Consider the following 225,522-nt stretch of genomic DNA (forward strand, 5'->3'; position numbering starts at 1 on the left):
TCCGGGGATCACTGGGCGTTCGCGCAGCTCACCTCCGGTCCGCTGAAGGTATTGCGTGTGACGGGCAGGTGGGGGCTGGCGGGGTGGGGCCGGGATGTCGGTGGTATGGCGGATCAGACGGAGATCGTGATTCATCCCGTGTCGCCGCAGGGCGGGCGGAAGGTCACCGCGCACGCCCTCAGTGTGGACGCCGACCTCGGTCGGGCGTTCACGCCCGCGGATGTGTCGGAGTTCCTGCGCCGGGCCGGCCTGGAGGCGGTGGATCTGTCCGAGGACGGGCCGATCCGGTGGGAGGGCCTCGGCCCTGAGGTGTGGACCGGCGATATCTGACCAGTCGGGCTCGCGAGGCTCCCGGGCGGGACGGGCGGCTCGACCTGCTGCCTGCCCTGGTGCCCGGGCCGTGGCCGCGCGGCGGATGACGGCGTTCAAGCAGCAGGCTCGGCATCCGGCCGCTGAACCGGAGCAACCCCGCCGCCCGCGTCGTGACCACCCGCACCCTTCCATGGACGTGATCCAGGCGGGAACATCTTGGTGACGGTGGACGGGGGTGGTAGACCGTGGGGCGTAGACGAGGTGCGTGGGCTGGGTCGGCGGTAACGGGAGGGGCCGCATTGGTGGCGGCTGTGCTGGGGCCGGTGACCAACTACGCCAGTGACGCGGTGCCCGGCTGGGCGGCGCAGGCGTGGGTGATCTGGCCGGTGTTCGCTGTGCTGGTGGTGGTCAGCATCGGGCTGTTGCTGTGGAGCCGGCATCTGGATGCCGCACCAAGGCCCCCGGCGCGGCTGGCACCGGTGAGCCGACTGGCCCGAGGCCAGCAGGCTTCGTTACGCCCCCCGCATGTTCAGCGTGTGCGGGGGCGTGAGGGAGAACTCGCCGTGCTGGCAGGCATGCTTCGGCGGCCACAAGGCCGGTTCGCGGTGCTGTGCGCGGTCGGCGGGATGGGCAAGACAACGGTGGCCGCGCAACTGGCCACCCAGGCCGAGGCGGCGGGCTGGCGAGTGTTTTGGGTGCGCTGGCGCGACGGTGCCGCGCTGGCGCAGCAGATGGTGGAGACGGCGCTGGCCTGCGGCCTGCCGGAGGCAGAGCTGGAGGCCGCGCGAGCGGGGCAGGCGAGCCTGCCGGATGTGGTCTGGCGACAGTTGGGCCGGGTGCGGCGGTGGCTGCTGGTGGTGGACAACGCCGACGAGCCGCACGAGATCGGCCCGGCAGGGGAGCCGGTGGCCGACTATCGCGGCTGGATCCGTCCTCACGGCCGGGGCCTGCTGGTGGTGACCAGCCGGGATGGCAGCGAGCAAACCTGGGGCCCGTGCGCACAGCTGCTGCCACTGGAGCCGCTGCCGGTGCGACCTGCGGGGCAGGTCCTGCTGGACGCTGCTCCCGTGGCCGGCACCGCCGAGCAGGCCCGGGAGCTGGCGGAGCGACTGGGCGGGCTGCCACTGGCTTTGCACGCGGCCGGCACCTATCTGGCCGGACCCACCAGCCGCTACCGCACCTTTGCCGCCTACCGCCAGGCCCTGGAACAAGAACTGCGGTTCTTGTTGGGAGCGGCGCACCCGAATGGCTCCCATCCACAGGTCGCCCGCGCCGTGGTGCGGCACACCTGGGAGGTGTCCTTGGACCAGCTCGCCGGGGAGGGCAACGCTTTGGCCCGCCCCTTGTTGCGACTGCTGGCCCTGCTGGCTCAAGCCCCCGTCCCACTGTCCCTGATCACCCCGGACCTGCTATCCGTCGTCACCGGACACGACGTCACCGCGGCGGCCCTGGAGGCCGCGTTCGCTGGCCTGCACCGCTACGGTCTCCTCGGCCTGCCCCGCTCTCCTGGCAGCACCGGCCCGGCGTCGGGCAGCAGTGAGGGGGCGCAGGTGGTGCTGCATCCCCTGATCCGAGAGATCAACGCTGTCGCCCTCACGGCCGAGACCTCCGATCTCGCCGTGTGGCACCGGGCTCTTGCCGAGCGGCTGACCACGGCTGTGCACGAGGCCAACCAGCGCGGGCACGCTGGTTGGCCTGCAGCCGTGCTCCTCGCCCCCCACCTGCCGCTGCTGCTCGACTACGCGGACCCGCGCACCGCCACACACCACCGCACCACTCTCAACACCCTGGCGCAGGTGCTGCAGAAGGCCGGCGTTTTCGGTGCGGCGCGCCGGCTGCATGAACGGGCCCTCGACGTCGAGACCCGCATGCTGGGTCCCGAGCACCCCGATACTTTGACCAGCCGCAACAACCTGGGCAATGCCTTGTTCGGAATGGGAGAGCGAGCCGAGGCAATACGCCTGCTCCGGCAGACCCTGGAGGACCGCACCCGCATCCTGGGCCCCGAGAACGCCGATACCTTGACCAGCCGCAATGACCTCGCATGCGCTTTGGACGGGACGGGTGAGCATGCCGAGGCGGTGGGTCTGCTGCGGCAGACCCTTAACGACCGTACTCGTGTCCTGGGCCCCGAGCATCCGCATACCCTGTCCAGCCGGGACAGCCTCGGTCTCGCGCTGGACGGGGTGGGCGAGCACGCACAAGCAGTGCGCATCCACCGGAGCACCCTTGACGACCGCATCCGTGTCCTGGGCCCCGAGCACCACCTCACCCTGCTCAGCCGCCACAACCTCGCCGGCGCCCTGACCAGGGCGGGGCAGCAGACGGAAGCGATACAGCTGCTGCGGCAGGCGCTCAACGACCACGCCCGCATTTTGGGCGACGAGCATCCGCACACGCTGGCCAGCCGGGACAGCCTCGGTCTCGCGCTGGACGGGGTGGGCGAGCACGCACAAGCAGTGCGCATCCACCGGAGCACCCTTGACGACCGCATCCGTGTCCTGGGCCCCGAACACCCAGAAACCCTTGCCAGTCGCCACAACCTCGCTCTCGCTTTGACCAGTGCAGGTGAGCAGGCCGAGGCGATAGACCTACTGCGCCGAACCCTCGATGACCGCGTCCGCATTCTGGGCGACGAGCACACGCATACCTTGAGCACCCGCAACGCGCTGGAGACAGCGCTAGCCAGATCCACCCAGCGGCCACAGAGCCGGTGGTGGCACTGGCTGCGGCGGTACGGACGTGGAGTTCATCCCCGCCCCGTAGAACAGCCCAGATGAGGGCCGCCGCCTCGACGGGTGGTGGCGGCCCTTTACGTGCTCCTGAGCTGCTCGTGATCGCGGCGTGGCCGGGCGGTCCAACGATGTGCGCTGCTGGGTCGACGGGGGTGTGGGTGGCGGGGCAGGGTGGGGACGCGCACGCGGGCGCGGTGGGTGTCCTCGTCGGCGCGAGCGAGCCGGGCCCGGTGTACTTCGACGTCGGGAGCGGTTCGGACGTGGCCCTGGGACTGGTAGGCGCGCATGTTGAGGTGTCGCGTATTCGTCAGCCGAGGCGCGTGCATGGCCCGATGAGATGACCGACAGTGATCCGGGAGTCTCGTTCTCTGCTGTTGGACCTCGTCTTGTGACTGCGAGCTTCCGCTTACTCCAGATAGAGAGCTGCCAAGCGGGGCAGTCGGCGGGTCATTTCGTCGTGGTCATCGAAATCGAAGTTCCAGGTGGGGTCCAGCTCCCGGTAGCGGATGGTGGGTGGGCTCGCTGGGAGCTGATCACCAGTCGCCGAGATGTGTGCGTTCCAGGCGATGCCCAGCATGTCCTCACCCTCCAGGTCGACGCCGTCGGCTGCGCAGGCGTGAACGATGGGCAGTTCTGCCAGGGCATCGGGATCAGCGACTGCGCGCTCGAATACTTCACAGCCCTGAGCGATCAGGCAGCCGCGGAAGTAGTCGAAGCCGTCGTCAGAGCACCCACCGTTGGCAAGGTAAGCAGCGGCCCAGAGAGGATTGCTGTAGGAGTCAACCATCAGGTCCCACAGAACCTGCTCAGCTGCGACGATCTCCTCGACCGGCCGGGAGGCCAGCAGCGAGGTCGCCTCGCGAGCGACCGCTTCGTCGTCGTTCGGGTTGGACGCCTGATTGCGGGCTGCCTTAATGAGCTGCCAGAACTGCTGCTTGTTCATGGAGGCAGAGCCTGCCACCTGGTACTGACATCGGGCCGGTCGCGGGAGCTTGGCTCACCAGAGCAGCCACGTCAGCGCGTGTGGTCGCCAGGTGTATATCGACTCCAGGTTCCTCCGGCTTTGGTGACCAGGCGGGTGGCGGTCTTGTCGTGGTAGCGGAGTGCCTTCGCGATGATGGGTGCCGGGGCTTGGAGGACGAGCTGGCGGATCGCGGAGGCCCTGCCTCGTTGCGGCGGGACACCGATCTTTCGCGTTCCACGTGTCGCTGCACCCGACCGTCGTCGTACGTCTGTCACGCTGATCGCGGAATCACCCTGTTCGCCAGACGCTGGCCCGATTCACTGGATGCCGGCTCGTCTGCGATCGATGTGCCGGCGCGGTCGCCGGTGCCCGGCACGTCCTTGGCGAGCCGGCCTGCGAGTGCGCTCACCGGGCATCGACCGGGTGAGGACGCCGAGTGTGAGCAGAGCGAGCGCCGGCAGCACGGCGACGATGATTCCCATCGGCAAGGCGTCGGTGGCGCCACCCGCGCCGGCCAGCGGAGCAAGTACCCCGCCGAACATGAACTGGCTGAAGCCGAGCAGAGCGGCTGCCGACCCGGCGTGTCCGCCGTGGTCGGCCAGGGCCTGGGCCGCGGCGTTCGGCATGACCAGGCCCACGCTGGAGACCAGGACGAACAGGCCGATCAGGAGCACGGGCAGGGGTGCCCGTGTCAGCACCGCGCCCAGGACCGTGGTGCCACCGGCTGTCGCGCCCAGCAGACCGGCGAGCAGCAGCACGCGGGCGCCGGCCCGGGCCACCAGCCGGCCGCTGATCTGGGCGGCCGCAATGAGTCCGGCGGCGTTGACGGCGAACACGGCGCTGTACTGCTGCGGTGACAGGCCGTGGATTTCCTGCAGGACGAACGGCGAGCCGGAGATGTAGGCGAACATCGCCGCGAAGACCAGGCCGTTGGCCAGGACGTACCCGGTGAAGACCCGGTCGCGGAGCAGCTGCCCGACGACGGCCAGCAGCGGCTGGCGTGACGCGGAGGACCGGGTCTCCGGCAGTCCTGCGGCGGAGGCCGCCAGCATCACGGCGCCGAGTACGGCCAGGCTCACGAAGATCCCCGGCCAGGCCGTGACGCGCAGTAGCTGGCCGCCGAGGACCGGCGCGAACACCGGCGCCAGGCCGGTGATCAAGGTCAGTGCGGAGAAGAGACGTGCGGTGCGGGTTCCGGAGGTGCGGTCGCGGACCATGGCGTTGGCGATGACGATGCCGAACGCCCCGCCGATGCCCTGGACCAGGCGTAGGCCGATGAGTGTCCGGACGTCGGGCGCCACCGCGCAGAGCGCGCTGGCGATCGTGTAGAGGGCGAGGCCCGCCAGCAACGGACGCCGCCGGCCGTAGATGTCGCTCAGCGGCCCGGCGATCAGCTGCCCGATGGCCAGCCCGGCCAGACAGGCGGTGATGGTGAGCTGGGTGGCCGCGGCGCTGGCGCGCAGGTCGCCGGCGAGGTCCGGCAGTCCGGGCAGGTAGCCGTCGATGGACAGTGGTCCCAGGGCCACGAGCGCTGCGAGCAGGACGATGAATCGGGTGTGCCGGCCGGCGGCGTCGTTGCTCATGGCTCAGTACGCCACGGTGATGCGGCGGCGGATCGCGGTGCCGCTCTCGATCGTGTCGGCCAAGGCGATCGCGTAGTCGGCGTACGAGATGCGGCTGTTGCCGTCGTCGTCGGTGAGCAGGGTGTCCCCGGCGCTGCGGTAGGCCCCGGTCCGCTCGCCCGCTCCGATGACCGCGGCGGGCGACACGTACGTCCAGTCGAGGTCGTGCACGCCGCGGTAGAGGTCGAGCGCTTCGGACTGGGCCTGGGCATTGGCCTTCCACAGCGCGGGGAAGTCCGGGTCGTCCATGACCCGGGCGCCGGTCGGCGTGCGCAGGCTACCGGCACCGCCGATGGTGACCAGGCGGGTGACGCTGGCTCGGCGGAGTCCGTCGATCAGCGCACGGGCGGCACCGACGATCGTGGCGCGGTCGTTCTCCTGGCCGATCCGGGGGCCGACTGCCGACAGTACGGCGTCGTGGGAGGCGGCGAGGCCGGCGACCGCGGCGGCGTCTGTGACGTCACCGGTGGTCACGGTCAGGGCCTTGTGCTTGAGTCCGTCGACGTGGCCGGCTCGGGTGACCGCGGTGACGGTGTGGCCGCGACGCAGTAGTTCCTCGGTGGTGGGCCGGCCGATGTTGCCGCTGGCACCGAACAGGACGATCTTCATGTGTTGCTCCTTGTTTCTGATGGTCAGAGGACGGGCTGGCCGTCGGCGATGAGGGCCGCGGTGATGCCGCGCTCGTCGGCGGCGTGCTGGAAGCGCTGCTCGATGTCGGGTTGTTCGGTGTAGAACGGCGGGTTGTGGAACAGGCCGTAGTGCATGGCGCAGACGGTGCCGGCGCCGAGTGCGACGGCGGCCTCGACGCCCTGCTCGGGGGTCATGGTCGCCGGGACGTTGGCCGCGTAGCCCTCGAAGTGGGCGATGACGCCGTTGACCGGGACGAACGCGACGTCGAACGGGCCGTGGTCGCGGGCGATCTGCCACCAGCTGCCGTGCCACTGGGTGTCGCCGCAGTGGATGACCCGCCGGCCGGCGCCTTCGACGACCCAGGCGACCTGGTCACAGTCGTTGCCGCGCCAGTCCAGCGAGGTCACCGGGGTGACGGTCAGCTCTCCGATGCGGCGTGACTCGCCCAGGTCCTGGGCAACGGGGGTGATGCCCACCTCGTGCAGCGCCGCCGCGCTCGGGGTGTGGCAGCCGATCGTGCCGGTGGCCGCGATCCGGGCGATCAGGTCGTGGTCGTAGTGGTCGGGGTGCAGGTGGGTGATGAGGGCGTGGGTGCCGGGCGGCGTATCGACCGGGTCGACCGGCCGGTGCGGCAGCCCCATCACCGGCGCCAGCGGAGCGACGTTCTCGAGCGGGTCGATCAGCAGGCGGGTGTCGCCGAGACGGATCTCGACGCCGGCCCAGGCCAGCCGACGTACGGAAAGGGTGGGGGTCATGGGCAGCGACGCTAGACGGATCTTGTTGAGAAAGTCAACAAGCGCGTTTTGAATCTCAACACCACGATGTAGGGTGGTGGCATGCGCACCTACGGGCAGTACTGCGGCATCGCGAAAGCACTGGACACCATCGGCGACCGATGGACCCTGCTGATCATCCGTGAACTGTTCGCCCTGGGTCCGTGCCGGCACACCGACCTGCGCAACGGGCTGCCCGGGATCGCCAGCAACCTGCTGGTCGACCGGCTCCGCGAACTCGAGGAAGCCGGCCTGATCCACCGCGAGGCCGCCCCGCCGCCGGTGGCCACCACCCTGTTCTCCCTCACCGAGCGTGGCCGCGAGCTGGAGCCGGTGCTGCGGGAGCTGAGCCGGTGGGGCGTGCCGCTGTTGCGTGAGCCGGGCGGCAGCGACACCTTCCGCACCCACTGGCTGGACGTGCCTGCCCGGGCACTGACCGACCACCGCCCCGACCAGCCGGCAATCGCCCTGCAACTGCACGCCGACGGCAGCGAGGACCTGGTTATCGAAGTCAAGGACGGCTCGGTGCACACCCACGCCGGCCGGGTCGACCACCCCACCGCGTCACTGACCGGACCGCCGCACCTGCTGGCCGCGACCCTGCTCGGCGACCTCGATTTGAGCGCCGCAGTACAGCAAGGCCTGCGGCTCAGCGGCGAACGCGAGGCAGTACTGCGCATCCTGCCCCGCTGATCCGGGTGAGATGGTAGGCCCGCATGTTGAGGTGTCGCGTGTTCCAGCTTGGACGGCTCTCGTTGGTCACTCTGGGTGGCGAGGCCGGTGTTCGTGGTCCGTCCTCGGACGGATAGGTTCAGCGTGGTGTGTTCGAGCCACTTCTGAAGGGGTCACCGGTGGACATTGTCGCGATCATGGAGGCGCTGGCCGAACAGGGCATAACCGTGCTGTTCAAGGCAGATGCTGAGCGGATGGCAGAGAGGCGGAAGCCCTGGACGTTCGTGGCCAGTGGCGCCCCGTTGCGTGACGACATCCTCGTGCGTACCGATGCTGCGTCGGTGGAGCAGTGCCTCGACGCCTGCCTGCCCCGCCTGCGCGAACTGGGCTTCACTTTCCCCGAGTGACGAGACATGCCAGCTGGAGTGGAACGAGAACTCACCGTGTGTGGTCACCGGAGGCGTATCGGCTCCAGGTTCCGCCAGCCTCGGTGACCAGGCGGGTGGCGGTCTTGTCGTGATAGCCGAGTGCCCTCGCGATGACGGGGGCCGGGGCTTGGAGGACGAGCTGACGGATCGCGGAGGTCCTGCCGCGCTGCGGAGGGACGCCGATCTCACGCAGATGGACTTGCAGGCTGACCGGGTTCATCGGCTGTCCGGGCTGACGACCGGGGAAGAGCCATTGTGAACTCCTACTGCTGGCGTAGGGCAGGTGCTGGCGAGACTGCATGTAGGCCCGCATCAGGTCGGCGACGGGCTTCGGCAGCGGGGACGGCGGGTCTCCCAGCCGGACGGTGACGACGGTCTCGTCGTCGATGACGTCGTCGACGGCGAGGCGGACGATGCGGCTGACGGGCTGCGCGTAGAGGAGAACGAGGGCGGCGGCGGCCCGGGCCCGCAGGGGCAAGGAGTCGTCGTTGAGGACCCGGCGGAGGATCGCGAGCTTGCGATGCTGGTGCAGCGGTTCCGAATCCTGAGTGATGACCGCCGGCGGCAGTGTGAGGCGGGGCATCCGGCCGCTCTTCATGCACCACCGCAGAAACGACTGGGTCGGACGGCGGGTTGCCACGCACTCGGTGTGCCAGGCGTCGATGTCGGCCTGCTGGCACTGCCCGATCGCCCGTCCTCGGCCGGCGAGCCATGCGAGGAAGGCGCCGGCCTGGAGGACTTCCTGCTTGGTGTGGTTGGTCTGGGAGCGTCCCAGCGGTCCCTTCTCCGCCTTGGCCCGCAGGCGCCGCATCTGGTGCCAGGTGGCGAAGTGTCGGAGAAGCTGACGGTGTTCGGGTTCCTCGATGGTGGCAAGTCGTTCGGTCAGCCAGCGTTGGTAGAGCAGGAGCTGCCGGTCGACCTGCGGGAGGACAGCGCTGTCCATCAGCAAGTCACGCAGGTGAGTGACGGTTCGCCAGGGGGTTTCCTGGTGCAGGCTGTCATGGGCGAACGGGATACTGCCCGTGGCCAGTCCCTGGAGGAGACGGACGACGTTGGGGTTGCGCAGCCAGATGAGCCGGCTCTTGGGCCGGTTCATCTCCAGCAGGATCTTGACCAACGGCGGCAACTCCGGGGCGACACAGCCTGTGCCGTCGTCGAGGAGGCAGACGAGCGTATCGGCGAGGGTGCAGTGTTCGCAGAGGCGTCCGCCAAGCAGCAGCCCCTCGAAGCCGCAGCGGTCGCAGAAGAAGTCGCGGACGATGCCCGGGCAGTCACGGCAGATCGGTGCGCCGTCGGTGTCCCGCCCGGGCAGCAGCCGGTCGGTGTCGCAGCAGGGGCAGCGGCCACGGACCCGCATCGCGCGGTCGTAGCAGGTTCGACAGATCGGACCGTCCGACCACTCGGCGGACTTCGAGGCGCGACGGCCGCAGCGTGCGCAGTCGCGGATCATCCACCGCTCGTACTCCTCGGGCGTCACCGCTCACCCGTCGGGCGTCAGCCGAACCCGTGTAGGTCGGCGGGCGGCCAGGTTGATCGGCACCTCTTCGCCGGCGGCTCGGCGGGCCGGGAGGTTCTGGGCCGAGGTGGCGATCAGGTCGGTGGGCGTGCAGTCGAGGATGTCACAGAGCGTGGCCAACACCGGCAGGGACCGTCGTTCCGGGATGCCGGAGACCAGACGGTGGACCTGGGAGGAGGACAGTGTGATGCCGCGTTCGCTCAGGTGCGGCAACAGTTCGGCGACGGTGAACATGCCGCGGGCGGCCATCAGCTCGCGCAGGCGCCACCGCTAGCTGATCTGGCGTGGCATCAGGAGGTCCTTCCCTGCCGCAGAGCGGCCTCGATGGTGGCGTCCAGGACACGACGCAGAGAGCGGGTGCGGAAGTCGGAGGAGACGCAGGTGTAGATCGCGGTGGTGGAAGCGTGGTCGTGGCCGTCCTCGATCAGGTGGGTGATGTAGGACCTGCGCAGCGAGCGGAACTCCAGCGCGGGGTCCAGCCCGGCTGCGTCCCGGTAGGCGGCGAAGCGGGAGTCCAGGCGTTGGAGCCCGATCCGCGGGCCTCGCTCGGATGGCCACAAGGCCCGGCTGGTCGAGTGCCGCATCCCGGGACGCACCTCACTGATCCATTCCTCGATCGAGCCGGGCGTCCAGTGCCAGACGGTCAGCACACTGCGACGCTTGGGCGGCGACCCCTTCTTGGCCTTGCCATAGCGGACCAGCAGGGTTCCGTACCCACCGAACTCCCTGCCCTCCGGATTGCGACCGAAGTCGGTGAGATCCAGCATTCGGGTCTCATTGCGTCGCAGGCCGTAGGCGTACGCGACCTTGAACAAGGCGGAGTCCCGGAAGGCCGGCAGCCAGCCCTTGCGGCCCTTGCCGTGAACGCGCAAGACCTCCTCGTCGGCGTGATCGAAGAATGCCTCCAGCTCAGGATTGGTGAAGGCCCGTCGTTTGGCTCGCCCTCGGCTTCGTCGGCGTGCGTCGCGGCGTTCCAGTCGTAGACCACTTGGACTGGGTGGGTACCGACGTGCCGCAGGCACTCGTCGCTCCAGCCGTAGGCTGGGTTGGTCAGGAAGTCGCAGAATTGCCGCACCGAGCCCTGATAGTTGCGCAGGGTGGAGCGGACGCAGCCGTGCACAGCCCGCAGATCGGCCGACCGTTCGTCGACGTGCTGCGGCGTCCACTGCCACGGCATCGCATCGGCATGCCGGATGAACGCCCGGACCGTGCGTTCCTGGACCGGGCTTTTGTACGCTCGACCGCATCCCACGACCAGGTCGCTGATGACGCCGAGCGGCCCGACTGGCTGTACTGGTGCTCACGGGACGAGTCGGACCTGCGGGCCGTACCCCCTGCTGACGGCCGCATTGGAGCGCTACGACACCACGCACGTAAGGGAAGTCGCGCTGTACTCGTCGTGGCTGGCGCAGGCATACGTGGACGCCAACGAAATCGACGAAGCTGCCGCGGTCGCCTCGCGGGTGTACGACCTGGCCGCTGCCTCGGACTCACCGCGAGCCGTCCAGCGTCTGGACACCGTCCTCGACGCGCTCGCACCACACAGAGACGCCCCGGCAGTGCGTCACCTCCTGGACCGCGCCGCATCGTAGGTTCAGCGGGCCCGGACGAACCCGGGCCCGCCCCGCTACCGTTATGGACGCACCACCCTCGAGTTCGGCTACGAGCCCCCTTCGGAAGACTCGAACCCACGGCCTTTGGTCATCGGTCGTGGGTCGCACAGATCCGCGCGGCAATCGCGGCAATTGCGGCGAGCTCGGCGCTCGGGCTGCGCCCTGCACTGATGCCGTTGGCGCCATGAGCCTGCTCTTCGCTGGCTTCCCCCTCGCAGATGAGGGCGAGTGATCAGCCAGAGGGCTCGTCGTCGAGTTCCTCGGTTCGATGCCCTCGAAGGCAGTGGTCCAGCCCGACCCGACCCGAGGCGACGGCGAACCCGGCGGCCGTCTTGGAGAAGGTCAAGGTCGAAGTCGGCTAACGCCGGATCGGTGTGGCCGAGCGCCTCAGTACGGCTCGAAGCTCGGCTGGACGGGGCCAATCTCGCCGGCGGTAACCAATTCTTCCAGGTCCTCCGGCTCCAGGAACTCCAGGGCTTCCGGTTCGATGCCGTGGTAGCGGTCGACATCAAGCAGCCGCCGCACGAACGCAAGGGTGAAGCCTGAAAACGGGCCATCGAAGGTCTCGCATCCCTCTTCGTGGGCCATCGTGACGATCTTCCATCGGTCCGGATCCGGGTCACAGGGCAGGAAGAAGTGCTCGTCGCCGCTGTAGTCGTATCCCCACGAGATCAGCCCACCGGGCTCAGGGTGGAAGGGGTACGGGATGTGCTCGGTGTCGCCGCGGCCGAGGGCCCTGTCTCGGCGCTCGGCGAAGACTCCGTGGGTCTTGCGCATGCGCTCCAGCAGCGGGCTTGTGCCACGGGGGTGGAAGACAACGAGCTCGCCGGAGATGACCCCGGTGCCGTAGGCGTTGAGAAGCGCCTTGAAATCACTGGGCAGAGCGGACCCTATGTGTTGCTCGACTTCGGTCCAGTCATCCGGGCTGGACTGCCAGTGGGCCGACTTGCCCAGCAGGGCCCGCAACTCATCCAACGAGGACACGCACCGCTCCGAACTCCAGTCGCTCAACCTTCCCTACGTTGTTCTGCGGGACAGGGCGAGCTCTTCGTATGGTTCTCCCACCCCGGGGCGTCGGGTGTGGCTTTCAACCTTCTGCCGCTTGTGGCTTCCATCGATTGGCCGCCCGACGCCCCACGACGACTCGGCTGCCAATTAGGAATTGCGAATGATCGCTCCGTAGGGAATCGACAGCGAGGTCGTCCGTCGGGAGGCACCACCACACCCCACCGCACGGAGGCACCATATGGCCGCGATCTGGGCCGGCATCGACGCAGGCAAGACCCACCACCACTGCGTCGCGATCGACGAGAGCGGCCACCGGCTGCTGTCCCGACGCGTCACCAACGACGAGCCCGAACTCCTCGAACTCCTCACCGACGTCCTGGCCCTGGGAAACGAGGTGACCTGGGGCATCGACCTGGCCGACGGCGGAGCCGCCCTGGCCATCTCGATCCTCCTCAACCACGACCAGCCGGTGAACTACATCTCCGGCCGGGCCATCCACCGCGCCTCCGAGAGCTACCGCGGCGAGGGCAAGACCGACGCCAAAGACGCCGCCGTCATCGCCGACCAGGTCCGCATCCGCCGCGACCTGCACCCCATACGCACCGGCGACGAGACGGTCATCGACCTCAAGATCCTCACCGGCCGCCGCATCGACCTCGTCGCCGACCGAACCCGAACCGTCAACCGTCTCCGGGCCCAGCTCACCGGGATCTTCCCCGGCCTGGAACGGACCCTGGACCTCACCAACAAGGGCCCGCTGACGCTGCTGACCGGCTACCAGACCCCTGCGGCCATCCGCCGGCTCGGCGCCAAGCGCCTGGAGACCTGGCTGCGCAACCGCAAGGTCCTCCGCGCCGATCAGCTCTCCGCGACCGCGGTCGAAGCAGCCGAACGCCAGCACACCAGCCTGCCCGGGGAGAAGCTGACCGCCCAGATAGTGCACACGCTCGCGAAGGAGGTGATGGCCCTCAACGAGCAGGTCGCCGAGCTCGACAAGCTCATCGAGGCCCGGTTTTGCGACCACCAGCACTTCGAAGTGATCACCAGCATGCCCGGCCTCGGCATCATCCTCGGCGCCGAGTTCCTGGCCGCCACCGGCGGCGACATGGCCGTCTTCGGCACCCCCGACCGCCTCGCCGGCTTCGGCGGCGTCGCCCCCGTCCCACGCGACTCCGGCAAGATCAGCGGCAACCTGCGACGCCCGCAGCGATACAACCGACGGCTCCAGCGCGTGCTCTATACCTCCGCGCTGTTCAGCATCCGACGGTCCGAGGAATCCCGCCGGTTCTACGACCGCAAACGCGCCGAGGGTAAACGTCACACCCAAGCCGTGCTTGCCCTCGCACGCCGCCGCGTCAACGTCCTCTGGGCCCTCCTCCGCGACGGACGGTGCTACGAGCTCACGCCCCCGACCGCCCTCGCGGCTTGACAGACGGCATTAGGAATCGGTGACAACGCTCAGCCTTCGGTGTCACAGGACTGACCTCTCGCAGTGAGGGTTGAGCGTTCTCACCGAAGGTTGGTGAGAACGAGGCTTTCGCGCCCACGGTCGAGTGCCTGGAATCTCGTCTCATGTACCGGATCCACGAGGATAGGGGACATGGAAAGCTTTGCGCCGGTGAGCGTCCTTGCCCTTCGTCCTGTCCTTCCGCATCCGAAGGCGGTGAAGAAGGGGGCGGGTATACGTCCGTTGATCGATGGCCGCGACGTGTTGCAGGAGAGCCACCCGGATGGCGATTCGAGTTGCTACCAGGAGAGGTGGTTCGGTTCGCCCGAGACGTGGCCGCTGTGGGCCGGCGACGGGCCTCGGCGTGTCGAGCTGTCGAACAACGACTGCGACACCGGCTGCTGTGGAGGAGTGTTCGTCACCATCCAACGCTTTGGCGATCTCATCGAGTGGACAGACTGGGAGAACACCAACGACAACCGGGTCCCGGTCCCGCCCGAGATCCACTTCGACGCCGCGCAGTACGACGCTGAACTGGCCAGGGTCGTGGCGGACCACGGCTGGGAGGAGCCCGTCGACACCGCAGCACGCCTGCTGGCCGACCGGATCGCCGCCTCCGACTGGTTTGAGCGGTGGAACTGCGAGCGGTTCACGCACGGCATCAGTGTCAGTGAGCGCGGAGATTCTCCTAAAGTGATCATGCACTTCGTGACCGACGGGTTCGGTCCGGGCGGGGTGTTCCGCTGGCATGTGATGCCGGTGTCCATGCAGGAGCCCATCGGAGATCAGGTGCGGCGCTTCGTTGAGCGGATCACGGCCACAGACCCCCGGGAGAGCGCACAAGGCCTCTGACGCATGGCGGGTGGGGATCTGCCTGACGACCGAGGCCAGTAGGCCGTGTTTTAGATCGGGGTTCCGGTCCACGCCTCGCGCCGTGATGATCATGGTGTGGGGCGTGGGGATCTTTCTGATGAACAGTGGTCGGTGCTGGAGTCGTTGCTGCCTGCGGCAGGAGTGAGCCGCAGGTCCGGGAACCGGCGGCGGTTGATCAATGGAGTTGGGTGGCGGGTCCGGACCGGTGTTCCGTGGCGGGATCTGCCGCGCGAGGACGGGCCCTGGCAGACCGTTTACGGGCTCTTTCTCCGCTGGCAGCGCGAGGGAGTCTGGGCCCGGATTCTCGCCTTGCTGCAGGCGAGGGCTGATGCGGCCGGGCTCATCACCTGGGAGGTGAACGTCGACTCCACGGTCTGCAGGGCCCATCAGCATGCTGCTGGTGCCCGCCGGACGGGGCTGGGCAGAAGGAGCCCCCGGGAGGGGGCGTGGTTGAGCCGGAGGATCACGGGCTTGGCCGGTCACGGGGCGGGTTCTCCACGAAGATCCATCTGGCGTGCGAGCAAGGTCAGAAGCCGTTGTCGTTGCTGGTCACGGCAGGTCAGCGGGGTGACAGCCCGCAGGTCGCGCCGGTCCTCGAAGTGATCCGGGTGCCCAAGGTCCGCGGTGGTCGTCCAAGGCGCAAGCCGCTGTGGGTGCTGGTGACAAGGCGTACTCTTCGCGCGCCAACCGTGCTTACCTGCGCAGACGCGGGATCCGCTGCACCATTGCCGAGCCGGTCGACCAGGTCCGCAACCGCAAGCGCCGTGGCCGCTCCGGTGGCCGGCCGCCGGCCTTCGACCGGGAGGACTACAAGGCCCGCCACGCAGTCGAGTGCGGGATCAGCCGCCTCAAGCAGCACCGGGCGGTCGCGACCCGGTATGAAAAGCTCGCCTGCCGCTTCGAGGCGACCGTCCAGATAGCCGCGATCCACCCGTGGCTGTGAACCAGCGGCCGCCCGCACGGCCGTGCCATCCTGATCACGGCATTGGGCAGCACATCTTCGGGGAGGGCTTCGGTGGCCGCCAGGTACTACTGTGCCGACAGCGAGAAAGGCGACCACGTCGACGACCCGTCCGAGGACGCCCTGTTCATGCTGATCAGCGACCTGAACGACTCCGACAACACCTTCGTCGTGATCCAGCCCGACCAGGACGACCCCGTCTGGTTCGCCTCCGTCGCGTCCTGGACGAGGGCGGATACGAGGGCGAACGCCGCGACACCACCTAACAAAGCACTACTAGGGCCTGTGTGATGTCTTGATCAGCTGCTGGGTTCTGCTCTCTGCACGGGCTGGAATCCGGTAGGAGTGGAGTTGTGACACGCAGTCAACTCACCGATGTCCAGTGGAAGTTCATCGAGCCGTACCTGCCGATCGGCAGGTACGGTCCGTATCCGGAGCGGTTGCGGGAGCAGCTCGAAGGGGTGATCTGGCGGTTCCGGTCCAGTGGGCAGTGGCGGGAGATGCCGGCCGAGTTCGGTCCCTGGGCCACTGTCTACGGGCGCTTACGCGTGTGGCGGGACGCTGGTGTGTTCACCGCCCTGCTGGAAGGCCTGATCGCCCAGGGGGTCAGCGTCGGAAGGACGGACTTGTCGCTGGTCAGCGTGGACTCCACCACGGTCCGCGCCCATCACGACGCTGCGGGGATGCGCGTCAGTAGGCACCTCATGAACGCCCTGGAGGAAGCCGTGCAGGAGCAGGAGACGGCCCGGCAAAAGGGGGCGGCACGGAGGAACAGAACGGACAGGACGATCGGCGGCGCATCCGGTGCAGACACAGGCTCCGTCTGAAGGAAGCCCTGCTCGGCAGGTTCAGGGGCGGGCTCACGAGCGAGATTCATCTCGCCGCGGACCGCCGGTGTCGTCCGCTCGCGCTGGTCCTGACCGTCGGGCAGGCCGGGGACAGCCCGCAGTTCATCCCCGTGCTCGCGAAGGTGAGGGTCCGTCTGCCGGTCGGCCGTCCCCGCACGACGCCCGGCGCGGTCGCCGCGGATAAGGCGTACTCGTCCCGCGGCAACCGCGCCTACCTGCGCAAACGTGGAATCAAGGCCGTCATCCCGGAGAAACGGGACCAGGCCACCAACCGCAAGAAGAAGGGCGCCAGAGGCGGCCGGCCCATCGGTCACGACGCCGACCTCTACAAGGAACGGAACACCGTCGAACGGCTGATCAACAAGCTGAAGGCCTGGCGAGGCATCGCCACCCGCTACGACAAGACTCCAGGCAGCTATCTCGCCGGCCTCCACCTCCGCGCCGCCATGATCTGGATCGACGACCTACTCAAAACCGCCGACTGATCACGACATCACACAGTCCCTAGGGGTCGGGCCTGGAGTCCTAACCCAGACACCAGCCGCAAGGTAGCCAGCTGATCACGTGCTCGCCGCCGCCCGGGCCACGGCCCGTCAGCGAGGCGAGCGGCCCAGCGGTTCCCGCAAAGCCCACCCTGCCCGTACCACCCGGCAGCCGGACGGCCGTGAACCGATCGGGTTCGCAGCACTCCTCGCCAACCTCGTCACCGACCGGGCTGCCTGGTGTGGTCCGGGCCGGGATGATGACGAGGGCGGTGGCGTCGTCGCGGTAGCCCGATTCGTTGGGCTCGGCTGCGGCGACGAGGGTGTCGGCGAGGTGTTGGGCGTCGTGCTGGTGTGTGCGGATGATGGCGTCGAGGTCGTCGGGTTCGATCTGGTTGTGGACCCCGTCGCTGGTCAGCACGACAAGGTGTCCGCAGGGGATGAGTGCATGATGCGCCGTGGCGGGGGTGACATCCGCCAGGTGGGCCCGAATCTGAGAGGAGAACTCATCGGCGATCTCCTCCTCGATCCCGCACGCGGCGAGGTAGGCGGCGACCGTGTGGTCAGTGGTGTAGCGGGTGAGGAGCTGGAGCTGGGGGTCCCATCCGTAGGCGCGGGCATCACCGGCTCAGGCCAGCGTCGTCGGCTCACCCGCCTGGACTCGGGCGACGACAGCGACGGCGCTCGGGCGTGCGCCGTCGTGTATGCGCGATCCGCACGCCACGCCGCTTGCGGCCGCCCCCGACCGGGTGCCGGAGGCTGAGCCTGGCCCGCTGCCCCGCTGTCCGGTGTGCGACGGCCCACCGGAGCGCATCTCCTGGCGCCAGCGCCCCGGCCAGCCGGGGCTCCTGCTCTTCGCCCCCTGCGGCCACCGCTGGTCCTCCCCGGCCCCACCGGTCGCCCCCACTGCGGGGTGCGCAGGATCCGCAGGGCCCGGCGCACGGGGGCATGAGCCCGCCCACCCCCCTCCCGCCTCTGCCCGGTGGCCCGGCAGGAGGGGGCCTACCGCGCGAGCGGACCGCTTGATAGCGTCCGCGCACGTCGGGGCTGCTGAACCAGGGGGAACAATGCCCGAGTTACTCACCACCGAGGATCCGGAACGGATCGCCGGGTACTGGCTCGCCGCCCGCCTCGGCGCGGGCGGCCAGGGAACGGTGTACGAGGCGTATGACGAGGCGGGGCAACGCGTCGCGGTCAAGGTGCTGCGCCCCGAACTCGTCTCGCGCCCCGACATCGCGGGCCGGTTCGCCAAGGAGGTCCTCGCCGCGCAGCGCGTGGAGTCGTTCTGCACCGCGCGGGTGCTTGCGAGCGGCATCGATGGTAAACGGCCCTACATCATCAGTGAGTTCGTCCCGGGCCGCGACCTGCGCAGGGCGGTCCGCGACTCCGGCCCGCTCACCGGCGACGCGCTGGTCCGTCTTGCCACCGGGGTGGCCACCGCCCTGGCCGCGATCCACCGTGCGGGCGTCGTCCACCGGGACCTCAAGCCCGACAACATCCTCCTCGGCTCCGACGGCCCCCGCGTCATCGACTTCGGCATCGCACGGACCGAGGACATGTCGCTCACCGCCACCGGACACCTCATGGGCACCCCGGGCTACATGGCCCCCGAGGTGCTGACCGGACAGCGCGCCGACGGCGCCGCCGACGTGTTCGCCTGGGGCGCCGTGATGCTGTTCGCGGCCACCGGACGTGACCCCTTCCGCGGCGAGAACATCGGCGAGGTGGTCGTTCGGGTCACCGAACACCACCCGGACCTCACCCCGTTGCCGCCCACGCTGCGCGACCTCGTGGGACGCGCCCTGGCCAAGTCGCCGACAGCCCGTCCCACTTCAACCGAGCTGCTCCTGCGGTTGCTGGGCGGCCCGGCCGACGAGGCCGACGCCGCCCTGCTCGCGGCGGGCCGGCGGACGGCCGGGCAGTTGCGCGACGCCACCGGGGGCGGCGCCGAGCCCGCGCTCGGTGCCGCCGCGGACGCGATGTACCAGCGGCTGCCGGAGCCGGTCCGGCAGGCCGTACGGGAGATCGTGCTCCGGCTGGCCGTGCCGGGCGGCGCCGCCGACGGCTCCCAGGACTCGATCCGTACCGCCGCCACCGCCGAATGGTTCGACGGCCGCCCGTACGAGGAACGCGCCGCGCTGCGCGACGCGTTCGACTCCCTCGCCGTCGCCCGGCTGCTGGTCCTGGAGGACGACACCGTGCGGCTCGCCAGCCTGGGCCTGCTGCGGGCCTGGGCACAGGCGCGTGCCTGGGTGGACTGGGACCGCGCCGCGCTGCTCCTGCTGCGCTGGCTCACCCAGGCCGCCGGGCACTGGGACGGGCAGGGCAGGCGGGCCGAGGACCTGCCGACGGGAGGCGCCCTGGAGGCCGCGCGCGCCTGCGTGGCCGGGGCCCCCGACTGGCTCCGGGCCAGCCGCCTGGAAGGAGAGTTCCTTGAGGCCTGCCGCGTGGCGGCCGCGGTACGCCTCCGCCGCACCCGCCGGCTGCGCGTGGCCGGGGCCGCATTGTTGACCCTCGCGCTGGTGGCGGGCCTGGTCGCCTGGCAGCAGAAACGGGTCGGTGACGAACGCGCCCGCCAGGCGTCCGCCCGTACTCTGGCCTCCATCGCCGAGAGCCTGCGCACATCCGACCCGGAGACAGCGGCACTGCTGAGCGTGGCGGCCTGGCGGATCGCCCCGGTCGACGACGCGCGGGCGGCCCTCTACGGGTCGTTGGGGCAGGACGAGCGCGGGGTGGCCAACAACCAGGCGCGGGTGTCGACGGGTTTCTACGCGGACCACGCGGACATCCTGCTCGACGGCCGGACCTTGGCCGTCCTCAGCGCCCAGAAGGCCGTCGAGGTCTGGGACGTCGTCAGCGGCGAGCGGACCGGCCGGGCCGAACTGCCCGAGGGGACACCGGACCTGCCGGCAGCCGTGGACCCCTCGGGGGCGGTCGCGGCCCAGAGCATGGGCAAGGGCGTCCAGCTGATCGACCTGAAGAGCGGCAAGGCGGGTCGGCTGCTCCTTCCGGACCACGCCACACCCCGCGTCCTCGCGCTCTCCCGGGGGGCCGGCCTGATCGCGATCGCCACCAGCACCGAGGTGGTCCTCGTCGACGGCCGCACCGGGCAGACGGTGCTGGGAGTGCCCGGGGACGGCTCCGCCGCCTTGTCGGAGGACGGAGCGACCTACGCCTACTGCCTGTCGGGCCGGCCCGTGCAGTTGTACTCCCTCGCCACCCGGCGGACCACGGAACTGGTGCAGCAACCCCCCCACTCCACGGCCACCTGTGAGCGCAACCAGGGTTTGGACTTCAGCGCGGACGGCAAGCGCCTGATCCACACGAACACCAGCGGCATGTCCACGCTCTGGGACGTGTCCTCCCGCACCGTGGTACGCGAGATCACCGCGAAGTCGGTGGCGGCCCTGAGCCCGGACGGCACCCTGGCCGTCGAGGCCACGGACACCCAGCTGATCGTGTGGGCGGACCACGGCGCCGCTCCGTCGTCCGTCCTGCTCACCTATCCCCGGCTGGAGACGGACGGGAAGCCCATGCCCCTGTCCCTCGCCTTCGACGCGGAAACCCGGGTGCTGCGGTACGTGACCAGGGACCGTCAGGTCCGCTCTCTGGACCTGACGTACGGACTCCAGGACGTGGCCTCCAAGACGAATCTGGCGGATGCGCTGTTTGCTCCGGACGCGCGGACGCTCGCGACCGCGGGCACCACGGAAGCCGGTACGGAGGACCGAATGCGCCTGTGGACCACAGCTGACGGCGCGGTACGCGACCTGTCGGACACTCCGATGGCGTACACCGGCACGGTGGCCGACGACGACGATGACGGCGTGTGGACCTACTCGCGCGACGGGCGGCTGCTGGCCACCGAGGTGCTGGGGACCGGCGGCGCAGACGACGCGACGCGCCTGAGGGTGTGGGACACCCGGGACAACCGGCTGCGCACCGAGCTGACCCTGCTGCCGGCTTCCGTGCAGTTCGTCAGCGGCTTCGAGTTCACGCCGGACGGGAAGCAGCTCGCCGTGGCGGTGGAGGGACCAAACCGTTCCCGTGCCGTCCAGCTGTGGGACGTGGAGTCCGGCAAGCAGGCGTACGAGATCAAGGACGCCGGCGCAACCAACCTCGCGATGAACCCCAATGGTTCCCTCCTGGTCACTTCGGCGGGCGAGCGGGTGGACCTGGCCACCCGCACCGTCGAGCGCGACGTCCTGGGCCCCGGCGTCATCCAGGACCTGGAGTTCAGCGACGACGGCTCGGTGCTGGCGGTCAGTCTGCTCAGAGGCGCCGTGACCCTCTGGGACGGCACCGGCCGCCGCCGCCTTGGCGGCCTGTCGAGTACGGCGTCCACCCGCGGGGACGACTTCGGTGGCCGGGTGGCGAGGCTCCGCTTCTCCCACGACGGCAAGACCCTGGCCGCCATCGTCGGCGACAGCCGGATCCAACTGTGGGACGTCCCCACCCGCCGCCGCCTCGGCGACCCGCTCCGCGGCTCGGCCGGGCTGCTGCGGGCCCTCGCCTTCGACCCCCGGGGCCGACTGCACGTTTCCTCCTCGTACCACCCGCACCGCGTCTTCGACCTCGACCCCAATGCCGTCGTGAGTGCGCTGTGCGAGCGCGTCGGCAGGAACCTCACCCGCGAGCAGTGGGAGGAGAACGTGCCCGACCTGCCCTATCGCGCGGTCTGCTGACTGATTGCCACGTGCAGAATGGTGTTCAAAGATGCTCTATGTCGGCTGACTTCGAGCATCTTCCTTCAAACGGGCCCACCTGGGCGCGATCTTGCCGGGAGCATGCCAAGGAGCTGTGTCTGTGTCCGTGGAACGGACCGCACGAGGAGCTGCCCCATGAGACTGCCCAGCATCCGCAGGAGCCAGCGCCGACACGCCGGTGGCCGACGACGAGCCGGCCCCGATCGAGCAGCCCGCGTCGAGCGCCGCTGCCAAGCGGATGACTCCCACGCTGCGGCGCTGCGCCGGGCCCGAGCCGAGCGGGCCCAACGCTCCGGAGGAGCGGTCAGGCTGCCTCGGCTGGCACCACTCAGGACGACGGCTTGATCCTTGCTGGTAGGCGATGGCCCACACCGTCAGGGCGACAAGGGGGGCAGCCGCCGTTTCCAATGGAAACGGCGGCCCCTGCGCGGCAGCAGCCCTAATCACGTACCGCCGTGTTTCATAAGAGCTCGTAACACGATCTTGATGAGATGTCCTGGTCAGCCGTGACCGGTGTGACGATTCAGCCGTTCGTGGTGGTGTGAGTACTCGGCCGTGGATCGTGGACGACGACTTGTGGGCACTGATCGAGCCGCTGCTGCCGCCCTGGCCGACGAGGTCACCAGGGCCGCGGCCGGTAGCTGACCGGTTGTGTCTGCAAGGCATCCTGTACGTGCTCTGCAACGACATCGCCTGGCAACTCCTACCACCTGAGCTGGGATTCGGGTCCGGGCAGACCTGCTGGCGGCGCCTGGAGCGGTGGCAGCAGGCCGGGGTCTTCGACCAGCTGCATCGGATCCTGCTCGCCGAGTTGAATGCGGCCGGCCGGCTCGACTGGTCCAGGGCCTGCGTGGACGGCTCCCACATCCGTGCGAAAAAGGGGGAGCCGACACCGGTCCGTCGCCGGTCGACCGGCGGAAGACAGGCAGCAAACACCACCTGATCTGCGACGGACGCGGCACTCCGCTCAAAGTCATCACGACTGCGGCGAACGTCAATGACGTCACCCAGACTCTCGCCCTGGTCGACGGCATCCCACCGGTGGCGGGCCGCCCCGGCCGGCCCCGCCGACGTCCCGATGCTCTGCTCGGGGACAAGGGCTACGACTCCAACGCCAACCGTGATGAGCTGCGTAAACGCCGGATCCTGCCCGTCATCTCCCGCAAGGGATCCCCGAACATCAAGGGCATGGGCAAGCTCCGCTACGTCGTGGAACAGACCTTCGCCCTGCTCCATCAGTTCAAACGACTCGCCGTCCGGTGGGAACGGCGCACCGAGCTCCACGACGCGTTTGTCTCCCTCGCTTGCAGCCTCATCTGTTGGCGACGCCTCAACAAGCCCACCTCATGATCGTGTTACGAGCTCTAAGCGACCGCCCAGTTCGCCGACAGGGCTCGTGATGCCTCTTTCCGACTGACTGTCATCTGTTATGAGCTCTGGGGGTTCAAGGTCGGTGCCCGCGTCGGTGAAGTAGTCAGCTGCCGGCACTGCAGGTCCTGCATTGACAGCGGCTTGGTAGCTCTCCTCGACTAGGTCGGCGAACGCCGCAGCGCGTCGCTGCCGCCCTCCTATGGCGCCGCGAAGCCAGTCGTGGCGGCCGTATTCCCAATGCGCTCTTCCTACTTCGCCGCGAAAATGCCGCTCAAGCGTATACCTGAGCATGGAATCATCCACGTCTCCCAGTTGATACGCGGCGTACCATCTACCCATGATCAGATTGGCGAAAATGATCTGCCGATACCGCTCGAATGGCATTGGAGTGTTTGGCGGTTCCAGACATTCCGCCAGGGCCCGATCTCCCATCGTTAGATAGATCATCTGCCTATGGGTAGACCTGTCCCGTTCATCTCTGGCAGCCTTTGTCTGCTGCGCTTGAAACGTGAGCGAGACCACAACGCCAGTCAGAGCAATTCCGGAAATCAGCACCGACGCCGCACTGAAGGCCTGTGCACGGTTGTCGATGAGTCTGAACACCAAGACCAGAAGCGCTGAAAGCAGGGCCACCGCCAAGATCGCAAAGGCTAGAGTCCTACGAGGAATCATTGCAATAGAATCCCATACCACTGCATAGATTTCAGCCCAATCGCCTGTGCTGCCAGGAGAAGGCGCCTCGAACAACAGAGGGATAGCCTGGAAACCATCCCCTTTGTTCCCTTGAGTGCCACCCGACTCAGGACTGTCGCGATTGCTCAGCTGATCGATGCCGTGAGCTGTTGCCGCAGGGCCTCGGCAAAGTGAGACATCGTCCTATTTGTAGTGTATTGAGGCCGCGTTCTCGCCTGCGACCGCCAGGTGGGTGCGGGCCGAGACGCTGGAGAAGGACTTGCCGCCCGGCCCCGGCGGTGAACTCATTTATCTCGCTGGAGCAGTCTCCCGGGACACCGCTCATGGCCCCGTGACCACGACAGTCAGGCCCGCCGGTGGTATTACTCCAAGGCCCGGGTCGCCCCCGTCCTGGTCGACTACAGGGCGGCAAACACTCAACGCGCCAGGTCAGTTGGCCGCGAATGTGTCCTACTGTTCTGAAATGACCTGGATACCGCTGCTTGCCACGCTCGTCGGTGCCGTGATCGCGATGGGATCGGCGCTGTTGGTGGAGCGCAGGAAGACACAACGAGAGACGACAGTTGAGTGGGGCAGAACACGACGGCAGCTCTACGCGAGGTTCCTCTCAGACCATGCTCAGGCAGGCAGCGACCTGCGTAATATTGCCGCCACGCCTGGCCTGGATGTGAGCGAGAGGTACCGGCAGACACGAGCGGCCTACGCACACTGCTACACGTCTCGTCACGAGACCGCCCTGGCCGGGCGGGCGAGGGGCCGGCCAGGCCCGGACCTCTTGATGCGCCGTCGAGCTGCGCGGCGTACGGATGTGGGCCATGACTGGCTCGAACCGCGTGCGGTCGTTCACGTTCCCGCCGGCGACCGTGAACGCGAAGGGGCGTCCCCGGCCGTCGCGGGCGAGGTGGATTCTGGTGCCCAGTCCGCCGCAGGAGCGTCCGAGTGCTTCACCGGTCCTGGACCCCCGTTACCGCCTTCGTGGCCTCGCAATGAGGCTCCCGGCCTTCGGCCCCGGTATGACTTGAGCCCCCAGTCGAGATGATCGAAAAGATGGTATCGCCGGTGCCGGAGGCATTGGCAGACCGCTGATTAGAGGCACGAGCGCCCTCGGGCAGTCTCTTCGTAACGTGGATGCCGGCACGCTGATGCCGCAGGTGGGGCCGGGGAGAGCGCGAGCACGGGAGCGAAGGGCATGTCGGACGAGACTGGCATCGACGTCTATCTGGGCCTGGACGTCGGCAAAGGCGATCACCACACCACCGCCGTGAACCGGGCAGGGAAGAAGGTGTTCGACAAGCCGCTGCCCAACAGCGAACCGAAGCTGCGGGAACTGTTCGACAGGCTCCAGGCCAAGCACGGAATGGTGCTGGTGGTGGTCGACCAGCCGGCTTCCATCGGGGCCCTGCCGCTGGCGGTCGCCCGTGATTCGGGCTGCCAGGTCGCCTACCTGCCCGGACTCACGATGCGCCGGATCGCCGATCTCTACCCCGGCGAGGCGAAAACCGACGCCCGCGACGCGTTCATCATCGCCGACGCCGCCAGAGCAATGTCCCACACCCTGAGGACGATCGATCCCGCGGACGAGACGATTGCCGAGCCCGCGATGATCGCCGGGTTCGACGATGATCTCGCGGGCGAGTCCACCCGGATCGCCAACCGGCTCCGCGGCCTGCTCACTCAGATCCACCCGTCCCTGGAACGCGTCCTGGGCCCGCGGATCCAGCACCCGGCCGTACTCAGACTTCTGGACCAGTTCGGATCCCCTGCCCAGATCCGCTAGGCCGGACGCCGTCGCCTCGTGACCCTGATACGTCCCAAAGCGCCGCGGATGGCGGAGCGACTGCTCGAGGACATCTTCTCCGCGCTCGACGAACAGACCGTCGTCGTCCCGGGAACGGATGCCGCCGCGCTGATCGTCCCCAGCCTCGCCAGCTCGCTTCAATCCGTGCTTGACCAGCGGAAACTCCTCGCCGCCAGGATCGAGGAACTCCTGGAGGCCCACCCTCTTTCCCAGGTCCTGATCTCGATGCCCGGCATCGGGATCAGGACCGCCGCCCGCATCCTCATCGACGTCCGCGACGGCAGCGGCTTCGCCACCGCAGGCCACCTCGCCGCCTACGCCAGCCTCGCACCCGTGACCCGCAGTTCCGGCTCCTCCATCCGCGGCGAACACCCCTCCCGCCGAGGCAACAAACAGCTCAAGAGAGCCTTCTACCTCGCCGCGTTCGCCTCGCTCTCCCAGCCCGAGTCACGCGCCTACTACGACCGCAAACGCAGCGAGGGAAAACACCACATCGCCGCCCTCATCGCACTCGCCCGACGCCGCATCGACGTCCACTTCGCCATGCTCCGCGACGGCACCCTCTACCAACCACCCACACCCACTACGGCTTGACGAAAGCCATAGAGGCACCTTTTTTCGGGCCCCCGGCCGCGTGCTGCTGGGCCCGGACATCCGTCGCATCGGCGTGCTGTCGGAGGAGGGTCAGGAGCCGGTCCCAGGTCCCGTCCGCCGACCAGCGGTGGAACCGTTCAGGTAGCCCACCCAGAACAGGTGCCCGCCCGGGGTTCGGGGAAGGTTCAGGAGAGCCAGTCGGCGTAGCGGGTGGAGGCGAGGTGGGCGTCCTTGTCGGTGAGGACGTCTCCCTTGACGACGGCGAACATGCCGGCGGTGGGGTCGGTGACGACGGTGCGGCTGTCGGACGTGTGGGACAGGGCGAGCCGGCCCAACTCGTCCAGGGAGAAGACCTCGGGTCCGGCGATGCTGCGAATGCCCCCCAGTGGGGCGCCCGCAGCGACTTCTGCCACCGCGGCAGCCACGTCCCTGGAGGCGATCGGCTGGATCGGCGTGGCGGGCAGCCGGACGGTGTCGCCGTCAGTGGTCCAGGACAGGATCGCGTCGATGAACTCCATGAACTGCGTCGCGCGGACGATCGAGTAGGGGATCGGTCCGGCCGTGAGGATGTCCTCCTGGAGCGCCTTGGCCCGGTAGTAGTCCAGCTCCGGCACCTGGTCCACGCCGACGATCGAGAGAATGACGAAGTGACGTACGTCAACCTTCTCGCCCGCGGCCAGAAGGTTGTCCATCGAGGTCCGGAAGAAGGCCAGGGAGGCTTCGTCGAAGGTCGGGGAGTTCGTCAGGTTGACGATGACGTCGGCCCCCGCCACCGCGTCGTCCAGTCCTTGGCCGCTGATGACGTCGACTCCGGTGGACTGCGAGTGCGGCACCGCCTCGTGCCCAGCGGCGTTCAGATGCGTGACGACCTGCGACCCGATCAGCCCGGTACCGCCCATGACCGCGAACTTCATGACATGCCTTCCGTCGGGAGATGTGTCCGAAATATGACACATGATCCCTGTCGGGACGTCTGATGCAAGGTCAGGGTCGCATGTCCGGCCGACGTCTTACCCAAGCAGCCATCAATGGGGAACTCAAGGATGCCCTTCACCTGAGGTACGGACTACGCGGGGACCCGGGCTACCAGGTTCGAGGGATGGCCCGTTGCGTGACCAACGCACCCGCGCGGCATCGACTCTGCGGGGCAGGCGCGGGCCCTGGAGCGGAGATCGATCATGACCGTACCGGCCATCGGGGTCGCGGCGTGCGCCTCCTGCCGCAGGCCGGATTCCAGCGAGTAGTCGGCAACCGCTGGATCAGGCGCGCCTGGCGGCCCGGTGGGTACGGGCGTGCACGTGGCCCCACCCACCGAATCGGGGGAGACGGGACGCGGACGAGAAGCAGCCATGCGGTATGTGTGCCGCATGTTCTCTGCCGTATCCGCTATTCCGGTTCTACCGTTAGGGGTTCTCGACCCGCGTGGTGCCCGGGGAGCCCTGCGCGGTGATTCACCGGCGGCAGGTGGGTGCCACCTCCGCCTACAGCCCCCTGCGTCCAACTGCTGGGGGCGGCGGCCCCGGCGGGCGGCGACCGGGGTCGGCTGTGGCCCGCGGCCGTCCACACGAGGATCGCGGAGGAGCAGGCTGAGGTGGACTGGTACTGGGCGCGCCGGAGCGGACCGTGGTTCGGGGAGCGCGAGTACGCGCTGAATGAGGGCGCCACCACCGAAATCGCGCTGGTCCGGGCGGCGGTCGACGATTGCCACGGCAACCCGGTCTTCCACGCGTCCTCCCGGAACATCAATCCCCCGGCCGCGAGGCCGGGCGGAACACGGTGGCGGAAGTGGAGGAGCGGGTGGACCCGGGGGAAATCGACCCGGACCAGGTGCACTTGCCCGGGGTGTTCGTCCAGCGGGTGGTCGAGGTCTCGGCCGGGGATCCTTCGGCGTTTCCGCAATAGTGCGCCACGCAATCATGTGGTGCTCTCATACATTTCCGCACCAGGCTATGTGTTTCTCACATGTGGGAAGTGTCCTCGGCTTCCCGCATGATTCCGGCCATGACAAGCGGAATCAATCCCAGGGGCGGCACGGCACCGGCCGCCGTCGGAGCGGTCGACCTCACCGGACGGACCGCCCTGGTGACTGGAGGCGGCAGCGGAATCGGCCGGGCCTGCGCCGTGGCCCTCGCCTCGGCCGGGGCCCGCGTTCACGTCGTGGACCTCGACGCGGACGCGGCCAAGGCCGTGGCGGATGCGACCGGCGGCCACCCGCACACGGTCGACGTGGCCGACGCCGCGGCGCTCGCGCGGCTCCCGAAGGACGTCGACGTCCTGGTCAACAACGCAGGGCTACAGCACGTGGCGCCGCTGACCGAGTTCCCCCCGGAACGGTTCGAACTGATCCAGCGGGTGATGGTCACCGCACCGTTCCTGCTGCTCCGGCACACCCTCCCGCACATGTACGCCCGTCGCTGGGGCCGGGTCGTCAACATCTCCAGCGTCCACGGGCTGCGGGCCAGCGCCTACAAATCGGCGTACGTGGCGGCCAAGCACGCCCTTGAAGGCCTGAGCAAGGTCACCGCCCTCGAAGCCGCGCCCCACGGGGTGACCAGCAACTGCGTCAACCCCGGCTACGTCCGTACCCCGCTGGTCGAGCACCAGATCACCTCGCAGGCCGCCGCACACGGCATCACCCCCGAAAGGGTCGTCTCCGATGTGTTGCTCACCCGGCCCGCGATCAAGGAGCTGATCGACCCGGAGGCCGTCGCAGCGGTCGTGCTCTGGCTGTGCGGCCCCCAGACCGCACAACTCACCGGGGCTTCCCTGCCACTCGACGGGGGCTGGACCGCCTCCTGAGATCCCGCGCCTGACACACCTCCCGCACACGCCCATCAACCGAGAAGTGGTCACACTGCCATGGAATCCCAGTCCTCAAGAGGCGGCATCCGCCGCATCGTCGCGGCCAGCCTGATCGGCACCACCATCGAGTGGTACGACAACTCATCCGATCGGGGCTACGACCTGCCGTATCCCAGGATCTGTGCGATCGAAGTCAGCACGGAACCAGCACGGGGCAACGGCGCGCCTGCTCGGTACCGACGAAGTGGCTCGCGGCGCACGCCACCGGCCCGACTGGCCCATCGGGACCGACTACAGAGCGTCGCCTATCCCATCATCCAAGGTCTTCAGGTGCAGGCGTCCTGAGGTTGGCTCTCGCCCCAGGAAGCAGCGTTGTCCCATGCCCTCGACTGGTGTCTGCAGCGTCATCGAGCACGTCCCCGCAGCCGGGGGAGCAGGTTCGGCAGGCCAGCTTCGGGCACCCCTGAGTGGGACCATCCCTACGGGCGCGGGGAGCAGTCGGCGGCGTCATGCTCCGCGGTGCCGTACCGGCGACTAACGTTGTGGCCGTCCGCTCGACGCTGGGCTGGGCTGATCTCGCGGCGGTTCCCGAGGTGTACGCGGCGGCGTGGAGCGGCCTGTTCGGCAATCTGGACCTGCGGCCGGGCGAGACCGTCCTGGTGCGAGGAGCGACCTCCTCGCTCGGCCAGGCCGTGGTTAGCCTGACGGTCGACTACGGGGTGACCGTAATCGCCGCGCCCCGGGATCCGCTGAGGGCGCCCCTGCTGAAGGAGCTCGGCGCCGCCGACGTGCTCATCGACGACTGCGCGCTCGTCACGCAGGTCGCGGAGCGGGAGATCGGCCTCGATGCGGTGTTCGGCGTCGTCGGCAGCAGCGTCCTGCGTGACTCGTCGGCCCTGGTCCGGCCGCGCGGCCGGACCTGCCGGCTCGGCTTCCTGGGCGGATTAGAGTCCGTACGCGACCTCGACCCGATCGCCGACCCCCCAGCGGAGCCCGGCTCAGCTTCTTCGGCAGCGCCTTCGTCCTGGGCACCCCCGCGTTTCCGCTCACCGGCGTACCGCTGGAGGAGATGTACGCCAAGGTCGAGGCCGGTGTCCTGCAGGCCCGTCCCGCCCGGGCCCGGCCGTGGGCGGGAACACCGGGACCATGGGCACGCACGCGGAGCCGGCAGAAGGAGGGGCGTCGCTGCGGAAGGCATACTGGTCGGGTCCGCGGCGTGTGCCTCGATGTCACATGCGCACGTACTCCTCGGTGTCCTCGACGAAGTCTTTCAGTGCCTGGTCGGTGAGTGTGGGTCGGGTCTGTGCTATGGCCTGCAGGTAGTCCTGCGTGCCGATCGGGATGCCTTTCCGCTGGGCGACTTCGCGTTCGAAGGCGGTGGCGGCGCCCTTGCGAGCGGCGAACTCTATATCGGCCGGCGTGAACATTGCGCTTGCCTCTACCAAAGGGTGCAGGTCGACATGGACGGCGGCGGGTCCGAGGTAGCGCCGCCAGACGGCCGAACGGGCCTCCGGGTCCGGCGGGCCGACGGGGATGACGTAGTCGAAGCGGCCGGGCCGAAGGAACGCCGGGTCGAGGGAGCGGACGGAGTTCGTGGCGCAGATCAGGAGGCGGTCGTCGTGGTCGCGGAAGCTCGGGATCAGCTTGAGCAGTTCGTTGGTGACTCCGTGACTGGGGTCGACAGCCGTACCGGACCGGACAGAGGCGATCTCCTCGACCTCGTCGATGAAGAGCAACACCGTCTCCAGTTCGGCCAGTTCCGTGAACACCTCCCGCAGCGAGGTCGCCAGCCCTCCCTCGTGGGACGATGCAAGCCGGGAGGGGAAGAGTTCTACGAAGGGCCACCGCAGCCGCGAGGCGACCGCTCGGGCGAAGCTGGTCTTGCCCGTGCCCGGCGGTCCGAAGAGGATGACCGCCTTCGGCGGCCTCACTCCGTACTGCTCGGCCAGCACGGACTGTGCCAGCGGTAGCACGATCCGCCGCTCGATGGCCTCTTTCTCCCGCTCCATTCCGGCGAGGCTGTCCCACAGACCCTCCGGAAGCATCCTTCCCCCGAGTTCGGCGAGGAGGCCGGCGTCGCTTGCACCGAGGTGTTCGACCTTCTCGTAGAAGACGAGCCCGGCCCGGGAGCGGTATCCGGAATTCTCCAACGCTGCGGTTCCCGTCGCCCCCGGCGCGAGAAGCGCGCCGATCCGGCGGGCTCCCAGCGACCGCAGGCGCCGTTCGAGCTCGGCGATCAAGGAACTCCCGATTCCGCGGTTGCGCCACGTCCCGGCCAGAGCCACCACCATGATCCAACCCCGCTCGCCACAGGCCTGCGCCACGGCGACACCGACCAGCTCGTCGCCGACCACCGCCACCACGGCGGGTCCTCCGGCCCTGGCTGCGGTCACGACCTCCGAAACGGGGAAGACGGCAGGTGCCTCGTCCGCCTGCTGGTTCTGGTCCCAGATCTGGATGGCGCGGTCCAGGTCGTCGTCGCGGAAGTCCCGCAGTCGCCACGTCGGCATCGCAACCACCTTCGTGAAGGAGCCGGGGCCGCCGACGCTCCGCAGAGCAGAGAGCACGGTGCTCCCGGCAACGGATCCATGCTTCATTCTCCGTGTGCGTGCCACTTGTGTGCGCGTCGACCGATTCGGCATGGGGGAGCCGCCGACAACCGCAGGCTGTCAAGTGCGCCCGCCTGCGTCGCAAGGGCGCACAGGGCGCTGCAACGTACTACATGACTACTGTGCGCGACAGTCGTCACGTCTTGTGTGTGAACAGTTCGGATAGGTCACGGACCCGAGTCGAGGGGCGCCCGATTGAGATCCGTCGGTATCGCTGTACACGAGGAGTACGGAGCCGGGCGGAAGTGTGATTTCGGTGGTGGGGTAGTCGGCCTCGGGGTCGATGCCCAGAACGAGTTCGGGGGGCAGCCTCAGGAATTCGGTCCGGCCGTCGGGGTGGCGGAGCAGGGGTGGCGGGTGTCCGGCGGTGGCGAGACGGGCGCGGTGATGGGCGAGGTCGAGCTGGGCGATCAGGCTGCTGGTGAACAGTCCGGCGTCGAGGTCGGTCAGGAGGCGGTTGGTGCGGGCGAGCAAGTCTCCGGGGGAGGCGCTTGCGGTGGCGTGCGCCTGGACAGCGGTGCGGACCTGTCCCATCAGGAAGACGGCGGTGTTGTGGCCTTGGACGTCGCCGATCGCCGCTGTGGTGGCGGTGGGAGTGTGGATGAGGTCGTAGAGGTAGCCGCCAATAGCCATGCCGTGGCCGGCCGACTGGTAGCGGGCGGCGACGTCAAGGCCGGGGACGTGGGGCAGGGCGGGGGCAGCAGGCCGGTCTGGACGGTGTGGGCGAGGGTGTGCTGGGCGTCGTAGAGGCGGGCGCGGTCCAGGGCTTGGGCGATCAGTCCGGCGAGGGAGGCGAGGAGAGCAGGTTCGGTCGGTGGGAAGGGGCGGGGTTGGTCGTAGGAGAGGACGGGGGAGCCGATGCTGTGGCCGGAGGCGGTGAGGGGTAGGAAGGCCCAGGCGTTCCCGGAGGCGGAGCGGGGTGCGTCGGGGTAGGTGCGCCGGAAGTCGGCGAAGTCGGGGAAGGAGACGGCGTCGCCCGTGGCCCTCGCGTGCGCGGTCGGGGTACGGGAGGTCAGGGGCGTACCGTCGAAGCGGTTGATGAACTCCGTGCTGTAGCCGCGGTGGCCGATGACGTGCAGGCGGCCTTCGTAGGCACTCATGAGGACCAGGCCCTGGGGCCCGAAGGCGGGCACGACCACCTGGTCGGCAACGACGTCGGTCACGTCTTGAACGCTGTCGGCTTCGGCGAGGTGGGTCAGGTGGTACGGCGCCAGGGCACCGACTGATTCATCGGACTGCGTGGCCTGTGAGGTGGCCGTCCGTAGCGGGGCGGGTGTGATGTGGACGCTGATGCCAGTGCCGTCGGGGTAGAGCTGGAAGAGGAGTTGCTTGTCCGGGGAGCGCGTGGCGGTGAACGAGGTGGGCCGGCGGGTGACCGCCGCAGCTCTGTAGCTTTCCTCGCTGACCGGTGCGTGCAGCCACGGCAGTGCTTCCCAAGGCCGACGGCCCGCGAGTGAGGCGGCATCGGCGCTCTTGCATCGCCAAATGGCTCGGGGCATCACCTTCCAACCCGTCCCCATGGGTGGGACCCAGCTTGCGCTGATCTTCACCCAGCTCGTCGTGGCCGGCCCGGTCTTCTCCGGCTGGTTCGGGCTGGTCCGGATGCGTAGGTCCCGCCCTGCGGTGGATGTGGTGCGTGGCAGGTGTGACGAGAAGGGTTCGACAGTCGCTCACTTCTGGGCGCTGATCGCTGCCGTCTCCGGAACGGTGGGCCTCGCCAACATCGCTGGTGTCGCCGTCGCCGTGTCCATCGGGGGTTCCGGCGCGACGCTCCGGATGATCCTCCGTGGCCTCCTTGGCCGCCCGTGAAGATCAGGCCAGGGACGCGGCGGCCCGGCGGGCGGGCGCTCTGCACGCCCGATTGGGTTCTTCTGGAGCGCCAAGTCGAGCTCCCGGAAGAAGAAATATCCTCCCGTCACCGGCTCCTGGCCCTCGTCCCTCGACGAGATTCATCGCAGGCAGTGCACCCGCAGCGGGTAGCGGATCGCAGGATCTGTAAATTGCAGAAATCTGCAATTTAATAGATGCTGTGATTGCTGTGTCAGTAGGTAGCCGCGGGCACGGCGCCAGGCGTATGCCCCGTTCGGGGTGGTGAGAAGGGTGCGAGACCGTGCCGGTTCCGCTGTATCAGGCGAAGGCCGAGTTCTTCCGGATGCTCGGGCACCCGGTGCGGATAAGGGTTTTGGAGCTCCTGCAGGACGGGCCGATGCCGGTGCGGGACCTGCTGGCCGCGATCGAGGTCGAGCCCTGCGCCTTGTCCCAGCAGCTCGCGGTCCTACGCCGCTCGGGGATCGTTGCCTCGACCCGTAACGGCGCTACCGTCGTCTACGCACTGGCCGGCGGGGACGTCGCTCAGTTGATGCTGGCGGCGCGGCGGATCCTGACCGAGGTCCTGACGGGGCAGAGCGAGCTGCTGGAGGAACTGCGCGAGTCCGAGGTCCCGGCCTCGTGAGCGTGAATACCGCCCTGACCGCCGTGCTCGGCCGGGTCCGCTGCGTTCTGCCCGCCCGGGCCGACTGGGCCGTCATGGCCCGCAGCCCCCGCCGGGACCTGCTGGCCGGGCTCACGGTGGCGATCGTCGCCCTTCCCCTCGCGCTAGGGTTCGGGGTCTCCTCCGGTCTGGGCGCGGAGGCGGGACTGGCCACCGCTGTGGTCGCGGGCGCGCTCGCAGCCCTGTTCGGCGGGTCGAACATCCAGGTGTCCGGACCGACCGGTGCGATGACCGTGGTCCTGGTGCCGATCGTTGCCCAGTACGGGCCCGGCGGTGTCCTGACCGTTGGCGTGATGGCCGGCGTGCTCCTGATCGGTCTCGCCTTGCTGCGGGCCGGACAGTACATGCGGTACGTGCCGGCGCCGGTGGTGGAGGGCTTCACCCTGGGGATCGCGTGCGTGATCGGCCTCCAGCAGATACCCAACGCGCTCGGCGTCGAGAAGCCGGAGGGCGAGAAGGTCCTGCTCGTGGCGTGGCGGGCGCTCGTGGAGTTCGTGGCCTTCCCGAACTGGACGGCGATCGGCCTCTCGGTGGGTGTCGCGGCAGTGATGCTGGCCGGGGCGAGGTGGAAGCCGACGGTCCCCTTCTCGATCGTCGCGGTCATCGCCGCGACCGTGATCGCGCAGGTCTTCCGTCTTGACGAGGCGGCCCCGATCGGTGACCTTCCCTCCGGGCTCCCCGCTCCGTCCCTGGCCTTCCTCAAGGCTTCCGAGTTCGGCTCGCTGCTGGCCCCGGCGGTCGCGGTCGCGGCGCTCGCCGCGCTGGAGTCCCTGCTGTCGGCGACCGTGGCGGACGGGATGACGGTGGGGCAGAAGCACGATCCGGACAAGGAACTGTTCGGGCAGGGCATCGCCAACCTCGCGGCCCCGCTGTTCGGCGGTGTGCCGGCCACCGCCGCGATCGCCCGCACGGCGGTCAACGTCCGCACCGGCGCCTCCTCCCGGCTGGCCGCGCTCACCCACGCCGCGGTGCTCGCGGTGATCGTGTTCGCCGCCGCCCCCTTGGTGTCGAAGATCCCTCTCGCCGCGCTGGCCGGCGTGCTTCTGGCGACGGCGATCCGCATGGTCGAGGTCGGATCGCTGCGCGCGATGGCGAAGGCGACCCGCTCGGATGCCGTCGTGCTCGTCCTGACCGCCGCGGCCACCCTGGTTCTCGACCTCGTGTACGCGGTGATCATCGGCCTCGTCGTCGCGGGAGCCCTCGCCTTGAAGGCGGTGGCGAACCAGGCCCGGATGGAGCAGGTCGACTTCCGCCCGGACCTGCCTGGCGAGCACAGCGACGAGGAACACGCCCTGCTCGCCGAATACATCGTGGCCTACCGCATCGACGGACCGCTCTTCTTCGCCGGCGCCCACCGCTTCCTCCTCGAACTCTCCGAGGTCTCCGACGTGAAGGTGGTGATCCTGCGCATGGCGAGGGTGACCACCCTGGACGCCACCGGCGCCCTCGTCCTGAAAGACGCGGTCGAGAAGCTGAACCGGCGCGGCATCGCCGTCATGACCTCCGGTATCCGGCCCGGCCAGCGCCAGGCCCTGGACGCCGTCGGCGCCCTGGACCTGCTGCGCCTGGAGGGCCGTGAGTACGCCACCACCCCCGAGGCGATCGCCGGCGCCCGCAAGCACTTGGAGCGGGCAGGACTGCTGCCCCGTACGCACCACCGACCGCACCGCATCCGGAAGGCCGCACGATGACCGTCCCCGCCGACCTCCGCATGATCGAGGTCTCCGGCACCGAGGCTCTCTGGCTCCTCGAGGGCTCCGCCCAAGGCCGACTCGTCTACATCCAGCGGGAGGTGGCCGTCGTCCGCCCCGCCACACACGTGATGGAGTACGGACGCCTCGTCGTCCGGGCCCCCGTACAAGCCGCCACCATCCCCGGCCGGGCGCTGCTGACCTACCAGGTCGACGAGATCCGCAGCCCAGCCGGCACCGGCTGGACGGTCAGCGCCCACGGCCCGGCCGATGTCATCGCCGACCCAGACGAGGCCGCCCACTACCGGCGCACCCTGCCCGGCTGGGCCCACGGCCCCCATGACACCCTGCTGCGCCTGCACCCGCAGTCCGTGTCCGGGTTCCGCCTGGCCCGCACCGTGAACGGGGTGGGCCGGTGACCGTCCAGGTCGAGGCGATGCCCTACCGGCACGTGCTGGACGTGCCGGCCATGGGGGCCGCTGTCCGCATCGCCCGCGAGACCACGGAGCTCGTCCTGGTGGAGTGCGGGGTGGGCCTTCGCCATCCGAGCGTCGGGCCGGCGCTGCTGATCGTGGCCGAGCTGGTGACCAACGCGGTCCGTCATGCCGCCGTGACGTCCCCGATGATCACGGTCACCTACGCGCACGGGCCGGGAGGATTCGCGTTCGCCGTCCACGACCGCCACCCCTACCACCCCGCCTTGTTCGGGGCGCTCGCCACCGCCCCGGGCAGCGGCCTGGCGATGGTGGTGGAGATGACGATGGAGCTCGGCGGCACCGCCGTCGTACGGGCGGATACGGACGGGCGTGGCAAGGCCATCTGGATCACCCTTCCCCTGTAAAGCCGAGGAGCTGACGATGACGATCGAATGGCGCTACACCACTCGCCAGGACCTGGGCGTGCTGTCCCTGGCCGGGTATCTCGGCGCGGACGCCACCGACCGGTTCACCGGAGCGATCGGCTGGGCGCTCGCCCGGGGCACCGGACCGGTCATCCTGGACCTGACTGGTCTGCTGGGTTGGTCGGCCGGCGGGCAGATCGCCGTCGCCCAGGCCGCCCGCCGCCTCGCCGAGAGTGGACGCCGGCTCGAGCTCGCCGCGATCCCCGCGGACGGCTCGCTCGTCCCCGACGCGACCTGCCCGCCCATGCCCGTCCACTGCGACCTCGCCGGCGCCCTGGCCGCCCACGGTGCCCCGGGCACGGTCAAGCAGTGGACCACCGACGACTGGCCCACCTCGCACTCTCCCGAGGCACCCGCCCTCGCCTGAGACAGCACCACCATCCACACGAACAGCGACGAAGGACACCACCGCCATGAGCGACATCATCTTCAAGGACTCCAACGGCACCGTCCTGGACGACGGGGACTCGGTCACTCTGACCAAGGACCTGAAGGTCAAGGGCACCTCCGAGACCCTCAAGCGCGGCACCCTGGTCAAGAACATCCGCCTCACCTCTCGCCCCGGCGAGGTCGCGTGCAACACCAAGAAGGTCAAGGGCCTGGTCCTGAAGACCGAGTTCCTCAAGAAGGCCTGACCGACGAAGGCCCCGCCCCGGCGTGCCGAACGTCACGACGGTGCCCCGCCGGGTCCACGAGTTGCAAGGATCTGCAATTGTGGAGGTCGCAAGGTGTGAAGAGGGGCGAACGGATGCCTCTACGAAGGAACGGTTCCGGGTGGATGAGATGGGCAGTCACGACAGGGGTACCCAGGTGAGTACACCGCTGTACCAGCTGAAGGCGGAGTTCTTCAAAACGCTGGGGCACCCGGTCCGCATCCGCGTCCTGGAACTCCTGGCCGAGCGCGAGCACGCGGTCGCCGAGATGCTGCCCGAGGTCGGGGTGGAGGCCGCGAGCCTCTCCCAGCAGCTGGCCGTGCTGCGCAAGTCCAACTTGGTGGTGACCCGCCGGGAGGGCTCGAGCGTGTACTACGCGCTCACCGACCCCGAGATCGTCGATCTCCTGCGGGTCGCCCGAAGCATCCTCTCCGGCGTTCTGGAGGGCCAGGCCGAACTACTGGCCGACCTCAAGGCCAGCCGCCACGCCTGAAAGGTGCCGGCCCTGCGGGGACCGCGCCCCACGTACGCGGCCGTCTTCCGTCAGTGCGGGTTCAACGTGCTTCTGACACCGGAAGACGGCCGCTCCCTCATATGCCGAACCGCGCCGCAGGCGTTCGGGCCCACTTCGGTCCCCCTCACTTCTGGGCGTGCTGCCCCAAGTAGAACAGCAACCAGATGAACCCGGCGAACACGTGCGTGCCGAAGATGTAGAAGAAGGCCCGCATCGCAACGCCCTTCTCCTTCCACTTCTCGTGCTCCGTCGCCGTGTCCTTCTCGGGCAGGTTGTCCGTCATGACGCACCTTCCTCCTTCGTGCTCGGCTTCTCGACCGGGTGGCGGCACGGGCGGATGCGGACCTGCATGCCGTGTTCGCCGGCGTACTCGATGGCGGCCGCGACTTCGCCGGCCTCGACCGTGCGAACCTCCGGCTCAGGGCCGGTTCCGAGGTAGGTGATCTTGTACAGCTGTACGGCCTTTTGGTTCCTGCTGGTCATGGTGTGCCTTCCGGCAGGATGAAGCCGACGACCACCGTTTTGCCGTGCCCGCCGGAGGAAGGCTGGATACGGATGTCGCCGCCGAACGTGCGCGCCAGGTCAGCCACCGTGCGCAGCCCCTGCCCGGAGGTCTGGCCGGCGTCGGCCAGCGTTATCGGGCGCGGGTCCAGGTCCTCGACCGAGACCACGAGCAGGTGCTCGGCCATGTGGAGAGTCACCTCCGCATCCGTGGAGTCCTGAGCGTGCCGGACGGCGTTGGTCACCAGTTCGCTGACCACCAGGAGCACGGCGCCGAAGAGGGCGCTGGAGCTCTCAAGCCCGAAGGAGACGAGGGACCGTTCGCTGCGCTCGCGCGCGGCCCGCACGGAACCCGGCACCAGCGGCACCGTCCACACGTGCTTGAGCACCTCGACGGCAGGCCGGCCGCTGGGGTGCCGGGCCATCACCGACGCCTCGGATGCGCCGGTGCTGCTGTCCGGTTCACCGGCCGTCTCCTGCGTCGGTGGCCACGCCGTGATCGTGGGCCACGCGCAAGGCGTCCTCCAACTCCTCCGCGGCCTGCGCCTCCTCGAAGGCATCGTCAGCTTCCTGTGCAGCCTGGAGACGAGCCCGCGCCACGCGGACCCGTTCCAGCGCCGCTTCCTCGAACCCGGCCACACCGCGACCCCCGTCCACCATATCCAGAACTAGTAAATTGCATAACTCTGCAAGTCTAGCTGGTGCGGGTCCGTTGGGAAGTTCACCGGCCCAGGCTGATCAGGGCACCTTGCGCACCAACTGGCTGGTCAGCTCGTAGCGGGCACCGACTACGGCCAGGCAACCGTCGGCGACCCGGGTGGCGAGATCCGGCTCGGCGGCAAGGCGCGCCCGGACCCGGCGGACGTTCTCGGCGACCGCCGCGTCGATCCGGGCGTCGCCCCGAAGCCGGTGGTCGATCGCCGGCCGGATCCGGTCCGCCAGGTAGCGGATGTGCGCCGGGAGCTCACCGCCGGCCTCGGCGTGCACGGCCGCAGCGACCGCCCCGCACCCTTGATGCCCCAGGACGACGATCAGCGGGACACCCAGTTCCAGCACGCCGTAGGCGATGCTGCCCAGGACTGCCTCGTCCAGGACTTCGCCCGCCGACCGCACGGTCAGCAGATCGCCCAGCCCCTGGTCGAAGACCAACTCCGGCGGCACCCGAGAGTCCACCCACCCGAGCACCACGGCGAACGGATGCTGCCCGCCCACCAGCGCCCGGCGCACATGCCCGGCGCGGTCCGGATGGCTCTCGTGGAACGTCCGCCAGCGCCGGTTTCCCGCCTCCAGCTCGCCCCACGCCTGCCGGGGCCCGGCAGGCCGCGGCCTGCGGACAGCTGCCTCCCCGGCCCGTGCGCCTGAGGCTGCTGACGGCCCGAACGCCGGCCCGACCCCTAACGCCAGGGCCCCGCTCAACCCCGCACGCACCATTCGGCGCCGCGCGAGGACCACCTCGGATTCGCAGTCACGATCGACACTCATGTCTGGACAAAGTAGGTGCCGGCCCTTGTCGGACATCGGGCAGAGGCCGGCCTTGAGCAAGATTTGGCCCGCGCTGGAGGTGCGCGTTTCCGGGGCAGGGCCGAGTTCTGTCGGGGCGGCCGGGCGAGGGCGCCGCCCTGCCGATGTCAGCCGGTCTTGAGCATGCCGCGCATCAGGGTGATCTCGGCTGTCTGGGAGGCGATGATGTCGTCGGCCAAGGCCTTGGCGGGGCCGTAGACGCCCTGCTGCTTCTCCGTGTTGGCCATGGCAATGGCGCCTTCGTGGTGGTCGATCATCATGGTCAGGAACATGGTGTCGAAGGCGTTGCCCCTGGCCTTGCCCAGCCGATCCATGTCCTGGTCGTCCATCATCCCGGGCATGCCGGAGTCGTCGCCGTGGCCCATGCCGTCCATGCTGACGCCGGTGGGGACCTTCTCGCCCCATGTCTTGAGCCAGCCGGTCATGGTCTCGATCTCCGGGGCCTGCGCCTTCTTGATCTTTTCTGCGAGTGCCCTGACATCGGGGGATGCGCCGTGGGCGGCGACCATGTCGGACATCAGGATGGCTTGGCGGTGGTGAGGGATCATCCCCTGCGCGAAGGCGACGTCCGCCTCGTTGTGCCGGTCGGCCTCCGACGGCGCCGGGGCGGTCGCGGTGACCGGAGCGGTGCCGGCCGTGTTCGTGGTGTTGTCGCCGCCGCACGCGGCAAGGACCAGTCCGGCGGCGACCGCGGTGGCCGCCAGGGCAACCCGGCGCGGCAGGGATCGGTTCGTGTTCATGTCGCTGAGCTCCAGTGATTCGGATGCGGGAGGGGCTGGCTCTCCGTGGCCGACGTGCTCGGGCGCGTGCCACGGGAGGAGTTCCTACGTCCGCAGGACCTGGAGACCGGCGAGCGAGGGAGGTGCCCGCCCTCCGGCGCGCTGATGGACCAGTGCGAGCGACGGTGCAGGCTGGGCAAACACGAGGCTGCCGGGCATGCTGCTGAGAGGCGTGATATCCGGCGCGGCGACGCCGGGGACACCGGGCAGGGCCGGGGAAGCACACATCTGGTCCGCATGACCGGCGTCTCGGACCGGGCCGCGCTGCTCGTGGTCGCACGGATACAGCGGGCCGGTGGCTGCCGCGTGGTGGGACACGTGCACCGTCACGCCCGTCGCCGGCAGCGCAGCGGAGGTGTCGAGGCCGTGCATCCCGAGCAACCCGATCAGGAGAGCAAGGACGAGCAGCGATCCGAGCCGCGGGACCGGCCGGGACTGCGGCTGCGTGCGGGGCTCGTGGCGGGTCACATTTCCCACCGTAGGGCGCCCCCGCGCCGGGCGCAGCACGTCATGGGCTCGGCTAACCGACCTGGCGATCGTCTGCGTCGGCTGCGGCCGGAGGGGTCGAACGGGGCAGGTGGAGGCGCTTGAGGGCGAGGGCGTTGACGGCGACGATGACGCTGGATCCGGACATGGACAGGGCGGCGATCTCGGGGCGGAGGATGAGGCCCGTGGCGGGCTCGAAGACGCCGGCGGCGATGGGCAGGGCGATGGCGTTGTAGCCGATGGCCCAGCCGAGGTTCTGGCGCATCTTGCGCACGGTGCCCCGGCCGATACGCAGGGCGGTGGGGACGTCGAGAGGGTCGGAGCGCATCAGGACGAGGTCGGCGGTCTCGATGGCGACGTCGGTGCCTGCGCCGATGGCGATGCCGAGGTCGGCCTGGGCGAGGGCGGGGGCGTCGTTGACTCCGTCGCCGACCATGGCGACCTTGCGGCCGCCGCGCTGGAGCTCTGCGATCGTGGCTGCCTTGTCGCCGGGCAGGACCTCGGCGATGACGGTGTCGATGCCCAACTGCTGCGCGATCCGCTCGGCGGTGGCCCGGTTGTCGCCGGTGAGCATGACGACCTCGACGCCGAGCGCGTGGAGTTCGCGTACGGCGGACGCGGAGGTCTCCCGCGGCGCGTCGGCGATGGCGATCAGGGCGGCGGCCAGGCCGTCGACGGCGGCGATGACGACGGTACGGCCGGTGGCTGCCAGCTCGTCCCGCCGGGCGGCGAGCGGACCGAGGAACACGCCCTCGCGTTCGGCCAGCCGGAGGTTGCCCACGGCGACCCGGTGGCCGTCCACCACGGCGGTCGCCCCGTGACCGGGCACGTTCTCGAACCGCCGGGCCCGCACCTGCTCCACGCCCCGCGATTCTGCGTGGCGCACGACCGCCTCGGCCAGCGGGTGCTCGGATTCCCGCTCGACCGCCGCGACCAGGCGCAGGACCTCGTATCCGTCACTGCCGGGTGCGGTGATCACCTCGGTGACCTCCGGTTCGCCCTTGGTGAGGGTGCCGGTCTTGTCCATGACCACGGTCTGGATGCCGGCGGACGCCTCCAGGGCCATCGCGTTCTTGAACAGGACCCCTCGCTTGGCTCCCAGCCCGGTGCCGACCATGATCGCGGTGGGAGTGGCCAGGCCGAGAGCGTCCGGGCAGGTGATGACGACCACGGTGATCGCGAACAGCATCGCGCTGCTGAAGGGCCGGTCGGTGGCCAGGAGCCAGACGGCGAGGGTGAGTCCTCCGCCGACGAGGGCGACGAAGACCAGCCAGAACGCGGCCCGGTCGGCGAGCCGCTGGCCGGGGGCCTTGGAGTTCTGGGCCTCCTGGACCAGCTTGACGATCTGGGCCAGTGCCGTGTCGGCGCCCACTTTGGTCGCCCGTATTCGGAGGGTTCCGTTGGTGTTCAGGGTGGCGCCGACTACGGCGGAGCCCGGTGCTTTGTGCACCGGCAGGCTCTCCCCGGTCACCGTCGACTCGTCGACCTCGCTCTCGCCGTCCTCCACGACCCCGTCCGTGGCGATCTTCGTCCCTGGGCGGACGAGCAGCAGGTCCCCGACGACCACCTCGGAGGTGGCGACTTCGACCGTTTCCCCGTCCCGCAGGACGAGCGCCTTGGGCGGGGCGAGGTCCAGCAGCGCACGGACGGCGTCGTTGGCGCCGCCGCGGGCGCGCATCTCGAACCAGTGGCCGAGCAGCACGAAGGACGCCAGTACGGTGGCGGCCTCGTAGAAGACCTCTCCGCCGCCCGTGAGCGTGATGACCAGGGAGTACAGCCAGCCCGCGCCGATGGCGACCGCGACCAGCACCATCATGTCCAGGGTCCGGGCGCGCAGGGCCCGGACGGCGCCGACGAAGAAGATCGAGCACGAGTAGAAGACCACCGGCAGGCTCAGCAGGAGCGCCCACACGTCCTGACGGAGCCCGAACGGCACGGGCACGTGCCAGCCGAAGACCTCCTCGCCGATCGGGGACCAGACCACGATCGGAATGGAGAAGACCAGCGCGACGAGGAAGCGGTTGCGCATGTCGGCCACCATGGCCGCCATCGACATCCCCGCATGGCCGCGATGGGCTCCGTGGCCCGTCTCCTTGTCAGGCGACGGTCCGCCCTCCGGCCCGTGCCCCGCGTGCGCGGACGGTACGGCTTCGGCCGCTTCCACCACTCCGGGCGGATCCGGCTCCTCCATCGGGTCGCAGATGTGGGACGGCACCGACTGGCCCGCGCAGTGGTAGCCGCACTCGGTGACCCAGCCGCGCAGCTCGGCCAAGGAGGTCCGGCGGGGGTCGAAGACGACCGTGGCCGACTGCGCGACCGCGTTCACCTCGACGTCCAGCACACCCGGCCGGCGGCCCGGCACGGCAGCGACGGTGTTTTGCTGAGTGGCCCGGACCATGCCCCGCACGTCCAGGACCACCGTGCTGCGCTCCTTGCCCCCGTCGCGCGGCTCGTGCTTCCGCGGGTGCCGCATGCCCGTTCACCTCCCCGATCCGACAGCGGGTCCACTCGGCCAGGGCGCCTACCAGGAGCCTGTGGCCGTCGCGACCGCCGCGCAAGGGCAGGGCAGGCGGTCGGAGAGCGGGCGGTGACCGGTTCGGGCCGGGGCCGTGCCGTATCGATTGCGGATCACGTGCTGCGCTGGTCGTGGGTGTCCCGGCGGAGCTGGTCGGTGTGGCGGGTGAGGGTGTCGATGCGTTCGGCGAGTGCGGCGTCCTCGGGCCGCAGGTGGGGCCGGGTGTCGGTCAGGGGGCGGACGAGGCGGGCGGTGTCGTTGTGGGCGAGGGCCTGGTTCAGGTCGTCGATGGCGCCTTCGGCGCCGGCGGGCAGGCCGGCCAGGGCGGTGATCTGGCCGGCGAGGCGGCGCAGGTCGGCGGCGTTGTCGCGGGCCCAGGTGTCCACGCTGCGGTCGGCGGCCCGGGTGTCGCGGGTGGCCTGGACGCGTTCCTCGCCGGTGCTTCCGGCTTTGCCGGGGCGCATCCGGAGGTAGCGGCGTTCTGCGGCCTGACGGCTGGCGACTCCGAGGGGGCCGGCGAGGTCGGCCCAGCTGGCGCCCTGGCCGCGGGCGTTCTCGATCAGGCCGGTTTCCCAGCCGACGAGCTGCTCGCGGACCTCGCGGAGCATCAGCAGCGCGGCCAGGGCCGGGTGCGGGCCCGCGGCCGGTGCCGCTGCCGACGTGCTTGTGGAGGCTTGCTGCGCGTCCTTGACGGCCTGGTTGATGGTCTCCAGTGCCGCGGCGGCGGCCAGGAATGTGACGGGTGCAGTCGGCTCTGCGGCCTCGGTCATGGCGGTCTCCGTGGTCTGTCATCCTCCAGATGACTGCTTGCTTGTCATCGTTTCGATGACATGTTACAACGGAAGCACGTTGAAGCGCATTGGCAGTTCCTGCCTGAACCAACTGGAGGTGTTTCGCGATGTTGATGCGCACCGACCCGTTCCGCGAGATGGACCGGATCGTCCAGCAGCTTTCGGGTACGTCGGGCACGTGGTCGAAGCCGTCCGTCATGCCCATGGACGCCTACCGCGACGGCGACGCGTACGTGATCGCCTTCGACCTGCCCGGTGTGAGCACTGAGGCGATCGACATCGACGTCGAGCGGAACATGCTGACCGTGAAGGCCGAGCGCCGGCCCGTGGAGAAGTCCGACGGCGTGCAGATGGAGCTCTCCGAGCGCCCTCTCGGTGTCTTCTCCCGTCAGATCATGCTGGCCGACACGCTCGACACCGAGCGCATCGAGGCCGACTACGACGCGGGTGTCCTGACCCTGCGGATCCCGATCGCCGAGCGCGCCAAGCCTCGGAAGATCGCCATCGGCGGCGAGGCGGGCCGCAAGCAGATCTCCGGCTGATCCGGCCGGTACCTGCGGCGGAGGACGGGGAACCCGATCCCCCTCCGGCACCCCGTCCTCCGCACCCCTTGGCCCCTTTCACCCCTCCCATGAAGGAGGTGACGTGAGATGTCGATGCGCCGGGAAGCGTTCCTGGACCACGTCCAGGAGCGCGGCGAGTACCGGACCCGGGAAGAAGTCGAACGCGCAGCCCGCGTCGTCCTCGCCCTGCTGGGCGCCCACCTGGTCGGCACCGTGCGGGCCGAGCTCGCCGCCCGGCTCCCCGAGACCTACGCCCTGATCCTCCTCAACCCCCTGCAGGCCGCGGAGCCGCTCTCCCCCGAACGCTTCGTCCGCGCGACCGCAGCCTGGATCGAAGGCGCCACCGAGACGACGGCCCTGTGGGACATCGGCGCAGTCCTCTCCACCGTGGCCGCCGCAGCCGGAGACATCCTCATCCGGGACGTCCTGCTCCAGCTCCCGCCCGGCTACGACCTCCTCTTCGGCCACCCCCAGCCCACCTGACCGGCCGACACCATCGGCCGGACACCGAATCATCGACGAGAAAGGCAACCGCAGCACCATGTACGACCAGCCTCGACCGCACCAGGCCCACCCCGCCATGACGTTCGAGCAGATGCTGGAACGCGTGCGCTACGAAGGCGCCTACCCCACCCGCGAACGCGCAGAAGAAGCCGTCCGCACCGTCCTGGCCGCCCTCGGCCGCCAGCTCGTCGGAGACGAACGCGTCGACCTCGCCCAGGCCTTGCCCGTCGAAGCCGCCCTGGCCCTGACCGCCCAGATCCCCGCCACCGAACGGCTCACCGGCTGGAGCTTCATCAAGGACATGGCCGCCCGCGCCGGCACCAGCCCGGCGGTCGCCCGCTGGGACACCGGCGCCGTACTCGCCGTCGTCACCCGCCTCACCGGCCCCGACCTCCTCACCCGCATCCTCCACCAACTCCCCACCGGCTACGCACTCCTCTTCGGCCAGACGGAACTGCGCCAGCCGCAGCCCGCAGCGTGATGCGGTAGTTGCGGGAAGGCTCGGGACTGCACCCGGGGCCGGCTCTCAAGGCCGCAGGTGCCGCTAGGTGAACTCCGGCGTTGCGTAGGGGCCGTCCTGCGGAGTCCCGTGCGGTGCGGTGGTGTCGGCGCCCGGGATGTGTCCGGCGTGGGTTCCGGCGTCGTCGACGGGGTTGTGGTCCAACTCCGCTTCCGTCGGCAGCTGCCAGAAGTGGCGAGCATCGGCAGAGACGGCGTACACCGCGGCGAACCGCGTGGAAGCCGGCGCCGTGAGCGCGGCTTTGACGTAGCCGAAGGTGTCGCGTGGACTCAGCCGCCTCGCCAGGTGGCGGGGCTCGGTGGGTGCCTGCTCGCAACTGCCGATGCGCAGGCAGGTGACGGACAGCCCGAACTGGCCCGGTGAGGCGCTGCGTCGGGTGCAAGCCGGTCACGCGGTTGCTGCTGGCCAGGACCACTCGCCCGATTCCCGTTCGGCGCCTCCAGGTGCAGCGGCACGCGGTCGAGAAGGCGCACCCTGGCCGCCTCGCGCCGCAGGGCTTGCCGCACCACTGAGCCGATGTTCCCTGCCGCACCGGTGACGGCCACCGCTCCCAGAACCGTCGCGACTTCCCCCTCAACAACTCGAAACCCTGTGCCCCCCAAGCCGTGATCCTCCCACCGGAGGGTCCTGCGCGGCAGCGTTGCTCCGGCGGCTCACCGACCTCGTGTGGGTCAGCCGACGGATTCGACGGCGTTCAAGGCGGCGTCGAGGCGGTGGGTGGCCTCGTCGGCGATGTCCTGGAGGGCGGGCAGGCCCGTCAGGGTGACCATGACGCCGGGGTCCAGTGCCTGGACGGCGGTGCGGTCGCCGTCGGCACGGACGACGACGTTGCAGGGCAGGAGCAGGCCGACGGCGCGGTCGGCGTCCAGAGCCTGACGGGCGAGGGGCGGGTTGCAGGCTCCGAGGATCAGGTAGTCCTCCATGTCGTGGCCGAGCTTGGCCTTCAGGGTGGCGGTGACGTCGATCTCGGTGAGGATGCCGAAACCCTGCGCGGCCAGGGCGTCGCGGACGGCGGCGACGGTGGTGGCGAAGTCGGTGCTGCAGTGGACGGTCCGGTCGTAGCGCATGGCGTCATCCCTTTCGCTGGGTGCGTGGACTGGAGGGGGCCGGGCAGGCGCCCCGTGCGGACGGGTTCTCCCTGGCGTAAAAATACCCCCGGGGGTACCCGTGCTAGGCTCGAAATATACCCCCGGGGGTAATTGCCCAGCCGAACGGAGCAACCACGTGTTCTTCATCGACACCGTCGAGACCGAGAGCCTCGGAAACCGCAGCTACCTGGCGGGAGGCGCGCGCACCGCAGTGGCCGTCGACCCGCCCCGCGACATCGACCGGGTCCTGGCAGCGGCCGCCGCGCGGGGAGTGCGGATCTCCCACGTGGTGGAGACCCACGTCCACAACGACTACGTCACCGGGGGCCTGGACCTGGCTCGCCTGACCGGCGCCGTCTACCTGGTGCCCGTCGCCGCCCGTGTCTCCTTCGCCCGCACGCCCGTCGCCGACGGCGACACGGTGAGCGTGGACGAGGACATCACACTGCGGGCGCTGGCCACCCCCGGCCACACTCCACACCACACCTCCTACGTCCTGGAAGACCGAGGGGCGGTGGCGGCGGTCTTCACCGGCGGTTCGCTGCTGATCGGCTCGGTGGGCCGCCCGGACCTGGTGGAACCCCGGCTGACCGAAGAGCTGGCCCGGGACCAGCACGCCTCCGCCCACCGCCTGGCCGCCGAGCTCCCCGACGAGACGCCCGTACTGCCCACCCACGGCTTCGGCAGCTTCTGCTCCTCCTCCCAGTCCGAGGGCGACGCCACCACCATCGGCAAGGAGAAGTCCGCCAACGACGCCCTCGTCAAGGACGTCGACTCGTTCGTCGCCGCCCTGCTGGCCGGCCTGGACGACGTACCCGCCTACTACACCCACATGGGTCCGGCCAACGCCGCCGGCCCCCGGCCGGTGGACCTGAGCGCACCGCCCCTGACCGACGCGGCGGGCATCGCGGAGCGTCTGGCCGCCGGGGAGTGGGTGGTGGACCTGCGTAACCGGGTCGCCTTCGCCGAAGGGCACGTCGCGGGATCGTTCAACTTCGAGGCGGAGGGGAAGATCGCCACCTACCTCGCGTGGATGATCCCCTGGGGCAAGCCCGTCACCCTCCTCGCCGAATCACCCGCCCAGCTCGCCGCCGCCCAGCGCGAACTGGTCCGCGTCGGCATCGACCGCCCGGCCGCGGCCGCCACCGGCACCCCCGGTGACTGGATACCCGCCGGCCACACCCCGCGTTCCTTCCCCCGTGCCACCTTCGCCGACCTCGCCGCCCAGGAGTCCGGCCCGGACGTGGTCCTGGACGTACGCCGCGACTCCGAACGCGCCCAGGGCTGGATCGAAGGCTCCGTTCACATTCCCGTCCACCACCTGCACCAGCGCCTGGCCGACGTCCCCGCCGGGACGGTGTGGGTGCACTGCGCGGGCGGAATGCGCGCGGCCATCGCGGCCTCCCTGCTGGATGCCGCAGGCCGCGACGTCGTCGCCGTTGACGACTCCTTCGACGCCGCCATGGAGGCAGGCCTCCCGCTGACGGCCGGCAGCTGAACCACCACCTCTCCCCGACCCCGAGAACCGGAAGGAAGCCGGATGTCCCTCTTTCGACGCGGCACCGCCCGCCTCACCCCGATCCAGGCCCACCAGCGCACCACCGGCGGCGCCGTCGTACTCCTCGACGTGCGCGAGCAGGCCGAGTGGAACACCGGACACGCCCCCGACGCCGTGCACGCCCCGCTCTCCCGCCTCGCGGCCGGCACCGCCCTGCCCGCTGCCGCCGAAGGGCGGCCCCTGGTGGTGGTCTGCCGCTCCGGGCACCGTTCGCAACAGGCCGCCAAGCTGCTGACCGGACGCGGCATCGAGGCCGTCGACGTCAAGGGCGGCATGAACGCCTGGGCAGCGGCCGGACTACCGGTCGTCGACGCGCGCGGAAGCAGCGGCCGGATAACGTGAGCACGCTCGTACTCGCCCTCGCCGCCGGAGCCGTCATCGGACTGGCCCTCGGGGCGCTTGGGGGAGGCGGCAGCGTCCTGGCCGTGCCCGCCCTGATCTACCTCCTCGACTTCACTCCGGCCGCCGCCACCACCGCGTCCCTCATCATCGTCACAGCCACCTCCGCCACCGCCCTCTACGCCCACGCGACCTCCGGCAACGTCCGGTGGAAGACCGGCGCCTTCTTCGCGGCGGCAGGTATCCTGCCCGCCGTCGCCGCTGCCACCCTCGCCGCCCGCCTGCCCGAGGCGGTGCTGACCGCGGCGTTCGCCGCCGTAGCGGCCCTCGCCGCACTCGCCATGTTCAGAACCCCTCCCACCGACCGGCAGCCCCAGCCCGTCCGGCCCGCGCGGGCCGCCGGAGCGGGCGCCGGACTCGGCACGATCACCGGCTTCCTGGGCGTCGGCGGGGGCTTCCTCGCCGTCCCCGCCCTCGTGGGCGCCCTGGGCCTGCGCATGCGCGCGGCGGTCGGCACCAGTCTCCTGGTCATCACCGTCAACTCCCTCGCCGCACTCGCAGCCCGCGCCGGCACCCACACCCCCCTGCACTGGGCGGTCATCGCCCCCTTCACCGGCGCAGCGATCCTCGGAGCCTGGGACGGCAAACGACTCGCCGCCAAGATCTCCGGAACCACACTCCAGCGGACCTTCGCGGGCGTACTCCTGGCTGTCGCCGCCTTCATGCTCGCCGACGTCATCCGCTGACCCGGCAACACGCCCCCTCCCCGGCCGCCATCACCGACACCCTCAGGGGTATTCGGCAGAACGGGCCGGCACCCCCACATGGATGGAACCCGCACCATGGCCCACCCCCGCACCCTCGACCCCCACCAGGCCAGCAGCCGCCTGCACGAACTGATCGTCTTGGACGTCCGCACCCCCGGCGAATACGCCACCGGCCACCTCCCGGGCGCCCTCAACATCCCCCTCGACCATCTCACCCGCGCCCTGCCCGACATTCGCGCGGCCGCCGCCCGCGGCGACATCCTCGTCGTCTGCGCCTCCGGCGCCCGCTCCGAGAACGCCTGCAACACCCTTGCCGACAACGGCATCACCACCGCCACGCTCGCCGGAGGCACCGGAGCGTGGGCCGCAGGAGGCCACACCCTCCACCACCCCCAGGGGGCCACCCGCACCACCTGGAGCATGGAACGCCAGGTCCGTCTCAGCGCCGGCGCCGTCGTCCTGACCGGCCTCGCGCTGGGCCGCCTGCGCCCCGCCTTCCGCCTCGCCTCCGCGGGCGTCGCGGGCGGCCTGGTCTTCTCCTCCCTCACCAACACCTGCGGCATGGCCGACCTCTTGGCCAAGCTCCCTCACAACCGCCCCCGCCAGGGCGACCTGGAGGCAACCCTCGCCGCCCTGCGCTACCGCTGACCTCAGGGGGAAGATACCCCCTGGGGTACCATGGGGTGAGAATGCAACAGCCCAGGAGGCACCGGTGAAGGTCGACGACGACGCAGTCAACGCAGTCCTCAACCGACTGCGCCGCGCCCAAGGCCAGCTGGCCGGCGTCATCGCCATGATCGAAGCCGGCCGCGACTGCAAGGACGTCGTCACTCAGCTCGCGGCGGTCTCCAAGGCCTTGGACCGCGCCGGCTTCAAGATCGTGGCCAGCGGCATGCGCCAGTGCATGACCGACGCCGGCGAGAACCAGGCCCCCATGACCGAGGAAGAACTCGAAAAGCTCTTCCTCGCCCTCGCCTGACCCGCCCCCGCACCGGAACGGCATCCTCACGATGGCCGACGTGGCACCACGGAATGGAACCAGCCGTGCCGCAACGTGCCAGTAGGTACGGTCAACAGTGCTTGACGGGGGATCCGTAGAAGTAGCCGAAACGTCGGGCCAGGCCACTGTACCCGCAGGTCAGGCGCTATGCGGGTACAGCAAGTGCCGAGTGGTTCCCAAGCTCACAGCCGGGGTTCGATTCCCGTCATCCGCTCGTGAACGAAGGCCAAAGTCGCAGACTTGGGCCTTCATGGTTTGACCTTCGCTCTTTGTCCCGGACCCGATGAGGACGGTCCGGGACAAAGGGCCCGTGTCGCGTCACCCGCTGCGGCGGACCCGCGCCCGCCCACGGAGCAGCACGCCGGCGCCTCCTGCTGATCGGCGGGGCCGTAGAAGTCGGACCCGAGACAACTTCCTCAACGTCCAGGCGACGCTCCGGTCGCTCGACACACGAAACAAACTGTCCGCGCCTGGCAGCGACGCGTGGTTCTAAGCTTACTGTCGTAGTTCCGCGCCCTCAGCGATTTCGACCTCTCCCCGATGACATGCTGTGTGGTGGCGACGTACGCCGTGCCACCATCCCCTTCCTCCGGTACTCGTCCACCTTTTCGATCTCTCGGGGTTTTGCGGATCCCTGCGCCACGCTCGCTCCCGTGGGCTTCCGGTTGTCAGCGGCGCTACGGTCCCCCCGTGTCTTTGCCGGGGCGGGCGACATGCGAGCGTGGGGTGCCAAGTTCTTCGCCGGGATGCCTTGGATCGTGGGCACCAGGTTCGGGGAGCAGCATGGAGGAAGAGCCCTCAACCGGCGCACGCCCCTGGCGGGCTCCGCTGAGGAGGGAGCCTTTCAGGATGGGTACACAAGAGCCGCTCCCCGGACAGGAGCGGGGCGGCCCGGCGGGGCTGTCACCGCCGGGTGGGCTGCTCGATCTGCTCAGTGTGGCCGCGATCGTGCTGGATACACGTGGGCGGATCGTGTTCTGGAGCCCGCAGGCCGATGAGGTGTTCGGGTACACCGCCGAGGAGGCCCTGGGCCAGTACGCGGCGCACCTGCTGGTCCACGAGGAGCACCAAGACCTCGTGGTCAAGTTGTTCGCCGAAGTGATGGGGACCGGCGCGAGCTGGGCCGGCGCGTTCCCGATCCGTTACAAGGACGGCAGCACGCGCCTGGTGGAGTTCCGCAATATGCGGCTGCTGGACTACCTCGGCGACACCTACGCCCTGGGTGTCGCCGCCGACCAGACCACGCTGCAACGGTTTGAGACCGACCTGGCTCTCTCCCAGCGCCTGGTGGCGCAGGCACCCATCGGCATCGCCCTCATGGACACCGATCTGCGATACCTGCTGGTGAACCCGGCTTTGGAGCGCATCAACGGCATCCCCGCCGCCGACCACATCGGCAAGCACCCCCGCGACATCCTGAGCCTTCTCGACGTGGAGACGATTGAGTCCGCTCTGCGCCAGGTGCTGATCACCGGCACACCGGTGATCGACCAGTACACCGTCGGCCGCACGCCGGCCGACCCGGACCACGACCACGCCTGGTCGGTGTCCTACTTCCGCATCGATGGCGCCAGCGGGCGGGTGATCGGCGTGGCGAACTCGGTGGTCGACGTCAGCGAACGCCACCAGGCAACCACCGAAGCCGATCGGGCCCGGCGCCGGCTCGCGGTGATCGCCGACGCCTCCGCCCGTGTCGGCACCAGCCTGGAGGTGGAGCGCACCGCGCAGGAGCTGGTCCACGTCGCCGTGCCCGACCTGGCCGACGTCGCGGCCGTCGACGTCCTCGACGACGTCCTCGCCTTCCGCCGCGCCACCCCATCCCGCGCCCTGGGCCCGGAAACGTTCCGGGCCCTCGCCGTGGCCGCCGCCTACCCGACACCCGCGATTACGGCCTCGCTGCCGGCCGGGAACCTGGCGGCGTACGGCGCGGACCGGCTGATCACCCGCTGCGTACACACCGGAGCGCCCGTCGTCGTGGCCCACGCCAGCGGCGACGACCTCACCCACATCGCCCGAGATGCCGACGCCGCTGCTGCCTTTGCGCAGGCCGGCGTGCACTCCTATCTGGCCGTGCCGCTGATCGCCCGCAACGAGGTCCTCGGCGCATTCGACCTGCTGCGCGCCCGAAACCCCCTGCCCTTCGATGAGGACGACGTCCTGCTCGCCTGGGAGATCGCAGCCCGGGCCGCCGTAGCCATCGACAACGCCCGCTGGCACCAGAGCGTCCGCAACACCGCAGAGACCCTCCAGCGCAGCCTCCTGCCGAGCCACCCACCTCCGCTCACGGGCCTTACCGTCGCTTCCCTCTATCAGCCCGCCCAGGCGACCAGCGAGGTGGGAGGCGACTGGTACGACGTCATCCCCCTGACCGGCGACAAGACCGCCCTGGTGGTCGGGGACGTCATGGGCAACGGCATCGACGCCGCCGCCACCATGGGCCGCCTGCGCACCGCCACCTGTGCCTTCACCGACCTCAATCTGGAACCCGACCAGGTGCTTCAACACCTCGACAAGATCACCTGCGGGCTCGAGCACTACATAGCCACCTGCATCTACGCCGTCTACGACCCCCGGTGCCGCATCGCCAACGCCGGACACCTGCCACCCGTCCTCGCCGCAATCGGCCGGCGTCCCCGCCTGCTCGATCTGCCCACCGGCGCACCCCTCGGCATCGGCGGCGTCCCCTTCCACACCACCGCCTTCGACCTGGGCCCCGGCGACCGGCTCGTCCTCTACACCGACGGCCTGGTCGAAACACGCCGCCACCCCATCGACGAGCGCCTGAACACCCTCCTGGACACCCTTGACGGACCGCGCCGCCCCCTGGACGACACCTGCCAGTGGCTCTTGAACTCACTGCGACACCCCGACGATCACGACGACGTGGCGATCCTCATCGCCCAAGCCATATGTGCACCGGCCGAGCGCCACGGCACCTGAGCGCGACTGGCTACTGGACGCTCCATGCTGCGTACAGACGCCACCACCCGCGCCCCCTTCACCGGGGCTGTGGCGCGAGCCTGTTCAACCTGCGGGTCATCTCCGCTCAGGCGACTTGGAAGCGTGAGGTTCGCGGCGCGGCTCCGGTGTCCACGGACCTGCGCCGCGATGCGGGCGTCGTCGTTGGGCGACGCCCGCATCGTGTCAGCCGACGGTCAGGGTGAGCCGCCGGTCTGGAACTGCAGGAACAGCCGCCACTTCCTGGCGGTGTCTGCCGAGCGTGCCATGCGCCGGGAGAGGTGGATCCCGACGCAGGCGGCCAGTGCCATGCCCCGGGACGTGTCACCCGCCTCCGATGCCACGTTCTCGCGTATGGAGCCCGCAGAAACCATGGGGACCGGCACCGCCGCCGCCATCGAGGCCGGCGATCTGACCCTGGGTACGCGTGCCGCCGGCGGAACACATTGCGCGGGCTCATCGTTATCTCGGATCCCCCAGGGGCAATTGCTCGCTCGTCGGGAAGGGATCGCCATGCACGGTTACGTGGCCCACAAGGACGATGCCCTCAAGCGGCTGCGCCGCATCGAGGGTCAGGTCTGCGGCCTGCAACGCCTGGTCGAGGAGGACGCCTAATACACCGACGTCCTCACCCAGGTCGGCGCCACCACCAAGGCACTGCAGTCCTTCGGGCTCACCATGCTGGAGGACCACATCCAGTCCTGTGTGGCCGACGCGATCGCCGGCGGCGGGGACCAGGCCAAGGGCCAGGTCGCCGAAGCCTCCCAGGCCATCGCCCGCATGGTCCGCTCCTGAGCGGCAGCGGCCCCGTACGGGAGGCTGTCAGCTTCGTCCAGCCCCGTTGTGCATGGCAGTGACCAGCCAGGAGCTGCTGCGCAGCCACACCGATCCCTCTGCCTCGTGACGGTGCAGAGTATCCGTCAGTGCCTGGCGCGCCTCCGCCTGCTGCGGCGGGGTGACCTGGCTGAGTAGATGGCGTCCCGGGCCGGAGTCCAGCAGGAACGCTGCGGCGTCGGCCGCGTCGGCGCCCCAGTGTCCCGGCACCTCGAGCCGCTGCACGTCGACTTCGCCGAACCCGCCCGCGGTGACCAGGGTGCGAATGTGCTCGGGGTCGGTGAGTGAGAACATGCCGGGGCCGCCGGGCTTACCGAAGCCGCCGAGCGGCAGGATGCCCTCCAGTGAGGCCAGCGCCTCAAGCCACTCGTTGGCTTCGGCTTCGGCGGCGCAGATGAAGGCCAGTCGGCCGCCGGGCCGCAGTGCGCGGTGGAGGTTGGCGAACGCGGCGACGGGGTCGGTGAAGAAGGTCATGCCGTACCGGCTGATGACCGCGTCGAATCCCTCAGCATCGAAAGCGTGGACCTGGGCGTCGCCTTGCACGAAGGAGACGTTCTCCACCCTTTCGCGCTGGGCGCACTCGCGGGCCCGCTCCAGCATGGGGCCGGACAGGTCCAGCCCGAGCGCCCGGCCCCGGACGGCGCGCTGGGCCGCGAGGAGGGTGCTGCGCCCGGCCCCGCAGCCGATGTCCAGCACGTGATCGCTTTCCGTGATGGCTGCGGCGTCCAGGAGGGGCTGGTTGAAGCCGTTGTTGATGGCGTCCCAGCGCTCCTGGCTGCGGGCCCACTGCTCGCCCTCGTAACCGTTCCACGCCTCGGCCTGTGCGGTGTTGGCGAATCGAGCCATGGGTGAACTCCGTCCCGCCGGGGCGCAGCGCGGCGCCCCGGCTCTAGTATGGGCAAGCGCCCAAACAGTATGGGCGTTCGCCCATACTCGCAACGGGCTTGATGAAAGGGGCTGTTGTGTCACCTCGTGGAGTGGCGATTCCGGACCTGCGCGAGCGGTTGTTCGCGGCGGCGGAGCGCGTAGTGGCCCGTGACGGTGCGGCGGGCCTCACGAGCCGGGCCGTCACCGCTGAGGCGGATTGCGGCAAGGGCGTCCTGCACACCCACTTCGCCGGCCTGGACGAGTTCGTCGCCGAACTGATTCTGGACCGGTTCGCGCGCAGTGCCCGCCAAGCCGCGGCGCTGCACGAGAAGGTGGGGCAGGCCACGGTCGCGGGGAATCTCCAGAGCGTTGTTCTCGCCTTGCTGGATGCCCTGCCCCCGGCAGTGGTGGGCCTGGCGCTGACACGCCCGGCGGCCGCGCTGCACACCCGGGAAGGCTTCCAGTCCGGAGCGCCTGCGTTCGACGCGATCCAGCACGCTTTCACCGCCTACCTGCAGGCGGAGCAGGTTGGCGGCCGGATGGCCTCGGACGCCGACACCGCCACCATCGCGCTAGCACTGGTCGGCACGATGCATCACCTGCTGATGACACGCGTTCCCGGCCGCGGTGAGGAGCCGGAAACGATCATCGGGCGGCTGCTGGCCGTACTGCTGGGTGGTGCCGAGCAGCCGCCGATGGAGTGACCTCGGAGTCAGTGCCCGTGCGCGTGCCCGTCGTCGTGGGACTGCTCAGACGGGGGAGTGGCGGGAGCCGTGCGGGCCGGAGCCGTCGGCTTGGACTGCGGGGTCGGCTGCGTGCTGCCGGTCACGGTCGGTTCCTCGTGGTGGGTCTCGCTCTCGCCGGCGCCGGTGCCGTGGCTGTGCCCGCCTGATTCCGGGGCCATGGAGGACGCGACGTAGCGCAGGCCGGCGAAGGCGGCGACGGCTGTGAGGAGGATGGCGAGTCCGGTCAGGCCGAAGATGCGTCGCCAGGAGGCGTCCTCGTCTTTGATCACGAAGGCGATGAAGGAGAGCAGGATGCCTGCGGGGATGAGGGTGGCGGCGCGGGTGGGGAAGTCCGAGAAGTGCTGGAGGCCGCCGCTGAGCATGCCGATGCCGAAGGAGAGCAGCAGAGAGGCGCCCATGATGCCCGCCACCTGCTTGAACGTCGCCTTGCGGCGGGTGAGCAGGAACTCGTTGAGCGCGGTCGCGGCGAGGAAGAGCAGGACGCCGTAGAGGGCGATGCGGGTGTAGCGGGCGGGGTCCAGGGGGTGGTGGACGACGGCGCCGCTGATCAGGCCGGCGCCGACGAAGTAGCCGACGTATCCGAGGTAGCGGGCCAGGAGCCTCTTGCGTCGGGAGCGGGCCTCGCGGATCTCGCTGCGGCCGGCTGACCGGGGTGCGGGGACGGGCGCGGCCGGGGCGCGGTCGGCGAGCTGGGTGGGCGTCATGGGGACTCCTTGCAGGCGTACGGGTGCAGCCCGGGCCGAGCCGACGACGGTCGCGTCGCGGTAGTGGCAGGAGCGGTTGCCGGAGGGCAGGCTGCACCGGGCCCGGCCCCGGTTCGGGGCGGGCAGGGTTACGTATGTGCGGGCAGCATGAGCTCACCGACGGCCTACGGAGGCGCCGGGAGCCGGGAGTGGTCTAGATGCGCAGGATTGCTGTGGTGCCTGGCGGTCGTGAGCCGCCCAGGGCCGGAGCGGGACCGTGATACCGGTCCGGGGACGCAGCGAGCACCGCCGGCAGGATCCGCGTAAGGGCGTGCTCGGTGGGAGGGATCAGCGTCGGCGGCTGCTGCGGCGCGCTGGTGGCGCACTCCTCGGCGGTGTGGGACGCGCCGTGTCCCTCGCCGTGATGGTCGTCCGGGGTGCTCTCGGCGAGCGCCGAATCCGTGGTGGAGGTGAGGAAGCCGGCGGCCGTGTCGGTGTGGCCGCGGACCCCGTCGAGGCTGACGCCGTGCGAGTAGAGGAAGGCGAACACCAGCATGGCCACCAGCAGCACACATCGCGGGCCCGCGAGAATGCGGGTCCGCAAGGTGGAGGTACGGGGCCGGGCGGTGTTCACGTCGCGATCCTATCCACGGCCCCGTGGCGGCCTGCGGGGCGGTCCCCGCAGGCTTCACTCCGATAGGTGATCTTGCGGCTGGCTCCGGGCAAGTCAGTGCCCTGGGTTCATGTGGCCCGGTTGGTGCACGGTATTCCACGGGCGTCCGCCGTCCTTGGACTCGTAGACGGCGTCGTTCGTGTCGGCGGCCAGCAGGTGGGCGGGGCTTGCCGCGGTCAGTACCGCGGGCTGTACACCGCCCGGGAGGCGGCCGCGTTCGCTCCAGGACCTGCCGTCGCCGCTGGCCACGACCTTGCCGTCGGCAGCGAGGGCGATCAGCTGGTCCGGGGCGGGCCGCTCTACGGCGGCCAGGGCCGGTGCGCCGGGGACCGGCTGGAAGGTGGCACCGCCGTCGGTGCTGTGCAGCAGTCCGTCGCGGGTGGTCGCCCACACCTCCTGGGGCGCCCCTGCGTGGGCGGCCAGGTCGCCGCCTGGGATCTTCGCGCGCCGTTCCCAGGTCGCGCCGCCGTCCTTGCTGGCCCAGATCTGCGAGGTCTGGCTGTCGAGGCCGTAGAGGGTCGGGCCGGCCTGCTGGAGGGAGTTGAAGCCGGCGTCCCCTCCGGCGGAGACGGTGGTCCAGGCCTGGCCGGTGTCCGCGCTGCGGATCAGGCCCAGCTGCGGTGAGGTCGCGGTGGGGTCGGTGGGGGAGGGGTGGCCGCTGGCGAGGAAGGTGCGCGGGTCGGTGACGGTGAAGCCCATCGTGTCCTGGTAGCGGTCGGCGATCCGTACGGCGCGGGTGGGGCCGAGGCGGAAGACGCGAGATGCCCGGCGGCGTAGAGGGTGCCGTCGGCGGGGGCGACGCCGAGACCGTGGAGGTGCCCGGTTCCCGGGACGGGATCGCCGGCCTTGGGCGCGGTGGCCTTGGGGCTTGTGGTCGAGCGGGCGGTCAGCAGCAGGCGCCGACCGCCACAGCGACCGCGGGTATCCGGAAGCGGATGGTCATGTGTGAGGTCCAGAACGATTGAGAAGGGACAGGCGGGCGGGTGCGGGCAGCCATCACCGGCTGCCCGCACCGAGGCGTGCTGAATCGCGTCAGCTCTTGTTGCCGAGGAGGGCGTTCATCCGGGCGATCTCCGCGCTCTGGGAGGTGATGATCGCTCCGGCCATCTCCTTGGCAGGCCCGTACTTCCCGTCGGACTGCTCGATCTTCGCCATGGCGACCGCGCCCTCGTGGTGCTTGACCATCATCTGGAGGAAGGCGGTGTCGAACGCCTTGCCGGACGAGGACTCCAGCTGCATCATCTCCTCGGCCGACATCATCCCGGACATGTCGTGCCCGCCGTGGCCTTGGCCCTCGGCCGGGACCTGCTCGCCCCAGGAGGTCAGCCAGCCGGACAGAGTCTTGATCTCCGGGTCCTGAGCCTTCTTGATCTCGGTGGCGAGCTTCTTCACCTCGGCCGACTCCGCGTGGGTCGCGGCGAGGCCGGCCATCTCGATGGCCTGACGGTGGTGGGGGATCATCCCCTGGGCGAAGGTGACGTCGGCCGCGTGGTGGTCGCCCTGCTGTGCCGGGGCGGATGTGGACGGCGAGGTGGTGCTGTGGCCGTTGTGGGCCGAACCGGCGTTGTCGCCGTTTCCGCCGCAGGAAGCGAGGACGAGGGCGGCGGTGGCGGCTGCTGCCACTGCGGTGGCGCGGCGGATCAGGGAACGCTTGGTGGTCATAGTGGTGCAACTCCTGCGGTGAAGGCGCGCGCGATGGGCGTGCCGGGGTAAGGGCTGGTCCGAGAGCTCGGGCTGCCCTATACGCGCAGGAGTTGCAGTTCGCTCAGTGACGGTGGCGCGCGTCCGCCAACCGCACTGCTCATGTCGATTCCGAGATCGAGGACCGGCGCGGCCGTAACGATGGTCAAGGCGGCGGCCGGAGAGTCCAGGACCGGGGTGCCCGCCGTGCCCGCGGCGGCGCAGGTCGCATCCGCGTGCTGGGCGTGCCCGCTGCCGCCGTCGCCGACCGGCTCGTCGGCACGCACCGCGGGGTCGAGCTTCATTGCGTGCTCGCCCGCCCCAGGAGTGCCGTGCCCGATGGCCGTCTCGTCGGCGGCCGCGCACCCGGGTGCGGCGGCGGAAGCCGGAACAGCACCCGGCCCCAGGCCGTGCATGGCCACGAGCCCGACCAGTACGGCCAAGACCAGCAGCAGGTGGGAGCGCAGCCCGAGGGGCGTCACCGCGCGCCTCGCCTGCTGATCCATAGCGGCATCGTAAGCGCCTCTTCCTCACGGTGCGAAGCCGGGCCGGGTTTCCTGCATCTTGGGAAATACCTGCAGGGGGTATACGGTTCATTTCATCGACAGATACCCCTTGGGGGTGGGAGCGGTCATGTCTACCGTCAATCCGCGTCGCTGGTGGGCCATGGGTCTCCCAGGGGGATCTGCAGTGGGTGTTCAACGCCTACGTCATCGCCTTCGGCGGACTGCTTCTTCTGGGGGGCCGCCTCTCCGACCTCCTCGGAGCCCGGAAGGTCTTCATGGTCGGCTGGAGCGTCCTGATCGCCGGCTCCGTGCTGGCTGCGGCCGCGACCACCGCTTGGGTGGAGGCCGCAGGTCGTGCGGTGCAGGGCGTGGGCGGCACGCTCATCGCACCTGCCTCCATGACCCTGTTGATGATGCTCTTCGGGTACGACCCCAAGGAGCTCGGGAAGGCCCTCGCCCTCTACGGCGCCGCCGTACCGGCCGGCGGTACGGCGGGTGTGTTCCTGGGCGGGGTGTTCACCGAGTGGGCCAGCTGGCCCTGGGTCTTCATCGTCTACGTCCCCATCGGCATCGCCACCTTGCTGGCCACGGGCTTCCTCCCGGCCGTCAGCGCCCGCCGCGGGGGCGGGGTGGACGTCCTCGGCGCGGCCGCCGTCACCGCCGGGCTTGCGCTCACCGTCTTCGCCGTCGTCCGCGCCCCCGAAGCCGGCTGGACCTCGGCCGCGACCCTCGTCGAACTCTTCTCGGGTCTGGTGCTGCTGACCCTATTCGTACTGATCCAGCGGGTCTCGAAGGCGCCGCTCATGCCGCTCGGCATCTGGCGCACCCCCGGCCTGGGCGTCTCCGACCTGGCCATGGCCCTGCTCGGGGCAGCCTGGATCCCGATGTGGTACTTCCTCAACCTCTACCTCCAGCAGGCGCTCGGCTACGGTGCCTTCGCCTCCGGAGCGGCGCTGCTGCCCATGACCGGTCTGCTGATGCTGCTCATGACCTCGCACATCGAGGCGGCGCAGGATCGTGCCGCTTCCGGGGTGGAGCAGCATCAGGCTGTACTCCCACGGCTTGTCCAGCCCTATTCGGAAGCGCAGGTCGAGACGGCAGGAGAGATCGGTCTGGACGGGTGTGCTGGCCTCGACGTGAAAGGGGGAGGACAGGCGACGTGGCGCATTCTTCTGCTTCCACCGGAACGGCAGGTGGAGGGCGCCTCCGACCTTGCCCCCGAGGATTTTTTCCGCCAGGGCGTCGATCATCACCTCGTCAGGGCCCATCCATCCCCCTCAGCGTCGAGGTGACGAACATAGACCCGGTAACCGCGTGATTCATAAGGCGGAGGATCAGCGTCTTGCGCCGAGCGGCGGCTACGACGCGAGGTCGATCCCGATCTCTGGCGGCTGCTGGAGCGTGTTGTGGACGGTGCAGTGCGAGGCGACGGCGAGAAGACCCGCGCGCCGCGTTTCGGGCATCTGCGGGGGCGGCTCGATCACCAGGCGCACTGCGGCCACCCTGGCGGGTCGGTCGGTGGCCATGGCGAACTCTGCCCGCACGGCCAGGCCGTCGCTCGACAGACCGTGGCGCAGCAGGTAGCGCCCCGCGTAGAAGGCGACGCACGTAGCCAAGGAGGCTGCGAACAGCTCGGTCGGCGTGGGCGCGGTGTCCGTCCCGCCCGCGTCCGTGGGCTGGTCGACACGGAAGCGGTGGCCGCGCACGTCGACCACATAGACATCGCCGTCGACGTGGGCGACATCGAGCCGGTGGGCAGCCTCCGGCAGCCGAGTACCAGACCTTCCCGGTGCAGTGTCGGTCATGGCCGTACCTCCGGTTCCGGTGGGTGCTGCCACTGTCGGCGATCCGTCGGCCTCGGGCATGGGTCCTTCGGGCAGCTGTCTGGCCCGGTCGGCCCCTCACGCCACCGAAGGCGGAGCGCGAAGCTGGATACCGCGCTCGGACGCTTCCGGTCGTTCCGCTCCGACGCGTCGAGGAGGAGGTACGACATGACTGTTCAGGTCACTGTGGGTCTGGACGGATCCTCCGAGAGTGTCGCCGCGGCCGCCTGGGCCGCACGCGAGGCCGTACGGCGCGAGGCCCCCCTGCGCATGGTCCACGTGGAGGAGTTGCCGGTCGCGCCCGCGATTCCCTACCCGATCGCCGCCTACGATGCGGAGCGGTCCACGGGACCGCTCCGCGACACGGCCGAGCAACTGAGCAAGGACCACCCGGGGCTTGAGGTGACGACCGAAGAGGTGCGTGGGCGCGCTCGCTCCCTGCTGAGTGCGGCCGCCGACGAGTCGGATCTCATGGTGCTCGGCTCCCGCGGGCTCGGAGGACTCGTTGGGTTCCAGGCCGGGTCTGTTTCTCTGGCCGTCGTTCGCCGCTCACACCGGCCGGTCGTGCTCGTACGCGCCGACCGGGCGGACGCCCCGGCCGCGGGAGAGGTGCCCGGACCGGCTGTCGGCGAGATCGTCGCGGGCGCCGACCTCCGACACTCGAACACGCCCGTGCTCGCCTTCGCGTTCCTGGAGGCGGCGCGTCGGGGCGTGAGGGTTCGCGTCGTGCACGGCTGGACTCTGCCCGGTCCGTCCGTGTACGCGATGGTGGCCGATCCAGGCATTGGCGAGACGGTCGGTGGCCACGTCGCATCCGCTCTGGCAGAACTGGTCCGGCCCTTGCGCAGGAGCTGACCGGACGTCCAAGTTGTCGAGGAAGCCGTCATCGGAGCCGCCGCGGTTCAGCTCGTGGACGCCTCGGAGGGCGCGGAACTCGTGGTGGTCGGGCGCCGCAGGCACCCGGCGCCGATGGGGCCCACATCGGTCACGTGCCGCACCGGTCGCCGTCGTGCCCTTCGGCTAGTCCCGAGATCCGGCGACGAGGGACAGGCAGGTGCGGCGAGACCCTGCTCAGCCGCGGCGGGCGGTCCGCACCTGTGGGCGGAGGGACCGGGCCACCTCCACGTCGAACGGTTCGGTGCTGGGGGTGAGCATCGCCGCGGCGGCCGTGGCCACCCCCAGCGCGCAGGCGCTGACGGGGTCCTCGCCGGCGGCCAGCCGCGTGGTGAGGGCGGCGACCATGCTGTCTCCCGCCCCGGCGTCGCTCAGGGGCTCACCGGGCAGCGGCGGTGCGTGGAGTTCGGTGTGGCCGTGCACGGTCGAGCACAGCGCGCCCAGCGCTCCGAGGGTGGTGACGGCGATCTCGGCGGCCCCCGTGGTGAGCAGGCGCTCGTTGAGGGCTCGGGCGTCGTCGAAGCCGCTGACGGGGTGGCCGGTCAGGGTCTCGGCCTCGGTTCGGTTGCACCTGAACAGGAACACGCCTGCGGCGAGCGCTGCCGGGAGCGCCGGCCCGGAGGTGTCGAGGATCAGCCGGGATCCGGCGTCCCCGACCCGGCGGGCGACGGCAGCGTAGTAGTCGTCCGGCAGCCCGGCGGGCAGGCTGCCGCTGGCGACGACGTACGAGGGACTGCCGGCCACGAACCGCTCCAGCACCTCCAGGCACCGCTCTCCCTCGTGCCGGTGCAGGCGCGGGCCGGGCGGCACGATGTGGAAACTGCGGCGCGATTGCGTCTCGAAGAGCACGAGCGCTTCGCGGGTGTCGTCGGCGATGTCGACGGCGACGTGGTCGATGCCCTCTTCGTCCAGCAGCCGGTTGACGCGCAGGCCGACCTCGCCTCCCGCGGTGTGGACGGCGGTGGCCCGTCCCCCGAACCGCACGACGTGACGGGCGACATTGATCCCTCCGCCCCCGACGGCCACCGACCTGACCCGCGCACGGTTCTTGCCGATGCCCTCCAGGCGATCGACCTCCCAGCAGAGATCGACCGCAGGATTCATCGTCAAGGTGAGGATCGACGGCCCGGAGGCACTCCCCGATCCCCCCGCACCGTCGGGAGTCTCGGCTGTGGAGGGGGACGGAGTCGCGGCCGTGTTCATCGCGGTGCCCTGGAGGCCGCGCTGGCGCCTACCCCGCGCACCACCTGCTGGGCACGGCCCCGCTCACGGCGGCCTGAGGAGACCGGGGCCTGATCCCACGCGCTGAGGTCAATCCCGAGCGTGGCCGCGCCCTGGGAGAGCTTCGAGTCCTGACGATCGTGCCGACCGTTGATCAGATGAGGCATTGCCATGCCCGCTGTCCTCTCGCGCTGGCTGCCGGATGCCGTTCTCAGCCTGGTGCTGTGGCTGCTCGGGCCTCGAGTACGGTGATCGTGAGCCCACCGTCGGCCAGGGACGCGCTGCTGTTCAGCCCTCACCCCCGAGGGGAGTACGGCCGGCACCCGAATAGGCCGGAACGGCGCATGACGTACCCGTGGCCCACCTGGGAACTGGTCCGTGCGGCCGAAGGTCTCGTCCAGCTCCACTGGCCCGGCGCCGCCCGGGCGAGATCAACGTATTCACCTCCGTGGACAGCGACACGTCCGACCCGGCTCCCATACTGGAACAGTCTGACGTCTCCTGCATTCCGGCTCTCGGCTGGGTCTGTTCCCCGGCTGGTAGTTCTGACGGGAGCATCGGGTAGCCGGTGACCGCTGCGGCATCCGGGCAAGATCCTGGTGAACTTTCGGACCGGTCTGGGGCGAGGCACCCTGGGACCGGGCAGGCAGCTCGGGTGGGCGCAGCGGCCATCGGCCGAATTCACCATCGACTCGTCGACCTCGCTCTCGCCCTGCTCCACGACCCCGTACGCGGCGATCTCCGCCCCTGGACGGACAAGAAGGGGCCGGGAGGGCGATGGCCCTCGGGCGGAGCGGCGGCGCGCGGGACGATGGGGACCTTTGGTCCCGATCGCGGTCCCGGGCGGCCCTCTCCCGAGCGCGTCGGCAGTGCCACCGTGAGTGGTGTCCCCCGTCGGCTTATCGGTTGGGAGGAACCGTGGAAAGCACCTTCCGCACCCCGGATACCAGTTCAGTGGTTGTTGGCGTCGACGGCTCGAACGCGGCACGTACGGCCGCCATGTGGGCAGCAGCAGAGGCCGCACGCCGCGACCGCCCCCTGCACATCGTCTACGGGGCCGACACCGACGGCAGGACCCTCTACCTGTCGGCGGAGATCATCGAACGGGTCCGCGCCAACGGCCGGGAACTCCTGGACGAAACGGCGAAGGCTGTTACCGACCAGTACCCAGGTCTGCGCGTGAGCACGGAGTTCAGCCGAGCCGACGCCGTCAGCACCCTCCACCGGGCCGGTGCCCTGCACGGCACCATCGTGGTGGGCAATCGCGGCGTCGGCGGATTCGACTCGCTCATGCTCGGCTCGGTCGGCCTGGACGTCGCGGCTGCCGCCATGACCCCGGTCGTCATTGTCCGGGGCCTCGACGGGGCCAAGGAGACCGGAACCGTCCTCGCCGCCATCCGTGACGAGCACGACCTCCTGTACGCCCGCTACGCCGCGTGCGAGGCCGTACTGCGCAAGGGATCGCTCCGACTCCTGCACGTCTGGAACATCCTGCAGTCCGTAGGCCTGGTTGTGAGCATGCTCGACGACGTCGACGAGATCGCGGCCACGCACGCGGAAGCCTTGCGTGCCGTCACCGACGCGGTCCGCGACGAGTTCCCCGACCTCGAGGTGCGGGCCGACGCCGAGAAGAGCATCTCCGTGGCCGGCGTCCTGGTCGAAGGTTCCCGCCGCGCCGACCTGCTCGTCATGGGCGGCCGCCGGGTCCCCGGCGCCCTCGGGATTACCCGCAGCCTGGGCAGGGCCACGCACAGCGTCCTGCACCACGCGCACTGCCCCGTCCTCCTCATTCCCCGGATGGGCAGCGACTTCGGGAGCAGGCCATGACCGGCCGCAAGGGCCGAGACATCGTCGTCGGGATCGACCCAGCCAGGGACTGGCATCTGCCCCTCGCCTGGGCCGCCGACGAGGCGCACCGCCGTCGGCTTCCCTTGCGCCTGGTGCTCGCGGTGGCGCCGCAGCACGACACCCACCACGTCGACGACACCCCGGGCCACATGGCCCTGCGACGGGCGGGAGCCGACAGGCTCGACCAGGCTCGCAACTGGGTAGACGCCCGTCACCCGGAGGTGGACGTCACCGGCGACCTGCTCCACGGGTTCCCCGTCCCTGTCCTGGGCAGGGTGGCCAAGGAGGCCCGGCTGGTCGTGCTCGGCTCGCGACACCTGAGCCGCACCGCGGAGTTCTTCAGCGCGGGCTCCATCGTGGTCCCCGTCAGCGCCCAGGCCAGTTGCCCGGTCGTCGTCGTGGGCGAGGGGGAGCACATCAGCCGGCAGCCGCCCTACGTGGCCGTCGGCCTCGACGGAAGCGCATCGGCCACGGCCGCGCTGACATTCGCCTTCGACGAGGCGGACCTGCGCGGAGCGGCGCTCCGGGTCGTCTGCGTGTGGCAACCAGCCCTGTTCATGCCGAACGACGAGGAAGTCGCCCTGCGAGCCCACCGCGCATTGCTTTCCGAGGCCACCGCCGGCCTGTCGGACAAGTACCCCGACGTGCACGTCACCCACGAGGCCATGACGGGCCACCCGGTCGAGGAACTGGCGCGGGCGGCCGAGCACGCGCCGGCCCTGGTGGTAGGCCGCCGGGGTCGCGGCGGATACACCGGAATGCGCCTCGGTTCCGTCGTCCACGGCCTCCTGCACCGTGCGCACTGCCCTGTGATCACCGTGCCGAGCGAATGACGCCGCCATGACCATACGTACGACCACCACGCGGCCTGTCGGCTTCCCGGCGGGACCGGGGCTCACCCAGGCCGAAGCCGAGCGCCGCCTGGCCCGGTACGGCAGGAACGAAGTCGCACCCCCACGGTCCACGCCGCTGCACCGACGGGTGCTGGCCCAACTCCGCGACCCGTTGATCATGGTGCTCCTCGGGGCCATGGTGCTGACCATGGCGATCGGGGACCACCCGGACGCCGTCGTCATCGGCCTGGTGGTCGTCTTCAACACGACCGTGGGAGTGGCGCAGGAAGTCCGGGCGGACCGCGCTGTCGCCGCGCTCTCCGCCCTCTCCGCCCCGCACGCGAGAGTGCTGCGCGACGGCACCCCGCACGAGGTTCCGGCGGCACTGGTGGTGCCGGGTGACGTCCTGCTGCTGGGGGAGGGGGACATCGTCGCCGCAGACGCCGACCTGACCGAGGCATCCGCACTCCTGGTGGACGAATCCATGCTCACGGGCGAATCCGAGCCGGTGGACAAGACGGCGGACGACACGGTCAGCGCAGGCACCGTCGTCGTCCGTGGCCGAGGGTCCGCTACCGCGACCGCCACGGGGCCGGCGAGTGCCCTCGGGCGCATCGCGGCTCTCCTCGACACGGGCCGGGACCTCACCCCGCTCCAGCGTCGCCTCGCCTCACTGGGCCGGATCCTGGCGGCCGTCACCATCGCCCTGTGCGTGCTGTTCTTCGCCCTGGGCCTGGTGCGTGGCCTCCCGTGGAGCACGATGGCCGTGACCTCCATCAGCCTGGCTGTCGCCGCAGTGCCGGAGTCCCTCCCCGCCGTGGTCACACTCGCCCTCGCGCTCGGAGCGCGCCGGATGGCAGCCCGCAACGCCCTGGTCCGCCGTCTGCCGGCCGTGGAAACCCTTGGCTCCGTGAGCATCCTGGCCACGGACAAGACGGGCACCCTCACCGAGGGGCGCATGGTGGTCCAGCACCTGTGGACGCCCTCCGGCACCGCAGATGTGACCGGCAGCGGCTACGAGCCGCTGGGAAGCCTGACCCGAGAAGGGCAGCCCCTGGCGGCAGACCAGCTCCGGCCACTGCAGGAACTGCTCACGACGGCGGCCCTGTGCAACGACGCCGGCCTGCGGCCCCCCGGAAAGGGCTCGGACACGTGGACGGCTGTGGGCGATCCGATGGAGGCCGCGCTGCTGGCGGCAGCCGCGAGAGCGGGTTGCCCGGACCAGGCCGCCCTGCACCGGGACTGTCCCCGGTTCGCGGAAGCTCCCTTCGACAGCCTCCGCAAGCGTATGACCACACTGCACCATCTTCCGGACGGAAACGTCCTGGTATGCCTCAAGGGCGCGCCAGAGGCGGTACTGACCGCCGAGGTGCTTGCCGCACCGCAGGAGCTTCTGGACGGGGCCCACCGTCAGGCCGCTCTTCTGGCCGCGCAAGGCTTTCGGGTCCTGGCCGTGGCAGGAACCGAGCGGCTCGTGTGGGACCGGCCGGCTCCCGAGGCCGAGCACGGACTGAGCCTCCTGGGCCTCGTCGCCATCAGTGACCCGCCCAAAGCGTCGGCCGCCACGACCCTGGAAGCATGCCGCGCGGCGGGCATCACCCCCGTCCTGATCACCGGCGACCATCCGGCGACGGCTCAAGCCATCGCCGTGCGTACCGGCCTCGTCGAGGACGGATCCGCCAGTGAGGTCCTCACCGGGCCGGAACTGGCCGCGGCCCCGGACACCGACCTGACCCGGATCCGTGTCTTCGCCCGGACCGACCCGCAGCAGAAGCTGGACATCGTCCGCGCATGGCGCGCCCGGGGCGCTGTAACGGCCATGACCGGGGACGGCGTCAACGACGGCCCCGCCCTCCACCAGGCCGACATCGGTGTGGCCATGGGCGCCCGCGGAACCGAGGTCGCCCGCCAGGCGGCGGACCTCGTGCTCACCGACGACGAGCTGTCCACCGTGGTGAAGGCCGTAGAGGAAGGCCGCCGCGTCTACGACAACATCCGGCGCTTCCTCGTCTACGCCATGGCGGGCGGAGCCGCTGAGATACTGGTGATGCTGGCAGGCCCGGTGCTCGGCCTGGCGTTGCCCCTGCGGGCAGGACAGATCCTGTGGATCAACCTCCTCACCCACGGGCTGACGGGCGTGGCCATGGGCGCCGAACCCGTCACTCCGCAGGCCATGCGACGCCCACCGCGCCCGCCCGGACAGCACATCCTGGCCGCGGGCGTGTGGCAACGCCTCCTGGTACTCGCCGCAGTTGTGACGACCTTGAGCCTGGCCGCCGGCATCGTCGCACGTGCTATGGACCTGCCCTGGCAGAGCGTGCTCTTCCTGGCCCTGCTGGCGGCCCAGCTCGGAGTGGCCCTGGGCCTGCGCGCCCGACTGCTCATCAGGCAGAACCTCTTCCTCCCCGCCTCCGTAGCGGTCTCCGCGCTCCTGGCGACAGCCGCTCTGTACGTGCCCGCACTCCAGTCCCTGCTCGACACCGAGCCCGTGGGCTGGTCCGGTACGGGGCTCGCCGCCGCGGCCGGTCTCGGAGCGTTCATCGCCGCCCGGATCCTCCGGGGAGCGTTCCACAGAAAGGCATGATCATGAAGACGTACGTACCGGGAACCGGCGTGAACGCCGAGGTGGGCGACCAGATCGTCGTGGGCGGCCCCACCGCCGGAAGGCCAGGTCGCGACGGCGAAGTCATCGCCCTGCACCATGAAGATGGCACCCCGCCCTACCACGTACGCTGGTCCGACACGGGTCGTACCACAGTGATCCAGCGGTCCCGGCCAGGGCCTGCTGCCCTTCCATGACCCGGACGTCGTCGAGGACGACGAGGGCGAGATCTGAGATCCGGCGGGGGCTGCCGGCCGGGCCGCGGCCGGCGGTCACCCGTCCTGGGAGAGGCAGCGTTCGAGCGGGGTGCGGTGGTGGGGGTGATGAGCAGGTCTCCGAGCCAGATGGTCAGCGCTCGGGCGCGGACGTGGATGGCGCGGCGGGCGTCCGGGCCGGGGTCGGTGAGGAGCATGGGGAACATGCGAACTCACCAGTCTCACACCCGGTGACCGGCAATGGCGTCGGCCTTCCCGAAGGCGGCCGACGCAGCGGTCTGCGGAATCTCGCGGAACGGGCCGAAAGGCTCGGTGGAAGCATGAAGATCAGCCCACCGCCTACCGGCGGGTCGGGGACCCGTGTTGAGTGGTGACGCTGAGTTTGCCGACGGCGTGACAACCACCGGCAGGTGGGAGGCCGACCCTTGTGGGCGCGGGTCAGAGGAAACTGCCGCTGCCGTAGGGCGCGTACAGGTCGAGCAGGCGGATCCGAGCGGCTTGTAGCCGGTGGGCGAGGACCTGCCCGACCCAATGGCCCAGGGCCGAGCCGAACGCGGTATCGGAATCCATCAGGGAGCGGACCTCCACCGCGTCGAACTCGTAGGCACGGACCGGTGTCATCGCCTCGGCGCCGAGGCGCCACATGTAGGGCTTGAACAGCCACGAGCAGCCGACCAGCTCCCCGGCCCCGAGGGTCTCGATGACAGCCGCGCGTCGACCGGGAACGTGCACGTCCAGGGTCACGGTGCCCGACCGGACGATCCAGAACCGGTCCGCACGACCCCCCTCGTGGAAGAGGCGGGTCCCCTCGTCGAGGTTGACCTCGCGGGCGAACTCCATCAAGCGCGAACGGCAGTCGGCCGGCAGCGCGGCATTGATGCGGATGGGAGAAGGAGTGCTCATGAACGGCCTCCTGATTCGGGTCCATATCCAGTTTTGGCGAGTGGGTCTGCCCGGGGTATGGGTCCTGTGGGCCCAGGCAGGGACCGAACGGCCTATGCCTGGGCGCGTCGGGAACGGGGACGCTGGAGAGCACACCGCGACCCCGCCCCGGTCCCATGGACGGAGGGTGCCAACGATGGAGAACCGCCCGGTCGGCAGCGCCGCCGTCGCTCCTGCCGGCCCTACGCTCCGGAGACGAACGGAAGAGATCGGCACCGAGGAAGCGCTCCGGCTGCTCGGAACCGTCGGACTGGGCCGCATCGTGTTCACCCGCCATGCTCTGCCTGCCGTGCGCCCGGTTAACCATCTCCTTGACGACGGCGACATCATCGTCCGCGTTCAGGACGGCTCGACACTGGCGGCCCTGCTCACGGCCCCGGACAGTCCGGACGTCGTCGTGGCCTACGAGGCCGACGCCATCGACCCTGACACCCGTCTGGGCTGGAGCGTGGTGGCCACCGGCTATGCCAGCGCCGTCACCGACCCGACCGAGCTGAACCGCTATGCGCAGCGCCTCAAGTCCTGGGCTGACGCACCGTCATCAGATGCCGTTCGGATCAGACCGGGCGTGGTCACCGGCTTCACGCTCCGGGCAGTCAATTCGTAGCTGCCCCGATCAGGATCCGCGAGAAGCGGGCGGGCTCTTTCCTTGCTTTCGTGCGCGCGGGCCGATCTCGTCCCGGGGGCCGGGGGGCTCCTCGAGGACGCTCCAGGCGACCGGGCCGAGCAGGTCCGCCACCCTGCGGAAGACGTCCATGAGCAGGTCGTCCACGGTCAGCATGCCCACGACTCGCCGCCCGTCCAGGACAGGCAGGCGCCGGACGCCGCTGTTGCGGAACGTCTGGTACGCCGCGTGGATGTCCTGGGCGGCATCGACGGTGACAGCCGGAGCGGTCATGACCGCTCCCACAGGATCATCGCGGTCGAACTCTCCGGCCACGGCGCGCACTGCGATGTCACGGTCGGTGACAATGCCGCGCAATACTGTTCCCTCCGTCACGACCAAGCAGCCGACGCCGTGGAGGTCCATGCATCGGGCCGCCTCCCCGATCGTCGTGGTGGCGTTGACGGACACGGCGGGGGCGGACATGTACGCGGACACGTTCATCGTCCGGCTCCTTCCCACTGGATCCATGTGGTTGACCGTAGGACGGGGTGCCGGAGTCGGCGAGGGCCGAGCGGACCCCCGTTGTGGGACCGCATGGCCCTGTGCTGCTCCGCCCCGGCGGCAGACCATGACATGAGGACAGACCGACCTGTTCCGAGGTGATCTGACATGGCCTCCACAACATGGACCACCCCAGGGGTGTTCACCGGCTCCGGCGGGGTGCTCACCGCCGAAGCGGGATCCCTCACCGGGGAACTGACGGTCCGCACCACCTGGGACGCAGGGCAGGCACATGTTGCCGTCCAGTACGCGGGCGCGTCGAAGTGGTGCACGCTGGTCGGCAGTCCTGTGCCCTGCCCGTCCTCCGAGGAGGCTCACTCGGTACAACAGTGCGCGGTGGAGGCCGTGCGCACCAGGGGACCTGTCCCCTTCGCGCCGTGGCCGCTCACCCCCGCGGTTCACCGTGGAAAGGACGAGGTGCCGGCTCACGCCGCCGGATGAGCGCACGTCGATGAGCCGGCTTGACCGCGCATGCCTGGCCAGGGCCGGCCATGGACCGTGGGGAGATTCCACGGCAGGCTCCTGTCGGTCCTGGATGCATGATCTTGAGCGTCGCGCAGGCGCGGCCTGCATTTGCCTGGGGTCGGACTGCCTGCGGGGACCTGAACGCGAACGACGGCCCTTGCCGCCGGGCACGGTAGGCAGGGCCGTCACACGGATCCGGCCCCAGATGGCGGGGCCGGGACACGCGTCGGTACCTCCGACGCGAACCCGCGGCCGCCGGTCACATCCGCTGGGCCGTTCAGGTGTGCAGGCGGCTGTTGATGCCGTCGTGGCCGTCGGCGCCCTCTTCGTCGAACCAGTAGTCACCGGCGGCCAGGTAGCGGAAGGAGTGCTCACTGCCTTCGGGCAGGGCAACGGTCACGGCCCGGGTGCCGTCACGGCGCGGCGCCAGCGTATGGGCGCCGGGCTGCCAGTCGTTGAAGTCGCCGACCACGCTGACCGGGCCGGGCGGGGAATCGGCGGGCAGGACGAAAGTGACCTCGGTGCGGTTCTTGCGCGGCTTTCGCTCCAGCATGGAAGGAACTCCTCACAGCGGGGATAAGGGGCCGCATTCATCCTCGGGGCCCGCCCAGCCCTGCGCCTCTCGACGCGTGCCGCTCCTTTGCGGGCATCACCCGTCCGCCACGATCTGCCATTGAAATGATGCGATCGGTGACAGTGCGTGTGAGCGTGGACGGGAGGAAATCCCAAGCATTGAGGAGCCGCAGGGTCATGGGCGGAATGCACGACAAGCGCCGGAAACCCGGCCTGGGGCGCGAGTAGACGGAAGCCATGCGCCGCCCCGGCCGGGACCCGGTCCATCCTGGGACCGCCCAGTCCTCCCGGAGGAAGCGCGGTGAGGACCCGGAACGCGAGCACCGCCGCGAGGAAGAGCAGCTCCGAGACAAGCGCGACCTGCCGGAGGAACACTTCTGAGCCACGCTGGACCCCACGCACGCAGGGCTCGGCCGGGAGGTAGCCACCCGGCCGAGCTCTGTCATGTCCGGCGCCGGAATGCGACACCGAAACGAAATGGCCGAGAAGACGGCAGCCCGGGGCTCAGCGCTCGCCGGCTGCCGCGCACGTCGGCTGGTGAGGTGGCTCGGGGTGCGGGTCACGTGCTGCGCTGGTCGTGGGTGTCCTGGCGGAGCTGGTCGGTGTGGCGGGTGAGGGCGTCGAGGCGTTCGGCGAGGGCGGCGTCCTCGGGTCTCAGATGGGGCCGGGTGTCGGTCAGGGGGCGAACGAGGCGGGCGGCGTCGCCGTCGGCGAGGGCCAGGTTCAGGTCTCCGATGGCAGTCTCGGCGCCGCCCGGAAGGCTGGTGAGTGCGGTGATCTGGCCGGCGAGGCGGCGAAGGTCGGCCGCGTTGTCGCGGGCCCAGGCGTTCACGCTGCGCTCTGCCGCGCGGGTGTCGCGGGTGGCCTGGACGCGTTCCTCGCCGGTGCTGCCGTCCCTGCCGGGCCGCAGGCGCAGGTAGCGCCGTTCGGCGGCCTGTCGGCCGGCGACGCCGAGGGGGCAGGCGAGGTCGGCCCAGCTGGCCCCCCGGCCGCGGGCGGTTTCGATCAGGCCGCTCTCCCAGCCGGAGAGCTGCTCGCGAATCTCGCGCAGCATCAGCAGCGCGGCCAGGGCCGGGTGTGGGCCCGAGTCCGGCTCGGACGCTGCCGTCGTAGTCCTCGGTGATCCCGCGTTTGATCCCTGCGCGTCCTTGAGGGCCCGGTCGATGGCCTCCAGCGCCGCGGCCGCGGCGAGGAAGGGAACCGGTGCCGGCGGCTCGACGGCCTCGTTCATGGCACTCTGCGTCGCATGTCATCCTCCAGATGACTCCTTGCATGTCATCGTTCCGATGACATGCTACAACGAGACCACGTTGAAGCGCATGGGCAGTTCCTGCCTGAACCAACTGGAGGTGTTTCGCGATGCTGATGCGCACCGACCCGTTCCGCGAGATGGACCGGATCTTCCAGCAGCTGTCCGGTACGACCGGGACCTGGTCCAAGCCGACCGTGATGCCGATGGACGCCTACCGCGAGGGCGACGCGTACGTGATCGCCTTCGACCTCCCCGGCGTGAGCACCGAGGCGATCGACATCGACGTCGAGCGGAACATGCTGACCGTGAAGGCCGAGCGCAGGCCCGCGGCGAGCGGTGACAGCGTGCAGATGGAGCTTTCAGAGCGGCCCCTGGGTGTCTTCTCCCGCCAGGTCATGCTGGCCGACACCCTCGACACCGAGCACATCGAAGCCGACTACGACGCGGGTGTCCTGACCCTGCGCATCCCGATCGCCGAGCGCGCCAAGCCGCGGAAGATCGCCATCGGCGGCGAGTCCGGCCGCAAGCAGATCTCCGGCTGAACCGCCGTACCGCGGAGGACGGGAACCCCTCCCTCCGGTACCCGTCCTCCGCACACACACGCTCCCTTGGAGGTGACGTGATGCCGATGCGCCAGGAGGCGTTCCTCGACCACGTCCAGGAAGGCGGCGAGTACCAGACCCGGGAAGAGGCGGAACGCACGGCCCGCGTCGTCATGGCCCTGCTCGGTGCCCACTTGGTGGGCAACGTGCGGGCCGAACTCGCCGCACGCCTCCCCGAGACGTACGCTCTGATCCTGCTCAACCCCCTGCAGGCCGCGGAACCACTTTCCCCCGAACGCTTCGTCCGCGCGACTGCGGCCTGGATCGAAGGCGCCACCGAGAAGACGGCCCTGTGGGACATCGGCGCGGTCCTCTCCACCGTGGCTGCAGCGGCGGGAGACGCCCTCCTGCACGAGGTTCTGCTGCAGCTCCCGCCCGGCTACGACCTCCTCTTCGGCCACCGGCCCACCTGATCCCCGACACCGCCCGCCCGAATGGCGGGCCCTTCACGAGAAAGCCGCTGCACCATGTACGACCAGCCTCGACCGAACCCGTCCGCCGTGGCCATGACGTTCGACCAGATGCTGGAACGCGTGCGCTACGAAGGCGCCTACCCCACCCGGGAACGCGCCGAGGAAGCCGTCCGTACCGTCCTGGTCGCCCTCGGTCGGCAGGTCACCGGCAATGAACGCGTCGACCTTGCCCAGGCCCTGCCCGCCGAGGCCGCCCTCGCCCTGACCGCTCAGATTCCCGACACCGAGCACCTCACCGGCTGGGGTTTCGTCAAAGACATGGCCGCACGATCCGGTGCCACCCCCGCCATCGCCCGCTGGGACACGGGAGCCGTACTCGCCGTCGTCGCCCGCCTCGCCGGGCCCGACCTCCTCACCCGCATCCTCCAGCAGCTTCCCGGCGGCTACGCCCTCCTCTTCGGCCAGGCAGAACTGTGCCAGCCCCAGCACGCCGCCTGACCCGGCCTCCGAGCTCCCCGGGACCGGCTTGCGGACGGTTTCGGGGCAGCGGGACTATCGACGCGGCCGCGCCGGGCCGTATGCGTCAGGCGTGCACCGAACCAGCCGATCAGGGCGAGGTGAGACGACATGGACTTCCGCATGCCGATCAGGCGCTACGGGCCGATCGTGCACCTCACCCCCGCCGGTGAGCTCGACCTCGACACCCGGTCTGCTCTCGACGAGACGCAGGCCGCCCTCGACGACGGTGTCGTGATGGTGGCCTGCGACATGCGGAGCCTGAGGTTCATCGACGTCACCGGCTTGCGCGGCCTCCTCGAATTCGTCCGCCGTCTCGACGGACGCGGCATCGCGTTCTTCGCCGACAACTGGCAGCCACAGCCCCGCCGCCTCCTGGACCTGCTCGACAGCCTGTACCCGCCCGCCGACATCAACGGAAACCCGCGCTGTGCACCCACCAGCATCCTGCGCCGTGGCCTGCAGGCATGCGCCTCAGCCCGTCGCACCGCGGGGGCGCGGGTACGGGTCGGTGAAAGCACGGCAGGCCGGAACCCTGCCGCATCACGGCCTCAGACCGGAAGTTCAGCAGCCCGTGATTGAGAGCGCACCCGGCCCGGCGTTCGGGTTACAGCCGCAGCCGTGCTCTGCCGGGTGTCGCACACCAGGCCCCGTACATCCAGCACCGACGTGCTGCGCTCTTTGCCCGTCGTGTGGTGCTCAACGGGGTGTGCCATGCCCGGTTCGCCTCCCGGATGGGTTCGGCTCCGCCCGTAGAGCGGCCTGCGCTCCTGGTGAGGGAGCCGCGACGGCTGCTGCGACGCCGGGGGCCGATGGGCTCCGCTGCGGTTGGCTCTGCACCGGCAGGGGGAGATTCGGCGACTGCGGTGGTGGCCTCGCTGGTCTCGGTCCGCGACGAGGGGGGCGTGTTGTCAACCGGTGGGCGCCGCTTCGGGCGGACACTTCTCGCATGCCCGAGGAGCAGACGACGTCCATCCCTCCTGAACCGTTGTTGCAGGTGATCGTCAACCTAGCCCGGTTCCATCGCGAACACGAGCAGTTCTACGCACAGGCTCCGCTGCGGCAGGCGGGCGAGCTTCAGGCGCGGTCCCGGGCGCTGAAGTCGCTGGCGGACAGATGGAGTGTGACCGACGTCGGTGAGTCGGCACGGAATCCGTTCGCAGGTGCGGAGGATCTGAATGCCCCCGGACTTGTCGCGGAGTCGGGGATCCTCTTCATGGAAGGGGCGGACGAGCCCGTCGAGCTTCAGCGGCTGAAGCGGGATGTCAGGGAAATCGCGGAAGACAGTGAGCAGACCGGAATCTGGCTGGCGCACGCGATGGAGCAGGCATGGGAGGCCGTCGGCCTCTTGGCTGCCTATCCAGTGCTTGCCGATCTGCTCGGGGAGCGGCACCGCATCGTCGCCAACGACTGGCAGTCGGCGGGGTTGCTGGCGCTGGTTGCCCATCTGCTGCGCCGCTCCATTGACTTGTTGGATCGGGTCAAGTTCTCTCCCGCGGCGCTGCGAGCTGACCTGGGGTCCCAGCGGAACGCCCCTGCATACCTCTTCTCGGCGTCCGAGCTGCTCGACCGGGCGGCGGACCTCCTCGCGGAATCGGCAACGCTTGTGCGCGACAATGAGCGGCGGTGGCGTGTGTTCGGCGCTCGCGTCCGCCGGCTGCCGTCCGACTGAAGCGGCTACGTCGACTCCGTCGTGCAGCGCATCCGCTCATCTCGTAGAGACGGCAGACGATGCGCAGGCCGACATGCGACCAGGTGGCAGGTGGTGACAACCGCAGGCCGACGTGCGGTCGACCCGTTGGGCGGACTCTTGGAGCACGGCCCCGTATGCGACCTCCGCCGGAGTCCGGGCCATGCGCTGCGCCCGGCGGAGGCCCGCGTGACACCCGAGCCGTGGCGCAGAACGGCACGGGTGTCTTCCGGGTGCCGGTCAGGCGAGGGTGAGGATGAGCTTTCGAGTTTTTCCTCGGTCATGGGGGCGCTGGGTTTCGTCGGCGTTGTTCATGCGCTGGCGCATGCCGCCGGCAACGCATTAGTACCCCTGGGGGGATTTTCGGCGCTGTCCCGGGGAGGCTCCCTGCTCGCTGCGCGTCGGCCTGGGCCAGGGCACAGACTGGTGGGGTGGGTGCCATGGATGCGATTGAGCTCAGGGGACTGACCAAGCGATACGGGGCCGTGGTCGGGGTGGAGGAACTCACGCTCGGCATCGGTCGGGGCGAGGTGTTCGGCTTCCTCGGGCCCAACGGGGCGGGCAAGACCACCACGCTCAGGTGCCTGACGGGTTTGCTGCGCCCAACCGCCGGACACGTCCGGGTGCTGGGGATGGACCCGCTCGCCGATCACCGCCGGGTGGCTCGGGAACTCGGCTATCTCCCGGGTGAGCTGCGGCTGTACCCGGAGCTCACCGGGGCGCAGACCCTCGACCTCCTGTGTTCACTCCAAGGCCGGCCCTGCACGAGGCGAGCTGAGCTGTGCGAGCGGCTGGGGCTGACGCCCGCGGTCCTGCGGCGCACGGTGGGCGGGTACTCGCGCGGCATGAAGCAGAAACTGGGCCTGGTGCAGGCGCTGCAGCACGATCCCCAGCTGGTGGTCCTGGACGAGCCGACCGAGGGGCTGGATCCTCTGGTCCAGGAAACGTTCTTCGACTTGATGGAGCAGGCAGCGGCCGACGGCCGCACGGTGCTGTTGTCCAGCCACGTGCTGCCGGAGGTGCAGCGGGCCTGCGGACGCGTGGCGATCGTCCGGGAAGGGCGCCTGGTAACCGTGGAGAGCGTGGCCGCCCTCCGGGAGGCGCGGGCGCGGCGGATTCGTCTGGCCTTCGCTGACGGGAAGGGGATGCGCCCTTTGGGGCGCGCGGAACAGTGGGCGCCCCGCTGGGAGGGCGACCGGGTGGAGCTCCTCGTACCCCCGAGCGAGGTGGTGGAAGCACTGCGTGAGCTGCTGGCCTTGGGGGTGGCCGACGTCATCGTGGAGGAGGCGGGTCTGGACGAGGCGTTCCTGGATCTGTACCGCAACGGCAAGGCGGAGGAGGCCGCGCCGTGAAGACGCGGTGGCCCCTGCTGTGGCTGGCACTGCACCGGCGTCGGCGGATGCTGGTGGCCCTCATGGTGGGGATGGTCGCCTTCGAGGCCCTGATCGTGGTGGTGGCGAACACGATCGCGCCCGGGCAGCTCTTCTCTGCGGGCGGGAAGGGCCCTCCGTCGGCGTACCGTGCGTTCAGCGGCTCGGGCGGAGACGTATCGATCGCCAGCTATCCAGGGCTCCTCGGGGCCGGATTGGTGCATCCCTTCTGGATCGCCATGCAGCTGACCGCTATAGGGGCGCTGGCCGCGGCCGCGGTGGCGGCCGACGTGGAATCCGGGACGATCGAGCTCATCGTGGTGCGCCCCGTGAGCCGCAACCGGCTCCTCGCCGAGCGGACCGCCGCCGTGGTGATCGCCGCCCTCGCCCTCAACGCCGCAGCGACGCTGACGGTGGCGGCAGGCGTCTGGTTGTCCCCGGACATCCACCGGGACGTGCCGCTGAGCGGTGTCTTCGCGGCGGGGCTGATGGGGTGCGGCTTCGGGCTGTGCCTGGCCGGACCGGCCCTGGCCGTGTCGGCCTGGGGGAGCCGACGCGCGCAGGTGATCGGTGCGACGATCGCCATCGGGGCGGTCGGCTTCGCGGTGAACTTCATCGCGCTGGCCTGGTCGAAGGCGGCGCCCCTGCGGTTCATCAGCCCCTTCCACTACTACACACCGGGTGACGCACTGGCACAGGGACATGTGCTGTGGCCGCAGCTGGGAGTTCTGGTCGGGGTCGGAGTCGTGGGGCTCGTTCTCGGCCACGCGTTGCTGATGAAGCGGGACCTGGCCCCGTAAGGCTGACATGGCGCTTACGCCGAGGCGGGGCCTTCGAGCCGGCAGTGCACGCCGACCACACCTTCGACGGCCCGGGCGAGGCGCGTGGCCACGGGGATGAGGTGGGGGTCGCGGGTCCTTCCCGACAGGGTGACGATCCCGTGCGTGACGTCGACCGTGATGTCACGGTGCGAGAGGGGGAAGAGACGGTCGACGACCTCGCGGCGGACCTCGGCGGCCAGGTCGTCGTCGGCGCGGAGGAAGACCTTCAGGAGGTCGGCGCGGCTGACGATGCCGAGGAGGGTGCCGTCGGCGTCGACGACTGGAAGCCGTTTGATGTGGCGGTCGGCCATCAGGCGGGCGGCCTGGGGGAGCGTGGCGTCGGGGCGGATCGTGACGGCGGGTGTGGTCATCAACTGCTCGGCGCGGACCGATCCGGCCTTCGCGGTGTCGCCGAGGCGGCGCATCTGCTCGATGAGGCTCGGTCCGTGTTCGTGGAACTCCTCCTTGGTGAGGAGGTCGGCTTCGGAGACGACGCCGACGACATGGCCTTCGCCTTCGATGACCGGGACCGCGGTGACCTTCCAGCGCTCCATCGCGGTGGCGATCTCCTTGAATTCGGCGGCGGCGGTGACGGTGACGACGGTCTTCGTCATGACGTCGTTGACGGTGTACGGGGTGGAGGTCATGGCTGGTCCTCAGCGGGCGTAGGCGAGCGGCATGTCGCTGTGGTGGGGCGCGAACAGGTCGAGGATCCGGGTACGGGCCGAGTCGAGGCGACGGGCGATGACTGCGGCGACAGCGGTCGATATGCAACGGCCCACGGCGGCGTTCTCGTCGCAGAGCTTCCGTACGGCCTCGGCGTCGAATTCGAGCGCCCGAACGGGGTGGGTGGTGACGGCGCCGAGGTGCCAGGAGTAGGGCGGGACCATCCATGACCAGCCGAGGAGCTCTCCTGAACCGAGGGTGTCGACGACGGCGGCCTTGTGGCCGGGGACGTGCAGGTCGAGGTCGACGGTGCCGTTCTCGATGATCCAGAAGCGGTCGGCCCGCTGCCGTTCCTTGAAGATGCGGGTTCCGGCGGGGATGTCCACGCGGTGGGCGTGGGCGAGCAGAGCCTGGCGTGCTTCGGGTTCCATCTCGTCGAGGAGAGTGGTCATGGCGGTCATGGTGTGCCTCCAACCGTTCCCCTTCAGGGTCGTGCCGGTCTCTTGGGGTGCGGGAGGGCCTCGCGGTGCATACCGCAGGGCCCATACGGCCCGGGTCAGCGGACCAGGACGGCCTCGCCGGATTTGGGTACGACGGCCGTCCATCCCAGCTCGTGGTCGATGCGGTCTCGGAGGGTCTCGGCGGCGGTCTCCTCGCCATGGACGAGGTAGGTGGTGTGTGGGGGCGGGGCGTCGCGCAGCCAGTCGATGATCTGGTCGGCGTCCGCGTGGGCGGAGAAGTGGGGTACGTCGGCCACCTCGGCGCGTACGGGAACGTACTCGCCGAACATCTTGAGGGTGCGGACTCCGTCGACGAGGTCACGCGCCCGAGTGCCGGCCGCGGCGAAGCCGACGATCACGACGGCGTTGCGGGGGTCGGGCAGCAGCCGGTGCAGGTGGTGCAGGACCCGGCCTCCGGTGGCCATGCCGGCGGAGGAGACGATGACCGCGGGGCCTGTGGTGCTGTTGATGTCGATGGACTCCTGGACGGTACGGGCGGCCAGGAAGGGCTCCGGGCTGAACACCGCCTCGCCCTGGGCCAGGATCTCGGGCCGCAGTTCGGGAGCGCGGGACCGCAGGGCGTCGCGGTACACGTCCAAGGCGGCCAGGGCCATGGGGCTGTCCACGTAGACGGGCACGTGGCGGGGCAGCGTGCCGTCGCCGCGCAGCTCGGCCAGCTCGTGCAGGACGACCTCGGTTCGGTCGATCGCGAATGCCGGGATGACGACGGTTCCTCCTCGCGACAGCGTTCGGGTGATCACGGCAGCGAACTCGCGCCGTGCCGTCTCGTGGTCGTGGCGGCGGTCGCCGTAGGTGGACTCCATCAGCAGCACGTCGGCGCCGGTGAACGGCTCCGGGGGCAGCAGCAGGGGGTGCCCGGGACGACCAAGGTCGCCACTGACGGCCAGGGTGTGGCCGTCCTCCAGCGTGAGGTGGGCCCAGGCTGAGCCGAGGATGTGTCCGCCGTGGTGCAGCGTCAGCTTCGTTCCGGCCATGATCTCGATCTCGCTGCCGACCTCGACCGGGTCGAAGAACTTCAACGTGTTCTCGACGTCCGAGTCGTCGTAGAGCGGCTTGGCGGGGCGGTGCTTGGACCAGCCGTGACTGTTGGCGTGCTCGGCGGCCTCCATCTGGAGGCGGGCACTGTCGCGGAGCACGATCTCGGCGAGGCGGGCCGTACCGGGGGTGCAGAGGATCGGACCACGGAAGCCGTGCCGGACCAGGCGCGGCAGATAGCCGCAGTGGTCCAGGTGAGCATGGGTCACGACCACGGCGCGGAGGTCGGAGGCGTCGAAGCCGGGCTTGTCCCAGTTGCGACGGCGCAGGTCCGCGAAACCCTGGAAGAGCCCGCAGTCGACCAGGATGCGGGCGTGGTCGCTCTCGACGAGGAACTTGCTGCCGGTGACCGTGCGTACCGCACCGAGCAACCGGAGGAGTGCAGGTCTGGGCGAGGCGGTAGCGGGGCGCGGGGCTGTCTCGGACATGACCCGCCCTCCCTTCGGTAAGGGGATCCGGTTCTCACCATTGCACCGTGTGTAAGGGCCGACAGGGGGCCGACAGGCCCACGCAGGGGACCGACCGGCCCATGCGTAGGCGGTCGAGCCCGGTTCAGCCTGGCGGTGCAACCTCCTTAACGTATGCAAGGGAAGAGGGGAGCGTCGTGAAGACACTCGCCTTCCAGGGCCCGGACAGACGCAGTCGGCGCGATCGTCCGTGCCGACGCCGTCACCGTCCGCGGCCTCGACGAGAGCATCGCCGAAGGCGACGTGCCCGAGGTGAATTCGGTCAGGATCCTCGGCACGGGACGTATCGGCCCGGCACCCATCGTGACCGCCGGTCTCCACAGCTCCGGCACACATTGCCACGGTTCCGGCCACCCAGCCCTGACACCGAGAGGACGTGAAGACAATGAGGAGAACCCAGCACGGGCCGGGCGCCACAGAGGCGCCGGCCGGACGTACTGACCTCGGGCGGCGGATCGCCATGCACCGTGAGGAACTCGGCCTCACCCGGGACGAACTGGGTGAGCGCTGCGGCGCTGACGGCGCGTACATCACCTACCTGGAGGAACACGCGGCAGCGCCGGCGATCGGCTCCCTTCTGCGACTCGCCGACGCGCTCGGGACGACCGCCGCGGAACTCTCCGGCGCGACGACGGAGTACCCGCCAGGCAGAGGCACGGCCGTGCGGGATGCCAAGCTGGTCGAGTTGTCCGACGGCGAGTGCCGACGACTGCTGTCCACGCACGGCGTGGGCAGGGTCGCTGTCTTCACCCCGGAGGGTCCGGCGATATTCCCGGTCAACTACGTGGTGGCGGGCCGCGACATCGCATTCCGGACCTCGGGTGACGCGGTGCTCGCGCGGGCCGCCGGCACCGAGGTGGCCTTCGAGGTCGACCACATCGACGACGCCACGCGCCTGGGCTGGAGCGTCATGGTCGTAGGCGAGGCGGGAGGCGTCACTGACGCGGAGGAGCTCGGTCGGCTTGACGCAGTCGCGTACTCCCTGCCCTGGGCCGGCGGCCCGAGGACCCATTGGATGAAGGTCACCGCGATCCGGATCACCGGACGCAGGGTGATCAGGCCGTGAGCCCGTTTCGAGCCGTCGTCCTGGACACCGATGGGGTCCTCCTAGACTCTGCTGCGCTGCACGCCGTGGCGTGGAAGTCCGCTTTCGACGGCTGCCTCGACGCCTGGGCGACGGCCGGCACCGGCCCTCCGGGGCAGCTTCCCTTCGACGCCGAGCGGGAGTATCGGGAGCTGGTGGACGGGAGACCCCGTCTCGATGGAGCTCTCGCCCTTCTGACCGCGCGCGGCACAGACCTGCCGCGGGGTGGGGCCACGGATCCGCCGGGGTGCGGCACAGTATGGGCGGTCGCCGCCCGAAAGGAGCACGCGTTCACGGAAGCGCTCAAGGACGGAGCCGTCGAGACGTTCGACGAGGTCCGGCCCGCACTCGGAGCGCTGCGCGCCCAGGGGATGCGATGCGCCGCCGTCTCCGCATCCAGACATGCCCGCCCTCTGCTGGAGTCGGCCCGAATCGCCCCCCTCTTCGACGTGCTCGTAGACGGGTCGGATGCCGACCAGGTGAACCTGGCGGGCAAGCCGGACCCCGCCCTGTTCCTCGAAGCGGTACGCCGGCTGCGCGTGGACCCCGTCGACGCGGCCATGGTCGAAGACTCCCTGGCAGGGGTGGAGGCAGGCCGACGCGAGCACTTCGGCCTGGTGATCGGACTCGACCGGACCGGCGGCACGTCTGCCGCAGCGAACCTCCGTGCTCGCGGCGCGCATGTCGTGCTCCCTGACCTCACCGCCGTCGTGGACACCGTTGCCGGAGCGCAGCCGTGAACACCGCGTGGACCTGGACTTTCGACCGCTACGACCCGAAGACGGAGCAGGTGGTCGAAGCTCTGTGCACACTCGGCAACGGCCGGTTCGCTACGCGCGGAGCCGCACCCGAATCACCTGCCGACGCGGTTCACTATCCCGGCACCTACGCGGCGGGCTGCTACAACTGGCTCCGTTCACAGGTTGCGGGCAGGCAGGTCGGCAACGAGGACATGGTCAACCTCCCCGACTGGACCCGGGTGCGCTACCGCTGCCTGCCGGAGGACGGTCCGGCGGGGGAGTGGCTCACTCCCGACGATCCGAGCCTGCGCCACCATCACGTCGTGCTGGACCTGCACGCGGGGACCCTCACCCGCCGCATGCTCTTCCAGGACGGCCACGGCCGCCGGCTCGGCGTCACCCACACCCGGCTGGTTCACATGGCGGATCCCCATTTCGCGGCCCAGCAGAGCACCTTTCGCGCGTTCGGATGGCGCGGAACCGTCGAGATCCAGTCCGTTCTCGACGGTGACGTCACCAATGCCGGGGTCGCGCGGTACCGGGCCCTTGACGGACATCACCTCAGGCAGCCACCGTGCGGGCGTCGGAGCGGACGGCATCGCCCGGCTCTCCTGCGAGACCACATCGTCCCGCATCCGTATCGGTATCGCGGTACGCACGTCCTCCCGGCCCCTGACAGCAGTGAGCCTGAGCTGCACAGAGGTGGCGACGGCGCAGACCTTCCGGTTGCCGATCTCCCGTGGTCACCCTGTCGTCGTTCTCAAGTCGGCAGCTCTCTACAGCTCGTTGGACCGGCCGGCGGGAGATCCGCTCGCGTCTGCGGTCGAACACGTCACGCACGCACCAGGCTTCGCGACCGCGCTCGCCGGCCACACGGCAGCCTGGGCAAACCTCTGGAGCCGAGGCGAAGTCAAGGTGCCCGGTGAGGCCGGCCGGATCCTGCGCCTCCACGCCTTCCACGTCCTGCAGACCCTCTCCCCGCACACGGCGGAGCTCGACGCCGGAGTACCCGCCAGGGGCCTGCACGGAGAGGCATACCGGGGCCACGTCTTCTGGGACGAGCTGTTCGTCATGCCCTACCTCACCCTGCACTTTCCCGAGGTCGCACGCGCCGTACTCATGTACCGTCACCGGCGCCTCCCCGCAGCCCTCGCCGCAGCACAGGGAGCTGGCAGCCCGGGCGCGATGTTCCCTTGGCAGAGTGCCAGTTCAGGGCGAGAGGAGACGCAGACACTACACCTCAACCCACGCTCCGGACGCTGGCTGCCGGACCACTCCCACCTCCAGCGCCATGTCGGTTCCGCCATAGCCTGGAACGCCTGGCGATACGCGCAGAGCACCGGTGACGCAGGGTTCCGGTACGGCCCCGGCGCCGAACTGCTCCTGAGCATCGCCCGATACTGGGGCGCGGTCGCCGAGTACGACGCGGACCGGCAGCGCTACCGGATCTGCGGGATCATGGGCCCGGACGAGTACCACGACGCCTACCCCGGGGCGGCCACACCCGGGGTCGACGACAATGCCTACACGAACGTGACCGCCGCATGGGTGCTGGCCCGTGGACTCGACCTGGCGGCAGAGCTGCCGCGGACGCGCATGAGCCAGTTCGAGCAGCAACTCGGCCTCGATGCGGAGGTGCTGAACCGCTGGGAGGACGTCTCCCGCCGCCTCTACGTCCCGTGGCACGGCAATGTCATCAGCCAGTTCGAAGGCTACGGAGATCTGGCCGAGCTGGACTGGGACGGCTACCGCAAGCGGTACACGGACATCCGCCGCCTTGACCGGATCCTGGAATCCGAAGGCGACACGGTCAACCGCTACCAGGCGTCGAAGCAGGCCGACACCCTCATGCTCGGCTACCTCTTCCGCCCCGACGAGCTGCACGACATCTTCGCCCGGCTCGGCTACGAGCTCGACGACGACCTCTGGCACGCAACCGTCTCGTACTACTCGCAGCGCACGAGTCACGGATCGACGCTCAGCAGCCTCGTCCACGGCTGGGTCCTGGCCCGCCACAAGGGCCCCGACGCCTGGCGGTACTGCGAAGAAGCCCTGCTCGGTGACGTGGTGGACATCCAGGGCGGCACGACCGGTGAAGGCATCCACCTCGGAGCCATGGCCGGCACTCTCGACCTCATCGAACGGGGCATCGTGGGGCTCGAGGTCGGCCCCGACGGACTGCGCATCGACCCCGTCCCACTCCGGGAGGTGCCACGGTGTTCCTTCACCGTCGACTGCCTGGGGCACCGTGGCATTCGCATCCGGCTCGTCCCCGGCAGGCTGGGTATCACTGTTCCCTTCTCCCCCACGGCCCCTCCCCTTCCGCTGTACCTGCCCGGTGGACGGGCCGCGACCGTGGCCCCCGGTCGGCAGCGGTGGTTCCGCATGGAAGTCGGCTGACCAGCGGATCCCGTTCAGCGGCTCCTGTCTCCGGGGACGGCCGATGTCGCTTCGAGGCGGTCCCTCACCTCCGAGGTCAGGGCCTCCAACCGTGGGGAACCTATGAGCACAGGGCTCTCGGGGCCATGGATGAGGCGTGCTGCCTCCGGCAGATCCACGAGGTCAGCCTCGAAGCGGGCTCTGGCCGAGGCGAGGGTGTCGGGAAGGCCGGTCCGGCGGCCGTCCCGCATCACCGTACGGAGCAGGGGCACCTTACCGTCAGGCGGTTGTTCGCCGGACAGACCGATCACATCCGCGCAGCCGGGGCCGCGGAACACCTGCTTGGGAGCCGGGGCGGTGACCTTCGCGGAGGACAGCTTCATCACCGGGCGTCCGTCGTACTGGACCAACTTGTACGCCGCGTCCAAGTAGGGAGCATCGGCGGCGACGCCCACCCGGGTTCCGACCGCGAAGACGTCGATCGGTGCCCGAGTGCGCACGAGTTCGGCGACGGAGTATTCGTCCAGACCGCCGCTGGCGATGATGCGTACGTCGGTCAGCCCTGCCGCGTCGAGCAGCTGGCGTGAACGTTTGGCGAGCTCACCCAGATCGCCGCTGTCGAGCCGGATCGCGCAGCCCGGCCCTCGCCGGAGCTCGGCGAGAACACGGCCGGCGATTGCGACGCCGCGTGCGGTGTCATAGGTGTCGACGAGGAACGTCAGCGGGCCCGGATGGGTGCGGGCGAAGGCCCGGAAGGCGTCCTCTTCGCTAGGGAAGCACTCGATGTAGGAGTGAGCCATGGTTCCGGCGGCGGGGATGCCGTATCGGGTGGCGGCGGCAACATTGCTGGTCGCGGTGAAACCGACCATGGCGGAGAGCCGGGCGGCCTGCAGCCCGGCCTGGGGGCCGTGGTCGCGGCGCAGAGAGAAGTCCACCAGGGGCCGGCCCTCCGCGGCGATCACGCAACGGGCCGCCTTCGAGGCGACGGCGGTCTGGTGGAAGATCTGGCTGAGCAGATACGTCTCGACGAGCTGGGGGAGCGGGGAGGTGACCTCCAGCAGGGGCTCCCCGGCGAAAACGAGGTGGCCCTCCGGAATCGCGTGGACTTCCCCGTCAAAGCGCAGGCCGAGTAGGCCGGACACTTCCTCGGGCGGTCTGTGGAGCGCGACGGCGAAGTCGCGGACGTCATCCGCGCTCACCCGGAAGTGGGACAGGTAGTCCAGGGACGGCTACAGCCCGGCGGAGACGAGGAATCCCCGGCCGGGCGGCAGATCCCGGACGAACAGGCTGAAGGTGGCCGACGCGAGCATGACCTCTCGCAGGTAGGACATCGCCATCGTCACCTCGTAGAGGTCGGTGGTCGTCGTCTCGGACATACCCCCAGCCTGCACGCTCTGCGCCTGTCGGGCATGAGCCCTTCGGTTCCCTGCTCGGCCTGCCATGGGCCGGTCGGCCCCTCCCCGGTGAGGCCCGGTCGGCCCCTTGCCGCTGCACCTCTCGGCACTGGGGTGCAGCCACCTCCCGGTGTGATCGTGGAATCCGGATGCCGATACGGGCTCCGTTTCCCCAGGAGGTGGGCACCATGCAGCGCATCAGGATCCAGTCCCGCCAGAAGCAGCCCCACAAGCTCGAGCCGCTGGACCTGCGAACCCCGTCCGGCCGCCCGCTCCCCTATTGAGCCCGGAGGTCGTCATGGCAAGCACGCGGCGCGTCATACCGTTCGCGGAACTCGGCCGGCAGGAAGTCGCCAGTGTCGGGGGTAAGAACGCCTCACTGGGTGAGATGACCGCCCACCTGGCCGATGCCGGCGTGCGCGTCCCTCCGGGGTTCGCAACGACGGCCGCCGCGTACGGAGAGCTGCTGGACGGACACGGACTCCGGGGGCGGATCGAGGAACAGATCGCGCGCCTGCACGAGGGCGCCGCGCTCGATGAGGTCGGGGCCGCGATACGGTCGATGACCCTCGCCGAGCCGCTGCCCCCAGGGCTGCGGGCCGAGATCGTCTCGGCGTACGAGCAGCTGGGGCGCGACGAAGGCCGCGCGGACCCCGAGGTGGCCGTACGCAGCAGCGCCACCGCCGAGGACCTGCCGGAGGCGAGCTTCGCAGGCCAGCAGGAGACCTACCTGAACGTGCGCGGGACCGCCCAATTGCTGGAGTCGGTGCATCGCTGCTATGCGTCCCTCTACACCGATCGAGCCATCGACTACCGGGAGCGGATGGGCTTCGACCACCTCCAGGTCGCTCTCTCGGTCGGTGTTCAAATCATGGTCCGGTCGGACCTGGCCGGTGCAGGGGTGATCTTCACCCTCGACCCGGAGAGCGGATTCCCCGAGGTCATCGTCATCAGCGCGGCGTGCGGACTGGGCGAGACGGTCGTCAGCGGGCAGGTCGACCCCGACGAGTACACCGTCTTCAAGCCGAGCCTGAAGGACCCGGATCTGGACCCGCTGATCGACGTACGTGTCGGAGCGAAGCGGCGGAAGGCGGTCTATGCGGAACATGGACTGACGCGGACCGTTGATACCACCGACGAGGAGCGCTTGCAGAGGGTCCTGAACGACACCGAAGTGAGGCTCCTCGCCGACTGGGCGCTGACCGTCGAAGGGCACTACGGCTGCCCCATGGACCTGGAATGGGCCAAAGACGGCCTCACCGGCGACCTGTGGATCGTGCAGGCCCGGCCCGAGACCGTTCAGTCCCGCCGCGCCGCCTCCACCCTGCGCCGCTGCCGCCTGACGGCCGTGCCAGGTACGCCTCTCGTGGACGGCATCGCTGTCGGCGAGGCCATCGGCAGCGGGCCCGTCGTCGTCATGGACTCGCCCGTCGACCTCGACCGCTTCCCGTCCGGCGGGGTGCTCGTCACCGGTATCACCGACCCGGACTGGGAACCGATCATGAAGTGTGCCTCCGCCATCGTCACCGACCACGGCGGCCGCACGTCCCACGCTGCGATCGTCAGCCGCGAACTCGGCGTCCCCGCCGTCGTCGGTACCGGCCGTGCGACTCAGGCCCTGTACGACGGACAGAAGGTGACCGTCTCCTGTGCCGAAGGCGGACGCGGCAAGGTCTACGACGGGGTGCTCGCCTATGAGGAGACCGAGACCGACCTCGCGGACATCCCCGCCACCCGGACGCACGTCATGCTCAATCTCGCTGACCCGGCCGCCGCCTTCCGGTGGTGGCGCCTGCCGGCCGATGGCGTCGGCCTGGCCCGGCTGGAGTTCATAGTGGCGCACCAGGTCAAGGTCCACCCGATGGCCCTGCTGCACCCCGAGCGCCTGGATCCCGCCGACCGCTGCGCCGTCGACCAGCTCACCGAGGGATACCTCGACCGCACCCGCTACTTCACCGATCGCCTGGCGTACGGCATCGCCCGGATCGCCGCCTCCCGGTGGCCCGCCCCCGTCATCGTACGGACCAGCGACTTCAAGACCAACGAGTACGCGCGCCTTGTCGGCGGTCGGCCGTTCGAGCCGGTCGAGGCCAACCCGATGATCGGCTGGCGGGGCGCGAGCCGCTACTACAGCGACGGATACCGGGAGGGCTTCGCCCTCGAGTGCCGGGCCCTGCGCAGGGTCCGCGACGAGATGGGCCTGACCAACGTCGTCGTCATGATCCCCTTCTGTCGCAGCCTCGAAGAGGCCGACCGGGTGCTTGGTGTCATGGCTGAGGAAGGCCTCCGCCGTGGGGAGAACGGGCTGAAGGTCTACGTCATGGCGGAGATCCCCGCCAACGTCATCCTGGCCCAGGACTTCGCCGAACGCTTCGACGGTTTCTCCATCGGCAGCAACGACCTAACCCAGCTCACCCTGGGTGTCGACCGCGACTCCGAAGCCCTCGCCCACGTCTTCGACGAGACCAACCCGGCGGTCACCCGGAGCATCGAGATCCTCGTCCCTCGTGCTCAGGCAGCGGGCCGCCCCGTCGGTCTCTGTGGCCAGCGCCCGAGCGACGACCCCGCCTTCACGGAGTTCCTGGTCAAGGCCGGGATCGACTCCATCTCCGTCGCCCCGGACAGCTTCGCCGCGGTCAAGCACCACGTGGCCGCCGCCGAATCGGTCCGGTACGGGGAGGGCCGAACGGCCCCATCAGGGACCCGATGGTCCCAAGCGGAGCAGCCGTCCGTCTCGTGAAAGTGGAGGAAGGCAACGCATGAAGGCGCTGATCGGGCGCCGGAACGGAGCACACCATGTCAGGAACGCACCTGGAGCGCAGGCGCAGCCCGATCCCCGATTTCAGGGACTGGTTCGGCACCGAATTCCCACGGTTCCCGCTGTGGCGGTCGTCGTTCGACACCTTCCCGATCCCGATCGAGGTGACCAACAAGGAGGGGCAGTACACGCTGCGCGCCGAACTTCCCGGGATGGACCCCGACAAGGACATCCAGATCACGGTTGAGGGGGACACCCTCACCGTCAGCGCCGAGCACACCGAGAGCAAGGAGGAGAAGGATCACTCGGAGTTCCGCTACGGCTCCTTCCAGAGAGTTGTGCGCCTGCCCGGGCCGATCCCCTCCGACGAAGTCGAGGCAGCGTATGAGGACGGCATCCTCACCGTGCGCGTGCTCATGCCGGCCTCGCCCGAGGAGTCCAGGCGCAGCATCCCCGTCAAGCGCACCACGGGGGACGGCAGGGGAGACTCGTCATGACGTCCAAGCGCGTCCTGGTCGCCTACGGCACCAAGCACGGTGCGACCGCCGGAATCGCGTCCGAGATCGGCAGGACCCTGCGTGAGGACGGCCTCGACGCCGTCGTGGTCCCCGCCGACGACGTGGACGACGTACGCGGGTACGACGCAGTGGTGCTCGGCGGCGCCCTGTACGCCGGGCACTGGAGCGGCAAGGCCAAGCGCTGCGCCGAACGCAACGAGCACTACCTTCAGCACCGCCCGGTCTACCTGTTCAGCAGCGGCCCCGTGGACAGTTCCGCCGAGCAGCACGACATCGCGCCGGTGCCTGCGGTGGCCCGGGAGATGGAGCGCCTCGGCGCACGCGAGCACATCACCTTCGGCGGCAGTGTCACCGCCAGTACGCCCGGGTTCATCGCCCGGGCCATGGTCCGCGCGGGCAAGGGAGGAGACTTCCGCAATCCCGAGCGGATCCGGACATGGGCCCACCACATCAGCGCCGAACTCGCCGCTCCCCACTGAGCGGCCGGGCAGTATCAGAGCGCGGAGGTGCACGATGTCCGAGCCCGGCACGCCCGGAGACGGGCCCACCCGATCGCGCCCGGCGACGGCCGACCGCGTGCGTCGGCTGTTCGGCGGACGTCCGAACGAGCTGCGTCGTCCGGCCGACCGGACCCGGCGCCGCTGGAACATCGCCTTCGTGCTCTCCTTCCTGATCGCCCTGTCCTGCGGCGTCGTCGTCACGACGGCCGTCTGGGATGCCGAAAGCCGCACTGCCCGGGAAGCGGCCCGGCACCGGCACCGGATCGAGGCGACGACGGTCGGTGCCGTGGGGCGCGCGGTCTCCAACCGTTCCGGCGGCACCTCCCGGACGGTTGCTCCGGCCGTCTGGGAGTACCCGGCCGCTCACCAGCACTCCGACACGATCTCCGTCCCGTTCGGCACTCCGGCAGGCCGGACGGTCACGATCTGGGTCGATGACGCGGGCAGGGAGGCGCAGGCGCCGTCGGCCGAAGCCCGACGCGTCCTCACGGCCGCAGTCGCGGGAGTCGGATCCTTCAGCCTGCTCGCCCTCGCCACAGGGGCAGTGGTCCGCCTTCGTCTGCTTCTTGTCGAGACCCGCAGCCTGGCCCAGTGGGAGCACGAGTGGGAGGCCGTGGAGCCGCGCTGGTCCGGCAGGCTGCGGCGCGAAAAGGGACCTGGCGATGACTGAGGCAGCCACCCGGCCCCCCTTTCCGGTCAACGGGCTGCCCCTGAGCCCTGACCCCCTCGAACCGTTGCCGCTCCTGAGGCGCGAACTCGGCACCGGGCCGAGTGGACTCTCCGCGCGCGAGGCGGCCCGCCGCCTCGCCGTCTACGGCCCCAACGAGGTCCGCCGCAAGGCCCGTACCTCGGTGGGCCGGGAGCTCGTCCGCCAGCTCGTCCACCCGCTGGCCATGCTGCTCTGGGCGGCTGCCGCACTGGCCTTCGTGGCGGACATAGCGGTCCTCGGCTGGGCCATCGTCGCCGTGGTCATCGTCAACGCCGCCTTCGCGCTCCTGCAGGAGCGCCAGGCGGAGCAGGCAGTGGAGACCCTGGCCCGGTATCTGCCCGAGCACGCATGGGTGATCCGCGACGGCCAACCGTCGGCCGTCGAGTCGCGCGAGCTCGTGCCGGGCGACCTCATCGTCCTCGAAGAGGGCGCCAAGGTCCCCGCCGATGGACGCCTCACAGACGGCGGTATCGAGGTCGACCTGTCGATGCTGACAGGGGAGTCCGCCCCCGCCGAACGCGTCGCCGGCCCCGGTCTCGCAGGGGCTCCGCTGCTCCAGGAGCCGAACCTCGTCTTCAGCGGTACTGCCTGCACCGAGGGCCAGGCCCAGGCGATCGTGTTCGCCACGGGCGACCACACCGAACTCGGACGGATCGCGGCACTCAGCCAGCGCACCCAGCGGGACCCCAGCCCCTTGGAGCGGCAGGTCAAGAAGGTCGCCTGGCTGATCGCCGCCGTCGCGGTGGCCATGGGCGCGGTGTTCCTCGTGGCAGGCGTGGCCGTGGGACTCCCGCTGACCGACTCGCTGATCTTCGCCATCGGCCTGCTGGTCGCCAACGTGCCCGAGGGCCTGCTGCCGATCATCACCCTCGCCCTGGCCGTCGGGGTACGGGCCCTCGCCCGTCAGGGGGCTGTGGTCAAGCGGCTGAGCGCCGTGGAAACTCTCGGGTCCACTAACGTGATCTGCACCGACAAGACCGGCACCCTCACCCGGAACCGCATGCGGCTCCAGACTGTGTGGACACCTGAACACGGTACGAGCAAAGGCCCCTGGGCAGGCGAACTCGCCCGCGCAGTGGCCCTGTGCACCACGGTCACGCGGGATGCCCAGGGCCACCTGCACGGGGACCCGACCGAGATCGCCCTGGTCGAAGGAGCCGGCGCCCACGGCGCCCCCATCGACCTCGACAGGAGGGACGCCGACCGCCAGATCCTCTTCCGTTTCGACCCCCGCTTGCGCCTGATGTCCGTCGTGCAGCAGGCGGAACCGGACGGCGCCCGCGTCATCGTCAAAGGCGCGCCGGAGTCGGTGGTGGGCGCCCTTGACGGCGGGGACTCCACTGCCGCGCTCGCCGCCGCGGACCGGCTCGCCCACGACGGCATGCGTGTCCTGGCCGTCGCCGTGCGCGACCTGCCGAAGGGGGCCACGACGCCGGCGCGGCGCCACGACGCGGAGAGAGGTCTGCGCCTTCTGGGGCTCGTCGGCCTGTACGACCCTCCGCGGCCCGAGGTCGCGGAGGCAGTCCGCCGCTGTCACGACGCGGGCCTCCGGGTCCACATCGTCACCGGCGACAACGGCGCCACCGCGGCCGCCGTCGCGCGGGAGGTCGGCATCGGAGTACCGCGCCTCACGGTGGTGGCCCAGTCCGAGACGGTGGGTGACCAGGAGCTCGACCAGCTCCTGGCACAAGGCGATGCCGAGGTCGTTTTCGCCCGCTCCTCTCCGGAGACCAAGCTGCACGTGGCCGACACGCTGCGCGCACACGGGCAGATCGTGGCCATGACCGGCGACGGTGTCAACGACGCTCCGGCACTTCACCGTGCGCACATCGGGGTCGCGATGGGCCGGTCCGGCACCGACGTGGCACGCGAAGCGTCCACGATGGTGCTGACCGACGACAACTTCGCCACCATCGTCGCCGCCATCGAATCCGGGCGCCGCGTATACGACAACGTCCGCAAGTTCATCGTCTACATCTTCGCCCACGCCACCCCCGAGGTCGTGCCCTTCCTGGTGTTCGCACTCTCGGCCGGCACCATCCCCCTGCCGCTGACCGTCCTGCAGATCCTCGCCATCGACCTCGGCACCGAGACTCTCCCCGCCCTCGCCCTCGGCCGGGAACGGGCCGAGCCGGGCGTCATGAGCCGTCCGCCGCGACCGAGCTCGCAGGGGGTCATCTCCCGCGACATGCTCATCCGGAGCTGGGGATGGCTCGGTACGGTGTCCGCCGCCCTGGTCATGACCGCGTTCTTCTACGTGCTCTGGCGGGCGGGCTGGCACCCCGGCGACCCCACCGGCCCCGGCACCCCCCTCCACCATGCGTACGTCACCGCGACCACCGCCACGTTCGCCGGCATCGTCACCTGCCAGGTCGGCACGGCCATGGCCGCACGCACCGACCACGCCGCTCTGCGCGAGATCGGCCTGTTCACCAACCACCTGCTCCTCGCAGGCATCGCCTTCGAGTTGGTCTTCACCGCGGCGCTCGTCTACGCGCCGCCGCTGCAAGACCTGTTCGGCACCGCAGCCCTCTCCCTCGATGTCGTCGCGCTCATCGCCACCTTCCCGGTCCTCGTGTGGGGCACCGACGAACTCCGGCGCTGGGCCCGACGCACTTGCCGAAGCACGAACGCCTGAACCCGTCCGGAGGCTCCCATGTCACGCACGGCCGAATGGAAGGTCCGCCTCTACCTCTTCGAGGAGGACCACACGACGAAGGCACGCCTGGAACTCGACACGGGCACGAACAGGCTCACGGGCCACGGCACCGCCCGTTGCGCACCCCAGGACGACGACGTCCCGGAGATCGGCGAAGAACTCGCGGTCGCTCGTGCCATGGAGGATCTCGCCCTCCAGATGAAGCGAGCCGCCTACGGCGACATGCAGGCTGCCGGAGCTCCGTCCCTGCAGGAGTCCCTCAAGCCGTACAGCGGGTGGCTGGACACCACAGCGTGACCACGAAGGAGGCCCGACCGGGACCTTTGGCCCCCATGAAGGTCCTGAGCGGCCCTCTTCCCACAGGGGCCTGCGGTGTCACTGTGAGGTCAGACCCTCACTGGCCCTGGGCGAGGAGGAATCATGGAGCACACCGTCAGCGGTTCCGAACTCGGCTCCGTCGTCGTCGGCGTCGACGGCTCCGAGCCCGCCCGTCAGGCCGCGCTCTGGGCAGCGGGAGAGGCCGAACGCCGAGGGCGTCCGCTGCACATCGTGTACGGCGCCGACACGGACGGCCGGGCACTCTACGCATCTGTCGAGACCATCGAGCGCGTCCGTGTTGCCGGCCGCGAACTGCTCGACGACATCGCTGCTGCGGTCAAGAAGCAGCACCCCGGCCTGGTCGCCACCACGGAATTCGGTCGTGGCGACCCCGTGGCCAGCCTGCACCGGGCCGCTGGTCGTCGCGGCACCATAGTGGTCGGCAACCGGGGGTTGGGCGGATTCAACTCCCTCTTGCTCGGATCCGTGGGCCTGAAGGTGGCGGCCGGTGCGAAGACGCCCGTCATCATCGTCAGGGGAACCGAAAGCGGCGCCGAGAGCGGGACGGTACTCGCCGGGGTCCGTGACGAGCGAGATCTGGACTGTGTGCGTTACGCGGCGCGCGAGGCCGAGCTGCGCAAGGCCGAGCTGCGGCTGCTCCAGGTGTGGAACGTGCTTCAGTCCGTCGGCGACGTGATGACCATGATGGACGACATCAAGGAGATCGCCGACGAGTACGTCCGGCACCTGACCGCGCTGACGGAGCGAATCCGCCGGGAATTCCCGGACCTCACCGTGCGGGCGGATGCCGAGAAGAGCGCGTCCGTCGCCGGTGTTCTCGTAGAGGCTTCCCGGCACGCCGACCTGCTGGTCATGGGCGGTCGCAGGGCGTCCGCATACCTGGGACCCACCCTCGGGCGGCACACCCACAGCCTCGTACACCACTCGCACTGCCCTGTGCTGCTCATCCCGCGCCACCCGGACGAGCACGGGAGTGGATCGTGATGGCCACCGCCGAACGCCGCGAGATCGTCGTAGGCATTGACCCGGCCAGGGACTGGCACTTGCCCCTTGCCTGGGCGTCTGACCACCGTCGTGGGATCGGGCTCCGACTCGTCGTGGCTGTGCCTCCGCCGCAGCGTACGCGGCAGGTTGATGACACACCCCGCAGGACGGCTCTGCGCCAGGCGGGCTCTGAAGCCCTCGCGGCAGGTTACGACTGGGCGCGGGACCGACACCTGGGGCTTGACGCGGCCACTGATCTGATCGAAGGATTCCCCGTTCCCGCCATCGGACGCCTGTCTCACCAGGCCCGCATGCTCGTGCTCGGATCCCGTCACCTGAGCCGGACCGCGGAACTCTTCAGCGCCGGTTCCACGGTGGTCCCGGTCGTGGCCCAGGCGCATTGCCCCGTCGTCGTGGTGGGAAACCCCGAGCACACCACCCAGGAGACGCCCTACCTGGTCGTCGGCATCGACGGCAGTGAGTCCTCGAAGGCTGCGCTGGCGCTTGCTTTCGAGGAAGCCGACCTGCGCGGCGCAGCACTGCGCGCCATCGCAGTGTGGCAGCCGCCGGTCTTCTTGCTCCACGACGAGGAGGTCGCATTGCAGGCTCAGCGGCGGATGCTGTCCGAGGCCACGGCCGGCTGGTCGCAGAAGTACCCGGACGTGGTGCTCTCCCACGAGGTCCCGATCGGGCACCCGGTGGAAGAGCTCGCGGAAGCCGCCGAGCACGCCCTGGCCGTGGTGGTGGGCCGTCGCGGACGAGGAGGCTACTCCGGCATGCGCCTGGGCTCCGTTGTCCACGGACTGCTCCACCGGGCGTTCTGCCCGGTGATCACGGTTCCGGCCGAATAGGACCGCCATGGCGATGGCCCCGGCCCCCGCAGAGGTACCGGTGCGCGCGCCCGGCGGGCTCACCGACCTCGAAGCGGAACGCCGACTGGCCGAGCATCAGCCGCCCTCACCAGTGGCTTCGCGGCGGCCCGACTCGCACGGCACGCATTCCGAAGGAGATGATGATCATGGAGACGCGCACGTCCGAGCACGGACCCCACGCTCGCGTCGGTGACGAGATAGTGGTGGGCGGGCCGACGGTGGGCAAAGCGGGTCGCGACGGCGAAGTCGTCGGACTGCACCACGACGACGGCACCCCGCCCTACGACGTCCGCTGGTCGGACACCGGCAGGACCACCCTCTTCTTCCCGGGACCGGACGCACACATTCGGCATCTCGGCGCGGACGACTCCGGATGATGCCTTCAGCCTGAGCGGGAAGGTGGGGGCAGGGATACGGTGAAGAGGCAGGCCGAACTTCCCCGGGGCGCCGCTGGAGGTACGCATGGGCGGGGACGAGCAGCGTGCCGTGCGTTCGGGGCTGCCGCGGCTCCGGCTGGATGAATTGCTCGAAGAGCTCCAGGTCCGCATCAACGAGGTGCGCGGCACCAGGGACCGGCTCAACGGGCTCCTTGAAGCCGTGATGTCCGTCGGCCGGGAGCTCGACCTTCCGCAGGTCCTGAGGGGCATCGTCGAAGCCGCCGTCGTCCTGGTGGACGCGGAGTACGGCGCCCTCGGAGTCATCGGCGACGACCAGAAGCTCGCCCAGTTCCTCCCCGTGGGCATCGGTGACGACCTCCGGGCCGAGATCGGCGACCTGCCCTCCGGCCACGGCATCCTCGGCGAACTCATCCGCCACCCCGAGACCCTACGGCTGTCGGAGTTGTCCGATCACCCCGCCTCCTACGGGTTCCCGGCCCACCACCCCCCGATGCACTCCTTCCTCGGGGTCCCCATCCGGGTTCGCGAGGAGGTGTTCGGCAACCTCTACATGACCGAGAAGCGCGGCGGCATCGACTTCGACGAGGAGGACGAGGCGGTCCTGTCCACGCTGGCGGTGGCGGCAGGCATCGCCATCGAGAACGCCCGTCTCTTCGAAGAGGTACGTCTCCGGGAGCGCTGGCTGACCGCCAGCTCCGACTTCACCAGCGCTCTGCTCTCCGGCTTGGCCGAAGCGGAGGTACTGGAGGGCATGCTGGAGCGGGCCCGTGACATCACGGGAGCCGACATCGGTGTCTTCTACCTCGTGGGCCAGGGCGGGGAACTGCGCGGCTCGCTGGCGCTGGGAGACGGTGCCGAGGCGCACCGCGGCATCGTGCTGCCCAGCAGCGCGGGAACCCTGGCAGCAGCCGCCCTCGGCGAGGAGGACGGACTGATCACTGTTGCCGACGTCGGAACCGAGGTCCGGATCACCGTGCAGCCGGAACGCTGGAAGGGCTTCGGCCCCGCCGTCGCCGTCACGGTCGGCACCAAGGAGAAGTTGAGCGGCGTCCTCATCCTGGCCCGCAGATGCGGCCGCCCGGCGTTCGCCCGCGCCGAGATCGCAGCCCTGCCCGGTTTTGCCGGCCAGGCCGCCCTGGCTCTGGAGCTCGCCGACCGGCGCCGGGACGCCGAGCAGATGAGCATGCTGGCGGATCACGACCGCATCGCCCGCGACCTGCACGATCTCGCCATCCAGCGCCTTTTTGCCACAGGCATGACCCTGCAGAGCGCCCAACGCTTCGTCGAGCATCCCGAGGCTTCGGAACGGCTCGCCCGAGCCATCGACGACCTGGATGCCACCATCAAGATCATTCGCTCGACGATCTTCGGACTTCGCGAACACGAGGCGCCCGGGGTCACGCCGAAGCTGCGGCTGCGTGCTGTCCAAGCCGTGGAGGAGGCCGCCCGGACACTCGGCTTCGCCCCGGCCCTGCGGATGGAGGGCCTGATCGACACCGACGTCCCCCCCGAGACCGCGGACGAGGCGCTCGCGGTGATCGGGGAGGCACTCACCAACGTGGCCCGCCATGCACAGGCGGACCGGGCAGAAGTGTCCCTCTCGGCCGTCGAGGGCGTACTGACCGTACGGGTCACCGACGACGGAGTGGGAGTGGCACGGGGAGGCCGTCGCGGCGGGCTCCGCAATCTCGCCGAGAGGGCCGAACGCCTGGGCGGCGAGCTCTCCGTATCGGCGCACGGGTCGACCGGGCGGGGGACGAAACTGGAATGGCGGGTACCGCTGGATGGAGGCGACTTCCCACCGCCCGGGTGACCCCCGTCGACACTCAGCTCCGGCCCATGCCGTGCTCCGTCTCGTGCCCGCGCCCGTGTTCGTGGACCTGCGCGGCGATGACGGCGGCCTGCACCCGGCGCTCCACCCCCAGCTTGCCCAGCAGCCGCGAGATGTGGTTCTTGACCGTCTTCTCGGACAGGTACAGCCGCTTGGCGATCTGCGCGTTCGTGAGGCCCTCGCCGATCAGTTCGAGCACGGAACGCTCCCGCTCGGAGAGAGCCGCCAGCCGATCGTCGTCCGGAGCCTTGACGGTCTCCGGGTCCCTCAGCGAGTGCATCAGCCGAGCGGTCGTCGCAGGGTCCAGCATGGACTGTCCGGTCGCCACGGTCCGTACGGCCGAAACCAGGTCCGACCCCTTGATCTGCTTGAGGACGTAGCCGGCCGCTCCGGCCATGATCGCGTCGAGCAGCGCGTCCTCGTCATCGAACGAGGTCAGCATCAAGCAGGCGAGATCCGGCATCCGCGAGCGCAACTCGCGGCACACGGTGATCCCGTCGCCGTCGGGCAGCCGGACGTCGAGCACGGCGACGTCCGGGCGCAGCGCCGGCCCGCGGGTCAATGCCTGCTCGGCGGTCGATGCCTCGCCGATGACGTCGATGTCGGGCTCCGCGTCCAGCAGGTCGTACAGGCCGCGGCGTACTACCTCGTGGTCGTCCAGGAGGAAGACCCTGATGGGCGCCCCGGACGAGACAGAGGGTGCTGATGCGTCGGACATGTACGCCCCTGTAATCGATCGACTGTGCGTACGTCTTGTCGTACGCATTGTCTCAGGGGAGCGGGCGGACGCACCTTGTGGTGCGTCCCGGAGCCGGCGCGGCGGTGAAGGGTTTCAGGCAGCTCCGGCGGGCTGCCCTTCCAGCTCCATCCGGACGTCCACCACGCCTTCCACGGCACGGATGGCGCGGGCCACCAGCGGCACCAGGGCGCGACTACGGAGAGATCCCCTCAGGGTGACGACGCCGTCCTTCACCGATGCCTGTAGATCTACCGGGGGAGCGAGCTCGGCGAGAACCGCGTCGCGGATCTCCTCCTCGATCTCCTCGTCGGTGCGCAGGAAGACCTTGAGCAGGTCGCTCCGGCTGACGACTCCCTCCAGCATCCCCACGCCGTTCACCACGGGGAGGCGCTTCACGTGCTTGCGGGCCATGATCCGGGCAGCTTCGGCGAGCGTGGCGTCGGGGTGCACGGTCACGGCCGGGCTCGACATCAGCTCCTCGGCCAGCACACCCCCCGCCTTGGAAGCCTCTTCCATCTGATCGGGAAGCCGGGGGTCGTCCCGCCGGAACTCCTCCTTCGGCAGCAGATCCGCCTCGGAGACGACCCCCACGACACGCCCCTCGCCCTCCAGGACGGGAACAGCACTGACTTTCCACTGGTCCATCAGCTCGACGATCTCCTTGTAGGAAGCCTCGCGGCCGATGGCCACGGCCGTATGGGTCATGACGTCGCTGACGGTGTACTGGGACGCGGGCATGACGGACTCCTCACTGCTGGGGGTTCAGGTGCGGGACACCGGCCGCCAGGGATAGCTGCCACTGCCGTGCGGGGCATAGAGATCGAGCAGCCGGATACGGGCGGCGTGCAGCCGGTGCGCGAGCACCTGCGCGACCCAGTGGCCCATCGCGGAGCCGAAAGCAGGGTCGGTATCCATCATCGTGCGCACCGCGGCGGCGTCGAATTCGTACGTGCGCACCGGCGTCGTGGCCACCGCGCCCAGTCTCCAGGCACTGGGCTGCAGCATCCACGAGCACCCTACGAGTTCGCCCGGTCCGAGCCTTTCGATCACTGCCGGCTGTCTGCCGGGCACATGCACGTCCAGGGCGACGATGCCGGTTCGGACGATCCAGAACCTGTCCGCCCGGCCGCCCTCGTTGAAGAGGCGCGCGCTCTCGGGGAAGTTGACCTCCCGTGCGATGTCCATCAGCCGGGAACGGTGCTCAGCCGGCAGCGCGCCGGCGATCTTTGTAGGGGGAGTGGTCCTCATGGCGGCCTCCGGTCGATTCCGATTCAATTCTCGGCGGCTCCAGATGCGCTGGGTATGGGCCGACCAGCCCCCGATTCCGCAGGACAGGGGACCGTTCGGCCCTGGCACGGCACGCGAGGAGGCAAGGACGCTGGGTGAAGCCGACACCGACACGACGCGGTCGGAGCGGAGGGCCGTGTGATGGATCACGAAACCGCCTGGAGGCCGGACCACGGCCCCGTCCTGGACCCGATGCGGTCCACGGAGCAGCTGGACCGCTCCGAAGCGCTGCGGCTCCTGGGCACCGTGCCGCTGGGCCGCATCGTCTTCACCCACCAGGCGCTGCCGGCCATTCGGCCGATGAACCACGTCGTCGAGGGGGAGAACGTGGTCGTCCGGCTCGACGAAGGTGCTTCACGCGCATCGCTCGTGGCGATGCCCGGCACACCTGACATCGTCCTCGCCTACGAAGCCGACTCCATCGACCCCGACACGCATCTCGGCTGGAGTGTCGTGGTGATCGGCTACGCCGAGCTCGTCGAGAACCGCAACGACGCCGAACGGCTTGAGGCGCTGCTCGACCCGTGGACGAACCAGCCGATGGCCGGCGTGCTGCGCATCCGGGCCGAACTCGTCACAGGGTTTCGCCTGGGGCCGGAACCTCGGCCGATTTCCGCCGCCGGGTGAGTCCCGGCCCTGCTTCTGACACCTGGCGACGGCGTGGGCTGCGATCAGCGGCTACGAAGGTGCGCGAACCTGGGCGAAACGGGTGGAAAAGGGGTGCCGGATGGATTGGCTGGTGACGGTCACGGGCGCGGCCCTGGTCCTGCTGATTCTGCGGGACGTGTTCCACACGCTGTGGCACCCGACGCGTCACGGAGGGCTGAGCCGCCTGGTCATGACCACACTGTGGCGGCTGTCGTCCGTCCTGGGCACCCGTCGCACAGCAGCCGGCCTGGCCGGCCCGCTCGCCATGGTGTCCGTCGTCGCCCTGTGGGCCCTGACCGTGGCGGCGGGCTGGGCGCTGATCTACTGGCCTCACATGCCCGAGGCGTTCGTGTACGCGGGAGGGTTGCACCCCGACGATCATGCGAGCCTGCTGGACGCGACCTACGTCTCGCTGGTCACGCTCTCCACGCTCGGCCTCGGTGACGTCGCACCCGCCGAGGGGTGGCTGCGCCTCCTCGCACCCCTGGAGGCGCTGGTCGGGTTCGCCCTTCTGACCGCGACGGTCTCCTGGATCCTCGGCATCTATCCGGCGTTGGCGCGCCGCAGGGCGCTGGCATTGCGGCTCTCCCACCTCTCCCGTACCCATCCCTCGAAGGAACAGATCGACTCCCCGGCCGGGGCCGCCATGCTGGACAGCCTGGCCACGGCGCTGTCCGTGGCGGCGGTCGACTTCCTCCAGTACTCGGAGTCCTACTACTTCCACGACGGCGACGACCGGACCTCCCTCGCTCGCCAGATCGGCTACGCCCTCGACATCGCCGATGAGGCTTCGGAAGCCGGACACCGGGATGTCCGGCTCGCCTCCACGGTGTTGCGTTCCGCCCTGGAAGACCTCGCGAGCATCCTGGACGAGCGCTTCCTGCACACCCAGGGATCACCCAGGCAAGCTCTCGACGCGTTCGCACACGACCACGGGCACCGGTGACACGCTCTGCCGTGCGTCTTCCGGCGTGGACGACGACCTCGACCGTCAGGTCGTTTCTACGCCGCAGCGTCGACACCGCTCTGCCCGGCAGACTCCGTTGAGGTCCGGACCGGCGATGTGCTCGTGGTGAAGACTCCATGTGCAGCACGTGCGGGCCTCATACGGCGATGATTCGATCGGTCACCTCCTTCACGCCGTCGATCTTGCGGATTTCGGTAAGCATTCCGGCCGCGTTGGTTCCGCGCGCTGAACCGGTGAGCGTGACGTTCCCCCGCGTGCACGGAGACCTGGACGGTGTCCGCGGCTTCCGGTGCCGTGGAGCGCACCACAGCCTCGATCTCGGCGCGCAACGCGTCATCACCGGCCAGGGCCTCTAGACGGGCGTGCCGGAGGACCGTTCCCACCAGGTGTACCTCGTGGTCGACGACAGGGAGGTGCTTGAGATGGGACAGACATGCCAGCCAGGCCGCCTCCGCCACGGTCGCGCCTGGTCGCACGATGATGGCAGCTCCGCCGTCTCCTTGCGGGCGTCGTCGCTCAGCGGTACTTCGCGGTACCGGGCGAGGACCCCGGGCAGGGGGCTGCGCCGTGCGCCGTTTGCCCCATGGCGCAGGACCGCGTCCCGCGCGTAGGGCAGGCTGTACCTGGAGACGCCCGACGAAGGAAGCGGGTACGTATGAAGCCGCTCGCCGGTACGGCGGTCATCGGGGTCGGCAACGAGTTCCGGCGCGACGACGGGGTGGGGTGGGCCGCCATCGCGTTGTTGTGCGAACGGGCCGCACAACGACCGCTGCCTTCCGGTACCGGGCTCGCTCGGTGCGACGGAGACCCCGGCAGGCTGATCACCCTCTGGGAGAACACGGCCCTCACCATCGTCGTCGACGCCTGCTTCCCTCTTTCGGGACAGCCCGGGCGAACGCACCGGTGGTGCGTGGCCCCGGGCGAGATGCTGCACCCGGCTTCCGCAGGCAGGCAGAGCACGCACGGGCTCGGGCTCGCCGAGGCCCTATGTCTCGCCGACAGCCTTGGGTGCGGCCCGGGCCGCCTCATCGTGTACGCGGTCGAGGGAGCGGACCGCTCGCTGGGCATGGGGCTCACCCCGGCGGTGGCGGCCGCCCTGCCACATCTGGCCCGGCGCATCGAGGAAGACGTCCTGCAGCACAGCCGGGGAACTCGCCGGACCAGCCTCGGACCCGGGAGCCCGCTGGTCTGACATGCTGCCGGATCTAGGCACGTGGAGACCGAGAGGTGCACCATGACCGACGCTTCGGACGCCGGAGCCGTCCTCGACCACCAGGACGAGGCGGTTCTCGACCGCGACGGTCTGGCCGCGCTCGTGCGTGTCCTGAAGGTGCGCGGCCGCACGGTGATCGGCCCGACCGTGCGCGACGGCGCGATCGTCCTCGACGAGCTGGACTCCGCCGATGCCCTTCCCTACGGGTGGGGGGTCGAGCTGGAGGCGGGGCAGTACCGGCTCCGCCGCCGCGAGGACGGGGCCGTGTTCGCGCACAGCGCGGGACCCCAGTCGTGGAAGTCGTTCCTGCATCCGCAGCGCGTCCGTCAGTGGTCGGCGGACCGCGGCCCGGACGGTGCGCCGGTCGTCCGTGAGGAGAAGCAGGAGAGCATCTCGTACGCGTTCCTCGGCGTGCGGCCCTGCGATCTGCGTGCCATTCAGATCCTCGACCGGGTGATGAGCGGTGGCAGGTACCGGGACCCCACCTACCTGTCACGGCGGACGGGTGCCTTCCTGATCGCGGCCGAGTGCACCGAGCCGGGTGCCACCTGCTTCTGCGTCTCCATGGGGAGCGGGCCGGCCGCCGACGCCGGGTATGACCTCGCCCTCACCGAGGTCGTGGACGATGCCGGCCACCGCTTCCTGTGCCGGAGCGGGAGCGAGGAGGGGGCCGCGGTCCTCGCGGAACTGCCGGGCCGGAGCGCCGATGACCTCACCAGAACAGCGGCGGCCCAAGCCGTGAGCGCCGCCGCCGAACGCATGGGCCGCTCCATGCCCCCCGTGGACCTGCGCACGCTGATGCGGGACAACCTGGAGGCGGAGCGCTGGGACGACGTCACCGCCCGGTGCCTCAGCTGCGGCAACTGCACCATGGTCTGCCCCACCTGCTTCTGCACCACCACGGAGGACGTCACCGACCTGACCGGCGATCACGCCGAGCGCTGGCGCCTCTGGGACTCCTGCTACGACCTGGACTTCTCGCTCCTCCACGGCGGTCCGGTCCGGTCCAGCCCGCGCAGCCGCTACCGCCAGTGGCTCACCCACAAGCTGGGTACCTGGCACGACCAGTTCGACAGCTCCGGCTGTGTCGGCTGCGGCCGGTGCATCGTCTGGTGTCCCACGGGCATCGACCTCACCGAGGAGGCCCACGCCCTGCACCAGGAAGCCACGCAGCGGGAGAACACGCCGTGACCTCGCAACCGGGCGGGCCTCCCGGCGAGGAGGTGTTCGCCGCTCTGACGGCGGAGCACCGCGGGAAGCTGATGGCCCTCGCCCGGGAAGTCGTCCTTCCGGGCGGCACGCGGATCTTCGAGGAAGGGGAGAAGGCCGACCGTTTCTGGGTCATCCGCTCGGGCACGGTCGCGCTCGACGTCCACATGCCCGGCCGGGGGCGAGTGGTCGTCGAGACCATCGGTGCCGGCAGCCTGCTCGGCTGGTCATGGCTGTGTCCGCCGCGGCAGTGGCACCTCGCGGCCGAGACCCGGGACCCCGTCCGTGCATGGGAATTCGATGCCGCGGCCGTCCATGACCTGTGCGCCGTGGACACGGCGCTGGGCCTGTCGCTGGTCACCGTCGTCGCCGAGACCATCGGCGACCGGCTCCGAGCCACCCGCACCCGGCTGCTCGACCTGTACGGACCGCCGGGACCGAAGGGGAGCGGGCCGGTGCCATGACGCTCACGCCCCTCTCCTACCGCGTGGTGGACCGCCGCGACGAGACGCACGACACGGTCACGCTCGTACTGGAGCCTGCCGCGGATGCCCTGAAGCCCTTCGCAGCCGGCCAGTTCGCGATGCTGTACGCGTTCGGTGTCGGTGAGATCCCGGTGTCCGTGTCCCGGCTCGCGGACGGGCACCGGCTGACGCACACGGTCCGCGCCGTCGGGGCCGTCTCCCGCGCACTGTGCGGGCTGCGGATCGGCGGGTGGGTCGGCGTGCGCGGCCCTTTCGGTACCGCCTGGGACTCGGCCGCCGCTCACGGCAACGATCTGCTCGTCATCGCCGGAGGCATCGGGCTCGCTCCGCTCCGTCCCCTCGTCGACGCCGTTCTGGCCGAGCCCCAGGCGTTCGGGCGGCTGAACGTCCTCGCGGGCGCCCGGACCCCCGCCGATCTGCTGTACGGGGATGAGTTCCCCGCCTGGGGAAAGCCGTTCGGTGCCGTGACGGTCGACCGGCCTTCCGGCGGCTGGACCGGCCGGGTCGGCGTCGTCACCACGCTGCTTCGCGAGGCCCGGTTCACACCTTCGGGCACGGTCGCCTTCGTCTGCGGTCCCGAGGTGATGATGCGCGCGACCGCACGCGCGCTGATCCACCAAGGGGTACGTCCCGACCGCGTCCGGGTCTCCCTCGAACGCAACATGCGCTGTGCCACCGGCCACTGTGGACACTGCCAGCTCGGACCCCTGTTGCTCTGCCGCGACGGCCCGGTCGTCGGCTACGACCAGGCCGAGCCCCTGCTCACCGTCCGGGAACTGTGAGATGAGCACCCCCACCACGCCCCAGCCCCCTGTCCGCCCCCGCCTCGGCGTGTTCAAGTTCGCCTCCTGTGACGGCTGCCAGCTCACCCTCCTCGACTGCGAGGACGAACTGCTCGGCATCGCCGCCGAACTGGAGATCGCCCACTTCCTGGAGGCGTCCAGCGAGCCCGCGCCCGGTCCGTACGACCTCGTCCTCGTCGAAGGGTCGGTCAGCACACCCGAGCACGTGGAGCGAATCCGGCGCATCCGCGCCGATGCCCGCCACCTCGTCACCATCGGTGCCTGCGCCACGGCCGGCGGCGTGCAGGCGCTGCGCAACTACGCCGATGTCGACGGGTACCTGGCGACCGTCTACGCCCGCCCCGAATACATCGAGACCCTCGCGACCTCCACGCCGGTCTCGGCCCACGTACCCGTCGACTTCGAACTGCGCGGCTGTCCCATCGACCGCGGTCAGCTCGTGGAGGTCATCACCGCGTTCCTCGCCGGACGCAAGCCCGCCATCCCGAACCACAGTGTCTGCTTCGCCTGCAAACGGCGCGGCAACGTCTGCGTCACCGTCGCCCACGGCACGCCCTGCCTGGGCCCCGTCACCCACGCGGGCTGCGGGGCCCTGTGCCCGACCTACGGGCGCGGCTGTTACGGCTGCTTCGGGCCGGCCGGAACCACGAACCTTCCCGCGCTGGTCCCGCTCATGCAGCGTGACGGGATGAGCGAGGAAGACATCGGCAGGTTCCTGCACACCTTCAACGTGACCGCCTTCACCGCCGTGGAGGAGCAAGGACAGCCCGGCGTGACCGACGCTGAAGGACCCGGATGAGCGATCCCACGCCCCGGTCCCAGGAGCTGCGCATCCCCTCACTCGCCCGTGTCGAGGGCGAGACCGCGCTGCACCTGAGGATCGACCACGGCACAGTCATCGAGGCGCGGCTCAAGATCTACGAGCCGCCGCGGTTCTTCGAAGCCTTCCTCCGGGGCAGAGCGCACACAGAGCCGCCCGACCTCACCTCCCGCATCTGCGGGATCTGTCCCGTCGCCTACCAGATGAGTGCCTGCCGTGCCATCGAGGACGCGTGCGGCGTTGTCGTCGACGGACAACTGGCCGCCCTGCGCCGCCTGCTGTATTGCGGCGAATGGATCGAGAGCCAGACGCTGCACATCCATATGCTGCACGCACCGGACTTCCTCGGCGAGGACGACGTGATCGGTCTGTCCCGCTCCCATCTGGAGCACGTCAAGCGCGGACTGCGCCTGAAGCAGGCCGGCAACGCCGTGGTCGAACTGCTCGGGGGCCGGGCCATCCACCCCGTCAACGTCCGGATCGGCGGCTTCCACCGCGCCCCGACCCGCGCCGAACTCCGCCCCCTGGAAGAACGGCTGCGCACCGCCCTCGACGACGCCTGGGACACGGTGCGCTGGGTCGCCGGCTTCGAATTCCCGGACGCCGAGTGCGACGCCGACCTGCTCGCCCTCGCCGAGGAGGGCACTTACGCCATCGAGTCCGGCGTGCCCACCGTGCTCCCGTACGACGAGATGCTCCCGCCCTACAGCTTTCCCCTGCGGGACTTCACCGACCACGTGGCCGAGGAGCAGGTCTCCCACTCCACAGCCCTCCACTCCCGTTTGGACGGCCGTAGGCATCTCACGGGCTCCCTGGCGCGCTGGGCGGTCAGCGGCTACCTGCTGTCCCCGCTGGCCCTGGAAGCGGCACGGGAGGCCGGGCTGGGCGACCCCCTGTCGCGCGCAGGTGCCGGGCGGGCAGAGGTCTGCAGGAACCCGTACCGAAGCATCCTCGTCCGGGCGGTGGAAGTCCTGTACGCGGTGGAGGAGGCCCTGAGGATCATCACGGAGTACGAACGTCCGGCCCGCCCGTACGTGGAGGTGCCGGCCCGGGCCGGCATCGGGCACGGTGCCACGGAGGCGCCGCGCGGCCTGCTCTACCACCGCTACGCGTTCGACGACGGGGGGCGTGTCACGGACGCCCGCATCGTGCCACCGACCGCCCAGAACCAGGGCGCCATCGAGGAGGACCTGCGTCGGCTGGTCCAAGCCGGCCTCGATCGGGGTGAGGGCTCCGAGGCCGAGCTCACCCGGCTGTGCGAGCGGGCCGTCCGCAACCACGACCCGTGCATCTCGTGTTCGGCCCACTTCCTGGAACTGGACATCGAGCGCACCCACTGATCCCGCCCAGGCGTGACCGGCTGTCCGGGCGAGGTTGCGGCCCGGGCTTGCGGCCGGTCTGCAGGTGTCGTTACGTCGGATGGCGGCGTCGGAGCCGACCGGCAGCCGCAGCCGCATGCAGGCTCGCCTCTGCCTTCTGCGCGCTGTCGGGAGGCTTCAGGTGCTCCTCGGATGACATACGGCCGTGTGCTCGGCGCGTTGGCACAGGTGCTTCATCGAGTACCGCTTACGGTCACTGCACGGCTACCGGCGCGAGCGCGGGGACGACAGGGCTCCGGCCGGCCGGACACCTCACCGCCTTCCAGTCACCTACCAGACGGAGCACAGCCGGCATGGAGCCAGTCGTCACTGTGGGCCTCGACGGCTCACCCGAGAGCCTCGCCGCTGCCCGCTGGGCCGCTGACGAAGCCGACCGCCGCAAACTCACGCTGCGCCTGTTGCACGCGTGGCCCCTGCTGGCGCCGGAACCGACCCACCTCCCCTCCGAGATGGATCAGAACTACTGGGCGAAGCGGATCGTGCACAACGCGAAGGCGGAGCTCCAAGCGCGCCACCCGGGCCTGACCATCGTCGGCAACCTGGTCGCCGAGGATGCTCAGGAGGCGCTGCTGAAAGCGTCAGCGGAGTCCGAGATGACCGTGCTCGGTTCGCGAGGGCTGGAGCCCGTCGAGAGCTATTTCCTGGGCGACATCAGCATGCCCGTCGTCGCACGGGCCGAGCGGCCGGTGGTCCTGGTGCGCGCCGGGACGCGCGAAGAGGGTCCGCCGTCCGCTCCAGGTGCCTCAGGCGGCGTAGTGGTGGCATTGAAACTGCACGGTCCGTGCGACGACCTGCTCGCGTTCTCCTTCGCCGCCGCCGCGGCACGGGGCGTTCCCCTGCAAGCCGTCCACGGCCGAAGCATGCCCCTCCACGCTCACGCTCCCTGGGGCGTGGACCACGACGTGACCGAGAAGATCAGGCAGGACGCGCAGAAGGTCCTGAGTGACGCTCTCCGCCCCTGGCGCGAGAAGTTTCCGAGCGTGCAGGTAACTCCCGGTATCGGTCTTGAAAGCCCTACCAAGGTCGTGGTCCGGACCGCCGAGGGGGCAGGACTACTGGTTGTCGGCCGACGCAGGCACCGCCCTGCCCTGGCACCCCCATTGGGTTCCGTGGCCACCGCCGCGATCCATCACGCGCGCTGCCCCGTCGCCGTCATTCCCCATGACTGAGCCGAGCCACCACGAGGAGCCGCCGGTGCCGGCGCACAGGACCGACGCGTCCGCGCTCCGGACCGGCACCGGCCTCCAGGTTCCGCCACTACCGCGCGCAGAGGTGTGCGAGACGCACACCGCGGTCCTGTTCTTCGTCGGTGACCGCGCCTACAAGCTGAAGAAGCCGGTCGACCTGGGGTTCCTCGACTACACGACCACGGCGGCCCGGCGGGCCGTGTGCGAACGAGAAGTCGCCCTCAACCGTCGCTTCGCCCCTGATGTCTACCTGGGCCTGGGTGAATTTCGCGGACCGGACGCGGACACGCCCGAACCTCTCGTGGTGATGCGCCGCATGCCGGCGGAACGCCGCCTGTCCCTGCTCGTGAGTCAAGGCGCCGACGTCGACGAAGCCCTGCGGTCTGTCGCACGCCTCCTTGCCTCCCGTCACGCGGACGCGCTCCGCGGCCCGGACATCGACGAGCAGGGCAGGCGGGACGCGCTCTCCGCGCGCTGGGAAGCGAGCTTCACGCAGGTCAGGCGACTGACCGAGGACGGCCAGCTGCTCGACGGGGTGGAGGAGACCGAGCGCTTGGTGCGGCGCTATCTCGCCGGCCGCGAGAAACTGTTCGACGCGCGTATTGGGCAGGGGCGGGTGGTCGACGGCCATGGCGACCTGCTCGCCCAGGACATCTTCTGTCTCGACGACGGCCCCCGCGTCCTGGACTGTCTGGAATTCGACGACCGCCTTCGCTACGTCGACGGTCTCGACGACGCGGCCTTCCTCGCCATGGACCTGGAGCAGACGGGTGCCCCGGAGGCCGCGGCGTTCTTCCTCGCCCAGTACAGCGAGTACTCCGGCGACCCCGCACCGCCGTCCCTGTGGCACCACTACGTCGCTTACCGCGCGTTCGTCCGTGCCAAGGTCTCCCTGATCCAGGCAGCTCAAGGCGCCCGCGGCGCGCAGGCGGCAGCGCGGCGACTGGTCACCACGACGCTGCGCCACCTGCGTACCTCCGCTGTCGGCCTGACCCTCGTCGGCGGCCTCCCGGGCAGCGGAAAGTCCACGCTCTCCGGCGCATTGGCCGATCGCCTGGGCGTCACGCTGCTCAGCAGCGACCGCCTCCGCAAGGAGCTGGCAGGCATGCCGGCGGAGGAATCCGCGGCCTCCGACTACGGCGAAGGGCTGTACACGCCCGAGTGGACCGTGAGGACGTACGCGGCCCTGCTCGACCGGGCGTCCGCCCTCCTGTCCCGCGGCGAGTCCGTCGTCCTCGACGCCACCTGGTCCGATGCGGGACAGCGCGAAGCCGCTCTGCGCATGGCCGAACGCGCCAGCGCCGACCTGGTGGCCCTACACTGCCAGGTTCCGGGCGATGTGTCGGCAGCGCGCCTGAGCACCCGCGCCCCCGGGGCGTCCGACGCCACCCCCGATGTGGCCAGGGCTATGGCAGCCACGGAGCCGTCGTGGGACGAGGCCGTCCCCATCGACACCGGCGGCCCTTTGGAGGCCGCGGTCATCCAGGCGATGGCGGCCGTACGCCCGTACGGCGCCGGCCAGGCCCCGGTCTTCCGCCGCCCCTACATGGAACCGGACTGAGGCGTGAGGCGATGCCGCGTGCAGCGGCACGCTCGCCGCGACGGACGTCCTGCCGGAGCATTGCCGCATGTCGTGCATGGCCGAGTCCCGAGACATGGCCATGGCTCGGGCCGACTGAATCGTTTCCCTGCCCTGGGCCTCGGATCTGCGCGCAGGAGGTGCCGCGCTGTTTGGGCCGTGCGGCCCTGGTCGGGGGGCCATTCAGCCCTGCACCGCCCCTCCCGCCCGGTGGAGCATGGCCCTGTGGGGTCCTTGCGAAGCGGGGAGGAAGGGGACACGGGACATGGCACCGACGTGGACGACCACAGGAGTGTTCACCGGCGCGGGTGGCGTCCGCACCGACGAGGCCGGGGTCATCACCGGCGAGGTGAGCGTACGCACCATTTGGAAGGACGGACAAGCCCACATCGCGGTGCAGTACGGCGGTGCCCCCCAGTGGTGCACCATGACCGGAAGCCCCCTGTCCTGTAGCGAACGAGCCAGTCGGACCGTGCACCAGAGTGCTGTCGAAGCCGTTCGGGCAGGCGCCGCGGCCACGGCCCGGGGTATCTACCCAGAGTCATGATTGTCGGGACAAGCGGCCGATCGCCGAGGTACGTGCCGAGGCACAAGGCAGCTTCATCTCCGGTTTCAGCGGATGTCCAGCACCTCGGCCACCGGGCGCCGGGGCGTTACCGGGCCCTGCGGTCCGTAGCCGAGCCGGATCACCATCTGGACATGGGTCATCGCCGAGCCCGGATCGCGCACCGTCCAGCGGAGCGCGGGCCATTCGAGAGGCTGCGAAGTCATGGACGTGACCAGTCCGTCGGCGGTGGCTTGAAGGAGAACCCGCTGCAGGGCCTGTCCTGCTCGTAGCCAGTCCTCGGGCCCGTCACCCGAAGTACCCAGCAGCACGATGTGCGGGTTCTGCTCGAAGGTGGCCCACCCACGCCCGGGAACGCGCCGGGAGCGACCGAAGTCGCGCACGACCCCACCGCGACCCGCGTGCTTCGGACCGAATGCGTCCACGGGGATTCCGTCTGGACGGGTCTGGCCTTCCGGAGTGTCGGCATGTGTCCACGCCATCGTCTCCGCCGTCATAGTGGGATCCATCTCCTCGCGATGCTCGGAGTCGTGTACCAGGCCCAACACCGTGTCGGTGTGCCAGGCGTCCGGCACGGCCAGGCGACACCCTTCGAGAAGGGCGGCGGCTCGCAGACCGTCCAATAGTGCGGGAGCGATCTCCTCCTCCGCGAAAGGGAAACGGCTGGAGTGACGTCGCCGTACGGCTGGATGGAGGGTTCCGAGTTCGCTGTCCGTGGGCCCGGGTTCCCGGAGGTCGGCAGCGGCCAGCAACCACGGAACGTCCGGGTCGGGCAGCAGCCGTACGTCAGCGCCCCAGCCTGCCGAGGCTGCGGACACCCGTAGGTTGAACAGAGCGGCGGCGCAGCCCACATGGAGGGCGCGGTGGTCCGGGTCGGCATGGGGCATGGCACGGCCCGGGTCGCCGTACAGCTCGATGAGCCCGGAGGCCGGTCGGTAGAGGAACTTCCACGGCTGGGCGTTGTGCATGGACGGAGCCGTGACAGCATCCTCGATGAGCGGAACAATCTCTGCCGGGTTCGGAAGCGATGCGGTCATGAGACTTTCCTGCCTGTGCGGTGGGCCTCACTCGTGGGCGATGACGGCCACCGGCGAGACCGCGTGGTGCATCACGGCGTGTGTGATGGGGCCGATGTGAGTGCCGAATGCGGAGTGGCGGATACGGCGGCCGACGACGACGAGGGCGGCGGTGGAGGCCGCGTCGAGGATCTGAATCGCCGGCTGGCCGATGGTGGCCCGGGAGTCGACCTGCAGCGAAGGGTACTTCTCGTGCCAGGGGCTGATCATCTCGTCCAGTGCGGTGGTGATGCCGTGGGCCATTTCCTGCTGGACCCCCGGGTCGAGGGCTGGTGCGTAGCTGAGGATGGGCGGTGGCGACCAGCCGTGGATGATCACGAGCGGGCAGTGGCGGTGCGACGCCTCCTCGAAGGCGAAGGCGAGCAGCTTGTCACAGGGCTGGTGGATGTCCACGCCGACCACGATGGGCCCGCGGTCGCGGGTGCCGTCCGGCGGATTGCCCGCGCGGTCCACCGACCGGACCAGCACGACGGGGCGAACGGCCTCGATGAGGGTGGCAGTGCTGGTGGACCCGACGAGGAATCCCGCGATGCTGCCGAGCGCGCGTGAGCCGAGTACGAGCATGTCGGAGTCCTCGGCGGCGCGTGTGAGAGCCAGGGAAGGCAGCCCGCCCACTCGGCGGGTGTCGACCTTCAAAGACGGATGTAGACGGCGCGTCTTATCGGCGGTGTCGCGGAGGACGGCCTCGGCCCACTGCCGACGTTCCTCGGTGGTCGTGACGGGAAGCGGGGGATTCTCCAGCCATTCCTCTGCGTGGACCAGGTCCAGGGACGCACCGCGGAGCTCGGCTTCATAGGCCGCCCAGCGGGCAGCCGCCGTGCTCTCCGGGGACCCGTCGAGACCGACGGTCACTCGGTTCGCCATGGTCGCCATCTCCTTCTTCATGGGTCGGCGCTTCTCCCGCCCACTTCAGACTGACTGCCCGACGGCCTCCTGTTGAGGGGCCGGTCGGCCCCTCGTGGGACCGACCGGCCCCGTCTCCGGTGCGGTGGACGAGAGGTCTGGGGCCTTGATCAACCAGGGCGGTCACGGCAGGCGGTCTGTCGGCCGGCCCGGCGTCCGGCAAGAGCCCGGAAGGCCTTGGGCTGTTCTCCATGGCGCAGGGAAGCCACGCCCCCATGATCTCGCGTCGACGAGCGCGGCGCTGGGCCCCAGCCCAGACTGGAGACGGACAGGGATACGCACGTGAGGAGGCAGCCATGACCACCGCACGGGACATCATGCACAGCGGTGCCACCTGCGTACAGGAGACCGAGACGCTCATGGACGCGGCCCGGCGGATGAGCGAACTGGACGTCGGTGCGCTGCCGATCTGCGGGCCCGACGACCGTCTGCACGGCATCATCACCGACCGTGACATCGTGCTGAAGTGCCTGGCCAAGGGCAAGGACCCGCACCACATGACAGCCGGGCAGCTCGCGCAGGGCAAGCCGATCACGGTCGACGCGGGCGCTGACACGAGCCAGGTGCTGCAGACGATGCAGGATCACCGGATCCGGCGTGTCCCGGTGATCGCCGACCACCGCCTCGTCGGGATGATCAGCGAGGCCGATCTCGCCAGGCACCTGTCCGAGGAGCAGGTAGGCCACTTCGTCGAGACGATCTGCGCGGAGCGGTAAGCCGCAGCGCGTCGTCTTGCACCGCTATTCGTGCGCGATGACGGCGACGGGTGCCTTGGCGTGGTGAAGGACCGAGTGAGTGACCGGTCCGATGTGCGCGCCGATCGAGGACTTTCGGATGCGGCGGCCGACGACGATGAGACCCGCTTCGGAAGACCTCTCGACGAGTTCTGTAGCGGCGTGCCCGGCGCTCGCGCGCGAGATGACGCCGACATCCGGGTACTTGTCCCGCCAGGGTCCCAGGACGTCGCCCAGAGAGGCCTCCGCGCTCATTTCGAGCTGGGCGTGAACTCTCGGGTCGTACGCCGCGCCGTACCCCACCAGCGGAGGCAGTGACCAGCTGTGCAGGACATGGAGGGCGCAGGCCCGTCGCGCCGCTTCCTCGAAGGCGAAGGTGAGCAGCGCATCGCACGGCCGGCTGATGTCAACGCCCACCAGCAGCTCACGGGCTGCGTGCCGGTGGTCGGGGTGCGGCACCGCGTCCTCGCTCGCCCGCACCATGACCACCGGCCGTACCGTCGCCTGGATGACCGCCATGCCGACGGAACCGAGGACGAAGCCCGTGACGGTGCCCAGTCCCCGAGAGCCCAGGACGATCATGTCCGCGCCGGCCGCGACGCCGACGAGCTCGGCGGCCGGCCTGCCGTCGAATGATCGGATACCGACCTCCAATTCGGGGTGGCTCGCGCGCAGTTCGTCGGCGGTCTCATTAAGCAGCGCCTGGGCCCAGTGGCGGCGTATATCGCTCGTCGGCACCGGGCGGTCGCGGGGAGATGACCATTCCTCGGCGTGGACGAGGTGGAGCGGCACGCCGCGCAGGAGGGCCTCTCGCGCCGCCCAATGGGCGGCCGCGAGGCTTTCCGCGGATCCGTCGAGGCCGACGACGATTCGACCGTTCATGATGGCTTCTCTCGGCAGGGGTCCGCATCGGTCAGGGAGTTCGTCTCCGCCCGTGTCGAGGCGGAGCGCCGGCTTCTTCAGACTGAGTTCGTGTCGTCGATGGCGTATCCGAGATGCTGGGTTACGGAGACCACGCCGTCCACGGTCCGGCAGAGGCGTTCGATGAGCGGGATGAGGCTCCTGAAGTCGACGGTTCCGTGCAGTTCGACCCGGCCGTCGGTGACGGCCACGGTGATGGCCGAGGGGCTCTGACGCACGCCGAGTTCGAGCACATCACCCATGATCTCGTGACGGATGTCCTCGTCGTCCCGGAGGAAGATCCGCAGCAGGTCCCGTCGGCTGACGATTCCGATCAGTACGTCCGAGTCGTCCACGACCAGGAGCCGCTTGACTCCTTGGGCTTCCATCAATCGGGCGGCTTCGGCGACGGTCCAGTCCGGTCTGGCGCACACGGGGGGCGAGGACATCAGCTCCTCGGCACGCGTACCCGCGGCCTTGTCCTCCTGCCAGGCCTCCCGTTCGGGAAGTGACCGAAAGTAGTCGCTTTGGCCTGCGGACTTCGGCAGCAGGTCCCGCTCCGAGATCACGCCGAGCGGGTGGCCGGAATGGTCGACGACCGGGACGGCCGACACCTTGTGTTCCGTCAGGGTGCGGGCGACCTCCTTGAAGGGGGCGTTGTTGGGGACAGCGACGACCTCGCGGGTCATCAGCTCGCGGACTTCCCGATGCTTCATGCTCTTCTCCTACCGCTCCGCGGTCGGCCCAGCGCAGACCGACACGTCGTCCTGCTCGTAGTCGAGCCGGTTGACCACGTCCACGACGCCGTCGACGCTCTGACACAGGCGCAGCACGATGGGGACCAGGCTGCGTCGGCCGACGGTCCCGCTGAGGGTCACCAGCCCGTCGGTGACCTCGACGGTCAACGACGACGGGCTGAGCCCGAGGGTGCGGGTCAGAACGTCTTCGAGGATTTCCTCCTGGATCGCGTGGTCCCTGCGCAGGAAGAGCTGAAGCAGGTCGCTGCGGCTCAGGATGCCGATCAGTCGGCCGGCGGCGTCCACTACGGGCAGTCTCTTGACTTGGCGCCCCCGCATGACCCGCGCTGCGCGGACGACGCTCCATTCGGTCCGAGCGGTGATGGCGGGGCTGGTCATGACATCGGCGGCGGTGTTCGCGCCGCTGCCGGAGCTGCGCTTGCGGAGCAAGTCGGCTTCGGAGACGACGCCCACGGGGTGTTCGGCCTCGTCCACCACGGGTACGGCGGAGATGTCGAACTCCTTCAAGAGTCTGGCGATTTCCTTGAACGGGGTGCCGCGCCGGACGCTGACGGCTGTCGGGGTCATCAGGTCGGCGACGCTGCGGTGCCTCATCGTCGGCCTCCTTCACGCGCGGACTTCGGTGTCGAGGCGCACGGCCGTGACGTCCACGACCCCGGGTACGGTGCGAGCGACTCGGACCAGCACGTCTTTGAGGGCCGGGTCCGGGATGGAGCCGTCCAGCTGGACGATGCCGTCGGCCACGTGGACCTGCACCATGGCCGAGCCGGCGGGGATGAGCTCGGCCATGATCAGCCGGCGGAGCTCCTCGGCGATGTCCGCGTCGGGGCGGAGGTAGATCTTGAGGAGATCGCCCCGGCTGACCACGCCGACGAGGCGGCCGTCGCCGTCGACGACGGGGAGCCGCTTGAGGTGGCCGCGGGCCATCAGGCGGGCGGCGCCGGGGATGGTGGCGTCCTTGGTCACGGTGACCGCTGGTACGGTCATCAGCTGCCCGGCGCTGACTGCGCGGGACTCGTCCGCGCCCTGGGCCTTGAGCAGCAGGTCCGCTTCGGACACCACGCCGGCGACCCGTCCTTCCTCCGAGAGGACGGGCAGAGCGCTGATCCGCCACTGCCGCATGGCCTCCACGATGTCCTTGAACGGTGTTCTGCGGTCGACGGAGATGACGGCATGAGTCATTACGTCCTCGACGGTGCGAAGCTGCTTCATGATGCCTCCAGAAGCGGAGTCCTGATACGTCCGAGCGTGGGCACCTGTGCCCGTCGGCGGTAGGGCCGTCAGGGGGTCACTTCGGGCTGATCGGCCCTGTTGTTCAGGTATCGGGCGTGCTTTTATGAAATTGACGGAAAGAGTCCCTGAGAGGATGCGGAGAAGCGGCTGGCGGCCGTGCACCGCACGATCGGGATCCGCGAGAAGCGGGCGGGCTCTTTCCGCCCTTTGTCCTGAGGAGTCAATGCGTCGCACGGTGAGGGTCGGCGACCGGAGACAGGTCGTCGACCGCGTAGCCGAGGGCTTGGTCCACGCTGACGACCCCGTCGACCGATCGGCACAGCCTTTCGACAACCGGAATCGTCGACCGCTCCTCGACCCGACCGCTCAAGGAGACGACCCCTTCGCTTACGTCCACCGCAACGCCTCCCGGGGTGATCCTGAGGGTCCGGCCCAGTACGTCGTCGACGATTTCGTCGCGGATGGCGTCATCACGGCGGAGCATGGGGCGCAGCAGGTCGGTGCGGCTGACGATGCCCACAAGGGTTCCGGTCTCGTCGACCACCGGCAGACGCTTGACACCTCGCTCGTGCAGGAAGCGGGCCGTCTCGACGATGCCCCACTCCGGACGGGCGGTCAGGACCGGGGTGGACATCAGATCGCCGGCGGTCCGGGCGCCCATGGAGGCACGGTCCATGGGCGCCGCGGCGCGCATGGGGTCGCGCCCTTCGGTATCGGGCAGCCCGGCCTGCCTGCGAAGCAGGTCGGCTTCGGAGACGATGCCGATCGGATGGCGACGGGTGTCCACGACGGGCAGGGCCGAGACCTTGTTGTTGTCGAGGCTCCGGGCGACCGTCTTGAGCGAGGCTTCGGGGCTCGCCGTGGCCACGTTCCGGGTCATGACGTCTGCGACGGTGCGATGAGACATGGTCCGATCTCCCTTGTGAGTAGGGCCGTCAGTCGTGAGCGATGACCGCGACGGGGGCGGCGGCGTGGTGCAGGACCGCATGGGCCACGGAGCCCAGATGCGCCCCCAGCGGGGAGCGGCGCTGATGGCGGCCCACCACGACGAGGTCCGCGCTTCTTACGGCCTGGACCAGCTGGTCTCCGGCGGGCCCCATGAACGCCTCGTGGGTGACGCTCACGGACGGGAACTTGTGCCGCCACGGCATCAGCATGTCGTCGAGCATCACGGTGACACTCCGGCCGACCTCCCGCTCGTTCTCCGGGTCGAAGAAGGGCGCGTACTGGTACATGGAGGGCATCTTCCAGCCGTGGATCGCACGCAGGGCGCAGCCGCGACGGTCGGCTTCCTCGAAGGCGAAGGTCAAGACCTTGTCCGCTGCCTCGTGGATGTCGATCCCCAGGACGATCTCCCCGTACCGGATGGGCAAGGCCTCCTCGGGCGCGTGCGACACGCGTACGAGCACCACAGGCGTCTCGGTGGCCACAAGTGTTGACAAGCTCACCGAGCCGATGAGGAATCCGACCAGGCCTCCCACCCCACGGGAGCCGAGTACGAGCAGCCCGGCGTCCACCGCCTCCGCGGCCAGGGCTGCCGCCGGCCTGCCTGAGAGGCATCTCGTCGAGACCTCCAGGCCGGGATGTCGGCGTCGCACATCCTCCAATGCCTCGGTGAGCGCCTCGTCGGCCCAACGGTCGGCCGCTTCGCGGCCCGGCCTCGGTACCGCAGGGCTGATCAGCCAGTCGACGGCGTGGACGAGCCTCAGCGGCACTTCGCGCAAGGCCGCCTCCCGGGCGCCCCAACGGGCCGCAGCCCGGCTCTCTGGAGAGCCGTCCACGCCGACGGTCACATGGTGCTTCATGGCCAGAACCTCCTTGGGCAGCGCGGGGCCGCGGTCCTCTTCCAGCGTGGCCTGCGGCGCGATGACCGAGGAGGGGCCGAGTGGCCCCATATGGGGCCGATCAGCCCCGCTACTCCATGGAGGCGCGCGAGGCGACGTAGTCCGCACAGCCGTCCAGGGTGTTCAATGCCGGATAGTCGGACTCGGGCAGGGCGAGGCCGGTGCGCTCGCTCAGTGCCTCGATGAAGTTGAGGAAGTCCAGGGAGTCCATTTCCAGGCTCTCCCGGAAGTTCTCGTCCGGCGAGAGTGCGCCTGCGTCGGCGCCGGGAACCACGTCTGTCAGGACATCCTTGATCAGTACGAGGGCCTCGTCACGGTTCACAGTTCCTCCGGTCGTTGGAGCAGGCGGTCGATGGCCGTCAGCAATCGCGCCCCGGTCGCACCGTCGCTCGCGCGGTGGTCGGCGGCGAGCGTGGCCGTCACGGTCGGGTGCACCGTGAGCATCCCGTCCACGGCCACCGGCCGCTCGGTGACACGCCCCAGGCCGACGAGGGCGACCTGAGGTGGGTAGATCACCCCGAAGACGGCCTCGACCCCCTGATCGCCGAGGTTGGTCACCGTCAGTGTCGGATCTGCCGTCTCCGAAGCCCGCAGACGGCCGCTGCGAGCCCGCGAGACCAGACCCTTCAGCGCCGCCATCAGCTCCGGCAGTGGCATGGTGTCGGCGTCCGCCAGCGCCGGTGCGACCAGGCCGCCGCCGCGCAGGGACACCGCGACACCGAGCCGCACAGTAGGCGAGGGGACGAACGCCTCGTCCTTCCAATAGCCGTTCAGTTCCGGCACTTGGCGTGCTGCCAGGGCAACCGATTTGAGCAGCAGGGCCGCCGGCACGAGCCGTTCCACCACGGGCCTGCTCGCGTTCCGGTCGCGCATCCACGCCATCGCGACGGCCAGGTCGATCGTCGTCGACAAGTAGTAGTGGGGGATCTCGCGGTTCGCGCGGCTCATCAGAGCCGCGATCGCCGCGCGCGCCGGATGCTGGGGCTCGGCCGCTGCCGACGACCGGCGCGCCGGTTCGTGGCTTTCGACCGTAGAGGCCGGAGGGCTCCCCGTGGCGGCGCGTACATCGTCAGCCCGAATCGTGCCGCCCCGCCCGGTTCCCTTCAGGGCACTCAGGTCGACGCCCGACGACCGGGCCAGCCGACGGGCGAGCGGCGATGCCTTCACCCGATGCGGGCCCTCCGCCGGTGTGTGCTCGACGTCGAAACGTGTGATCCGACCGCCCTTGCCGGAACCGTGCACGGACGACAGGTCGATGCCCTTCTGCTCGGCCAAGTGCCTCACCAAGGGCGTGGACACGTCGCCCCCGCCCCGGGTCGTGGTGCGGCCGGGAGAGGCTTGCAGGTCGGAGGCCGGGACCGTCGGCCGCTTCGCAGGCGCAGGCGCAGGCGCAGGCGCAGGGGCAGAGGCCGGAGGCTCGGCCCCCGAGTCGATGACGGCCATCCGTGTGCCGACCGGCACGGTGGTCCCCGGTTCGACGAAGAGTGCACCGACCGTTCCCGAGTCGAAGCACTCGACCTCGATCGTCGACTTCGCCGTCTCCACGACGGCGACGACATCGCCCTTTGCGACGGTGTCACCGGGCCCTATCAGCCATTCCACGAGGGTGCCCTCGTCCATGTCCGCGCCGAGGGAGGGCATGGTGAAGTCGGCCATGTCAGCTCACCGTCCGGCGGACGGCGTCCACGATGGTCGCGGGCTGGGGCAGTGCCGCTTCTTCGAGCTGCCGGGCGTAGGGAATGGGGACCTCCGCGCTGCATACGCGCTGAACGGGGGCGTCGAGGTCATAGAACGCCTGCTCGGTGATGCGGGACGAGATCTCCGCGGCCAGGCTGCCGCTGCGCCATGCCTCGTCGACGATCACGGCCCGGTTGGTTCGGCCGATGGATGCCATGACGGTGGTGTCGTCGAGGGGGCGCAGGGAACGTAGGTCCACGACCTCCGCGCTGATGCCCTCCCCGGCAAGGGTTTCCGCGGCTGCCAGGGCCTTCGGCAGGGAGCCGCCGTACGTGATCACAGAGACGTCCGTGCCTGACCTGCGTACGGCCGCCGTGTCGAGTTCGACGGCTTCGACGGTCTCGTCCAGGGTGCCCTCCGCGTTGTACAGGCTGCCGTGTTCGAAGATCAGCACCGGATCGGGGTCGGCGAGGGCTGCTGCGAGCATGTGGCGCGCGTCATCGACCGTCGCGGGGGCCAGCACCCGGATGCCGGGGATGTGGGCGTACCAGCCTTCGAGGCTGTGAGAGTGCTGGGCGCCGAGCTGCCGGCCTGCTCCGGTCGTCATGCGGATCACGACGGGGACGCTCAGCTGCCCGCCCGACATATGGAGCAGTGTGGCCGCGTTGTTGAGGATCTGGTCCAGTGCCAGGAGACTGAAATTGACGGTCATGATCTCGACCACGGGCCGCATCCCGCCGAGCGCGGCGCCGATGCCCGCGCCGACGAATGCGGATTCGGACAGCGGTGTGTCGCGGATCCGGTCGGGTCCGAACTCTTCGAGCAGTCCCAGGCTGACGCCGAAGCATCCGCCGTACCGGCCCACGTCCTCACCCATGAGGAAGACGCGCTCGTCCTGCAGCAGGGCTTCGCGCAGCCCCTCACGGAGCGCCTCCCGGTAGGTGGTCGGCCGGGAAGTCCCGGTCGGTGCCTCCCGCGTGCTCATGCCGTGCTCCCGGGTTCGCTCGTGACGAAGCGGAGCAGGTCCGACACCGGTTCCAGCGGGGCTTCCTCGGCCCCCCGCACGGCCTCGTCGATCTCGGCGAGAACTTCCTTGTCGAGTTCTTCCATCACCCGGTCGTCGAGCTGCCCTTCGGAACGCATCAGTTCGGCCAGCCCTTTGAGGGGGTCGCGTCCCTTCCATTCCTCGATCTCGGACTTGGCCCGGTACCGGTCCGGGTCGTACATGGAGTGGGCGCGGAACCGGTACGTCTGCGCCTCGAGGAAGTGCGGTCCGTTGCCCGCGCGCACGGACTCCGTCGCCCGAAGTGCGGCGGCTTCGACGGCGAGAACGTCCATGCCGTCGACGGTCCAGGCAGGCATCCCGTACGAAGCGGCACGCATGGCGAGGTTGGTCTGGGCATGCTCCCGGGCCAGGCTCGTTCCCATGGCGTACAGGTTGTTCTCGCAGACAAGCAACAGGGGCAGCTGCCACAGGGCCGCGAGGTTGGCCGTCTCGTGGAACTCGCCTTCGGCGAAAGCTCCGTCCCCGAAGAAACAGCAGGTGACGCGGGTGCTGCCGCGCATCCGGTCGGCGAGTGCGAGCCCGGCCGCCAGGGGCAGTCCGCCGGCCACGATCGCGTTGCCCCCGTAGAAGCGGCGCGGGGCGTCGAACAGGTGCATGGAGCCGCCGCGTCCGCGGCTGCAGCCGGTGGCCCTGCCGTACATCTCGGCCATCACGGCGTTGGCCGGAACTCCGCGAGCCAGGGCGTGCCCGTGTTCGCGGTAGGTGGACACCACCGCGTCCTCTTCGCGCAGGGCCTGGTTGACGCCCACGGCGACGGCTTCCTCACCGATGCAGAGGTGGACGAAACCACGGATCTTTGCGCCGCTGTAGAGCTCCACGCACCTTTCCTCGAACCGCCTGATGGCGAGCATCCGGCGGAGCAGGGACAGGTGGTGGCCGGGCACGGGAAGCCCGTCGGGAGTGCCGCGGGCGGCGGTGGCCGGCCCCTTCTTGCGCCCGCTCTTACGTGCTGTGCTCCGGGCCCTTCCTTCGTGCTGCGAGGTGGTGTTGCTCATGGTTCTGCCTTCTCTCACGAGCGGGTCATCCGGGGTTCTCCAGCGTGGACAGATCCCCTTCGGGCAATCCCAGTTCCCGGGCCCGCAGCAGACGGCGCATCACCTTGCCGCTGCGCGTCTTGGGGAGGTTCTGCTCGAACTCGATCTCTCTGGGAGCCACCGCGGGCCCCAGCCTCCTGCGTGCGAACGCCAGAATTTCCCGCTTGAGGGACGCGTCGGGGGCGAGCCCCGGACGGAGGGAGACGAATGCCTTGACGACAGCTCCCACGACCGGATCCGGGCGGCCGATGACGCCGGCTTCCGCGACGGCGGGATGCTCCATCAGAGCGCTCTCCACTTCGAACGGGCCGATGAGGTGTCCTGCCGACTTGATGACGTCGTCGGCGCGGCCGACGAACCAGAACCACCCGTCCTCGTCGCGTTTCGCAAGGTCGCCGGTGAGATACCAGCCGTCCGCGAAGCAGGCGCGGTAGCGGGCCTCCTCGTTCAGATAGCCCCGGAACATGGAGGGCCAGCCCGGGCGCAGGGCCAGCTCACCGTCGACACCCGCCTCGGTGATGACGCGAACGCGTCCTCCGGTGACCTCGGCGCGTCCGTCCTCACCGCGTTCGAGCAGAGCGGCCTCCACACCGGGCAGGGGCCGTCCCATGGAGCCGGGCCGGATGTCGCTGGCCGCGAAGTTGGCGATCATGATCGCTCCGGTCTCTGTCTGCCACCAGTTGTCGTGGACCGGCAGGCCGAGCACCTCCTGCCCCCACAGGACGGCTTCCGGGTTGAGCGGCTCGCCCACGCTCGCGATGAATCGAAGGGCCGAAAGGTCGTACGGTCCGGGGAGCTGTCGGGTGCCGTCCCTGGGGGTGGCGCGCATCAGCATGCGGATCGCGGTCGGTGCCGTGTACCAGACCGTGACCCGCTGGTTGTCGAGGATCCGGTACCAGCGGTGGACGTCGAAGTCCCCCTCGTCCACCACGACAGTCGCGCCGTGGGTGAGCGGGGCGATGATCCCGTAGGAGGTACCGGTCACCCACCCGGGGTCCGCCGTACACCAGTAGACGTCCTCCCGGCGGAGGTCGAGCGCGAAGGCCGCCGTCGCGTGGTGGGCCACGACCGCATCGTGGACATGGACCGCGCCCTTGGGCGTACCGGTCGTGCCGCTGGTGAAGTGCAGCAGCGCCATGTCCTCCGGATCCGTGGGCGGGACGGCGTACTCCTCGGGTGCCCGCTCCATGAGCTCGGCGAAGGAGACGGTGCCGGGCGGCGGATCGTGGACCGGGCCAACGAGCAGGACGTGATCCAGACGCGGCAGGCGCTGCCTGTTCTCCTCGACCTTGCGCCGGTACAGGGCCTCGGTGGTGACAAGAACCCGGGCGTCGCCCAGCTCCAGCCGCTGCCGCACGGGCTCGGGCCCGAAGGCCGAGAAGAGCGGGCACAGCACGCGTGCGCTGCGCAGCGTGCCCAGGACCGTCGTGTACAGCTCGGGGCAGCGGCCCAGGAGCGTGAAGACCCTTTCCTGCCGCCCCACGCCCAGGGCCGTGAGTAGGTTGGCGAAGCGGCCCGTGAGGCCGCCCAGCTCGGCGTACGTGAGGCGGGTGACGGTGTCGTCGGCTGCGATGCAGCGGAGCGCTTCCCGCCCGCCATGGCCTGCCACCAGGTGCCGGTCGACGGCCTCGTATCCGATGTTCAGCCCGCCTCCTGGGAGCCCGGACAGCCAGGATCGAGCCCGGTCCCAAGTGAAATCCGTACGGGCCTGCTCGTAGTCCTGGAGCATGAAGACGGCATCGGGTCCGGAATCTTTGTGGATGATCGAGTGATCCATGGCCGGGTCTCTCTCCTCGCCTTGGAATCTTCAAGGAGACAGCGTCACGTTGGGTGACGGCCGTAAGCGCGGCGAGCGGTCTTCCGGGCGTCCCCCGGACGGTCCACACCGGACGTCGCGGTTACAGAGACATCCCCAGGGCGCTTCGGTGTGGTGGGGTGAGCAGGGAGTCATCGATGCGGGCCGTCAGGCGGGGGGCGACTGCGACCACACCGTCCAGCTGGCTGGTGAGGCGGATCAGGACCGGAACCTGGCTCTGTCTCTCCAGCCGGCCCTCCAGCGTCACGATGCCGTCGACCACGTGGACGGTGACCGCATCGGCGCCCAGCCCCATGGTGTCCACGAGTATGTCCGCGACCACGCGGTGTCGTATCTCCGAGTCCGGTCGCAGGAAGAGCCAGAGCAGGTCACGGCGGGTGACGATGCCGACGAGGCGGTCCTCGTCGTCCACGACCGGCAGTCGCTCGACTCCCCGGCGGGCCATCAGCCGGGCGGCTCCTGCCGCGGTCTCGTCCGCGTGAACCGTGACGGCCGGTGCGGACATGGCCTCACCAGCGGTGAACGTCACCTCGGACGGGAACACGGCCCCACCTCGGCCGGCACCGGGCTCTTCGCCCAGCGGTGGGTGATCGGAGGCTACGCGACCGATCAGGTCGCTCTCGGAGACGACGCCGAGCACTCGGTCCTCGTCGTCGAGGACCGGCAGTCCGCTGATGTCGTGCTGAGCGAGCAGCTTGGCGACATCCTTGAAAGGGGTGGACGTCAGAACCGAGACGACCTCGTCGGTCATCAGGTCTCCGACCTTGATGTGCTTCATGAGGCACCTCCTGCCGTCACAGCGATCCACCCGGAAGGGAAGGCCGGAGGACGCCGATAACCACGATCCGCCGAATGCCACGAGAGGAGGAGGGCCGAATGGTCCGCAGCCGGGCCCGATCGGACCCGTGCCGCAGCCTCCTGGCGGAGGAGCCCGAAGAACCGACCCGAGAGCCGGACTCCTGGCGGCTCTCTGAGGAGGAACCATGGAAGGCACCACGAGCAGCTCTGAACTCGGCGCCGTCATCGTCGGCGTCGACGGCTCCGAACCGGCCCGCCAGGCAGCGATGTGGGCAGCGGCGGAGGCCGTACGCCGCGAGCGTCCGTTGCACATCGTGCACGGGTCCGACACCGACGGCCGGGTCCTCTACGTCTCGGCGAAGACCATCGAGCATGTCCGGCGGGCCGGCCGTGAACTGCTGGACGCCACGGTGGCCGCGGTCACGGAGCGGTTTCCCGGCCTGCAAGTCAACCCCGAGTTCAGCCGTAGCGCACCTGTCCCGAGCCTCCACCAGTCCGCGGGCCTCCACGGCACCATCGTGGTCGGCAGCCGGGGGCTGGGCGGTTTCAGCTCCCTCATGCTCGGATCGGTCGGCCTCAAGGTCGCAGCGGGAGCGAAGACGCCCGTCATCATCGTCAGAGGCACCGAGAACGGCGCCGACACGGGTGCGGTGCTCGCCGCTGTGCGCGACGAACACGACCTCGACTGCGCACGGTACGCCGCACGCGAGGCACAGATCCGCGAGGGCTCGCTACGGCTGCTGCACGTGTGGAACATCCTGCAGTCCGTCGGCGAGGTCGTGACCCTGCTCGACGACGTGGAGGAAATCGCCAACGAGCAGGTCCATCACCTGAACGCCGTGGCGGACCGGATCCGCGAGGAGTTCCCGGACCTGACCGTGCAGGTGGACGCGGACAAGAGCACGTCAGTGGCTTCTGTACTGGTTGAGGCCTCGCGCCAGGCGGACCTGCTGGTGATGGGCGGCCGACGGTCACCCAGCTACCTCGGGCCCACCCTCGGGCGGGTCACGCACAGCCTGGTCCACCATGCCCACTGCCCCGTACAGCTCATTCCGCGCCACACGGACAAGGATGGGAGCGAATCGTGACCGACGCGGACGAACACCAGGAGATCGTCGTCGGCATCGACCCGGCCAGGGACTGGCGTCTGCCCGTGGCCTGGGCGGTGGACGAGGCCGGGCGACGCCGGCTACGGCTGCGACTCGTCGTAGCCGTACCTCCCCAGCACGACACGCAACACGTCGACGACACGCCGCGCAGCATCGCCCTGCACCAGGAGGCCTCGGACGCCCTCGGCGCGGCTGCCGCCTGGAGCAGGGAGCGACACCCGGAGGTCGAAGCGGTCGTGGATCTCGTCGAGGGGTTCCCCGCTCCGGCGATCGGTCGACTGTCGAGGCGGGCCCGCATGATCGTGCTCGGCTCCCGTCACCTGAGCCGGACCTCGGAGTTCCTCAGCGCCGGCTCCCTGGTCGTCCCCGTCAGTGCGCAGGCGCAGTGTCCGGTCGTCGTCGTGGGCGACGCCGAGCACGTCACTCAACAGCCGCCCTACCTGGTGGTGGGCATCGACGGAAGCGAGTCCTCGAAGGCGGCCCTTGCGATTGCGTTCGAAGAGGCCGACCTCAGGGGGGCCAAGCTGCGTGCCGTGTCGGTGTGGCAGCCACCGCTGTTCCTGCACCACGACGAGGAGGCCGCGCTCCAGGGGCAACGACGCATGCTGTCCGAGACGACGGCAGGTTGGTCGCAGGAGTACCCGGACGTCGTGTTGACGCACGAGGTGCTGACCGGTCACCCGGTGGAGGAGCTCGCCGGTGCCGCCGAGCACGCCCTCGCCGTGGTCGTGGGCCGTCGAGGCAAGGGCGGTTACACGGGCATGCGACTCGGATCGGTCGTCCACGGGTTGCTGCACCGGGCGCACTGCCCGGTGATCACGGTTCCCGTGCGGTGAGGACTGCGTGACGACGCCCGCCGCCCGGTGCACCGAGCATCGTGGCGGTACGACAGAAGTCGAACCGGAACCCGAGATCGGACAGCGCTGAGCCCTCAGGCGGTACTCACCGAGGGACGGTCTGCGTGACGCGCCACAGCCGCCGGGGGAGGCCGCCCTCCTCGAAGGCGGCGACCTCGTCCAGAGTCCAGCTTCTGGCGAGGGCGTCGACCAGGTCGCGGGGGAAGAAGTGGACGGCGAAGCCGCCGTGTTCCCAGATGTCGTCTCCGTGCCCGGCACCGGCCTGGTAGTGCGCGTCCCCGGTGTGACGGACGGTGTAGACGAAGACTCCGCCCGGCCGCAGTACCCGTCGCACCTCGGCGACCAAGGCGTGGATCTCCTGGGTGGACAGCGCCATGCAGAGCAGCATGTGCGCGAACACGGCATCCACCGAGGTGTTCGCGAGCGGCAGAGGCTCGCGGACGTCGTGGACCGCTGTGGTGACCCGCCCCGCGACGTCTTGGGCCGCGGCGGCTTCGCGCAGCTGCTCCAGACCCGCCGGGCTGAAGTCAGTGGCCAATACGGAGAATCCCTGGCGGGCGAAGTACAGCGCATCACGGCCGTGGCCGGCACCCAGCTCCAGCACCTTCCTGGCACCGACGGTCCTGAAGACGGCAGCGGCATGGACCGCTGGATCGGACGGCTCCTCGCCGTACATGCCGGGATGATCGCCGTAGGTCTGCTGCCAGTGCGCACGCTGAACATCGGCCAGCCCCTGCTCCGACTCCGACATGCTGACGCCCTCCTCACCAGGCCGGCATCGAACCGAGCGGCCCCCGCCAGGCCACCCTAGAGGGACACCATGTCGTCACCGCGCCCGCCCGCTGCGCCACGGCCGTCATTGCTGTCGATACTCGGCTTCTGGCACAACTTCTGGGCTCTGTCGCTAATTTGGGGGTAGTTGGGCAACTATCCGGTGTGATGGGTGGGGTTCAGGTCGGGGATCTTCTTCTGCCGGGTGTCGCAGTGGAGATCGACCAGCTGGTTCTGACGGATGTGGAGGTCCGGGTCGCCGTGCGATCAAGGGCCGTGTCGGCGGCCTGTCCCGGATGCGGGCGGAGATCTTCGAGAGTGCACTGCTACTACCAGCGGACTCTGGCGGATCGTCCGGTCGCCGGCCGGCGTGTGCGGATCGAGCTACGGGCGCGTCGACTCGTCTGCGGGAACGAGCAGTGTGACCGCCGGACGTTCGCCGAACAGATACCGGGCCTGACGCATCGCCATGCACGCCGCACCGACGCACTCACCGCCCAGCTCACCGACGTGGCCCTGTTCCTGGGCGGCCGGCCAGGCGCTCGCCTGTTCCAGCGCATGACCATCGACACCTGCAAGGACACTCTGCTCCGGCTGATCCGTAAGCTGCCGCTCCCCTCGTCGGGATCGGTGCCGCATCTCGGCGTCGACGACTTCGCCGTTCGCAGGGGACGGACCTACGCGACGATCCTCATCGACATGGCAACCCACCGCCCGATCGACGTCCTGGCCGACCGGGCCGCAGCGACTTTCGCGTCCTGGCTGCAAAACCATCCTGAGGTCCGGATCGTCTGCCGTGACCGTGCAGGCTCCTACCGAGACGGGGCCCAGGTCGGTGCCCCGCAGGCCATGCAGGTAGCCGATGCCTGGCACCTCCTGAACAACCTGGCGCAAGCAGTCGAACGGGTCATCGGACGGCATCGCGCTGACCTGCGACAGCCTCTCACCTCACACGATGACCGGACCGACGACGGCCCGGCCTCCGAGGGCCGCGACCGCGAAGAGCTGGACCTCAACGGGCGGCCACGACCTCTGGTCGCCCGCACCCGCGAACGCCACCAACAGATCCACGAACGCATCCAACGTGGCGACAGCCTTCGCGCCATCGCACGCGACCTGCGGCTCAGCCGCGGCACAGTCAACCGCTTCGCGCACGCCGCAGAAGTCGATGAGCTTCTCCTCGCGGCCATTCATCGACCCGCGCTGATCGATGATTACCGCCTCTACCTGCACCATCGCTGGATGGAAGGCTGCACCAACGCCTCCGCGCTCACCCGGGAAATCCAGCGGCTGGGCTACCGCGGCAACGTCAACACCGTCCGCCGGCACCTGAAGCCCTACCGCCACGGCGCGATCCCACTCACCGCCCCCTTGCCACACCTGACCGTCCGCAGGGTCACCGACTGGATCATGCGCCGACCCGAGCGCCTCAACGATGTTGAGCGAAAGGGTCTCGACGAGCTGTGCGAGCGGAACCCAGCGCTGGCGACGACCGTCGCTTACGCACGCCGCCTGGCACTCATGGTCCGCGACCGCCGCAGTGAACACCTCGCTCTCGACGTCTGGATGGCCGACGTCCGCCTCGATGGACAACGCGAACTCCGCACCCTGGCCAATGGCATGCGACGCGACCGCGCGGCCATCCAGGCCGCCCTCACCACGACCTACACTTCCGGAGCGGTCGAGGGCAACGTCACGCGGGTCAAGCTCCTGAAGAGACAGATGTACGGCCGCGCCAACTTCGATCTCCTACGACGCCGCATCCTGCTCTCACCATGATCAAGAGGCCGTTACCCCCAAATTAGCGACAGAGCCAACTTCTGTGGTGAAGAGCCGACCTTGCGGTGGCGCCCAGGGCGGGAAGGTGTGCTCATTGCGGCCTCCGTTCGGTTCCCCGCTTCCCGTCTGGGGGCAGGCACGGTCATGGGCATGGGCCTATCGGCCCTGGTCGTGCCCCCGAGCGGCCCATGCCCGGACGACACGGGGCGACGGACAGTGAGGACATGGGGGACATGCCCTGAGGGCCGTGTCCCAGACCATCGCAACAGGAGCGTGAGCCATGTTCTGGTACGACCACGGAATGGGCGGATGGGGCTGGGTCGCCATGTCGTTCAGCATGGTCCTCCTCGTGGCCCTGGCCATCGCGGGAGTCGTGCTGCTCCTCCGCAGTGTCGACCGTTTCCCCTCGGGCCCAGTGCAGCCCCCGGCTGCGCCTTCCGCCAAGCAGGTGCTCGCCGAACGGTTCGCCCGAGGCGAGATCGACGAGGAAGAGTACGAACAACGTCTGACCGCACTGCGTGCGCACGGGCCGGGTCAAGGCCGGCCTGGATCGGGAGAGAACTGAACCCACCCTTCCGGGAGGGGGCAGGCCGCGACTGAGGACCTGCGGAATCTTGTTCGTCGCCTGATCCCGCTCGTGTCCATCCCTCTCAGGTGGCGCAGTGGGTTGTTCCCGGCGCGCATCGCGCAGTCAGAGTGGTAGGAATGCCTGGCCTTTGCCTCCTCCCAGCAATCGGGTAGACCATGCGCGGCGCGAAGTCAGTATCGGTAGCAGCGTTCCTCTTCTTGCTCACCACGGGTTGCGCGCGGACCTCAGCAGGGCCGGAGCAAGAGACCCTCTGTCCACCCGAGGTGCGTACGGCCACGGCCACACCCTCAAGAGATGTCGGGCCAACGAGTCAGGTCTCGCTTGGCTCGCTGAAGTGCGCCGACCCAGAAACGGGCATGTCGCTCATCGAAGTCAGCGTTCTCAATCCGCACGCCACCCGAGCGGCCTGGTACGAGGTGACGCTGCAGTTCACGACATCGGAGGGGGCCGTGTTTGCCACCGAGACGGCTTACCTCGGGAGGGTCGAACCCGGCAAGCAGGCAAAGAGGGATGTGGCTGTCGCCAGGCCGGCGATGGGAGACGGCGTCGGCGTGAGGGTTCTTCGATGGGAGCTTGGGTTGTTCGACGCACCGTCCGTCGAGCCTCAGGCGTCGCCACCGGCGACGGCCATGGACGTCTTGGTGAGAGCCCTCGTACGGGCTGGAGCGATTCCGTCCACCACTCCGTACGGAGCGTGTCCCAGTGGATCTCCTCAGGGATATTGGCTCGGCGACCCCGGGAACTGCGGGGTGACGCCGGGGCGCAGGCCCTCTGTGCCGGCTGTCACTCCGGCGCCCGTGTACCCGGGCACGCTCTGCGGGGATGGCTGGGCTTCCCGGTCCAAGGGGAGGGGCACGTGCTCCCACCACGGTGGGCTCGCGCGCTGACGGTCGTGCTGCTCCGGAGGCGGGCGGTCTGGGAGGGAGCTTGAGGCGTCGGCACCCCATCTGGGTGCCGGCGTCTCAGAACGTGCAGCACTGGTTCCCGTGCCGATCAGTACGGCCAGGCCCAGTCCGCGACTTCCGGCAGGTCGATACCGTGCTCGCGGATCCAGTCGTGGTGGCGGATGCGCTGGTCGGTCATGGCCTGGCGCAGCCCCTCGGTGCGGCCCGCGAGGCCGGGGACGCGGTCGAGGACGTCCATGACGAGTCGGTAGCGGTCCATGTCGTTGCGGACGACCATGTCGAAGGGGGTCGTGGTCGTGCCGGATTCCTTGTACCCGCGCACATGCAGGTTCGGGTGGCCGGTGCGGCGGTAGGCGAGGCGGTGGATGAGCCACGGGTAGCCGTGGTAGGCGAAGATCACTGGCCGGTCGGTGGTGAAGAGTGCGTCGTACTCGGTGTCCCTCATGCCGTGGGGGTGTTCCTCGTGGGGCATCAGGCGGGCGATGTCGACGACGTTGACGACGCGGACGGCCAGCGAGGGGAGGTGTTCGCGGAGCAGGGCCGTGGCGGCCAGGACCTCCATGGTGGGTACGTCGCCGGCGCAGGCGAGTACGACGTCCGGTTCGCGGGATCCTCGGTCGGTGCCGGCCCACTCCCAGATGCCGGCGCCGCGCGTCACGTGGGTGCGGGCCTCTCCGATGGGCAGCCAGTCGAAGCAGGGCTGTTTGCCGGCGACGATCACGTTGACCTGGTCGCGGCTGCGCAGGGCGTGATCGGCCACGGCGAGGAGGGTGTTGGCGTCCGGCGGCAGGTAGACCCGTACGACTTCGGGGCTCTTGTTGAGGACGTGGTCGACGAAGCCGGGGTCCTGGTGGGAGAAGCCGTTGTTGTCCTGGCGCCAGACGTGCGAGGTGAGCAGGTAGTTGAGGGAGGCGACCGGCGCGCGCCAGGACAGTTCGCGCGAGGTCTTCAGCCACTTGATGTGCTGGCCGACCATGGAGTCGACGATGTGGGCGAAGGCCTCGTAGGTGGAGAAGAGGCCGTGGCGGCCGGTGAGCAGGTAGCCCTCCAGCCAGCCCTGGCAGACGTGTTCGGACAGGATCTCCATGACCCGGCCGTCCCGGGACAGGTTCCGGTCCGTGGCCTCCGTCATGCCCTGCCATGCCTTCCCCGTGACCTCGTACAGGTCGTCCAGCCGGTTGGAGGCGGTCTCGTCCGGTCCCACGACCCTGAAGTCCCGCCGCCCGGCCGTCTCCCGCATGATCTGCGTGAGGAAGCGTCCCAGGACGCGGGTCGGTTCGTGGAGGGTGCTGCCCGGCTTGTCGACGGGGACGGCGTGCGCGTCGAGCGCGGGCAGCGGCAGCGGCCGCAGCAGCCGGCCCCCGTTGGCGTACGGCACGGCGCCCAGGCGGCGCTCGCCCTCCGGGACACAGGCCAGGACCTGCGCCGTCGGGCGGCCGTCGGCGTCGAAGAGCTCCTCCGGCCGGTACGAACGGAGCCAGTCCTCCAGCTGCTTCAGGTGCCCGGGGTTCTCGCGCACCCTGCCGAGCGGGACCTGGTGGGCACGCCACGTGCCCTCGACCGGGTCGCCGTCGACGGTCGCCGGTCCGGTCCAGCCCTTGGGCGTACGCAGGACGATCATCGGCCAGCGCGCGTACTCCCGTCCCGGGTCGGTGCCCGCCGTCCGGGCTTCCCGCTGGATGAGGGCGATGCGGTCCAGGGCGTGGTCCAGCGCCCGGGCCATGGCGTGATGGACCTGGGCGGGGTCGCTGCCGGTCACGTACAGCGGGTCGTGCCCGTAGCCGCGCAGCAGCGCGTCGAGCTCGTCCTCGGGGATCCGGGACAGCACCGTCGGGTTGGCGATCTTGTAGCCGTTCAGGTGGAGGATCGGCAGGACCGCGCCGTCGTGGACCGGGTCGAGGAACTTGTTCGAGTGCCAGGACGCGGCCAGCGGGCCCGTCTCGGCCTCGCCGTCGCCGATGACACAGGCGACGAGCAGGTCGGGGTGGTCGAAGGCGGCTCCGTAGGCGTGGGAGAGCGCGTACCCGAGCTCGCCGCCCTCATGGATGGAGCCCGGCGTCTCCGGTGCCACATGGCTCGGTACGCCGCCGGGGAAGGAGAACTGTCGGAACAGCGTGCCCATGCCCGTAGCGTCCCGCGTGATGCCGGGGTAGGTCTCCGTGTACGTGCCCTCCAGCCAGGAGTTGGCGAGGACGGCAGGTCCGCCGTGGCCCGGACCCCAGACGCACAGGGCGTCGAGGGAACGCTCCTTGATCACGCGGTTCAGGTGGGTGTGCACGAGGTTCAGGCCGGGCGATGTGCCCCAGTGGCCGAGCAGCCGCGGTTTGATGTGTTCCGGGCGCAGGGGCTCGGTCAGCAGCGGGTTGTCCATGAGGTAGATCTGGCCGACTGCCAGGTAGTTGGCTGCGCGCCAGTGGGCGTCGAGCTCCGAGATGGGGTACGCGGTCATGTCCGCTCCTCCGTGCGGCGGTCCGGAACGTTCGTCGACTGAGCCGATGCCGACACTCTGCACTCGCCGGGCTGCCGTCCGCGAGGGGAGGACCGGCCCTCGGGGAGGGACTGTCGGCCCCTGTGCGGAACGGACCGTCGCGGCGAAGGTGGGTTCAGCGGCGCCGGCACCCCCGGCCGGTGCCGCTCCCTCTGCCGGCCGACCCCGATGCCGCACGCATCAGTACGGAGGACAGACCTGTGAAGCGCACCCTCGTCGTCGGAGTGGACGGATCCCCGGAAAGCCGGGCCGCGGCCGACTGGGCCGCTCGCGAAGCCGTACAGCGCGACCTGCCCCTGCACGTGGTCCACGCCTGGCTGTGGCAGCCGCTCGCACTCCCGCTCGTCCAGGACCGCGACACCGAAGCCCGGCGTGCCGAGGACATCCTGAGGGAAGCCGAGGGAGAGCTCACCCACCGGTACCCGGGGCTTACTGTCACCGCGGAAGTCCTCTCCGACGCGGCGGTGCCGGCCCTGCTGCACGCAGGCAAGGGAGCGGAGCTGCTCGTTCTCGGCACTCGCGGGCACAGTGCCCTGGTCGGCTTCCTGCTCGGCTCGTACGGCCGGCAGGTGATCGCCGCAGCGGAGTGCCCCGTGGTCTCCGTACGCTCCGCGCACGGCAGGCCGGCGGCCGTGCCGGAGGAGGGCGAGGTCGTCGTAGGCCAGCAGGGCGGCGTGGAGGAATCCGCCGAGGTACTGCGCATCGCCTTCGAGGCGGCTGCCGCACGCAAGGCCCCGCTCCGTGCCGTCCGCGTCTGGAGCCTGCCCCCGGTCTACGGCTACAGCCCCGGATCGATGTGGATCGCCGACCAGTTCGGTGGCCTGGAGCCGTACGAGAAGGCCGCGCTGGAGCAGGCGCTGGAGCCGTGGCGGCTGAGGTACCCCGAGGTGGACGTCGTCGAGCACGTGGAGCGGGGCAGCGCCGGCCACGTACTGCTGACCGCATCGTCGGACGCGCAGCTCCTCGTCGTCGGCCGACGGGTCCGCGAGTCGTCGGTGGGGGCGCGCATCGGATCCGTGGCCCATGCGGTCCTGCACCATTCGGCCTGTCCGGTCGCGGTGGTCCCGCACTCCTGACTCGGCCCGGGGGAGGGGGCGGGGGCGGGGTGCGCGACTGTACGGCGCACCCTGTCCTGCCCACCCGCCACCACATCCTCTATTCGGCGGCCGGGACCGGGTGCCGGTTCGGATGTGTCAGCGCGTGACTGGCGATGACGGCGGCCTGGACACGACGTTCCACACCCAGCTTGACGAACAGCCGCGAGATGATGTTCTTCACCGTCTTCTCCGCGAGGTACATCCGCTTGCCGATCTCCCGGTTGGTGAGCCCCTCGCTGACCATGACGAGGATCTCCTTCTCCCGGTCGGTGAAGCCCGGCAGGCCGGGGACCTGCTCCTCCTTGGGGACGTCGCCGCGCATCCGGGCCATGAGCCGGGTTGTGGCGCCCGGGTCCAGCATGGACTGGCCGGACGCGACGGTACGGACGGCAGTGACCAGATCGGTGCCGGTGATCTGCTTCAGGACGTAGCCGGAGGCCCCGGCCATCACGGCGTCCAGCAGTGCCTCCTCGTCGTCGAACGACGTGAGCATCAGGCAGGCCAGCTCGGGCATCCGCGAGCGCAGTTCCCGGCACACGCTCACCCCGTCGCCGTCCTGGAGCCGGACGTCCAGCACCGCCACCTGGGGGCGCAGCGCGGGGATGCGGATCAGCGCCTGCTCCGCGGTGCCCGCCTCACCGACCACGGTCAGATCGGGCTCGGCGTCCAGCAGGTCGTGGACCCCGCGTCGCACGACTTCGTGATCGTCGAGCAGGAAGACCGTGATCGGCGTCTTCGTAGGGGTGAGGGCACCGCTGTCGGTCATGACCAACTCCTTCGCCGGGTTCGTCCTGGGTGCACGGACATCGGCATCCTGCCTCCCGGGGGGGGCCGAACGGACAGGGCCGATCGGCCCTCATCGGTCCGTACTCGGCTCGGCGGGGGCCCGGTCGGCGCTCAGAAGAGGGACCTTCGGCCCTGTCCGGAGGGCCTGCCGGACCTTCCTCGGTGCACCCGGCACCGGATGAACTGATGGCGCACGGGGAACGGCGCGACTCGACGGAGCCGCAAGCAGCGCGGAGGATCCCATGACGACCGCCTTGATCGACCTGAAGACCATGGCACGTGATGACCGCGGTCTGGAAGTCACCTTGTCCGGGGAGCTCGACCTCTACACGGCAGAGCAAGTGGAGCCGCGCCTCCACGAACTCGCACGAGCCGGCCACCGGAACCTGATTCTGGACCTGTGCGGCCTCTCCTTCTGTGACAGCGCCGGAATCGACCTCTTCATCCGTCTGAACCGCCGCTGTCGTGCGTCGGGAACGCGGCTCCTCCTCTGCGATGTGCCGCCCCCAGTGGTCAAGTCCATGCGGGTGCTCGGTGCCGACAGAGATCTTCGGCTCGTCGTCGCGTGATCGCGGTGTCGTCCGGATCCGGAGCCCTGACGTGGACCGTTCGGCCCTGGTTCCCTCACCGGATCGAGAGGGAGGCTGGTGAATCGAAAGCCGTAAGGACCGGTTTGGTACTCGACGAAGGTGCGCATCATGGACCAGGACGGCACGCAGCGCGCCGACGGCCGGGTCCGTGACACGACGCCTGCCCGGCGCATGCGGGAGCTGGACAGGGCCGAGGCGCTCCGGCTGGTGGCGACGGTGTCCCTGGGACGCATCGTCTTCACGCAGCACGCATTGCCCGCCGTCCGCCCGGTCAACCACCTCGTCGAGGACGGGGACATCATCATCCGGATCCACGACGACGGTGCGCTCGCCTCCCTCGTGGCACCCGCCGACGTTCCCGGTGTGGTGGTCGCCTACGAGGCGGATGTCATTGACCCCGACACGCATCTCGGGTGGAGCGTGGTCGTGACCGGGTACGCGAGCCTGGTGGCCGATGCCGGCGAGGCGGACCGCTATGCGGAGCTTCTGCGCCCTTGGGTGGCACAGTCCATGGCCGGTGCTCTGCGGATCCGCCCCGATCTCGTCACCGGATTCAGGCTGGAGGCGGAGGGGACGCGCCCCGCGTCGGCTGCCCGGGGCCGGTCGTGACCGTGGAGTCAGCTTCCGGTGGGCAGCGGCGCCCGCCAGACGAGCCTGCTGCCTCCCTCGTCGGGCGTGTCGACGGTGAATGTCCCGCCCAGGCCCTCAGCCCGTTCGGCGAGGTTGCGCAGGCCGCTCCTGCGTCCCTGCGCCGGAATGCCCTTGCCGTTGTCGGAGACGGTCAGCATGATCTCTCCCGGCGCGGCCTTGAGGGTCACACCGACCCGGGTCGCTTGCGCGTGGCGGGTCGCGTTGCTCAGGAGCTCGCCGAGCGCCGCCATGACGTGGTCGGCGATCGGTGGCGGTACGTCCGTGTCGAGCAGGCCCTCCATGCTCAGACGCGGCGGATGGCCGAGGGCCGTGGCCGCGTCGCCGACGGCGCGGGCAGCGCGAGCCCGCAGGCCGGGGCCGCTCTCGCGGTCCTTCGTACGGAGCCCGAAGATCGTCGACCGGATGATCTTGATGGTCTCGTCCAGGTCGTCGACCGCGCGACCGATCCGCTCCGCAGCACCCTCGTGCTCGACGAGACGAGCGGCACTTTGCAGGGTCATGCCCGTGGCGAAGAGCCGCTGGATGGCGAGATCGTGCAGGTCGCGCGCGATCCGATCGCGCTCCTCCAACAGAGCGATCTGCTCGGCGTCCCGGCGCCGCTCCGCCAGCTCCAGGGCCAGCGCCGCCTGACCGGCGAATGCGACGAGCGGCTCCAGCTCCTCTTCGCCGAACGCCGGATCTCCCGCCGGGCGCGCGAGCAGCAGAACGCCCCTGCTCTCCCCGGCGGTGGTTCCCAGCGGCACCGCCACGGCAGGGCCAAACCCGTCCTGTACCTGGACATCGGAGGGATACCGTTCATCGTCGGAGGCGTGCAGGGATGCGACGGACCGGCCGGCCTGATGCGCGGCTCCCGAGAGCGTTCCGGCGAAGGGGACGATGAGCCCCTGTCGTGCTTCGCTGTCCGCACCGACCGCGAACTCGACGACCAGACCCTCGGTGCCGGCCACCGGCATGGAGATGTCCGCGAGCCGCGCCGCAGTGATCTCCTGCGCGCGGCGGGCGATGAGGTCCAGCACCGCAGGGCGGGAACTGCCCGACAGTAGGCTCTCGGTGATCTCCGCATTGGCCTTGAGCCATCGCTGCTGGCGCTGCGAGCCCTCGTAGAGCCGCGCGTTGTCGATCGCCACGCCCGCCGCCACCGAGAGGGTGGAGATCACCGTCTCGTCCTCGGTGTCGAAGTCGATCCCGCCGCGCTTGTCGGTGAGGTAGAGGTTGCCGAACACCTCGTCGCGGACCCGGATCGGCACACCGAGGAACGTGCGCATGGGCGGGTGGTGCACCGGAAAGCCGTAGGAGGAGGAGTGCGCGCCGAGGTCGGTGAGGCGCAGGGGCTCCGGGTGGTGGATGACCTCACCGAGCAGGCCGTGGCCGGCCGGCAGGGAGCCGATCTCGGCGATCTCCTTCTCGGTGAGTCCGACTGTGAGGAACTGCGAGAGCGTGCGGCCGTCGGGGCCGATGACGCCCAGCGCGCCGTACTCGGCGTCGACGAGCAGCGCGGCCGCCTCCACGATCCGCCGGAGGACCTGGGCGAGATCGAGCTCCCGCCCGACCGACATGACGGCCTCCAGCAGGCTGTGCACCCGGTCGCGGGTACCGCGCACCGCGTCGATGCGCACTTGGAGCTCGTCGAGCAGCTCGTCCAGCCGCATCCGCGGAACTTGACTCAACGGATCCCCCACACTCACGAGCTTCTCCTCCGTTTGCCCGCCCCGTCCGGTGCCAGCGTATCGACACGCCCCGGCGCAGAGGGACATCGTTGTGCGCCGATGCCGGCCGTGACTGACTTGATCGCAGCACCGGACGATGAGGAGGGGGCGATCATGGGTCTCAAGAAGGCGGTCTACGAGAGCGAGCTGCTACGGCTCGAGACGGAGTTGGTGAAGCTTCAGGAGTGGGTGCGGGTGGAGGGCGCCCGCCTGGTCGTCGTCTTCGAGGGCCGTGACGCGGCGGGCAAGGGAGACACGATCAAGCGGGTCGCCGAACACCTCAACCCCCGCGTGGCGCGCATTGCGGCCCTGCCCACGCCGACGGAGCGGGAGCGCACCCAGTGGTACTTCCAGCGCTACGTGGAGCACCTGCCGGCCGCTGGCGAGATCGTGCTCTTCGACCGCAGCTGGTACAACCGCGCCGGAGTGGAGCACGTCATGGGCTTCTGCACGCCGGCCGAGCACCAGCGCTTCCTTCGCCAGTGTCCGGCCTTCGAGCGCATGCTGGTGGAGGACGGGATCCTGCTCCGCAAGTACTGGTTCTCCGTGAGCGACGCGGTCCAGGAGGAACGCTTCCGGCGCCGCACGGAGGACCCGTTGCGGAGGTGGAAGCTCTCGCCGATGGATCTGGAGTCCCTGGACGCCCCCTGGTACGTGGTCGAGAGCGACGACAAGCGCAGCGCGCGACTCAACATGATCGCCCACCTGCTGTCCTCGCTTCCCTACACGTTCGTGGCCCTGCCGCGCCGTCCCGCTTCCACGGGCTACGAGCGACCGTCCAAGGAGCTTCAGACCGCCGTGCCCGACCATGCGGCCACTCTCGGGAACGACTGAATCGGGGCGGGTGCCCGGTGGGCGCTGCCGGAGGCACCATCAGTGAGGAGCCCGATGTCCGCGCGTGAAAGATCGTCCCTGCGGCCTCCTGGGCTCCGGGGGTACAACCGGTCCTGGCTCGGTCGGGACGCGCTGGCCGCTGTCACCGTCGCCGCCTATCTGGTGCCGCAGGTCATGGCGTACGCGGGGGTGGCCGGGCTCCCGCCCGTCGCAGGGCTCTGGGCCGTGCTGCCCGCCATCGTGCTCTATGCCCTGATCGGTTCCTCGCGGTTGCTGTCGGTGGGACCCGAGTCGACCACCGCGCTGATGACCGCCGTCGCCGTGGGACCACTGGCCGGCGGAGACCCGGGCAGATATGCCGTGCTCGCGGCGGCCCTCGCCGTGGTCGTCGGCCTCTTGTGCCTGATGGCCTGGGCCGTGCGGCTGGGCTTCCTCGCGGACCTGCTCTCACGGCCCGTACTCGTCGGCTACCTCGCAGGTGTCGCCCTGATCATGATCGTCGACCAGCTGCCCAGGCTCACCGGAGTGCGCACGACAGGTACGGACTTCCTTCCGAAGCTGTACTCCTTCGTCCTGAACCTCGCGCACGTCCACTGGCCGACCGTCTGCCTGACCCTGGCTGTCCTGGCCGTGCTCTTCGCCCTGCCGAGGTACTGGCACCTCGTTCCACGTCCCCTGCTCGCCCTGGTTCTCGCCACCGTCGTGGTGGCTGCGTTCGGACTGGACGAGAGGTACGGGATCGCCGTGATCGGATCCGTACCCTCCGGGCTGCCGCTGCCCGAGCTTCCACCACTCGGCGACCTGCCCCAGCTGGTGGTCCCGGCGCTGGGCGTCCTCATCGTCGGATACTCGGACGTGATCCTGACCGCCCGGGCCTTCGCTGGCCGCGCCGATCCGCAATCGCTGGACCCCAACCGTGAACTCCTTGCCCTGGGAGCGGCGAACCTGGGAGCGGGCGTGCTGCACGGCTTTCCCGTCAGCAGCAGTGCCAGCCGGACCGCCTTGGCCCAGTCCTCGAAGGCCAGGAGCCAGGCGTACTCCCTGTTCGCCGCGCTCGCGGTCCTGCTGGTCCTGCTCTTCCTCGGCCCCCTCCTGGCCCACACGCCGAGCGCCGTCCTCGGCGCCATCGTCGTCTACGCCGCCGTCCGCCTGATCGAGGTGGGTGAGTTCCGGCGCCTCGCGGCCTTCCGGCGACGCGAACTGCTGCTGGCCCTGGGATGTCTCATGGGTGTTCTGGCCCTCGGCATCCTGTACGGCGTCCTCGTCGCCGTGGCGCTGTCCGTGGTCGAGCTGTTGGCCCGCGTGGCCCGTCCGCACGATGCCGTGGAAGGCATGGTGCCCGGGCTCGCCGGCATGCACGACGTGGACGACTACCCGACGGCGCGGACCGTTCCGGGGCTGCTGATCTACCGCTACGACTCACCGTTGTTCTTCGCCAACGCGGAGAACTTCCGCCGCAGGGCGCTGACCGCCGTCGACGGACAGGAACCTCCGGCCCGCTGGTTCGTCCTCAACACCGAGGCGAACGTCGAGGTGGACGTCACCGCCCTGGACGCCGTGGACGCACTCCGCCAGGAACTCGGTCACCGGGGGATCGTCTTCGCCCTGGCCCGCGTCAAGCAGGAGCTCCGCGAGGACCTGGACGCGTACGGGCTCACCGCCTCGGTGGGCGCGGGTCGCATCTACCCGACCCTGCCCACGGCTCTGGAGGCCTACCGGGCCTGGAGCCGGGAGGCAGGGCTTGAGGAGGGCTGAGCGGGAGCCACCGGGTCGGGACCTGCCCCGCCGATGCGTAAGGCGGCTCCGGCCTCAGCCTCGGCCACCCGGACACCGGGGGTCGGGGATCGGCGGGGGATGTCCCCGAGTCCCGGGCGACCTGAAGCCACTGCTGGGTGCGGTGCCGCGGCCCTCCGGAGCTGGCAGGCGGAACAGGCCGCCCGCCGGGGCCTGAGGCCGGAGGGGCCGGATGTCCCCAGGAAGGGCCATCCGGCCCCTCCGGAAACGCGGTGCCCGTCAGCCAGTGTGAGAACAGAGCACGATTCCGCCGAGGAGGCTGGTGGCAGCCATGGGTTCCTACGTGTACGACTTCGCCGAGGGCGGCCGTGACATGGCCGATCTGCTCGGCGACAAGGGTGCCAACCTCGCGGAGATGGCACGCATGGGACTGCCCGTTCCGCCCGGCTTCACCATCACCACCGAGGCGTGCCGTGACTTCCTGGCCACCGGCGAGCCCCCGGAGGATCTGGACCGCCAGATCGGGGAACACCTGGCAGCGCTGGAGAGTGCCTCCGGCAAGAGGCTGGGGCAGGTGGACGACCCGCTGCTGCTGTCTGTCCGCTCGGCGGCGTTCTCCCTGCCGGGCATGATGGAGACCATCCTGGACATCGGTCTGAACGACCTGTCGGTGCTCGGACTGGGTAAGACCCCCGAGCGGGAGCGCTTCGCCTGGGACTCCTACCGTCGACTCGTGCAAATGTTCGGCAATACCGTCATGGGTGTCGACGTCACACTCTTCGAAGGCATGCTCCAGCGCGTCAAGGAGCAGCACCGCGTCGTGGACGACTCCCGGCTGGACACCTGCGACCTCATCAGGGTCGTCGAGTCGTTCAAAGACCTCATCTTCGACCGGACCGGCCGCAAGTTCCCGCAGGATCCGCGCGAACAACTACGAGAGGCGATCCTCGCCGTCTTCACCACGTGGAACAGTGAGCGTGCCCGCCTCTACGGCAGGCGCGAACACATCGCGGACGGCCTCGGCGCGGCGGTCACCATCCAACGGATGGTGTTCGGGAATCTCGGCACGGATTCCGGCAGTGGCGTCGCGTTCACCCGCGACCCAGCCACTGGCCGTCCCGGCCTCTACGGCGACTATCTCCCCAACGCCCAAGGTGAGGACGTCGTTTCAGGCGTCCGCGACACTGTGACGCTCCACGAGCTGGCCACCCTCGACCCGACCTCGTTCCAGCAGCTGCGCGCGTACATGGAACAGCTGGAAGACCACTATCAAGACCTGTGCGACATCGAGTTCACGATCGAACACGGCACACTGTGGATGCTTGAGGCCCGGGTCGGCAAGCGTACCGCGCAGGCGGCTTCAGCATCCCCTCTCAACTGATCGATGAAGGCCTCTTCGGCGGACGAAGTCCTGGAACGGGTCAACGGTGAGGAGCTGGCCCGGCTGGTCATCCCGATGGCCCATCAGGCATGATCGAGGGGAATCGCGCGGCACCAGGCGGTCATGCCAAGAACGCCCGTAGATAGGCGAGTTCAAGGGCACCGCTTTGAGCCGTTGTCCCAGTGATGGGTTGTCCAGGCGCGTCGGATGAGGCTGCGGACGGCGATGATCACATCAGCGAGATCGAAGAAGGCGACGGTCACAGCAGCGCGGTGTTCGTAGCAGTGGGTGAGGCGGTGGTAGGCGTTCTGCCAGGCGCAGGTGCGCTCCACGTGCCGGCGTCGACACGCTTGGATAGCGAGGCGGGTCTGCGGCTGACGGCCGCCGCCGATTGCTACTGGGAGGGGATGGCGGGCCTTGTCGACACCGACCTCGACGGGCGGATCACCCGGGCCGAGTTCGTCACCGCCGCCCAGGCCGGCCTGCACCAGGACCCGGGAGCCTTCGCCCGCATCGCACTGCCCTGGCACCAGGCCGTCCTCGACGTGGCCGACCCCGACGCAGAACAGGCGAGCAGCACCGCCTCGACGGTCGAGCGTGTACTGGTGGCACTCGGCGCCGAACCGCACCGGGCGCGTCTGATCTCGGCCGAACACCGTACCGACCCCACGGGACGCATCACCCACGAGGAGATCCTCCGCGAGGTCGAGAACTACTACACCACCGCCACTCCCCAACGTGCCTTCCCCGTACCGGCCTGACCGGCAGCCCTAGTGGGGGACGCGTTTCCTGGTGAGCCAGGTGGGTATCGGGGTTTCACCGACGTGCAGAGTCGGCTGTGGGACCCCTTGGTCTGCGGCCGTTCCTGTGCTGCTTTGAGCGGCAACGGCAGGAGGTCGGCCGCGAAGTACCAAGACAACGGGGATCGTCGGGGAGCGGCCGGACTGGATCGGGGTCGGCGATGCGGCACACCATGCGGTGCCAGCCCGCGCATCCCGGCCGCCGTGGTGAGGTACCGGCCGAGCGTCCTTGGCCGTCCGTTTCATTCGGCGATCTCTGTCCGTTCCCACCACTCGTAGACCGCCAGTTGTCCCTCCGGGCTGTCCTGGTGCCGCGACGTGTTCTTGAAATGCTCGTACCCGCCGCGGTGTGGAATCTTCAGGTCTTGTCCGGGGTCGGAGATCGGAACGATCCGCTCGGGCAGATCGTCTGGGCCGCCCTCAAGCACTGCCTTGGTCGCCATGCTTCCAGTCTTCCCAACCGCGGGCCCGCTCGCATCACGAGGTCGGCACTGTCGTCGCTTCAGCACCACCGGCAGCGCCACACCCCGACTCGGTTGTGGGGGCAGGGTCGGCTTGTGAGCACGGGGAACGGAATGTGGTTGAGAGGGCTGACCAAACGGCACGGGGCTGGGCAGGGTCAAACGCCCTGGCGTCGTGCATCGGTCTGGAACCTGGTCCTCACCTGGGAGCGGAGGGATCGGGCCACGTCCAGGTCGAAGGGCTCGGTGCTGGGGGTGAGCATCGCTGCGGCAGCCACCGCCACCCCCAGCGCGCAGGCGCTGACGGGTTCCTCTCCGGCGGCCAGCTGTGTGATGAGGGCGGCGACCATGCTGTCTCCCGCTCCGGCATCGCTCAGGGGCGCGCCGGGCAGCGGCGGCGCGTAGAGCTCGGTGTGCCCGTGGCCGGTCGAGCACAGTGCGCCCAGCTCCCCGAGGGTGGTGACGGCGATCTCGGCGGCTCCTGTCGTGAGCAGGTGCTCGTTGAGGGCCCGGGCATCGTCGAAGTCGCGGACGGGCCGGCCGGTCAGGCTCTCGGCCTCGGTCCGGTTGCACCTGAGTAGGAACACGCCCTCCGCGAGTGCGCTGCGCAGCGCCGGCCCGGAGGTGTCCAGGACCAGTCGGGATCCGGCTTCCTTGATACGGCGGGCGACGGCCGCGTAGAAGTCGTCGGGCAAGCCGCCGGGCAGGCTGCCGCTGGCCACGACGTACGGGCAACCGTCAACGGCTTGCACCAGCGCATCCAGGGATCGCCGCCCCTCGTGCTCGTGCAGGTGCGGGCCGGGTGGCACGATGTGGTAGCCGCAGCGCGATTCGGCCTCGAACAGCACGAGTGCTTCGCGGGTTTCGTCGTCGATGTCGACGGCGACGTGGTCGATGCCCTCTTCGTCCAGCAGCCGGTTCAGGCGCAGGCCGACCTCGCCTCCGGCGGTGTGGAAGGCGGTGGCTCGTCCTCCGAGCCGCACGACATGACGGGCGACGTTGATCCCTCCACCCCCGGCGGCCACCGACCTGACCCGGGCACGGTTCTTGCCGATGTCCTCGAGATGCTCGACCTCCCAACAGAGATCGACTGCAGGATTCATCGTCAAGGTGAGGATCGACGGCCCGGAGGCACTCCCCGAGTGATCCGCGCCATCGGTAGTCCCGGCTGTGATGGGGTCAGGCGTCGCGGCCGTGCTCATCGCGGTGGCCTGGTGGTCGCGCTGCCCCTTGCCCGGCGCACCGCCTGCTGGGCGCGGCTCCGCTCGTGGCAGCGGGAGGAGTTGGAGACCTGTTCCCACGCGTGGTCGATACCGGTCCCGGCCACTGCCTGGGACAGCTTCGGCTCCTGACCACCGTGCCGGGCGTTGAGCGCGTGGAGCCTGGCAATGCCCGCTGTCCGCTCGCTCAGGCTCACGGCGGCCGTTCTCCACCCCGTTCCGTGGCTGCTTGGGCCCTGGGGACGGTGATCGTGAGCACGCCGTCGGCAAGGGCCGCACTGACGTCCTCGGATTTCACTCTCGAGGGGAGCACGGCCTGGTATCCGCATCGGCCGGAGCGGCGCGTGCCGCGCCCATGGCACACCCGGGAACTGGTGCGTGCGGCCGAAGGACGCGTCCAGCTCCACCGGGCCACCGGTCCGGCGCCGCGCCAGAAGCGTCATCGCATTCACCTCCGTGGACAGCGACACGTCGGACCCGACTTCCATACTGAAACACTCTGATGTCACCCGCATTCCGGCTCCCGGCTGGGCCTGTCCCTCGGCATGTGGATCTACAGGAGCTTCGGGCCGGCGCGGCAGGAGCGGTCAAGAAGGGGCCGACGGCGTAAACGAGCCCGCCGATGAGCGTGGCTGCTCACACCCGCGCTGCGACGGTGTCCAGGGCGCGTCGGGCCGGATGAGGCGCAGCTGTGCGGTCAGCCTGGGCCTTCCGGCGTGGGGGGCGCCCGCAAAGCAGGGACATCACTTGAGGTGCCGAGCGTGCTCGAGACGGGCGGGATGGTGCGGCACCGGCAATGGCTAGTTCGTCAGGCGGCCCGCTTGTTCGCCAAGCTCTTGGTCCTCTGGGACTCCGCTGTACCGGCGCAGGCGGACCCGCATGTCCCGCCGCCGCGCCCTTCCGTGTCCCGCTCGCCCTCCTCCTGCTGCTGGTCGTCGCCGGGCTGACCTGGTTCGGACACGGCGGGCGGCTGCTGTTCGCCGTCATGACCGTGCTCTTCGTACTCGTCTGCGTCGCCGTACTCGTACACGGCTTCGTCTCGCCCCACACCGTCGGCGAGGCCCCGGCCTCGACCGACCCGGGCCGCTCCGCCGCCCTTGCGGTCGTCCTCGCCTTCCCCGTCGCGATGGCCCTGGCCACCGGCATCGAGGCGCCGTCCACGGCCATTGCCCAGCTCGGGCAGCTGGACGACACTCACCGCCGCCGCTTCGGGCGCGGCACCCTTGCCCTGCTTCTGATCATCGTCGGGGGCCTCACCCTGGCCCTGACCGCGCTCGCCGTGCGCCTCCACATCGGCATCCCGGGCAAGGACTCCACCCAGATCGCCGACATCGCCCACGCCGCCACCGGATCCGGCTGGCTCTACGGAGCCTTCCAGCTCACCAGCTCCCTCCTGCTCCTGGCTGCCGCGAGCTCCTCGTTCCAGGCCGGCCCCGGACTCCTCAAGGCCCTCGCCGGATCCCCGGACCACCCGGGCGTCCTCCCGTCGGTGCTGGGCCGGACGAACCGCCACCACACCCCGTACTGGTCCGTCCTCGTCTACCTGGCAGCGGCGGCAGTGATCATCGTGGCCGCGGCAGGGGAGGAGCAGGAACTCGTCCTCTTCTACGCGGTCGCGGTCTTCGTCAGCTTCCTCGTCGGGCTGCTGGCCATGACCCGCTTCGCCCGCACCGAGCGCAAGCCCGCCCTCGCCTGGCTGAATGCCATGGCGGCCGTCGCGGTGGCCTTCACCCTCCTGGCGAACCTCCTCCGCGGCTGGCCCATCCTCTCCCTGGTCGCCACCCTCGCCATCGGCGGAGCCTTCTACCTCCGCTGGGTCCGAGCCGGACGTCCTTCCGACATCGAGGACGTGGAAGCCCGTGCCGAAGCCGACTGATCCGAAGCGGTCAGTACATCGACCACGATCCGCAGGCCCGGTCGGCCGGGCCCTCCTACGGCCCACAACAATCACCCATGGCACACACCCACTGAAAGGAGCGCCCGCATGGGGATCCGTTACGGCATCGGCGCACTGATCGCTGTCACAGCGCTACTGCTCGCCGGCTCCGGCATCGCCACACTCAGCAGGGGCTGGCTGCTGCCCTGGCAGCGGCGGCACATCGTCCGCGTCAGGCTTTTCGGCTGGGCGCAACTCCTGATCGCGATCGCGCTGGGCACCCAGCTGATCGGTCTCCTGGCGGTCGATTCCGCCTACCGCACTGTATTCACCATGCCCGGCACCGTGGTGTTGCTGTTCGCCCTGGTGTTGATCACGCGTGCGCAGCGTCCGAGAGGCACCGGCCAAGGAGGCTGAGCCCGGGGACGACGGTCCGATTCGCTGCCTCGCCGCCGTCCTCGACACCGTGTGTGGGGAAGCCATGCCGCCCGAGAGCAGCCGTTTCTCGTATCGGGGCGTCTGACCGGCGATCCTGCGCGCGGATTGCGAGCGCGGGAGCGCGGTTGGGCGCACCATGGGATGCGGGGGCCGAGGGGGTGTGACGAGCGGGCAGGAGTCCGTCGATGGCGCGTGGGCGATTGCGGATCTACCTCGGGGCCGCCCCCGGGGTCGGAAAGACATACGCGATGCTCGAGGAAGGGCAGCGTCTGGCCCAGGCAGGCGCCTACGTGGTGGTCGGTTTCGTCGAGCCGCACGGGCGACGGCCCACCGCTGCCCTCGCCGAGGGGCTGGAGATCATTTCCCGGCGAACCATGGAGTACCGGGGGGCGAGCTTCACCGAGATGGACCTAGACGGGGTGCTCGCCCGCCGCCCGCAGGCCGCCCTGGTCGACGAACTGGCCCACACCAATGTGCCCGGGTCCCGCCATGCCAAGCGATGGCAGGACGTTGAGGACCTTCTCGATGCGGGGATCGACGTTGTCACCACGCTCAACGTGCAGCACCTGGAGTCTCTGGGTGATGTGGTCCGGCAGATCACTGGTGTCCCGCAGCGCGAGACCCTGCCCGACGAGGTGGCACGCCGCGCGGACCAGATCGAACTGGTGGACCTGCCGCCCGAGCTGCTGCGCCGACGCATGCTGCACGGCGAGATCTATCCCTCGGACCGCATCGAGGCCGCCCTCACCCACTACTTCCGCGTCGGCAACCTCACGGCCCTGCGCGAACTCGCCCTCCTGTGGCTCGCCGACCGCGTCGAGGAAGGACTGCAGCGCTACCGCGCGGAACACGGCATCACCACCCCCTGGGAAACCCGCGAGCGCATCATGGTTGCCCTCACCGGCGGCCCCGAGGGAGAAACTCTGATCCGCCGCAGCACCCGGATCAGCGCCCGAGTCCCCGGCAGTGAGCTGCTGGCATTGCACGTCGTACCGAGCGACGGCCTCACCCACGGCGATCCGGCCACCCTCGCCGCCCAGCGGGCCCTGGTGGAGTCACTGGGCGGCAGCTACCACCAGACCACCGGCGACGACATCCCCGAGGCGCTGCTCCAGTTCGCGGAGGCCGAGAACGTCACGCAGATCGTGCTGGGCGCGAGCCGCCGCGGAAGGCTCTCCACGTTCCTCCGCGGCGGTGTGGGGCACCGGACGATCCGGCGATCCGGCCCCATCGACGTACTCGTGATCACCCATGAGCACGCCGCCGGCTCGACTTCCCCGCTGCGACTGCCGCACCCGAGCCGCGCCACCGGCCCACGGCGCTTCTGGACGGCGATGCTGCTCGCGGCGATCACGCTCCCGGGCCTGACCGCCCTCCTGGTTCTCCTGGGCGAGCACGTGGATCTCTCCCTCGCCCTGGTGCTCTACCTGCTCGCCGTTGTCGTGATCGCCCTGGTCGGTGGCCTCGTTCCCGCACTGGTGGCCGCTCTTGCCGCGGGACTGCTCGCCGACTACTACTTCACCCCGCCGATGCACTCGTTGCGCGTCCAGCACCTCGCCGACGTCATAGCGCTGGTGGTGTACGTCCTCACGGCCGTCATCGTCGGCATGGCCGCGGGTGCGGCCGCACGCAGCACGTACCAGGCCGTCCGCGCGAGCGCCGAGGCCCGGGCACTGAGTCGGCTGGCCACCGCCATGATGCACGGCCAGGACCTGCCGGCCTTGCTCGAACAGGTACGGGAGGACTTCAGCCTGGAAGCGGTGAGCCTGCTGGAACGGGATACGGGGCATGCCGCCGAGCCCCGCTGGTACGTCATCGCCAGCACAGGCGAGGATCCACCCGAGCGCCCGTACGACGCGGATGTGGACAGCCCCGTCGGCGACGACCTCACCTTGGCTGCCCGAGGGCGCCCGCTGAGCAGCGACGACCAGCGCGTACTGGGAGCGTGCGCGGCCCAGTTGGGCATGGCCTACTCGCACGGCCGGCTTGCTGCCCACGATGCCGAAACGGGCCTGCGCGCCGCAGCCGAGCACACCAGGGCCTCGCTCCTCCTCACCGCGAGCCGCGATCTGCGCGGCCCACTGCGCACAGCCGACGAAGCGCTGGATGGCCTCGGCGTCGGCGTCGGCGTCGGCACGGATACGAGGGAGAGCCGGAACCTCGCCACAGCCCGGTCGTCGGTGCAGCGTGCGGTCCAGCTTCTCTCGGATCTCGACGAGTTGAGCCGTCTGCACGCCGGGGCGCTGGATCTGTATCTGCGACCGGTCGATCTCGACGAGCTGCTGACCGCCGTTCTGGACGACCTGGGTCCCGGTGGCCATACGATCCAATGCAGCCTGCCGGAGCTGCTGCCTGACGTGATCGCCGACGCGGCTGTGCTCACGCGCGTGCTGACCGCCTTGGCGGCCGAGGCCCAGCGCCACAGCCCGCCGGACCGGCCCGCGCGGCTGACAGGCAAAACCCGGGCTGGTCAGGTGGAGATCTACATGACGGACGGCACCAACGGCGCTGTGCAGGGCGCGGAATGCGGCACACATCCGAGTCGCACGCCGGACAGTCTGACCCTGCGGATGTGCCGTGACCTCACGGAGACCATGGGGGGCACCCTTGAAACCGCAGCCGTCGGCCCCGGCTTTGCCGTGACGCTCACGCTTCCGGCGGCGGCCTCCCGGCGGCCGATCACCCCGGCTGCGCCGTCCCCGGCGGAGGGTCAGTGACTCGCGTCAGCCACTGCCCGGGTGCACTAAAGTCACCGACCGTTGATCACTGCAGGCCTGAGACCTTGAAGACTGTGAGGGCCGTCTCGCGGTCGATACGCTCTGCCAGCCGGCGCAGGGCGGTCTCGCCGCGCAGCAGAGTGCCGCGCCGGATCGATGTGCGGGTGTCCGTGTCGAGGCGGCGCCACATCGCGGGATTGCGGGCCAGGACGGTCGGATCGATCTCGACCTGGCTTCCCTCCGTGTCGCGGAGGATCATCCGCTGGGCCACCCCGTCGGACCACCTGACCGAGACGAGGGAGGCGGTGCGGACAGTGCGTTCCACCAGCAGTCCTCGGGCGCTCAGCAGACCGGGGCCTACGGAGACCTTGGACGGCAGCAGGATCACGAAGAGGAGGGCGGCCAGGCCGGTCCAGAGGGCGCCGCGGGTCGCGTCGAGCTTGCCGAAACCCGCGTCCATGGCGAGCAGGGCCGAGTACAGGAGGGACGCGACACCGATGGCCGAGCGCATCTCGCCGGCCCAGTGGATGTCGCGTGTGATAGGCCCTCGAGGCTCCGCGCCGGCGTGAGCACCGGTTGCGGACTGCGTGAAACGTCGTCCCATGGGGGTGACGTTAGGGCCGGTACGGGCCTCGACACCGGACCCTGACGCACCGCTGATGTGATGGCTACGGCATTTTGACGGCGCTCCGGTTCGAGACCAACCCCAGGCCGTTCAGTGGCCTGGCGGGCCGGTGGTGACCGGCGCGGGATTCCACGGTGCGGGGGCAGGCGGTGGCTCGAACGGTCCGGCCCGGTTGGCCATGAGGATCAGCAGCGTCCCGACGACGAGCACGGTGATGACGATGAGGGCGAGCCCGACGGGGTTGCGAGGGTTGTAGTAGTAGCGGTTCGTTCCCCACTTGCTCCGCTTGAAGACCGGTTCGTCGTCGTGATGCACAGGCTGCGTCCTAGCTGGGTCGAAGGTATGGGGAGGCGCGCATTCCCCAGCGGCCATTGCGGTCAGGAGGCGCAGCCCACTGCCTTCTGGGCCGCGGGGAAGTACACGGTCATGAGACGGGTGAGGGCCTCACGGCGTGCGGGTACGTCGGAGGCCTTGATGGGCGGGTAGATCTCGACGACGAACTGGCTGGGTTTGCCCTCGTAAGTGCACCGTGCGACGGCGACGGCCATGGAGTCGGCAACGCGGGCAGCGTCGCCCACGTCGATCTGTGCGGGATCGCCGGAGCTTGCCAAGCGCTGTCCGATGCCACCGATGACGTCTTCGTCCGCCGTGGTCACGTCGCCTTTCACGGTCAGGACGGTGTTCTTGTCCACGGTCAGTTCGCACCGCGGAGCGTGCGGCCTGGCTGCGTACGTCGACTGCTCCAGCTTGGCGCCAGGCGGAAGCAGCGGTGCGATGAGGGCCGGATCGACGGCCACGCCGCATATGCCGTCCGGCAGTGCGTACTCCCTGCTCTCGCTGCACCCGGTCACGGAGATCAGTGCCGCGGCCCCCGCGGCGGCCGTCATGGCCGTGCGCAGGCGCTTCACTGGGTGCCTGCCAGACCCTTGGCAGCGACGTTCCCCGTCACTGCGGACGTGTTGATCTCCTGCTCCAGCGTGCGCGGCGTGTAGGGGTGCCCGGGGTTCGCCTTGGCCCATTCCTCGGAGAGAGCCCTCAGCTGGTTCTCCCGGTGCGTGAACGTCTTCGCGTTCTGGTCCTGGACTCCCGCGTCGATCCGCGCCTGTTCGTCGAGCTGCCACTGGTAGGCGAGGGCGTCGACACCTCGTTGCGCTATGTCGCCGACCACGGGGATGAAGTTGGCGGCTCCGCCGAAGCCGTGGTAACGCCACTTGGCTTCCCACGTGGGGTCATCCTTGTCGGTCTTGAGGGCCTGGTAGCGGGCCTCTTCGAGGAAGCCGACCGTACGGCCCGCATCTTGCAGCGTCTCGTTGGGGTCACGCGGGTGTTCTGCGTGGATGTCTTTGATCATTTCTCGGTTCATGGCCTCGTTGAGCATGCCGTAGGAGTTCTGGTCGCGGGAGACCTGCTTGCTCACCTCCAGGAGGTGGTGGCGGTCGAGCTGGCGGGGGTCGTCCGGCGTGTCCGACATGGCGCTGGCCGAGTGGTGTACGACATCGCTGTGGGCGGAGAGGACCTTGGCCATGTCGTCGCGCATCTCGGACGGGAACTCGTCGCCGCGCTCGGAGAGGTACTTCAGGGAGCGGTCCAGAACCTGGCGGTGTTCAGGTGTGAGGTCGTCGGGACGCGTTGTCATGTTGTTGGGGTCGACTCCCGTGGCGGCAGAGACCAGGGCGGCGCCCGTGGCATCCCGTGCGGCGTTGCCGTCCTTGGTGTTGAGGGGCGTGTCGTCGAAGGTCTGCCGGTCGCCGAGGACGTACTGGGCGTTGTCGGTGGGCTGCGTCGCGTTGAAGAACTCCGTTGCGGCGTTCGGGCTGGCGGCCAGGGCGGTCATGAAGCCGGTCATGGGGTCGCGGCCGAAGTCCTCGCCGATGAAGTTCATCTTGGGCACCGGTGGCACGCCGACGTTCCAGTAGTTGGCCGGGAGCTTCATCTTCTTCTCGGTGGCGACGAGTGCGTTGCCGTAGTCGTTCAGGAAGCGGTTGTCCCAGTCGCCGCTGCGCATGAGGTTGCTCATCACCTGGTAGCCGTAGACCTGGCTGCCGCGGGTCTGGATGCGCTCCTCGCCCAGCTTGACCATGTCGTTCTCCCAGGTGCGCATGGCCGGGCTGTCGGACTGGGTGGCGCCGGCCAGGGTGAGGGAGAGGTTGCGCTGGAAGTCGCCGAGCTGGTCGTGGCGGGAGCGCTGCAGGGTGCCGCCGTCGGAGGGGTCGGCAAGGTCCGCCCAGAAGTCGAGCAGGCCGCGCGGGCCGATGGTGGTGGCGAGCTTCTCCTGGAAGAGCCGGTCGTCCTTGTACTTGGCCAGGTCGGCATTGAGCTTGTCGAACTCCTCGGGGGACATGTCGTCGCCCTTGGTCTTCAGGAGTTTCGCGATCCGGTCGGCGTCCTTCATGGCGTCCGCGGCGCGGTCGCGGTCGTAGTAGGCGGCGTCGGAGAAGCCGTACGGGGTCTGGCTGACCAGCATGGTCAGCGCCTGGGCAGCCGTCGTGTCGCTCTCGGTGGCGCCCTCGAGGATCCGCTGTACCTCGTCGCGGAGGGCGGTCGCATCGGCCTCGGTGTGCTCGGGCACCGTCGTGCCCTTGGCGGCGCGGTCGGGGTGGATGTTCATCGTGACGGTGAAGCCGCCATTGCCCGCCGGCACCACGGTGAGGTTCTTCTCCAGCCCGCGCCGGACGGCCTCGTTCAGCCTGGCCTTGTAGTCGACGAGCTCACCGTGGGTGTCACGCAGGATGTTCCCGATACTGGTGGCCTCGGTGGCGGCGTCGGCGAACTCCTTGGCGGTCTTGCCGATGAACTCCCGGGTCACGGTCGCGTTCACCCCAGCCCAGTCGGCCTTCGCGGCTTTACCGCCGAGGTCGCCACGGGCATCCGACTCCAGCTCCCACAATTTCGTGGCCATGGCCGTCCAGTCCGCGACGGCGGTTGACAGCTTCGAGAAGTCCGCGAAACGCAGTGCGTCCAGGTCCATCAGTGCTGCGCCCTTTCCTCGAATCCTGTATTGAGCTGCGCGAACTTGAACTGGGTGGCGATCCAGTACTCGCCTTCGGCGTGCGCGTTCTGCGTGTAGTCGAGGTGGTTGGAAATGTGGGCGCAGGCGTCCAGCAGCGTTCCCACCTGGTCGTGCCACTTGTCCGCGAGCGTCGAGAGGGCGGTCCCCAGAGCGAAGTCCTTCTTCAAGGAGCCGGCCGCCTCGTGCGTACTGGCCTTGGCATGGTCCCCATCGGTGCCGAGCCTTTGCCGCAGCTTGAATGCGGCGTTACCTACTGCCGCCAGGTCCTTCTGGGTGACCACCAGATCCCCCTGTGGCCCGGGCCCGCCGCCCCCTCCGGGATCGAGCTGATTGAGCTGCATTGCCGTCTGGTTCGCAGCAGCGGCTGACTTGAGCTCTGCCCATTCGGCATCGAATGACATAGGACCCCCGTGGTGAAAGTGACTTGATCGGTGAGCGAGTTCGGTCCAAGCGAGATCATTGGGCCGGATGAGGCCGGCGGCCTGCGGGGCGTGGCTGGACACCGGTCATCAGAATGTCCAGGCCGCGGCGTGTGGTCACCAGCACGACGCGGTCGTCGTGGCGCAGGACCCGTCCGTGTGGTGGTCGCCAGTTGAAGGCAGGCCGGTCCGTGCGGAATCCGCCGAGCGTGTCCGTCGAGGAGGCCGACCGGCGGCTGGTCGCGGGGCCGACGGCGAGTACGCGCCACTCGTGTTCCTTGAAGGCCTCGTGTATGGAGTGCCCTTCGAGTTCCGGGTGGCCGGCGACGTCCACGACGGTGAAGAGCAGGGATCCGCGCTCCACCGGCATGACCCCCAGCACGTGGCGGCCCATCATCGCGGCGGCGAAGGAGGGCGCGGCCAGCGCCGAGACGCTGCGGCTGCGGGTGAGCGCGTCCGGGTAACCGGCGCGCATGGTGCGGGAGACGGTGGCGGCGAAGTCGTCGCCGTACAGGCGCATCACGGCGCGCACACGGGGGTTGCTCTCGCGTGCGGCCATCACGATGTCGAGGTTCACGCCGTCGTCATGCGTGAGGACGAGGAGCGACTTGCCGGTGCCGATGCGGGCGAGATCGAGGACCCCGGGAGCGGCGGCGTCCTCGAGCAGCAGGTGCACTCCGAGCTCGCGTGCCAGCGCGACCCCTCGGGCCTGCGGGTCCCGCTCGATGACCACGACCTTGTGGTCGGTCGTACACAGCTGCGCCAGGACGCGCGTGCCGATCTTGCCGAGGCCGACCAGGACGATGTGGTCGTGCAGACCCGTATCCGGTACGTGGTTGGCCGATGCCGTGCGGAAGGCCAGGGTGGCGTTCATGGCGGCGGCCACGACGAGAGGTAGTACGGCCAGGCCGACGAAACCCGCGATGAGCTGGAGGACCTGGCGGGCCGTGGACTCTTCGGTTGCCGGGTCGCCCATGGTGAAAATGTCCAGCAGCGGCAGGTACACCGACTTCCACAACGGTCCGTCCTCCACGACGGCCGTCGCCGTGGCCAGTAGCATCACAGCCGCGGCGAGCACCCCGAAGACGGCGGTCACTTCACGGGAGACGAAGATCCTCCAGGGCAGGTGCCCGAGCCGGTCGCTCAGCCAGCCCCGATAGGCCCGCCGCCTGGCGGGGGCCGCCGGCGCGTGGTGGTGGGTCACCTCCTCGAGCATGAGCCGGCCGTGCGTGAACTGCCGGTGGTAGGCGGTCGCGGTGTCGGGCAGCAGCTGGGTGCCGTTGGCACCCGGCGTTTCCGCGCTGTCCTCGCCCAGCGGATCGTCCATGTGCGTACCGGAGAGAACGGCGAGCGTGGCCAGGTCCGTCGCGTGGGGCGGGGTTCCGGCGGGGCGGACCACTCCGCGGAACACCTTGCCCTCGACCTGGAGGGTGGGCCCGTGCCCGACCGCCGCGGCGGCCACCAGTTCGGGGACGGCCGTGTCGGCGTCGGAAAGCACCGTCGTGGATGCGTCGATGAACGCGTCGTCGTACCCGGCGTGAGCGGCTGCTGCCCGGTCGAGGAGCAGTTCGAGATGGCGACCGCGGTCCCGGTTGAACATGCGGATGACCAGGCGCACGGAGGGATTGATGCTGCGGGCGAGAAGGGCAGCGGTCATGTTGATCTGGTCGTCGCCGTAGGTGAGGGCAAGCGCCGCGGCACGCTCGACGCCGGCCTCCCGGAGGGTCTGCTCGTCGGGCCGCGCGGAGATGAGCAGCTCCACGGGGGAGTGCGGATCCCGGTGCAGGGCGACGACCTCGGCGCCGTGCCCCTCGCGGCGCGAAGGCAGGACGACCGTGACGGCCTCGCCGCACACGGCGTCGAGCTCCTGTGCCAGACGGTGCGCGAGGCCGTCGTCACCACAAATAATCACGTGCGCGGAGCGCTGCCCGAGTTCCGCTCGGAGGTGGAGGGTCGAGGACATGCCGGTCAGAACCGCCCTGCCGCATCGGTGGCGACGGGCAGGGACAGGACCATGGTCAGTCCTCCGCCGGGGGTGTCCTCGGGTGTGAGAGTGCCGTCCATGGCCTCGGTGAGTCCCCTGGCCAGGGCGAGGCCGAGGCCGAGTCCGGCGGTGTTGTCGCGGTCGCCGAGGCGCTGGAACGGTTCGAAGGCACGCTCGCGGTCGTCGGCGGCGATCCCGGGGCCCCGGTCGGCGATCCTGATGTCGACCCGCCCGGCCAGGGCGCTGGCTGTCACCAGCACCGGGCGCTCCGCGGGTGCGTGGCGGACCGCGTTGCCGACGAGGTTGGCCAGCACCCGTTCCAGCAACGGTGGGTCGGCCTGAAGCGCCGGTACCGATTCGAGGTTCTGCACATCGACGGCGGGCCCGCCATCGGGCGTCAGGTCCAGCGAGTCCAGCGCGGCCGGCAGGACTTCCTCCAGTGTGGTGGCTCGCAGGTCGAGCGCGAGGGCGCCGGCTTGGAGGCGGCTGAGATCGAGCAGGTTCTCCACCAGGCGGTTGAGCCGGTTCAGGGACACCTCGGCGGACGCCAGGAGTTCCGCGCGGTCCTCGGCAGAGAACTCGATCTCCTGGTTGCGCAGTGAGCTGACCGCGGCCAGCGCCCCTGCCAAGGGGGTCCGCAGGTCGTGGCTGACGGCCCGGAGCAGGGCGGTGCGTAGGCGGTCGGCCGCCTTGATGGGTTCGACCTCGGCGGCGGCCTCGGCCAGCCGGGCCCGCTCGACGGCCGCGCCGACGTGCGCGGCGAAGGCGGCGAGCACGCGGCGTTCGGAGGACGGCAGCGTACGGCCGCGCAGGACGAGGAAGGACTCGGGGCCCGCCGCCACCACGAGGGCGGGGTCCGTCGCGCCGCCCTTGCCGGGGGCTTCGGGAGCCAGCTCGACGGTGTCCATGCCGAAGGTTTCACGCGTACGTTCCAGCAGCGCCGGGATCGTCTGGTCGCCGCGGACGATGCTGCCGGCGAGGGACGACATCGTCTCCGCCTCGGCCGTGGCCCGAGCCGCACGGCGGGAGAGCCGCAAGGACCTGTCCGCCGCGGCGGCCACGGTGGCGGCGACGACGGCGAAGACCACCAACGCCAGCACGCTGTCCGGGTCGCTCATGGTGAACTCGCCTATGGGCGGCATGAACCAGTAGTTGAGGAGCAGTGCGGCGGTCAGCGCCGCGATCAGGGCGGAGGCCACTCCGCCGATGCAGGCCACGCACACGACGGCCACCAGGAAGAGCAGCGCCTCGCTGGTGAGGTTCAGTGTGCCGCGCATGCGGTCGAGGCCGAGGGTGAGCAGCACCGGGAGCACCACGCCGGCCACGGGTCCGGCGATGAGCCGGGAGGTGGGGAGAGTGCGGCGCCGGGACGGGAGCAGCCGGCCGTGGCCCGCCCGCTCGTGCGTGACCATGTGGACGTCGATGTCCTCGGACAGCGCCACGACGGTCTCGCCGATCCCGCGTCCGGTGAGGAAACGTTCCAGCCGACGGCGGCGGCTCGTACCGAGGACGAGCTGGGTGGCGTTCTCCGCCGTCGCGAAGTCCACCAGTGCGGTGGGTACTTCGTCGCCGACGACGGAGTGGTAGGTGCCGCCCAGGTGCTCGACGAGGGCCCGCTGGCCGGCCAGAGCCGCGTGCGAGACCCCGGCGGCGAGCCCGTCGCTGCGCGCGATGTGCACGGCGAGCAGTTCACCGCCGGCGGACCGGCCGGCGATGCGTGCCGCGCGACGGATGAGGGTCTCGCCCTCGGGGCCGCCGGTGAGGGCGACCACGACGCGTTCGCGGGTCTCCCAGACGTCCCCGATGCCGTGCTCGGTACGGTACTTGTGGAGGGCCTCGTCCACCCTCCCGGCCAGCCACAGCAGGGCCAGCTCCCGCAGCGCGATGAGATTGCCGGGGCGGAAGTAGTTGGCGAGCGAGGCGTCGATCCGCTCCGGGGGATAGATGTTGCCGTGTGCCATGCGGCGCCGAAGTCCCTCGGGGGGTATGTCGACCAGCTCGACCTCATGGGCGCGGCGCACGAACTCGTCGGGCACCGTCTCGCGCTGCGGGACTCCGGTTATCTTCTCGACGACGTCGCTCAGCGACTCAAGGTGCTGGATGTTGAGCGTGGTGACGACATCGATCCCGGCGGAGAGGATGTCCTCGACGTCCTGCCACCGCTTCGGGTGCCGGCCGCCCCCAGGGACATTGGTATGGGCGAGTTCGTCGATCAGCACCACCTGCGGCCGCCTCGCCAGCAGCGCTTCCCGGTCCAGCTCCGTGTACCGGCCGCCACGGTATTCCTGTTCGGCCGGAGTGAGGATCTCCAGGCCGTCGAGCTTCTCCTCGGTGTGCCGGCGCCGGTGGCACTCCACGAAACCGGCCACCACATCCGCGCCGCGGGCGGCCCGGCGGTGTGCCTCGTCGAGCATCCGGTACGTCTTGCCGACGCCGGGGGCCGCACCCAGAAAGACCTTGAGCCTCCCCGGCCGTACGGCAGGGTGTCCCGCGTCGGCCACCGGGCCCGCCTCGTGCGTGGTCGTCATGCTCAGAACTTCTCGGGGAAGAACAAGGCCAGGACCAGGTACCCGACCAGGCTGACCGCGACGATGATGCCTACGACAGTTTCCGTGCTCACCCGTACCCGACTCCTCCGCACGTCCTCAACTTCACCAGCGAACAGCAACGACGCCGCGAAGGAAACGGCCCTGACGCACTCCTGACGCGAGTCGACTGGGACTTTGACGGTGTATTGACGGCCGTTGCATCGATAGGGTGAAGGCGGTGTGCCGGGAAGCCTGGTCGGCGTCGCGTGACCGCATGGTCCGCGTCGACTCGGGTGGGGGCGGAATGCGCAGCGTCGGTACGGTCTTGTTCCTCGTGGTGCTGGCCACGGTCGTGGCCACGGGAGCCCGCCGCTGGCGAATCCCCGCGCCCTCACTGCTCGTTGTCGCGGGCCTCGTCGTCGCGCTGGTACCGGGCACTCCGGAGATCCGGGTCAGTCCGGAGGCCATCGGCCTCATCGTCCTGCCGCCTCTGCTGTACGCCAGCGCCGAGGAACTGTCCTGGCGCGAGCTGCGGCTGGTATGGAAGCCGGTCGGCGTGCTCGCGGTCGGTTTGGTCTTGGCCTCGGCGGCCGCGGTGGGTCTGGTCGCGTCGCTGCTGACCCCGCTGACCTGGCAGATGGCGCTGGTCCTGGGGGCCGTCCTCGCGAGTACGGACCCGGTGGCGGTCACCGCGCTCGGCCGGCGCCTCGCCCTGCCTCCCCGCGTCCAAGTCCTCGTACAGGCCGAGAGCCTCTTCAACGACGCCACTTCGCTCGTCCTCTTCCGGGTCGCGGTCGTCGTCGCCGCGGCCTCCGCCGGGGTGTCGTGGCAGGCGGCAGGCACCGAGTTCGCGCTGCTCGCTGGTGGCGGCATCCTCATCGGAGGTGCAGTCGCCGGGGTCGTTGCGCTGATGCGCCGCAGGACCGAGGATCCCGTGCTGGAGACCGTCATCGCCTTGGTGACCCCGTACGCCGCCTATGTACTGGCCGAGGCGGTGCACGCGTCAGGTGTGACCTCCGTCGTCGTGGCGGGGGTCGTGCTCGGAGGCCGGGCGGACCGGTTCACCAACGCCCGCATACGGATCCAGCTGCACGCCGTCAACGGCACCGTGGTCTTCCTGCTGGAGAGCGTCGTCTTCAGCCTGATCGGCCTCACCCTGCCCGGCCAGGTCGCCGCGCTGACCGCTGCCGACGGGCTCTGGCCGCTGTATGCGCTGGCGGTCGCCGCGACCTTGATCACCGTTCGCCTGCTGTGGGTCCTGCCCCTCTCGGCCGTCGTCCAGCGGAACGCGGGCGTACGTCCCTCCTGGCGCGTCCCGGCCGTGCTGACCTGGGCGGGCACGCGTGGCGTCGTCCCACTGGCCGCGGCCCTCTCCATCCCGGTCGCGGAGGGCGACGGCAGCCTCCTGGGCCAGCGCCCGCTCGTGCTCGTCCTGACCACGTCGGTCGTGGTGGTCACCCTCGTCGCCCAGGGCTTCACCCTGGCAGACGTGGTCCGTCGCTCCGGAATCGCCCTCGAACCGGATCACACCGAACGCGAGGAGGCCTCCGCCCGGTGCGCCCTTGCCGCAGCCGGCATCCGTCGGCTGGACGAGGTGTCCGACCTCGAAGCGGTACCGGACGTCGTGGCAGACCGGCTCCGGCGCAGCCTCCAGGCCCGGCTCGAACACGCCCGCGACCGCCTGGAGGAAGCCGACCTGGCTGAATCCGCAGACCAGGTCTACCGGCTGCTGCGCCGTGACCTGATCCGGGTGGAGGCCGTGGAACTCCAGCATCTCTACGACGAACACCACATCAGCGACACCACCCGCCGACGCCTTCAGCGCTCCCTGGACCTGGAGGAGGCGCGGCTGGACCTGGCGAGATGATGATCAGCCGGCTCCGTCCACTTCCCAGGCTTCAGGACCTCGTTGCGGATGCCTCGCCGACGGCCGATCTGTGCTCTGGTCCAGCCGGCGAGTCCCGCCGACAGCGGGGCGTGTCGGCATGGGGCCGGGGTTTGCCGCGGTGGCAGCCGTTTCACACGAGTCACGATTGCGTGGAATTACGGTCTGCTCGGCGCAGCTCTCCGGCTGCCAGGACGACACATGCAGCACCGACGAAGAGCAAGGCAGGGATGGCGAACATGCTGCGCTGATCGCTCTCCAGGACAGCCTGGTACTGACTCTGGGAGATCTCGACCGTGCCGCGCGCGTGCGGCGTGGTGTCGTAGGCGAAGTACTGACCGTCCTTCACTTCGGCAGCCTGCAAGTTCCCCTCCCCGGCCGCGCCGATGACGGTGATCCCAATACCCGAAATCGCCAATGCCGCAAGTCCCATCTGGGCCCTGCGAGGAAGGCACCTGAACGCCAGCCATACCGAGTGCCGGTCCGCGCGGGTCAGGAGCATACGCACCAGGGCAGATATGAAGATCGGGAAGAGCAGCACGGCAATCGCCGCCATCGGCCACCCCGATACGGTCAGGGGCAAGGTCCCGGGCAGCCAGGTGAGTGCGGCCAGCACCAACAGCGCGGCGCCCAGCGCGGCCGCGACACCACCATGAGATTTGAATGTCCAATCCACGCCCCGCAGCCTGACACAGGTGTCCGTCCAAGCCGTTGCCAATTCCGGCACGAGCAGGTGTCGGGTGCCATCAGACGTGCCATCGCTGAGGGCGAGTGCGGTCCGGCTGACCGACTGCCCTCCGCGCGACCTCTCCCAAGCGCTGGGGGTGAACGTCGACTCACTGGGGCGCCCGCTCCGACGGACCGGACGGCTCGATGCCCCTGTGGGCAGCCGCGGTCTTCCCGGCCTTGATCTGGGTGGTCCTCGTGCTGTCGATCGTCGGGCTTGTGTGGTGGCGTGACGGGGCGACCTGAGGCCCGGCGATGCGGGGCCGGCCCGTAGCCGCTTTGCTGTCTGGCGGTGTCCTCCTCGCCGGTGCGCAGGCATCCATCGGCCGGGTGAACCTATGGAGGTACTGGCCGAGCGGTATGGGGACGACGCTGATGCTCCGCAGCGGCGAGTGCCTGGTGATCCACGTCCGGCGGGGCGGCGAGTTCGCGGTGAGCGTGGACGACGCCGAGCGCGGCGCTGTCCTGCTGAATGCCCTGAGTGCGCAGCGCCCCCACTGAGCCGTCAGTGACGCCTGGCTCACGCGGGGGCCGGGGTCGTCCGGACCTCGCGTGCCAGGGCCTGGCCGGTGACGTGGTGGACGTATTCACGGGTCAGCCGGAAGCCGGCCGTCCAGGCCAGCAGTCGGCTGGGCCGGTTGTCGCGCGAGCAGCACCAGCTCGCGGTGTGTCCCCGTGCCTGGATGTCGGCCGTCAGGCCGGCGACGCAGGCCAGTGCGGTGGGGGCCCCTCCCAGCGGTAGCTGGGGGAGCTCACGGCGGCGATCGGGCACGGTGACGACCGCGATGTCCTCGTAGGCGCTGCCGAGGAAGTAGGTGCAGGCGACGGAGAGGACCCGACCCCTGGCGAACGCGGCCCAGCCGTGGCCGGAGGCGGCGAGCCCGCCGGGTCCGCCCCAACTGGCATGAATCCAGCCGTTCTCGGAGTCCATCGCGGCCAGTGCCGGAACGTCTTGGGGAGTCAGCCGCCGCACCGTTACGCCACGCGGGGTGCGGGGGAGGGACACCGGTGCCTGAGGCTGGTGGACGTACAGCATCCGTTCCCAGGGGACGACGCGTTCGAATGCCGAGCCGAGCGACGGCCAGAAGCGGGCGGGTGTCTCTACGTACCGGCCGGCGAACCGGGCCAGGGCGTCCTGGGTGAGCACGCTCGGATCGCCGCGCAGCAGTACGTGGTCCGCGCAGCTGACGGCGAGGACGCGAGGCAGGTGGGGGCGGTCGGCCCACCAGAGGCCGACGCCCGTGGTCAGTACGTGCTCGGCGAGTGTCCCGGGACCGGGTGAGCCGGTGGGGAACCAACGGCTCAGGGCGGGGAGCTGCTGCGGGGAGATCTCGATCACGAATGTCTCCAGGTGGTGCTGCAACGGGTTCTCGGGCAGGGGGAGCGGGCGGCACACGGCAAGAGGCCGCGCAGCTCCGGGCCGTGGCTCGCCTTCAGGCGTTGTGGCCGACGGGCGCAGGCACCGGCAGGTTGGTGAGGAGGTGCGTGCGAGGTCCCGTGCCTGCCCGGGGCGGGGGCAGGCACGGGACGGAAGCGGCCGCCCGCCCTACGGGTGACTGTTGGCGGCCGCGGATTGCGAGCGGTGCGTCAGCGCACCGGCCGGTGAGCAGCGCGCGAGGCCGGGCGCACCGTATGCGGTGGCCGGTCGTCATGGAGCAGACCGCTGTTCACGTCGTTCATCCAACTGCTTGGTGAGACAGGGATCAAGGAGGTCGCCCAGTCCTTGACACAGCTCTGATACCGGCATGACCGGCCCCCGCCACGACGGGTGTTACCGATCACGGGCCGCACAACCCGCTCCGCCGCCCGCGGCTCACCCGCGGGGCAGTGTCACCTTCTCCTGGCCGCAGCCGATACGGCTGGACTCCGCCTCGACGTAGGCGGGCAGCAGGTCGTGGGCGAACGTGAAGTCCTGCTCCCCGAACCTGTCCTTCTGCTCCACCATGAAGATCACGTCCCCGCTCTGGCACCGCGCCCGGTACACGGCCCGGCTCACGTTGAACGCCCCGTACCCGTTGGTGCCCTTGAAGGACGAGCCGCCCTTGAGGAGATCCTGGGAGAAGACGGCGGTCAGCGCCGGGTCCACGACGGTCGTCATCCGAACTGCGGCCCTGGGGTAGCTGCCGGCGGCCTCGCAGACCCGGGCGGCGCCGCCGTCGCCGCTGACCCGGGTACGTGACAGGCTCTCGCGGTAGGCAGCGGGGAGGGCGAGGCCCTTGATCCCGCAGAAGGCGTCCGGCTGTGTGTCCCGCCACGCGACGACGTCCTTCGGCAGGTCTGGTGACCGGTAGACCCCGGAGCAGCCGAGCTCGCGTATGACGCCGTTGGCCGCATCCACCGCAGCGTGCGCCAGAGCGGCGCGGTCCTCCCTCTCGTACTCCGAAGAGATGTCAAGACCCGCAGGCCCCATGCCGACGTCGACCACGACCGGGCCCTCGAACTGGGCGGGCCTGCCGGTGCAGGACTGGGGAAGAGCCACCCAGGCGCGGGAGGAGGACGCCATGCCCGGCAGGCCTTCCCCGAGTGCCACCATGCCGGCCGCGAGGAACTCCTCGGGCCACTGCCGCCCGTCGCTTCCGTAGAGACCGTCCAGCTTGTGCACCCGTACGGTCAGCTGCCTTCTGGCCCTGTCGTCCTTGTAACTGGTGATGCGGCACTGGCCGTAGGACAGTCCGAGGCCGTGGGGGTCGGACTGCAGCACCTGCTCCTCGACCTCGGTCCTGCGGTCGCCGAAAAGGGAGGACACGGTCGAGTCGCTGAGGGAATCCCAGCAGGGGGCAGGGCCGAGCAGCGGCAGAGTGTCCGTACGCCAGGCGACGGCGCCGGCACCGAGAAGGCCGCCGACCAGGACGCCCGCGGCGGTGCCCCGGACGGTACGGTTCCGCAGCAGCCGACGCACCAACGAGGGGCGCGCGGGAGAGGGAACCAGGTCCTGCTCCTTGTCCGGCTGCCGGTCCGGGGTCGTTTCGCTGTCCACTGCTGGTGTCACGCTCTTTCCGTTGTCCGCCACGCTGCCGTTGTTGTCTGCGGTCACCGGTTCTCCCCTGCCTGGCACCCGATGCGCTTGCTCACGGACGCGGTGAAGTTCGCGAACACCTGCTGGTCGTCCGGGCGGCTCCGGCCCTTGAGGCCGGGCTCGACGTTCCCGTAGAACACGGTCCTCCGACCGCCACAGGTGGCCCGCACCAGTCCCTGACCGTTGCCCTCGGGAAGCCCGTCGAACAGTGCGACCATGCGGGGCTCGGACGCCATCACGAACTGCGCCGCTGGCTCATCGGGCACCCCCCGGGAGCGCCACACCACCGAACAGGTCTGTAGCCGCTCACCGACCACGCCCACCTGCTGCTGATAGGTGGAGTCCTTGCCGAACTCGAAAGTCACGCCCGGAATCCGGCACAGGGGACTGGAGGCCCTCTCGTCCTTCTCCGCGGTGACCACCATCGGCGAGGACAGGCGCAGCGGCTTTGCGGGCTTGCAGCCCGCCTTCGACGCAGCGGTGCCGGCCGCGTCCAGCAGCATCCGGGCGACGTCCATCCGGTTTCCGATGGTGAAGGGCATGGCCTTCTTCCCCAGGTGGCCGTCGCCCCAGCTCTCGCTCCGGATCGTGACCGCGGACGGTCTGCTGTCCACATCACAGGCCTCGGGCAGCACCAGCATGGCCCGATCGCCGCCGACCAGCCCGTTCAGTCCGTCGGGCAACGGCGATGCCGAACCGTCGAAGAAGTGGGCTATCCACGCACGGCGCTCCTCGGCCGAGGCCGGGACGGGGCCGTACGCGAGGGTGACGCGCTCATCGAAGGTGAGCGGCTCGGTGGAGTCGTCATCGGGCATCGACGAGGCGACGGTGACTGTGCACGTGGCGGTCGGCCTGGTGGACGAGGGCGGCGCCGACTCGGTGGCCCGGCGCGCGGAGCCGGACTTGCCGAGCGCCTCATCACCGAGGAAGGACGGACCGCTGTCCTCCTGCCACGCTCCCCAGCAGTAGCTCGCGCGGAACGGCCAGCTGCCCGTCGCGCTCAATCCGTACAACCCCGCGCCCGAGGCAAGAACCGCCCCACCTGCAACAAGGGCCAGGAACCTCCCCCGTTGCCTGCCGCCGATGCCCATGACATTCCCCCTCGTGAACCACATAGATCACAGCAAACGCACCGATGCTACGTCCGATGTCGGTGATGTTTACGACTCATTTACGGCACCCCCATGCCCGCCATCAGCAGCGCGTCAGGAAGTGCGGGTTTGCCGTAAGAAGGGCGTCAACGTAGTGCGTTGACACACGGCGGTGATCGCAGACTGAGTGGCAGGGGGAAGCGGACGACCGTCCGTGATGCGAGGTTGGAGGGCGCGTGACGATCAGCGCCGAGGCCACGCCCAGTCCGGACCGCGGGGGGTCGGGCTGGAGCCGGGACGCATCACGGACGGGCCGTCCCGTGCACTGCCGCGCGCGCCTCGCCGTAAGGATGCCGTCAAAGTCGCGCCCACGGCCGTATGGACGTCGTCAACGCCTGCCGAGGCGGCCGAAAACCGCTGTTCCCTCCGGTTATCCGTACTCACTGGACGTACAACAGGAAGGCGGCACGACGATGCCCCGGGTGCTGGTGGTGGATGACGAACCGCAGCTTGCGCGGTTGCTGGTGATCAATCTGAAGGCGCGGAAGTACGACGTGGACTGCGCGCAGGACGGGGGTACGGCCCTGGCGGCCGTGGCGGCCTGCCGCCCGGACGTGGTCCTGCTGGACCTCGGACTGCCCGACATGGACGGGATCGAGGTGATCAAGCAGCTGCGCGGATGGTCGCAGGTGCCCGTCCTGGTGGTTTCCGCCCGCCACGGCTCCGAGGAGAAGATCCAGGCCCTGGACGCGGGCGCCGACGACTACATCACCAAGCCCTTCAGCATGGACGAACTGCTGGCCCGGCTGGGAGCCGTCATTCGCCGCACACCGACACAGGAGTCGGCCGCCGCGAACGAAGCGGTCGTCGAGACCGAGGAGTTCACCGTAGACCTGCTCGCGAAGAAGGCCAGGCGCAGAGGGAAGAGCATCCGGCTCACGCCGACGGAATGGCATCTGCTGGAGGTCTTGATCCGCAACCGGGGCCGGCTCGTCAGCCAGCGGCGTCTGCTCCAGGAGGTGTGGGGTTCGTCCTACGGAACGCAGACCAACTACCTGCGGGTGTACATGGCTCACCTCAGGCGGAAGCTGGAAGCGGACCCGTCACACCCGCGCCATCTGATCACCGCCCCCGGCATGGGGTACCGCTTCGAGGCGTGAGTGCTGCGGAGCCGACGGATCGGGCACGCCGTCAAGGCCCCGTCAATTCTGCGTCTCCCCGCGTATGAAGACCATCAACGTGCCTGGTGGGTCGAACTGTTGAGCCAGATGCTGGCGTGCACGCAGGGCCGTACGAACGGCCCGGGTGTGAGCTGGAGCGCGAGTGACGATCACCGCCGGTACCGAACAGACCCAGGGAGCGGGGGCTCCAGAGACTGTCACGCAGAGCCCCGCACCGGACGCCCGTCGCGTGAGCGTCCCACGTTCGGCGTCCGGAGGGGAGCTGGGAGGAAGGCCGTCGGGACCACGGCCTCCCACCGTGATCGCCCGGGCGGCCCGCCTCCTCGCCGACCGCTACTGGGCCACCTTGCCCGGCCGGCTGCGCCTCGCGCGCACGGCGTGCGTGCTGCTTGCCACCGGGCTGCTGATCCTGCTCGCGGTCTCGGCGACGGGCGCGACCACCGCTTGGGACGAAACGGCCCAGCGCGACGCGCCCCGTACCATCTCCGCGACCCGGCTCAACCTCGCGCTCAACGACATGGACGCGCAGACGGCCAACATCCTGCTCTCCAGTGGTGATTCCGGTACCGGCAAGGGGCGCCTGGAAGAGTCGTACACCAAGGCGAGTGGCTTCTACGGAGATGCGCAGGAGACCATCAGCCGCTCCCTGCGCACGCTCGCCGCCGCCTCGGAAGGCGACCCGGCCACCGAGGCGACCGTCGTGCGGCTCACCGATGACTTCGCGCACTACCAGGAGCTGATCGGACGGGCACTGGAGAACGACAGCCGGCCCGGCGGCAAGGACGCCGCCCGCGAGGACTACCGGACCGCGACCGACCTCCTCACGGGGCGACTCCTCCCGGAGGCACGCAAGCTCGTCGACGCCAACAATGCGGTGTACGAACGGCAGTACACTGCGGCGCGAGGCGACCTCGACGTGCAGCGGACCGCCGAAGCCGTCCTCGGCGTGCTGCTGATCGCCGCGCTGGTACTGCTCCAGATCCACCTCGCGCGCCGGTTCCACCGGGTCTTCAACCCGGGACTGATCGCCGCCACCCTCTGCGCCGTGGTCGCGGTCGTGTGCGGCGCCCAGCTGCTCACGATCACCTACGACCGGATGGAGGTCGCCCGCCGCGACTCCTTCGACTCCGTCATCGCGCTGTCACGGTCCAAAGCGATCGGCTACGACGCCAACGCCGACGAGAGCCGCTACCTCCTGGACCCCGACCGCCGCCCTGCGTACGAGCTCTCCTTCCTCGACAAGTCGCACCAGCTGTACGGGATTCAGGGCGCCGGACTCGACATGTACGACCGGAGGCTCGCTGACACATGGGCCACGTACCTGAACAACCACGAGGACAAACGGTTCACCGGCGAGTACCGGCGCGAACTGGACAACATCACCTTCGCGGGCGAGCGGGAGGCCGCCCAGAAGACCGTCGAGGCGTACGCCGTCTACCAGCGCGACGACCGGACCTTCAGACGGCTGGTGGCCGAGGGGAAGCAGCAGGAGGCCACGGTCTTCTGCATCGGCTGGGCATCGGACACCTCGAACGCCCACTTCGGGGAGTGGACGAAGGCTCTGGACCAGGTCACCGCCATCAACCAGAGGCACTTCGATCTCGCTGTCCGGGAGGGCCGAGGGGCACTGACCACGCAGGGCCCGATGGCCGGCGCGTCGCTGCTGCTCACGGCCGGGTTGACGGTGCTGGGGCTGCGGCGCCGGCTGGCCGAGTTCCGGTGAGAGGGGCCGGTGAGCAGTACGGACGCGGGCAGGGGAGGGGAGACCGGCGTGCTTGATGTCCGCTCATACAAGGGCCGCCAGCCGGCCGGGGTGTTCCTCGATCACGAGGTGGCCGGCGTCCGGGATGACGTGCAGGTCGGTGCCGAGCATGGTGCGGGCCGCCGGGGCGAGCCGTCGCGGTGGCAGGAAGGTGTCGGCGCCGAAGGAATGCCCGATCACCACCACGGGCCCGGTCGCGGCGGCAGCGTCCAGCACCTCGCTCAGCCATGTGCCGTACCACGACAGGTTGCCGCCGGAGATCCCGCGCTCCCCGGAGCTGAGACCGGGCTGTCCGGGGACGTCCGGCAGGACGAGCCGATGGTCGGCCGCGACAAGGGCGGTGGCCAGGGGCAGAGATGCGGCGGCGTTGAAGTTCGTACCCGGCACGAAGACCACCGTGGTCGGGCCGGAACCGGCGCTCATCAGGTGGGTCTGTGCTCCGTTGACGGTCATGGTCGCCCGCTCGTGCGGCACCGGCCATGCGTCGAGCCGGTCGGTGCACCAGCGGCGGATGTGCTCGCGGCCCGCCGTGCTGCGGTAGATGGAGTCCACCCGGTGAGTATCGCTTCTCATCCTGCCGCCTCTCTTCCGGTTGCCGCAGGTGTGCCGACGGCGTAGTGGGCGTACTCCCGCTCCGGACGGAAGCCGGCGGTCCAGGCGAGCAGGCGGCCGGGGCGGTTGCTCGCAGAGCAGGTCCAGCTGGGGGTGTGCCCTCGGGCCGCTATGTCGGAGCACAGGGTGTTGACGCAGTCGAGAGCCAGGTACTGCAGGCGCGGGTCGGGCACGGTGACGCAGGCGACGTCCTCATAGGCGGTGCCGAGGAAGTAGGTGCAGGCCACGGCCACGATGCGGTCGCCCTGGAAGGCGGCCCAGGCGTAGCCCGAGCGGGCAAGGGCGTCCGGACCGCCCCAGGTGCGGTGTATCCAGCTCATCGCGGGCGGAAGGGTGGTGAGCGCGCGAGCGTCCTGGGCGTTGAGCCTCCGTACGGTCACACCCCTGGGCGGCCGGGTGGCGGGCACGGGGCAGCGCTTGACGTACACCATGCGCTGCCACGGCACGACCCGGTCGAACGAAGCCCCGATCAGGGGAAGGAAGCGGCCCGGAGCCTCGATGGAGCGGTCCGCGAAGACCCTGAGATCCCTCGGTATCAGGGCCTGCGGGTCTCCGCGCAAGAGGACGTGGTCCCCGCATTCGGCGGCGATCACGCGCGGCTGGATGACGCGGTCCACCCACCAGCGGCCGGCCTCGGTGGTCAGGACGTGCTCGGTCAGGGCGGCCGAGCCCGGGGCCCCGGTGGGGAACCAGCGAACGAGGGCCGGGAGTCGGTGGGGCGGCAGGTTGATCACGAGGCTTCCTTGTCGGGACATGGAGGCGGGGCGGCCCTGTTCGGAGGGCCGCCCCGCGGAATGGGCTGTTGGCTAGCAGGAGGGCTTGCTGCCGTGGTTGGAGCCCTTCTTGCGGCGTGCCCTCTTCTTGCGTGCGCGCTTGGACATGGACGGGTGTCCCTTCAGGCGGTGTGGCCGACGAGGAGGTCGGCGAGCTTGGTGAGGCGCTTGATCGTGCGGTCCTCGGTGGCGGCGGCGGCCGGGGCGACGCGTTCGTCGCGGTCGTAGTAGGCGCCGTTGACGATCTCGGTGGTGGGGTCGCAGAGGCGTACGACGTGCTGGGCGCCCTCGGCGGCGGATTCGCCTTCGTTGCCGTAGAGGGGGAGCAGGCCGGTCTCGCAGACACCGGGGTGGACGGACACGGCGGTGACACGCGGGTCGGAGGCGAAGACGGTCAGCGCCAGCTGCGACTGCGCGTATGCAGCCAGCCGTGAGTAGCGGCGCTCCCGGTTCGGGTCGCTCCACTGGATGGCGGCCGTGCGGTGGAGCGAGGAGGAGACGTTGACGACGCGCCCGCCCGGGTCGCTGGTGAGGGAGGGTTCCAGGAGGTTGGTGAGGAGGTAGTGCGCGAGGAAGTTGACCTGGAAGGCGATCTCGTTGCCGTCGACGGTGAGGGTGTGACGCTCGGGGGCGGCGATGGCCGCGTTGTTGACGAGAACGTCGAGGCGCGGGTGTTCTCGTACGACCGCGTGGGCCAGGTTCTCGACTTCCTCCAGGCGGACGAAGTCGGCGGCGAGTGGGCGCAGCAGGGCACTGTCGATGCCCTCGGTGGTCACCAGACGGTCGGCCGCGGCCTGGGCCTCCTCGGCGGTGCGGCCGTGGAGAAGGACGACCGCGCCGCGCTGGGCGAGCTGGCGAGCGGTCTCGTAGCCGATGCCGGCGGCGGCGCCGGTGACGAGGACGATACGTCCGGACAGGGATGAAGACATGTCGGATTCCTGGAAGCAGGCATGGCTGACGCGCCCGGCGCCCCCGGCGTTGGGCAGGGGACGAGGGCTCAGGTCATGCGGTGAAGGGGGAGGACGCGTACGAAGCCCTGGCCGAAGTCCCTCAGGACACCGGTGGCAGATACGCGGAGGACGCGCGGCCGATGTCAGAGGGCCGGGCGGACAGCGGGCGCTGTCGGCTGCACCGGATTCGGTGGCCGATCGTCGTAGCGCGGACCGCTGTTCATGACCCCATCCCAGCGCATCAGGGATGCCGGGGCAAGATCCTGAACGGGACTTTGACGGCCTTCTGATGGCCGTCGGGTGACCGTGCGAATCAGGTCTTCGCGCAGGTCATCAGGGCCGCGTCAAAGATCGACGGCTGTGCGGAAGGAACGCGTCAAGGAGCGTTGCTATGGACGCTGGCCGGTAACAGACTGGCGGAGCGACGGAGCCGGTGACGGTCCGGTGGCACGCGGCTGGAGGTCGGTGACCTGAACACCGCCGAAGGTGCGCATGGTCCGGCCGTGGGGGTACGGGCCGATGCGACCGCGTGCTGGTCAAACGTCGCACAACACATGAGCCGTCCAGCTCCCGGTGTGGGGATACCGGAGTTGGGCGGCTCGCGTGTTTCGGGCGTCAGCGCTCACACCGGCAGATGATCTTTCCCGGCAAGTAATTGCTATGTGGCAAGCAGCTCGTGGAGATCACGGTGGCCGTCTGCGCGCGGGCGGACAGCACTTGCGAACCAGACGAGTTGTGGCCGGTCGGCCGGTCAGCCGGTGTGGCGGGAGCGGGACAGGGCCCTGCCGCCGAGGGCCGTGCCGATCAGGCCCAGCAGCAGGGCCACGTAGGCCCCGCCGAGCCCGTTGCCGGTGCCGAGACCGCCGTCGGCGGTGGCCGCGACCAGCCCGCCGAGGGCCATGCCGATCAGCCCCGCCACCATGGCCGCGACGGCCCCGAGTGACCCATTGGCAGTGCCGAGGCGGCCGGCGGGGCGGGTCAGCGCCAGCACGGCGATGACCACGCCGGCCAGCCCCAGCAGCCCGCCCGTGGTGGCCCCGAGTCGCCCGAGGCTGAAGTCGTAGACGCTGGCGGCGACCGGCTGGACGGTAAGCAGGTGATGGGCGGACATCAAGGTGCTCCTTCTCTTCCCACGACTGGATGCGGTCCGAGCATGTCGGCCGGGCCCACGACAGGTCGTCCGGCAGACGCAGGCACTTCGCGCTACCGCGGAGGCGGCAGGCGGCGCGAAGGTACTGCGTTCGCGGTAGTCGACTGCTCGTCCGCGCGCGGGATTCCTCCGCGGCGGTATCCGGCTACGGTGCGCGCATGGGCAAAGGACGGTTCGGTGTTCGCGCCGGCGTGAGGGACTGGCTGATCGCCGTCGGTGTGGCGGCGGCGCTGCTGGTCACCGGGTTGTCCGGGCAGAGGCATTCCGCCACGGGCCTCGATCTGCTCGGCTACGTGCTGCTGGCGGTCGGCGGCCTGGCGCTGGCGGCTGGTCGCCGGGCTCCGGTTCCCGTTCTGGCCGTCACCGGACTGTGCGCGGTGGGGTACCAGGCGTCCGGGTTCGATGTGGCCGCCGTCGCGTACCTTTTCGCGGTGTACGCGGCGATGAGGGCGGGACACCGCTTCATCACCGTGGTGACGAGCGTGGCCGTGCTGGCTGCTCTCCCCCTCGCGGCCCTGGCCTCGGGGCTGCACGACACGGGCGAGGCGTTCGCTCAGGCCCGTGGCGCCCTCGAAATCGCCTGGCTGATCGCCGCTGGCGCCGCCGGTGAAGCCCTCCGGCAGGCCGAGCGGCGCGCGGACGAAGCCGAACGCACCCGGGAGGAAACCGCACGGCGCCGCGCCGACGAAGAACGGCTGCACATCGCGCGGGAGCTGCACGATTCGCTCACCCACCAGATCTCGGTCATCAAGGTGCAGTCCGAAGTCGCCGTCCACGTGGCCCGCAAGCGCGGCGAACCGGTACCGGAGGCCCTGCTGGCCATCCGGGAAGCCGGCCGTGAGGCGGCCCGGGAGCTCCGCGCCACCCTGGAGGCGCTCCGCGACGACGACACGACCCCGCCGCACGGCCTCGACGACGTCCCTGAACTGGTGGACCGGGCAAGCAGGACCGGCCTGCACGCGACCCTGACGATCGAAGGCCATCGACACGACGTGCCCGCCGCGGTGGGCCGGACTGTCTACCGGATTGTTCAGGAGTCCCTCACCAACATCGCCCGTCACGCGGACGCCACCACGGCATCGGTCCGCATCGACTACCGCCCGCACGCTGTCGCCCTCCGGGTCGACGACAACGGCAAGGCCACACCGGACACCACCCCGACACCTGGCATCGGCCTGCTCGGGATGCGTGAACGCGTCACCGCCCTCGGAGGCCGACTCCGGGCAGCACCGCGCGGCGGGGGCGGCTTCACTGTCCAGGCCGAACTCCCCGTGGAGCGAGCCTCGTGATCCGTGTCCTGCTGGTCGACGACCAGCCGCTCATCCGCAGCGGCTTCCGCGCGCTCCTCGACCTCGAAGACGACATCGAGGTCGTCGCCGAAGCCGCCAACGGGCAGGAGGGCCTGGAGCTCGCCAGAGAGCACCTGCCCGACATCGCACTCGTCGACATCCAGATGCCGGTCCTCGACGGCATCGAGACGACCCGCCGCATCGCCGCCGACCCCGCCCTCGCCGGAGTGCACGTCGTCATCCTGACCAACTACGGCCTGGACGAATACGTCTTCAACGCCCTGCGCGCAGGCGCCGCCGGGTTCCTCGTCAAGGACATCGTGCCGGAGGACTTCCTGCACGCTGTACGCGTGGCCGCGCGTGGCGACGCCCTGCTCGCACCCTCGATCACCCGCAAGCTCATCAACCGGTACGTCACCCAGCCGCCCCCGAGTGCCACCGGCCCGGGGCTGGAAGAGCTGACCGGCCGCGAACGTGAAGCCGTCGTACTGGTCGCGCAGGGCCTGTCCAACGACGAGATCGCGGACCGCATGGTGATCAGCCCGCTGACCGCGAAAACTCACATCAACCGGGCCATGACCAAACTCCACGCCCGCGACCGCGCCCAGCTCGTGGTCCTCGCCTACGAATCCGGCCTGGTAACCCCACGCAACTCCTGACCATCACGGTCCCGACGCAGGCCTGCTTTGCTGTGATCCTCTTAAGCCATCGCAGCCATCGCGGGCCCACTGAGTTGATGCGGGGGAACGATCGCTGGCCACACGATGTGACCCGCGATCAGCGGGCCCGGTCCACGGGCCGGCTCAGGTGACCGCCGAGGTCGGGAGTTCCGCGGTGACCGGCGAGGTGCCGCCTGCTATCGGGAGAGTGATGACCATGGTGAGGCCGCCGCCAGGGGTGTCCTCGGCGGTGAGTGTGCCGCCGATGGCCTCGGTGAAGCCGCGGGCGACGGCGAGGCCGAGGCCGACTCCCGCGCCGCGCGGGGCGTCGCCGTGGCGCTGGAACGGTTCGAAGATGCGGTCCTTGGCCTCGTCCGGGACGCCGGGGCCGCGGTCGACGACGCGCAGTTCCACGCGCTCGTGCAGGGCGCTGGCTGTGACGTTGACGGGTTGGCCGTCGGGGCTGTATTTGACGGCGTTCTCGACGATGTTGGCGACGGCGCGCTCGAGCAGGCCGCGGTCGACGGCGATCATCGGCAGCGTTTCGGGGATGTCCAGCTCGACGCTGTCCTCGGGCACGCCGCCCAGGGCCATGGGGACGACCTCGTCGAGGTCGGTCTCGCGGATGAGCGGGACGACAGTGCCGGTGTTGAGGCGGGACATGTCGAGGAGGTTCCCGATCAGGGCGGCGAGGCGGTCCGCGCCGTCCTCGATGCCCTCCAGGAGTTCGGCCTTGTCCTCCTCGGACCAGTCGACATCATCGGAGCGCAGCGAGCTCACGGAGGCCTTTATGCCGGCGAGCGGGGTCCGCAGGTCGTGGCTGACGGCGGCGAGCAGGGCGGTGCGGATGCGGTTGGCTTCGGCGAGTTCGCGGGACTTCTCGGCCTCGTCGACCAGGCGCTGGCGGTCGAGGACGACGGCTGCCTGGGCGGCGAAGGCGCCGAGTACGCGCCGGTCCTCGGCGGGGAGCACTCGGCCGGTGAGGGCGAGGGCCATGTTGTCGCCGATGGGCAGGTCGACGTCGGCGTCCTCGGGCCGGCTGACAGGGCTGGTGCCGACGGATGCGGCCGTGGTCCAGGGGTCGACGTCGCTGGTGCGTTCCAGGAGGACGACCGACTGCATGGCGAAGGTCTCGCGGAGCCGTTCGAGGAGGGCGTCGAGGGAGTTCTCGCCGCGCAGGACGCTGCCTGCGAGGAAGGAGAGGATCTCGGATTCGGCGCGCAGCCGGGCGGCCTGGTGGGTGCGCCGGGCTGCGAGGTCGACCACCGAGGCCACCGACACGGCCACCCCCACGAAGATCGCGATGGCGACGATGTTCAAGGGGTCGGAGATGGTGAACTCGTGCAGCGGCGGGGTGAAGTAGTAGTTCAGGAGCAGGGACCCGAAGGCCGCCGAGGCCAGGGCGGGCAGCAGTCCACCGAGCAGGGCTGCCGCCACCGTGAAGGTGAGGAAGAGCAGCATGTCGTTGGCGAGGCCGAGCTCGGGGACGACCTGGCTCAGCAGGACGGTCAGCAGGGCGGGGCCGACGATACCGGTCAGCCAGCCCCAGATGATGCGGGAGCGGCCGAGCCGCGCGCCGCGGGCGACGGGCAGCCCACGGCCCTTGGCGGCCTCGTCGTGGGTGACGATGTGCACATCGAGGTCGGGCCCGGACTCGCGGGCGACGGTGGCGCTGACGCCGGGGCTGAACACGGACTGCCAGGAGCGGCGACGGCTGACTCCCAGCACGATCTGCGTGGCGTTGACCCCGCGGGCGAACTCCAGCAGCGCGTCGGGGACGTTGTCGCCTATGACGTGGTGGAAGGTGCCGCCCAGGTCCTCGACCAGCGTGCGCTGGACGGCGAGTTCCTTGGGCGAGGCGGACGTCAGCCCGTCGCTGGCGGCGATGTAGACGGCGAGGACCTCGCCGCCCGCGCCCTTCTCGGCGAGCCGGGCGGCGCGCCGGATGAGCGTACGGCCCTCGGGGCCGCCGGTCAGGCCCACGACGATGCGTTCGCGAGCCTGCCAGGTGGAGCGGATGTTGTGCTCGCCCCGGTACTCCTGGAGGTACTCGTCCACCCGGTCGGCCACCCACAGCAGCGCCAGCTCGCGCAGTGCGGTCAGGTTGCCGGGACGGAAGTAGTTCGAGAGGGCCGCGTCGACCTTGTCGGGCTTGTAGACGTTGCCGTGTGCCATGCGGCGCCGCAGCGCCTGCGGGGACATGTCCACGAGTTCGATCTGGTCGGCTCGGCGGGCGACCTCGTCGGGGACGGTTTCCCGCTGGCGCACACCCGTGATGGTCTCGACGACGTCGCCGAGGGACTCCAGGTGCTGGATGTTGACGGTGGAGACGACGTCGATGCCCGCCTGGAGCAGCTCTTCGACGTCCTGCCAACGCTTGGCGTTGCGCGAGCCGGGCACGTTGGTGTGCGCGAGCTCGTCCACGAGCGCGACCGCGGGGCGGCGGGCGAGGATCGCGTCGACGTCCATCTCGGTGAAGGTGGCGTCCCGGTACTCGAGCTCGCGCCGCTCGATGAGTTCGAGGCCGTGCAGCATGACCTCGGTGCGCGGACGGTTGTGGTGTTCGACGAAGCCGACGACGCAGTCGGTGCCCCGCTCGATCCGGCGGTGCGCCTCGGAGAGCATCGCGTACGTCTTGCCGACGCCCGGCGCTGCGCCGAGGTAGATGCGGAGCTTGCCGCGTCCCATGTTCCGACTCTTTTTCTCTGCTGTGGATCGGACGGGTGACTAGGGTTCGAAGCGGTATCCCATGCCCGGCTCGGTGATCAGGTACCGGGGGTGGGAGGGGTCCGCTTCCAGTTTGCGCCGTAGCTGGGCCATGTATACACGCAGGTAGTTGGTGTTCTCCCCGTAGGTCGGTCCCCAGACTTCCAGAAGGAGCTGACTCTGAGTGATCAGGCGGCCGGGGTGGGTGATGAGGATTTCCAGCAGGTGCCATTCGGTCGGGGTGAGCCGTACGCTGCGCTCGCCCCGCTGCACCTTCTTCGCGACCAGGTCGACGGTGAACTCTTCGGTCGTGACCACGGAGACTTCGTCGGCCTGCGAAGCCGCCGGGCCTTCATGTCTCCGGGCGGCTGCCCGCAGCCGGGCCAGGAGCTCGTCCATGCTGAACGGTTTCGTCACGTAGTCGTCCGCGCCCGCGTCCAACGCGCGAATCTTGTCCTCCGAGGTGTGACGGGCGGAGAGGACCAGGATGGGGACCTTGCTCCAGACGCGGACACCCTTGATGACTTCGATGCCGTCCATGTCGGGGAGTCCGAGGTCGAGCACTATGACGTCCGGCTTGTGGGAGGCCGCGAGCCGCAGGGCCGAGCCGCCGTCGGAAGCCTCCTCGACCTCGAATTTGCGCGCCTGGAGGTTGATCTTGAGCGCGCGGACGAGCTGAGGGTCGTCCTCCACCACCAGCACCCGGGTCATCGGTGTGCAGCCTTCCTTCGTAACGGGCATGGCACGAGGCCGGCGGGGCGCTGGAGCCCCTCCCAGCGGTAGCTGGGGGAGCTCCGCGCCCCGCCGGCGCTCAGACCGTGCGATGTGGAACATCAGCTCTTGGTCAGTGCCTTGAGGGCGATGTTGAGCTCAAGGACGTTGACGCGGGGTTCGCCCATGAAGCCGAGGGTCCGGCTGGTGGTGTGGTCGGCGACGAGCTTCTCGACCTGCTTGACGTCGAGCTTGTTCTGCTCGGCGACGCGGTGGGCCTGGAGCTTGGCGTACTCGGGGGAGATGTCCGGGTCGAGGCCGGATCCGGAGGAGGTGACGGCGTCGGCCGGCACGTCCTCGGGCTTGACCGTGTAGCCGGCGGTGGAGTTGTCCGCGATGACGGCTTCCTTGGCGGCGACGACCTGGGCGCAGAGCGTGCCTTCCTCCGCCGCCTTGGTGCACTGGCCGCCCACGGCTCCGTTGTCGGCGGAGCGGTTGGTGGCGCCGGACAGGATCAGCGAGTACTGCGTGTTGACGCTGTTGCTGCCCAGGCCGTTGGAGGGGCGCGGCTGGAACCACTTCAGGTCCGGCCTGGCCGCCTCTTCGGCGTCGTTGGGGTCCTTCTTCGGCAGGTTGTAGCTCTGGCCGATGAGGGAGGAGCCGACGACCTGGCCGCTCTTGTCCTTGATCTCGGACCCGTTGGCCTTGTCGTTGAAGAGGGCCTGGGCGATCCCGGTGACGGCGAGCGGGTAGATGACCCCGCAGATCACGGTCAGGACGAGCAGGGCGCGCAGGCCCGCACCGATCAGGCGGACGGTGCTGGATACGGAATTGTTCATGGCAGATCAGCCGATTCCGGGGATGAGGGAGATGAGCAGGTCGATGATCTTGATGCCGATGAACGGGGCGATCAGACCGCCCACGCCGTACAGCCCGATATTGCGGCGCAGCATCTTGTCGGCGCTGGTCGGCTTGTACTGGACGCCCTTCAGGGCGAGCGGCACCAGCGCGATGATGATCAGTGCGTTGAAGATGACCGCGGAGAGGATCGCCGACTCGGGTGAGGCCAGGCCCATGATGTTGAGCTTGTCCAGGCCCGGGTAGACCACGGCGAACATGGCCGGGATGATCGCGAAGTACTTCGCGACGTCGTTGGCGATGGAGAAGGTGGTCAGGGCGCCTCGGGTGATGAGGAGCTGCTTGCCGATCTCGACGATCTCGATGAGCTTGGTGGGGTTGGAGTCCAGGTCCACCATGTTTCCGGCCTCCTTGGCGGCCGAGGTGCCCGTGTTCATGGCCACGCCGACGTCGGCCTGGGCGAGGGCCGGGGCGTCGTTCGTACCGTCGCCGGTCATCGCGACGAGCTTGCCGCCGGCCTGCTCCCGCTTGATGAGGGCCATCTTGTCCTCGGGGGTGGCCTCGGCGAGGAAGTCGTCCACGCCCGCCTCCTCCGCGATGGCCTTGGCGGTGAGCGGGTTGTCGCCGGTGATCATGATGGTCTTGATGCCCATGCGGCGCAGTTCGTCGAAGCGTTCGCGCATGCCCTCCTTGACGACATCCTTGAGGTGGATGACACCCAGGACACGGGCCCCCTTGTCGTCCTTGACGGCGACGAGGAGCGGAGTGCCGCCCGCTTCCGAGATCTTGTTGGCGAGGAGGTCGGCGTCGTCGGAGACCTGGCCGCCCTGCTCCTTGACCCAGGTGATGACCGAGCCGGCCGCGCCCTTGCGGGTCTGCTTGCCGTCGACGTCCACGCCCGACATACGGGTCTGGGCGGTGAAGGCGATCCACTCGGCGTGGGCGAGTTCGCCCTGGTGGCGCTCGCGCAGACCGTACTTCTCCTTGGCGAGGACGACGATGGAGCGGCCTTCGGGGGTCTCGTCCGCGAGGGAGGAGAGCTGGGCGGCGTCCGCCAGCTCGGCCTCCGTCGTGCCCTTGACCGGGACGAACTCTGACGCCTGGCGGTTGCCGAGAGTGATGGTGCCCGTCTTGTCGAGCAGCAGCGTGGAGACGTCACCCGCGGCCTCGACGGCGCGGCCGGACATGGCGAGCACGTTGCGCTGGACCAGCCGGTCCATGCCGGCGATGCCGATCGCGGAGAGCAGCGCGCCGATGGTGGTCGGGATCAGGCAGACCAGCAGTGCGGTGAGCACGATCATGGACTGCTCGGCGCCCGCGTAGATCGCGAAGGGCTGCAGGGTGACGACCGCGAGCAGGAAGACGATCGTGAGGGACGCGAGCAGGATGTTCAGCGCGATCTCGTTGGGCGTCTTCTGCCGGGCCGCGCCCTCGACGAGGGCGATCATGCGGTCGATGAACGTCTCGCCGGGCTTCGTCGTGATCTTGATGACGATCCGGTCGGAGAGCACCTTCGTACCGCCGGTGACCGCGCTGCGGTCGCCGCCCGACTCCCGGATCACCGGGGCCGATTCGCCCGTGATCGCGGACTCGTCGACGGACGCGACGCCTTCGACGACGTCACCGTCGCCCGGGATGATGTCGCCGGCCTCGCAGACCACCAGGTCACCGATGCGAAGCTCCGCGCCGGGCACCTGTTCCTCGCCCTTGCCGTCCTTGGTCAGGCGGCGGGCGACGGAGTCGGTCTTGGCCTTGCGCAGGGTGTCGGCCTGCGCCTTGCCGCGGCCTTCGGCCACGGCCTCGGCGAGGTTCGCGAAGATCGTGGTCAGCCACAGCCAGGCGGTGATGGCCCAGCCGAACCAGTCCGTCGGGTCCTTGATCGCGAGGACGGTGGTGACGACCGAGCCGATCAGGACGACGAACATGACCGGGGACTTGATCATGACGCGGGGGTCGAGCTTGCGGATCGCGTCGGGGAAGGACTTCAGCAGCTGCTTGGGGTCGAAGAGGCCGCCTCCCACGCGTCCGCCGCCCGGCTTGTGGCCGGTGGGCACGTCCTGGTGCGGAGCCCTGGTGGGTGTGGCGGTGCTCATGATGCGAGTCCTTCGGCGAGCGGACCCAGTGCCAGGGCCGGGAAGTAGGTCAGACCGGTGACGATGAGGATCGTGCCGACGAGGAGGCCCGTGTAGAGCGGCTTGTCGGTACGGAGCGTGCCCGCGGTCTCGGGGACGGGCTTCTGCTCGGCGAGCGAGCCGGCCAGCGCGAGGACGAACACCATGGGCAGGAAGCGGCCCAGCAGCATCGCGATGCCGATGGTGCTGTTGAACCACTGCGTGTCGGCGTTCAGGCCGGCGAAGGCCGAGCCGTTGTTGTTTGCGCCCGAGGTGTAGGCGTAGAGGATCTCCGAGAAGCCGTGCGCCCCGGTGTTGGTCATCGAGTTGGCCGGGGTGTCCAGGGCCATGGCCGCGGCGGTGAAGCCCAGCACCAGAGCGGGGGTGATGAGGATGTAGCAGGCCGCGAACTTGATCTCGCGGGTGCCGATCTTCTTGCCCAGGTATTCGGGGGTGCGGCCGACCATCAGGCCGGCGATGAACACCGCGATGATCGCCATGATCAGCATGCCGTAGAGGCCGGAGCCGACGCCGCCGGGCGCGATCTCGCCGAGCTGCATGCCCAGCAGCTGGATGCCGCCGCCCAGACCCGTGTACGAGGAGTGGAAGGAGTTGACCGCACCGGTCGAGGTCAGTGTCGTGGCGACCGAGAAGATCGCGGAGGCGCCGATTCCATACCGGGTCTCCTTGCCCTCCATCGCACCGCCGGCGACATCGAACGCCGGGCCGTGGTGGGCGAACTCGGTCCACATCATCAGCGCGGTGAAGCCGATCCAGATGGTCGCCATCGTGGCGAGGATCGCGTAGCCCTGGCGCAGGTTTCCGACCATGCGGCCGAAGGTGCGGGTCAGGGCGAACGGGATGACGAGGATCAGGAAGATCTCGAAGAGGTTCGAGAACGGGGTGGGGTTCTCGAACGGGTGCGCGGAGTTGGCGTTGAAGTAACCGCCGCCGTTTGTACCCAGCTCCTTGATGACCTCCTGCGAAGCCACCGCCCCGCCGTTCCACTGCTGCGAGCCGCCCATGAACTGGCCGACCTCGTGGATCCCGGAGAAGTTCTGGATCGCACCGCAGGCGACCAGGATGATCGCGCCGATCACGGAGACGGGCAGCAGGATGCGGACCACTCCGCGGACCATGTCGGCCCAGAAGTTGCCGAGCTCACCCGTGCGCGAGCGTGCGAAGCCCCGTACGAGGGCCACCGCGACGGCCATGCCGACCGCGGCGGAGACGAAGTTCTGCACTGCCAGGCCGCCGGTCTGTACGACGTGGCCCATGGCTTGCTCGCCGTAGTACGACTGCCAGTTCGTGTTCGCCACGAAGGAGGCGGCCGTGTTGAAGGCCTGGTCCGGGTCGATCGAGGAGAAGCCGAGCGAGCCGGGCAGGATACCCTGCGCCCTCTGGAGGGCGTAGAGGAAGAGGACACTCACCGCCGAGAAGGCGAGGACGGCACGCAGGTAGGCGGGCCAGCGCATCTCGGCGGACGGGTTGGCGCCGATGGCCTTGTAGATCCACTTCTCCGGCTTGTAGTGCTTTTCGGAGGAGTAGACGCGGGCCATGTAGTCGCCCAGCGGGCGGTAGGCCAGCGCGAGCGCGGCGATCAGTGCGAGGAGCTGGAGCACACCAGCGAGAACGGGACTCATCGGTGGCTAGAACCTCTCCGGGTACACAAGGGCGAGGACGAGGTATCCGAGCAGGGAGACGGCCACGACGAGGCCGACGATGTTTTCGGCGTTCACAGCTTGGTCACCCCCCGGGCGATGAGAGCCACCAGCGCGAACACCGCGACCGTGGTGACGACGAAGGCCAGATCGGCCACCGTGAGCTCCTGGATGAAGAGGGAGGAAATGAATCGGCCAGATGGCCGATGACGACATAACCGTGTCTTCAGCCCGGCGTTAAGACACCTTGACGGGGTCCATACGGGCGCAGGGGAACTCTTAACGCCACGCTTACGCGTGAAGCCGTGAATCGCCGGTCAGCCCTGGTGGGACAGGCCGGCCGTGTCCAGGGCGGCGCCGGCCTGCGACGCCAACGCGACAGCCACCAAGCGGGGCTCTTCGGCGGGCAGGGAGCGGTTCGGGAGCGGGTCGAGCAGGAAGCGGCCGTAGTAGTGGCCGCCGCCGACCACCCTCAGCTCGGTCTCCCCGTCCGGCCAGTCGGCGTACTCGGTGATCTGGCCGCCGCTGCGCAGCCACAGGCTGCCGTCGTGCTCCAGGCGCGGCCGGTGCCCCAGCAGCCTGCCGTACTCGAAGCGGCAGCCGCGCAGGCCCAGCAGGCCGACGAGCTCCCGGCGCACGTACTCGACCACCGCCTCCGGCGAGCCGCCGTCCTCGACCAGCCGGGCGGTTCCCTGGAGGCTGGACAGGTGCGCGGCGTCGGTGACCACGACCGTCCGGAGCCGCCGTACGCGTACGGCCAGCTGCGAAACGATCAGTCCGACGGCGAGCAGGAGGACAACTGTCTGGATCTCGTCATCGTCGGCAATGGCGAACTGCTGGTAGGGCCTGGTGAGGAAGAAATCGAACCAGGCAGCCGCGGAGAGTGCGGCCAGCGCCCCGGCCGCCCGGGTGCCGAGCGCGGCGACGACGACCACCGCGACGACCATGATCAGAGCCTCGTTCGTCGCTGAAAGCTCGGTTCGGAACGGCACGAGCGCGAGCGCAACGAGGAAGGGGATCACGAGGGCCGCGAGCAGGACGGCACGGTCGTGGAGTCGGTACCCGGACATGTGATGCCTCCCGTCCGGACATGACGGTCTTGGTTCAGAACCTCTCGGGCCTGATGAGGGCGGTCACGAGATAGGCAAGCAGAGCGACGGCGACCATGAGCCCGACCACGTTTTCCGCGTCCATCAGCGTGTACTCCCTTGGTTCCGTCGGACATGTGTCGCCCATATCAAGCGTGCCCCCGGTGGAGGAAGGAGCCACGCACCCTGGCGAGGTCTTGACGCACCTCATACGACTTTGCGGCCCCGGCGTCAGGAGTGCGTGAAGAGTGGGGCGGCGGTCGTATGGATTCCGCCAAGGGCACTGGTCATTCGGCCATGCCGTCCCGACGCTGTCCTCACTTTGTCCAATCGGAGGAACAGCGAAGATGGCCATAGACAGGGGAAAGACAACCGCGGCAGGACAGGCGCCGGGCACGGAGGAACCTCCTGATACCGGCGTACGGACGCCTCCCGAGGCACCGGACCGGCATCGGCTGACCGCCCTCCAGGGCCTGGCCGCGCTGTCGCTCGACGCGATGGCCTCTGTCGCATACGGGCCGGAGTCGATCGTGCTGGTGCTGGCGGCAGCCGGTGCTTACGGACTAGGGTTCACCCTCCCCGTCACCCTGGCGATCGCGGCTCTGCTTGCCGTACTGGTGGCCTCGTACCGGCAGGTGATCGCCGCGTTCCCGGACGGTGGCGGGTCGTACGCCGTTGCCAAGAAGCACCTGGGCCGGCGCACCAGCCTGGTGGCTGCGGCCTCGCTGATCCTCGACTACGTACTGAACGTGGCCGTCTCCGTCACCGCTGGCGTGGCCGCTCTGACCTCGGCCTTCCCGGAGCTGTACGGGGAGCGGGTGTGGATCTGCCTCGGGGTCCTGGTCCTGGTCACGGCGGTGAACCTGCGCGGGGTCGTGGACTCCGCCAAGGCGTTCCTCGTCCCGACCGCCGTGTTCGTGGGGTCGATTCTGGCCATGGTCGTGGTCGGTCTGTTCCGTGACGGCCCGGTGAGCACCGCCTCGGCCGCCGGGCACGCCTCCGCTCTGGGGGAAGGGGCCACCACGGTCGGCGCGCTGCTGCTGCTGAAGGCCTTCGCGGCCGGTTGCTCCGCCCTGACCGGCGTTGAAGCTGTCGCCAACGCCGTGCCGTCTTTCCGGGCCCCGGCCGCTCGGCGTGCCCAGCGCACCGAGGTGGCTCTCGGAGCCCTGCTCGGCGTGATGCTGATCGGCCTGTCGGTCCTGATCGGCCGTTTCCACCTCCAGCCGGTCGAGGGCGTCACTGTCCTCGCCCAGCTCGCGGACGCCTCGTTCGGCCACAACGCCGCTTTCTACGTGGTCCAGTTCGCCACCATGGTGCTGCTGGCGCTCGCCGCGAACACCTCTTTCGGCGGGCTGCCCGTCCTGATGAGCCTGCTGGCCCGCGACAACTACCTGCCGCACGTGTTCGCCCTCAAGGCGGACCGCCAGGTGCACCGCCACGGCGTGGTGTGGCTGGCCCTCGTGTCCGCCGTCCTGCTGGTGTTCTCCGGCGGCGACACCAACACCCTCGTCCCGCTGTTCGCGATCGGGGTCTTCGTCGGCTTCACCATCTGCCAGGTCGGCATGGTCCGGCACTGGTACGGGGAGCGGCCCCAGGGCTGGCAGGCGAAGGCCGTCCTCAACGGCTTCGGCGCACTGCTCACCGGAGTCTCGGCGATCGTCGTGACCGCCACCAAATTCGCCGAAGGCGCCTGGCTGATCGTGCTCGCCCTGCCGCTGATCGTCCTCGCCTTCGAGGAGATCCATCGCGCCTACGTTCGGATCGGCGAACGCCTGGAGCTCGGCCGCATTCCTCAGCCGCCCCAACGCTCCCGCTCTCTGGTCGTCGTGCCCGTCTCAGGGCTGTCTCGACTGACGTGCCAGGCACTCACCGCCGCCCGCTCGCTCGGCGACGAGGTCCTCGCCGTGACCGTCACCCACCCCGCTCCGGAGGACCGTCAGGCGGCCGAAGCCCTATGTCGGGACTGGGAGTTGTGGAAGCCGGGGGTCGAGCTGATCGAAGTCTCCTCGGACACCCGTTCGCTCGGTCGCCCGGTGTCGGCGTACGTGCGCGAGCTGACACAGGCACACCCGGACACCCAGGTCACCGTCCTCATCCCGGAAACCGAACCCGCCCACCTGTGGCAGCGGATGCTGCAGAACCAGCGCGGTTCCGTCGTCGCCCACGCAGTCCGCCGCGACACCGACGCCGTCATTTGCCGACTGCGCTTCCGCATCACCGCCGACGTGCGTTGACGTGCGTTGACGTGCCATTGACGGTGGCTTGACGCGTCTCGTGCGCCGCCGTCAAGAAGGTGCCAATTCCCCCGCACACATGGGGTTTTCCGCTGGAACGGGCAGTAGTTTCCTGCCTGTTGCGCCGCCGGGGAGCTCGACTACTCACATGACGGCCGAGGGGGTCCATGCGAGACAGTCCCCGGCGGCGACACCCCTCACCCGCACTCATTCCTTGCCCGACCTTTGTCGGCAGGGGGGTGCCCAGCCGAACTCACCAGAAGGTCGCTTCATGCCTCCCGCCGCCGCGCAGCACGTTCCCCCGGATCTCGGCACCCCCCCGCGGACCCCGGTCAACCGACCGTCCCGGAAACGCTCCGGCCAGGTGAACGTGCTGGAGCCCGAGCTCCTCGCCACCTCGGCCAGGGAGGCCGTCGCCAAGCTCCATCCGCGTGAGCTGGTGAAAAAGCCGGTGCTGTTCGTGGTCGCGGTCGGATCGGTCCTGACCACGCTGTCGGCCCTCATCCACCCGTCGGTCTTCACCTGGGTGATCAGCGTCTGGCTGTGGCTGACGGTCCTGTTCGCCAACCTCGCCGAGGCCGTCGCCGAGGGCCGCGGCCGCGCTCAGGCCGAATCGCTGCGCAAGGCGCGCACGGACACGGTCGCGCTCCGGCTCAAGCACTGGACGTACGGGACGAACCTGCGCAGCGCCGAGACCGAGGTGGTGACCCCGGCCGAACTCCAGCCCTTCGACTTCGTGCTCGTCGAAGCGGGGGAGCTGGTTCCGGCCGACGGGGACGTGGTCGACGGTGCGGCGATGGTGGACGAGTCCGCCGTCACCGGTGAATCGGCCCCCGTACTCCGGGAGTCGGGCGGCGACCGGTCCGGTGTCACCGGCGGTACGACCGTCCTGTCGGACTCGATTGTCGTGCGGGTCACCTCGCGCTCCGGGAACAGCTTCATCGACCGGATGATCGCGCTGGTCGAGGGTGCGTCGCGGCAGAAGACCCCGAACGAGATAGCGCTGAACATCCTGCTGGCAGCCCTGACCTTCATCTTCATCCTGATCGTGGTCAGCATCCAGCCGATGGCCGCGTACGCGGGCGCCGCCCAGTCCACGACCGTCCTGGTCGCCCTCCTCGTCACCCTCATCCCCACCACGATCGGCGCGCTGCTCTCCGCGATCGGCATCGCCGGCATGGACCGCCTCGTCCAGCGCAACGTCATCGCGATGAGCGGCCGCGCCGTCGAAGCCGCCGGTGATGTGAACACCCTGCTCCTCGACAAGACGGGCACCATCACGCACGGCAACCGCGAGGCCGCCGCTTTCATCCCGCTCCCCGGCATCGACCACACCAAGCTCGCGGACGCAGCCCAGCTGTCCTCCCTCGCCGACGAGACCCCCGAAGGTCGGTCCGTCGTGGCCCTGGCCCAGCGGTACGGGCTCCAGCCGGCCGCCGCCGAGGACCTCAGCAACCCGCGCTTCACCGAGTTCAGCGCCCGCACCCGTATGAGCGGCGTGAACTTGAGTTGGGACAACGGCGCGGGATGCGCCATCCGCAAGGGCGCGGTGGTGGAGGTCATGGACTGGGTGGCGATGCGCGGCGGGACCGTACAGGCGGAGGCCGCCGCATGGTCCGCTCAGGTCTCGCAGTCCGGGGGAACCCCTCTGCTGGTGGCGGTCCACGACTGGGACGGGCCGCGGGTCCTCGGCATCATCCACCTCAAGGACGTCGTCAAGGACGGGATCCGGGAGCGCTTCGCGGAGCTGCGCGCCATGGGAATCCATACGGTCATGGTCACCGGCGACAACGAGCTGACGGCCCGCGCCATCGCCGCCGAGGCCGGCGTCGACGAATACCTCGCGGAGGCGACGCCGGAGGACAAGCTGGCCCTCATCAAGCGGGAGCAGGCCGGCGGCAAACTCGTCGCGATGACCGGCGACGGCACCAACGACGCCCCGGCCCTCGCCCAGGCGGACGTCGGCGTGGCCATGAACACAGGCACCTCGGCCGCCAAGGAGGCCGGGAACATGGTGGACCTGGACTCCAACCCCACCAAGCTCATCGACATCGTCGAGATCGGCAAACAGCTCCTCATCACCCGAGGCGCGCTCACCACCTTCTCCATCACCAACGACGTCGCCAAGTACTTCGCGATCATCCCCGCCATGTTCGCCTCGGCCTACCCGGGCCTCGAAGCCCTCAACATCATGGGCCTGAGCAGCCCCACCTCCGCGATCACCTCGGCGATCATCTTCAACGCCCTGATCATCGTCGCCCTCATCCCACTCGCCCTGCGCGGCGTCCGCTACCGGCCCGCCTCCGCACACGACCTGCTGCGCCGCAACCTCGGCGTCTACGGCCTCGGCGGCCTGATCCTGCCCTTCGTCGGCATCAAGCTCATCGACCTGCTGGTGTCCACCATCCCCGGCCTCGGCTGACGTTCGGCAACGGCTCATCAGAGGAACGCCAGGGCGCCTGAGCCCCCAGGCACTACCGTCCACCTGCTTGCCGCAGGCTCCTTCCTCCCCTGAGACCACGGCCGCGACTGGCCGGCCAGCGTTGATCCACACTCCGCTGGTTCCCCTGCGGGGGCGGCCTCCGTCCAGGCTGCCCCCGCTCCTCGTTCGTGACCACCGTGTCTGCCCGCTCGCCCGCAGGCAGACTGCTGTCACTGGCGCGCGAAGACGTTCACTACGCCACAGGTGGCTCCGTATGCGTTAAGGACGCGTCAGGATTGGCTCAGCCGCGGGCATAAGAGATCAGTCTGCGTACGCTTGCTCCGCCGTCGATGTCGATGGCTGATTCTTTGCCGTACGACAGGAGCCCCCCACGATGGCCACCCCTGCCCGCTCCACGCGCCTGCGCGCGTGGTTGCTGGAAGGCCTGACCGCCGAGAACAGTTCGCCCGCAGCCAAGGAGGCAGCGGCCCAGCCCCACGGACGGCCGTGGTGGCGGGTCATGTGCCTCACAGGTCTCGACTACTTCTCCACCCTCGGCTACCAGCCCGGCATCGCCGCGCTCGCGGCCGGCCTGCTGTCGCCGCTCGCGACCATCGTGCTCGTGCTGCTGACCCTCTTCGGTGCGCTGCCGGTCTACCGGCGGGTGGCCGAGGAGAGCCCGCACGGCGAGGGCTCGATCGCCATGCTGGAACGGTTGCTGACGTTCTGGAAGGGCAAGCTGTTCGTCCTGACCCTGCTCGGGTTCGCGGCGACCGACTTCCTCATCACCATCACCCTGTCGGCGGCCGACGCCACCGCGCACCTGGTGGAGAACCCGCACCTCACCAGCACCCTCAACGGTCACCAGGTGCTCATCACCCTGATCATGATCGCGCTCCTCGGCGCGGTGTTCCTCAAGGGGTTCAGCGAGGCCATCGGCGTGGCCGTGGTCCTGGTGGCCGTCTACCTCGCGCTGAACGTCGTCGTCGTGGCCGTCGGCCTGTGGGAGGTGCTCAGCGCACCACAGGTCATCACCGACTGGACGGAGGCTCTGACCGCCGAGCACGGCAACCCGTTCATGATGATCGCCATCGCCCTCGTCGTGTTCCCGAAGCTCGCGCTAGGCCTGTCCGGCTTCGAGACCGGCGTGGCGGTCATGCCGCACGTCGAGGGCGACTCCGGCGACACCGAGGAAAAGCCCGCCGGCCGGATCCGCGGCGCCAAGAAGCTGCTGACCACCGCGGCCCTCATCATGAGCGTCTTCCTCATCACCAGCAGTTTCATCACCACGCTGCTGATCCCGCCCGCCCAGTTCCAGCCGGGCGGCGAGGCCAACGGCCGTGCCCTGGCCTACCTTGCGCACGAGTACATCGGCTCCGCCTTCGGCACCGTCTACGACATCTCCACGATCCTGATCCTGTGGTTCGCCGGATCCTCGGCCATGGCTGGCCTGCTGAACCTGATGCCGCGCTACCTGCCCCGCTACGGCATGGCCCCCTCCTGGGCCCGCGCCCTGCGCCCGATGGTCATCGTGTTCACCCTCATCGCGTTCCTGGTGACCTGGATCTTCGACGCGGACGTGGACGCGCAGGGCGGCGCGTACGCCACCGGTGTCCTGGTCCTGATCACCTCGGCGGCGGTCGCCGTGACCATTGCCGCTCGGAAGGCGGGTCAGCGGGGCTGGACGATCGCCTTCGGCGTGATCTCCGCGGTCTTCGTCTACACCACTGCCATCAACGTCGCCGAACGCCCCGACGGCGTGAAGATCGGCGCCTGCTTCATCGCCGGCATCATGGCCCTTTCGCTGCTCTCCCGCCTCGCCCGCGTCTTCGAGCTGCGCGTCACCCACATGGAATTCGACGACATGGCCCAGCGGTTCATCCGCGACACCGCCAACCGGACGATCCGCTTCATCGCCAACGAGCCGGACAGCCGGGACCTTGACGAGTACCGGCAGAAGAAGCAGCAGATCCGCGACGACAACGACATCCCGCCCGAGGACGACGTCATGTTCGTCGAGGTCACCGTCCTGGACGCGTCCGAGTTCGAGTCCGGGATGCGGGTACGCGGCGAGGTGCTCCACGACCGCTACCGCGTCCTGACCCTGGAGAGCTCCAGCATCCCCAACGCGCTGGCGGCGCTACTCCTGCACGTCCGCGACGAGACCGGCCAGCGCCCCCACATCTACTTCGAGTGGACCGAGGGCAACCCCATGGCCAACTTCCTCCGCTTCTTCCTCTTCGGCCAGGGCGAGGTCGCCCCCGTCACCCGCGAGGTCATCCGCGAGGCCGAACCCGACCGCACCCGACGGCCGCACGTCCACGCCGGCTGACCCTGGATCCGGCGTCAAGATGCCGACAGGAATCGAGCCTGCCCCTCGCCAAGGCGAGGGGCAGGCTCGATTCTCATGACGTGACCATCGACTGGCTTCCCGATCGCGGCATCCGCCGGGCGATCCTCGCCCTCGGCGCGGCGGGCCTGACCGTCATCGCCACCGGCGCCCTCCTCGAGGCTCTCTGGCTGCTCGGCCTCGGCGTCTGGGCGGTGATCGCCGCGATGATGATCGAGCTCGTCTACCGCCCCTAGCTGCCGATGCCCCGGTTGCGGTAGTCCTCCGGCGTCCGCGCCGTACGAGGACCCGGGCCGTGCCGTCCTGGAGCGCGATGACCGTGGGACGGCCCACGCGGCTGTAGCCAGAGGCCATGCAGCTGGACGGACGCCGGCCGGCGCGGTCGTCCCGGCTACTTCGGGTCGCAGTTGAACTGCGCCGTCGACCAGCGGTAGCCGAGCGCGATCAGGCCGACGCACCAGGCGATCGCGATCCAGCCGTTATCGCCGATCTCGGTGCCGAGGAGGAGGCCGCGCAGGGTCTCGATGGCGGGGGTGAAGGGCTGGTACTCGGCGATCGGCTGGAACCAGCCGGGCATGGTGTCGGCCGGGATGAACGCACTGGAGATGAGGGGGAGGACGATCAGTGGCATGGCCATGTTGCTGGCCGCCTCGGGGTTCGGGCTGGCCAGACCCATGCCGACCGCGATCCAGGTCAGCGCCAGGGCGAAGAGCACGATGAGCCCGAATGCCGCCAGCCACTCCAGGACGGTCGCGTCCGTGGAGCGGAAGCCGATGGCCACGCCGACGGCGCCGACGAGGACCACGCTCATGACGGATTGCAGCACGCTGCCGACAACGTGTCCGATGAGTACCGACGGGCGGTAGACCGCCATCGTGCGGAAGCGGGCGATGAGGCCCTCGGTCATATCCATGGAGACGTACACCGCGGCCCCGATCACGGTGCTGCCGATGGTCATCAGCAGCAAGCCCGGGACGATGTAGGCGATGTAGTCGGAGCGGTCGGCGCCGCCGCCACCGATGCCCGCGCTCATCACGTCGCCGAAGATGTAGACGAAGAGCAGCAGCATCATGATCGGCGTGAGCAGCAGGTTCAGGGTCCCTGACGGGTAGCGCCGCGCGTGCAGCAGGTTGCGGCGCAGCATCGTGTTGGAGTCGCGTACAGCGAGAGAGAGGGCGCTCATCGGGCTGTCTCCTTGGGCTGGTTGGGGACGGTGGCCGGGCCGGTCAGGGCGAAGAACACGTCGTCGAGGTCCGGGGTGTGAACGGTCAGTTCGTCCGCCTCGATGCCGGCGGAGTCGAGCCGGTCGAGAATGGAGCGCAGTTCGCGCTGACTGCCGTCGCTGGGGATGGACAGCGACAGAGCCTCGTCGTCCCGGGTGACCTCGCGCAGGGCGTCGGCAGCGGACTGGTACGCGGTCGGGCCGGTGAAGCGGAGCCGGACTTGCCCGCCCGGGACGAGCCGCTTGAGCTCCTCGGCGGTGCCCTCGGCGACGATCTTTCCGCCGTTCAACACCGCAATGCGGTCGGCCAGTTCGTCGGCCTCCTCCAGATACTGGGTGGTGAGGAAGACGGTCACGCCGTCGGCGACGAGGCTGCGGATGATGCCCCACATGTTGTGGCGGGAGCGCGGGTCGAGCCCTGTCGTCGGCTCATCGAGGAAGATGATCCGCGGGCTGCCGACCAGCGTCATCGCGAGGTCGAGGCGGCGCTTCATACCACCGGAGTAGGTGGAGGCGGGCTTCTTCGCGGCCTCCACCAGGTCGAAGCGCTCAAGGAGTTCGCGACCGACCCGCCGCCCCTCGTTCTGGGACAGATGGTGCAGGTCCGCCATGAGGAGCATGTTCTCCTCGCCGGTGATCAGGCCGTCGACGGCGGAGAACTGCCCTGTGACACCGATCGCGGCACGGACCGCCTGCGGGTCGGCGGCCAGGTCGTGCCCGCCGACGTGCAGCTCGCCGGCGTCGGCGGTGATGAGCGTGGACAGGATCTTCACGGCGGTGGTCTTTCCGGCGCCGTTCGGGCCGAGCAGCGCGAACACGGACCCGGCCGGAATGTGCAGGTCGATACCGTCGAGGACGAGCTTTTCGCCATAGGACTTGCGTAGTCCGACGGCGGAGACAGCGGTCGGCGACGGGCGACCGTCCACCCGGCTGGTCGTGGGCATGACAAATGAAGGCATGGCGACTTCCCTTTCGAAGGCAGGAGACGCAGGGGGATGCTGTTTCGGATTCGGCTCAAGCGAACGTCTGTGACGGCACGTCAGTCATGCGCATCGTCACGGGGAGGGTGTCGATCGCCCTGCCGCGGAGACTTGACCGTCGACGGTGTTGCCTGCGTCGGCAGGGCTGAGTCGGGCCTCGCCGGGGCTGCTCGGGCCACCTCGGCGGGCAGGATCTGCGGCGGCCTCTGGTAGTCGGTCGGACCGCATTTGTTCGCGCCGCGCCGAAGCGATGAGCCGTGCGTGCTATGCCCGCTGAGGTGAGCGGTGGAGGCTACTTCCCGGCCGTGCCGGGTTCCCTGTTGAGGGATTCCTGGTAGGCGTCCGCATAGGTCGGAGAGTCCTTGATCAGGTCGTCGCAGAACGCCGCGACGTCGCTGCCGATGAGTTGCAAGACGCCCTTGCCCGCTGCGACGCCCTCCTCGAAGAAGTCGACGATCCCGGGGAGCAGGGGCCCATCAGGCAGGTCGATCGGTCCGACCTTGAACAGGTACTTCTGCATTTCCTTGTAGACGATCTGGTAGTCCGGTGGAAGGGCATTGACCCGAGCCGTGTGCGCCCGCCACTGCTTCTTGCCCTCGATGATGTCCTGGATGCCCATGTCAGCCTCCCAGCCTGCTCAATTTCCTGGCGACGTTCCTGTTCAACTGCTCGCGCCAGCGGTCGCGATAGGTTCGGGCCCCTTCGCCGCCGGCCAGTGCCGTGCAGAAGCCCCGGATGTCATCGCCGAGCACCTCCTGGACGCTCTGCCCGTCCGCCGCCGTTTCTTCGTGCAGTCCCAGGGCGGCGTCGAGGATCGGCATCAGGTTGCGGCCGGTGAAGCCCCCGTGGGGGAGGAGATCGACCTTGATCTGTTCCCACGCAGCCCGGTAGTCAACCGGCAGGGCGGCGGCCCGGGCTTCGAACGCCTTCCATTCCCTGGTGAGATCGCTGCCTGTGATGGTCTCCCAGAAGTTCATCGCCCGCCCTCCTTGAGCTTGTCGATGCGTGATGAGACGTACTGCCATTTCGCCCAGAACTTCGCGAGCTCCTCGCGGCCCGCGTCGTTGAGCGCGTAGAACTTGCGCGGGGGACCGACCCCGGATGGTCGCTTCGTCACCTGGACGAGTCCGTTCCTCTCCAGTCGCAGCAAGATGGTGTACACCGTCCCCTCGATGACGTCGGTGAAGCCCAGCTCGTTCAGCTGACGGGTGATGGCGTACCCGTAGGTCTCCTCGCGGTCGATGATCTCGAGCACGCACCCTTCGAGCGTGCCCTTCAGCATCTCCGTCAGGTCGTCCATCTCAAGTCTTCCTCCTCGGCGTCACCGGTACTGCGTAGTACCGAGTACAGCTATACGGTATCACCGAGTAGTGGAGGGTTCCAGCAATCGGCGAACAGGGACCGGACCCTGTGATCCGCGCCGCTGCCGGCCTCGAGCGTCTGCCGCGAGCTGATCACGATCGAGTGGTGCAAAGCGTCGTCGTCGACCACGTACACGTCCCGGCGCCGCTGCGAATCGCGTCCGCACGGGACGAACCCCGGCGCTTCGCCTACACGTGGGGGTGCCGCGACCCCGAGCACTACGCCGTTCCCCAGCTCGACCTCCGGAGGGAGTCCGGCGGGGCGGGCACCTGGCCCTCCGGCCACGGCGAGACCGGGTGCTTGGGTGCGCAGCTGGCCCGTGTCGAGATGCGGGTCGCGTTCTCCGCGCTTCTCGAGTGCGTTCCCACGCTGCGCGTGGCCGTACCGGGCGCGGAGGTTGTCCTGCGTCCCGAGACGCGGGACATCTGCGGGGTGAGGTATCTCCCGGTCGCTTGGGACGTGTGACCGCGAGCCAGTGACAGGTGACGCCGTCTACGGTCTCCGCCACCGCTGGGGTGCCCGCCTGCGTCGATCGTGTCTGCGGCGCCGTACTGGGACGGTGAACAGACCCCTCGCCGTGCCATGCCGGTCGGCCTGGAAAGATGGCGCCCTCGCCCACCCCACTCCACGCCGCAGCCAAGGGAATTGTGGCGGTCCGAGAAGAGGCGCGCCTCGCAGATCGCTCCCGGGTGCTCATGTCATGCGTTCAGTTGGGCGCGAATGAGCGAGTCGAGTCGTTCCCACGCCGGGGACGAAGCGTTGACCCTGCCCTGGATGAGGGCGGGGATCTCGGAGCCCGTATCCAGCCCGGGCCGTTCGTCGGGCCCGTAGCGCTCCCGATTCGCCTCGGCGATACGGCGGGCGAGGTCGTCGAGGCGCGGGTCGTCGGCGTCGAGGTCGTGCGCGTGGTCGTAGCCGAGGAAGAGCTGCCGTAGCGCCGGGTCGGCCAAGATCTGGGCCTGGTCGTGAAACAGGGTGATCGCACGGTCCGGGTGGGTGGCGAACACGAGGATCCACAAGTCGCGTTGCAGGTCCACCCATCGAGGCGTGAATCCCCAACGGGCCAGGTCCTCCAGATGGGCGACGACTTCGCCGGGGAGCGGTACCAGCCGCCCGGCGGCGAGCCGGTGCAGCCGCCCCTGTGTTTCCTGCAGGCTGCGGATGCGGGCGCCGAGTTCGTCGTCGATCTCTCCCAGCGCCTGCCGGAATTCCTCGTCGCTTGCCGCTCTCAGATCCCGGATACGAGCCAGAGGGACGCCGGCTTCTGCCAGTGTCCGGATCTTGATCAGTTCGACGGCGTCGTTCGCACCGTACCGCCGGTAGCCGGACGCGTCGCGGTCGGGTTCGGGGAGCAACCCCTTGTCGTGGTAGACGCGGACGGTCTTGATCGACACTCCGATGTAGCCGGCCAGCTGTCCGATGGTGATCACGCGCTCATCGTCCCACTTGACCTTGCCCCAGGGGCAAGGTTGCAGCATGGCGTCATGGAGAACACGAATCCCGATCGGGAGACCCTCCGCGAGCTGGCCGACGAGGGCAACGAGACCGCGCTGGACCGGCTGGCCGACCTCGCGGACGCGGCCGGCGACCTCGCGGAGCTGAGCGACCTGTTGGACGAGGGATCCCGGCACGCCGGGTTCTTACTCACCCGACGCGCGGTGGCAGCCGGTGACCTGCGTGAGCTGCAACGGATCTCCGATGCCGGATACGAAGATGCCGGAACGGAGCTGGACCGGCTGCTGCAGGCACCGGGCGGTCATCAGGGCTGACGATCCGCCCGGCCGCCGCACCTACGCGATCTCAGCTCGGATGGCTACGCGTCGCGATCGTCCATGACCACTTCTTCCCGCATCTCACCATGAAGACATGAAGAAGCGCAGGCGGCGAACGTGCCGTGGCGTGGCCCTAGACGCCGATGTCCCGGCTCCGGTAGTCCTGCAGGGTTTCCCGCCGGACCAGGAGCCGGGCAGTGCGCTCGTGGACGGCGACGACGGCGGGGCGGCCGACCAGGTTGTAGCCGGATGCCATGGACAGCTGGTAGGCACCGGCAACCGGAACGGCAAGCAGGTCGCCGGGGCGGATGTCGCCGGGCAGGTGCACGTCGGCGGCGAGGACGTCGCCGGCCTCGCAGTGGCGGCCGACGACCGTGGTCGTACGGGTTTCGGCAGCCGAGGTTCTGCCGATCAGACGGGGGGCGTAGCGCACCCCGTACAGGGCGGGCCGCGGGTTGTCGCTCATGCCGCCGTCGACGGCGACGAACACCTTCTCGCCGGTGTGCTTGACAGCGAGCACCCGGTACAGGGCGACTCCGGCCGGCCCGACGACGGCCCGCCCGGGCTCGATGAGAAGCCGTGGGACGGTCAGCCGGGCAGCGGCGCAGCCCTCAATGAGCTCCGCCCGCAGCCGTCGGGCCAGCGCGGTCAGGTCCAAGGCGGGTTCTCCGGGCCGGTAGGCAATGCCGTGGCCGCCGCCCATGTCCAGCTCGGGCAGGACGACGCCGTGCGCGTCGCGGATGCGGGCCATCAGCCCCACCATCCGGCGCAGGGCCACCAGGTAGGGCTTCACGTCGGTGATCTGCGAGCCGATGTGGCAGTGCAGGCCGGTCAGTTCGAGCTGCGGCTGGCCGAGGATTCGTGTGACGGCGTGCTGCGCGCCCCCGTCGGTGAGGGAGAGGCCGAACTTCTGGTCGTCCGTACCGGTGCGGATCTTGTCGTGGCCGCCTGCCGAGACTCCCGGCACCACGCGCACCATGACCTTCTGGTGCCCGTCGGCGGCCGCGATCCTGGCGATCTCGGACGGACTGTCGATGACGATCCGCCCCACGCCGAGGCGTAGCGCCGCCTCCAGGTCGCGGGGCGACTTGGCGTTGCCGTGCAGCACGATGCGCTCGGGTGGGAAACCGGAGGTGACGGCGAGCTCCAGTTCCCCGGCCGAGCACACGTCCAGGCCCAGTCCTTCCTCCTGAACCCAGCGCACCATGGCGCGGGACAGGAACGCCTTGGCGGCGTACAGCACGTCGGCGTCCGGGAAGGCGTCCCGGTAGGTCCGGCAGCGCCCGCGTACCTCGCCTTCGTCCAGTACGTAGGCCGGTGTGTCGAACCGGTCGGCGATCTCGGTGAGGGGGACTCCGCCGACGGCCAGGCCGCCGTGCGGGAGCGGGGTCGTGGACGCGGGCCATATGGAGAGTTCACGCGCGTCGGTCGGCATGGCGGAGAGGGCGGTGATAGTCATGTGTGATCCCTTCAGGCCGTCCGGGCCGTGGTTCCGGGTGCCTGCGTGACCGGTGCCGCGAGCAGGGCGGTGCTCGCGGCCGCGGTGACCGGGGGTGCGGTGAGGGTCGGGTCGACGGTCAGCAGGTGCACCCCGAGTGGTTCGGACATGGCCCGGAGAGCGGCTTCGGAGAGCCGGATCCAGGGCTGGGCCGTGCCGAGCGCGGCGGCGATCCGGTCCGGGCTGGTGAAGCCGACGGCGGTACGGGTTCCCAACGGGGTGCGGAACAGCCGCACCACCTGGTGTGCTCCTCCCGGCCGGGCGGGCACGTACAGAGGCCCGGCCGGGGCCTGTTCTTCAGGCTCGGGGTCGTCGTCGTACAGGAACAAACACATGGGGCCCTCCCTGAGGAACCACGAGTGGCGATTGGCGCCCCGGCTGCGGGGAGGCGGGCCGGGGCGCGTCATCGAAGCTATCCCCGCACCCCTGCACCTGTGGCCACCTCGTAACGGGACCCATACGGCGACCGGCCATGTTCTTACGGATCACTGACGGCCGGAGCCACGGGCATCAGAAACCCGTCATGGTTACGGATCTCCGCGTTAGAAGGCCATCAGCAACATCACGTCATCCTCCATTCCGGCTCTTCTATGGGAACTGGTGGACGAAGCAGAGAGGGAAGAGGCCGTGCGAAGAGTCGTGGTCGGTGTGACGGGAACGCCGGGGAGTCTGTCCGCGCTGCACCGGGCGGCCGCAGAGGCCCGCGTGCGCGATGCGGAGCTGCGGGTCGTCCTGGCCTGGCAGTCACCGGGCGGTGAGCTCGGAAGCCGCAACGGCCTCGGGCCCTCCGCCCTGGCGGAATGCCGCGCCGCGGTTGTCGAAAGACTCCGCGAGGTCCTCGATACGGCGTTCGGTGCCGTAAAGCCCGGTGTCACTGTCGCCGGCCTCACGGTACGGGGGACCCCGGGCGCGGCCCTCGTGGACGCTGCCCGCGACGCGCAGGACCTCCTCGTCGTCGGCACGGGATCACGCGCCGCGTTGCGCCGCCTCGTCCGCCCTTCGGTGGCCCGCTACTGCCTCGCGCACGCCGCCTGCCCTGTTCTCGTTGTGCCTCCGTCTCCACTCCAGAGCGAGCTCGATGCCGCACGCCGACGCAACTTCTGGAGAATGCCGCTGGACACACGGGAGCTGACTCCGTGAGCCGGGTGACGCCATCACCGTGAGGAGGCGAGCCCGTGTCGACGGGGGAACGGGGTCTTTCGGCATGCGATCGACGTGCTCAGCTGACCGCGTGCACTGTCAGCAGCAGTCGCAGCCGGGCGGGCACGCGCAGTTGGCCTCGGTCTCGCCAGGTTTGATCGCGTCGCCGACAGGCATGGGGCCGCAGCAGGACTCGCCGCGCCAGGCGTCACGGCCTTCCTTGACGGCTACGGAGGCGATCACCAGGGCGGTGATCGGGTCGGCCCAGGCCCATCCGAGGAGCATGTTGGCCAGCAGTCCGGCCAGCAGGACCGCCGACAGATACGTGCACAGTAGGGTCTGCTTGGAGTCCGCGACAGCGGACGCGGAGCCGAGTTCGCGGCCGGCACGGCGTTGGGCGGCCGACAGGAACGGCATCACAGCGAGGGACACGGCGGCCAGGACGACGCCGGTAAGGGAGTGCTCGGCCTCGCCCGTTCCGGTCAGGGCACGGACGGAGTCGACGCCGACGTATATGGCGAGTGTGAAGAAGGAGATGGCGATGATCCGGAGTGCTGTCTTCTCCCTGGCCTCGCGTACCTCGTGCTCCCGGGCGGAGAACTGCCAGGCGACCGCAGCTGCGGAGGAGACCTCGATGGCCGAGTCGAGGCCGAAGCCGACCAGCGCGGTCGAGGAGGCGATCGTGCCAGCGGTGATCGCGATGACGCCCTCGATCACGTTGTAGGTGATGGTGGCAGCGACCAGGAGCCTTATGCGTCGGGCCAGCAGATCACGGCGGGCCGGGGCTGGCCCGAAGGATATGGAAGCCATCAGCAGCAGCCCTCCTCGTCAGCGTTGGCGCAGGTGCGGTCGGCATCGACGGCGATGACCGCCGTCCGCAGATCATCCAGGGCGTGCCCGAGCCGCTCGTCGGCGAGCTCGTAGCGGGTTCGGCGCCCGTCAGGCAGGGCGACGACCAGGCCGCAGTCCCGCAGGCAGGCCAGGTGGTTGGACAGCCGCGTCCGCGAGACGCCGATGCGGTCGGCCAGATCGGAGGGATACGCGGGTGCTTCGCGCAAGGCGAGCAGCAGCTGGCAGCGGATGGGGTCGGCGAGCGCGCGGCCGAACCGGGCCAGCACCTCGATGTCTGGGGCGATCGTCAGCACCCAACCGACAGTACACGTAGTCCTGAATCCAGGAAACTGTGTACTGATGCGCTGCTGCTGGCGTGCTTGCCTGGGAGGGCATACGCGAGCTGCTGGACGTCCGGGACGAGGGTGCGTGCGCGGCGGTGCGGACCCGGATGGTGCCGCTGGGGGTCAAGGGGCCGCACCACGCCGGGACTCCTCGCCTCGATGCTCATCGCGGGCCTCGTCCTGCTCGCCGTGCTCGCCCCGTGGATGCTGACCGCGGCCGACTCGATCGGCGGCGTACCGACTTCGGGCACCGAGCCCCCAACACCCCTTCGGTACGAACCAGACCGGCCGCGACCTACTCGCTCGTGTCATCCACGGAGCCCGGCTCTCGCTCACCACGGCCGGCATCGCCGTCGCGCTGGGCCTGCTCGGCGGTAGCGCCCTGGGCCTCGGCGCCGGCTTCCTGGGTGGCTGGTACGGCGAGATCACCATGCGCTGCCTCGGCGTCTTGCTCGCCATCCCCCCGCTGCTCCTCTCTCTCGCCCTGATCGCGGCACTTGGCTCCGGTACCGTCAACGTCGCCATCACGGTCGGCCTGTCGACGGTCGCGAACTTCGCGCGGGTGACGAGAGCCGAGACGCTGCGCGTCTGCCGGTCAGGCTCCGTCGAGGCGGCACGCTCCCTGGGCGCCGGCCACTGCCGGATCCTCGTCCGCCACGTCCTCCCACACGCCCAGGGCCCGCTGCTCTCCCTCCTGGCACTCGAACTCGGCATCGCGATCCTCGCGGTCTCCGGCCTGAGCTTCCTCGGCTACGGCGCCGACCCGCCCACACCCGAATCGGGCCTGCTGGTGGCGGACGGGCGCGACTACGTGGCGACGTCCTGGTGTCAACCGCCTGGCCGGCTGGCTCGAAGGGCAGGAGCGCCTCGGCACCGTCTATCTCGTGTGGCTGGGGATCGCCACCTGGCGCTCGGTGCGATCCTGCGCCACGCCGATGGCAGGCCGACACTGGCGTGCGCTGTGGGCAGGGCTCGGTGGATTCGGACAGGGATCTGGTCGAGCGTCCTCAACCCCAAGGCCGCCTCCGTCTACCTCTGGCCAGGTTCGCGTCCGCGGCGTTGCCGACTTCGCGGAGTCGCACGGTGGTGTGGGGACCCCCGCTGTGGTGAGTGGGCCGCGTTGCTTGAGCGGCCTGGCCGAGTGGTTCTTCGCGCACAGGAGCGATAAGCGTTGTTCTTGGGTGGTGTCCCGGTTTCAGGGGTCGCTGGTCCGGTTCTAGAGGAAGCCGATCGCCGAGCGCGGCCAGTGTGTCGGTGAGATCGGATGAGCCTTGCCTCGGGTCGCAAGAGATCGACGTTGGCCGGTGTATGGCGGGTCCGCCCAGGCTGCCACGAATGCATCCACGGGCTGTCACTGGGTAGGTGGGGCGGCGGAGTCGCGCCGATCCAGTTCCGGAAGGAATAAATCCCCCTGGTCAGACCCGTGGGTGGATACTCCGATGCTGACTTTTGCTGACTTCTAGGGACTCGCAACGCTCTGACCTGCGGAAACGTCGAACGATCCAATGGTTCTGGAACTGGATCGGACGGTCACACGATGATATCGCGCAGGCCCGCGAAGACTGGATGAACGGGTCCCGATTCGGCGAGGTCAAGGGCTATGACGGCCCTCCGATTCCCTCCCCGGAACTGCCTCCTACCCACCTGAAGCCGAGGGGAAGGGTTCGTTGACCTGCTGTTTTACGCGGCTGGGGGCTGGGGGTGGCGCTCGCACCCAGCCCTCCGCTTGTCCTGGTGGAAGGGAGGCTGTCGAGCACGGTCCGACAGCCGTCGGCGCAGGCGGTTGAGTCTCATCTGTCGCAGGCTGTAATCAGCTTTGCTCAGACGAATGCTGACCTTTTGCTGACTTTACTGACGAGTAGTTAGATTGGTCCTAGGTTTGCGCCGGATTGCCTTGCCTGCAAAGGACGGCGGATGCTGCCCTTGCATCGTCGGCTCCGACAGCCTTGTAGACGGAGCTGGCCAAGGTGTTCGATCTGTCGCCGGAGTGGGCGCGTGGGCATGTGGTGGACGTTGTGGACAAGTGACAACAGCCTCGCTGCTCCGGTCCCGCCCGCCAGCCACTGGCGGGAGACTGCGTGGGTGCTGGAGGTTGCACCTCCGGGCAGACCGGACGTAGCTGCTGCTCGGCGAGGAACGATGCGCTGATCGCGTAGGCGATCGAGGGCCGGACCGTGCGCGCCTGCTGCGCAATCACCGGCGGTGTGTGCTGAATCTCCGGAGTCAGGGTGTGACGTCGCCGTTGCAGAAATTGTCGCTGCTCGCCAGAGTCCGGTAAGTGACTCCTTCCCAGCCGTTGGGGCGGTCAGCGAGGCGTGTGGCGGCCTCGTCCGCCAAGTAGTTGCGCACTTCCTGGGCCCCACCAATGTGACGCAGAGCGGTGAGCAGGCTGAGGATGCCGCTCAGGGTGCGGTTCGCTTGGATGGCGAAGAGACTGGACAGTCCAAAAAGTCCGAAGTGGTACTGAACTCGGTCAGTGAGGACTTGATCCCAGGATGGCGAGGGGCTGACGAAGAAGTCGAGCCAAAGAGGGCTGTCGCCCACGATCCTCGCGTCGAGCCAGTGGTCATCGTCGATGCGGTCGAGGTAGGGGTGCAGAGGAGTCGTCTCAAGACTCGTCGGGAGGGCGTCGCCCTTGGCGTGGTTGCAGTCGGCGCAGGCGGGCACCAGGTTCAAGGGATCGACGCACAGCGCAGGGAACGACTTCTTTGGTAGGACGTGGTCAAGGGTTCTGACGACCCCGTGTCCGCACAGGGGGCAACGATCATGTTGCGGGGCTGTTCTCAGCTGCTCGTAGATGACTCGACCGTTCTTGGTACCGAGCATGCCGTTCTCGTAGACCCACGCCACGGCTTCGGCCGCTGAGATATTCGGTAGGGCGAAGGCCGCGCACTCCAGGGTGTGCAGGGAGCCTTGCTGGGCCGCGCACCGGAATTGCTCGCCTGCTTCCTCGATGCGTTCAGTGGCGGCCAGAAGTCGTGCCTGGCGGGACGCGTTCCGGGTGCCAGCCACACACGCCTCGTAACTTTGACGGGCGGTGACCCTGGGCGGCTCCAGAGGCCACATCAGCGGCGCCCCTGCGACGTTTGGTAGGCGAGCAGAATCCGCACGAGGCCCTTCGCCTCCCCGCCGAGCTGTCCGCCGAATCGGGCTAGGACCTGCTCGTACGTGCCCAGTTCCCGGACTGCCTTCTCGATCTCGGCGTGAAACCCGGACCGCCGGACTTCGAGGCCGAATATCTCGTGGGTGAGAACCCCGACGTTCTCGCCGTAGGTCTCGATCGATGGCCGCTCCGGCTGCATGGTGCCCCGGCGGCTGACCTTCCAGACACAGGAGCGCGGGACCTCCTGCAGGACCACCGGCGAGTGGGTGCCCAGGAGTGCGACCGCATTGCGGTCGGTGAGCAGGTCGGACAGGGCCCTGACGAAGGACGCCAGAAGCGGGGGATGTAGATGTCCTTCAGGCTCGTCGAGGAGCACCAGCGACCGCTCGGCGACGGTTTCCACCAGACGCGTCATCGTCAGCAGGACAATCGCATGCCCCGAGCTGAGACTGGAAAAGATCTCCAAAGCAGTGTCACGGTCGCTCGTACGGCCGAACACGCCTCGGTCCAGGAGAGCCTGCGCGAAGGAGCGGACCGGAGATTCGAAGAAGTACGGGTCGCTACCCAACGTCTCTAGCGCCTTGATCCAACTGTGGACTCGGCCGGCGGCGACAACCTCCTCCACGCTCTTGGAGAACTCCTTGCTTAGGTCAAGGCGGGTCTTGCGCTCCCGAGTCGGGCGCCCCAGCTCATCCACCTTGGCAAGGCCCACATACCTGAAGGAAGCACCCGCAACGTTGTCCTCGGCCGCGGGAGGTGGTTGGCCGTCGGTAACGTCCAGCGCACCGTCCCAGCCTTCCAGCTCACCCTGTTCAGCAGCGCCCTGTTCCGACTCGAACTGCTCCTGAGCCGGGTCGAAGGCGCTGAAGGTCACGCAGACCACGTTGACGAAGGAGCCGGGTCCATCCTCGCCCCAGATGAGACGCCCGACGGCATCGCTGTCCTCTTCCGGATGTACGACGGCCCTGGTGATGTCGCCGAGCACCGTGGTCTTTCCGACCCCGTTCCGACCGATCAGAACGTGAATGTTAGTGGGGGGCTGTGCATGCGGCTCGACTGAAAAGGAGAGGTGCCAGGGTTTCGTGGCACTGCCGTTCGAGCTGCCGTGCCCGGCGGGGCCCAGGTAGTCGAACCGGTACTCCGTGAGCCGGGGACCGCCCTGCGCGATGCGCCGGAACTGGGCTGCCACCGTCCGTGTCTCGAGGCTACGCAGCAGCGATGTGTGGGTGACGTCCCATTGCATGGCGGTTGCGAAGACCGAGGGGTCGACCGCCATATCGCACAGACCGTTCAAGACCGCGTGCCGCGTCTCATTACCAAGCTTGCGGATGTTCTCGTAATAAAGGTCGCTCTGCCCCACGGAAAACCAGTACAGGCGCTGATCAAGTCCCGATAGTGCGGAGAACGACCCTGCCTCGAGAGGCCTCTCGCCCCGAATCAGGTCGGCATACCCGATCTTTACCGCACCCAACTCGATGAGCGATCCGTGGTTACGGAACCACAGTTGGTAGAGCGTCATGTACTCATCGTCCGCTGCATAGCTGTCAGGTCCTGGATCGCCGCGTGGCGCCAGCAAGCAGGCGCGAGGACCGTCGTTCGTGGGACCGTCTCGATCGAGCACGATGAAGCGCAGTTTGTCCTCCTGGGCAACGTAAACGTGGAGCGGGTCACCGGCTCAAGTCGTGGTCTGTTGCCTCGCCTGAACCAAGCAGTTACCGGGACTCGCGGCACAACTCGGGCCGTCAGAACTTGGGGCCGTCTCATCGCCAGCGACTCATGGTAGGCCGCCCAACACTGCTGCCTCTTGCGATTTAAAAACTCTTGTACCTTCGCAGTTGGCGATGTGCGCGCTGCTGTACCGCCATGAGATTGAGCTAGCTGGCACCCTCAGCCTGCGGCTACACCCGACCGTCATGGCGTGGCGGGCAGTGACCACCGGCTTCCCCTTGTCAGCACGCTAAGGTCGGCGCCCCGGAACAGTCCTGCAGACGACCAGCAGGTTCTTCGTGTGCTGGTGGTACGCGCGCCGTACCGTCGCTGACCAGCCCAGATGGCACGTGTCGGGCCAAGTTCCCGTGGCTAGGCCCGTGAATGGCCCGGATCTTGGTTGTCATACGTCTCATCTGCGTCGTGGTGGTTCGTGGTCGGGGGCGTGCATCCGACTCCCGGAGCCCTCCTTGTGCCCGCAGGGAGATCATTAGACAGGCTCTGGGCCGTTGGACACGGTTTCGATTCCCGCCATCTTCACTCCTCCCATGTGGGCGAAGGCAACGCAGCCACCCGGCTGCGGGGACTTCGTCTTGTCCGGGGCCCGATGGTAGGTGCCGACGTCCGGATTGCGCCTACCAACAGAGGCAAAAGCAGCACCTAACGGCATCAGCCCCAATACCATCCGGTGGTTGCTGCTGGACGCTCCTACCCCGATGGGAGCGGCGCGCCCAGTCTTCTCCCGTACTCCCGAGGAGCCGGATCCATGACCGACATCCAGCATGATGCGATACCGGCCAAGCCTCAGAACGCGCCGGGGCCTCCTCGGAACCCGTGGAAAACGGCCACGGTGTGCCTGGCCGCCGCCCTGACCGCCACCTCCGGCGGTCTGGTCTACACCCTGGTCTCCGACCAGGGGGCAGCAGCGCCGGAGGCGTCCGCGTCGATCCGGGAGGACACGCGTACTCCGGCTACCCCCGATGGAGATGTACCCTCTGCCGCGCCGTCTCCGTCGCCCTCTGCTGCAGGCTCCGCGGTCGGCACCGAGGCCCGCAGCGGCGGCGCGTACGTGACCGTGACGAAGGTGACCTGGGCCGACAACATCAAGCAGACCGACCCGGGCGAAACCGCGACGGTGAAGGCCGGGGACGGGGCGGTGTTCATCGTGCTCGACACGGTGGTTCGCAACGAGACGAAGGCCAGCATGGATCTCACGTGCGGCTATCCCGTGGCGAACTCACTGATCGACGACCAGGGCCGCCGGTACGACGCGATCAAGGACCTGTTCAAGCTGCAGGGGAACCCGGAGTGCAACGACCAGCTGCAGCCGGGGTTCAAGAACGGTATGCAGTACGTGTACCGAGTTCCGGCGGGGGCGCGGATCGTGTCGTGGAAGTTCCAGGAGGTCGACTTCTCCGCTGCCGAGGAAGCAGCGGCGGGGCTGGTGCAGGTCGGCGAGGCCGCGGCGCAGGGAGCGTAGGCGCTGGCCGTTGAACTGCAGCTTGACCACCGTGCCGGTCGGGATCTTGCCTTGCTGCTTGTAGTGGGTGCCGGGCCGGAGCGGACGCCGAGTCCCTTGCCGGGGCTGACGATTTCGGCCTAGGGCTTTGCCTCGGGCTGCTGGTGATGGCCGCGAGCGGTCAACGCCTCCACACCGCATCCGCGTCCGTCTTGCGAGCAGGCGATGGGCGACGCTGTAGGGCTGGCGCCTGGCGCGGAGACTGCCGGCTCACCATCCACACTACGGCCCCGATGTCAGTGCCGGATCGTAGTCTCGGGGGCTATGAGCGAAGGACCGGCGGAAGAGCCGCATGACATGCATTCCTTGTTGTCGAATCCCAGTCTCCTTCTCACGACGGAACCGGCACGTGTCATCGAGCTGTTGGGCCGTGCAGACGACTCTCGGAGTCGGGCCATAGCAGCGGTGTACCGGGCTTCGGCGGAAGTGCACCGGACGCTGGTGCCGGTTCAGAGACGCCAGGTGCTGACGCTGGACGCGGCACGGCTGGGTGAGACGGAACTCGCCGCATGGTTCGGGAGCGCGGATGTGCCGGGGCAGCCCGGTCCAGAGTGGGTTCCGGAGTGGGCGAGCGGCTCTGCTTCCGACCCTCGGTTCCTGCGCGCTTTCACAGGCCACGACGCTCCTGTGACGGCCGTGGCGACGGCGGTTGTCGACCATCGGCCGGTCGCCGTTGCGGGAAGCAAGGACGGGGCTGTGCGGGTGTGGGACTTGACGACCGGGAGGCTGCGGCATGAGCTGACGACGGGCCATACCGACCCGGTGTCGTCGGTGACGGCCGAGTTGCTGGCCGTGGCCACGGCTCTGGTGGACGAGCGTGCCTTGGCGTTCACACTGCACGCCTTTGGGCCGGTGGGCGTGTGGGATCTGGAGACAGGCCGTTCTGCAGGCGAACTCGTCGACATGGTGGAGTGCGCGACCCCGGACGGGCGCCGTGTGGCTCTGACCATGGGGAAGGACCGGACACTGCAGGCATGGGACCTGCTCACCGGGGCCCAGATCAGCGCGTTCCCCTGGGTCACGGACATAGGTGTGCTGGGCGGGCGCCTCGTCGCCGTCGCCGCCGCCGTGAACCAACCGGTCCAGGTGTGGGATCTGATGGCCGACCGTCAAGTCGCCGAGCGTCTCGCGGTCGTGGATGCCTTTCTGGTCGAAGGACAGCGGCCGTTCGCTGTGACTGAGGAGGAAGGCCAGCCGCCGCGCGTGTGGGACCTCATCACCGGTCACCCGATCGAAGGAGCCGAGCGGGCAGAGCTCGGGTTGTTGGAGGCGGAGGACTTGTCAGGCGTGTCAGCTCTGACGGCGGTCAACAACCGAGTGGTCGCCGTCACCCTCGACTATCAGGCCGAACCGGAACTGGTCGGGAACTGGACCGCCGACTACCGAGACAAAGACGCGTCCATCCGAAGACGTGAGACCGCGGTCCTGGGCGCGAGCAGGGTCGTGCTCTGTGCGGGAGCCGATCAGGCACTGCACGTCTGGGACCTGACCACGAGCACTCAGCGCACCGACGACATCCGAGCCATCAGGAGTGCCGCTGCCGGGGACGGACTGCTGGCCCTGTCCCCCGACCCGGGTGAGCGAACAGACCTGTGGGACCTGATAGCGGGCCGCAGAGGCGGCCGGATCAGTACCGGGAACGCGGTAGGAGTCGGGCCTCGGGCCACTTCCCGGTCCCTGGTGCTGCAGGGGCGAATGGTTTCACTCGCCGCCGAACCGGACGGCACGGTCACTGTGCTGGACGCGGTGGAAGGGTGGCCCTCGGGGCGGCCGCTGACCGGCCACACGGAGCGGGTGTGCGCCATGGACACCGTGCCCGCCGGGCAAGCGACGCTGGCGGTGACCGCCAGCCTGGACCAGACCGTGCGGGTGTGGGATCTGGAGACCCGGATGCAGCAGGGCGAGCCCCTTACCGGGCACACCGGCCAGGTGTGGGACCTCGACACCACCCTCGTGGAGGGACGTCCGGTGGCCCTGACCGCGGGCGAAGACCGCACGGTGCGCATGTGGGATCTCACCCAGGTTCACGGTGGTGGCCGGCACCGCTCCGGTCATACCGGCGCCGTCGTCGCCCTCACCACGACGATTCTCGACGGGAAGCCCGTGGCCATCACCGCGGGCTCCGACAAGACCGTACGGACCTGGGACGTGGCCACCGGTCAGCAGGTCACCGATGCCTCGCAAACCGTGGCAGCCGTTATGACGACAGCGGACGTGGACGGGCGCCCGGTCGTCGTGACCGCCGGCCCGGACGCGACCTTGCACATTCTCGATCCCGTCAGCGGCCGAGAGGTTCGCTCGGCGACGCCCAGCCACCACGGCAGAGTCCTCGCCATGGCCACGGCGAACCTGGACGGAGTGCCCGTAGCGGTCACCGCGGGCAGCGACCGCACCGTGGGGGTCTGGGATCTCAACACTGGCAAGGCGTTGTGCGAGCCTCTCACCGGTCACTCCAGCCGGGTCACAGCCGTTGCCACCACTGTTCTGGACGGACGGCCCGTCGCGGTGACGGGCGGCTGGGACAAGTCGGTGCGGCTGTGGGACCTCACCACCGGCCGCCAGGTCGACGGGCCATTGACCGGCCACACGGACTGGGTGACCTCGGTGGCCACCGCGACGCTGCCCAGCGGTCCTGCCGCGGTGACAAAGGGGCGGGACGGAACGGTCTGCCTGTGGGACCTCAGCTCCATGGCCCAGGTCGGCAGCCACGAGCTCACCGAGTCAGGTGCGAGCGGGGCGATAGCCGTCAGCAGCACCGATGACGGGCGACTCGTGGCGGCCATCAGCCATGACAACACCGTGCGGTTCCTCGACCTGGCCACAGGGCGCAGGGCCACCACCGACTATCTGCTCCCTCTGCCCGTGCACGCGCTCACAGCCGCACCGAATGGTGATCTCGTGGTCGCGTTCGGCCCCGAGGTGGCAGTGCTGCGGCTCCAGGCGTCCGGCGCTGTCGAAGTCACGCAGGGTGCTGCCGCCACGAGCGGAGCCGTACACCCATGAGAATCCGGGTTGTCTCACTCAACGTGCAGCGGACTTCCGTCCCCGCACCCCCCGGTGAAGGAGCGCGCGGTCGAATCTTGCCCAGCCATCGACTGTCTGCCGCTTGCCGACCGGGCACTTATGGTGGCATCGGTCTGGCGCCAACGGTGATCGTGAACCGGGCGTACTCCTCACGCATGATCCGGTCCCACCTCCGCGAACGGGACATCCGGGCGGTGATCCCGCAGCCAGTGGACCAGGTCCGCAACCGGCTACGACGTGGTCGAGGAGATGCTGGGCGCCCCGCTGGTGGTTCGACCGGTCGGGCATCGAGTGGTGCTGGCCACCTACTTGGCCGTATTCGGCTGCCGTCGAATCACGTGAACATCCGCGCCACCTGACACGGATCCGCTGCCGCCCGAATCGCTGCTCATTCTCACGAACAGAGTCAGAAAGGCCGTTTGTTCGGCGAACACTCCCACTCGCTGGAGCGAACCCGTGCCGACGGCGCTGGAAAACCCCGTCGGCGCGGCGTCTCGGTGGTCCGCTTCGGAGCGGGCCGCCGGTCTGGTCAGGCCAGGACGTCAGTTACAGCCGGGGGAAGCCTCGGCGCCACGAGCGGCAACGGCGACCGGTCAGGCGCTGTCACACCCCTGCGCCGTCCCGCCGTAGTACAGCAACGCCACCTCCTGGCCGGCGCAGGCGACCAGGCCGCCTTCCGGACCGATGGCCAGCCTCACGCGACGACGCCTTGCCCCAAGTGACCGCTGGCGTGCGGAGGCGCCCTCACAGATGGGGAGTTGGAGCGTCGGTCCGGTCTGTTCGTCGGTTGCCACGTCCCAGATCCGCAGGGTGCCGTCGTCGTGACCGGCCAGCACGACGGTGCGGCCACGCAGCACCATGGTCTGCAGTGCACTGACTCCGGCGGGCCGGTAGAGGAGGTCGGTGAGGCTTTCGGCCTGCCATGCCCTGAGAGCCTGTCCCGTAGTCATGTCCCACAGTTCCAACCGCCCGTCCCAGTAACCGGCCACTACGACGGGACGGCCGCCGAGTGTCATCACGGCGATCGCGGAGACTGGGCCGTCTGCGGTGGGGAATGATGTGAGCTGCCTGCCTTCCGTGAGGTCCCAGATTCGTATCTTCTCGTCCCAGTCGTGGTCTAGGTCCATGCCACCGCCGGTGATGGCGACGGCACGGCCGTCGACCATCGCAGTGGCCACGTGGGCCACCCAGGTTGTGTGACCAACAAGGGGGGAACCGATCTGCTGGCAAGTCGTCAGGTCCCACAGCCGTACCGTGCAGTCCTCGTGGCCGGTGACGACGACCGGGCAGGCATCGATCATGACTACGGCCACGGCTTGGGTATCCTCGGCAGGCAGGTCCGACACATGGTGTCCAGCGGCCAGGTCCCACAGTCCGACCCTGCGCGAATCGTGGCCGAGGACGGCGACCGCCGGACGATTTCCGAACGGGACGATCGCCATGTCCTCCATCGCACCGACCGATATCTCACCGGAGCAGCTGCCGTCGGTCAGGTCCCACACGCACGCGGTGTCCTTGCCAGCGGTGACGGCGACACGGTGTCCGTCGAGCACCGTGGTCACCACAGTGCTGACCGGAGACAACGATGTGCCTCCGCATTCCGAGCGAGTCCACCGGGGAACCCAGATGTCGGACAAAGCACCGTCCGCCGGATTGCGCATTCTTCCACCCCGCACGGTGACATGAGCCAGGCGACCGTCTCCGGCTGCTTCAGAACGGTCGCCCACTGCTCGGTGGGCACGGCCGAGCAGCTTAACTCATGCGGCTCAGCCGGTCGTTTGGGAGCCGCTTTCCGGTACGCCGAGCAGCTGGGGGCCGGGCGGTGTCGTGGCTGACTTCACAGCAGCAAGTGGATGTTTGCGTCATTCGTCTGCAGGATGCGCCTCACTCATCCCAGGGGCGCAAACACCCTTGTGCCTTGCGTCCGGCGTGGCGGTGGCCGACATGGAGGCGTGCCAGCCTCACCTGACACATGGCAGTAGTCGCTCGGTGTCCGGTTCCGACCGGTGGAACGTCGGCCCTTGGAAGATCACGACATATATCATTGCCTGCCACTGTGGAGGTGGGGCATCATCCAGGGTGCCCTGCTGTGACGGGGGTGGACGCGTGGGCCACAACGATGTCTTGGCTGGTACGCCATCGGAACCTTTTGGGGGATGGTCCGAAGCTGGGTGGGCTGAGCAGAAGACGGCGATAGCACAAGCGTTGTCCGGCGGGTCCGTGGACTCCCTGCTCATGGATCCTGCATTCCTCGTTCATGCCGATCCGGAGTTCATAGTCCCGCTGCTTGACAGCGCCGCAGGTCACCGGGCACGGGAGTCGGCCGCGGTGTACCGAGCGTCCCTGCATTACAGGGGCCGCGACGCGGGTGTCCGGCGCTGGCTGCTGGGAATGCATGCCCTTCGCACCGACCACCCACAGCTGGCCGCAGTGGTGCGTGCCGTGCACGTGGCCGACGGGGAGGGCCCTGCTGGAGTCTGGTGGCCGTCCTGGTCGAACGGGGGACACGTGGAGGACTTCTGGGCGGGGCGGCCTGCGGCGAGCGGGGCGACGCCTGTTCCAGGGGCCGGGCCGTCCGGCAGGGACGTGCGGGAAGTCGTCTTGACGACTCCGGAGGGCCGCCAGGCCGTGGCCTCTGCCGGCCTCGCCTCGTGGGTGTGGTCCCTGATCACCGACAAGAACCGGACCAGGCCTTCCGACGGAGTCAGGCCCTTCGCGGTGACGGCCCTCGGGACGCGGCTGGTTGTCATTCGTCACACCCGCGAGGGGACAGTGCGGGTGTGGGACGTCGAAACCGACCGCCCAGTGGGGCCGCCGATCACCGGGCACATCGCCTCGATCGCTGTGGGCGTCCTCGACGGACGCCCGGTGGCAGTCACCGGTGGCTACGACAAGACGGTGCGGGTGTGGGATGTGGCAGAGGGCCGCCCTCTCGGTCAGCCCCTCACCGGGCATACCGACTGGGTGCGGGCGGTGGCGGTGGCCTTGCTGGAGGGGCGGCTGGTTGCTGTCACGGGCAGTGATGACCAGACGGTGCGGGTCTGGGATGTGGCGGAGGGCCGCCCCCTGGGTCAGCCCCTCACCGGGCATACCCGTTCGGTGCGGGCGGTGGCGGTGGCCTTGCTGGAGGGGCGGCTGGTTGCTGTCACGGGCAGTGATGACCAGACGGTGCGGGTCTGGGATGTGGCGGAGGGCCGCCCCCTGGGTCAGCCCCTCACCGGGCATACCCGTTCGGTGCGGGCGGTGGCGGTGGCCTTGCTGGAGGGGCGGCTGGTTGCTGTCACGGGCAGTGATGACCAGACGGTGCGGGTCTGGGATGTGGCGGAGGGTCGCCCCCTGGGTCAGCCCCTCACCGGACAATCGGGCGTGGTGAGCGGCGTCTTCACGGCCTGCGTGGACGGCCGCCCTGTCGCCGTCACCCACTGCAGTGAGAAGGAGCGGGTCCAGATCTGGGACCTTCTGGCGGATCCACACCGCACCGGTCACACCGCTGCCGTGTGCGCTGTGGCGGTCGCCGACCTCGACGAGGGTCCCGTCGCCGTGACGAGCGGCGAGGACGGGACCGTACGGGTATGGGACCTGGCCGATGGCCGATCAGTCGGCCAGGCGTGGGCCGGCGACGGCGTGGCCAGGTCCCTGGCCACAGCCACGATCGAAGGTCGGCCGGTGGTCGTTACGGGCGGCGGCCACGTGGGCTTGTGGGACCTGACGACCGGCCGGTCAGTCCGCTGGCTCGGAAGCCACCGCCGTGGCGGTGTGAACGCGGTTGCCGTGGCCACCGTCGACGGCCTACCGTACGCCATCACCGGCGGCAACGACCGGCTCGACCTGGACGGTGACGAGGACGACGGAAGCGTACGGTTCTGGGGCCTGCCCGAGGGGCCGCCACACGGTAAAAGCGAGGGCGCTCTGGTGCGGGCTGAACTGCGGCTGGGCACCGACGAGGGTCAAGGACACTTGTGGCTGGAAGAACTGTCCCGGGAAATTCCCCGGCGTGAGTGCCACCGGCTGGATGCCCATTGGGTGCGGGCGTTGGCCGTGGCCACCGTTGCGGACCGTCCCATTGCCGTCATCGCCTGCGGCAGCTACGGCGAACTACGTGCAGTGGACCTCACAACCTGGCAAAGCCTACCGTTCGGGCACCATGAGAGCTGGGTCAACGCGGTGGCCACGGCGACCGTTGAGGGCCGTCCCGTGGCTGCCATCGCTGGCGAGGACGCGACAGGGCGTGTTTGGGACCTGACCACCGGCGAGGCTCTCGGCCAACCGCTGATCGGTCACACCGCTCCCATACGAACCGTGTCGGTCACCACTCTCAACAGCCGACCGGTCGTCATCACCGGAGGAGACGACTGCACCATCCGCGCCTGGGACCTGAACACTGGCCAGCAGGTTGGGCCGGAGTTGTGCTTCCCCAACCCCATCAGGGCCGCGGCGACCACCACCGGGGGTGAGCTGATCGTCTGTCACGGAACCGAGATCACCCTCTTTGCCCACGACAGCCCTGATCGGACAGCCCGGTGATGCTGGGAGGGATGGCGGGTTGCTGTGCGGGCGGGTCGCTGGCCTGGTGTGCCGGTACGCGGCGCAGCCCACCGCGGACCGGCCCGACGGCGCGATTGTGGCCACCACCGGTCCGGGCTGGGCCCGCTTTTGGTCCTCGTCGAGCGGCCCGGACATGGCTGGAGCCGATCACCGGCCGCGACCAGTCGAGTTGCTCGGCCGCCTGCAGCCTCTCGAGCAGGATCACGTGGAGCCTGTCCCAGACGCCGGCCTTGTTCCAGGCCTTGAGGCGGCGCCAGCAGGTCATGCCCGAACAAGATCCCGCACAAGGCCTGGCGGTCCGGCACCAGCGGCCGGCCCGGCTTCAGCTTCGGCCCCCGTATCGGCAGCAACGGCTCAATCGACCACCACAGTTCATCCGAGATGATCCACGGACGAGACTCCCTCTTTCCCACGGCCAGACCAACGAGCATCCAAGCCGACAGGCACACCTCGACCGGCTTCTGTTAGCTTGCCGTTTAACCTCGCTGCTGTTCGTGTTCCTTGATCGTTTCGGCGCGTTTCACGGTCTTGCCGACGTCCTGGATGCAGGCCTTGTGCTGGTTGCGGCTGCCGGGTGGACGTCCAGGGCCGGGCCTGCCCGGTTTCGGTGCGGCTGCGGGACGGGCCGCCTTCCGGCGGAGGTTGCGAAACCCTCGCCGGACGCGGGCCGGGGACAGCCGTTCGGTCTTTACGGGGCGTTCCCAGGGGTGGCGAAGGTCCTCGGCGAGGGGGCGGGCGAGGCGGAGCTGGGTGTGCGCGGCGTTGATCAGCCAGGTCCACAGGTCGGCTGCGGCGGGGTGACGGACGCGTGGCGCGGTCCAGCCGAGCGTCTGCTTGATCATTCTGAAGGTGTGCTCGATGTCGAACCTGCGCAGGAACGTTTGCCACCACAGGTCCACGGTGGCCGGGGTGGCGCCGGTGGCCGAGCACCACAGCCACACCGGCTTGGGGGTGGCCTCGCCGGGCAGTCGTTCTACGGTCAGACGGATCAACGTGCCGTGCAGCAGAGGGAGTTCTTCTGCGGCATGCCCCAGCCAGGGTCCGCGGTGGGTCAGGCGGGGGTGCATGCGGTCCCAGGCCATCGCCTCCGCTTTCCCGTAGCGGGTGGTGTCCGTCACCGTGGTGACCTCGGGTGCGTGCCAGGACTGCGGCTTGGCGAAGGTCAGCACGCCGCCGTGCTTGCGCGGCCGCCCGCCCCGGGGGCCGGAGCGGGCCGGGCCCGCGTCGCGGAGCATGACTCGATCCGAGTGCAGGCGCCCGACCAGGATCACGGGCAGGTCGGCCAAGGCGTGGGAGAGGTAGGCGCTGTCGTAGCCGGCGTCCATTACGACCAGCATGTCGGGGTCGCCGTTGCTCCAGTGGCCTGCGGCGATAATGCGGGTGACGACTTCGCGCAGCTGGGCGGCGGTGACCGTGGTGGCGTCGTCGGCCGGCCCCAGGCGCATGGCGTCCAGCAGCCCGCACCAGGAGGTGCGGCCCGATTCGAGGGCCGCGACGAAGGAGTATGGCCAGCCGGGGATCAGCTGGTCGCAGCTGCGGTCGGCGCGGCGGCCGTGGACGTGGCAGAAGAGCCGGTCAGGGCTGGTGTTCGCGTCGGGACGCAGCCAGTTGGAGACGTCCACCGCCAAGGCGATGCGGCCGTCGGTGATGCGGGGCAGCGGGAGGTCGGCCAGCGCCCGGCGCATGCGGACCGGTTGGCACCAACCCTTGTCCAGAGCCGCGTACAGGGCGCCGTGCCCGCGCCGCATCTCATGCGCGAGGGAAAGCTCGACCAGCGTCTTGACCGGGCCATCGGTGCACAGCACTGCGTCGGTCAGCTCGAAGAGCACGTCCGCGCGGGCGTACAGGCTCTCGTAGAACTCAACCCGAAAGCGGGACAAGATGTCCAACGCCTCGATTGAGGGCGGGGCGGCAGGGAAACTCATGAGCAGCGGCCGTTCTCTCGTGCTTCGTGACTCGACATCTCGAAGGGTGGAGAACGGCCGCCCCCGCTGTCCCGGGAAGAACCGCAGATCAGCAAGTCGGGTGACCTGCCAGGTTAAACGTCAAGCTTAGGACCTCTAACATCGCGACGTATGATCACGGTTGCCAGCTGGAATGTTCTGCACCGCGTCCACGCCGAGAACTGGGGTGAGGACGCCCTGAGGGGTTGCCCGGACGAGTCGGAGCGGATCGCCGCGGTTACGGCGTTGCTGGTGGGACGAGACGAGCACGTCATCGCCCTGCAGGAAGTTAGCGGTGACCAACTGGCCAGCCTCCGCCTTGCCCTGACCGGCCGGAGTGTCCACGCGTTGAGGTACCCGCGCGTCCCAGCACCGCGCCACGGGAGCTGCTCGCTGCGCGACCCCGAGGAGTACCTCGTGCTCCTGGTCGACGGACCGAGCCGGGAGGTCGCTGCCGAGTCCTTCGAGGACGACCCGGGGAAGGGCGCGCTCGCCGTCGAGACCGCCGGAACGCTGATCGTCGCCACGCACGTGAGCGGCGATCAGCGGCGCACGCGCCAGCTGGCACGCCTGGCCGAATTGGCCGCCTCTCCGCGGGGATACGCAGCAATACTTCTCGGGGACTTCAACACCGACCGTGCCACCGTAGCGTCGGCTCTGGGTACTGGCTTCGCCGTCGCGGACCTCCCGCCGGACGGCCTGCCGACACGGCCGCGCACGTCAGGCTCTAAGTCGCAGTGGATCGACCACGTGGTCGTGCGGGGCGCTGTTGTCAGCAACGCAGCGGTCGAGAGGATGGAGGGCCTATCGGACCACAACCTGGTCCGCGCGACCGTCACCATGTGAGCTGGGCAACGAGCAGGGGAAGAGACCCGACAGCGACTCACCACCGCCCCTTGCTCGACAGGCCCGACCTGCACGGTCCACCCCCATCGGCCGACTTTCTCGACCTCGATGAGGGTTGCGCCCTCCCGGAGACGTGACAGCGTACCGTGGAACGGCGAACAGCCAAGTCAAGACAGCCCTCGTCCATGGTCGGGTCGGATTCAGTGCAACGCGAGGATTCCGGCCTCGCGCTCGACGGCGGGGGACTCTTCGGGGTCGCCGCTCTCCTGGATCTTCGCCCAGTACCGCTTGAGCTGCGACATGGTGGCGTTGACCTGTTCGAGGGCGGCCGTGGATCGGTGGTCAACGTGGCGTCCACAGCCGCCTTCCAGCCGACGGCGTACTTCGCCGTCTATGGCGCGTCCAAGACCTTCGTGCTGAACTTCAGCCTCGCGCTCCGCCACGAGTAACGGCGGCGCGGCATCCGTGTGCTCGCGCTCTGTCCGGGGCCGGTGGAGACCGCGTCGGGCCGGTCCGGCATCCGGCATCCGGCGGAATGAAGCCCGCGCCGAAGCCCCCGAACATCTGTGCCAGCGTTAGGGTGCCACGCCCGCAAACGGTGGCTGCGGATGGACGCCATTACGGCGCAGGCCGGTCCGATCGTCCCGCCCCCCAACTCCCGGCCGCCCCGGGTTCAGGCATCAGCCGCCAGTCGAAGAGCATCAGCTCCCGCTCCCAGCCGGGCGATCTGGCCAAAGCATCGGCGGCCTGGGGCACGTGCAGAAGACAGCGGTGGCGCAACAGCTCGCGCCGGTCGGTCAGCGCGACGGTGAAGGACGCGTGGTCCGGATCGCAGCCGGGCCCGGGTCCGCCGGGGGTTCAGGAACATCCGCGCTCACCTCGCCTGCCCGACCCGTGTTCCCAATCCCCGAGGCGCCGGCACCGGACGGCCACCCGGCGCCAAGAACAAACCTGCTGCGCCGGCAGGTGCGGGAGAGGGCGCGGCGGAAGGCGGACCCGAGCCTGGGTGCTCGACATCCAGAGTACGGGGCGGCCGGGGTGCCCGCGGAGTCGGCGGGCGTGATGCGGCAAAAGAATACCGGGCTCAAGCACAGCCTGACCGTTGACGTGTTGCGCATGGTGATCGTGGTGGCGGTTCTCGCCGTGTCCGTGCACGACAACGCCGCCGGCATCGCTGCTGGACATGCAACATCGTGTTTCCACACTTGAAGACGGGGCTGGTCGAGCGTGTGTTCGTGGAGGGTGGCACAGGCCACGTCACCTCGCGTACTCCGGACGACCGCGCCGTGGACTGCCCCTGCTGCGGCATGGCTGCGCATCGTGTCCACGGCCGCTATCAGCGGCATCTCGCCGATACCGCTGTCGCTGGGCGTTCGGTGGTCATCGACGTGTCGGTGCGCCGTCTCGTCTGCGATCAGCCAACGTGCCTCCGGTGCGTTCATTGAGCAGGTCGGGGACCTGACCTGCGTCCGATCGTGGCTACCTGTGCCATGTGGTCCGACAGGAATGCCGTGCCGCCTGACGGCATCGCGACCGGCTCCGTGAAGAACAGACCGCTCCCGGTGACCGGGTAACGGGCGGCGTCACCGTGGACGAGCAGGTAGTCGACCCGGTACGCCGATGCACCGGCAGGCAGCAGCTCGGCGTGGAAGGTGGGCAGGTCCGCTGCGGCGAACGGATCCCGCCATCCACCTTCGTCCACCAGCGCCTCATACAGAGCTGAACTGCTGGGGGGGTTGAAGTCGCCGCCGGCGATCACCAGTTCGGTGTCGCGGTCGCGCGCCTCCCGCACGACCCGGTGGAACCTCGTCAGCTGCGCCATCTGCAGGGCTTCGTGCCGGTTGCCCGCCGACCAATCCCCGTCCCTGTTCGCGGTCAGATGCACGTTGGCCACCACCGTTCGGTGTCCGGAGACTTCGAAGGTCAGGACGCCTTGGAGACCGCTGCCCAATGTCACCGCGCAGCGTAACAACGGGCCGCCAGCTCGCGGCCGCGTGCCGCGGAACGACATGTACCGGACTGCCCGCAACGGCCTTCTGGAAAAGGAGACCAGGCCTCCGGCCGGCTGACCGAGCATGCCGGTCCTGCGGGCGACGAACGGGAACGATGGCAGGTGCCGCGCGAGAAACCTTTGCAGACGCGGGGTCCAGACCTCCTGGAAGTTCACGAGGTCCACGTCCGTCCGCTCGAGGCGGCGGCAGAACTCGGCCGCTCGCTTCTTCACGGGCCGCAGCGAGTTGGACATTCCGCAGCAGACATTCAAGGACGCCAGGCTGACACTCTCCCCGTCAGTCGTCACGCGGCCACCCCCTGAGCTCGAGTCTCACTCACCTTGAGCGTCTCGCCTCCGACCAGCGGCCGAGCGCCACCAGCGACAGGCCTTCGTTGTAGGAGCCGAAGACGCAGAACGCGGCCAGCATCAGGCAGAAAACCCAGAGCACCAGGCCCCTCCGTAGTCCGATGTGCTCAGCTCGTAGGTCAGGGTGTAATGGAACCATGAGGACTGGCCAGTAGCCGAACAGGACCCACCCGTGGCCCGGAGACCGGTGATTCCGAAGAGGTGGCGGAGCGTCCCGGCGCCCAGCAGGAACCACAGGACCAGTCCCAGCCTGGTCCAGGCCAGTATCGCGGCGTTCGTGAGGACATCCTCGGTGGGCGGATCGAATCCGTCGCTCTTGTCCGCCACAGTGATCCCGACCACCACATCCCGCCAGGTCACCAGGTCCGCGCGCTCCCCAGCCCCCGGCGGCGCTGTAAACGGAGGAGGCAACCTCCCGGCTCGCCTCGGACCCGGAGGCGCGCCGGTACGTCACAACGTAGTGCGTCACTTTCGACGTGGCCCCGCTTCCATCGGAGTTCAACTCCGTCGGACGTGTCGCCCCGGCTGCCGATCTCCCGCGCGATGCAGCCGCGCGTGGCCCCGGCCGGGGTCGGTACGCCCCCCGAGCACAGACGCGGATGGCGGAGTCCCGTGACGTCCTGGTAAGGCTCCACCGCCCAAAGCATCGCGCAGACGATCGCGGCCGCCCCGACCAGCAGCACCCCTGCCTGAAACGATCACGACCCGTCGGACGCGACCCCCACCCCGTCCCCACGTCGATCCCCGGGCCGACGACGCGAGCCTGAGCCCGTCATGCCCTGCCCCGTGCGACTACTCGAGGAGTGGCGGACGCTCATACGCCACTGCGGCAGTCACCGGGGCTCGGCCCTTGGCTCATGATCCTTCCAGACATCCGACCACGAGCCATCCGTGGAACTACGTAGATTGCCGCCCTGGTTTCCCGGTTCCCGCATCCCGGTGGGACGTCGACGTTCTACTCAGAGGGCGGTGCGTGAGGTGATGTCCGTTTCGCTCTTTCGGGAGGGGCAAGCGTGCTGGCCACGGCGTCACCGGGCGGCTCCGGCCGCGGCTGGGTGAACAAGCCTTGCTCGGTCTCGACCACGACTGATCCGCAGATCCCACGACCACCTCCGAGATCAGTCGCGGCGTACATCAGCGCTGCCGCTTCGATTGCTCACGGGAGGATCGCGCGCCAACGGGAGGCCTGCCGCGTGTCCCTCCGACATCGGTCGCAGCCAGCAGCAGTTCAAGTACGTTCACGCCGACGGTTCCTCTTCCGGTCGGCAAAGCAGTTTGCTCTCTTGGCGTCCGATGCTTTCTCATGATCTCGGAAGCCGTACAGGGAGGGCGGGATCATGAAATGGCGATGGGACAGGCAGCACCGAACGCAGAAGGGGTTCGGCGGAGCGGAGGCCCCGGAGAGCCGGGTGCTGCGGCACTGGGGCCTTCAGGGCGTGGAGTGGTGGCCGTGGCTGCGCCGCTCGCCGGTGGCCGTCGACCTGCTCGCGTGGTGGGGACACGCGGAGGCCTACCGGGCCCTGGTCGGGGAGGATGCGTACCAGGAGCGGGGGCGCGAGCTGTTGTCCCGGGCGTCCCCCCGTGACTGCGCGGCGGCGGGCATGGGGTGCGAACGGCGCATCGACCGGGCGTGTCGCACTCCGGAGATCTGCGCTCTGGAGCCGGCCGCGCCGGGCCGTCGCGAGGGCCCGGCGCCGGGAGCGTGCAGCGGTTTCTACGGGGACACCTGGCTGAGGGTGAGGTTCAGCCCTGACGACCGGCATCGGGCGGTGTCCTGTCGTGAGGACGAGAAGTGGGCATCTCGCCTGTGGGTGGACGGCGTCCAGGTGGAAGCGGACGTGGCCCTGGACTTCGGAGGCCACTGGCAGGGGAACCGGTTCTACGTGGTGCAGGCCATGGGCCCGGACGACCATCCGATGCAGAGGTGGGGCCCGGGAGGGGGCTGGATCGCCTCGTTGCTGATCCACGATATCGAGCGGGGCGCCTCGCGCCTGCTCGTGCCGGAAGACACCGAGGCGTGGACCGATCCCCTCGTCGTCCTGACCGGGGACGAGTTGAGGATCTACGCGGACCGGGCGGCCCACGACGCCGACGAACCCGGCCGTGTGCTCCGCCTCGGCGAGGCCGTCGCCGACGACGGCACCGAGCCCGGGACCGACGGCTACTGAAGGAGGGCAGCCGGAATGCAGGGAAAGGTGCCGTAGGGAAGCCGAGCCGGGTGGCCCCGGACTTGTTCCGCACCCGCTTCATGTCGTCTTCCAGCAGCGTCCCCTCTCCACCAGGTTCAGCCACGACGCGCTGGTGGGTGTGAAGTGCAGGTGGAACCGCGGGTGCGCCAGCAGCCACTTCTTCCCGTCCGGTGTCTTGTGGGTGGCGTAGTTGTCGAGGATCAGATGGACCTGGAGGTCTGCGGGCACTCCCTTGTCGAGCTTGGTCACGAACTTCTCGACCTCGGCGGCCCGGTGGCGGCGGTGGGAGTGATCGGATGACTTGCGGTGGCGACTTCCAGGGCCGCGTAGAGGGTGGTGTGCCGGCACGGATGTAGTCGTGGCTGCGGCGTTCTGGAACGCTGGGCATCATCGGCAGGACCGGCTTGGACCGGTCCAGGGCCTGGATCTGCGACTTCTCGTCCACGCAGAGGACCAGGGGCCTTCTCCGGCGGGTCGAGGCAGAGCGCGACGACGTCGCGGGCCTTGTCGATTAACAGCGGGCCCGTCAGACAGCTTGAACGTGTGCGACCGGTGCGGGGCCAGGGCGAACGCCGCCAGATCCATGAGACCGTCCACTGCGACATGCCCGTGGCCGTGGCCGCGGCCATCGACCGGGTCGACCAGTGCGTCGCGTTCTTCGGCTTCTCTTCGAGCGTCTTGACGATCACCCGCTCGACATCCGCGTCCGTGATCTTCCGTGGGATACCCGGCCGTGGCTCGTCGCCCAGCACGTCCAGGCCGTGCTCGAAGGAGCGCCGCGCCAGGTGCGGACTCCGGAGCGATCCGCAGCCGCCGCGACACCTCCATGACCGAGTGCCCCTCTGCGCACTCCAGTACGATCCGCGACCGCTGAGAAGACAACGGCGGAATCTCCGGACCAGGACGACTCATACCCCACTCACGACACACCTCAGACCCAGGTCACTAGTGCAGGGCAGGCAGCGACGCTGCCGGTGTGCCGGCAGCTGCCGCTTCGCTGCCGGATGTGGTGGCCGAGCTGACAGTGGCGCGAGGCGTTACAAGACGTTAAAGGGGAACGCCACCGACCGGTGCTTGCCGCTCAGCCGACTCGTGCAACCCTGCCGTTGTACGCTGCCGGGCTGCCGACACCAGAGCTTGTATCACTGCTTGGTCGGCACTCATCTCGGGGTGCCACTGCACGCCCAGGGCGAAGTGGTGCCGGGTGCTTTCGATGGCCTCGACTGTGCTGTCTTCGGCGTAGGCCGCGACCGCCAGGCCTGCGCCGAGGAGGTCGGCTGCCTGGTGGTGGTGCGTGGCCACCTGTCTGGTCCCGGGCAGGAGCGAGGCCAGACGGGTGCCCGGCACGGTGGTGATGGCATGTGGCGTGAAGAGTCCGAGATACCCGTTGTGGCCGTCGTGACCCACCTTCTCGGGCAGGTGCTGGATCAACGTGCCGCCCGCGTGAACGTTCATCAGCTGCATGCCCCTGCAGATTCCGAGGACGGGAATGTCACGGTCCAGACTGTTCTTGAGGACAGCGCGCTCCCACCGGTCGCGGGCGGGGACCGGAGTCCCCGCACACGGGTGGGGCTCGGCCCCGTACAGGGCGGGATCCAGGTCCTCACCTCCGGCGAGGATGACGCCGTCCAATCGCGCGATGACGTCCGCCGCCGCGCCCGGCGCATCGGGCGGCAGAAGGACGGCCCGGCCTCCGGCGGCCTGAACGCATGTGGCGTACGCCGCGGGCAGCAGTGCGGCGGGCAGCTCCCACTCTCCCCACCGCGCGTCGGTGAGGTAAGTGGTGATTCCGATAAGTGGCTTGCGCACGCAGCGCCCCTTTCCCATGCAGCAGTCAAATCCAGTCAGATGACTGACCACCCCCTGAAACCCCGGCCCGGCGATGGTTGCGGGCAACGCATCACGGTGGGGCGGCAGGGCTCCGTTGCACGGACGGCGGTGCACGGGTGCACCTCGTGGCATGGGTAAGGGGACGGCCACGGCACTGAGCGAGACGGGTCACGCCCCTTGCCTGGTGGCAGAATCCTGCTGGCGTTCCTCCTTAAGCACAAGAAATGACATCTTTGTGTGAGGTAAGTCAGGCTTAACCCATGCAGATGCCAGATCCCCGCTTGCTCGCCACCTTGGAGGCCGTGGTGCGCCACGGCTCGTTCGCTGCCGCCGCCGGCGAACTCGGTTACAGCGCCCCCGCCGTCTCTCAGCAGATCGCCGAACTCGAACGCCGCGCAGGCCTTCGAGTCTTGGAGCGCCGTCCCGTGCGTCCCACGCCCGCCGGCCAGGTCCTCCTCGATGCCGAACAAGGGGTACGCTCCGCGCTGGCCGCAGCTGCACTGGAACTCGACGCCCTGCGTGCCGGCACGTCCGGGCGGATCCGGCTCGGCGCTTTCACCTCGGCCGCCACGAGCATCGTCCCGAAGGCTCTCGCGCAGTTGCAAACGTCGTACCCCGACGTCCGGGTCAGCCTCTCGCAGCTGGAGCCCGAGGCCGGCTACGGTCGGATCAAACGGGGAGACGCCGACCTTGCCCTGACTTATGACTACGACTTCATTCCCCAGCCGCCGCCGCGCACACTGCGCCGGACCCTGGTTGCACGGGACCCCGTCGTGGCGGTGCTTCCCGCGGGCCACGAGCTGGCCAGCCGGGAGGTCATCGACCTGGCGAGCCTGGCCGGCGAGACGTGGGTCGCCGCGCCCGAGGCCGCGCTGCGGCTGGAGCTGCTTGCCCAGATGGCCAAGACATCAGGCTTCGAGGCCCGACTGAAGTACGAGGGAGACGACTTCAACACCATCCTGGGCTTCGTTGCCGCAGGCCTGTGTGTCGCGGTACTGCCCCGCTTGGCCCTGCCCCGCGGTGTGGCCAATGTTGTCGCGAGACCGCTGGCCAACCCGGAGCTGACACGGTTCATCTACACCGTACGCCTCGACACCCGCCACGCCCCCGAAGCGCTGCTGGCGCTCGAGCGAATGCTGACAACACAGGTCCGGGCAGTCATTGCATGAGCCCCCGACCAGCCGTTCGGCGGTGCACTGACACATTCGATCATTTGTGAATACATGCATCGTGGCGCCCGCCCCAGGTCGGGTGCTGCCAAACAATCGTCCTTGGGAGGCTCCTGGGGTGCTGACCGCTGTCGTGTAGTGACGTGATGCGGAAACCTCTTTCCGTATGAGCGCTGCCGTGATTCGACGTTGCGACATCGTGGCGCTGACTGATCACCGGTCTCGTGGCCGCGAACATGGCAGCCCGGCGTGGGCATGAGCGTCGCCCCCCGACATGGACGCCTCGGCGGTGGAGGAACACCGCCGACAGCCGATCACGCCGGTGGGCGGTCGACCTGGACTGGTCGACGTGACCGATCAGGACTGGCCATGGGCATGAAGACCCGATCTCCGCCGGCCACGACCGAGTCGAGCCATGCGCCCGCCACGATGAGTACTCCCGCCGTGCCCGGCCGTCCCTGCCGGCTCGCAACCCGAGGCCCAAGCACGCGCAGGAAACGGGTGGCGGCTGTGAGCGGGCGCATCATGAGGGTGAGGCGTCGGATACGGCCCTCATCGTCGAGTGAGCTTGCTCCGCTTTGACGGACACCATTGGTGTGGTGGTCAGGCCGCGAGTACGGTCTCGTATTCGGCGGGACTTCGGTAGCCGAGGCTGCTGTGTAGCCGCTGCAAGTTGTACCAGCTCTCGATCCACTCGAAGATCGCAGTGCGGGCGAGAGCCCTGCTGGGCCAGGGTTTCGTGCCGAGCAGTTCCCGTTTGATCGTCGCGAAGAAGGACTCGGCGAGGGCGTTGTCCCAGCACTGTCCGGTGCGGCCGACCGATAGCTGGACGTCGAACTCACCTGCCAGGGACGCGAATTGCTGGCTGGTGTACTGGCATCCGCGGTCCGAGTGGAAGATCACCGGCCGGGCGGGGCGGCGCCGCCGGCAGGCGGTCGTAAGGGCTTCGGCGACCAGGTCGGTCCGCAGATGATCGGCGGTTGCCCAGCCGACGACACGGCGGGAGGCGATGTCGATGACGGTGGCCAGGTAGAGCCAGCCCTGATCGGTCGGGATATACGTGATGTCGCCGCACCAGCGGACGTCGAGTGCGGCCGGGTCGGGTGCGAAGTCGCGCCCGATGAGGTCGGGCCTCGCGGCGGCCCGCGGGTCGGGGGCGGTGGTCACGTGTCGCCGCCTGCGGTGCCGGCCTTCGAGTCCGGCGTCCCGCATCAGTCTGGCCACGCGGCGCCGTCCGCATCTTTCGCCCTCGCGTTGCAGAACGGCGTGGAGGCGTGGGGCCCCGTAGGTGCCACGGGAGTGCTCGTGGGCCTCGGTGATCTTCACGGTCAGCTCCAGGTCGCGGACCGCGCGGGGGCCGGGAGTTCCGTTGCGGCGGGCATAGAAGGCGGTGCGGGAGACCTTGAGCAGTTCACACGCGCGTTTGACGTTGTGGTTGCTCTGCTTCTCCGCCTCGATGAACGGGTGCACCGTCACCGGGTCTCCTTCGCGAAGAAAGCCGTGGCCCGCTTGAGGATGTCGACGTCCTCGCGCAGGCGGCGGTTCTCCCGCCGCAGCGCGGCCAGCTCCTCACGCTCGCTGCTGGTCAGCCCGTCTCGCTCGCCCGCGTCGACCTCGGCCTGCTTGACCCAGTCCCGCACCGCGGTCTCGGTCAGATCGAAGTCCTTGGCTATCTGACCGACCGAGCGGTCACCGCGCCGGCACAGCTCGACGATCTCGGCCTTGAACTCCGACGTGAACGAACGGCGAGGGCGAGGCTTCTTCTTCCCCATGCTCTCCATGATGGACATCCTCCCGGGGACGAACCCCTGATCTCGAATGTCCGTCAAAGCGGATCAAGCCCAACCGTGCGACTGAACAAGGAGCCGCGTACCAGTTCTGCCTCAGAGTCTTCGAGTCCGGTCCAGTGGACCTGATCGTCAAAGTCGGGCAGCGTCACGAGCGATCGGTCCTGGCGCGTGCGATCGGGAAAGTGCTTCCGGTGCGAGCTGCGCAGGCAGGCTGTTCGGCGATCAGTAGGTAGGCGCTGATGACCTTCCCCTTCCCGTCGGGTCTGGGGGAGGCACTCCAGTGGGCGGTCAACTGCGTGACGATGGACAGCCCGCGGCCGTGCTCCGCCAGGGTGCCCGGGAAGGTGGCCT

Annotated in this window: 209 protein-coding genes and 21 pseudogenes (1 of these 230 running past the window's edge); 118 read left to right on the forward strand and 112 right to left on the reverse strand. The window is 69.5% G+C overall.

Annotated features, from left to right (window positions below; genetic code table 11):
• Window positions 1-105 precede the first annotated feature (105 nt).
• Together OG386_RS44330 and fxsT are read left to right on the forward strand one after the other, a co-directional pair.
• Window positions 106-330 (forward strand): hypothetical protein, encoded by a 225-nt coding sequence (locus OG386_RS44330; protein ID WP_328792941.1) that lies wholly within the window; start codon window positions 106-108, stop codon window positions 328-330.
• Between the two features lie 305 nt (window positions 331-635).
• Window positions 636-3,092, forward strand: a complete 2,457-nt coding sequence (fxsT, locus tag OG386_RS44335; protein ID WP_328792942.1) for an FxSxx-COOH system tetratricopeptide repeat protein — start codon at window positions 636-638, stop codon at window positions 3,090-3,092.
• A 361-nt stretch (window positions 3,093-3,453) separates the two neighbouring features.
• Here the strand turns inward: fxsT and OG386_RS44340 are convergent, their stop codons facing one another.
• The 4 genes from OG386_RS44340 to OG386_RS44355 all read right to left on the reverse strand — a co-directional run bounded on the left by OG386_RS44340 (window position 3,454) and on the right by OG386_RS44355 (window position 7,018).
• On the reverse strand, window positions 3,454-3,990 hold the full coding sequence (locus OG386_RS44340) for a DUF4240 domain-containing protein (protein WP_328792943.1): 537 nt from the start codon (window positions 3,988-3,990) through the stop codon (window positions 3,454-3,456).
• A 338-nt stretch (window positions 3,991-4,328) separates the two neighbouring features.
• Window positions 4,329-5,594, reverse strand: coding sequence for a multidrug effflux MFS transporter (locus OG386_RS44345; RefSeq protein ID WP_328792944.1), 1,266 nt, complete (start codon window positions 5,592-5,594; stop codon window positions 4,329-4,331).
• Window positions 5,595-5,597: 3 nt separating this feature from the next.
• Window positions 5,598-6,242: an NAD(P)-dependent oxidoreductase gene (locus tag OG386_RS44350; protein WP_328792945.1), complete on the reverse strand. Its 645-nt coding sequence runs from the start codon at window positions 6,240-6,242 to the stop codon at window positions 5,598-5,600.
• Between the two features lie 23 nt (window positions 6,243-6,265).
• Window positions 6,266-7,018, reverse strand: coding sequence for an MBL fold metallo-hydrolase (locus OG386_RS44355; RefSeq protein WP_328792946.1), 753 nt, complete (start codon window positions 7,016-7,018; stop codon window positions 6,266-6,268).
• A gap of 81 nt (window positions 7,019-7,099) precedes the next feature.
• Here OG386_RS44355 and OG386_RS44360 point away from each other — a divergent pair, with 81 nt between their 5' ends.
• Complete coding sequence (locus OG386_RS44360; RefSeq protein WP_328792947.1) at window positions 7,100-7,729, forward strand: winged helix-turn-helix transcriptional regulator; 630 nt, start codon at window positions 7,100-7,102, stop codon at window positions 7,727-7,729.
• A 158-nt stretch (window positions 7,730-7,887) separates the two neighbouring features.
• Window positions 7,888-8,115 (forward strand): hypothetical protein, encoded by a 228-nt coding sequence (locus OG386_RS44365; protein ID WP_328792948.1) that lies wholly within the window; start codon window positions 7,888-7,890, stop codon window positions 8,113-8,115.
• A 31-nt stretch (window positions 8,116-8,146) separates the two neighbouring features.
• Here the strand turns inward: OG386_RS44365 and OG386_RS44370 are convergent, their stop codons facing one another.
• The 3 genes from OG386_RS44370 to OG386_RS44380 are packed head-to-tail and all read right to left on the reverse strand — an operon-like array spanning window position 8,147 to window position 10,524.
• Window positions 8,147-9,613 (reverse strand): hypothetical protein, encoded by a 1,467-nt coding sequence (locus OG386_RS44370; RefSeq protein ID WP_328792949.1) that lies wholly within the window; start codon window positions 9,611-9,613, stop codon window positions 8,147-8,149.
• 3 nt (window positions 9,614-9,616) lie between these two features.
• Window positions 9,617-9,913, reverse strand: coding sequence for a helix-turn-helix domain-containing protein (locus OG386_RS44375; RefSeq protein ID WP_328793565.1), 297 nt, complete (start codon window positions 9,911-9,913; stop codon window positions 9,617-9,619).
• Between the two features lie 29 nt (window positions 9,914-9,942).
• Window positions 9,943-10,524, reverse strand: coding sequence for a tyrosine-type recombinase/integrase (locus tag OG386_RS44380; protein ID WP_328792950.1), 582 nt, complete (start codon window positions 10,522-10,524; stop codon window positions 9,943-9,945).
• A 546-nt stretch (window positions 10,525-11,070) separates the two neighbouring features.
• Between OG386_RS44380 and OG386_RS44385 the strand changes: the two genes are divergently transcribed.
• Window positions 11,071-11,244 carry a hypothetical protein gene (locus OG386_RS44385; protein ID WP_328792951.1) on the forward strand — a complete coding sequence of 58 codons (174 nt, stop codon included), beginning with the start codon at window positions 11,071-11,073 and terminating at the stop codon, window positions 11,242-11,244.
• A gap of 408 nt (window positions 11,245-11,652) precedes the next feature.
• Here OG386_RS44385 and OG386_RS44390 read toward each other — a convergent pair whose 3' ends face one another.
• Window positions 11,653-12,249: a hypothetical protein gene (locus OG386_RS44390; protein ID WP_328792952.1), complete on the reverse strand. Its 597-nt coding sequence runs from the start codon at window positions 12,247-12,249 to the stop codon at window positions 11,653-11,655.
• 262 nt (window positions 12,250-12,511) lie between these two features.
• On the opposite strand from OG386_RS44390, the gene OG386_RS44395 reads away from it, so the two are divergent.
• The 5 genes and pseudogenes from OG386_RS44395 (at window position 12,512) to OG386_RS44415 (ending at window position 16,887) form a co-directional block, all read left to right on the forward strand.
• Window positions 12,512-13,702 (forward strand): IS110 family transposase, encoded by a 1,191-nt coding sequence (locus tag OG386_RS44395; RefSeq protein WP_328792953.1) that lies wholly within the window; start codon window positions 12,512-12,514, stop codon window positions 13,700-13,702.
• Between the two features lie 171 nt (window positions 13,703-13,873).
• Entirely contained in the window at window positions 13,874-14,572 is a 699-nt protein-coding gene (locus OG386_RS44400; RefSeq protein WP_328792954.1) for a hypothetical protein, read from the forward strand.
• 96 nt (window positions 14,573-14,668) lie between these two features.
• Window positions 14,669-15,536, forward strand: a pseudogene (locus OG386_RS44405) (IS5 family transposase).
• Window positions 15,537-15,608: 72 nt separating this feature from the next.
• Window positions 15,609-15,817 (forward strand): annotated as a pseudogene (locus OG386_RS44410) (hypothetical protein); the annotation flags it as partial.
• A gap of 90 nt (window positions 15,818-15,907) precedes the next feature.
• Window positions 15,908-16,887: pseudogene (locus OG386_RS44415) on the forward strand (IS5 family transposase).
• A gap of 40 nt (window positions 16,888-16,927) precedes the next feature.
• Here OG386_RS44415 and OG386_RS44420 read toward each other — a convergent pair.
• The gene (locus OG386_RS44420; RefSeq protein WP_328792955.1) at window positions 16,928-17,305 is read right to left on the reverse strand and encodes a hypothetical protein; all 378 of its coding nucleotides are present in this window, start codon (window positions 17,303-17,305) and stop codon (window positions 16,928-16,930) included.
• Window positions 17,306-17,951: 646 nt separating this feature from the next.
• Between OG386_RS44420 and OG386_RS44425 the strand changes: the two genes are divergently transcribed.
• Together OG386_RS44425 and OG386_RS44430 are read left to right on the forward strand one after the other, a co-directional pair.
• The gene (locus OG386_RS44425) at window positions 17,952-21,569 is read left to right on the forward strand and encodes a WD40 repeat domain-containing serine/threonine-protein kinase (protein ID WP_328792956.1); all 3,618 of its coding nucleotides are present in this window, start codon (window positions 17,952-17,954) and stop codon (window positions 21,567-21,569) included.
• Between the two features lie 562 nt (window positions 21,570-22,131).
• A protein-coding gene (locus OG386_RS44430; RefSeq protein ID WP_266607329.1) for an IS5 family transposase occupies window positions 22,132-22,940 on the forward strand; the annotation gives its coding sequence in 2 pieces (ribosomal slippage) (window positions 22,132-22,449 and window positions 22,452-22,940; 807 coding nt in all).
• On the opposite strand, the gene OG386_RS44435 is transcribed toward OG386_RS44430, so the two are convergent.
• A complete protein-coding gene (locus tag OG386_RS44435) occupies window positions 22,935-23,594 on the reverse strand; it encodes a DUF6082 family protein (RefSeq protein WP_328793566.1) in 660 nt (219 codons plus the stop codon). The two genes, OG386_RS44430 and OG386_RS44435, sit on opposite strands and share 6 nt — an antisense overlap.
• 1,249 nt (window positions 23,595-24,843) lie before the next feature.
• Between OG386_RS44435 and OG386_RS44445 the strand changes: the two are divergent.
• Window positions 24,844-26,046, forward strand: a pseudogene (locus OG386_RS44445) (IS110 family transposase).
• A 16-nt stretch (window positions 26,047-26,062) separates the two neighbouring features.
• On the opposite strand, the pseudogene OG386_RS44450 reads toward OG386_RS44445, so the two are convergent.
• Window positions 26,063-26,185: pseudogene (locus tag OG386_RS44450) on the reverse strand (IS5/IS1182 family transposase); the annotation flags it as partial.
• Window positions 26,186-26,231: 46 nt separating this feature from the next.
• Window positions 26,232-26,960, reverse strand: coding sequence for an SDR family oxidoreductase (locus OG386_RS44455; RefSeq protein ID WP_328792957.1), 729 nt, complete (start codon window positions 26,958-26,960; stop codon window positions 26,232-26,234).
• 719 nt (window positions 26,961-27,679) lie between these two features.
• Here OG386_RS44455 and OG386_RS44460 point away from each other — a divergent pair.
• The 4 genes and pseudogenes from OG386_RS44460 to OG386_RS47125 form a co-directional block, all read left to right on the forward strand.
• Window positions 27,680-27,948 (forward strand): annotated as a pseudogene (locus OG386_RS44460) (CoA-transferase); the annotation flags it as partial.
• Window positions 27,949-28,047: 99 nt separating this feature from the next.
• Window positions 28,048-28,845, forward strand: a complete 798-nt coding sequence (locus tag OG386_RS44465) for a 3-hydroxybutyrate dehydrogenase (protein WP_328792958.1) — start codon at window positions 28,048-28,050, stop codon at window positions 28,843-28,845.
• A 60-nt stretch (window positions 28,846-28,905) separates the two neighbouring features.
• A complete protein-coding gene (locus tag OG386_RS44470; protein WP_328792959.1) occupies window positions 28,906-29,193 on the forward strand; it encodes a hypothetical protein in 288 nt (95 codons plus the stop codon).
• Between the two features lie 164 nt (window positions 29,194-29,357).
• Window positions 29,358-29,789 (forward strand): annotated as a pseudogene (locus tag OG386_RS47125) (zinc-binding dehydrogenase); the annotation flags it as partial.
• A 288-nt stretch (window positions 29,790-30,077) separates the two neighbouring features.
• Here the strand turns inward: OG386_RS47125 and OG386_RS44475 are convergent.
• The 3 genes from OG386_RS44475 to OG386_RS44485 all read right to left on the reverse strand — a co-directional run bounded on the left by OG386_RS44475 (window position 30,078) and on the right by OG386_RS44485 (window position 32,620).
• Window positions 30,078-31,358, reverse strand: coding sequence for an ATP-binding protein (locus tag OG386_RS44475; protein WP_326747053.1), 1,281 nt, complete (start codon window positions 31,356-31,358; stop codon window positions 30,078-30,080).
• Between the two features lie 216 nt (window positions 31,359-31,574).
• The gene (locus OG386_RS44480; RefSeq protein WP_326747052.1) at window positions 31,575-31,991 is read right to left on the reverse strand and encodes a PP2C family protein-serine/threonine phosphatase; all 417 of its coding nucleotides are present in this window, start codon (window positions 31,989-31,991) and stop codon (window positions 31,575-31,577) included.
• A complete protein-coding gene (locus OG386_RS44485) occupies window positions 31,991-32,620 on the reverse strand; it encodes a GAF domain-containing protein (RefSeq protein WP_402673893.1) in 630 nt (209 codons plus the stop codon). Before OG386_RS44485 ends, OG386_RS44480 begins: the two co-directional genes overlap by 1 nt.
• A 263-nt stretch (window positions 32,621-32,883) precedes the next feature.
• Here OG386_RS44485 and OG386_RS44490 point away from each other — a divergent pair.
• From OG386_RS44490 to OG386_RS44525, 8 genes and pseudogenes are all read left to right on the forward strand, one after another.
• Window positions 32,884-33,257: pseudogene (locus OG386_RS44490) on the forward strand (alanine:cation symporter family protein); the annotation flags it as partial.
• A gap of 310 nt (window positions 33,258-33,567) precedes the next feature.
• Entirely contained in the window at window positions 33,568-33,909 is a 342-nt protein-coding gene (locus OG386_RS44495; RefSeq protein WP_030648705.1) for an ArsR/SmtB family transcription factor, read from the forward strand.
• A gap of 74 nt (window positions 33,910-33,983) precedes the next feature.
• Window positions 33,984-35,639, forward strand: a complete 1,656-nt coding sequence (locus tag OG386_RS44500; protein ID WP_328793567.1) for a SulP family inorganic anion transporter — start codon at window positions 33,984-33,986, stop codon at window positions 35,637-35,639.
• Window positions 35,636-36,058 carry a pyridoxamine 5'-phosphate oxidase family protein gene (locus tag OG386_RS44505; RefSeq protein WP_030648700.1) on the forward strand — a complete coding sequence of 141 codons (423 nt, stop codon included), beginning with the start codon at window positions 35,636-35,638 and terminating at the stop codon, window positions 36,056-36,058. Before OG386_RS44500 ends, OG386_RS44505 begins: the two co-directional genes overlap by 4 nt.
• Before the next feature lie 17 nt (window positions 36,059-36,075).
• A complete protein-coding gene (locus OG386_RS44510) occupies window positions 36,076-36,480 on the forward strand; it encodes an ATP-binding protein (protein WP_053613091.1) in 405 nt (134 codons plus the stop codon).
• Between the two features lie 16 nt (window positions 36,481-36,496).
• A complete protein-coding gene (locus tag OG386_RS44515) occupies window positions 36,497-36,907 on the forward strand; it encodes an STAS domain-containing protein (protein ID WP_328792960.1) in 411 nt (136 codons plus the stop codon).
• A gap of 46 nt (window positions 36,908-36,953) precedes the next feature.
• The gene (locus OG386_RS44520; RefSeq protein ID WP_328792961.1) at window positions 36,954-37,175 is read left to right on the forward strand and encodes an alkylphosphonate utilization protein; all 222 of its coding nucleotides are present in this window, start codon (window positions 36,954-36,956) and stop codon (window positions 37,173-37,175) included.
• Window positions 37,176-37,350: 175 nt separating this feature from the next.
• Complete coding sequence (locus OG386_RS44525; protein ID WP_030648691.1) at window positions 37,351-37,686, forward strand: ArsR/SmtB family transcription factor; 336 nt, start codon at window positions 37,351-37,353, stop codon at window positions 37,684-37,686.
• 145 nt (window positions 37,687-37,831) lie between these two features.
• Here the strand turns inward: OG386_RS44525 and OG386_RS44530 are convergent, their stop codons facing one another.
• Genes OG386_RS44530 through OG386_RS44540 form a run of 3 tightly spaced genes read right to left on the reverse strand, consistent with a single transcriptional unit; the run spans window position 37,832 to window position 38,633 of the window.
• Window positions 37,832-37,990, reverse strand: coding sequence for a DUF6126 family protein (locus OG386_RS44530; RefSeq protein ID WP_158718350.1), 159 nt, complete (start codon window positions 37,988-37,990; stop codon window positions 37,832-37,834).
• On the reverse strand, window positions 37,987-38,190 hold the full coding sequence (locus OG386_RS44535; protein WP_326747050.1) for a hypothetical protein: 204 nt from the start codon (window positions 38,188-38,190) through the stop codon (window positions 37,987-37,989). The genes OG386_RS44530 and OG386_RS44535 overlap by 4 nt, the downstream gene beginning before the upstream one ends.
• The gene (locus OG386_RS44540; RefSeq protein ID WP_328792962.1) at window positions 38,187-38,633 is read right to left on the reverse strand and encodes an ATP-binding protein; all 447 of its coding nucleotides are present in this window, start codon (window positions 38,631-38,633) and stop codon (window positions 38,187-38,189) included. The genes OG386_RS44535 and OG386_RS44540 overlap by 4 nt, the downstream gene beginning before the upstream one ends.
• A gap of 22 nt (window positions 38,634-38,655) precedes the next feature.
• Here OG386_RS44540 and OG386_RS44545 point away from each other — a divergent pair, with 22 nt between their 5' ends.
• Complete coding sequence (locus tag OG386_RS44545; RefSeq protein WP_328792963.1) at window positions 38,656-38,880, forward strand: hypothetical protein; 225 nt, start codon at window positions 38,656-38,658, stop codon at window positions 38,878-38,880.
• A 66-nt stretch (window positions 38,881-38,946) separates the two neighbouring features.
• Here the strand turns inward: OG386_RS44545 and OG386_RS44550 are convergent, their stop codons facing one another.
• The 5 genes from OG386_RS44550 to OG386_RS44570 all read right to left on the reverse strand — a co-directional run bounded on the left by OG386_RS44550 (window position 38,947) and on the right by OG386_RS44570 (window position 44,279).
• Window positions 38,947-39,690, reverse strand: coding sequence for a carbonic anhydrase (locus OG386_RS44550; protein ID WP_328792964.1), 744 nt, complete (start codon window positions 39,688-39,690; stop codon window positions 38,947-38,949).
• Between the two features lie 146 nt (window positions 39,691-39,836).
• Entirely contained in the window at window positions 39,837-40,469 is a 633-nt protein-coding gene (locus OG386_RS44555; RefSeq protein WP_326747047.1) for a DUF305 domain-containing protein, read from the reverse strand.
• Window positions 40,470-40,553: 84 nt separating this feature from the next.
• Window positions 40,554-40,976 carry a DUF6153 family protein gene (locus OG386_RS44560; RefSeq protein WP_326747046.1) on the reverse strand — a complete coding sequence of 141 codons (423 nt, stop codon included), beginning with the start codon at window positions 40,974-40,976 and terminating at the stop codon, window positions 40,554-40,556.
• Window positions 40,977-41,028: 52 nt separating this feature from the next.
• Window positions 41,029-43,467 carry a heavy metal translocating P-type ATPase gene (locus OG386_RS44565; RefSeq protein ID WP_328792965.1) on the reverse strand — a complete coding sequence of 813 codons (2,439 nt, stop codon included), beginning with the start codon at window positions 43,465-43,467 and terminating at the stop codon, window positions 41,029-41,031.
• A 155-nt stretch (window positions 43,468-43,622) separates the two neighbouring features.
• Window positions 43,623-44,279 (reverse strand): HSP18 transcriptional regulator, encoded by a 657-nt coding sequence (locus tag OG386_RS44570; RefSeq protein WP_328792966.1) that lies wholly within the window; start codon window positions 44,277-44,279, stop codon window positions 43,623-43,625.
• 128 nt (window positions 44,280-44,407) lie between these two features.
• Between OG386_RS44570 and OG386_RS44575 the strand changes: the two genes are divergently transcribed.
• The 3 genes from OG386_RS44575 (at window position 44,408) to OG386_RS44585 (ending at window position 45,848) form a co-directional block, all read left to right on the forward strand.
• Complete coding sequence (locus OG386_RS44575) at window positions 44,408-44,842, forward strand: Hsp20/alpha crystallin family protein (protein WP_073796625.1); 435 nt, start codon at window positions 44,408-44,410, stop codon at window positions 44,840-44,842.
• Window positions 44,843-44,950: 108 nt separating this feature from the next.
• Window positions 44,951-45,346 carry a DUF2267 domain-containing protein gene (locus OG386_RS44580; RefSeq protein WP_328792967.1) on the forward strand — a complete coding sequence of 132 codons (396 nt, stop codon included), beginning with the start codon at window positions 44,951-44,953 and terminating at the stop codon, window positions 45,344-45,346.
• Between the two features lie 58 nt (window positions 45,347-45,404).
• Window positions 45,405-45,848, forward strand: a complete 444-nt coding sequence (locus OG386_RS44585) for a DUF2267 domain-containing protein (protein ID WP_328792968.1) — start codon at window positions 45,405-45,407, stop codon at window positions 45,846-45,848.
• Between the two features lie 63 nt (window positions 45,849-45,911).
• Here OG386_RS44585 and OG386_RS44590 read toward each other — a convergent pair whose 3' ends face one another.
• Window positions 45,912-46,088 (reverse strand): hypothetical protein, encoded by a 177-nt coding sequence (locus tag OG386_RS44590; protein ID WP_328792969.1) that lies wholly within the window; start codon window positions 46,086-46,088, stop codon window positions 45,912-45,914.
• A gap of 470 nt (window positions 46,089-46,558) precedes the next feature.
• Window positions 46,559-46,954 (reverse strand): DUF302 domain-containing protein, encoded by a 396-nt coding sequence (locus OG386_RS44595; protein ID WP_326747043.1) that lies wholly within the window; start codon window positions 46,952-46,954, stop codon window positions 46,559-46,561.
• Between the two features lie 157 nt (window positions 46,955-47,111).
• Between OG386_RS44595 and OG386_RS44600 the strand changes: the two genes are divergently transcribed.
• The 7 genes and pseudogenes from OG386_RS44600 to OG386_RS44630 all read left to right on the forward strand — a co-directional run bounded on the left by OG386_RS44600 (window position 47,112) and on the right by OG386_RS44630 (window position 54,392).
• Window positions 47,112-48,473 (forward strand): MBL fold metallo-hydrolase, encoded by a 1,362-nt coding sequence (locus tag OG386_RS44600; protein ID WP_328792970.1) that lies wholly within the window; start codon window positions 47,112-47,114, stop codon window positions 48,471-48,473.
• Window positions 48,474-48,515: 42 nt separating this feature from the next.
• Window positions 48,516-48,875, forward strand: a complete 360-nt coding sequence (locus tag OG386_RS44605) for a rhodanese-like domain-containing protein (RefSeq protein WP_328792971.1) — start codon at window positions 48,516-48,518, stop codon at window positions 48,873-48,875.
• Window positions 48,872-49,618, forward strand: coding sequence for a sulfite exporter TauE/SafE family protein (locus tag OG386_RS44610; RefSeq protein ID WP_328792972.1), 747 nt, complete (start codon window positions 48,872-48,874; stop codon window positions 49,616-49,618). Before OG386_RS44605 ends, OG386_RS44610 begins: the two co-directional genes overlap by 4 nt.
• Before the next feature lie 96 nt (window positions 49,619-49,714).
• On the forward strand, window positions 49,715-50,287 hold the full coding sequence (locus OG386_RS44615; protein WP_326747039.1) for a rhodanese-like domain-containing protein: 573 nt from the start codon (window positions 49,715-49,717) through the stop codon (window positions 50,285-50,287).
• Between the two features lie 64 nt (window positions 50,288-50,351).
• Complete coding sequence (locus OG386_RS44620; protein ID WP_280913761.1) at window positions 50,352-50,618, forward strand: metal-sensitive transcriptional regulator; 267 nt, start codon at window positions 50,352-50,354, stop codon at window positions 50,616-50,618.
• A gap of 870 nt (window positions 50,619-51,488) precedes the next feature.
• The gene (locus OG386_RS44625) at window positions 51,489-53,579 is read left to right on the forward strand and encodes a SpoIIE family protein phosphatase (protein WP_328792973.1); all 2,091 of its coding nucleotides are present in this window, start codon (window positions 51,489-51,491) and stop codon (window positions 53,577-53,579) included.
• A 531-nt stretch (window positions 53,580-54,110) separates the two neighbouring features.
• A pseudogene (locus OG386_RS44630) lies at window positions 54,111-54,392 on the forward strand (metal-sensitive transcriptional regulator).
• 27 nt (window positions 54,393-54,419) lie between these two features.
• Here OG386_RS44630 and OG386_RS44635 read toward each other — a convergent pair.
• Window positions 54,420-55,277 carry a class I SAM-dependent methyltransferase gene (locus OG386_RS44635; protein WP_328792974.1) on the reverse strand — a complete coding sequence of 286 codons (858 nt, stop codon included), beginning with the start codon at window positions 55,275-55,277 and terminating at the stop codon, window positions 54,420-54,422.
• A gap of 116 nt (window positions 55,278-55,393) precedes the next feature.
• On the opposite strand from OG386_RS44635, the gene OG386_RS44640 reads away from it, so the two are divergent.
• Window positions 55,394-56,002: a TetR/AcrR family transcriptional regulator gene (locus tag OG386_RS44640; RefSeq protein WP_328792975.1), complete on the forward strand. Its 609-nt coding sequence runs from the start codon at window positions 55,394-55,396 to the stop codon at window positions 56,000-56,002.
• Window positions 56,003-56,010: 8 nt separating this feature from the next.
• Here OG386_RS44640 and OG386_RS44645 read toward each other — a convergent pair whose 3' ends face one another.
• The 5 genes from OG386_RS44645 to OG386_RS44665 all read right to left on the reverse strand — a co-directional run bounded on the left by OG386_RS44645 (window position 56,011) and on the right by OG386_RS44665 (window position 59,586).
• Window positions 56,011-56,748: a hypothetical protein gene (locus OG386_RS44645; RefSeq protein ID WP_328792976.1), complete on the reverse strand. Its 738-nt coding sequence runs from the start codon at window positions 56,746-56,748 to the stop codon at window positions 56,011-56,013.
• 193 nt (window positions 56,749-56,941) lie between these two features.
• Complete coding sequence (locus tag OG386_RS44650) at window positions 56,942-57,361, reverse strand: hypothetical protein (protein WP_326747034.1); 420 nt, start codon at window positions 57,359-57,361, stop codon at window positions 56,942-56,944.
• A gap of 93 nt (window positions 57,362-57,454) precedes the next feature.
• On the reverse strand, window positions 57,455-58,099 hold the full coding sequence (locus tag OG386_RS44655; RefSeq protein WP_328792977.1) for a WD40/YVTN/BNR-like repeat-containing protein: 645 nt from the start codon (window positions 58,097-58,099) through the stop codon (window positions 57,455-57,457).
• 333 nt (window positions 58,100-58,432) lie between these two features.
• On the reverse strand, window positions 58,433-59,062 hold the full coding sequence (locus tag OG386_RS44660) for a DUF305 domain-containing protein (RefSeq protein WP_326747032.1): 630 nt from the start codon (window positions 59,060-59,062) through the stop codon (window positions 58,433-58,435).
• 77 nt (window positions 59,063-59,139) lie between these two features.
• Window positions 59,140-59,586 carry a DUF6153 family protein gene (locus OG386_RS44665; RefSeq protein WP_326747031.1) on the reverse strand — a complete coding sequence of 149 codons (447 nt, stop codon included), beginning with the start codon at window positions 59,584-59,586 and terminating at the stop codon, window positions 59,140-59,142.
• 127 nt (window positions 59,587-59,713) lie between these two features.
• Between OG386_RS44665 and OG386_RS44670 the strand changes: the two are divergent.
• Window positions 59,714-60,581 (forward strand): annotated as a pseudogene (locus tag OG386_RS44670) (MFS transporter); the annotation flags it as partial.
• 363 nt (window positions 60,582-60,944) lie between these two features.
• Here the strand turns inward: OG386_RS44670 and OG386_RS44675 are convergent.
• Window positions 60,945-61,391, reverse strand: coding sequence for an OsmC family protein (locus OG386_RS44675; RefSeq protein ID WP_326747030.1), 447 nt, complete (start codon window positions 61,389-61,391; stop codon window positions 60,945-60,947).
• 186 nt (window positions 61,392-61,577) lie between these two features.
• On the opposite strand from OG386_RS44675, the gene OG386_RS44680 reads away from it, so the two are divergent.
• Window positions 61,578-62,264: a universal stress protein gene (locus OG386_RS44680; protein WP_326747029.1), complete on the forward strand. Its 687-nt coding sequence runs from the start codon at window positions 61,578-61,580 to the stop codon at window positions 62,262-62,264.
• Window positions 62,265-62,480: 216 nt separating this feature from the next.
• On the opposite strand, the gene OG386_RS44685 is transcribed toward OG386_RS44680, so the two are convergent.
• Window positions 62,481-63,506, reverse strand: a complete 1,026-nt coding sequence (locus OG386_RS44685; protein ID WP_328792978.1) for a 1-phosphofructokinase family hexose kinase — start codon at window positions 63,504-63,506, stop codon at window positions 62,481-62,483.
• A gap of 936 nt (window positions 63,507-64,442) precedes the next feature.
• On the opposite strand from OG386_RS44685, the gene OG386_RS44690 reads away from it, so the two are divergent.
• From OG386_RS44690 to OG386_RS44705, 4 genes are read left to right on the forward strand one after another with little or no spacing between them, the layout of a single operon-like run.
• Window positions 64,443-65,351 carry a universal stress protein gene (locus OG386_RS44690; RefSeq protein WP_328792979.1) on the forward strand — a complete coding sequence of 303 codons (909 nt, stop codon included), beginning with the start codon at window positions 64,443-64,445 and terminating at the stop codon, window positions 65,349-65,351.
• Window positions 65,348-66,205: a universal stress protein gene (locus OG386_RS44695; protein ID WP_328792980.1), complete on the forward strand. Its 858-nt coding sequence runs from the start codon at window positions 65,348-65,350 to the stop codon at window positions 66,203-66,205. The genes OG386_RS44690 and OG386_RS44695 overlap by 4 nt, the downstream gene beginning before the upstream one ends.
• Before the next feature lie 7 nt (window positions 66,206-66,212).
• Window positions 66,213-68,789 (forward strand): cation-translocating P-type ATPase, encoded by a 2,577-nt coding sequence (locus OG386_RS44700; protein WP_328792981.1) that lies wholly within the window; start codon window positions 66,213-66,215, stop codon window positions 68,787-68,789.
• A 2-nt stretch (window positions 68,790-68,791) separates the two neighbouring features.
• A complete protein-coding gene (locus tag OG386_RS44705; protein WP_328792982.1) occupies window positions 68,792-69,004 on the forward strand; it encodes a DUF1918 domain-containing protein in 213 nt (70 codons plus the stop codon).
• Between the two features lie 456 nt (window positions 69,005-69,460).
• On the opposite strand, the gene OG386_RS44710 is transcribed toward OG386_RS44705, so the two are convergent.
• Complete coding sequence (locus OG386_RS44710) at window positions 69,461-69,925, reverse strand: Crp/Fnr family transcriptional regulator (RefSeq protein WP_326747023.1); 465 nt, start codon at window positions 69,923-69,925, stop codon at window positions 69,461-69,463.
• A gap of 175 nt (window positions 69,926-70,100) precedes the next feature.
• On the opposite strand from OG386_RS44710, the gene OG386_RS44715 reads away from it, so the two are divergent.
• On the forward strand, window positions 70,101-70,571 hold the full coding sequence (locus OG386_RS44715) for a pyridoxamine 5'-phosphate oxidase family protein (RefSeq protein WP_326747022.1): 471 nt from the start codon (window positions 70,101-70,103) through the stop codon (window positions 70,569-70,571).
• Between the two features lie 9 nt (window positions 70,572-70,580).
• Here the strand turns inward: OG386_RS44715 and OG386_RS44720 are convergent, their stop codons facing one another.
• Window positions 70,581-71,072, reverse strand: coding sequence for a CBS domain-containing protein (locus OG386_RS44720; RefSeq protein ID WP_326747021.1), 492 nt, complete (start codon window positions 71,070-71,072; stop codon window positions 70,581-70,583).
• Window positions 71,073-71,240: 168 nt separating this feature from the next.
• On the opposite strand from OG386_RS44720, the gene OG386_RS44725 reads away from it, so the two are divergent.
• Window positions 71,241-71,573 (forward strand): hypothetical protein, encoded by a 333-nt coding sequence (locus OG386_RS44725; protein WP_326747020.1) that lies wholly within the window; start codon window positions 71,241-71,243, stop codon window positions 71,571-71,573.
• A gap of 301 nt (window positions 71,574-71,874) precedes the next feature.
• Here the strand turns inward: OG386_RS44725 and OG386_RS44730 are convergent, their stop codons facing one another.
• Together OG386_RS44730 and OG386_RS44735 are read right to left on the reverse strand one after the other, a co-directional pair.
• Window positions 71,875-72,150, reverse strand: a complete 276-nt coding sequence (locus OG386_RS44730) for an isoamylase early set domain-containing protein (protein WP_326747019.1) — start codon at window positions 72,148-72,150, stop codon at window positions 71,875-71,877.
• Between the two features lie 579 nt (window positions 72,151-72,729).
• A complete protein-coding gene (locus OG386_RS44735) occupies window positions 72,730-73,401 on the reverse strand; it encodes an HSP18 transcriptional regulator (protein ID WP_326747018.1) in 672 nt (223 codons plus the stop codon).
• A 128-nt stretch (window positions 73,402-73,529) separates the two neighbouring features.
• On the opposite strand from OG386_RS44735, the gene OG386_RS44740 reads away from it, so the two are divergent.
• The 7 genes from OG386_RS44740 (at window position 73,530) to OG386_RS44770 (ending at window position 78,813) form a co-directional block, all read left to right on the forward strand.
• The gene (locus tag OG386_RS44740; protein WP_328792983.1) at window positions 73,530-73,964 is read left to right on the forward strand and encodes an Hsp20/alpha crystallin family protein; all 435 of its coding nucleotides are present in this window, start codon (window positions 73,530-73,532) and stop codon (window positions 73,962-73,964) included.
• A gap of 80 nt (window positions 73,965-74,044) precedes the next feature.
• Complete coding sequence (locus OG386_RS44745; protein ID WP_326747016.1) at window positions 74,045-74,437, forward strand: DUF2267 domain-containing protein; 393 nt, start codon at window positions 74,045-74,047, stop codon at window positions 74,435-74,437.
• A 54-nt stretch (window positions 74,438-74,491) separates the two neighbouring features.
• Window positions 74,492-74,935 carry a DUF2267 domain-containing protein gene (locus tag OG386_RS44750; protein ID WP_328792984.1) on the forward strand — a complete coding sequence of 148 codons (444 nt, stop codon included), beginning with the start codon at window positions 74,492-74,494 and terminating at the stop codon, window positions 74,933-74,935.
• Between the two features lie 129 nt (window positions 74,936-75,064).
• Window positions 75,065-75,535: an STAS domain-containing protein gene (locus OG386_RS44755; RefSeq protein WP_328792985.1), complete on the forward strand. Its 471-nt coding sequence runs from the start codon at window positions 75,065-75,067 to the stop codon at window positions 75,533-75,535.
• A 367-nt stretch (window positions 75,536-75,902) separates the two neighbouring features.
• Complete coding sequence (locus OG386_RS44760; protein WP_328792986.1) at window positions 75,903-76,625, forward strand: hypothetical protein; 723 nt, start codon at window positions 75,903-75,905, stop codon at window positions 76,623-76,625.
• 458 nt (window positions 76,626-77,083) lie between these two features.
• On the forward strand, window positions 77,084-77,995 hold the full coding sequence (locus tag OG386_RS44765; protein WP_328792987.1) for an ABC transporter ATP-binding protein: 912 nt from the start codon (window positions 77,084-77,086) through the stop codon (window positions 77,993-77,995).
• Window positions 77,992-78,813, forward strand: a complete 822-nt coding sequence (locus tag OG386_RS44770; RefSeq protein ID WP_328792988.1) for an ABC transporter permease subunit — start codon at window positions 77,992-77,994, stop codon at window positions 78,811-78,813. The genes OG386_RS44765 and OG386_RS44770 overlap by 4 nt, the downstream gene beginning before the upstream one ends.
• Before the next feature lie 14 nt (window positions 78,814-78,827).
• Here the strand turns inward: OG386_RS44770 and OG386_RS44775 are convergent, their stop codons facing one another.
• From OG386_RS44775 to OG386_RS44785, 3 genes are all read right to left on the reverse strand, one after another.
• Entirely contained in the window at window positions 78,828-79,481 is a 654-nt protein-coding gene (locus tag OG386_RS44775; protein ID WP_053613062.1) for a CBS domain-containing protein, read from the reverse strand.
• A 9-nt stretch (window positions 79,482-79,490) separates the two neighbouring features.
• Window positions 79,491-79,952: a Crp/Fnr family transcriptional regulator gene (locus OG386_RS44780; protein ID WP_202203272.1), complete on the reverse strand. Its 462-nt coding sequence runs from the start codon at window positions 79,950-79,952 to the stop codon at window positions 79,491-79,493.
• Between the two features lie 104 nt (window positions 79,953-80,056).
• Window positions 80,057-81,484, reverse strand: coding sequence for an MBL fold metallo-hydrolase (locus tag OG386_RS44785; RefSeq protein ID WP_328792989.1), 1,428 nt, complete (start codon window positions 81,482-81,484; stop codon window positions 80,057-80,059).
• A 424-nt stretch (window positions 81,485-81,908) separates the two neighbouring features.
• Between OG386_RS44785 and OG386_RS44790 the strand changes: the two genes are divergently transcribed.
• The 3 genes and pseudogenes from OG386_RS44790 to OG386_RS44800 all read left to right on the forward strand — a co-directional run bounded on the left by OG386_RS44790 (window position 81,909) and on the right by OG386_RS44800 (window position 85,747).
• Complete coding sequence (locus OG386_RS44790) at window positions 81,909-82,589, forward strand: helix-turn-helix domain-containing protein (protein WP_326747009.1); 681 nt, start codon at window positions 81,909-81,911, stop codon at window positions 82,587-82,589.
• Window positions 82,586-83,347, forward strand: a complete 762-nt coding sequence (locus OG386_RS44795; RefSeq protein WP_326747008.1) for an HAD family hydrolase — start codon at window positions 82,586-82,588, stop codon at window positions 83,345-83,347. The genes OG386_RS44790 and OG386_RS44795 overlap by 4 nt, the downstream gene beginning before the upstream one ends.
• Window positions 83,344-85,747: pseudogene (locus OG386_RS44800) on the forward strand (glycoside hydrolase family 65 protein). The gene OG386_RS44795 and the pseudogene OG386_RS44800 overlap by 4 nt, the downstream one beginning before the upstream one ends.
• Window positions 85,748-85,761: 14 nt before the next feature.
• On the opposite strand, the pseudogene OG386_RS44805 reads toward OG386_RS44800, so the two are convergent.
• Window positions 85,762-87,102: pseudogene (locus OG386_RS44805) on the reverse strand (nicotinate phosphoribosyltransferase).
• Window positions 87,103-87,418: 316 nt separating this feature from the next.
• Between OG386_RS44805 and ppsA the strand changes: the two are divergent.
• The 10 genes and pseudogenes from ppsA (at window position 87,419) to OG386_RS44855 (ending at window position 98,670) form a co-directional block, all read left to right on the forward strand.
• Window positions 87,419-89,860, forward strand: a complete 2,442-nt coding sequence (ppsA, locus tag OG386_RS44810) for a phosphoenolpyruvate synthase (protein ID WP_328792990.1) — start codon at window positions 87,419-87,421, stop codon at window positions 89,858-89,860.
• Window positions 89,861-89,916: 56 nt separating this feature from the next.
• A complete protein-coding gene (locus OG386_RS44815; protein ID WP_328792991.1) occupies window positions 89,917-90,375 on the forward strand; it encodes an Hsp20/alpha crystallin family protein in 459 nt (152 codons plus the stop codon).
• The gene (locus OG386_RS44820) at window positions 90,372-90,875 is read left to right on the forward strand and encodes a flavodoxin domain-containing protein (RefSeq protein WP_328792992.1); all 504 of its coding nucleotides are present in this window, start codon (window positions 90,372-90,374) and stop codon (window positions 90,873-90,875) included. The genes OG386_RS44815 and OG386_RS44820 overlap by 4 nt, the downstream gene beginning before the upstream one ends.
• Window positions 90,876-90,909: 34 nt before the next feature.
• Complete coding sequence (locus OG386_RS44825; RefSeq protein ID WP_326747002.1) at window positions 90,910-91,566, forward strand: Rv1733c family protein; 657 nt, start codon at window positions 90,910-90,912, stop codon at window positions 91,564-91,566.
• Window positions 91,559-94,243 carry a cation-translocating P-type ATPase gene (locus OG386_RS44830; RefSeq protein ID WP_328792993.1) on the forward strand — a complete coding sequence of 895 codons (2,685 nt, stop codon included), beginning with the start codon at window positions 91,559-91,561 and terminating at the stop codon, window positions 94,241-94,243. The genes OG386_RS44825 and OG386_RS44830 overlap by 8 nt, the downstream gene beginning before the upstream one ends.
• A gap of 18 nt (window positions 94,244-94,261) precedes the next feature.
• Window positions 94,262-94,561: a DUF1876 domain-containing protein gene (locus OG386_RS44835; RefSeq protein WP_326747000.1), complete on the forward strand. Its 300-nt coding sequence runs from the start codon at window positions 94,262-94,264 to the stop codon at window positions 94,559-94,561.
• 123 nt (window positions 94,562-94,684) lie between these two features.
• Window positions 94,685-95,587: a universal stress protein gene (locus OG386_RS44840; RefSeq protein WP_326746999.1), complete on the forward strand. Its 903-nt coding sequence runs from the start codon at window positions 94,685-94,687 to the stop codon at window positions 95,585-95,587.
• Window positions 95,587-96,438 carry a universal stress protein gene (locus OG386_RS44845; protein ID WP_328792994.1) on the forward strand — a complete coding sequence of 284 codons (852 nt, stop codon included), beginning with the start codon at window positions 95,587-95,589 and terminating at the stop codon, window positions 96,436-96,438. Before OG386_RS44840 ends, OG386_RS44845 begins: the two co-directional genes overlap by 1 nt.
• Window positions 96,439-96,605: 167 nt before the next feature.
• Window positions 96,606-96,815: pseudogene (locus OG386_RS44850) on the forward strand (DUF1918 domain-containing protein); the annotation flags it as partial.
• Between the two features lie 106 nt (window positions 96,816-96,921).
• Window positions 96,922-98,670 (forward strand): sensor histidine kinase, encoded by a 1,749-nt coding sequence (locus OG386_RS44855; RefSeq protein ID WP_328792995.1) that lies wholly within the window; start codon window positions 96,922-96,924, stop codon window positions 98,668-98,670.
• A gap of 13 nt (window positions 98,671-98,683) precedes the next feature.
• Here OG386_RS44855 and OG386_RS44860 read toward each other — a convergent pair whose 3' ends face one another.
• The 3 genes from OG386_RS44860 to OG386_RS44870 all read right to left on the reverse strand — a co-directional run bounded on the left by OG386_RS44860 (window position 98,684) and on the right by OG386_RS44870 (window position 100,675).
• Window positions 98,684-99,406, reverse strand: a complete 723-nt coding sequence (locus OG386_RS44860) for a response regulator transcription factor (protein ID WP_328792996.1) — start codon at window positions 99,404-99,406, stop codon at window positions 98,684-98,686.
• Window positions 99,407-99,520: 114 nt separating this feature from the next.
• Window positions 99,521-100,165: a CBS domain-containing protein gene (locus OG386_RS44865; protein ID WP_328792997.1), complete on the reverse strand. Its 645-nt coding sequence runs from the start codon at window positions 100,163-100,165 to the stop codon at window positions 99,521-99,523.
• Between the two features lie 24 nt (window positions 100,166-100,189).
• Window positions 100,190-100,675: a Crp/Fnr family transcriptional regulator gene (locus OG386_RS44870; protein ID WP_328792998.1), complete on the reverse strand. Its 486-nt coding sequence runs from the start codon at window positions 100,673-100,675 to the stop codon at window positions 100,190-100,192.
• A 231-nt stretch (window positions 100,676-100,906) separates the two neighbouring features.
• Between OG386_RS44870 and OG386_RS44875 the strand changes: the two genes are divergently transcribed.
• The 10 genes from OG386_RS44875 (at window position 100,907) to OG386_RS44920 (ending at window position 110,986) form a co-directional block, all read left to right on the forward strand.
• Complete coding sequence (locus OG386_RS44875; protein WP_328792999.1) at window positions 100,907-101,341, forward strand: pyridoxamine 5'-phosphate oxidase family protein; 435 nt, start codon at window positions 100,907-100,909, stop codon at window positions 101,339-101,341.
• Window positions 101,342-101,441: 100 nt separating this feature from the next.
• On the forward strand, window positions 101,442-102,308 hold the full coding sequence (locus tag OG386_RS44880; RefSeq protein WP_328793000.1) for a potassium channel family protein: 867 nt from the start codon (window positions 101,442-101,444) through the stop codon (window positions 102,306-102,308).
• 676 nt (window positions 102,309-102,984) lie between these two features.
• On the forward strand, window positions 102,985-103,521 hold the full coding sequence (locus OG386_RS44885) for a hydrogenase maturation protease (protein WP_328793001.1): 537 nt from the start codon (window positions 102,985-102,987) through the stop codon (window positions 103,519-103,521).
• Window positions 103,522-103,563: 42 nt separating this feature from the next.
• Window positions 103,564-104,733, forward strand: coding sequence for a 4Fe-4S dicluster domain-containing protein (locus OG386_RS44890; protein WP_328793002.1), 1,170 nt, complete (start codon window positions 103,564-103,566; stop codon window positions 104,731-104,733).
• Window positions 104,730-105,215, forward strand: coding sequence for a cyclic nucleotide-binding domain-containing protein (locus OG386_RS44895; protein WP_328793003.1), 486 nt, complete (start codon window positions 104,730-104,732; stop codon window positions 105,213-105,215). The genes OG386_RS44890 and OG386_RS44895 overlap by 4 nt, the downstream gene beginning before the upstream one ends.
• Window positions 105,212-106,018 carry an FAD/NAD(P)-binding protein gene (locus OG386_RS44900; protein WP_328793004.1) on the forward strand — a complete coding sequence of 269 codons (807 nt, stop codon included), beginning with the start codon at window positions 105,212-105,214 and terminating at the stop codon, window positions 106,016-106,018. The genes OG386_RS44895 and OG386_RS44900 overlap by 4 nt, the downstream gene beginning before the upstream one ends.
• A 1-nt stretch (window position 106,019) precedes the next feature.
• Entirely contained in the window at window positions 106,020-106,838 is an 819-nt protein-coding gene (locus OG386_RS44905) for an oxidoreductase (RefSeq protein ID WP_328793005.1), read from the forward strand.
• Window positions 106,835-108,199: a Ni/Fe hydrogenase subunit alpha gene (locus OG386_RS44910; protein WP_328793006.1), complete on the forward strand. Its 1,365-nt coding sequence runs from the start codon at window positions 106,835-106,837 to the stop codon at window positions 108,197-108,199. Before OG386_RS44905 ends, OG386_RS44910 begins: the two co-directional genes overlap by 4 nt.
• Window positions 108,200-108,531: 332 nt before the next feature.
• On the forward strand, window positions 108,532-109,407 hold the full coding sequence (locus OG386_RS44915) for a universal stress protein (protein ID WP_328793007.1): 876 nt from the start codon (window positions 108,532-108,534) through the stop codon (window positions 109,405-109,407).
• A 103-nt stretch (window positions 109,408-109,510) separates the two neighbouring features.
• Complete coding sequence (locus OG386_RS44920; RefSeq protein ID WP_328793568.1) at window positions 109,511-110,986, forward strand: bifunctional aminoglycoside phosphotransferase/ATP-binding protein; 1,476 nt, start codon at window positions 109,511-109,513, stop codon at window positions 110,984-110,986.
• Window positions 110,987-111,616: 630 nt separating this feature from the next.
• Here the strand turns inward: OG386_RS44920 and OG386_RS44925 are convergent.
• Window positions 111,617-112,606, reverse strand: coding sequence for an Acg family FMN-binding oxidoreductase (locus tag OG386_RS44925; RefSeq protein WP_328793008.1), 990 nt, complete (start codon window positions 112,604-112,606; stop codon window positions 111,617-111,619).
• A gap of 27 nt (window positions 112,607-112,633) precedes the next feature.
• Window positions 112,634-113,509, reverse strand: a complete 876-nt coding sequence (locus OG386_RS44930; protein WP_328793009.1) for a universal stress protein — start codon at window positions 113,507-113,509, stop codon at window positions 112,634-112,636.
• A gap of 335 nt (window positions 113,510-113,844) precedes the next feature.
• Here OG386_RS44930 and OG386_RS44935 point away from each other — a divergent pair, with 335 nt between their 5' ends.
• Window positions 113,845-114,264 (forward strand): CBS domain-containing protein, encoded by a 420-nt coding sequence (locus tag OG386_RS44935; RefSeq protein WP_033223198.1) that lies wholly within the window; start codon window positions 113,845-113,847, stop codon window positions 114,262-114,264.
• A 24-nt stretch (window positions 114,265-114,288) separates the two neighbouring features.
• On the opposite strand, the gene OG386_RS44940 is transcribed toward OG386_RS44935, so the two are convergent.
• The 13 genes and pseudogenes from OG386_RS44940 to OG386_RS44995 all read right to left on the reverse strand — a co-directional run bounded on the left by OG386_RS44940 (window position 114,289) and on the right by OG386_RS44995 (window position 125,388).
• A complete protein-coding gene (locus OG386_RS44940) occupies window positions 114,289-115,164 on the reverse strand; it encodes a universal stress protein (protein ID WP_328793010.1) in 876 nt (291 codons plus the stop codon).
• 77 nt (window positions 115,165-115,241) lie between these two features.
• A complete protein-coding gene (locus OG386_RS44945; RefSeq protein WP_328793011.1) occupies window positions 115,242-115,898 on the reverse strand; it encodes a CBS domain-containing protein in 657 nt (218 codons plus the stop codon).
• Between the two features lie 9 nt (window positions 115,899-115,907).
• On the reverse strand, window positions 115,908-116,534 hold the full coding sequence (locus OG386_RS44950; protein ID WP_328793012.1) for a CBS domain-containing protein: 627 nt from the start codon (window positions 116,532-116,534) through the stop codon (window positions 115,908-115,910).
• 12 nt (window positions 116,535-116,546) lie between these two features.
• Window positions 116,547-117,155 carry a CBS domain-containing protein gene (locus OG386_RS44955; protein ID WP_386089497.1) on the reverse strand — a complete coding sequence of 203 codons (609 nt, stop codon included), beginning with the start codon at window positions 117,153-117,155 and terminating at the stop codon, window positions 116,547-116,549.
• 238 nt (window positions 117,156-117,393) lie between these two features.
• Window positions 117,394-118,080: a CBS domain-containing protein gene (locus tag OG386_RS44960; protein WP_328793014.1), complete on the reverse strand. Its 687-nt coding sequence runs from the start codon at window positions 118,078-118,080 to the stop codon at window positions 117,394-117,396.
• Window positions 118,081-118,108: 28 nt separating this feature from the next.
• Window positions 118,109-118,978 carry a universal stress protein gene (locus OG386_RS44965; protein ID WP_328793015.1) on the reverse strand — a complete coding sequence of 290 codons (870 nt, stop codon included), beginning with the start codon at window positions 118,976-118,978 and terminating at the stop codon, window positions 118,109-118,111.
• A 109-nt stretch (window positions 118,979-119,087) separates the two neighbouring features.
• On the reverse strand, window positions 119,088-119,339 hold the full coding sequence (locus tag OG386_RS44970; RefSeq protein ID WP_328793016.1) for an acyl carrier protein: 252 nt from the start codon (window positions 119,337-119,339) through the stop codon (window positions 119,088-119,090).
• Window positions 119,336-120,292, reverse strand: coding sequence for a 2-oxo acid dehydrogenase subunit E2 (locus OG386_RS44975; protein WP_405790546.1), 957 nt, complete (start codon window positions 120,290-120,292; stop codon window positions 119,336-119,338). The genes OG386_RS44970 and OG386_RS44975 overlap by 4 nt, the downstream gene beginning before the upstream one ends.
• A 216-nt stretch (window positions 120,293-120,508) precedes the next feature.
• Window positions 120,509-120,673, reverse strand: a pseudogene (locus OG386_RS47130) (biotin/lipoyl-containing protein); the annotation flags it as partial.
• A 1-nt stretch (window position 120,674) separates the two neighbouring features.
• Window positions 120,675-121,679 carry an alpha-ketoacid dehydrogenase subunit beta gene (locus OG386_RS44980; RefSeq protein ID WP_328793018.1) on the reverse strand — a complete coding sequence of 335 codons (1,005 nt, stop codon included), beginning with the start codon at window positions 121,677-121,679 and terminating at the stop codon, window positions 120,675-120,677.
• On the reverse strand, window positions 121,676-122,755 hold the full coding sequence (pdhA, locus tag OG386_RS44985; RefSeq protein ID WP_328793019.1) for a pyruvate dehydrogenase (acetyl-transferring) E1 component subunit alpha: 1,080 nt from the start codon (window positions 122,753-122,755) through the stop codon (window positions 121,676-121,678). Before pdhA ends, OG386_RS44980 begins: the two co-directional genes overlap by 4 nt.
• Window positions 122,756-122,780: 25 nt before the next feature.
• Window positions 122,781-124,571 carry an acetate--CoA ligase gene (gene acsA / locus OG386_RS44990; RefSeq protein WP_328793020.1) on the reverse strand — a complete coding sequence of 597 codons (1,791 nt, stop codon included), beginning with the start codon at window positions 124,569-124,571 and terminating at the stop codon, window positions 122,781-122,783.
• Window positions 124,572-124,692: 121 nt separating this feature from the next.
• Window positions 124,693-125,388 (reverse strand): CBS domain-containing protein, encoded by a 696-nt coding sequence (locus OG386_RS44995; protein WP_328793021.1) that lies wholly within the window; start codon window positions 125,386-125,388, stop codon window positions 124,693-124,695.
• 205 nt (window positions 125,389-125,593) lie between these two features.
• Here OG386_RS44995 and OG386_RS45000 point away from each other — a divergent pair, with 205 nt between their 5' ends.
• Together OG386_RS45000 and OG386_RS45005 are read left to right on the forward strand one after the other, a co-directional pair.
• The gene (locus OG386_RS45000) at window positions 125,594-126,496 is read left to right on the forward strand and encodes a universal stress protein (protein ID WP_328793022.1); all 903 of its coding nucleotides are present in this window, start codon (window positions 125,594-125,596) and stop codon (window positions 126,494-126,496) included.
• Window positions 126,493-127,353, forward strand: a complete 861-nt coding sequence (locus OG386_RS45005; protein WP_328793023.1) for a universal stress protein — start codon at window positions 126,493-126,495, stop codon at window positions 127,351-127,353. Before OG386_RS45000 ends, OG386_RS45005 begins: the two co-directional genes overlap by 4 nt.
• Before the next feature lie 106 nt (window positions 127,354-127,459).
• On the opposite strand, the gene OG386_RS45010 is transcribed toward OG386_RS45005, so the two are convergent.
• Window positions 127,460-128,125 carry a class I SAM-dependent methyltransferase gene (locus OG386_RS45010; RefSeq protein WP_266607177.1) on the reverse strand — a complete coding sequence of 222 codons (666 nt, stop codon included), beginning with the start codon at window positions 128,123-128,125 and terminating at the stop codon, window positions 127,460-127,462.
• A gap of 188 nt (window positions 128,126-128,313) precedes the next feature.
• Here OG386_RS45010 and OG386_RS45015 point away from each other — a divergent pair, with 188 nt between their 5' ends.
• The 3 genes from OG386_RS45015 to OG386_RS45025 all read left to right on the forward strand — a co-directional run bounded on the left by OG386_RS45015 (window position 128,314) and on the right by OG386_RS45025 (window position 131,400).
• Complete coding sequence (locus OG386_RS45015; RefSeq protein ID WP_328786298.1) at window positions 128,314-129,924, forward strand: ISL3 family transposase; 1,611 nt, start codon at window positions 128,314-128,316, stop codon at window positions 129,922-129,924.
• A 280-nt stretch (window positions 129,925-130,204) separates the two neighbouring features.
• On the forward strand, window positions 130,205-130,489 hold the full coding sequence (locus OG386_RS45020; protein WP_328793024.1) for an SHOCT domain-containing protein: 285 nt from the start codon (window positions 130,205-130,207) through the stop codon (window positions 130,487-130,489).
• 380 nt (window positions 130,490-130,869) lie between these two features.
• On the forward strand, window positions 130,870-131,400 hold the full coding sequence (locus OG386_RS45025) for a hypothetical protein (RefSeq protein ID WP_328793025.1): 531 nt from the start codon (window positions 130,870-130,872) through the stop codon (window positions 131,398-131,400).
• 106 nt (window positions 131,401-131,506) lie between these two features.
• On the opposite strand, the gene OG386_RS45030 is transcribed toward OG386_RS45025, so the two are convergent.
• Window positions 131,507-133,867, reverse strand: a complete 2,361-nt coding sequence (locus tag OG386_RS45030; protein WP_328793026.1) for a phosphoketolase family protein — start codon at window positions 133,865-133,867, stop codon at window positions 131,507-131,509.
• A 239-nt stretch (window positions 133,868-134,106) separates the two neighbouring features.
• Between OG386_RS45030 and OG386_RS45035 the strand changes: the two genes are divergently transcribed.
• Window positions 134,107-134,982 (forward strand): universal stress protein, encoded by an 876-nt coding sequence (locus OG386_RS45035; protein ID WP_328793027.1) that lies wholly within the window; start codon window positions 134,107-134,109, stop codon window positions 134,980-134,982.
• A 79-nt stretch (window positions 134,983-135,061) separates the two neighbouring features.
• On the opposite strand, the gene OG386_RS45040 is transcribed toward OG386_RS45035, so the two are convergent.
• The gene (locus OG386_RS45040; RefSeq protein ID WP_328793028.1) at window positions 135,062-135,769 is read right to left on the reverse strand and encodes a response regulator transcription factor; all 708 of its coding nucleotides are present in this window, start codon (window positions 135,767-135,769) and stop codon (window positions 135,062-135,064) included.
• A 262-nt stretch (window positions 135,770-136,031) separates the two neighbouring features.
• On the opposite strand from OG386_RS45040, the gene OG386_RS45045 reads away from it, so the two are divergent.
• Both OG386_RS45045 and OG386_RS45050 read left to right on the forward strand, forming a co-directional pair.
• Window positions 136,032-136,358, forward strand: a complete 327-nt coding sequence (locus OG386_RS45045; RefSeq protein ID WP_328793029.1) for an STAS domain-containing protein — start codon at window positions 136,032-136,034, stop codon at window positions 136,356-136,358.
• Between the two features lie 129 nt (window positions 136,359-136,487).
• Entirely contained in the window at window positions 136,488-136,988 is a 501-nt protein-coding gene (locus OG386_RS45050) for a pyridoxamine 5'-phosphate oxidase family protein (RefSeq protein WP_328793030.1), read from the forward strand.
• 8 nt (window positions 136,989-136,996) lie between these two features.
• On the opposite strand, the gene OG386_RS45055 is transcribed toward OG386_RS45050, so the two are convergent.
• Window positions 136,997-138,679, reverse strand: a complete 1,683-nt coding sequence (locus tag OG386_RS45055) for a GAF domain-containing sensor histidine kinase (protein ID WP_328793031.1) — start codon at window positions 138,677-138,679, stop codon at window positions 136,997-136,999.
• Window positions 138,680-138,850: 171 nt separating this feature from the next.
• Between OG386_RS45055 and OG386_RS45060 the strand changes: the two genes are divergently transcribed.
• The 3 genes and pseudogenes from OG386_RS45060 to OG386_RS45070 all read left to right on the forward strand — a co-directional run.
• On the forward strand, window positions 138,851-139,570 hold the full coding sequence (locus OG386_RS45060) for a polyphosphate kinase 2 (protein ID WP_328793032.1): 720 nt from the start codon (window positions 138,851-138,853) through the stop codon (window positions 139,568-139,570).
• A 54-nt stretch (window positions 139,571-139,624) separates the two neighbouring features.
• Window positions 139,625-141,325, forward strand: a complete 1,701-nt coding sequence (locus OG386_RS45065) for a SulP family inorganic anion transporter (RefSeq protein ID WP_328793033.1) — start codon at window positions 139,625-139,627, stop codon at window positions 141,323-141,325.
• A gap of 310 nt (window positions 141,326-141,635) precedes the next feature.
• Window positions 141,636-142,760: pseudogene (locus OG386_RS45070) on the forward strand (PEP/pyruvate-binding domain-containing protein); the annotation flags it as partial.
• A gap of 77 nt (window positions 142,761-142,837) precedes the next feature.
• Here OG386_RS45070 and OG386_RS45075 read toward each other — a convergent pair.
• A pseudogene (locus OG386_RS45075) lies at window positions 142,838-143,041 on the reverse strand (IS5/IS1182 family transposase); the annotation flags it as partial.
• On the opposite strand from OG386_RS45075, the gene OG386_RS45080 reads away from it, so the two are divergent.
• Window positions 143,018-143,446: an EF-hand domain-containing protein gene (locus tag OG386_RS45080; protein WP_328793595.1), complete on the forward strand. Its 429-nt coding sequence runs from the start codon at window positions 143,018-143,020 to the stop codon at window positions 143,444-143,446. The pseudogene OG386_RS45075 and the gene OG386_RS45080 sit on opposite strands and share 24 nt — an antisense overlap.
• 281 nt (window positions 143,447-143,727) lie before the next feature.
• Here the strand turns inward: OG386_RS45080 and OG386_RS45085 are convergent, their stop codons facing one another.
• From OG386_RS45085 to OG386_RS45100, 4 genes are all read right to left on the reverse strand, one after another.
• On the reverse strand, window positions 143,728-143,928 hold the full coding sequence (locus OG386_RS45085; protein ID WP_326586582.1) for a DUF5988 family protein: 201 nt from the start codon (window positions 143,926-143,928) through the stop codon (window positions 143,728-143,730).
• Window positions 143,929-144,104: 176 nt separating this feature from the next.
• Complete coding sequence (locus OG386_RS45090) at window positions 144,105-145,148, reverse strand: 1-phosphofructokinase family hexose kinase (protein WP_328793569.1); 1,044 nt, start codon at window positions 145,146-145,148, stop codon at window positions 144,105-144,107.
• Entirely contained in the window at window positions 145,145-145,363 is a 219-nt protein-coding gene (locus OG386_RS45095) for a hypothetical protein (protein ID WP_328793596.1), read from the reverse strand. Before OG386_RS45095 ends, OG386_RS45090 begins: the two co-directional genes overlap by 4 nt.
• On the reverse strand, window positions 145,360-145,581 hold the full coding sequence (locus OG386_RS45100) for an Hsp20 family protein (protein WP_323185428.1): 222 nt from the start codon (window positions 145,579-145,581) through the stop codon (window positions 145,360-145,362). The genes OG386_RS45095 and OG386_RS45100 overlap by 4 nt, the downstream gene beginning before the upstream one ends.
• 381 nt (window positions 145,582-145,962) lie before the next feature.
• Here OG386_RS45100 and OG386_RS45105 point away from each other — a divergent pair, with 381 nt between their 5' ends.
• The 3 genes from OG386_RS45105 to OG386_RS45115 all read left to right on the forward strand — a co-directional run bounded on the left by OG386_RS45105 (window position 145,963) and on the right by OG386_RS45115 (window position 150,197).
• On the forward strand, window positions 145,963-147,042 hold the full coding sequence (locus tag OG386_RS45105; protein WP_328793034.1) for an amino acid permease: 1,080 nt from the start codon (window positions 145,963-145,965) through the stop codon (window positions 147,040-147,042).
• Window positions 147,043-147,150: 108 nt separating this feature from the next.
• Window positions 147,151-147,459, forward strand: coding sequence for a hypothetical protein (locus OG386_RS45110; RefSeq protein ID WP_328793035.1), 309 nt, complete (start codon window positions 147,151-147,153; stop codon window positions 147,457-147,459).
• A 206-nt stretch (window positions 147,460-147,665) separates the two neighbouring features.
• Complete coding sequence (locus tag OG386_RS45115; protein ID WP_328793036.1) at window positions 147,666-150,197, forward strand: sensor histidine kinase; 2,532 nt, start codon at window positions 147,666-147,668, stop codon at window positions 150,195-150,197.
• A gap of 46 nt (window positions 150,198-150,243) precedes the next feature.
• Here the strand turns inward: OG386_RS45115 and OG386_RS45120 are convergent, their stop codons facing one another.
• The 8 genes from OG386_RS45120 to kdpF (OG386_RS45155) all read right to left on the reverse strand — a co-directional run bounded on the left by OG386_RS45120 (window position 150,244) and on the right by kdpF (OG386_RS45155) (window position 158,855).
• On the reverse strand, window positions 150,244-150,801 hold the full coding sequence (locus OG386_RS45120) for a hypothetical protein (protein ID WP_328793037.1): 558 nt from the start codon (window positions 150,799-150,801) through the stop codon (window positions 150,244-150,246).
• Between the two features lie 111 nt (window positions 150,802-150,912).
• A complete protein-coding gene (locus OG386_RS45125) occupies window positions 150,913-151,137 on the reverse strand; it encodes a hypothetical protein (RefSeq protein ID WP_214346505.1) in 225 nt (74 codons plus the stop codon).
• Between the two features lie 62 nt (window positions 151,138-151,199).
• On the reverse strand, window positions 151,200-151,730 hold the full coding sequence (locus OG386_RS45130; protein ID WP_328793038.1) for a hypothetical protein: 531 nt from the start codon (window positions 151,728-151,730) through the stop codon (window positions 151,200-151,202).
• Window positions 151,727-153,790, reverse strand: a complete 2,064-nt coding sequence (locus OG386_RS45135; RefSeq protein WP_328793039.1) for a hypothetical protein — start codon at window positions 153,788-153,790, stop codon at window positions 151,727-151,729. The genes OG386_RS45130 and OG386_RS45135 overlap by 4 nt, the downstream gene beginning before the upstream one ends.
• Complete coding sequence (locus tag OG386_RS45140) at window positions 153,790-154,233, reverse strand: hypothetical protein (RefSeq protein WP_328793040.1); 444 nt, start codon at window positions 154,231-154,233, stop codon at window positions 153,790-153,792. The genes OG386_RS45135 and OG386_RS45140 overlap by 1 nt, the downstream gene beginning before the upstream one ends.
• 55 nt (window positions 154,234-154,288) lie before the next feature.
• A complete protein-coding gene (locus tag OG386_RS45145; RefSeq protein WP_328793041.1) occupies window positions 154,289-156,214 on the reverse strand; it encodes an NAD-binding protein in 1,926 nt (641 codons plus the stop codon).
• 5 nt (window positions 156,215-156,219) lie between these two features.
• A complete protein-coding gene (locus OG386_RS45150) occupies window positions 156,220-158,763 on the reverse strand; it encodes a sensor histidine kinase (protein WP_328793042.1) in 2,544 nt (847 codons plus the stop codon).
• Between the two features lie 2 nt (window positions 158,764-158,765).
• Complete coding sequence (gene kdpF, locus OG386_RS45155; protein WP_107093322.1) at window positions 158,766-158,855, reverse strand: K(+)-transporting ATPase subunit F; 90 nt, start codon at window positions 158,853-158,855, stop codon at window positions 158,766-158,768.
• A gap of 212 nt (window positions 158,856-159,067) precedes the next feature.
• On the opposite strand from kdpF (OG386_RS45155), the gene OG386_RS45160 reads away from it, so the two are divergent.
• On the forward strand, window positions 159,068-160,630 hold the full coding sequence (locus OG386_RS45160; protein WP_405790544.1) for a Na+/H+ antiporter: 1,563 nt from the start codon (window positions 159,068-159,070) through the stop codon (window positions 160,628-160,630).
• 160 nt (window positions 160,631-160,790) lie between these two features.
• Here OG386_RS45160 and OG386_RS45165 read toward each other — a convergent pair whose 3' ends face one another.
• Complete coding sequence (locus tag OG386_RS45165) at window positions 160,791-161,324, reverse strand: hypothetical protein (RefSeq protein WP_328793044.1); 534 nt, start codon at window positions 161,322-161,324, stop codon at window positions 160,791-160,793.
• Between OG386_RS45165 and OG386_RS45170 the strand changes: the two are divergent.
• Window positions 161,319-161,505, forward strand: a pseudogene (locus OG386_RS45170) (GntR family transcriptional regulator); the annotation flags it as partial. The gene OG386_RS45165 and the pseudogene OG386_RS45170 sit on opposite strands and share 6 nt — an antisense overlap.
• Before the next feature lie 229 nt (window positions 161,506-161,734).
• Window positions 161,735-161,875: a hypothetical protein gene (locus OG386_RS45175; RefSeq protein ID WP_328793045.1), complete on the forward strand. Its 141-nt coding sequence runs from the start codon at window positions 161,735-161,737 to the stop codon at window positions 161,873-161,875.
• Between the two features lie 19 nt (window positions 161,876-161,894).
• Here the strand turns inward: OG386_RS45175 and OG386_RS45180 are convergent, their stop codons facing one another.
• The 3 genes from OG386_RS45180 to OG386_RS45190 form a co-directional block, all read right to left on the reverse strand.
• Window positions 161,895-162,713 (reverse strand): GNAT family N-acetyltransferase, encoded by an 819-nt coding sequence (locus OG386_RS45180; RefSeq protein WP_328793046.1) that lies wholly within the window; start codon window positions 162,711-162,713, stop codon window positions 161,895-161,897.
• A 474-nt stretch (window positions 162,714-163,187) separates the two neighbouring features.
• The gene (locus OG386_RS45185; RefSeq protein WP_328793047.1) at window positions 163,188-164,408 is read right to left on the reverse strand and encodes a hypothetical protein; all 1,221 of its coding nucleotides are present in this window, start codon (window positions 164,406-164,408) and stop codon (window positions 163,188-163,190) included.
• Window positions 164,405-165,394 (reverse strand): hypothetical protein, encoded by a 990-nt coding sequence (locus OG386_RS45190; protein WP_328793048.1) that lies wholly within the window; start codon window positions 165,392-165,394, stop codon window positions 164,405-164,407. Before OG386_RS45190 ends, OG386_RS45185 begins: the two co-directional genes overlap by 4 nt.
• 560 nt (window positions 165,395-165,954) lie before the next feature.
• Between OG386_RS45190 and OG386_RS45195 the strand changes: the two genes are divergently transcribed.
• Window positions 165,955-166,641, forward strand: coding sequence for a response regulator transcription factor (locus tag OG386_RS45195; RefSeq protein ID WP_266674626.1), 687 nt, complete (start codon window positions 165,955-165,957; stop codon window positions 166,639-166,641).
• A gap of 319 nt (window positions 166,642-166,960) precedes the next feature.
• Window positions 166,961-168,385 carry a hypothetical protein gene (locus OG386_RS45200; protein ID WP_328793049.1) on the forward strand — a complete coding sequence of 475 codons (1,425 nt, stop codon included), beginning with the start codon at window positions 166,961-166,963 and terminating at the stop codon, window positions 168,383-168,385.
• Between the two features lie 63 nt (window positions 168,386-168,448).
• Here OG386_RS45200 and OG386_RS45205 read toward each other — a convergent pair whose 3' ends face one another.
• The 4 genes from OG386_RS45205 to OG386_RS45220 all read right to left on the reverse strand — a co-directional run bounded on the left by OG386_RS45205 (window position 168,449) and on the right by OG386_RS45220 (window position 171,870).
• Window positions 168,449-168,976 carry an alpha/beta fold hydrolase gene (locus OG386_RS45205; RefSeq protein ID WP_328793050.1) on the reverse strand — a complete coding sequence of 176 codons (528 nt, stop codon included), beginning with the start codon at window positions 168,974-168,976 and terminating at the stop codon, window positions 168,449-168,451.
• A gap of 17 nt (window positions 168,977-168,993) precedes the next feature.
• Window positions 168,994-169,770: a GNAT family N-acetyltransferase gene (locus tag OG386_RS45210; RefSeq protein ID WP_328793051.1), complete on the reverse strand. Its 777-nt coding sequence runs from the start codon at window positions 169,768-169,770 to the stop codon at window positions 168,994-168,996.
• 161 nt (window positions 169,771-169,931) lie between these two features.
• Entirely contained in the window at window positions 169,932-170,738 is an 807-nt protein-coding gene (locus tag OG386_RS45215) for an SDR family NAD(P)-dependent oxidoreductase (RefSeq protein WP_328793052.1), read from the reverse strand.
• Window positions 170,739-171,510: 772 nt separating this feature from the next.
• The gene (locus OG386_RS45220; RefSeq protein ID WP_326747491.1) at window positions 171,511-171,870 is read right to left on the reverse strand and encodes a DUF6223 family protein; all 360 of its coding nucleotides are present in this window, start codon (window positions 171,868-171,870) and stop codon (window positions 171,511-171,513) included.
• 197 nt (window positions 171,871-172,067) lie between these two features.
• Between OG386_RS45220 and OG386_RS45225 the strand changes: the two genes are divergently transcribed.
• Together OG386_RS45225 and OG386_RS45230 are read left to right on the forward strand one after the other, a co-directional pair.
• On the forward strand, window positions 172,068-173,198 hold the full coding sequence (locus tag OG386_RS45225; RefSeq protein WP_328793053.1) for a sensor histidine kinase: 1,131 nt from the start codon (window positions 172,068-172,070) through the stop codon (window positions 173,196-173,198).
• Window positions 173,195-173,857: a response regulator transcription factor gene (locus OG386_RS45230; protein ID WP_326747489.1), complete on the forward strand. Its 663-nt coding sequence runs from the start codon at window positions 173,195-173,197 to the stop codon at window positions 173,855-173,857. The genes OG386_RS45225 and OG386_RS45230 overlap by 4 nt, the downstream gene beginning before the upstream one ends.
• Window positions 173,858-174,001: 144 nt before the next feature.
• Here OG386_RS45230 and OG386_RS45235 read toward each other — a convergent pair whose 3' ends face one another.
• The 8 genes from OG386_RS45235 to kdpF (OG386_RS45270) form a co-directional block, all read right to left on the reverse strand.
• Window positions 174,002-176,545: a sensor histidine kinase KdpD gene (locus OG386_RS45235; protein WP_328793054.1), complete on the reverse strand. Its 2,544-nt coding sequence runs from the start codon at window positions 176,543-176,545 to the stop codon at window positions 174,002-174,004.
• Between the two features lie 39 nt (window positions 176,546-176,584).
• Window positions 176,585-177,274 carry a response regulator gene (locus tag OG386_RS45240; RefSeq protein WP_266674615.1) on the reverse strand — a complete coding sequence of 230 codons (690 nt, stop codon included), beginning with the start codon at window positions 177,272-177,274 and terminating at the stop codon, window positions 176,585-176,587.
• 122 nt (window positions 177,275-177,396) lie between these two features.
• Window positions 177,397-178,113 (reverse strand): potassium-transporting ATPase subunit C, encoded by a 717-nt coding sequence (locus OG386_RS45245; RefSeq protein WP_326747487.1) that lies wholly within the window; start codon window positions 178,111-178,113, stop codon window positions 177,397-177,399.
• 6 nt (window positions 178,114-178,119) lie between these two features.
• Window positions 178,120-180,225 (reverse strand): potassium-transporting ATPase subunit KdpB, encoded by a 2,106-nt coding sequence (kdpB, locus tag OG386_RS45250; protein ID WP_328793055.1) that lies wholly within the window; start codon window positions 180,223-180,225, stop codon window positions 178,120-178,122.
• The gene (gene kdpA, locus OG386_RS45255) at window positions 180,222-181,886 is read right to left on the reverse strand and encodes a potassium-transporting ATPase subunit KdpA (protein WP_328793056.1); all 1,665 of its coding nucleotides are present in this window, start codon (window positions 181,884-181,886) and stop codon (window positions 180,222-180,224) included. The genes kdpB (OG386_RS45250) and kdpA overlap by 4 nt, the downstream gene beginning before the upstream one ends.
• A 6-nt stretch (window positions 181,887-181,892) precedes the next feature.
• On the reverse strand, window positions 181,893-181,982 hold the full coding sequence (kdpF, locus tag OG386_RS45260; protein ID WP_037789535.1) for a K(+)-transporting ATPase subunit F: 90 nt from the start codon (window positions 181,980-181,982) through the stop codon (window positions 181,893-181,895).
• A gap of 239 nt (window positions 181,983-182,221) precedes the next feature.
• On the reverse strand, window positions 182,222-182,974 hold the full coding sequence (locus OG386_RS45265; protein ID WP_328793057.1) for a DUF4118 domain-containing protein: 753 nt from the start codon (window positions 182,972-182,974) through the stop codon (window positions 182,222-182,224).
• Window positions 182,975-183,008: 34 nt separating this feature from the next.
• Entirely contained in the window at window positions 183,009-183,098 is a 90-nt protein-coding gene (gene kdpF, locus OG386_RS45270; RefSeq protein WP_328793058.1) for a K(+)-transporting ATPase subunit F, read from the reverse strand.
• A 241-nt stretch (window positions 183,099-183,339) separates the two neighbouring features.
• On the opposite strand from kdpF (OG386_RS45270), the gene OG386_RS45275 reads away from it, so the two are divergent.
• The 4 genes from OG386_RS45275 to OG386_RS45290 all read left to right on the forward strand — a co-directional run bounded on the left by OG386_RS45275 (window position 183,340) and on the right by OG386_RS45290 (window position 190,234).
• On the forward strand, window positions 183,340-185,226 hold the full coding sequence (locus OG386_RS45275) for an APC family permease (RefSeq protein WP_328793059.1): 1,887 nt from the start codon (window positions 183,340-183,342) through the stop codon (window positions 185,224-185,226).
• A 271-nt stretch (window positions 185,227-185,497) separates the two neighbouring features.
• Window positions 185,498-187,648 carry a potassium-transporting ATPase subunit KdpB gene (kdpB, locus tag OG386_RS45280; RefSeq protein WP_328793060.1) on the forward strand — a complete coding sequence of 717 codons (2,151 nt, stop codon included), beginning with the start codon at window positions 185,498-185,500 and terminating at the stop codon, window positions 187,646-187,648.
• 394 nt (window positions 187,649-188,042) lie between these two features.
• A complete protein-coding gene (locus OG386_RS45285) occupies window positions 188,043-189,980 on the forward strand; it encodes an amino acid transporter (protein WP_328793061.1) in 1,938 nt (645 codons plus the stop codon).
• Window positions 189,981-190,060: 80 nt separating this feature from the next.
• Window positions 190,061-190,234, forward strand: a complete 174-nt coding sequence (locus OG386_RS45290) for a hypothetical protein (RefSeq protein WP_214346528.1) — start codon at window positions 190,061-190,063, stop codon at window positions 190,232-190,234.
• Between the two features lie 155 nt (window positions 190,235-190,389).
• Here the strand turns inward: OG386_RS45290 and OG386_RS45295 are convergent, their stop codons facing one another.
• The 5 genes from OG386_RS45295 to OG386_RS45315 all read right to left on the reverse strand — a co-directional run bounded on the left by OG386_RS45295 (window position 190,390) and on the right by OG386_RS45315 (window position 193,500).
• Window positions 190,390-191,181: an ABC transporter permease gene (locus OG386_RS45295; protein WP_328793062.1), complete on the reverse strand. Its 792-nt coding sequence runs from the start codon at window positions 191,179-191,181 to the stop codon at window positions 190,390-190,392.
• Window positions 191,178-192,179 carry an ATP-binding cassette domain-containing protein gene (locus OG386_RS45300; protein WP_443053289.1) on the reverse strand — a complete coding sequence of 334 codons (1,002 nt, stop codon included), beginning with the start codon at window positions 192,177-192,179 and terminating at the stop codon, window positions 191,178-191,180. Before OG386_RS45300 ends, OG386_RS45295 begins: the two co-directional genes overlap by 4 nt.
• A 313-nt stretch (window positions 192,180-192,492) precedes the next feature.
• Window positions 192,493-192,819: a DUF1048 domain-containing protein gene (locus OG386_RS45305; RefSeq protein ID WP_214346411.1), complete on the reverse strand. Its 327-nt coding sequence runs from the start codon at window positions 192,817-192,819 to the stop codon at window positions 192,493-192,495.
• Between the two features lies 1 nt (window position 192,820).
• The gene (locus OG386_RS45310) at window positions 192,821-193,177 is read right to left on the reverse strand and encodes a DUF1048 domain-containing protein (protein WP_328793063.1); all 357 of its coding nucleotides are present in this window, start codon (window positions 193,175-193,177) and stop codon (window positions 192,821-192,823) included.
• Complete coding sequence (locus OG386_RS45315; RefSeq protein WP_214346405.1) at window positions 193,174-193,500, reverse strand: PadR family transcriptional regulator; 327 nt, start codon at window positions 193,498-193,500, stop codon at window positions 193,174-193,176. Before OG386_RS45315 ends, OG386_RS45310 begins: the two co-directional genes overlap by 4 nt.
• A 167-nt stretch (window positions 193,501-193,667) precedes the next feature.
• Between OG386_RS45315 and OG386_RS45320 the strand changes: the two genes are divergently transcribed.
• Window positions 193,668-194,027: a hypothetical protein gene (locus OG386_RS45320; RefSeq protein ID WP_328793064.1), complete on the forward strand. Its 360-nt coding sequence runs from the start codon at window positions 193,668-193,670 to the stop codon at window positions 194,025-194,027.
• Window positions 194,028-194,260: 233 nt separating this feature from the next.
• On the opposite strand, the gene OG386_RS45325 is transcribed toward OG386_RS45320, so the two are convergent.
• A complete protein-coding gene (locus tag OG386_RS45325; protein WP_328793065.1) occupies window positions 194,261-194,992 on the reverse strand; it encodes a MerR family transcriptional regulator in 732 nt (243 codons plus the stop codon).
• A gap of 54 nt (window positions 194,993-195,046) precedes the next feature.
• On the opposite strand from OG386_RS45325, the gene OG386_RS45330 reads away from it, so the two are divergent.
• Complete coding sequence (locus OG386_RS45330) at window positions 195,047-195,331, forward strand: hypothetical protein (protein ID WP_266845868.1); 285 nt, start codon at window positions 195,047-195,049, stop codon at window positions 195,329-195,331.
• Window positions 195,332-195,467: 136 nt separating this feature from the next.
• Here OG386_RS45330 and lysA read toward each other — a convergent pair whose 3' ends face one another.
• Both lysA and OG386_RS45340 read right to left on the reverse strand, forming a co-directional pair.
• Window positions 195,468-196,793, reverse strand: a complete 1,326-nt coding sequence (gene lysA, locus OG386_RS45335; protein ID WP_328793066.1) for a diaminopimelate decarboxylase — start codon at window positions 196,791-196,793, stop codon at window positions 195,468-195,470.
• Window positions 196,794-196,804: 11 nt separating this feature from the next.
• The gene (locus tag OG386_RS45340; protein WP_214346368.1) at window positions 196,805-197,167 is read right to left on the reverse strand and encodes an SAV_915 family protein; all 363 of its coding nucleotides are present in this window, start codon (window positions 197,165-197,167) and stop codon (window positions 196,805-196,807) included.
• A gap of 292 nt (window positions 197,168-197,459) precedes the next feature.
• On the opposite strand from OG386_RS45340, the gene OG386_RS45345 reads away from it, so the two are divergent.
• A complete protein-coding gene (locus OG386_RS45345; RefSeq protein ID WP_328793067.1) occupies window positions 197,460-197,972 on the forward strand; it encodes a universal stress protein in 513 nt (170 codons plus the stop codon).
• 99 nt (window positions 197,973-198,071) lie between these two features.
• Here OG386_RS45345 and OG386_RS45350 read toward each other — a convergent pair whose 3' ends face one another.
• On the reverse strand, window positions 198,072-198,782 hold the full coding sequence (locus OG386_RS45350; RefSeq protein ID WP_328793068.1) for a cation transporter: 711 nt from the start codon (window positions 198,780-198,782) through the stop codon (window positions 198,072-198,074).
• Window positions 198,782-199,117: an ArsR/SmtB family transcription factor gene (locus OG386_RS45355; protein WP_214346358.1), complete on the reverse strand. Its 336-nt coding sequence runs from the start codon at window positions 199,115-199,117 to the stop codon at window positions 198,782-198,784. The genes OG386_RS45350 and OG386_RS45355 overlap by 1 nt, the downstream gene beginning before the upstream one ends.
• A gap of 412 nt (window positions 199,118-199,529) precedes the next feature.
• Between OG386_RS45355 and OG386_RS47135 the strand changes: the two genes are divergently transcribed.
• Window positions 199,530-200,315: an ABC transporter permease gene (locus OG386_RS47135; protein WP_443053334.1), complete on the forward strand. Its 786-nt coding sequence runs from the start codon at window positions 199,530-199,532 to the stop codon at window positions 200,313-200,315.
• A 341-nt stretch (window positions 200,316-200,656) separates the two neighbouring features.
• Window positions 200,657-200,818 (forward strand): annotated as a pseudogene (locus OG386_RS45360) (pirin family protein); the annotation flags it as partial.
• Between the two features lie 552 nt (window positions 200,819-201,370).
• Here OG386_RS45360 and OG386_RS45365 read toward each other — a convergent pair.
• Together OG386_RS45365 and OG386_RS45370 are read right to left on the reverse strand one after the other, a co-directional pair.
• Window positions 201,371-202,159, reverse strand: a complete 789-nt coding sequence (locus tag OG386_RS45365) for an HNH endonuclease (protein WP_314245546.1) — start codon at window positions 202,157-202,159, stop codon at window positions 201,371-201,373.
• 53 nt (window positions 202,160-202,212) lie between these two features.
• Window positions 202,213-203,769, reverse strand: coding sequence for an AAA family ATPase (locus OG386_RS45370; RefSeq protein ID WP_158734312.1), 1,557 nt, complete (start codon window positions 203,767-203,769; stop codon window positions 202,213-202,215).
• 954 nt (window positions 203,770-204,723) lie between these two features.
• Between OG386_RS45370 and OG386_RS45375 the strand changes: the two genes are divergently transcribed.
• From OG386_RS45375 to OG386_RS45385, 4 genes and pseudogenes are all read left to right on the forward strand, one after another.
• Entirely contained in the window at window positions 204,724-205,437 is a 714-nt protein-coding gene (locus tag OG386_RS45375; protein ID WP_314245550.1) for a hypothetical protein, read from the forward strand.
• Between the two features lie 336 nt (window positions 205,438-205,773).
• Window positions 205,774-206,175, forward strand: a pseudogene (locus OG386_RS47140) (hypothetical protein); the annotation flags it as partial.
• 12 nt (window positions 206,176-206,187) lie between these two features.
• Window positions 206,188-208,479, forward strand: a complete 2,292-nt coding sequence (locus OG386_RS45380; RefSeq protein ID WP_328793069.1) for a WD40 repeat domain-containing protein — start codon at window positions 206,188-206,190, stop codon at window positions 208,477-208,479.
• A 146-nt stretch (window positions 208,480-208,625) separates the two neighbouring features.
• A pseudogene (locus tag OG386_RS45385) lies at window positions 208,626-208,763 on the forward strand (IS5/IS1182 family transposase); the annotation flags it as partial.
• A 330-nt stretch (window positions 208,764-209,093) separates the two neighbouring features.
• Here the strand turns inward: OG386_RS45385 and OG386_RS45390 are convergent.
• Window positions 209,094-210,062, reverse strand: coding sequence for a WD40 repeat domain-containing protein (locus OG386_RS45390; protein WP_328793070.1), 969 nt, complete (start codon window positions 210,060-210,062; stop codon window positions 209,094-209,096).
• 1,039 nt (window positions 210,063-211,101) lie between these two features.
• Between OG386_RS45390 and OG386_RS45395 the strand changes: the two genes are divergently transcribed.
• Window positions 211,102-213,024: a WD40 repeat domain-containing protein gene (locus OG386_RS45395; protein WP_328793071.1), complete on the forward strand. Its 1,923-nt coding sequence runs from the start codon at window positions 211,102-211,104 to the stop codon at window positions 213,022-213,024.
• A gap of 497 nt (window positions 213,025-213,521) precedes the next feature.
• On the opposite strand, the gene OG386_RS45405 is transcribed toward OG386_RS45395, so the two are convergent.
• Window positions 213,522-214,970 carry an NF041680 family putative transposase gene (locus OG386_RS45405; protein ID WP_328793072.1) on the reverse strand — a complete coding sequence of 483 codons (1,449 nt, stop codon included), beginning with the start codon at window positions 214,968-214,970 and terminating at the stop codon, window positions 213,522-213,524.
• Window positions 214,971-215,120: 150 nt separating this feature from the next.
• On the opposite strand from OG386_RS45405, the gene OG386_RS45410 reads away from it, so the two are divergent.
• The 4 genes from OG386_RS45410 (at window position 215,121) to OG386_RS47145 (ending at window position 217,279) form a co-directional block, all read left to right on the forward strand.
• Window positions 215,121-215,834: an endonuclease/exonuclease/phosphatase family protein gene (locus OG386_RS45410; protein ID WP_314245559.1), complete on the forward strand. Its 714-nt coding sequence runs from the start codon at window positions 215,121-215,123 to the stop codon at window positions 215,832-215,834.
• Between the two features lie 347 nt (window positions 215,835-216,181).
• Window positions 216,182-216,283: a hypothetical protein gene (locus OG386_RS45415; protein WP_266599520.1), complete on the forward strand. Its 102-nt coding sequence runs from the start codon at window positions 216,182-216,184 to the stop codon at window positions 216,281-216,283.
• Between the two features lie 589 nt (window positions 216,284-216,872).
• Complete coding sequence (locus OG386_RS45420) at window positions 216,873-217,043, forward strand: hypothetical protein (protein ID WP_314245563.1); 171 nt, start codon at window positions 216,873-216,875, stop codon at window positions 217,041-217,043.
• A 77-nt stretch (window positions 217,044-217,120) separates the two neighbouring features.
• Window positions 217,121-217,279 carry a transposase family protein gene (locus OG386_RS47145; RefSeq protein WP_369015987.1) on the forward strand — a complete coding sequence of 53 codons (159 nt, stop codon included), beginning with the start codon at window positions 217,121-217,123 and terminating at the stop codon, window positions 217,277-217,279.
• Here the strand turns inward: OG386_RS47145 and OG386_RS45425 are convergent.
• Window positions 217,273-218,133 carry an endonuclease/exonuclease/phosphatase family protein gene (locus OG386_RS45425; protein ID WP_328793073.1) on the reverse strand — a complete coding sequence of 287 codons (861 nt, stop codon included), beginning with the start codon at window positions 218,131-218,133 and terminating at the stop codon, window positions 217,273-217,275. The two genes, OG386_RS47145 and OG386_RS45425, sit on opposite strands and share 7 nt — an antisense overlap.
• Window positions 218,134-219,530: 1,397 nt before the next feature.
• Between OG386_RS45425 and OG386_RS45430 the strand changes: the two genes are divergently transcribed.
• Entirely contained in the window at window positions 219,531-220,361 is an 831-nt protein-coding gene (locus OG386_RS45430) for a hypothetical protein (protein WP_266599526.1), read from the forward strand.
• Between the two features lie 102 nt (window positions 220,362-220,463).
• On the opposite strand, the pseudogene OG386_RS47150 reads toward OG386_RS45430, so the two are convergent.
• Together OG386_RS47150 and OG386_RS45445 are read right to left on the reverse strand one after the other, a co-directional pair.
• Window positions 220,464-221,294: pseudogene (locus OG386_RS47150) on the reverse strand (IS630 family transposase); the annotation flags it as partial.
• A gap of 135 nt (window positions 221,295-221,429) precedes the next feature.
• Window positions 221,430-222,191, reverse strand: a complete 762-nt coding sequence (locus OG386_RS45445) for a gamma-glutamyl-gamma-aminobutyrate hydrolase family protein (protein WP_252310514.1) — start codon at window positions 222,189-222,191, stop codon at window positions 221,430-221,432.
• A 281-nt stretch (window positions 222,192-222,472) separates the two neighbouring features.
• Between OG386_RS45445 and OG386_RS45450 the strand changes: the two genes are divergently transcribed.
• Window positions 222,473-223,381: a LysR family transcriptional regulator gene (locus tag OG386_RS45450; RefSeq protein WP_266599534.1), complete on the forward strand. Its 909-nt coding sequence runs from the start codon at window positions 222,473-222,475 to the stop codon at window positions 223,379-223,381.
• Window positions 223,382-223,984: 603 nt separating this feature from the next.
• Here the strand turns inward: OG386_RS45450 and OG386_RS45455 are convergent.
• The 3 genes from OG386_RS45455 to OG386_RS45465 form a co-directional block, all read right to left on the reverse strand.
• A complete protein-coding gene (locus OG386_RS45455; protein WP_328786315.1) occupies window positions 223,985-224,857 on the reverse strand; it encodes an IS3 family transposase in 873 nt (290 codons plus the stop codon).
• On the reverse strand, window positions 224,854-225,162 hold the full coding sequence (locus OG386_RS45460) for an IS3 family transposase (protein ID WP_032759650.1): 309 nt from the start codon (window positions 225,160-225,162) through the stop codon (window positions 224,854-224,856). Before OG386_RS45460 ends, OG386_RS45455 begins: the two co-directional genes overlap by 4 nt.
• Before the next feature lie 154 nt (window positions 225,163-225,316).
• On the reverse strand, window positions 225,317-225,522 hold the final stretch of the coding sequence (locus OG386_RS45465; protein ID WP_314245768.1) for an ATP-binding protein. Its footprint extends 322 nt past the window's final position; 206 of the gene's 528 nt are visible here — the last part of the coding sequence; the start codon falls outside the window, past its right edge; it ends in the stop codon at window positions 225,317-225,319.

This window comes from Streptomyces sp. NBC_00273, assembly GCF_036178145.1.
Classification (GTDB): domain Bacteria; phylum Actinomycetota; class Actinomycetes; order Streptomycetales; family Streptomycetaceae; genus Streptomyces.

Excerpts from the sequence above, each read along its gene's own strand:
- OG386_RS45010 (WP_266607177.1), bottom strand. The coding sequence starts at position 128,125 with ATGTCGGAGTCGGAGCAGGGGCTGGCCGATGTTCAGCGTGCGCACTGG.
- OG386_RS45310 (WP_328793063.1), bottom strand. The coding sequence starts at position 193,177 with ATGAACTTCTGGGAGACCATCACAGGCAGCGATCTCACCAGGGAATGG.
- OG386_RS44750 (WP_328792984.1), top strand. The coding sequence starts at position 74,492 with ATGTACGACCAGCCTCGACCGAACCCGTCCGCCGTGGCCATGACGTTC.
- OG386_RS44950 (WP_328793012.1), bottom strand. The coding sequence starts at position 116,534 with ATGAGGCACCGCAGCGTCGCCGACCTGATGACCCCGACAGCCGTCAGC.
- OG386_RS45015 (WP_328786298.1), top strand. The coding sequence starts at position 128,314 with ATGGGTGGGGTTCAGGTCGGGGATCTTCTTCTGCCGGGTGTCGCAGTG.
- OG386_RS45275 (WP_328793059.1), top strand. The coding sequence starts at position 183,340 with ATGGCCATAGACAGGGGAAAGACAACCGCGGCAGGACAGGCGCCGGGC.
- OG386_RS44995 (WP_328793021.1), bottom strand. The coding sequence starts at position 125,388 with ATGAAGCACATCAAGGTCGGAGACCTGATGACCGACGAGGTCGTCTCG.
- OG386_RS45135 (WP_328793039.1), bottom strand. The coding sequence starts at position 153,790 with ATGGACCTGGACGCACTGCGTTTCGCGGACTTCTCGAAGCTGTCAACC.
- OG386_RS45195 (WP_266674626.1), top strand. The coding sequence starts at position 165,955 with ATGCCCCGGGTGCTGGTGGTGGATGACGAACCGCAGCTTGCGCGGTTG.
- OG386_RS44790 (WP_326747009.1), top strand. The coding sequence starts at position 81,909 with ATGAGGAGAACCCAGCACGGGCCGGGCGCCACAGAGGCGCCGGCCGGA.
- OG386_RS44360 (WP_328792947.1), top strand. The coding sequence starts at position 7,100 with ATGCGCACCTACGGGCAGTACTGCGGCATCGCGAAAGCACTGGACACC.
- OG386_RS44735 (WP_326747018.1), bottom strand. The coding sequence starts at position 73,401 with ATGAACGAGGCCGTCGAGCCGCCGGCACCGGTTCCCTTCCTCGCCGCG.
- OG386_RS44875 (WP_328792999.1), top strand. The coding sequence starts at position 100,907 with ATGCGGTCCACGGAGCAGCTGGACCGCTCCGAAGCGCTGCGGCTCCTG.
- OG386_RS44715 (WP_326747022.1), top strand. The coding sequence starts at position 70,101 with ATGGAGAACCGCCCGGTCGGCAGCGCCGCCGTCGCTCCTGCCGGCCCT.
- OG386_RS44555 (WP_326747047.1), bottom strand. The coding sequence starts at position 40,469 with ATGAACACGAACCGATCCCTGCCGCGCCGGGTTGCCCTGGCGGCCACC.
- OG386_RS44765 (WP_328792987.1), top strand. The coding sequence starts at position 77,084 with ATGGATGCGATTGAGCTCAGGGGACTGACCAAGCGATACGGGGCCGTG.
- OG386_RS44695 (WP_328792980.1), top strand. The coding sequence starts at position 65,348 with ATGACCGGCCGCAAGGGCCGAGACATCGTCGTCGGGATCGACCCAGCC.
- OG386_RS45025 (WP_328793025.1), top strand. The coding sequence starts at position 130,870 with ATGTCGCTCATCGAAGTCAGCGTTCTCAATCCGCACGCCACCCGAGCG.
- OG386_RS45220 (WP_326747491.1), bottom strand. The coding sequence starts at position 171,870 with ATGTCCGCCCATCACCTGCTTACCGTCCAGCCGGTCGCCGCCAGCGTC.
- OG386_RS44655 (WP_328792977.1), bottom strand. The coding sequence starts at position 58,099 with ATGGGCTTCACCGTCACCGACCCGCGCACCTTCCTCGCCAGCGGCCAC.
- OG386_RS44680 (WP_326747029.1), top strand. The coding sequence starts at position 61,578 with ATGACTGTTCAGGTCACTGTGGGTCTGGACGGATCCTCCGAGAGTGTC.
- OG386_RS44550 (WP_328792964.1), bottom strand. The coding sequence starts at position 39,690 with ATGAGTGTCGATCGTGACTGCGAATCCGAGGTGGTCCTCGCGCGGCGC.
- OG386_RS44885 (WP_328793001.1), top strand. The coding sequence starts at position 102,985 with ATGAAGCCGCTCGCCGGTACGGCGGTCATCGGGGTCGGCAACGAGTTC.
- OG386_RS44840 (WP_326746999.1), top strand. The coding sequence starts at position 94,685 with ATGGAGCACACCGTCAGCGGTTCCGAACTCGGCTCCGTCGTCGTCGGC.
- OG386_RS45060 (WP_328793032.1), top strand. The coding sequence starts at position 138,851 with ATGGGTCTCAAGAAGGCGGTCTACGAGAGCGAGCTGCTACGGCTCGAG.
- OG386_RS45160 (WP_405790544.1), top strand. The coding sequence starts at position 159,068 with ATGCGCAGCGTCGGTACGGTCTTGTTCCTCGTGGTGCTGGCCACGGTC.
- OG386_RS44865 (WP_328792997.1), bottom strand. The coding sequence starts at position 100,165 with ATGCCCGCGTCCCAGTACACCGTCAGCGACGTCATGACCCATACGGCC.
- OG386_RS45085 (WP_326586582.1), bottom strand. The coding sequence starts at position 143,928 with ATGGCGACCAAGGCAGTGCTTGAGGGCGGCCCAGACGATCTGCCCGAG.
- kdpF (WP_328793058.1), bottom strand. The coding sequence starts at position 183,098 with ATGGACGCGGAAAACGTGGTCGGGCTCATGGTCGCCGTCGCTCTGCTT.
- OG386_RS45150 (WP_328793042.1), bottom strand. The coding sequence starts at position 158,763 with ATGACGACCACGCACGAGGCGGGCCCGGTGGCCGACGCGGGACACCCT.
- OG386_RS44505 (WP_030648700.1), top strand. The coding sequence starts at position 35,636 with ATGACCGTCCCCGCCGACCTCCGCATGATCGAGGTCTCCGGCACCGAG.
- kdpA (WP_328793056.1), bottom strand. The coding sequence starts at position 181,886 with ATGAGTCCCGTTCTCGCTGGTGTGCTCCAGCTCCTCGCACTGATCGCC.
- OG386_RS44890 (WP_328793002.1), top strand. The coding sequence starts at position 103,564 with ATGACCGACGCTTCGGACGCCGGAGCCGTCCTCGACCACCAGGACGAG.
- kdpB (WP_328793060.1), top strand. The coding sequence starts at position 185,498 with ATGCCTCCCGCCGCCGCGCAGCACGTTCCCCCGGATCTCGGCACCCCC.
- OG386_RS44900 (WP_328793004.1), top strand. The coding sequence starts at position 105,212 with ATGACGCTCACGCCCCTCTCCTACCGCGTGGTGGACCGCCGCGACGAG.
- OG386_RS45405 (WP_328793072.1), bottom strand. The coding sequence starts at position 214,970 with ATGAGTTTCCCTGCCGCCCCGCCCTCAATCGAGGCGTTGGACATCTTG.
- OG386_RS45265 (WP_328793057.1), bottom strand. The coding sequence starts at position 182,974 with ATGTCCGGGTACCGACTCCACGACCGTGCCGTCCTGCTCGCGGCCCTC.
- OG386_RS44685 (WP_328792978.1), bottom strand. The coding sequence starts at position 63,506 with ATGAACACGGCCGCGACTCCGTCCCCCTCCACAGCCGAGACTCCCGAC.
- OG386_RS45105 (WP_328793034.1), top strand. The coding sequence starts at position 145,963 with ATGGCTAGTTCGTCAGGCGGCCCGCTTGTTCGCCAAGCTCTTGGTCCT.
- OG386_RS44350 (WP_328792945.1), bottom strand. The coding sequence starts at position 6,242 with ATGAAGATCGTCCTGTTCGGTGCCAGCGGCAACATCGGCCGGCCCACC.
- OG386_RS45235 (WP_328793054.1), bottom strand. The coding sequence starts at position 176,545 with ATGGGACGCGGCAAGCTCCGCATCTACCTCGGCGCAGCGCCGGGCGTC.
- OG386_RS44705 (WP_328792982.1), top strand. The coding sequence starts at position 68,792 with ATGAAGACGTACGTACCGGGAACCGGCGTGAACGCCGAGGTGGGCGAC.
- OG386_RS44595 (WP_326747043.1), bottom strand. The coding sequence starts at position 46,954 with ATGCGCTACGACCGGACCGTCCACTGCAGCACCGACTTCGCCACCACC.
- OG386_RS44575 (WP_073796625.1), top strand. The coding sequence starts at position 44,408 with ATGTTGATGCGCACCGACCCGTTCCGCGAGATGGACCGGATCGTCCAG.
- OG386_RS44785 (WP_328792989.1), bottom strand. The coding sequence starts at position 81,484 with ATGTCCGAGACAGCCCCGCGCCCCGCTACCGCCTCGCCCAGACCTGCA.
- OG386_RS45030 (WP_328793026.1), bottom strand. The coding sequence starts at position 133,867 with ATGACCGCGTACCCCATCTCGGAGCTCGACGCCCACTGGCGCGCAGCC.
- OG386_RS45450 (WP_266599534.1), top strand. The coding sequence starts at position 222,473 with ATGCAGATGCCAGATCCCCGCTTGCTCGCCACCTTGGAGGCCGTGGTG.
- OG386_RS44570 (WP_328792966.1), bottom strand. The coding sequence starts at position 44,279 with ATGACCGAGGCCGCAGAGCCGACTGCACCCGTCACATTCCTGGCCGCC.
- OG386_RS44880 (WP_328793000.1), top strand. The coding sequence starts at position 101,442 with ATGGATTGGCTGGTGACGGTCACGGGCGCGGCCCTGGTCCTGCTGATT.
- OG386_RS44905 (WP_328793005.1), top strand. The coding sequence starts at position 106,020 with ATGAGCACCCCCACCACGCCCCAGCCCCCTGTCCGCCCCCGCCTCGGC.
- OG386_RS45430 (WP_266599526.1), top strand. The coding sequence starts at position 219,531 with ATGAAATGGCGATGGGACAGGCAGCACCGAACGCAGAAGGGGTTCGGC.
- OG386_RS45285 (WP_328793061.1), top strand. The coding sequence starts at position 188,043 with ATGGCCACCCCTGCCCGCTCCACGCGCCTGCGCGCGTGGTTGCTGGAA.
- OG386_RS44355 (WP_328792946.1), bottom strand. The coding sequence starts at position 7,018 with ATGACCCCCACCCTTTCCGTACGTCGGCTGGCCTGGGCCGGCGTCGAG.
- OG386_RS44710 (WP_326747023.1), bottom strand. The coding sequence starts at position 69,925 with ATGAGCACTCCTTCTCCCATCCGCATCAATGCCGCGCTGCCGGCCGAC.
- OG386_RS45350 (WP_328793068.1), bottom strand. The coding sequence starts at position 198,782 with ATGGCTTCCATATCCTTCGGGCCAGCCCCGGCCCGCCGTGATCTGCTG.
- OG386_RS45300 (WP_443053289.1), bottom strand. The coding sequence starts at position 192,179 with ATGCCTTCATTTGTCATGCCCACGACCAGCCGGGTGGACGGTCGCCCG.
- OG386_RS44425 (WP_328792956.1), top strand. The coding sequence starts at position 17,952 with ATGCCCGAGTTACTCACCACCGAGGATCCGGAACGGATCGCCGGGTAC.
- OG386_RS44960 (WP_328793014.1), bottom strand. The coding sequence starts at position 118,080 with ATGTCTCATCGCACCGTCGCAGACGTCATGACCCGGAACGTGGCCACG.
- OG386_RS44835 (WP_326747000.1), top strand. The coding sequence starts at position 94,262 with ATGTCACGCACGGCCGAATGGAAGGTCCGCCTCTACCTCTTCGAGGAG.
- OG386_RS44540 (WP_328792962.1), bottom strand. The coding sequence starts at position 38,633 with ATGGCCCGGCACCCCAGCGGCCGGCCTGCCGTCGAGGTGCTCAAGCAC.
- kdpB (WP_328793055.1), bottom strand. The coding sequence starts at position 180,225 with ATGAGCACCGCCACACCCACCAGGGCTCCGCACCAGGACGTGCCCACC.
- OG386_RS45120 (WP_328793037.1), bottom strand. The coding sequence starts at position 150,801 with ATGGGACGACGTTTCACGCAGTCCGCAACCGGTGCTCACGCCGGCGCG.
- OG386_RS44820 (WP_328792992.1), top strand. The coding sequence starts at position 90,372 with ATGACGTCCAAGCGCGTCCTGGTCGCCTACGGCACCAAGCACGGTGCG.
- OG386_RS44530 (WP_158718350.1), bottom strand. The coding sequence starts at position 37,990 with ATGACGGACAACCTGCCCGAGAAGGACACGGCGACGGAGCACGAGAAG.
- OG386_RS44725 (WP_326747020.1), top strand. The coding sequence starts at position 71,241 with ATGGCCTCCACAACATGGACCACCCCAGGGGTGTTCACCGGCTCCGGC.
- OG386_RS44740 (WP_328792983.1), top strand. The coding sequence starts at position 73,530 with ATGCTGATGCGCACCGACCCGTTCCGCGAGATGGACCGGATCTTCCAG.
- OG386_RS44515 (WP_328792960.1), top strand. The coding sequence starts at position 36,497 with ATGACGATCGAATGGCGCTACACCACTCGCCAGGACCTGGGCGTGCTG.
- OG386_RS44465 (WP_328792958.1), top strand. The coding sequence starts at position 28,048 with ATGACAAGCGGAATCAATCCCAGGGGCGGCACGGCACCGGCCGCCGTC.
- OG386_RS45175 (WP_328793045.1), top strand. The coding sequence starts at position 161,735 with ATGGGGACGACGCTGATGCTCCGCAGCGGCGAGTGCCTGGTGATCCAC.
- OG386_RS44675 (WP_326747030.1), bottom strand. The coding sequence starts at position 61,391 with ATGACCGACACTGCACCGGGAAGGTCTGGTACTCGGCTGCCGGAGGCT.
- OG386_RS44930 (WP_328793009.1), bottom strand. The coding sequence starts at position 113,509 with ATGGCGAACCGAGTGACCGTCGGTCTCGACGGGTCCCCGGAGAGCACG.
- OG386_RS44870 (WP_328792998.1), bottom strand. The coding sequence starts at position 100,675 with ATGAGGACCACTCCCCCTACAAAGATCGCCGGCGCGCTGCCGGCTGAG.
- OG386_RS44645 (WP_328792976.1), bottom strand. The coding sequence starts at position 56,748 with ATGACGCCCACCCAGCTCGCCGACCGCGCCCCGGCCGCGCCCGTCCCC.
- OG386_RS44635 (WP_328792974.1), bottom strand. The coding sequence starts at position 55,277 with ATGGCTCGATTCGCCAACACCGCACAGGCCGAGGCGTGGAACGGTTAC.
- OG386_RS45225 (WP_328793053.1), top strand. The coding sequence starts at position 172,068 with ATGGGCAAAGGACGGTTCGGTGTTCGCGCCGGCGTGAGGGACTGGCTG.
- OG386_RS45050 (WP_328793030.1), top strand. The coding sequence starts at position 136,488 with ATGGACCAGGACGGCACGCAGCGCGCCGACGGCCGGGTCCGTGACACG.
- OG386_RS45215 (WP_328793052.1), bottom strand. The coding sequence starts at position 170,738 with ATGTCTTCATCCCTGTCCGGACGTATCGTCCTCGTCACCGGCGCCGCC.
- OG386_RS45410 (WP_314245559.1), top strand. The coding sequence starts at position 215,121 with ATGATCACGGTTGCCAGCTGGAATGTTCTGCACCGCGTCCACGCCGAG.
- OG386_RS44760 (WP_328792986.1), top strand. The coding sequence starts at position 75,903 with ATGCCCGAGGAGCAGACGACGTCCATCCCTCCTGAACCGTTGTTGCAG.
- OG386_RS44345 (WP_328792944.1), bottom strand. The coding sequence starts at position 5,594 with ATGAGCAACGACGCCGCCGGCCGGCACACCCGATTCATCGTCCTGCTC.
- OG386_RS44915 (WP_328793007.1), top strand. The coding sequence starts at position 108,532 with ATGGAGCCAGTCGTCACTGTGGGCCTCGACGGCTCACCCGAGAGCCTC.
- OG386_RS44855 (WP_328792995.1), top strand. The coding sequence starts at position 96,922 with ATGGGCGGGGACGAGCAGCGTGCCGTGCGTTCGGGGCTGCCGCGGCTC.
- OG386_RS45045 (WP_328793029.1), top strand. The coding sequence starts at position 136,032 with ATGACGACCGCCTTGATCGACCTGAAGACCATGGCACGTGATGACCGC.
- OG386_RS44825 (WP_326747002.1), top strand. The coding sequence starts at position 90,910 with ATGTCCGAGCCCGGCACGCCCGGAGACGGGCCCACCCGATCGCGCCCG.
- OG386_RS44965 (WP_328793015.1), bottom strand. The coding sequence starts at position 118,978 with ATGAAGCACCATGTGACCGTCGGCGTGGACGGCTCTCCAGAGAGCCGG.
- OG386_RS44470 (WP_328792959.1), top strand. The coding sequence starts at position 28,906 with ATGGAATCCCAGTCCTCAAGAGGCGGCATCCGCCGCATCGTCGCGGCC.
- OG386_RS44730 (WP_326747019.1), bottom strand. The coding sequence starts at position 72,150 with ATGCTGGAGCGAAAGCCGCGCAAGAACCGCACCGAGGTCACTTTCGTC.
- OG386_RS44585 (WP_328792968.1), top strand. The coding sequence starts at position 45,405 with ATGTACGACCAGCCTCGACCGCACCAGGCCCACCCCGCCATGACGTTC.
- OG386_RS44945 (WP_328793011.1), bottom strand. The coding sequence starts at position 115,898 with ATGAAGCATCGGGAAGTCCGCGAGCTGATGACCCGCGAGGTCGTCGCT.
- OG386_RS44860 (WP_328792996.1), bottom strand. The coding sequence starts at position 99,406 with ATGTCCGACGCATCAGCACCCTCTGTCTCGTCCGGGGCGCCCATCAGG.
- OG386_RS44580 (WP_328792967.1), top strand. The coding sequence starts at position 44,951 with ATGTCGATGCGCCGGGAAGCGTTCCTGGACCACGTCCAGGAGCGCGGC.
- OG386_RS45295 (WP_328793062.1), bottom strand. The coding sequence starts at position 191,181 with ATGAGCGCCCTCTCTCTCGCTGTACGCGACTCCAACACGATGCTGCGC.
- OG386_RS44520 (WP_328792961.1), top strand. The coding sequence starts at position 36,954 with ATGAGCGACATCATCTTCAAGGACTCCAACGGCACCGTCCTGGACGAC.
- OG386_RS45140 (WP_328793040.1), bottom strand. The coding sequence starts at position 154,233 with ATGTCATTCGATGCCGAATGGGCAGAGCTCAAGTCAGCCGCTGCTGCG.
- OG386_RS45315 (WP_214346405.1), bottom strand. The coding sequence starts at position 193,500 with ATGGACGACCTGACGGAGATGCTGAAGGGCACGCTCGAAGGGTGCGTG.
- OG386_RS44535 (WP_326747050.1), bottom strand. The coding sequence starts at position 38,190 with ATGACCAGCAGGAACCAAAAGGCCGTACAGCTGTACAAGATCACCTAC.
- OG386_RS45110 (WP_328793035.1), top strand. The coding sequence starts at position 147,151 with ATGGGGATCCGTTACGGCATCGGCGCACTGATCGCTGTCACAGCGCTA.
- OG386_RS44775 (WP_053613062.1), bottom strand. The coding sequence starts at position 79,481 with ATGACCTCCACCCCGTACACCGTCAACGACGTCATGACGAAGACCGTC.
- OG386_RS45040 (WP_328793028.1), bottom strand. The coding sequence starts at position 135,769 with ATGACCGACAGCGGTGCCCTCACCCCTACGAAGACGCCGATCACGGTC.
- OG386_RS44815 (WP_328792991.1), top strand. The coding sequence starts at position 89,917 with ATGTCAGGAACGCACCTGGAGCGCAGGCGCAGCCCGATCCCCGATTTC.
- OG386_RS44935 (WP_033223198.1), top strand. The coding sequence starts at position 113,845 with ATGACCACCGCACGGGACATCATGCACAGCGGTGCCACCTGCGTACAG.
- OG386_RS44980 (WP_328793018.1), bottom strand. The coding sequence starts at position 121,679 with ATGAGCACGCGGGAGGCACCGACCGGGACTTCCCGGCCGACCACCTAC.
- OG386_RS44400 (WP_328792954.1), top strand. The coding sequence starts at position 13,874 with ATGGAAAGCTTTGCGCCGGTGAGCGTCCTTGCCCTTCGTCCTGTCCTT.
- OG386_RS44340 (WP_328792943.1), bottom strand. The coding sequence starts at position 3,990 with ATGAACAAGCAGCAGTTCTGGCAGCTCATTAAGGCAGCCCGCAATCAG.
- lysA (WP_328793066.1), bottom strand. The coding sequence starts at position 196,793 with ATGACTATCACCGCCCTCTCCGCCATGCCGACCGACGCGCGTGAACTC.
- OG386_RS45115 (WP_328793036.1), top strand. The coding sequence starts at position 147,666 with ATGGCGCGTGGGCGATTGCGGATCTACCTCGGGGCCGCCCCCGGGGTC.
- OG386_RS45340 (WP_214346368.1), bottom strand. The coding sequence starts at position 197,167 with ATGTGTTTGTTCCTGTACGACGACGACCCCGAGCCTGAAGAACAGGCC.
- OG386_RS44500 (WP_328793567.1), top strand. The coding sequence starts at position 33,984 with ATGGCCCGCAGCCCCCGCCGGGACCTGCTGGCCGGGCTCACGGTGGCG.
- OG386_RS45055 (WP_328793031.1), bottom strand. The coding sequence starts at position 138,679 with ATGCGGCTGGACGAGCTGCTCGACGAGCTCCAAGTGCGCATCGACGCG.
- OG386_RS44925 (WP_328793008.1), bottom strand. The coding sequence starts at position 112,606 with ATGACCGCATCGCTTCCGAACCCGGCAGAGATTGTTCCGCTCATCGAG.
- OG386_RS44605 (WP_328792971.1), top strand. The coding sequence starts at position 48,516 with ATGTCCCTCTTTCGACGCGGCACCGCCCGCCTCACCCCGATCCAGGCC.
- OG386_RS44475 (WP_326747053.1), bottom strand. The coding sequence starts at position 31,358 with ATGCCGACGTGGCGACTGCGGGACTTCCGCGACGACGACCTGGACCGC.
- OG386_RS45330 (WP_266845868.1), top strand. The coding sequence starts at position 195,047 with ATGGAGAACACGAATCCCGATCGGGAGACCCTCCGCGAGCTGGCCGAC.
- ppsA (WP_328792990.1), top strand. The coding sequence starts at position 87,419 with ATGGCAAGCACGCGGCGCGTCATACCGTTCGCGGAACTCGGCCGGCAG.
- OG386_RS45240 (WP_266674615.1), bottom strand. The coding sequence starts at position 177,274 with ATGACCCGGGTGCTGGTGGTGGAGGACGACCCTCAGCTCGTCCGCGCG.
- OG386_RS44510 (WP_053613091.1), top strand. The coding sequence starts at position 36,076 with ATGCCCTACCGGCACGTGCTGGACGTGCCGGCCATGGGGGCCGCTGTC.
- OG386_RS44745 (WP_326747016.1), top strand. The coding sequence starts at position 74,045 with ATGCCGATGCGCCAGGAGGCGTTCCTCGACCACGTCCAGGAAGGCGGC.
- acsA (WP_328793020.1), bottom strand. The coding sequence starts at position 124,571 with ATGGATCACTCGATCATCCACAAAGATTCCGGACCCGATGCCGTCTTC.
- OG386_RS44455 (WP_328792957.1), bottom strand. The coding sequence starts at position 26,960 with ATGAAGTTCGCGGTCATGGGCGGTACCGGGCTGATCGGGTCGCAGGTC.
- OG386_RS44660 (WP_326747032.1), bottom strand. The coding sequence starts at position 59,062 with ATGACCACCAAGCGTTCCCTGATCCGCCGCGCCACCGCAGTGGCAGCA.
- OG386_RS44780 (WP_202203272.1), bottom strand. The coding sequence starts at position 79,952 with ATGACCACTCTCCTCGACGAGATGGAACCCGAAGCACGCCAGGCTCTG.
- OG386_RS44625 (WP_328792973.1), top strand. The coding sequence starts at position 51,489 with ATGGGTACACAAGAGCCGCTCCCCGGACAGGAGCGGGGCGGCCCGGCG.
- OG386_RS44395 (WP_328792953.1), top strand. The coding sequence starts at position 12,512 with ATGGCCGCGATCTGGGCCGGCATCGACGCAGGCAAGACCCACCACCAC.
- OG386_RS45000 (WP_328793022.1), top strand. The coding sequence starts at position 125,594 with ATGGAAGGCACCACGAGCAGCTCTGAACTCGGCGCCGTCATCGTCGGC.
- OG386_RS45370 (WP_158734312.1), bottom strand. The coding sequence starts at position 203,769 with ATGACGCTCTACCAACTGTGGTTCCGTAACCACGGATCGCTCATCGAG.
- OG386_RS45375 (WP_314245550.1), top strand. The coding sequence starts at position 204,724 with ATGACCGACATCCAGCATGATGCGATACCGGCCAAGCCTCAGAACGCG.
- OG386_RS44565 (WP_328792965.1), bottom strand. The coding sequence starts at position 43,467 with ATGCGGCACCCGCGGAAGCACGAGCCGCGCGACGGGGGCAAGGAGCGC.
- OG386_RS45305 (WP_214346411.1), bottom strand. The coding sequence starts at position 192,819 with ATGGGCATCCAGGACATCATCGAGGGCAAGAAGCAGTGGCGGGCGCAC.
- OG386_RS44615 (WP_326747039.1), top strand. The coding sequence starts at position 49,715 with ATGGCCCACCCCCGCACCCTCGACCCCCACCAGGCCAGCAGCCGCCTG.
- OG386_RS45065 (WP_328793033.1), top strand. The coding sequence starts at position 139,625 with ATGTCCGCGCGTGAAAGATCGTCCCTGCGGCCTCCTGGGCTCCGGGGG.
- OG386_RS44720 (WP_326747021.1), bottom strand. The coding sequence starts at position 71,072 with ATGAACGTGTCCGCGTACATGTCCGCCCCCGCCGTGTCCGTCAACGCC.
- OG386_RS44700 (WP_328792981.1), top strand. The coding sequence starts at position 66,213 with ATGACCATACGTACGACCACCACGCGGCCTGTCGGCTTCCCGGCGGGA.
- OG386_RS45090 (WP_328793569.1), bottom strand. The coding sequence starts at position 145,148 with ATGAGCACGGCCGCGACGCCTGACCCCATCACAGCCGGGACTACCGAT.
- OG386_RS44755 (WP_328792985.1), top strand. The coding sequence starts at position 75,065 with ATGGACTTCCGCATGCCGATCAGGCGCTACGGGCCGATCGTGCACCTC.
- OG386_RS44940 (WP_328793010.1), bottom strand. The coding sequence starts at position 115,164 with ATGAACGGTCGAATCGTCGTCGGCCTCGACGGATCCGCGGAAAGCCTC.
- OG386_RS44830 (WP_328792993.1), top strand. The coding sequence starts at position 91,559 with ATGACTGAGGCAGCCACCCGGCCCCCCTTTCCGGTCAACGGGCTGCCC.
- OG386_RS45145 (WP_328793041.1), bottom strand. The coding sequence starts at position 156,214 with ATGTCCTCGACCCTCCACCTCCGAGCGGAACTCGGGCAGCGCTCCGCG.
- OG386_RS44845 (WP_328792994.1), top strand. The coding sequence starts at position 95,587 with ATGGCCACCGCCGAACGCCGCGAGATCGTCGTAGGCATTGACCCGGCC.
- OG386_RS44330 (WP_328792941.1), top strand. The coding sequence starts at position 106 with ATGGCGGATCAGACGGAGATCGTGATTCATCCCGTGTCGCCGCAGGGC.
- OG386_RS44910 (WP_328793006.1), top strand. The coding sequence starts at position 106,835 with ATGAGCGATCCCACGCCCCGGTCCCAGGAGCTGCGCATCCCCTCACTC.
- OG386_RS44480 (WP_326747052.1), bottom strand. The coding sequence starts at position 31,991 with ATGGGACAGGTCCGCACCGCTGTCCAGGCGCACGCCACCGCAAGCGCC.
- OG386_RS45460 (WP_032759650.1), bottom strand. The coding sequence starts at position 225,162 with ATGGAGAGCATGGGGAAGAAGAAGCCTCGCCCTCGCCGTTCGTTCACG.
- OG386_RS44665 (WP_326747031.1), bottom strand. The coding sequence starts at position 59,586 with ATGGATCAGCAGGCGAGGCGCGCGGTGACGCCCCTCGGGCTGCGCTCC.
- OG386_RS45245 (WP_326747487.1), bottom strand. The coding sequence starts at position 178,113 with ATGAACAATTCCGTATCCAGCACCGTCCGCCTGATCGGTGCGGGCCTG.
- OG386_RS45020 (WP_328793024.1), top strand. The coding sequence starts at position 130,205 with ATGTTCTGGTACGACCACGGAATGGGCGGATGGGGCTGGGTCGCCATG.
- pdhA (WP_328793019.1), bottom strand. The coding sequence starts at position 122,755 with ATGAGCAACACCACCTCGCAGCACGAAGGAAGGGCCCGGAGCACAGCA.